The following is a 230,686-nucleotide window of genomic DNA, read 5'->3' as shown; positions in this document are numbered from 1 at the left end:
AGCATTGCCACATCCTGGTTTTGCAACGCCCGGATGCCGACAGCGAACCGCCGGATGCCTTGCGCAACCTGCTGGCCGCGCGGTCGGTAAGTGACCCCTTGGCCCTGACCGGGCCGAACGGGAATATTGCATTCGTCTGGCAGACCCCGCTTGCGGTGTCTGCCACCCAGATCCGTCAACTGCTGGCCAGCGGGAAGTCGGTACGTTTCCTGGTGCCTGACGCGGTCCTGGCCTACATCGATGCGCACGGGCTTTACCGTGCGTCGAACTGAAAAGGCGCGCTTGTCGCTACGCACAGTCGTGCAGCGAGCGCCCGAACATACGAGCAAAACGAGTTTTATATGACGAACAAAGACGTAAGCAAAGTTAAGCGCAAAGGCACGTTCAAAAGCGCCCCGCTGCCAGTTGAAGCGCACACCGGCCCTGAGCTGGCTGGCGAAGAGCTGGTAAAAGTGGCCGTAGCTGCCCTGGAAGACGTTAAGGCCCAGGACATCCAGGTCCTGGACGTGCGCGACAAACAGAGCATCACCGATTTCATGATCATCGCCACCGGTACTTCCAACCGTCAGATCGGCGCGATGCTCGACAAGGTTCGCGAAGCCGTCAAAGCCCAGGGCGTCAAGCCGCTGGGTGAAGAAGGCAAGGGCGACAGCGACTGGGTGCTGCTGGACATGGACGACGTGATCGTTCACATGATGACCTCCAATGCCCGTCAGTTCTACGACCTGGAGCGTCTGTGGAAAGGCGCCGAGCAGAGCCGCGCCGCTGATGGCAAGCACCACAGCCCGGAAGTGGGCCACGCGCACTTCGACAAGCTCAACAAAGACCAGGAATAAGGAACGGCTGTGCGCCTGCGTCTGATCGCTGTCGGTTCACGCATGCCCAAGTGGGTGGAAGAAGGCTGGCACGAGTATGCCAAGCGTCTGCCCGCTGAGCTGTCGCTGGAACTGGTAGAAATACCGCTCAACACCCGGGGCAAGAATGCCGACGTGGCGCGCTTTATCCGTCAGGAAGGCGAAGCCATGTTGGCCAAGGTCGGCCCCAACGAGCGCATCGTCACCCTTGAGGTGCACGGCAAGCCCTGGAGCACCGAGCAGTTGGCGGTGGAACTGGACCGCTGGCGCCTGGATTCGCGTACGGTCAACTTCATGGTCGGCGGCCCCGAAGGGCTGGCGCCGGAAGTCTGTGCGCGGGCGGACCAGCGCTGGTCGTTGTCGGCGCTGACGCTGCCGCACCCGTTGGTAAGGATTCTGATCGGTGAACAGCTGTATCGCGCCTGGACAGTTCTGTCCGGGCACCCTTACCACAAATAATCTGCGCCTCTCCCGATGACCCAGCCGATCCGCATCAAGGACCACGAGAAAGACGCACGTCTGGTACGCGCGCGGGTCGTGTTCGGCGCTTTTATGGTGGTGGGGCTGATCGGTGTGCTGATTGCGCGCCTGTATTTCCTGCAGGTGATCCAGTACGACTATCACTCCACGCTGTCGGAAAACAACCGGGTGCATGTGCAGCCGATTCCGCCGACGCGTGGGCTGATCTTCGACCGTAATGGCGTGGTGGTTGCGGATAATCGGCCCAGCTTCAGCCTGAGCATGACCCGCGAGCGTTCCGGCGACTGGCAGCAGATCCTCGATGTGATTGTCGAGGTGCTGCAGTTGACGCCGGAAGACCGTGTGATCTTCGAAAAGCGCATGAAGCAGGGGCGCCGGCCATTCGAGCCGGTGCCAATCCTGTTTGAGCTGACCGAAGAGCAGATCGCGCGGATCGCCGTGAACCAGTTCCGCCTGCCCGGTGTGGAAGTGGTGGCGCAGTTGGTGCGGCATTACCCGCAAGGGCCGCACTTTGCCCACTCCGTCGGCTACATGGGGCGCATCAACGAGAAAGAGCTGAAAAGCCTCGATCCGGTGAATTACAGCGGCACCCACCACATAGGCAAAACCGGCATCGAGCGTTTCTACGAGCCCGAGCTGCACGGCCAGGTGGGTTACGAAGAAGTCGAAACCAACGCCCGAGGCCGCGTGCTGCGGGTGCTCAAGCGCACCGACCCGGTGCCGGGCAAAGACATCGTGCTGAGCCTGGACATCAAGCTGCAGGAAGCGGCCGAGATGGCCCTGGGCGGTCGGCGTGGCGCCGTGGTGGCACTGGACCCGAAAACCGGCGAAGTGCTGGCGATGGTCAGCCAGCCGAGTTTCGACCCCAACCTGTTCGTCACCGGCATCAGCTTCAAGGCCTACGCCGAGCTGCGTGATTCCATCGACCGGCCGCTGTTCAACCGTGTGTTGCGCGGGCTGTATCCGCCAGGCTCGACCATCAAGCCGGCGGTGGCGATTGCCGGTTTGGATTCGGGTGTGGTCACCGCCTCCAGCCGTGTGTTCGACCCCGGCTACTACATGCTGCCCAACTACGATCACAAGTACCGTAACTGGAACCGCACCGGTGACGGCTATGTCGACCTGGACACCGCGATCATGCGCTCCAACGACACCTATTTTTATGACCTGGCCCACAAGCTCGGCATCGACCGGCTTTCTGCCTATATGGGCAAATTCGGCCTCGGCCAGAAAGTCTCCCTGGACATGTTCGAAGAGTCCCCAGGCCTGATGCCGTCGCGGGAGTGGAAGCGCGCGACCCGCCGCCAGGCGTGGTTCCCGGGTGAAACCCTGATCCTCGGCATCGGCCAGGGCTATATGCAGGCAACGCCTTTGCAGCTGGCCCAGGCCACCGCGCTGGTGGCCAACAAAGGCATCTGGAACCGTCCGCACTTGGCCAAGACCGTCGAAGGCGAGCGGCCGGTGGATGAAAACCCGATCCCCGATATCGTGCTGCGCGACCCGTCCGACTGGGCCAAGGTCAACCACGGCATGCAGCAAGTGATGCACGGCGCCCGTGGCACTGCGCGTAAAGCGGCGGCCGGCGCGCAGTACCGCATTGCCGGCAAGAGCGGTACTGCGCAGGTGGTTGCTATCAAGCAGGGCGAAAAATACGACCGTTCCAAGGTTCAGGAGCGTCACCGCGACCACGCCTTGTTCGTCGGTTTTGCCCCGGCAGACGACCCGAAAATCGTCGTGGCAGTGATGGTCGAGAACGGTGAGTCCGGCTCCGGCGTGGCTGCGCCTGTGGTGCGCCAGATCATGGACGCCTGGCTGTTGGCCGACGACGGCAGGCTCAAATCCGAATATGGTGGCCCCCCTTCAAGCACCGAGGTTACGGCCCGTGAAGAGTAATTTTGACCGCATCCTCTCCAGCGAAGATGTGATGCGTCGCCGTGCGACGTTGTTGCAACGTATGCACATTGATGGCCCGTTGCTGATCCTGCTGCTGACCTTGGCGGCCGGCAGCCTGTTCGTGTTGTATTCGGCCAGCGGCAAGAACTGGGACCTGCTGATCAAGCAGGCGTCGTCGTTCGGTCTGGGCCTGTTGTCGATGGTCGTGATCGCCCAGCTCGAGCCACGTTTCATGGCGCGCTGGGTGCCGTTGGGCTATGTCGCCGGCGTATTGCTGCTGGTGGTGGTGGACGTGATGGGCCACAACGCCATGGGCGCGACGCGCTGGATCAACATTCCGGGGGTGATTCGCTTCCAGCCGTCGGAATTCATGAAGATCCTGATGCCGGCGACCATTGCCTGGTATCTGTCCAAGCGCACCTTGCCGCCGCAGCTCAAGCACGTGGGCATCAGCCTGATCCTGATCGGCGTGCCGTTTATCCTGATTGTGCGCCAGCCCGACCTCGGCACCTCGCTGCTGATTCTCGCGGGCGGTGCGTTCGTGCTGTTTATGGGCGGCTTGCGCTGGCGCTGGATCCTCAGCGTACTGGCCGCCGCCATCCCGGTGGCCGTGGCCATGTGGTTCTTCTTTATGCACGACTACCAGAAGCAGCGGATCCTCACGTTCCTCGACCCGGAGAGCGACCCGCTGGGCACCGGCTGGAACATCATCCAGTCCAAGGCGGCCATCGGTTCCGGCGGCGTATTTGGCAAGGGTTGGCTGCTGGGCACCCAGTCACACTTGGACTTTTTGCCTGAAAGCCACACCGACTTCATTATTGCGGTGTTGGGCGAAGAGTTCGGCCTGGTGGGCATTTGCGCGCTGTTGCTGATTTATTTGCTGTTGATTGGCCGCGGGCTGGTAATCACCGCACAGGCGCAGACCCTGTTCGGCAAATTGCTCGCCGGCAGCCTGACCATGACTTTTTTTGTTTACGTTTTCGTCAACATCGGTATGGTCAGTGGCCTGTTGCCGGTGGTAGGGGTGCCGTTGCCGTTCATTAGCTACGGCGGAACTTCGCTGGTGACATTGCTGTCAGCGTTTGGGGTTTTGATGTCGATTCATACGCATCGCAAATGGATCGCGCAGGTTTGAATAAGGTGAAGATGTCAATGCAAGTAATGCGCGGCTGGGCGACTCGGCATGCGTCCTGGATGAGCCTGATTGGGCTGCTGGGCGCGACGCAAGAGGCGCAGGCCGGTGACTACGATGGCTCACCCCAGGTCGCCGAATTCGTCGGTGAAATGACCCGCGACTACGGTTTTGCCGGTGAACAACTGATGGGCGTGTTCCGCGAAGCCCAGCGCAAGCAGGCGATCCTCGACGCGATCTCGCGTCCCGCCGAGCGCGTTAAACAGTGGAAAGAATACCGCCCGATGTTCCTCACCGACGCCCGCGTGGCGCGTGGCGTGGACTTCTGGCGCCAGCACGAAGCCGTGTTGGCCCGCGCCGAGCAGGAATACGGGGTGCCGGCCCAGGTTATCGTCGCCATTATTGGCATCGAAACCTTCTACGGGCGCAATACCGGCAGTTACCGGGTGATCGACGCCTTGTCGACCCTGGGCTTCGATTACCCGCCGCGCGCCGAATTCTTCCGCAAGGAGCTGCGCGAATTCCTGTTGCTGGCCCGCGAAGAGCAGGTCGACCCGCTGACCCTCAAAGGCTCCTACGCCGGTGCGATGGGCTTGCCGCAGTTCATGCCGAGCAGCTTTCGCGCTTACGCGGTGGATTTCGACGGCGACGGCCACATTAATATCTGGAGCAACCCCGACGATGCTATCGGCAGCGTGGCCAGCTATTTCAAACGCCATGGCTGGGTCGCCGGTGAGCCGGTGGTGATCCGTGCCGATGTGACTGGGGATCGTGCCGATGAAGGCCTGACCCAGGGAATCGAGCCGGTCAAGACCGTCGGGGAGTTGCGAGCGCTGGGCTGGTCGAGTCAGAATGCGCCACGCGATGATATGCCGGTGACGGCGTTCCGCCTCGAAGGCGAAAACGGCCCGGAATACTGGATGGGCCTGAAGAATTTTTACGCAATCACGCGTTATAACCGCAGTGTGATGTACGCCATGGCCGTGCATCAGCTGTCAGACATGCTGGTCCAAGCACGGGGCAACAAGTAATGCGGGCATCGCCGTTCAATAAACCGCTCAAGCTGGTGGCGTTCGCCGCGTTGTCCTTGCTGGTTGTCAGTTGTTCCTCCACCACCAGTCGTGCGCCTGCGCAGAAGTCGGCTGGCGGTGTCGTTCGCGCCCAGCCGGGCCTGGACATCAACCGCGCACACAAAGACGGCGCGCCGTGGTGGGATGTCGACGTGTCGAAAATTCCGGATGCCACGCCGACCCTGCACACCGGGCCTTACAAGGCCAACCCGTATACTGTGCTGGGCAAGAATTACTTCCCGCTGCAGGAATCCAAGACCTACGTGCAATCGGGCACGGCGTCCTGGTACGGCACCAAGTTTCATGGCCAGAACACCGCCAACGGCGAAGTGTATGACCTGTACGGCATGAGCGCGGCCCACAAGACCTTGCCGCTGCCCAGCTACGTACGGGTGACCAACCTGGACAACAACCGCACCGTGATCCTGCGGGTCAACGACCGTGGGCCGTTCTATTCGGACCGCATCATCGACTTGTCTTACGCCGCCGCGAAGAAACTCGGTTACGCCGAAATCGGCACCGCGCGCGTGAAAGTAGAAGGCATCGACCCGGCGCAGTATTGGGCGCAGCGCGGCAAACCGGCGCCGTTGATGCTCAACGAACCGCAAACGGCGCAGCCGCAGGTGACCGCGTCAACCGGCAAGATCGAGCAATGGACACCGCCGCCAGCACAGCACGCACCGGACACGGTCGTCGTGCCTCACGCAGCACCGGGCGCCTCTACCGTGGGCGGCCAGTACCTGCAAGTGGGCGCTTTCGCCAACCCGGATGCGGCAGAACTGTTAAGGTCCAAGCTCAGCGGCATGGTCAATGCGCCGGTTTTTATCAGCTCCATCGTGCGTAACCAGCAGACCCTGCACCGTGTGCGCATGGGGCCGATTGGTTCGCCAAGTGAAGTGGCGCAAGTACAGAACAGCGTGCGCCTGGCCAACCTGGGGCAACCCAGCGTAGTCACCGCCGAATAAGAAAGATTGATGGTTGGGGCTCGTACGCGGGCCTGAACCCTGGTTGTTGGCTCGTTGAACAATAAAAACCCAGGGGCAAGGGGTGAGCGGGCAACCGAACACGTGACAGTCTGGCAGCGGGCTGTCTGAATAGTTTTGCCCGCGAGGGCAAGTTTCCATAAGCAATTTCGAGAGACGGATGAACATCACCACCTTAGCCAAACGCACGTGCCTGCTTCTTTCGCTGATCATCACCCCGGCCGCCTGGGCGGTTGAAATGGTGCCGGCTTCCCCGCAACTGGCCGCCAAGGCCTGGGTTCTCATGGATGCCGCCAGCGGCAACGTGCTGGTCGAGAACAACGGTGACCAGCGCCTGCCACCGGCCAGCCTGACCAAGCTGATGACGGCTTATATCGCGACCCTGGAAATCCGTCGCGGCCAGATCGGCGAAAACGACCCGGTCACCGTCAGCGAAAACGCCTGGCGCACCGGCGGTTCGCGGATGTTCATCAAGGTGGGTTCGCAAGTCACCGTGAGCGACCTGCTGCACGGCATCATCATCCAGTCCGGTAACGACGCCAGCGTGGCCCTGTCCGAGCACATCGCCGGCAGCGAAGACGCGTTCGCCGACTTGATGAACAAGACTGCCGGCGACCTGGGCATGACCAACAGCCACTTCATGAACCCGACCGGTCTGCCGAACCCTGAGCACTACTCGTCGGCTCACGACATGGCAGTGCTGGCTCGCGCGATCATCCGTGTCGACCCGGTGCACTACGCGATCTACTCCCAGAAGGAATTCTTCTGGAACAACATCAAGCAGCCTAACCGCAACCTGCTGCTGTGGCGCGACAAGACTGTCGACGGTCTGAAAACCGGCCACACCGAAGAAGCCGGCTACTGCATGGTGTCGTCCGCTGTACGTGACGGCCAGCGCCTGATCGCCGTGGTCTTCGGCACTAACAGCGAGCAAGCCCGTGCTGCCGAGACGCAAAAACTGCTGACCTACGGTTTCCGTTTCTTCGAAACCCAGACCTTCTACCAGAAAGGCGCCGAGCTTGCTCAAGCGCCGGTATGGAAGGGCGCTACTCACCAAGTCAAAGCCGGCCTGGCTGACGACCTGACCCTGACCATGCCTAAAGGCCAGCTGAAAAAGCTCGCTGCCAGCATGACCATGAACCCACAATTGGTTGCGCCAATTGCCAAGGGTGACGTGATCGGTAAAGTCGAAGTGAAACTGGACGACAAAGTGGTGCACAGCGCCGACCTGATCGCGCTGGACGCCGTCGACGAAGGTGGTATCTTCCGCCGCGTGTGGGATAGCATCCGTCTATTCTTCTACGGCTTGTTCAACTGATTGTGTGCACCTGCAAAGCCCCGCGTTGATCCGACGCGGGGCTTTGCCCGTCGCCACGGCTTACCGCTTACGAGGCCGTTCTGCCATGACCGATAAAGAAGTAGAAGTAAAGGCGCCAAAGATCGAATTCCCAAACGTGGACTATCCCGTCAAGGTGATCAGCGATACCGGTGTGGGCAACAAAGACAAGATTCTCGAGATCGTGCGTAAACACGCGACGATCAACGACAACCGGGTGGACGAGCGTTTGAGCTCCAACGGTAAGTACACCACCATCCAGTTGCACATCGTTGCGACCGGTCAAGACCAGCTCTACGACATCAACAGCGAACTGCGGGCCACCGGCTTCGTGCACATGGTGCTGTGATGTCACAGGTCCTGGGCTTTCGCGAGCTCGGCCAGATGGCCTACGAGCCGGTCTGGCATGCCATGCAGCGCTTCACCAACGAGCGCGGCAGCTCGGCCCCGGATGAAATCTGGCTGGTGGAACACCCGCCGGTATTCACCCAGGGCCAGGCCGGCAAGGCTGAGCATCTGCTGCTGCCGGGTGATATTCCGGTGGTGCAGGTCGACCGAGGGGGTCAAGTGACTTACCATGGGCCGGGTCAGCTTGTAGCGTATCTATTGCTGGACGTGCGCAAGCTGGGGTTTGGCGTACGTGACTTGGTAAGCCGCATGGAGGCTTGCCTGATCGAGCTGTTGGCCAGTTACGGCGTGAGCGCCGCGGCCAAGCCCGATGCACCCGGTGTGTACGTGGAAGGCGCGAAAATCGCCTCCCTCGGTTTGCGGATTCGCCACGGTTGTTCCTTTCATGGCCTGGCCCTGAACGTGGACATGGACCTGGCGCCCTTCGGGCGTATCAACCCGTGCGGTTACGCAGGGTTGGCGATGACCCAACTGAGCGACCACGCCACACCGATTAAATTTGCCGAGGTAAGTGCCCGGCTGCGTGCGCAGCTCGTCAAACACCTCGACTATGCTGAGCAGACGACCCTTACGGGCGGAATCGACTGATTATGACTACTGATGCAGTGCAAACCATGATCCCGACGCTGGACATCACCGAGCGTCCGGCCCCGGCCCCGCGTGCCAAGGTGGAAGCCGGCGTCAAGCTGCGCGGCGCCGAGAAGGTTGCACGCATCCCGGTCAAGATCATCCCGACCACCGAACTGCCGAAAAAACCTGACTGGATCCGCGTGCGTATCCCGGTTTCGCCGGAAGTCGACCGTATCAAAGCACTGTTGCGCAAACACAAGCTGCACAGCGTGTGCGAAGAAGCGTCCTGCCCGAACCTGGGCGAGTGCTTCTCCGGGGGCACCGCCACCTTCATGATCATGGGTGACATCTGCACCCGTCGTTGCCCGTTCTGCGACGTTGGCCATGGCCGACCCAAGCCTCTGGACGTCAACGAGCCGGAAAGCCTGGCCATCGCCATCGCCGACCTGAAACTCAAGTACGTGGTCATCACCTCGGTAGACCGCGACGACCTGCGTGACGGCGGTGCCCAGCACTTTGCCGATTGCATCCGCGAAATCCGCAAGCTGTCGCCGAACGTGATGCTCGAAACGTTGGTGCCGGACTACCGTGGCCGCATGGACGTCGCGCTGGAAATCACCGCGGCCGAGCCGCCGGATGTGTTCAACCACAACCTGGAAACCGTACCGCGCCTGTACAAGGCCGCGCGTCCGGGTTCGGACTACCAGTGGTCGCTGACCCTGCTGCAGAAATTCAAGCAGATGATGCCGCACATCCCGACCAAATCCGGCCTGATGCTGGGCCTGGGCGAAACCGACGAAGAAGTCATCGAAGTCATGAAGCGCATGCGCGAACACGACATCGACATGCTGACCCTGGGCCAGTACTTGCAGCCGTCGCGCAGCCACTTGCCGGTGCAGCGTTTTGTGCACCCGGACGTCTTCGCCTGGTTCGCCGAGGAAGGTTACAAGATGGGCTTCAAGAACGTGGCGTCCGGCCCGCTGGTACGCTCCTCGTACCACGCCGACGAGCAGGCCAAGCTGGTCAAGGCAAGCCTGGTTTCGTAAGCCTTTGTACTGTAGGGGCGAGCACTCCTCGCTCCTACAGTATTCCCCTCCCTTTCTCTCTTCTGTTTGCAACCATCACTGGCTAGAGTGCCTGGGTAATCCAACCACGGAGAACCATGGATGATGACTCAACTCGCGGCCGCCGTTCCTGCCTTGCGCGCCGAAGGCGTGATCGGCCTGATTGCCCCCGCCGGCCCCGCCGCACTCGACGTTGAAAAAGCCACACAATGGATGCGCGCCCGCGGCTATGAGCTGCGGATCTTCCCAGGTGTATACGAACGCGACGGTTATCTGGCAGGCAGCGACGCGGTGCGCCTGCGCGACCTGCATGCGGCCTTCGCCGACCCCGAGATCGATGCCATCTTCTGCCTGCGTGGCGGCTACGGCACGCCACGCTTGCTCGATAGCCTCGATTTCGAGTTGCTGCGAGCCAACCCCAAGCCGTTCGTAGGCTACAGCGACATCACCGCATTGCACCTGGCGATCAACCGCTATGCAGGGTTCGTGACCTTTCACGGGCCGATGCTCAACGCCGACTTGCTGGGCGACAAGCAACAGCCCACGGAATCGGCATTGTTCAGCATGCTGCGTGGTCAACTGGGGGCCTGCAGTGTGCTGGCACACCCGGCCGCCTACCCGCTGACTACGCTTGAGCCTGGCATCGCTTGCGGGCGTTTGTTGGGTGGCAACTTGTCGATGATTGCGGCGGTGATGGGCACCGCCTATGAAATCAATGCCGACGGCATCATTCTGTTTATCGAGGATGTCAACGAGCCGCTCTATCGCATTGACCGCCTGCTGACTCACCTGCGCCTGGCGGGCAAGCTGGACCAGATTGCCGGTGTACTGGTGGGGGATGTGTCGGGGGTGGATAAAGCAGCGCTGGAGCGGCTGCTGAAGCAGACCTTCGAGCCGTTGTGCGTTCCGGTGCTGTCCGGCTGGCGCAGCGGGCATTGTGACCCGAACCTGACGCTGCCGATGGGCGCGATGGTGCGGCTGGATGCGGGGGAGCAGCGGCTGGTGTTGGAGCAGGATGTAGTTTTGAAATAATTGTCGCCTGTGACGCCGTCTTCGCGAGCAAGCCCGCTCCCACATTCAACGACATTCCAAGGTTGGAACTCGGTCAAATGTGGGAGCGGGCTTGCTCGCGAAGGCGATAGTCGCCATACGCCGACCTATTGGCCTTGCAACGACTCCAGCAGTTTCACGGTCGGATAGCCGTCCGCCGGCCAACCCAGCGACTGCTGCGCCGCCCGAATCGCCTTGCGCGTATTGGCACCGATAATGCCGTCTGCGTTACCCGCGTCATAGCCCTTGGCGTTGAGCACCGTCTGCAAGTCGATACGCTGGGAACGGCTCAGTGGCAGCTCGTCTTTCGGCCAGTCGCCACGAATCACCCCACCGCCACCAAAACGTTCCGACAGCAGGCCAACCGCCAGTGCGTAGGACGACGAATTGTTGTACTTGAGGATCGCGCGGAAGTTGTCCAGCACCAGGAAAGCGGGGCCACGGTAGCCGGCAGGCAGCAGCAGCGCGGCGGACAACTGGTCGACATTGGCCGGCATGCTCGCGCCAGGCGGCAGCTGGATACCGAGTTTCAACCAGTCGGCGACGGTCTTGCGTACGCCGCCGTCTGCCAGGGCGTAATCGAAGTTTGCCGGCAGCTGTTTCACCTCAAAACCCCACGGTTGGCCTGTTTGCCAGCCGGAGCTCTGCAGGTAATGTGCGGTGGAGGCGAGTGCGTCGGCCGGGCTGTTCCAGATGTCGCGGCGACCGTCGCCATCGAAGTCGACAGCGTGGGTGTTGTAGGTCGTCGGGATAAATTGGGTCTGGCCCATCGCGCCGGCCCACGAGCCTTTCATCTGGTCGGCCTGGATATCGCCATGCTGGATGATCTGCAGCGCCGCCAGCAGTTGCGCTTGTGCGAACGCCGGGCGACGGCCTTCGTAAGCCAGGGTCGCCAGGGAGCGGATCACCGAGTTATTGCCCTGGAACTGGCCGAAGTTACTCTCCATGCCCCACACCGAGACCAGTGCCTGGCGGTCAACGCCATAGCGTTGCTCGATGCTTTGCAGGATATCGGCGTACTTGATCAGTAAGGCCTGGCCGTTGCGCACGCGCAGCGGCGACAGGGCACCGTCGATGTATTCCCAAACGGGGCGGGAAAATTCCGGTTGGCTGCGGTCAGCGCGAATCACGGCCATATCGGGGGTAACGCCGGCGAAAGCGTTATCGAAGACGGCGGGTGTGATCCCGGCCTTCAGGGCGTCAACGCGAAAGCCCGCCTGCCATTCGGCAAAGGTCTGGGTCGGTTGGATATCGAGATTGTCCACGGCCAGCGGGGCGACGACAGCAGGCGCTACGGCCGGCACAGTCTGCAGCTTTGGCAGGGGTTGCGCGTCCGCGGCGGTAGGTTTTTCCGCGCAGGCGACAAGCAGAATGAGGCTGGAGGCAGCGATCAATTGGCGAACGTGCCAACGACGGGAAAGACTAGAGGGCATGCACAGGTCCAGGGATTACAAATCAGGTGCAGACCTTATCACGCTAGAGGGGCGCTTGCCTTCAGGCAGCCAGAAAGTAAGAAGCCTCCCAGCTATTAGACTGGAAGGCTTCGCGGCGGTAGCTGCCTTTGCCCTTGCCGGCGCGTTCCTGACGGCTGCGGAACAGTGGCTGGGCGATGAGGGATTTGGCCTTGTTGGGGCCATGCTTGGATGGCTTTTTGCTCATGATCAGTACTCTTTAGAGGTGGGGTGAAACGGTGCAAATCATCTGCCGAAGTTGCGCCGCTGTAAAGCCCGGCGCTGTGTAGGAAAGGTGCACGATTAAAATGTGGGAACGGGCTTGCTCGCGAAGGCGGTGTGTCAGTTTATAGATCAGGTGACTGATCCACCGCCTTCGCGAGCAAGCCCGCTCCCACATTGAGCCCGTGGTGTTTTTGAGAGGGGGGTTATTCAGCCGGTAACGACAGGCGCTGCCCAGACATCAAAAGTGACAAACGGCTCAGGCTCATCCACGGCGAGCCCGCCGCCTGGCCTTTGATTTGCGCATCGATGCGCTGCGCTTCCAGCAACAGTTGCGCCCAGCGTTGCGCCGAGTGCCGTTGCAGGGCTTTGCTCATCAGCGGTTTGCGTTTGTCCCACACCGGTGGCCGTGCCTGGCTAAAGCACTTGTCCAGCGGGGTGCCTTGGCTGTATTGCAGGGAAATATTGGCCAGCACCCGCAACTCGCGGGCCAGGGCCCAAAGAATCACGGGCGGCTCCACACCCTCGCCACGCAACCCTTCGAGCATGCGCAAGGCGTGGGCGGGTTCACCGTTAAGAATCGCATCCACCAGCCCGAACACGTCAAAGCGAGCGCTGTCGGCCACCGCACCTTGTACGGTTTCGACGGTGATTTGCCCGTCTTCGGCCATCAGCTTGAGCTTTTCGATCTCCTGGGCGGCGGCAAGCAGGTTGCCTTCGACCCGGGCGGCGATTAACTCGACAGCGTCTTGCGTCGCCGACAGCCCCGATTGGGACAGGCGTTGACGAATCCACTGCGGCAGTTGGTTGCTGTCCACTGGCCAGATCTGGATGAACTGGGTCTGTGGGCCTTCCACCAGCGCCTTGCCCCATTTGGTTTTCTGCGCGCTGGCGTCAAGCTTGGGCAGGCTGATCAGCAATACCGTGTCTTCGGCAGGCCGCGAGCAGTATTCCATCAAGGCTGCCGCGCCCTTGTCGCCGGGCTTGCCCGAAGGCAGGCGCAGTTCCAGCAGGCGTTTTTCGGCGAACAGCGACATGCTCGCGCCGGCTTGCAGCAGCGTGCCCCAGTCGAAACTGGCGTCGGCGCTGAACACTTGGCGTTCATCGAAGCCTTGCTGGCGCGCGGCGGTGCGAATGGCGTCTGCGGCTTCCTGGCACAGCAGCGGATCATCACCGCTGACGATATAGACAGGCGCAAGACCACCTTGCAGGTGTTTGGCGAGTTGGGCAGGGGCGAGTTTCATAGGCGGGCGGAACGGGGCACCAGGGGCGCCCCGTATGGCTTACTCGACAGGAACTTCAACAGGCGATTGTTTCGGCGTGTTGTCTTCATACTCTTGCGCAGCTTTCGCGGCGTCAGCGTCTGCCTTGGCCTTGTTGTCGGCGGTGCGTTGCAGGTTTTCAAGCTGCTCCGGGGTCAGCAATTGCAGGCGCACAATCAGGCGCTGGACCAGCTCGCGACGCATTTCTTTGCGAACCTGGATAATTTCCGAGTCCGAACCCACCAGGTTGTTACCGTCGTGGCTCACGACCTTCTGTACCTGGACTTTGTCACTCATCAAGGTCAGGTGGTCGCGGCCTTGCACTTCGAAGTAGACCACGCTGCTCAGTTCGATGTCCGACGCACGGCCGGCACTTGCGTAGCTGAGGTTACGTTGGGTTTCTTTTTCGTCGACCAGGTTCAGTTTGTAGGTCGCGCCGGTATAGACGTGCACGCCGCTGCCTTCCAGGGTCTGGCGCAGTTGGGTCACGGTTTCACCGTAGGCATTGCGGGCGCTGACGTCCAATTCCTTGAGTGTCAGTTCAGTGGTGCCGGTGCCGCGCAGCTGGAAGCCGCAAGCGCTCAGCAGCACAGCAAGGCCCATCACCAGCAAGTTGCGTTTGATCATTTTGTTGCTCCCCTTGAAACCATGTGGGCCTTATCGAGGCCTTAAAGGTTTAGTTCGGCGCAGGGCTCAAGCCCTGCGCCCGATCCGATTAGCTAGCGACGATGTTGACCAGTTTACCGGGCACCACGATCACTTTGCGGATCGTCAGGCCTTCGGTAAAGCGCAGCACGTTCTCGTTGACGCGGGCGGCCGCTTCGACGTCTTCGCGGCTGGCGCTGGCTGGCATATCGATTTGGCCACGCAGCTTGCCGTTGACCTGAATCACCAGTTGCAACGTGTCCTGTACCAGGGCGCTGTCATCCTGTACCGGCCAGCCGGCGTCGATGACTGCGCCGCTGTGGCCCAGGCGGCTCCACAGGTCATGGCTGATGTGCGGCGTGATCGGCGCCAGCAGCAGAACGACCGTTTCCAGGCCTTCCTGTACCAGTGCGCGGTCTTGTTCGGTGACTTGCGGTGCTTTTTCCAGCACGTTCATCAGCGTCATCACCTGGGCGATGGCGGTGTTGAACTTGTGGTTCTGGCCCACGTCCTGGCTGGCCTGGCGGATGGCCAGGTGGGTGCTGCGACGAATGGCTTTCTGCTCGTCGTTCAAGCCGGCCACGTCCAGTTTGCCAGGCAGACCCTGGCTGACATGGGCGTGGGCCAGGCGCCAGACGCGCTTGAGGAAACGGTGCGAGCCTTCGACGCCGGAGTCGGACCATTCGGCGCTCATGTCAGGCGGCGAGGCGAACATCATGAACAGGCGGCAGGTGTCGGCGCCGAACTGGTCGATCATCGACTGCGGGTCGACGCCGTTGTTCTTCGACTTGGCCATCTTCTCGGTGCCGCCGATTTCCACCGGCAGGCCATCGGATTTCAGCTTGGCGCTGATCACCTTGGCTTTGCTGTCACGTTCCAGTTCTACGTCCGCTGGGTTGAACCAGGTGTAGGCACCATTGGCTTCGCGGCGATAGTAAGTCTCGGCGATCACCATGCCTTGGGTCAGCAGGTTCTTGAACGGCTCATCAGAGCTCACCAGGCCTTCGTCACGCATCAGCTTGTGGAAGAAACGCGCGTAAAGCAGGTGAAGAATGGCGTGTTCGATGCCACCGATGTACTGATCCACCGGCAACCAGTGGTCGGCAGCGGATTTCTCTACCAGGCCGCCTTGATAGTGCGGCGAGGCGTAGCGCGCGTAGTACCACGAGGACTCGACGAAGGTGTCCATGGTGTCGGTTTCACGCTTGGCAGGCTGGCCGCATTTCGGGCAAGCGCACTCGTAGAACTCGGGCATGCGCGCCAGTGGCGAACCGGCGCCGTCCGGCACCACGTCTTCCGGCAGGACGACCGGCAATTGGTTTTCCGGTACTGGCACGTCGCCACAACTTTCGCAGTGAATGATCGGGATCGGGCAACCCCAATAGCGCTGGCGGCTGATACCCCAGTCGCGCAGACGGAACTGGGTGCGCGATGCGCCGAGGTTTTTCTTGATCAGCGCGACTTCGATGGCGTCGAAGGCACCTTGGAAGTCCAGACCGTCGAACGCGCCGGAATTGATCAGCTCACCGTGCTCGCCGTAGGCGTCTTGCCACGGGGCCGGGTGGGTGTCGCCCGAGCTTGTGCGCACCACGGATTTGATCGGCAGGCTGTATTTGGTGGCAAATTCGAAATCGCGTTCGTCGTGAGCCGGCACAGCCATTACTGCGCCATCGCCGTAGTGCATCAGCACGTAATTGGCGACCCACACCGGCAGTTTCTCGCCCGTCAGCGGGTGCTCGACGAACAGGCCGGTCGGCAGGCCTTTTTTCTCCTGGGTGGCGACGTCGGCTTCGGCCACGCTGCCGCCTTTGCATTCGGCGATGAACGCCTGCAGCTCAGGGTTGTTCTGTGCGGCCTGGGTGGCCAGCGGGTGCTCGGCGGCCACGGCGACGTAAGTCGCGCCCATCAGGGTGTCCGGGCGGGTGGTGAAGACTTTGAGTGCGCCGGCAGCGCCGATGGAATCGACGTTGTACGGGAACTGCACTTCCATGCCCTTGGACTTGCCGATCCAGTTGCGCTGCATGGTCTTGACCTGTTCAGGCCAGCCCGGCAAATCGTCGAGGCTCGACAAGAGCTCATCCGCGTAGGCGGTGATCTTGAAGTAGTACATCGGGATTTCGCGCTTTTCGATCAGTGCGCCGGAACGCCAGCCGCGACCGTCGATCACCTGCTCGTTGGCCAGTACGGTCTGGTCGATCGGGTCCCAGTTCACGGTGCCGCTTTTTTTGTAGATCACCCCTTTTTCGAACAGGCGAGTGAACAGCCATTGTTCCCAGCGGTAGTAATCCGGCTTGCAGGTGGTCACTTCGCGCGACCAGTCCACCGCCAGGCCCAGGCTGCGCAGCTGGGTCTTCATGTAGGCGATGTTTTCGTAGGTCCACTTGGCAGGCGCCACGTTGTTTTTCATCGCGGCGTTTTCCGCCGGCATGCCGAAGGCGTCCCAGCCCATAGGCTGCAGGACGTTCTTGCCGAGCATGCGCTGGTAGCGCGAAATCACGTCGCCGATGGTGTAGTTACGCACGTGCCCCATGTGTAGCTTGCCGCTGGGGTAAGGGAACATCGATAGGCAGTAGTAAGTCTCCTTGCCTGGCTGTTCACTGACTTCAAAGGACTTTTGCTCGTCCCAGAAGGTTTGGGCGGCATTTTCTATTTCACGGGGCTGATATTGTTCGTGCATGGCTACTTTTGAACTGAATAGGGGTGGCCTAATCCTCTTCGGTGCAACGTTCAGGTTGATCGACACCAAAAAGCGGCGCGTCCGTGCCCAAACCCTGCGGGAAGTGGAGTTACAGGAAGCGCCGTAGCATACATGACCCCACTCTATCGAGGGAAACCCTGATTGCGCAGGCAGGGCCGTCTGTCGCGGCGCCAGGCAGGCGCAGCCGTGGGGACTACGCTGTTTATTGGGGAGTGAGTCTTATCTTCAATGAGGTGAGGGGATGGTTGAATCGCAGCGAACTTTAACGAAACCGCAGTTGTACCAAGGACTGATCGACCGTTTGGGTCGGGCATTGGATGCCGCAAGAACCGCAGGCCGATTGCGAGATGAACGGCCTCTGGAGCTGGAGTTGCGAGGCTTGAGCCAGGCAGAACTTGAACTGATCAAGGGCTACCTGGAATTGAATCACCACCGTGCCTCTCAGGAGCAGGCTGCCCCGCCTGCCCAGGAGCCCTCGCGTTCGGCCAAGGTGATCTGGCTGAAGGATGTGGCTGCCGGTCGCGGTCCCGAAAAACGTCGGGCCGTACGGTGCAAGTGAAACGCGCGTTATTGGGTAGCCTTATCGAAACCTGCTGGTAAAGATTGTCGCTAAATCCTGTTGCATCTAGGCTTCGGGCATCTTTGGAGATGCCCGATGCCTTTTCGTTATTTCATTAAACAATTGTTGTTGCCGCCCGGCATTTTTTTGCTGTTGCTTGCGGTTGCCTGGTGGTTTCGCAAAAGCCGCCCGCGCCTGGCCGGGCTGTGTTTTGCCCTGGGGTTGGGCGCAATGTGGCTGATCAGCCTGCCGGTGATGGTGCAATGGGGCGCGCATGCCCTGGAGACCGAGCCACCGTTGCCCCGTGAAGAGTGGGCGACGCTGGCCCAGCGCGCCGATGCGATTGTGGTGCTGGGTTCCGGGCGCGAACGGGGCGACCCGGCCTGGGGCACCGACCAGCCCACCGGCATTGGCCTTGAGCGCCAGCGGTATGCCGCGCGATTGGCCAAGGCATCCGGGTTGCCGGTGTTGACCAGTGGTGGCTTGCACTACGGCACGCCGCCCAGCGAGGCGGAGTTGATGGCCGTGTCGATGCAGGATGACTTCGGCGTGACAGTGCGCTGGAAGGAAGAGCGCAGCCGTACCACCTGGGAAAACGCGCAGATGAGTGCCGAGATTCTGTTGCCCCAAGGCATCAAGCGTGTGGTGGTGGTAACTCAAGCCTGGCACATGCCGCGCGCGGTCTGGAGCTTTGAAAAGGCCGGCTTCACCGTGGTGCCGGGGCCGGTAGGCTTTTTGGGCGTGGACAATGCCCGGCCGCTGGGCGGCTGGATGCCCGAGGTCAAGTCGGTGTGGCAGAGCGGGCAGTTGATCAACGAGGCGGTGGGGCAGGTGGGGTATCGGGTGTTTTACCGGTAACGTTCCGGGCTCCGCTGATCAACCTGTGGAAGAAGGTTTGTGTGGGAGCGGGCTTGCTCGCGAAAGCGGTGTGTCAGCGAGCATTTTCGTTAACTGATGCACCGTATTCGCGAGCAAGCCCGCTCCCACACAAGCTCACTCCCACAATGGTGAGGTAGTGTCTGTCAGACCGTTTTGGACATCCGCCCCGCCAGCAACGCCCAGCCGAAGAGCCCCAGGCACACAATGATCAACGGCCACGAACGCCATTGCAGGTAAGGCGTGAGGTCGTGCATCGGCACCACTTCACCGTAGAGAATCCCGCGTTCGAACTGCGGGATCTGCGCGGTGATCTGCCCGAACGGGTTAATCAAACCGGTCACGCCGTTATTGGTGGCACGGATCATCCAGCGACCCGCCTCCAACGCGCGCATTTGCGCCATTTGCAGGTGTTGCAGCGGGCCGATCGAGCGGCCGAACCAAGTGTCGTTGCTGATGGTCAGCAACAGATCGCTTTGGGCTGAAAGGCCTGCGGCGAATTCCGGGTACACCACTTCATAGCAAATGAATGGCGCAATCTGATAGCCCTTGGCCTGCAGCATTGCCTGGTCGGCAGGGCCGCGGGCGAAGTCCGACATGGGCAGGTCGAAGAAAGCAATCAACCCGCGCAGCATGTCCTGCAGCGGCACGTATTCGCCAAACGGCACCAGCTTCTGCTTGAGGTAAGTGCCTTCGCCTTCGCCGACCACCGTAATGCCGTTGAAGTAGCGCTTCTGGTGGTGCACTTCCTGGCGGATCGGTACGCCGGTGATCAGCGCCGTATGCCGGTCGGCGGCAAACTTGCCCATCATGCCCAGGTAGCCTTCGACAGACTCCTTGAGCACCGGCACGGCAGTTTCCGGCCACACCAGCAGGTCGACACGCTTGGAGCTCAGGCTCATGTCGCGGTACAGCGCCAACTGCGCGTTGAGCTGCTCGGGGTCCCACTTCATGCTTTGTTCGACGTTGCCCTGGATCGCCGCCACCGTCAGTGGGGCGCCCGAGGGCGAGGTCCAGGCATGATGCTTGAGTGCCAGACCGATGGCCCACGGCGCCACCAGCAGCACCAGGCCCGCGCCGATAAAACCGTTGCGTTTGCTCGCCAGCAGGCGCGGCAGGTTGCACAGCACCGCAGCGGTGAGTGCCAGCGCGAAGGAAATCAGCCACATCCCGCCCAACGGCGCGAGGCCGGTGAGTGGGCCATCGAGTTGGCTATAGCCGGAGTAGAGCCACGGAAAGCCGGTCAGGAACCAGCCGCGAAACGCTTCCTGGCCGACCCACAGCGCAGCAAACGTCAGCGCGTCGGCCAGCGGTGCTTCATTACGGCGCAACCAGCGTGCCCATAGCCAGGCGGGCAGGGCGAAGAACCAGGCAATCGCGGCGGTAAACAGCAGCATCAAGAAACCAGCCAGCAGCACCGAAGCGCCGCCGAAATGGTGGATGCTGTAGTAGATCCAGCTGGTGCCGGCGCCAAACAGGCCGAAACCAAAACACCAGCCACGGCCCAGGGCCTGACGGGGCGTCAGCTCGCGCAGGCCGATATAGAACACTCCTACCGCCACCAGCGCAAATGGCCACAGATCGAACGGCGCCAGCGCCAGGGTAGTGATGGCGCCGGCTACCACGGCCAGCAAATTACCGGGCCAGCCGGGTGTGATGAGACGGCGCATGTAGGGGTGGGTCATCAGCTATTTCCTGTGTCGCGCCGGGCCTGCTGCGACACAGGGCAAGGCGCGAGGAGTGTGGTTTGGTTTTTCCAAATGAATGACGAGTAACGCAGCCCTGTGTCGCAGCAGGCCCGGCCCTTCGGGTTGCCCCTTAGAACGGGCCATGCTGCGTTGCAGGCCTTGAAAAGGGAGTGCCATTTCCTGCGGGCCTGCGCCTTGCCTGGCCCGCTCTAAGGGGCAACGCGACACAGGAAATAGCTGATGACCCACCCCTTCCTTAGCGGGCAATCGGTGTCAGGCGAATCAAGTGGATACGACGGCTGTCGGCATTCAGGATGCGGAAGCGGTACGCGCCGATCTCGGTGGTCTCGTTACGTTTGGGCAAATGCCCGAACGCACTCATCACCAGGCCGCCGACGGTGTCGAACTCATCGTCGGAGAATTCGCTGTCGAAGAACTCGTTGAAGTTCTCGATCGGCGTGAGCGCCTTGACCAGGAAGTCACCGCTGGGCAGCGGCTTGATGTAGCTGTCTTCTTCGACGTCGTGCTCGTCTTCGATGTCGCCGACGATCTGCTCCAGTACGTCTTCGATGGTCACAAGACCAGCCACACCGCCGTATTCGTCGATCACAATGGCCATGTGATTGTGGTTGGCGCGGAACTCACGCAGCAGCACATTCAGGCGCTTGGATTCAGGCACGAAGGTGGCCGGACGCAGCAGGTCCTTGATGTTGAAGTTGTCGCCGTTCTCCTTGAGGATCAACGGCAGCAAGTCCTTGGCCAGCAGGACACCCATGACGTCGTCATGGCTTTCACCGATCACCGGGTAGCGCGAGTGCGCGGAGTCGATCACGGCCGGGAGGAATTCCCGCGGGGTCTGGGTCGCCTTGATGCTGATCATCTGCGAACGCGGGACCATGATGTCCCGAACTTGCAGGTCAGCCACCTGAATGGCGCCTTCGACGATGGCCAGCGCTTCGCTGTCCAGCAACTTGTTCTGATGGGCCTCGCGCAGCAGCTCAAGCAGCTCCTGGCGGTTTTTCGGCTCGTGGGCAAAAGCCTGGGTCAGTTTACCCAGCCATGACTTCTGCCCGTTGCTCGATCGGTCTTCGCTCATAGCGATTACTCTAAATCCTTTGTTGTTTCAGTTGAGTGTTGATCAGTTTTCGTCGTCGGCATAAGGGTCGCGATGACCCAATTCTGCAAGCAACGTTTGTTCCAGTGTTTCCATTTCCACGGCTTCGTCATCGTCTATATGGTCGTAACCCAAGAGATGCAAGCAGCCGTGGATGACTAGATGGGCCCAATGGGCCTCAAGTTCCTTGCCTTGTTCCTTTGCTTCGCGTTCCACCACTTCGACACAGATCACCAGATCGCCCAGCAAGGGGATATCCAGTAACTCATCCGGTACGTCGGCGGGGAAGGACAGCACGTTGGTCGCGTAATCCTTTTGGCGCCAGGTGTGATTCAGTTCACGGCCTTCGGGCTCGTCTACCAAGCGGATAGTCAGTTCCGAGTCGGCGGTACGCTGGCGCAGGGCCAGTGTGCACCATTGGCGGAACTGTTCTTCGCTGGGGGCGGGCGCTTCGGTGGCCAGCTGCAGGTCAAGCTCAAGCATCGCGGCGAACGTCCTTGGCCGGTGCGTCGTCTTTGTGCTCGAAACGCTCGTAGGCCTCGACAATGCGCTGCACCAACGGGTGGCGGACCACGTCTTTGGGCATGAAATGCGTGAAGCTGATGCCCGGCACGTCCTTGAGCACGTCGATCACCTGCGCCAGCCCCGATTTGGTGCCCTTTGGCAGGTCGACCTGGGTGACGTCACCGGTGATCACGGCGGTGGAGCCGAAACCGATACGGGTGAGGAACATCTTCATCTGCTCGACGGTAGTGTTCTGGCTTTCGTCGAGGATGATGAAGCTGTTGTTCAGCGTGCGGCCACGCATGTAGGCCAGCGGGGCGATCTCGATCACCTGGCGCTCGATCAGCTTGGCCACGTACTCAAAACCGAGCATCTCGTACAGCGCGTCGTAGAGCGGGCGCAGGTACGGGTCGATCTTCTGGGCCAGGTCGCCGGGCAGGAAGCCAAGCTTCTCGCCGGCCTCGACCGCTGGGCGCACCAGCAGGATGCGGCGTACTTGCTCGCGCTCCAGGGCGTCTACCGCGCAGGCCACGGCCAGGTACGTCTTGCCGGTGCCGGCAGGGCCGATGCCGAAGTTGATGTCGTTGCCGAGGATTTCTTTGACGTAGCGCTGCTGATTCAAGCCGCGTGGGCGAATCATGCCTTTTTTGGTGCGCAGGGCCACGCTGGCTTCGGCCACCGGGTTGTTGGCCAGGTCTTCCACGGCCGATTCTTGCAGGTACAGGTGCACGGTCTCCGGCGACAGCTCACTACCCTTGGTTTCGCGGTAGAGGCGGCGGAGCAGGTTTTCTGCAGACGTGGTGTGTTGAGGTTCACCAATAAGCTCGAACTGATTGCCGCGGTTGCGGATCTCGATGCTCAGGCGTTGTTCGATCAGGCGCAGGTGCTCGTCGAACTGTCCGCACAGGTTGGCGAAACGGCGAGCCTCAAATGGCTCGAGGAGAAAACGATGGGGTTCTATGGGTGCGTTCAAGGTCGCTTTTAGCCGCCCTTTGGCTGTTGAGGTGAAAGAGAGGATAACGCCAGCCGTCGGTGGGCGAAAGCACTTAAATGGACTGGGTGGGCTCTCAAGAACAACGAAAATCCACTGTGGGAGCTGGCTTGCCTGCGATAGGGCCGGCACATTCAGAAGAGATAGTGCCTGTTAAGCCGCTATCGCAGGCAAGCCAGCTCCCACATTTGATCTTCATTTGTCTTGAGGTTGCAATGTCAGTTGATCAACGACCCACGCAACGAGTGCGGTTGCGCCGCATCAATGTGCACATCGGCGAACTGGCCGATCAGGGTTGGGTTGTCGCAGCGGAAGTTGACGATCCGGTTGTTCTCGGTACGCCCTTGCAGCTCGCCCGGGTCCTTTTTCGAATAGTCGGTGACCAGGATGCGCTGGATCGAACCGACCATTTGTCGGCTGATCTCGAAGCCTTGCTGGTTCAGACGATGCTGCAGCGCATTCAGGCGTTCTTTTTTCAGCGCTTCCGGGGTGTCATCCGCCAAATCGGCGGCCGGGGTGCCCGGGCGTTGGCTGTAGACGAACGAGTAGGAGAAGTCGAAGCCGACGTCTTCGATCAGCTTCATGGTTTGCTCGAAGTCTTTCTCGGTCTCGCCAGGGAAACCAACGATAAAGTCCGAGCTGATGCAGATACCCGGCACCGCCGCGCGCAGTTTGCGCAGTTTGGATTTGTATTCCAGGGCGGTGTGGTTGCGCTTCATCGCCGACAGAATGCGGTCTGAGCCCGATTGCACCGGCAAATGCAGGTGCTTGACCAGCTCCGGCACCTCGGCGTGGGCCTGGATCAGGCTGTCGGAGAACTCCAGCGGATGGGACGTGGTGTAGCGAATACGCTCGATGCCATCAACGGCGGCAACCACGCGAATCAGCTCCGCCAGGTCGGCCAGGCGCCCATCGTGGGTCTGCCCGCGATAACCGTTGACGTTCTGGCCCAGCAGCGTCACTTCGCGCACACCGTTTTCGGCCAAATGGATGATTTCCGACAGCACATCGTCAAACGGCCGGCTGACCTCTTCGCCGCGGGTGTAAGGCACCACGCAGAAGGTGCAGTACTTGCTGCAGCCTTCCATCACCGACACATAAGCGCTCGGGCCGTCGATACGCGGCTCAGGCAAATGGTCGAATTTTTCGATTTCGGGGAACGACACGTCGACCTGCGGCAGCTTGGTGGCGCGCGCAGCGTCGATCATTTCCGGCAGGCGGTGCAGGGTTTGCGGGCCGAACACCACGTCGACATAGGGGGCGCGGTCGCGGATCGCGGCGCCTTCCTGGCTGGCCACGCAGCCGCCGACGGCGATTACCATGTCCGGGTTGGCCAGTTTCAATTCACGCCAGCGGCCCAGCTGGGAGTACACACGGTCCTGGGCCCGCTCGCGAATCGAGCAGGTATTGAGCAGGATGACGTCGGCATCTTCGGCGCGGGCGGTGACTTCCAGGGCCTGGTGTTCGCCCAGCAGATCGACCATGCGCGAGCTGTCGTACTCGTTCATCTGGCAACCGTGGGTTTCGATGTAAAGCTTCTTGGCCATGGGAATCGTCAACTGGTGGTAAAGAACCGCGCATTATAGGGGGCATGTCCATTGGTTCCTAGCGTTGTGCATCGGGTGCCATGCTATAGTTCGCGCCCTCTTTTATATCCCCGATGTTATCCGCCCACCATGACCAAACGTGAAGCTCCAATCTATAAGGTGATTTTCCTCAACCAGGGCCAGGTGTTCGAAATGTACGCCAAGCAGATCTATCAAAGTGATCTGTGGGGCTTCCTGGAAGTGGAAGAGTTCGTCTTTGGCGAGCGCACCCAGTTGGTCGTCGATCCGGGCGAAGAAAAGCTCAAGGCGCAGTTTGAAGGCGTGGTGCGCAGCTTTGTGCCGATGCATTCGATCGTGCGCATCGATGAAGTCGAGCGCCTGGGCACGCCCAAGATCAGCGAGGCGCGTGGCACCAGCAATGTGATGCCGTTTCCGATGCCGATGCCGGAAAAATAAGGCCGCGCTTGTGGCGTAGATTTGTAAGACGCTTCTGATATTTTTCCGTCATTGTTGACGCCATGACAGAAAAGTAGCAGTTTGTGCTCATGCAGAGAGGACGCCATGAGCACATCCATAAAAAAATCCCTCGAATTACAGCTGTCATCCAAGTCCCAGGCTTATCGGGCACTGGCGGCTTACATTCTGTCGAACCTCAAAGACCTGCCGTTCGAGAACTCGGCGCAGGTGGCGCACAAGCTCGACATCAGTGAGTCCACGGTCGGCCGTTTCTGTCGCGCGCTGGGCTACAAACATTTCAAAGACCTTAAAAGCGAACTCAAAGACGATCTGGGCGATAGCCCGTGGCTGATCGGCGATCGGCTGCGCGCGTTCCAGGAGGAAGGCGGCGCGAACCCGCTGGCCAACAGCCTGCAACTGGAAATTGCAGCTCTTGTACGGGTCTACGAGTACACCCGTACTGAACCTTGGCGCGAGGTCACATCAAGGCTGGCGCAAAGCCCGCAGATTTTTGTTGCCGGTTTCGGCACCGAGCGGGGCATCGCCTGCTCCATGGTTCATATGCTGCAGTACCTGCGCACGGGTGCGCATCTGGTGGATGGCGCGTCGGGGCATTTCGGTGAAGTGTTACTGGCACCGCCTGCGGATTCAATGCTGATCGTCTATGAGGCGCGACGCCATTCCCGCCAGTCCTTGCTGCTGTGCCAAGCGGCACGCACACGCGGGATTCCGGTCACGCTGATTACCGACAACTTTTGTGAGTGGGCCGAACAAAACGCCAATGAAGTGTTTCGGGTATCCACCGAACTTGATCTGTTATGGGATTCGACAGCCACCATGTTATCGATGACGCATTTATTGATTAACGACATGTCGAAAAAGCTCGGCCCGGAGATGGAAGAGCACTTGAGCGCTATCGCTCAGTTGCATCAAGCGTTTGTTGGCTACACCCAGAGTTGACCGCTCGACCGTTATTTAAGTAACGCTTTGTATAGATCAGTCATTAACGAACTTATTGTTTCGGGAGTAGCCCTGTGCGCGATCCTCGGTATGACATTCTTTTTGAACCGGTTCAGATAGGGCCGGTTCGTACCCGTAATCGTTTTTACCAAGTGCCGCACTGTAATGGCATGGGCCATGTGCACCCTTCGGCCATGGCCGCGATGCGTGGGGTCAAGGCCGAGGGGGGCTGGGGGGTGGTGTGTACGGAGGAGTGCGAGATCAGCCCGCTGAGCGAGTTTTCGCCCTATATAGAAGCGCGCTTATGGGATGAGCGCGACATCCCGGCGTTGGCGAAAATGTGTGAGGCGGTCCACCTGCATGGGTCATTGGCTGGCGTCGAGCTGGCGTTCAATGGCTACTCCGCGCCGAATCGCTACAGCCGCGAAATCCCCTGGGCGCCCTCCAATACCCCCGTTCGCGGATACGACCCGGTGCAGGCACGGGCCATGAGCCGTGCCGATATCAACCAGCTGCGCCAGATGCATCGCGCCGCTGCGTTACGAGCGCGCCAGGCGGGGTTCGACATCATCTACGTGTATGCCGGCCACGACCTTGGCTTGCCGTTTCATTTCCTGACCCCGCGCAATAACCGGCGTACCGATGAGTACGGCGGGCTGCTGGCGAATCGGGTGAGGTTGTTGCGCGAACTGATTGAAGACGCCCGTGATGCCGTGGGAGATCGCTGCGCCGTAGCGGTGCGGTTGGCGGTGGATGAGCAGGTGGCTGGCGGCCTGACCCGCGAAGGCGAAGGCGCCGAGATTTTCTCGATGCTGGCGGACTTGCCGGACCTATGGGATGTCAACGTGGCCGATTGGTCCAACGACAGCGTGACGTCACGGTTTGCCGGCGAGGGTTTTCAAGAGGCCTTTCTGCTGGGGCTCAAGGCGTTGACGACCAAGCCGGTGGTTGGCGTCGGTCGGTTTACCTCGCCTGACACCATGGTTTCGCTGGTGCGCCGGGGTGTGTTGGACCTGATCGGTGCAGCCCGGCCCTCTATTGCCGACCCCTTCCTGCCGAAGAAAATCGAAGAAGGGCGTCTGGACGAGATTCGTGAATGTATTGGCTGCAACGTCTGCGTCAGTGGTGACCACACCAGCACGCCGCTGCGCTGCACGCAAAACCCGACCATGGGCGAAGAGTGGCGGCGCGGCTGGCATCCCGAGTCGGTCATCCGGGCGCATAAACCAGCGCGGGCACTGGTTGTCGGTGCCGGGCCGGCAGGCCTTGAATGCGCGCGGATATTGGGCGCGCGCGGCATGGAAGTGGCACTGGTCGAAGGTTCGCGCACATTGGGTGGGCGTGTGACGCTCGAAGCCAGGCTGCCAGGGCTGGCGAGTTGGTCGCGGGTACTCGATTACCGCTTGGACGCCCTCAGCCGGCTGCCTTCGGTTGAAATCTATCGCGAAAGCCAGCTGCAGGCCCAGGACGTACTGGATTTTGCCGCCGCCCACGTGTTTATCGCCACCGGTTCGCGCTGGCGCACCGATGGCCTGGGGCGGGCGTTGCGTCAAGCCTTGCCCGGCCTGGAACACCTGCCGGTACTGACTCCGGATGACGTGATGGCCGGCACAGTCCCGCCTTCGCCCGTGCTGTTATTCGATGACGACCACTACTACATAGGCAGTGTGCTGGCTGAGCAGTTGGTGACTTTGGGCGTGGAGGTGATCTTCGTCACTCCGGCGCCGGATGTCGCGACCTGGACCCATAACACACTGGAACAACATCGCATCCAGCGCCGCCTGCTGGAGCTGGACATCACGATCATCGCCTCTCACTCGCTGGTTGCCGTGACGCCCCAAGGGGTCATTGCCAGTTGCACCTATACCGACCGGCCAAGGTTGATTCCGGCGGCGTCGCTGTTGCTGGTGACCTCCCGGGAGCCAGAGCAGGGGTTGTACCAGGCGCTGGATGACTTGGCGGAACAGCGTGTGGAAGCCGGTATTCAGTCGGTCGCACTGTTGGGTGACTGCCTGGCGCCCGGGACCATTGCGGCCGCCGTGTATTCGGGGCATCGGTTGGCGCGAGAGTTTGATGCGCCGGCCGGTTCTTTAATCATGCGTCGGGAAATTCCAACGTTAGAGGTGTTGTAACGCACAGCGGCTTTTAATTAATAACCAGGAATAAAATAATGAAAAAAATAGTTCTGATGTTATCCGCGCTCATCTTTTTCATCATAAACGGTTCGGCTGTTGCCAAGGATGATGACGTTATACGTTTTGGCGCCGACCCTAACTACGCTCCCTTTGCCTATAAAGACAAGACCGGCACATTGACTGGCTTCGAAATTGATATCGGCAATGCCATCTGCGCGCATTTGAACGTGCGCTGCCAATGGGTAGAAAGCGACTTCGACGGACTGGTCCCCAGCCTTAAGGCCGGCAAGATCGACGCCATACTGGCCTCCATGACCGTGACTGCCGCGCGGCAAAAGATCATCGATTTTTCATCCGAAGTATTCTCCAGCCCCTCTGCCATGGTGTTCAGGGCTGGCACCGGCCTTGACGATGGGAAGGGCAAATCCGTTGGGTATCTGCAGGGCAGTACTCAGGAAGCTTACGCCAGGCAAGTACTGGCCAAGCAGGGCATGAAGGTCGTGGCCTACGCGGATCAGGAGCAGGTTTACGCCGACCTGGTGGCAGGCCGCTTGCACGCCTCGTTACAAGATGCCCAGCAGGCGCAAAGCGGCTTTTTACGTTCGCCTCAGGGAACAGGTTTTGTTCTGGGCCCGGTGATTGAAAGCCCGCTGATGCCCTCCGTAAGCGCCATCGGCATCGCAAAGGGGAATCAGACCTTGAAAGCCCTTTTGGACCAGAGCCTGGCGGCGTTGCATACCAATGGCACCTACGCCCGCCTGCAAGAACAGTACTTCCCAGGCGTCGATATGTTCAGCGGCAATTGACCGCCTGCCATCAGATCTGGAGGGCGTCATCATGCTGGAGAGCGTTACGCGGTTTACCGTGACCCTGGAGGGTTTTGCGCCGTTGCTCGTGCAGGGTGTGTGGGTGACCCTGAAGCTGGCGCTGTTATCACTGTTGCTGGGGCTGGCCTTTGGTTTACTCGGGGCGGTCGCCAAGCTGTCACGAGTCAGGGCCTGGCGCGTGTGCGCACAGGTCTACACCACGTTGATCCGCGGTGTGCCGGACCTGGTGTTGATGCTGCTGATCTTCTACGGCCTGCAAACCGGTGTGAGTCGGCTTACCGCTGCGATGGGCTGGGCCTACCTGGAAATCGACCCGTTCACGGCTGGCGTGCTGACCTTGGGGTTTATCTACGGTGCCTATTTCACCGAGACGTTTCGTGGCGCATTGCTGGCCGTGCCGCGTGGGCAGGCGCAGGCGGCCAAGGCCCTTGGATTGACGCCCGCCCAAAGCTTCATGCATGTGATTTTCCCGCAGATGATGCGCTTCGCCCTGCCGGGGTTGGGCAACAACTGGATGGTCTTGCTCAAGGCCACCGCACTGGTGTCGATCATCGGCTTGGCGGATTTGGTCAAGGTGGCCCAAGTGGCCGGTAAAAGCAGCCAGCAACTATTGAGCTTTCTGCTGCTGGCGGCGTTTATCTATCTATTGCTAAGCAGTGCATCGAATGCCGTGTTGCGCTGGCTAGAGCGCCGTTACAGCGGAGCCGGGCAGGAGGCGCAGCGATGATCGAGCTGATAGGGGAATACTGGCGGCCGTTTCTTTATTCTGACGGTCAACAAATCACCGGGCTCGCGATGACGCTGTGGCTGACCAGTGCTTCGTTATGCCTGGGGTTGTTGGTGGCGTTGCCTTTGTCTATCGCCAGGGTATCAACCCAGCAGTGGGTCCGTTGGCCGGTGCAAGGCTTTACCTATCTGTTTCGCGGTACGCCGCTCTATATTCAGTTGCTGGTCTGTTACACCGGTATCTACAGCATTGCCGCCGTGCGCGAACAGCCGCTGCTGGATGCCTTCTTCCGTGATGCACTGAACTGCACGCTACTGGCCTTTGCCCTCAACACCAGCGCCTACACCACCGAAATCCTTGCGGGTGCCATCCGTTCCATGCCACGCGGTGAAGTAGAGGCCGCACGGGCACTGGGTTTCGACGGGTGGAAACTGTATGTCTACCTGATCATGCCGTCAGCTCTGCGCCGTTCATTGCCGTACTACAGCAATGAGGTGATTTTTATGCTGCATTCGACGACGTTGGCGTTTACCGCCACGCTCCCCGACGTCCTGAAAGTAGCCCGGGACGCCAATGCTGCGACGTTTCTGACGTTCGAGTCCTTCGGTATCGCCGCGGTTCTTTACTTGTGCATCACCTTTGCCCTGGTCGGCCTGTTTCGGCTGGCCGAGCGGCGATGGCTGAGATTTCTCGACCCAAGCCGATAGGAGGCCAACATGCAGGCTCACGTGCATCAATTGCCAACAACCGTGCCGGGTGCGACGCGGCAGATTCATAGTTTTCACTACGGCCCGGCCAATGGCGCGGGCAAAGTCTATATCCAGTCATCCCTGCATGCCGATGAGCTGCCAGGGATGTTGGTGGTGTGGCATCTCAAGCAGCGTCTGGCGCGATTGGAAGCTGCCGGCCTTTTGCGCAGGCCGGTTGTGCTGGTGCCGGTGGCTAACCCAATGGGGCTGGAACAAGTGTTGATGGATGTGCCCCAAGGCCGTTTCGACTACGACAGCCGGGAAAACTTCAATCGGCATTTTTTGGATGTCAGCCAGCAGGTGGGGGATGCCGTCGAGGCACAGCTGACCGATGACCCCGAGGACAATGTACGGCTGATCCGCTCAGCCCTGGCTCGGGTGCTCGCCAGCCAGGTGCCCGCAACCCAAGTGCAGGCCATGCGCCTGACGCTTCAGCGCCTGGCCTGTGATGCCGATATCGTGCTCGACCTGCATTGTGATTTCGAAGCCGTACAGCACCTGTACCTATCGCCGGATCATTGGCCAGAGGTTGAGCCCCTGGCTCGATATTTGGGTGCGCAAGCCTGCTTTATGGCGCAAGAAGCCGGTGGGCAGTCCTTCGATGAATGCTTTACGTTGTTTTGGCAGCAAATAGAGGCACGTTTCCCGCAGCGAGTGGCGTCGCCAGGTTTTGCGGTGACGCTTGAGTTGCGAGGCGTGGCGGATGTCAGCGATGAACTGGCCGCTCAGGATTGTCACGGGCTGATTGACTACCTCACGCACGCGGGCGTCATAGACGGCCAAGCACCCGCGCTGCCGCCGTTATTAAACCTTCCTACGCCGCTGGCCGGTGTCGAACCTGTCGTCAGCCCGGTAGGCGGGTTGATCGTGTTTTGTGCGCAGGTCGGGGATTACCTGGATGCAGGGCAAACCGTGGCGCACATCATTGACCCGATCAGCGACAGCGTGACGGCCGTGGCCTGTATTCGGGAAGGATTGCTGTATGTGCGATCACTGCGGCGCATGGCCACTACCGGTATGACGATTGCCCATGTCGCAGGCCCGCGAGCGTACCGACAGGGTTACCTGTTGTCGCCCTGAGGCGCTATAGGGTCAGGCAGTGGCGAGAACGGCGAGCGCCCATCGGCACTCTGCAGTTCCTGCAGGTAATTGCGGAAGATCTGGCCCAGCACCTGGGTGGCCACTTCCAATTCATCGCGCTGCATGTGCTCGGCGACTTCGTCGGCGGTGTCCAGCGCGTCTTCGGCGCCGTTGACCGCGGCCATTTTCAGCACGATGTAGGCCTGAATGTTATTGGCCGGCACGCCTTCGCCTTTGAAGAACATGTTGCCCAGCTGGAATTGCGCCTGGGCGTGGCCCTGCAACGAAGCTTTCTCGAAGTAGCTCAAGGCTTTGTTGAGGTCACGGGCGGGGTTTTTGTCGTCGTGGTAGTACTCGCCCAACTCGTATTGCGCCTGCGCATCCCCACCTTCGGCCTGTTTCTGGCACGCGCTCAGGGCTTCGGCCTGGCTGTCTGGCTGGGTATTGAGGGTGCAACGACCCATCGCTGGGATTAACAACGAGTTGCCGCCTGCTTGGGCATGTGCCAGCAGCGGCTGAAGGAGCAACAGGCAGCCCAGAACCAGGGTGCGGCCGGTGCGTTTCATGGGAATCGACTTACCTCTGACGGGGCGCGCGGACCCTCGAGGGTCCAATAAGCGCGCATTATGAAATAAGCAGGCCTCTGCTTACAAAGTCTTTACTCGTTTTTCTGCTGCGTGGGCAAGTTATCTGCCCAATTGCAGGTAATTTCTCGTAAAACTTAGGAAGTATCTGTAAGCAAAGTAGCAAATCTGACGCCGCCAAGGGCAACGTCAGATGGATCTGTCGCTTATTTCAGGGCCGCGAAGGCGCGCTCGGCAGCATCCAGGGTCAATTTCAGCTCTGCATCGCCGTGGGCGATCGAGGTGAAGCCGGCTTCGAAAGCGCTCGGTGCCAGGTAAACGCCGCCTTCCAGCATCAGGTGGAAGAAGCGCTTGAACAGGTCGGCATCGCTGCCCATGACGTCATCAAAGGTGACGATGTCGTCGGCGCCGCTGAAGTACAGGCCAAACATACCGCCTGCCTGAGTCGTCACGAACGGAATGCCGGCAGCATCGGCACGCTGTTGCAGGCCATCGAGCAGGCGAGTGGTGTAGTCGGTCAGCTCGGCGTGAAAGCCCGGGCGGCTGATCAGGCGCAGGGTGGTCAGGCCGGCGGCCATGGCCAATGGGTTGCCCGACAAGGTGCCCGCCTGGTACACCGGGCCCAGCGGCGCGATGTGTTGCATGATTTCGCGCTTGCCGCCGAAGCAGCCCACCGGCATGCCGCCGCCGATGATCTTGCCGAAAGTGCTCAGGTCCGGCGTGACGCCGTAGTAAGCCTGGGCGCCGCCGAGGGCGACGCGGAAACCGGTCATCACTTCATCAAAAATCAGCACCACGCCGTGCTTGTCGCATTGCTCGCGCAGGCCTTCCAGGAAGCCCGGCGCCGGAGGCACGCAATTCATGTTGCCGGCCACCGGTTCGACGATGATGCACGCCACCTCTTGGCCGACTTCGCTGAGCATCTGCTCGACGGCGGCGATGTCGTTGAATGGCAGGGTCAGCGTGTGTTTGGCAAAGGCTGCCGGTACACCGGCCGAGCTTGGCACGCCTTGGGTCAGCAGGCCGGAACCGGCTTTCACCAGCAGGCTGTCGGAGTGGCCGTGGTAGCAGCCTTCGAACTTGATGATGCTGTCGCGGCCAGTGAAGCCACGGGCCAGGCGAATCGCGCTCATGGTGGCTTCGGTGCCGGAACTGACCATGCGCACCATTTCCATCGACGGCACGATCGAGCACACCAGGTCAGCCATCTCGGTTTCCATGGCGGTCGGGGCGCCGTAGGACAGGCCGTGTTGCAACTGCTGGCGTACCGCGTCGAGCACGTCCGGGTGGCTGTGGCCGAGGATCATCGGGCCCCAGGAACCGACGTAGTCTACGTAGCGCTTGTCATCTTCGTCGGTGACGTAGGCACCCTCGGCATGCTTGAAGAACAACGGCGTGCCGCCCACGCTCTTGAACGCACGCACGGGGGAGTTCACACCGCCGGGAATGTGTTTTTGGGCATTGGCAAACAGGGTTTCGGAACGGGACATGGTCGGGCTCTCTAAACTGAAATTTTAAGAAGATCGTTGAAGGCGCGGGCGCGGCGCGTGACTTCCTGGGTGCTGTCGGCACCGAACAGGCCGTGCACCACGGCAAGCAGGTCGGCACCGTGGGCCACCAAGGGTTCGGCGTTCTCCAGGGTGACGCCGCCGATCACGCAGATCGGCAGATGCAGGCGCGCGCGGGCCTGGGCGAGCATTTCAACGGTGGCGGCGGGTGCGCCGGGTTTGGTGCTGGAATTGAAGAAGCGACCGAAGGCGACGTAGCTGGCGCCTTCCTTGGCGGCCTGCTCGGCCAGTTCGATCTGGCTGTGGCAGGTGGCGCCGATGATCGCTTTGGAACCGAGCAGCGCACGGGCTGGAGTCAGCGGGCCGTCGGTCTGGCCCAAGTGCACGCCGACGCCCAGGCGCGCGGCTAATTCGGCGTCGTCATTGATAATAAGCTGGGTCTTGTAGCGCGAGCACAGCTCCCGCAGTTTTTCCGCTTCACGCAAGCGCCGGGCTTCGTCGCTGCTTTTGTCGCGGTACTGCAGCAGGGTCACGCCGCCGTCCAACGCCGCTTCGACGTAGGCGAGGAATTTGCCGGCCAACAGTTGGCTGTCGGTAATGGCGTAAAGGCCACGTAGTTTCATCGGGCAGGCCTCTTTTGCTGTTAAGAGCAGAAATCCAGCGGCAACCGGCGCGGCACGAACTGGCCCTGGCCGAGTTGTTCGGCGTCACGCAGGGTGCGCCAAGTGTAGTTGAGCGCCGATTGCACAGCGCTGACCAGGCCTTCGCCTTGAGCGATCCGCCCGGCCAGTGCGCTGGCCAGCGTGCAGCCCGAACCGTGATAGCTGCCGGGCAGGCGCTGGCAGGTAAAGGTCTGGCGCGTACCGTCGCGGCTGTACAGGCGATTGTGCACTTCATGCTCGTCGCCATGGCCACCGGTGATCAGCAGGTGCTTGATAAATGGCAGCAGCTTCTCGGCGCATTCGTCCGCCGTGCCCTCAGGCAGTTCGGCGAGGATGCGCGCTTCAGGCAGGTTGGGCGTGGCGATCAGTGACAACGGCAACAGCCGCTCGCGCATGGCGTAGCCGACTTCGTCCTTGCCCAGGCTGCCACCGCCACCGGCACGCAGCACCGGGTCGCAGACCACCGGCAGGTGCGGGTGCGCCTGCAGTAGTTCGACCACGGTATCGACCATCGCGGTGGAACCGAGCATGCCGAGCTTGACCGCCGCCACCTCGGAATCGCTGAGCACGGCATTGGCCTGGGCCAGTACCCACTCGCGGTCGAGCACGCGAAAATCGCTGACATTGACGGTGTTCTGCACGGTCAGGGCGGTGACGGCCGGAGCCGCATGACAGCCTTGGGCAAGCAGGGCTTCGATATCTGCCTGCAAGCCGGCGCCACCACTGGGATCATGGCCGGAGAGACAGAGGACAACAGGGCGAGAGCTGTAGATATTCATGGTGCGCGAGCTTACCACCAAACGCTTTTTGCGTGGCCGTCTGGCGAAGGTTGAATTTCGTCAATGTTTACGTGGGGCTGTGGCTGTTGGCTAGCATCGAGCAATGTTCTGAAAAGCCGCTGAAAGCATCGTTCTAGAGCCTTTCAAAAAATTTTATCAATGGTGTCCAATGGCCTCTAGCGGCTATGCTAGAGTGGATCCAAACAACTTAATGTATCGCCGGTTTACGTCTACTCAAAAGGAATGGGGGACTTTTGACCTAACCGGACAGGCCACGCTGGGGCTCTATGCGCTATTTGCTGATTTTATTATTGTGCGGGCTGCCGATGCTCGCCGGCGCCGTCGAGTTCAATCAGAGCACGCGAAGCCTGCCGCTGGGCCGGGTCATGCAAGTGCTTGAAGACCCCACCGACGCCCTCACCATCGCCCAAGTCAGTTCCCCCGCCTACGCCGCGCAATTCAAGACCCATGACAAAGCCACCCTGAATGCCGGCTATTCACGCTCGGTGTTCTGGCTCAAGGTCGACCTGCATTACACCGCCATTAACCCCCGCGCCCCGCGCACCTGGTTCCTGGAGCTGGCGTACCCACCGCTCAATCGCCTGGACCTTTACCAGAACGACGGCACCGGCAGCTACCGGCTGACCACGCGCACCGGCAGTGCACTGCCTTTCGCCAGCCGTGAAGTGCGCCAGAGCAACTACCTGTTCAAGCTCAACTTTGTGCCCGACCAGCAACAAACGGTGTACTTGCGCCTGCAAAGTGAAGGCTCGATCCAGGCTCCGTTGACCCTCTGGTCCGCCACTGCCTACATGGAAGAGCAACCGCTGCGCCTCTATGTGCTGGGCGCCATCTACGGGGTGTTGCTGGGCATGCTGGTCTACAACCTGTTTATCTACCTGAGCGTGCGCGACACCAGCTACCTGTATTACATCCTCTATATCGCCTCGTTCGGCCTGTACCAATTGTCGGTCAATGGCGTGGCCGTCGAGTACTTCTGGCCCAACAACCCCTGGTGGGCGAATGCGGCAGTGCCGTTCCTGATCGGTTCGGCGGCGCTGTTTGGCAGCCTGTTCGCGCGCAGCTTCCTGCACACCGCGCAACACAGCCGCTGGCTCGATCGGATATTGCTGGCGCTGGCGGCCTGCGGCGGCATCGTGATGGTGTTGGCGTTGCTGACCAGTTATGCGGTGGCCCTGCGCCTGGCCACCGGTTTGGCGCTGGTGTTCACCGTGACCATCTTCGTTGCCGCGATCAAAGCCTGGTATTGCGGCCAGCGTATGGCGCGCTATTTCATCATTGCCTGGTCGGCGTTTCTGTTGGGTGGGGTCGTCAACACCATGATGGTGCTGGGCTACTTGCCCAATATGTTCCTTACCATGTACGCCAGCCAGCTGGGTTCGGCGATTGAAGTGGCGCTGCTGTCCCTGGCCCTGGCGGACCGCATCAACGGCATGCGCGAGCAACAGGCGCAGATCCTGCTCGACGCCAGCCAGAAACTCGAAGTGCTTAACCAGCAGTTGGCGCGCAGTAACCGCCTCAAGGACGAATTCCTCGCCACCCTGACCCACGAATTGCGCACGCCGATGAACGGCGTGATCGGCTCTCTCGAATTGATGCAAACCGTGCCCCTGGGCGACGACCTTGCGCAGTACCAGCAAACCGCTGCCGGCTCGGCGCGGGACATGATGCGCATGGTCAATGGCATTCTCACCCTGACCGAATTGCAAGCCGGACGGCTGACAGCCCAGCCGCAGGTATTCAGCCTGCGCGGCGCCCTCGACACCCTGCGCCAGCAGTTCAGCGTGAGTGCGCAGAGCAAAGGTTTGGAATTTTCCATCGACGTGGCGGATGAGCTGCCGGACCGAGTGATCGGCGACGCAGGCAAACTGATCCAGTGCCTCGACTGCCTGCTCGATAACGCCTTCAAGTTCACCCACGAAGGTTCCGTACGCTTGCGTGTGGTCGGTGTTCCACACAGTGACGGCGGCTTGCGCCTGAGCTTTATCGTGACCGACAGCGGTATTGGCTTTGCTTTCCTCGACGAGGCCACGCTGTACCAGCGTTTCTTCCAGCTCGACGGCTCGACCACCCGCGAATACGGCGGCCTGGGTATCGGCCTGGCGATTTGCCGACAGCTGATCGAGCTGCTTGGCGGGCGCCTGACCCATCATTCCGAGCCGCGCAAGGGCAGCCGTTTCCAGCTGGAAGTAACCGTGAACTCGCTGCCGCCCGAGCCCAAGGCGACGATGCAGGAGCCCCTCACGCAGCGCGCGCCCCATGAATGCACGGTATTGCTGGTGGATGACAACAGCGTGGGCCAGTTGGCGGTGCGCGGCATGTTGCTCAAGCTGGGCTACCGGGTAAAAACGGTGGACAACGGCGCGTCCGCGCTGGCGCTCTTGCAGAGTGAAACCTTCGATGCGGTGCTGCTGGATGTGCCTGAAGGCGGTTTCTCGTTGTGCTGTCAGATACGTGCGCTACCCGGCTGTGGTGAACTGCCGGTGATCGCCCTGAGTACGTCACTGAATGTGTCGGAGCGTGAACGCTGCCATGGCATCGGCATCACCGACCGGCTGGCCAAACCCGTGCGTTTTGACGCGTTGCAAGCGGTGCTGGAGCGCCGCTTACTGTGCCCGCTAGAGGGCGAAAGCGCCGAGCATTAGGCGGGTATGCCACTTTTTTAAGGCCCATGACGGTGCTTAACTGAAATTCAGGCCTCAACTGCACGTGGCCTATTTTCCAGGAGGCCCGTCATGAACCTGCATCAGTTCGCCGAAACCCACGACGTCAGCAATCAGCCACCGTCCCTGGATGGCACCAACCTGTACCGTATCGACGTGCCCTTGCAAGAGTGGTCGCGCCGCTTTGGCGCCGGCTGGGCAGAGGCGCGTATCGATGCCTATGGCGCGCTGGCGGGTGGGCCGCTGATGGCGGCCGGGTTCCTGGCGAACCAGAATAAGCCGGTGTTCAACAGCCATGACCGGTATGGCCATCGCATTGACCTGGTGGAGTTTCACCCGGCTTATCACGAACTGATGCGCACCGCTGTCGAACATGGCCTGCCGTCGTTGCCGTGGGCGCATCCGCAGTCCGGCGCCCACGTGGCCCGCGCCGCCATGACGTACCTGCACAGCCAGGCCGAAGCCGGCACCGGCTGCCCGCTGACCATGACCTTCGCCTGCGTCCCGGCGCTGCGCCTGCAACCGGACCTGGCGCAAACCTGGCTGCCGAAAATTCTTAATACCGAATACGACCCGCGCAATGTCGGCATCGCCCACAAGGCCGGCGCCACCATCGGCATGGCCATGACCGAAAAACAGGGCGGCACCGACGTGCGCGCCAACACCACCCGCGCGTATCCGGTGGGCGCGGGCGGCCCCGGGCAAGCCTATGAGTTGGTGGGGCACAAGTGGTTCTGCTCGGCGCCGATGTGCGATGCATTCCTCACCCTGGCGCAGACCGACAAAGGCCTGACCTGCTTCCTACTGCCCCGGCAGCGCCCGGATGACACGCGCAACGAGTTCTACATCCAGCGCCTGAAAAACAAACTCGGCAATTGCTCCAACGCCTCCAGCGAAGTGGAGTTTCGCGGCGCCCTGGCCTGGATGATCGGTGAAGAAGGCCGTGGCGTGCCGACCATTATCGAAATGGTCGCCATGACCCGCTTCGATTGCATGGTCGGCTCCAGCGCCTTGATGCGCCAGGCGTTGACCCAGGCCAGCCACCATTGCGCGCATCGTTTGGTCGGTGGCCGCATTCTCAACGAACAGCCGCTGATGCAAAACGTGTTGGCCGACCTCGCGTTGGAAAGTGAGGCCGCGCTGGCCTTGAGCATGCGCATGGGCCGCGCGCTGGATCACCTCGATAACGAGCAGGAAGCCAAATTCGCCCGCCTGGTGACGGCGGTGGGCAAGTACTGGATCTGCAAACGTGCGCCGGCCATGATCAACGAAGCCGCCGAATGCATGGGCGGTGCTGGCTACGTGGAGGACAGCATCCTGCCGCGTCTGTACCGTGAGGCGCCGGTGAATTCAACGTGGGAAGGTTCCGGCAATGTGCAGTGCCTTGACGTGTTGCGGGCGCTGTCGAAAGAGCCGGGTGTGCTGGAGGCACTGTTTGTCGAACTGGGCGACGGGCATGGCGACCAGCAGCTGGCGCGGCATATTGAGCAGCTTAAGTCGGCGTTTATGGACACCCAGGATATTCAGTACCGCGCGCGGCAATTGACCGAGGATATTGCCGTGGCGTTGCAGGCCAAGCTGTTGCTGGAAGCCGGTAATGCGGCGGTCAGTGATGGGTTTATTGCCAGCCGTTTGGGTGAGTCGTCTGGCCGGGTGTACGGCACCTTGCCGCGTGGGGTGGATGTGGAAGCTATCGTCACCCGCTCAACCCCAACCCTCTGACTACACGCGGTCAAAATGTGGGAGCGGGCTTGCTCGCGAATACGGTCTGTCAGTGACTGATTAGGTGACTGATACACCGCATTCGCGAGCAAGCCCGCTCCCACATTATTAACCGCATTCCAATCCCACTGTTTCAGTGCGGCCGGGATACAGGCAAGATAAAGGCCTGCAAGTCAGAACACAGGATGCTTACCGTGACCGAAGCTTTTGTTGTCGTTCAAACCGCCGAAGAAGCCGTGGACCGGCTGGCGGCTCTGCATGAGCGTGCTACGGGTGCGCTCAATCAAGCCCTCAAGCAATACCTCAAGGACCGCGTCGAACCCGACGCCGAACAACGCGCACTGTTTCGCTACCCGGAGCTGCGTCTGACCTACCACTGCCACGGCGAAGTCCCACAGACTACCCGGGCGTATGCCAAGGTCCAGTTGCCGGGGACCTACAGCGTTACCGTCACCCATCCCGCCGCGTTCCGTAAGTATTTGCTGGAGCAATTGGTGCCGCTGATGCACGACTTCACCGTGACGGTAGAAGTCGGCGTCAGCCAACAGAACATTCCCTACCCGTACGTAGTGGAGCAAGGCGACGAACTGGCCGGTTCCGGCGTGACTGCCGCGACCCTGGCGCGTGTGTTCCCCAGCACCGACCTGTCCGCCGCCACCGACGGCATTGCCGATGGCCTCTACGACTGGGAAAACACCGACCCGCTGCCCCTGGCGCTGTTCGATGCCGCCCGTGTGGACTTTTCCCTGCGCCGCCTGGTGCATTACACCGGCAGCGACTGGCGCCATGTGCAGCCGTGGATTTTGCTGACCAACTACCACCGCTATGTTGACCAGTTCATCCTGCATGGCCTGGAGCAATTGCGCAGCGACCCACGGTTTATCCGCATGGTGTTGCCGGGCAACGTGATCATCGACAAGAGCATGGACCACGGCGAAGCCTCGGCGATTGCCGCAGGCGTGGTCTGGCACCGTTACCAGATGCCGGCCTACCACCTGCAAGCCACCGACGGCCACGGCGTGACACTGGTGAACATCGGCGTCGGCCCGTCCAACGCCAAGAACATCACCGACCACTTGGCCGTGCTGCGCCCGCATTGCTGGCTGATGATCGGCCACTGCGGCGGCCTGCGCCAATCCCAGACCATCGGCGACTACGTGTTGGCCCACGCCTACATGCGTCGCGACGGGATTCTCGACCGCGTGGTACCGCCGAACATTCCGATCCCGGCCTTGGCCGAAGTGCAGATGGCCTTGCAGCAAGCGGCGGCCAACGTCACCGGCGAGAAAGGCGAAGAGCTGAAAAAACGCCTGCGCACCGGCACCGTGTTGACCTACGACGACCGTAACTGGGAGCTGCGTTGGGCTCAGGAGCGGCCGCTGATCAACCTGTCCCGCGCCGTGGCCGTGGACATGGAAAGCGGCACCATCGCGGCCCAGGGTTACCGCTTGCGCGTACCGTATGGCACGTTGCTGTGCGTCTCGGACAAACCGCTGCACAGTGAAATCAAGCTGCCGGGTTCGGCCAACGCGTTCTATGAGCGCGCGGTCAGCCAGCACTTGAAGATCGGCATCGAGGCGGTGGACCTGCTGCGCACCGAACTCAACTCGTTGCATTCGCGCAAACTGCGCAGCTTCGACGAGCCGCCGTTCCGCTAAGCGGTTGGGATGGTCATTTAACGGTCAGGCCACTAGCATTGTCGGTCCTGACCGTTAGATGTTCTTTTGCCATGTCTCGTCCCACCCGTCCCGATTCGCGCCGCCCTGGCGTGAAACCTCCGTACTCCGCGCCTCGTCGTGTTGCCAAGGCACCGCCGGCCGAGCCGAAGTTGATCCTGTTCAATAAACCCTTCGACGTACTGACCCAGTTCAGCGACGAAGGCGGGCGCGCGACCCTCAAGGACTTTATCGACATCCCCGGCATTTACCCGGCCGGTCGCCTGGACCGTGACAGCGAAGGCCTGTTGCTGCTGACCAACGATGGCCAGTTACAGGCGCGGATTGCCGACCCCAAGCACAAGCTGGCGAAAACCTACTGGGTACAAGTCGAAGGCGAGCCGACCGAGGAGCAGCTGCAGCGCCTGCGTGATGGTGTGGAGCTTAACGACGGCATGACCTTGCCCGCCGAGGCCCGGCAGTTGGACGAGCCTGAGTTATGGCCGCGCAACCCGCCCGTGCGCTTTCGCAAAAGCGTGCCAACCCACTGGCTGGAGCTGGTAATTCGTGAGGGGCGTAACCGCCAGGTACGGCGCATGACGGCGGCGGTGGGCTTGCCGACCCTGCGCCTGGTACGCGTGCGCATTGGTGATTGGTCGATTGATGGCCTCGACCAAGGCCAATGGAAGGAAGTGCCGGCGCGTTTATAAGGCGCCGGACTCGATCAGGCCGATCACCACGCTCTTGATGATGAACGCGGCCACGCCCAGGCCCAGAACGAAAAACAGGATGAACGAGCCAAAGCGCCCGGCCTTGGACTTCTTTGCCAGGTCCCAGACGATAAAGCCCATGAAAATGATCAGAATGGTGACCAGGCCGGTCATCATCCATTCTTCAAAGAGGGCGGGGTCGATGTTGTTCATGTGAGAAGTTTCCGGCAGGGCAGGCGGCAAGTATAAGGCGGTGTGGCGGGCGCTACATTGACCTGCGTCGTACAGGGTCTAAATGTGGGAGCGGGCTTGCTCGCGAATGCGGTGCATCAGTCACATCCTCATTAACTGACAGACCGCATTCGCGAGCAAGCCCGCTCCCACAGGGGGTATGCATCGTTTTTGAGATCAGGTACGCAGATGCGTCAGCGGCAGCTCGGTGCTGTTGAGCACCTGGTTGAGCACAAAGCTCGAACGCACGCTGGTCACGCCTTCAATACGGGTCAAATGCCCCAGCAGCAGTTTCTGATAGTGGTCCATGTCCGGCACCACTACTTTCAACTGATAGTCAGCATCCATCCCGGTCACCAAACTGCACTCCAGCACTTGCGGCAGCGTACGGATGGCGGCTTCGAAGTTCTCGAAGCGCTCGGGCGTGTGGCGGTCCATGCCGATCAGCACATAGGCCGTGAGGCTCAAGCCGAGCATCTTGCGATCAAGCAACGCGACCTGGCGCGCGATGTAACCATCGTCCTCAAGCTGCTTGACCCGGCGTGAGCAGGGCGACGGCGACAAGCCGATGCGCTCGGCCAACTCCTGGTTGGAGATCCTCGCGTCGCGCTGCAATTCCGCCAAAATACTCAGGTCGTATCGGTCAAGCTTGCTCATTGGGTTGGCCTTTGTCGTAACTATTGCGGCGAATTATCTATGAAGGGTTAAAAATTGCGCAAGCACTGTTTATTGACGCAATCTTCGCAATCATCTGTCGGCGCGGCGCGCCTATGATTACCAACAGAATCACCGCCTGGACAACAGTCCACTTGCAGCGAGCCCAATCAGGCCTGCTGCGGCCGCCGCCCCAGCAGGGTTGAGCCGGCCTCCAGGCTGCACACTGTCCACAAGACGGCGTGAGGTGAGCCAACGTCAAAAGCGTTGAGCACGGACGAAATTCTCAAGGGGTGGCCGACGGGTCACCCCTTTTTCTTTGCCTGCGCTTTTACCCGAAAAAATACTTCTCGTGACTGATAACCTGTCTCAGAACCGGGCGAGGCTTTTCCAGTCTCATCTATGAGGCCGGACGTTCTAGGCCCTTATCCGCAGTGAGGAATAGCATGAAGCGCATCTGGCGTATGGCAGGTGTAGGTTTGCTGATGATTAGCGTCGGCACGCACGTAATGGCCGACGACCCGCGCTCTGAAGGCGGCGGTCAGCATGAAAGAGGCCCGGAAGGCGCACGGCAAGGTAACGAACAGCCGCGCCCGCAAAATAACCAACCACGCCCGCAGAACACTCAACCGCGTCCGGAAAACAACCAACCGCGCCCGCAAAACCAGCACTTTGATCGCGCCGAGCAACAGCAGCGCGGCGGCGGGCAGTGGCAAGGCCGCCCGCAAGGTGCCGAGCAGACCCGACCAGCGCCAGCGCCAGCCAATAACCTGCCGATCCAGGGCCGCCCGGACACCGTTCGCCAGACCCAGGAACCGCGCCAGGGTTACTACCGCGACATCCCACGACGCAACGACGGCAACCCGCATTGGGAGGCCGGCGGCCCCGGTTCGCGCCCGGGTAATAACGGTGGCGGCTTCAACAATGGCCACCCCAATGACAACCGCTGGCCGGGCCGCCCGAATGGGCATGGCAACGGCTGGGGCCCTGGCCCGCAATACCGTCCGGGCTATATGGTTGACCGTTTCCCCGACCGCAATTACCGCGTGCCTTACCGTGGCCAGGACTACTTCTTCTCCGGCGGCTACTGGTATCGTCCGCAAGGCCCGCGCTATGTGGTGGTGACGCCGCCGTACGGCATCCGCGTGCAATACCTGCCGGACTATGCGCGGGAAGTGTGGGTGGGCAGCGCGCTGTTTTTCCTCGCGGCCGGTTCCTACTACACGTACGAAAACGCCACCCAGCAATACGTGGTGGTGCAGCCGCCGACCGAAGTGCCGGCGCCGCAACCCGCGCCGCAGGGCAACGGGTATGACGTGATTGCCTACCCGGCCAACGGCCAATCACCGGCTCAGGTGCAGCAGGACGGTTATGACTGTTATCGCTGGGCCGTGCAGCAAAGTGGTTTCGACCCACGCACCGTCACCTATGCCCCGGACCCGGCGGTGGTGCAAACCTACCGCCAGGCCCAGGGCAACTGCCTGACCAGTCGCGGCTATCAGGTGCAGTACTAGGCTTTATTGCCCGTGACCACTTCCCGCGGGTCGGCGTGCACCAGCACTTCGGCGCGCGGGTAGACGGCGTGAATGGCATCGGCGGCCTGGTCGCTGATGCCGTGGGCCACTGACAGCGACAATTCCCCCGGCAACTCCAGGTGCAACTGCACAAACCAGTGGCTGCCGGAGATCCGCGTGCGCAGGTCATGCGCACCCAACACGCCCGGCACCCCCCGCGCCAGTTCCAGCATGTGCTGGCTCACATCCGGCGGCAGCTCTTCATCCATCAACACCGCAAAGCTTTCTCGGGCGATCTGGATTGCGCTCCACAAAATGTACGCGGCGATCCCGAGGCCAAACCACGCGTCCACCTGATGGAAGCCAAACCCTGCCAACACCAGCGCCACCAGGATGCTGCCGTTGAGCATCAAGTCGGAGCGGTAGTGCAGCGAGTCCGCGCGCACGGCGTTGGAGCCGGTTTCGCGGATCACCCGGTGTTGCAGCATCAGCAGCGCCACCGTCATCACCAGCGAAAACACAATCACGCCGATGCTCAGCCAAGGCGCGCCGACCGGCTCCGGATGCTGCAAGCGCTGATACGCCTGGAACGCGATCAACACCGCACTGCCGGCGATAAACAGCGCCTGGGCCATGCCCGACAGCGATTCCGCCTTGCCGTGCCCATAGCGGTGATCATCATCGGCCGGGCGCAGCGCGTAATGCACTGCGAGCAAATTCAGCAGCGAGGTCACGCCATCGAGCAGTGAGTCGGTCAACCCGGCGAGCATGCTCACCGAGCCACTGAACCACCAGGCGATGGCCTTGGTGATAATCAGCGCACAGGCCACGCCCACCGACGCGCGGGTGGCCAGGCGCAGGAGCCTGGCGTGTTCGGGACTGCTGGTCATAAGCGGTCCTTAGGCAGCGGGTTGCAGGCCCAGGGAAGCAAGTTGTTGCACGCTGCCCTTGAACTGAATCATGCGCGGGTCATCCAGCGGCAAGGTGCGGCCGGTTTCCTTTTGAATGATGGTTTGCAGCTTGGCGTTGTCGACCTTGCCGTCGGCGCCGATGGCTTCCTGGAGTTTTTCTGGGGCGACTTGGGCGGTCTTGCCCGGCTCGAAATAGATAGCGCCGGTGGCGAAGTCCACACCAAACGCGATCAAGCCCGGGATCACGTAGAACAGCAGGCCTACGGCGTCGAGTACGGCAATGGTCGGGTCGATCTTGCCGTCGATCTGGCCACGGCGGTCCGGGTAGAAAATCGAACCGCAGGCCGTCAATTGGCTCAGCAGGGTGACGGCGAGGACACCGCCGATGACACGGGAAGCGATACGCATGAAAACTCTCCTGAACACAGTTAAAGGTGACTATAAGCCAGATCTACCAGACGACTATCCAATGTGGGAGCGGGCTTGCTCGCGAAGACGGCGTGTCAGTCAATACATGTGTCGACTGATACACCGCCTTCGCGAGCAAGCCCGCTCCCACACTTAACCGCGTTACCCGTGGGATTGGGCGGTGTTTTTGAGACCAGCATCGGCATCCGGCAGTTCGCCGTTATACTCGCCGCTCTGCTTTGGAGCCAGTATGAATTCGTTGCCGATCGATGATGTTTTACCTGCCCTGCGTGACGCCTTGGCGATTCGCCATGAAGCCGTGCTGGAAGCGCCCCCCGGCGCCGGTAAAACTACCCGTGTGCCCTTGGCCCTGTTGAACGAGGCGTGGCTGGCCGGGCAGACCATCTTGATGCTCGAACCTCGGCGCCTGGCCGCGCGCGCTGCCGCCGAACGCCTGGCCAGTGAGCTGGGTGAGAAGGTCGGCGAAACCGTCGGTTATCGCATCCGCCTCGACAGCAAAGTCGGCCCCAATACGCGCATCGAAGTGGTCACCGAAGGCATTCTTGCTCGCCGCCTGCAGACTGATCCCTCCCTCGAAGGAGTGGGCCTGGTCATCTTCGACGAATTCCATCTGCGTAATCTTGATGCAGATTTAGCGCTGGCACTGACCCTCAATGGCCGTGAGATGCTGCGAGACGATGTTCCTCTCAAAGTGTTGTTGATGTCTGCAACGCTGGAGGGAGAACGGCTATCTCGATTACTCGACGATGCGCCCATCGTTACGAGTGAAGGCCGTATGTTCCCGGTCACGACGATCTGGGGAGCTCCGTATCAAGCAAGTGATTATCTTGATCAGCGTGTGGTTCAGACATGCTTGGATGCCCTAGAAGAACAAGGTGGAAGTCTCTTGGTGTTTCTACCTGGGCAGGCCGAAATACGACGAGTACATCAGTCTCTGAAAGATCGCTTGGGTGATCGAGAAGATGTGCTGCTGTGCCCTTTGCATGGAGAGCTCGAGCTTGGCGCGCAACGAGCTGCCATTGACCCACCTCCTGCAGGACAGCGAAAGGTTGTGCTGGCCACCAACATTGCTGAAACCAGCGTGACTATCGAAGGTGTTCGAGTAGTAATCGACTCGGGACTCGAGCGTGTGCCTAGGTTCGACCCGCGTAGCGGAATGACCAGATTGGACACGCAACGGATATCGAAAGCGAGCGCGACTCAACGAGCGGGACGTGCGGGTCGTCTCGAGCCAGGTGTTTGTTATCGCCTGTGGTCAGAGGCCCAGCATGATCAACTGCCAGGCTACGGTACTCCTGAGGTACAGCAGGCCGACCTTGCTGGATTAGCTCTGCAACTGTTCAGATGGGGGGTAAAGCCCACTGATCTGAAATGGTTGGATGTTCCACCTGCGGCGGCCTATTCCCAAGCCTGCGACCTTCTGGTTCGATTGGGGGCTCTGGGTCATGATTGGACGCTCACGAAGCATGGGCAAGATATGGCGGAACTGCCTGCGCATCCGCGCATAGCCCACCTGCTTCTGCGAGGTCATGCTTTCGGCCTTGGACATCTTGCATGTGATATCGCCGCTTTGCTGGGGGAGCGTGATATCCAGCGTGGCGCCGGAGCGGATATCCACAGTCGCCTTGCAATCGTCTCTGGAGAGCAGCGTGCCGAGCGTTCCGAGCAAGGCGGTGCGCAACGTGCTAGGCAGCTTGCCAAGCAATACCGTTCTTATCTGCGCGGTCCCATTGCCGACCCGGTGGCTGATCCTGAGCACCCACGGTGGGTGGGAGCTCTATTGGCCCTTGCATACCCCGACCGTGTCGCTCAACAACGTCGTGCTGGTGGCGCTGAGTACCGTCTGGCCAATGGCCGTGCAGCCATGTTTACCGAAAGCGATGTGCTGATGAAGCATTCATGGTTGGTGATCGCTGATCTAGGTAGTCGCCAAGGCCAACGTGAAGAGCGTATTTATTTGGCTGCGGACTTCGATGAAGAGCTGTTCAACTCCGTTCTGAAAGAACAAGTCCGTCAGGTGGATGAGCTGGACTGGGATGAGCGGGAAGGCGTGCTTCGAGCGGAGCGGCAGTTGAAGGTTGGAGAGTTGATACTTTCCTCTGCGCCTCTGGCAAATCTTAGTGAAGAGGCTCGCGTCCAGGCGTTGATCAATTACATCCGTCGCAAGGGAATTGAACTCTTACCTTGGACTCCAGAGTTACGCCAGTGGCAAGCGCGTGTAGCGCTTCTGCGGGATCTGGATTTGGAGAAGGGGAGCGCAAGTGATTGGCCAGATCTTCGTGACCAGGTGCTTCTGGAGTCTTTAGGGGAGTGGCTTGGCCCCTACATTGCGAAGGTAACCAGGCTAAGCCACTTTGGGCAGATCGACCTGCCATCAATTCTGCGCACCCTTTTGCCGTGGCCGTTGCCGCAGCAACTCGAGGCACAGGCACCTCAGACGATTGGTGTGCCTTCTGGATCGAACATTCGAATCGACTACAGCGAGCGTCCTCCCATATTGGCTGTGAGACTCCAGGAGTTGTTTGGCCTTGCAGACACGCCGCGAATTGCCAACGGACGGCAGGTACTCAAGCTCCATTTGTTATCGCCGGCGCGACGTCCTGTGCAAGTCACCCAGGACTTAGCAAACTTCTGGAAGTCGACGTATGACGAAGTTAAGAAAGACCTCAAAGGTAGATACCCCAAGCATTTTTGGCCTGATGACCCCTTGATTGCGCAAGCCACCGCTAGGGCTAAGCCGCGAGGTACCTAGATAGCCGATGGGTGCACCGAGCCTGATGGCTCAAGCCTGGGTGGAGGTTGATTAATCGTGACAACCTCAGCATCACGGCCTCGCCATCCCGCGCTCGACCTTGGCGCAGTGGGTTGGCACCTGCGGTGTGCAACTGCAACCACCGCGTCTGCCGATATAGGGTTAGTGACGGAGTGGATTGCATCACAAACGACTGTGCGGTGGAGCATATTTGCTTACAAAGTTAAAGGCGTTAGCAACGCCAAGAGATTCATAAAGGGCAGGACACGTCTCGGTAAATAAAATTATCTATCTAGCCGAAAGGTCAGTCTTCGATTTTGTTCAACCTCTCTACTTCAGTTCATCAGCTCAATCGTCAGGGTGGCTTCGTTAATCTCATGTGTAGAGACCCGCGCATCAGCTTCCGGCAGCGTTGGGTCTATTTCCAAGCGCGCAGTGAAGGTCTTTCCCTTGGCAAGCTGGCCGCCAGAAATGGCAGCAAAGCTCTCGCCGGGTCGGAGCAGGGCCGAGTCGCCCGACGTTCCATTGATAATCCCGTCGGGCGTGGCGCTGGCTATCAGTACGCTTGTGCCGTCAATTTGAGCGTCAAACAACCGAACTATCATGCTGCCGCGTTTGCCATAACGAAAATCCCCTCTGACGCTACGCTCCCCGCGCAGCGTTAAGAGCATTCTCTGGGTGTAGGGGCAAGCCACGTTGAGCGACACCGTTCGCTTGCCGAATGTGACGTTGTTGCGGCCTGTTTGCGCGTCCTGTAGTTGCCAGCGTGACAGGGTGCCGTAATCAACGACACCGCCTCCCAAGGTCAAACTACAGCGGCTATCAACCGGCAGCGTAGGGGGGATGCCAGGCGCTTCGCCGATCAATTGCGAGTGCGCCTCCGCGTACTGACCAAAGACCAATCCTAGTACCAGCGGGACAAAGAGCATTTTCATCAGGTTCTCCTATCAGCGACATCGCGCGCTGGCGGTTTCGTACAGTTCATTCCCATTCACCGTCTCCGGCAATGCGAGGAAGAGTGTGCAAAGGGTATTACCCGAGTTCTGCACTTCCAGCGTCCCTCCATTGCCGGCATCGGAAATGAATACGCTGCCTTTCTCACCCACAACAGTTACGAAATCGCCGGCTTCATTAAAAACACTGGCTCCACGTGGTAGCGGTTTACCTTGACCATCCTTGACATCCACCAGAACCCGGCGCGTACGCACCACGTCAAAATTGATGTAGTTCACTGAACCGCGTGCGGCTTCTGTTTCCTGGTAAGCGTTGGCGATGTCGACATTCTTCGCCAGGCTACGGGTGTCTACCTGAATGGAAGAGCGCTTGTAGCCGCTGAGTGAAGGCAAAACCGCGTACCCGTCTGAATCAGTCCAAGTTGGGCCGGATGGCGTGTCGAGCTTTACTCCTCCTTCTTCGCCAACCTTGGCGATGCCGAAGGTATCTCCTACGCGGTAGGGTGAAAGCGTAAACCCGTTATCGTGTGCTACCACTGCACCTGTGGCGCGGGCCGACCAAGAGCTGTAGTTATCGGAGTCGTGACTCAGGCTGCCACTGAGCTGGCTGACCGGCGTGACCATATCCATGGCGCCGCTGGTTGAGGTGCGCTGGTTAAGAAAGTCCTGTTCACTCGATAGGCTCCAGCCCCGATCCCGGCTGGAACGGTCGCTGTATCGCACCCCTGCACGGCTGCTGTTATTGGCAGTTCTGACCCAACTGCTGACACTGCGGCTGCCGAAGGGAATATTGGCTGTCAGGTAAAAGCGGGTGTCGGGATCAGTGGTCGACGTGCCCGTGTCCTGCTCCAGGGTGGCACCGACGTACACTTGGCCAAACTGCTTACTCCAGCCGCCGCGCATATAGTCCGTGCTATCACCGTTGAAGTCCGTGCTGCGTGCCATTGAGAGCGACAGACTACCGAGCGACTGTGTCGACCAACCCAAACCTACACCGACCTGTTTAAGGCTGCGCCCAAGAGTGCTCTCAAGGTCATCATCCTGCAGGGCATCGCTGAGCTCGCGATAACCGTCGGTTTGCTGGCTGGCGTTGACGCTCACGCTGATACGCTCGCTCAGGTTGTGGGTCAATGAAGCCGTGAGCGACGCCCCCCGGAAGTCGTGGGTGGCATCCTCCGAAAATGTGCCTTGCAGCGACAGCAACGTAGAGTCCCAAGGCTGGGTGTCGAGGCCGATGGCACCTGCGCGATAAGGGGTTGAGCCCAGTAGGCCGGCATTGAGCGTGGCGTGCGGATTCAATACCCAGCCATTGGCAATAGTCGCGAGTATGGGCGATTCGCTACTGCCTTCCTGATCAAGCTTACCGACACCAAAGGAAAGGCCTGGCGCTACCGCGTTACCGTTGAGCAGCAAGGCGGAAGCCGGCACGGTGAACTGCCGTCTTTCACCATTGCTACCCGTCAGCGTGACTTCCAGATCCGACCGGGTGTTGAGCAGCGAGAAGCCCTGCAGCCGGAAGGGGCCGGCCGGAACTGTGGTGCTGTGCACCAGTACGCCAGACTGGCGAATTTCAACCACCGACTGGCTATCGGCAATACCTTCTACTAATCCAGGGCCTCCACGAGTGCCTTGGAGTGCAGCCTCGGGAAACATTTGAAAGCCCATCACCTGACCGGTACCGAACATGGAATTGGACAGACTGACCTGCCCCGCTTGAAGCACCTGTTTGGAACCAGTAAAGGTGCGCTGAGCATAAGCGGACTGATGCCGCATCGTGTCCACACCGTTAAAGCGTGAAAATGTCTGACGACTACGGATAATCCAGTCGTTGACATTGAGTCCGGCTTCGCTCCCCAGTTGCATGAAGGTTACGCCTGCTGTGGAGCCGGCGGAGTCCAGGTATTGGCCTTCATAGTTGAGCATCCCCGCAACGCCACCGTGATTCCAATTGCCACTTTTGGTTCCAGGATTGGCGACGGCCTGCAGTGGAAGCACCAGATCAACCCGACCTGCTCCCGGATCGAGATTGAGCTCAGTTTGCGGCCAGGCGGTTTTTAGATCGAAGCAGGCGATCTCTTCGCTAAAGCCGGGAGGGGACAATAATCCAGCTTGCTTCTGAAAGCTTTTGTCAGCACACAGTTGTCCGTTGTTATCAAAACGCGCTGTGATTTTTCCACGTGCACTGCCGTTCACTGTCAACGTCACCGAGTTCTCGCCAGGCAGAAAACGAGGCGCATGACGAAACAACTCAGCGAGTGAGGGGTCGACGCCCCGTGAGTTGATTGCCTGAGTGTCAAACTCAGTTTCGAATGCCTGATGAGGGTTGTCTGCTGCATAGGCTTTGGGTGCCCCGACAATGGCTGCTAACAAAGCGAGCGAGAGTACACAGTTCTGAGGACACTTCGTGAAGTTGTGGTGATACGGCTGTTGCACTGAATACCCCTTTACTGGCTCAGAGTCGCGTCGTAGGTGTCGACGGTGTAACCCCAGGTCGTAGCGGGTGATATGCGGATCTGTTGGGCTGCTCCCACTGTTTTGCCGTTCTCGGGCTTAACAGTCAGGCTTTGCCCAGGAAGCACGTAGGCGTTTGGCAGGATCCAAGAGGTGTTATCCGGAAGGGTTTGCACGCCTTGTCCCAGACGCACGACGTAAGGTGATGGGTTGTTGACGGTCAGGCTGTTGTCCTGCAACTTCCAGGTCAGATGTTTCCAAGGGGCAAGGTCTCTTTCCAATCCAGCAGGGCGGATAATGACGGGCAAGTTCTGGCGCACCGTGGTGCGAACGACGCTTTGGTCTTTTTGCTGGGGAGGTACGCCGTCAAACGTGACGCGTTTTAGTCTCTCGGTTTTCAGGGGCTCTTTAGTGGTCATGATGAAACGAACACGCTGAGTCTTGCCCGGCTCAACGCGAGCTGCGGGCGGTGTAACGATCAACAAACTTTCGGGGTCGTCGGGTATGTCGATCAATGTGGTCAGCAACAATACCGGGAAGGCATCGGTGTTCTTTACGTTGATGGCACTTTCGCCATCCGACTGTTCAACAATCACCACTGAGGTCTCAGGGTGCACGCCCGTTGCATGGGCAGCAGTAGATGCCAGCCACAGGGCAGTGGCCCCGGCCTTTAAGAAAGAGGGACGCTTCATGGTTGATTACCGTCTAGTTTAAATAAACTAATTAAGATACATAAGAGGTTGAAGATAACGGACGATCAAGTAGTCGGGCCTGGCGGCCCGACCAAGAGGCAAGGAGAATTACAAATAAACCAGTTCGATGACGGACGAACCGTCCAGAGCGATTGGTTTGGTCATGTCCAGCTCGCTGGTCTTGTTTAGGTAAGCCTGAACTTCAAGATCACCTGAGATAACGGTGAAATCTGCAGGCGCTGTACCGCCAGTAGTAGCCCACGATATTTCTCGGAAAGAATCTTGCTGAAACATAAATCCGCTGCTTGCGACCCAAGGGTTGTGAGCGCCATTTCTATGAATATTAGCTACAGTGACCGAGTCTGCTGAGGGATTAGTAAACCGAGCGCCGTAGCCCCCAATTCTGTTAGTACCATCTAACCCCAGACCTGCTACAGGAACCCTGGCGGTACTGAACAATAGCACGGTGGTAGGGGGGATAGCAGCACCCGAAGGACCTTCATATACTGCTCCCGCCGCAGTATTAGGTCGATCACTCTTGGTTCGCAAAGCCGCCTTCACAGGCGCGTCGCAAGTGATACTAATTGGGAGAGACATTACTGGAAGGACGGTATAGTCGGTCGATGACAATGCGTCAGGCTTGATAACGCCATAGTCAATGATGCCGCCACCCCCTAAGTTAACTAGGCATGCGGTCGGCGTAATAGTACCACTAACGCGCAGATCAACAGTATTTGCCATTGTTGGCAAGGATGCTGTCGCGAGTGCGGTTATGCCGAGGGCCAGAGCAATATTTTTTGTCGTGCGTTTCATAAGGTAAGTGCACCAAAGTAAGTGGACTTATAGGCTATTTAAAAGTCATTAATCCGGATATGAGATTCGTCTCAAAGCTTTCAACATTCATGTTAAATCGCCTGGGTTCCGGAGACGTCCCCACGCCTTGCTGTGAGGCCATTAGGAGGTGCCAAGATCTTGCAGCAATCGTTCCTCAAGAGCCTGGAGGCAAACCAATACATGTTCGACGTGGCCGTCATATTCCGGGGCGCCTACTTCACAGGCAATCTGCTCAATAACACGACATGCTTGCGCCAACGCATCATCGCCAGCCAATTGTGCTCCACCACGAATTTTATGAGCGACTCTGACCAATCCAGCTATATCGTCGAGGCTCGCTAAACGCTCCAGCTCCTGCCCCTCTTCGCGATGAGTGCGCACCAACTCATTTACCAGTGGGCCGTAGGATTCAGGGCTCAGAAGCCGGATTTTATCAAGCTCGCTCCCGCTGTTGGTCGCGGCCTGCGCGCGCCGCTTGGTGCTTTGCTCCACTTCAACAATCAACACAGTCAGTGTTTCTATACTGATTGGCTTGAACAGACATCGGGTCATGCCTGCCGCAAGGCATCGGTCGATGATTTCTGCCTGGGCGCTGGCAGTCAGGCCGAAAATAGGATGCGGACTCAGCGCCCTCTGTTGTTCTACGTCACGTATCGATCTGCTCAGCTCATAACCATCCATACGAAGCATGTTGCAATCGGTGATCGTTAAATCGAATGGTGGCTCTGCGTTCACCCACTGGGCAAGAGCTGTTTCACCATCTTCACACGGTAAAGCTTCATGTCCCAGATACTCCAGCTGCCTACAGAGTAGAAGTCGGTTCGCTGCATGGTCTTCCACCACTAGAATTCTCAATTTATGGGTCGATTGAGATTCGGCTTCAGGGGCAGTAGGGGGCTCGGTGAGCGCCACCAAATCTGCTTCGAACACCAAGGTAAACCGCGAACCCAGTCCCATTTGGCTATCGACGGTTAGTTGTGCTTCCAATAGTTTTGCCAAGCTGGCACAGATACTCAGCCCCAGGCCTGTGCCTGTCGCTCGATGCGCCTGCGGTTCAGCTTGTACGAAGGGCTCAAAAATCTCCTGTCGCTGCGACTCACTCAAGCCTTTTCCGGTATCACTTATCTGAATGGCAAACCTTGCACGGCCCGGAGCTAATTCACTCGGAAGCTCGCGCAACAATAGCTGGACACTGCCTTGCTCCGTGAATTTGATTGCGTTGCTCAAGAGATTAGCCACTACCTGATTGAGCATCAGACCATCAATCATAATGCCGTGGTTCTGAACCTCCATGACCAGTCGATAGTCGAGATTTTTCTTGCGCGCATTGGTTTCGAATAGGCGAAATATCGACCGACCCATTTCGTTCAGATCCGTCGGTTGTGGTGAGGGCGCCATTTCACCGGCCTCAATTTTGGACAGGTCGAGGATATCTCCGATCAATGAAAGCAGAGACTGCGCGGACTGATGCGCGACTTCCAGGTTCTCCTCTATCTGGTTGGAATTAACCCCCTCTAAACGCATCAGCTCTATCAAACCAACCAGGGCGCTGACCGGCGTGCGGATTTCATGACTCATACTCGCCAGGAATGCTGATTTCGAGCGGTTTGCGCTTATCGCTGCATCCGTTGCAAGGTTTAACTTCTCGATCAAATGCTCACGTTCTGTAATGTCGAGCCAGCCACCAATAATACCAATGTATTGGCTGTTGGAATTATGGAAGGGTAACGTCCAATGATAAACACGGTGCCTGTTTCCATTGACCTCAACATCGATGTCGGTAAACACCGGCTGGCCACTTTTCAATGTTTCAAGGTATAGGTTATGGTATTGCACATTAAAGTCTGCGCTAAATGTCTGACTTTCTATCAGGGTTGTACCGATAATTTGTTCACGAGACCTGTCAAAAAAATCCAAATAAGCCTGATTGCACTGAAGAAGGCGCCCTAGGCTATCTCGAACATAAAGTACCACCGGCGCCCCCTCCACCAGTGTGCGGGTAAATTGCAACTGGTCTTCAAGTTCTCGTTCAGCTTTTTGGCGTTTCTGTATGTTAATTTTTAAATAATGGTTCCAAATCAGGAACGCCAAGCCAAATAAGATTGAACCTGCAATGACAATATAAACGACATCTTTATAGTTGTTCCAGGCGCTGGCCACTGCCGGAAGCTTTTTTCCATCCCAGCGATCAACCATTGCCCGATATTCTTCGGGGGTAATTTCAAGCAGAGCGGTATTAATTATGTCCTTCAGAATTTGCTTGTCTGGCCCCACAGCCATGGCTACTTTGGCTGGTCGAGCCCCAATGACTGAAGCAATTTGCAGGTCAGATTGAAAATGGTGGTTGATAAAGTATTCGGCGCCAAACAAGGTATGAACAGCGCCATCTACCTTCCCGGCGGCCAGCATTTCAAGGCCTTCGGTGGCGTTATGTACTTTTACTGCAGTGATTCCAGGGAGTTCGTCCTGAACCATTTGACTCAGTGGGTTCCCCCAAGGTATGGCCAGGTGTAGTCCATTCAGCTCGCTTAAACTTTTGATGTCTGCTTGGGCGCGCCGAGTAACCACCACAAAAGGAGTGATCAGGTAAGGCCGAGTGTACTGATTACGCTCAAGTCGAAAGTCACTGATGCTAAGCGATGCGATTAAATCTACTTTCCGATCTTGTAGTTTAACGACCATATCACTGATGCTATCGCTACGAACCACCTCGAATTCCAAGCCGGTCAATCGTGTAATTAACTTCAGCATATCAGCGCTGAGTCCGTTGAAGCGATTCCGGTCATCGAAAAATGTCAGTGGCGAGTAGGAACCTGTTACTACAACCTTGAGTTTTTGATTTTCGGCTATCCACCTTCTTTGCTCATCGGTCAAAACCAGTGATTTACGAGCAACGATGAAGTTATTACTGAGCCCCCAATTTGCTGTGATGCGTAGCATGTCCGCGACCGGGATGGCCATCAGTGAGTGATTGATCGCCTCTAATAATTGTGGTTGTTGCGTACTGACATCAAAGTTGATGTCTGCCACGCGTGGGCCTGATTTATCATCAGCGATGTAGAAATTACTGGATGTGAAGCTCGATAATAAAAACTCTGCGGTGACTGCGTTGGTGAGAAAGGCATCGACTTGATCATACGCAAGGCCGGTGAGCGCATTCAGATGGTTGACATACCGCACGAGTTTGCTGTGGGGAAATTGGTCTTGAATACGCTTGACGTGCGCGTCAGTGGTGGCGATATAAGCTAAGCGTTGTTCATGGAGATCTTTACCCGGTGTGACGGGGCCGTTAATGCGACGAATAGTCACTTTGCGATTCAGGAGATAGGGCACGCTGGGCTTGAAGAAGGGGCTTTCAGGCGCCGTAACGTCGTTTAGCGCCAATACGTCAACCTGGCCTCTTGCCATTGCCTGCTGCGCATCTGCTCTGTTGGCAAACCGTCGCATTTGTATGGGGACTCCCAACATCTGCTGCAGTAGTGCCAGAACGTCGGCCGTGACCCCTTCGAAGGTGTCGGGTTCGAATCCAATATGTAAAGGAGGTTGAGCGCCACCCCAAAATGCGACGCGGATCTGCGGCTTGCTATCGAGCCATGCTTTCGTTTTGGCGTCAAAGGCGATGTTGGGAGCTGTTATCGGAGTACGCACCAGGAGTTTTACTTCTGAGGCGGAAAAGGCGAGCGAGGGGGTGACAAGCAACCCCAACAGGGACAGGGCGATAGGCCAGCGACGTATAGGTAGTATTTTCATGATCTTCTAGTTCTTTGAAGCGCTGGAGGTGTGGCCCTGAGCAATCGGCACGGGGGCAAGCATCACCGATCAGTTTATATCGGGTAACCGCTGACGGGAGAATGAGTTCTAAGCCGTAGTCATCACAAATAGAGTGCGTGCAGCGTGCTGCCCGGACGCAGCGGTCGTAGCACTAGTTCTATCGGCTTAGCCGATGTCAGGCGCCGTCAATGACAAAGAGTGATCCGTTCTGGAGATTGTTAAGAAATCCAGTCGTTCTTTTGATCGTTGTATGAGTCCGAAGGCTATATGGCAATTATGACCAGCGCCAGCGCATGACAATGAGATATGTCTCAAAAAACGGATCGCTTACTTGATGCGCAAGCATTGGTAAGGCGAAGCGGATTATAGTTAAGAAGAACGCCATGAACCGGGGATTTTTTTGGGGAAAAAGTTCGGGTAACGTGGAGCTGTTTTTTTGTGATGCGGGATATTTCCCACCCTGCTGCTAATAGGAGTTCCATCATGAAGTGGTCTGTAATGTCACCGTTGCGAGTCGCCCTCCTAGATGATCATGCAATGATTCGTGAGGCGCTGAAGGTTCGCCTGTCGCTGGAGGCAGACTTTAAGGGAGCTGGCGTTTACACCACCAGCCGCGATTTATTTGAGGGTTTACGCGCCCAATCGGCAGATTTGCTGGTACTCGATTATCAATTGAGTGAGGGGGAGATCGATGGCCTTCGTTTGATACAAACGCTCCGTACGCGTCATCCCGATTTGCGAATTGTGATTTTTTCGTCGGCGGAAAGGGCTGCAACGGTCAACATCTGCATTCGAGCGGGGGCAAATGGCTTTGTGGGCAAATCACAAGAAACCGAAGAGCTTTTGAAAGCCATTCGTATGGTCGCTTCTGACCGAATGTACTTGGCGCCGGCAGTGGCTGAGGCGCTGCATAGTCCGCCGAAATTGGCAGAGGACGATACTATCTTTAACGGGGATGAGGCGCTGGCACGTTGTTCGGAGCTGTCTCCCAGAGAGCGCGAGGTGTTGCGTTGCTGCCTAGACGGTTTGTCGGTTTCCCAAGTAGCTATAAAATTTTCACGTAGCAACAAAACGATCAGTGGGCAAAAACAAGCGGCGTTCAGAAAGTTAGGAATTCGCAGTGATACGGAGCTTTTTAAGATGCAGTCTCAATTGAAAGGTTTGTAGCTTTTGGGGTGAGTCAAATTAAATCGTTTCGTTTCGCTATTGAGTGCAAGTCTATTAAGTTATCGATTTGAAGCTTTTGATATATTCTTGTTTTGTAATTGCTTGTGGTCTTAGGGCTCAATAGCATTGCGCTCGCAATATCTTTGTTTTTCACGCCTTGCAGTAGTTGCTGCATGACTCGAAATTCGCAGGCCGATAAGCGCTGTAGTTGTTCATGTTCATGCGTGGTGCACTCTGGACGTTCCTCAGGGCAAGGGATGTCAGGGTAGTATTGTTTGTTGTTCTGGACGGTCCGGACAGCGTCAACCAATTTAGAGTACTGAGTTTGTTTGCTGAGGAAAGCATGAGCCCCCATTTTTCGGCACCGCCATGCTAAATGCCTTGATGGCAGGCCGGTTAATACGACAATTTTTACGGGTAGTTTTTTTTGCGCGATTGTTCTGATAACCGTTAGTCCGTCGATGACGGGAATCCCAATATCTAGAATCAGTGTTGAAGGGCAAAACTTCTTAATCAATTCAAGCGCGTCAGCGCCATTGTCCGCTTCCCCTATTACGTTATATCCCTCGCTGGCCAAGGTTAATTGAATGGCCATGCGAATGACGGGATGGTCATCCACTATAAGAATCCGATTGTTCATTTTTGTATTCCATTCGTCATTGTAAAGGTTGTTTGGGTGGGTAAGTGGCGTTGCCGTTTTCTCGCGTACGGGCCTTAAGCTTGCGTGGGCTTTAAGTCATGCGATGGGAGTGAAATTTGATTTTTAAAAATGGTGGTTTTTATCTATTAATTTTAGAAAGTCCACCAGTGCGTCGTAGCTAATGGTTTCAATCAGTCGCACCTGATGGTTGGGCCGTTTAGATAAAGTTTTAGGCGTGTCAGGCGCCGCCTTCGAGTCATAGATGAGTACGTGCCGTAGACACGCGTTATTTACACAGAAGTCCACCGTGTCTAGCCCTGCCGCTGAAATTAATTCTGCGTTAATAATTAATAGGTCGAAGCGATCATATAAGTCTGGGCTGAAATGTGTGAGGGCGGTTAGCTCATCGAAGGATTTTGTAGGGCAAACCCTGAAGTAGCCTAATATAGCCAGTATTTTTTCGACAGAGACACGTCGTGTAGAATCATGGTCGGCGATTAACAATCTCATTGGGCGGGTAGCGAAATTTGAGTGCGTCATGACGGCGGTGCTCAATAATTTGTAGTGCCTGCAAAAATACACTGACTGTTGTGATGGCGATCTAAGAACTGTCTCAAATTTTGCTAATTGGAGTTACGTGCCAACAGAGCTTTCATGCGCTGTTTTTATAACTCCAATTACCCAATGCTAAAATGTATGTATCAAGTAGAGTAAGTGTCTTTTCCTTCGGTAGGAATAAACAAATAGGGCGACGCTCGGTAGATAAACGGCTTCTGACTATTTTTAATGAGTTAAAACGCCTTTACCGGCCGCCATTCAACTGCTGAAGCGCCATCGCGACATGTGCTTCTCAGAAGTAGAGGATGGTCGACCGTCCTCTATCATCAGCACTCTTGCTGCCCAGGCTTACAACCAGGGAGGTTCAGTCAGTGGAGCACTGTTATCCATCCTCAGCTCAATGGATAAGTACATTCGAGAAAAGGATGGCGTGTGCTGGATTGAGAACCCATCTAATCCTCGTGAAAACTTTGCCGACAGTTGGGAGCACGAACCGGAACTAAAGCAAGGATTTATGATTGGCTAGAGATGGCAAGGTCGGATTTCTCCCAGGCTGTGCAACTGAGCGACATGGACGCGGTTATGGATATTCTTGCTCCTCGCATGGGTCGCACTTTGGTTGAGCGCGCAGCACATACCAGGAGCCAATCCGCAGTTGTTAGGTCGATAGCCAAGCGCAAAAATCCGACCCAAAGGCATTGCTGATGCGCCACACCGAAAACCGACCACGTGGCCGAAAATCCTTGATGGAAAGGTTACGATCTTAGCTCGGTCATCCTTGAATGGGTTCCGTACCCTGCTCGTGTCCAGCGGGCGGCCTATTCGTAAAGGTTCTACTCTCGAGTTCATTGCATCGACAGACGTGACACCTCCATTCACTGTGTATTGGCAGGTGGTAAACACTGGGCGTGAGGCTGCAAACTCGAAAGATCTTCGAGGCAGCTTTGAGAGTTCCACAACCGAAATGGAAAGCCTATGGAAGGAGGAGCAGGCAGGTTATGCGGGCACTCACACCATCGAGTGCTTTATCGTGAAGGGCGACTACTGCGCTGCCCGTAGCGGCCAATTCGTGGTGGAGATTCAGCGCTGAGCCATGAGTTCGTCCGCGATTGAGCGTCTAGGGAAGTCACCGCGCACTGATCGAGGCAGGTGTCAATCTTCGAAGGCGTTTTTAGGCGGTGTTTCGTCTAGGGCTGTCAATCTGTGGTTGCGGCAGGAAAATTTGTGTCAAGCATGTGCGCAGGGATTGACAGTCAAGAGGTGTCAACCTGCTTAAAGCCTCATGCCATGATTTTCGAGGGGGCATTCGTATCAATGTCTAGAACTGAATTACGATGCGGGACATTACTGGCCGGATGATCCGTTGGTGGCGGAAGCGACGGCCCGGATCAAACCGCGCAAGTAGCCTCGATGCAGATCAACTGTGGGAGCTGGCCCACACACCTTGAGTTTTGTGGTGTGGGTTATTGCGCGGCCGGCAGCAGGAAGCGCGCAATTACTGGCAGGTGGTTGGAGATGCGCAACGTATCCGCCTGCCGCACTTTAGCCTCCACCCGCTTGATGCGTGGGCTGTAGAACAGATAATCCAGCGTACGATCCGGACCCTCCACACTCGGGTCATTCGGAAAGTGCGTCAGCCATTTCTCACGGTCAATCCCACTGGACTCGCTGTTACTCGGGATCATCGGGTATTTGTCCCACAGCAGATGCAGCTCACTGTCCGGTGAATACTGGCCGCGCTTTTCCGCATCCAAACGCAGGAATTGCCCCAGAGGCAGCAAGTTGAAATCCCCGCCGATCAGCCAGGGCGTGCCACGGCCTTCGAACTTATCCAGCAGCTTCACCGTGGCTTTCGCCTGTTCTTGCACCGCCGAACGCCCTGGCCTGTCGCCATCCAGGCGGGTATTGAGCACGGCCAGTTGGCCGCCATCGCTCAGCGGCAGGTAGGTCAGCAATAACGCGGGTTTAGGTTGGAACTGGCGGCTGATGACGTTGGTCGGGGATACCGGCAGTTGCAGGCGTTCGGCGTGTTCGATCTGGTAGCGGCTGAGGGTCACGAGCTTGCGGCCGACGCTGCCGAAGATATGCAGGTTGGGCACAAAGTCGGCTTTCCAGTCGAAGGCCTGAGCGCTGCACGGGTAGAGATCGACCAGGCGCTCTTGCAGCAGTGCGATCTGGTCCTGGTAGTGCGATGACTTGGCGTTTTCGTCGAGTTCCTGCAGCAGCAGGATGTCGGGTTGTTCGTCGCGAATCACCCGCGCCACTTCGTCAAGGCTGGAGGCCATGTCTTCCACGGTGGGGCGGTCGTCCGGGCCGCTGCCGTCGGCGGTGTCGTACCAGAACACGTAGTTCTTGCCGGCCAGGTATTGCACGTTCCAGGTCATCACCTTGAGTGCCTGCCCCGGCAGCAAAGTCGGTGCACGCGGCGCCACGCAGCTCACGGGCAGAGTTTCTTTGTCGGCGGGGCGCCAGCTCAGGCTGTAGATCAAGGCGGTGAGCAGGCCCGCGATGATCAACAGGCTCAACAGGGTGATGCGCAATAAACGGGTCATCGGCTCGGCTTATAGCGTTTCAGAAGTGGCACGGAGCATATCACCGCGCGTCGGCATCGCCACCGATCAGCATGAATAAACGGAACAACACCACGCTGGTAAACAGTTGCAGGAAGCTTTGGGCGCTGTCGATCAGCAGGCCCAGCAACGGCGCGGGATCAGGGTACGCCACCTCGCTGGCCCCCTTGAGCAGCAATAGCGGCGTCATTACGCACAGCAGGCACACCAGAATTTGCCAGAAGTGCCCTCGTGTCAGGCGCACACTTTCTTTCATCGCCTCCAGCGCCGACATGCCGCGCAGCACCAACAGGTACTCAGCAAACGCCAGGATGACCATCAGACACAGGCCCGGCAGGTAATACAACGAAAACGCAAACACGAGCAGCAGCGTGCAGATGGCCGTCAGCAGGGCGAACCGTGGCCACAGGGTCAGCGCCAGCGCCCACACATCTTTAGTGCGCGGCGACTCGCCACGGGTGCGCGCATCAAGAAACAGGATCAAGGCGCCGGTGTACAGCGGGTACACCAACAACCCCGCCACCATGGGCGAGCCGGGGAATGCATTCGGGCCCAGCGTGCGGTCGAGTACCTGTTGCAGGAAGGCTTCGAGAATCACCAACGGCAGGCACAGCTGGACGATGGCGCCCAGGTTGCATTGGGTGAAACGGAAGGAGTCGCGCAATACGTCTAACGGATTCATCAGGTTCATCACAGGCCTAAAAGCAAGGCCAACACTTTAACCGATCATTGCCGGGCGTAAGCAAACGTAAACCTTGCGTAAAGACCATTGAAACGTCGGCCAAGAGCCCCATAACTGAGGCGTAGCTTGCTTGATGACAGGCAGGCCCATGATTTCTACCGGCAATCTAACGAGGTCGCCATGAACAGCGAAGAGCAAACCCTGATCGATGGACTGTTTTCACGGTTGCAACAAGCCGAAACGGACTCAGCCCCCCGCGACGCCCTGGCCGAAGCGCGGATCAAGGAGCACATGACGCGCCAGCCGGCCGCCGGGTATTACATGACCCAGTCGATCCTGGTGCAAGAACACGCGATCAAGAGCCTCGACGCGCAAAACAAGCAACAGGCGCAGCAGATCCAGCAGTTGCAGGATGAGTTGCAGCAAACCAAGTCTCAGGCCGCACAACCTGCGCCGAGCAGCGGTGGTTTCCTGTCGAGCATCTTTGGCGGCGGCAGTTCTCGCGACGCGCAGCCCGCACAAAGCGCTCCGGCGTCTTCGTCGGGCGGTGGCTGGCGTGAACCGGCGCGGCCTCAGTTTGGCCAGCCTGCGCCCCAGCAAAACTTCGGCGCGCCGCAGCAGAACTATCAACAGCCACAGCAAGCGCCAGCCGCTCCGATGGGTGGCGGTTTCCTCGGTGGCGCGCTGAAAACCGCTGCTGGCGTGGCCGGTGGTGTGATGCTGGCCCAAGGTATCAGCAGCCTGTTCAACCACAACTCGCAACAGCCGCAGGTCGTGGAAGAGATCATCCGCGAAGAGCCGGCGCCGGCCAGTGACAACGGCAACTGGGGCAATGACGACCAGAAATTTGCCGGCAATGACAGCTGGGGCAGCGACAACGCCTCGGACAGCTTCGCCGACAACGACTATTCCGACGATTCCTCCTCCTTTGGCGACGACGACTCCTTCGTCTGACCCGCACTTAACCGGGGCGCTTCGTCGCCCCGGGCTGATTTTTCGCTGAAACTTTCCCATGGCTGGCATACTGGCGCCTTTCCGGGCGTTGGCGCCTGGCTGTCATGAGGAAGTGCGGTGAAGAAAATTGCGGTGTTCGCCGATGTACAAAACCTCTACTACACCGTGCGCCAAGCCTACGGCTGCCACTTCAACTATGCAGCGCTGTGGGCTGACATCAGTTCGCGCGGGCAGATCGTCGAGGCCTATGCCTATGCCATCGACCGTGGCGACAGCAAACAGCAGCAGTTCCAGCAGATCCTGCGCAACCTGGGCTTTACGGTAAAACTCAAGCCGTACATCCAGCGCGCCGACGGCTCGGCCAAGGGCGACTGGGACGTGGGCATCACCCTCGACATCATGGACGCCGCCGACCACGTCGACGAAGTGGTGCTGGCCTCCGGCGACGGCGATTTCGACATGCTGCTCGAACGCATCATCCAAAAGCATGGCGTCGAGGCCGTTGCCTACGGCGTGCCGGGGCTGACGGCCAACTCACTGATACGCGCCGCCAGCCGCTACGTGCCGATCGAAGGCGCGTTGCTGCTCAAATAAGTCAATGGTTAGACGGAGTTGGAACAGGTTTGGAACGTATAGCGGTCATCGACTTTGAAACCACCGGCATCACCCCCAGCAGCCACTGCCGGGCCACGGAAATCGCGGTGGTCATCCTTGAGCGCGGCCAGATCGTGGACCGCTACCAGAGCCTGATGAATGCCGGCGTGCGCGTGCCGGGCTTCATCGAGCAACTCACCGGCATCAGCAACGCCATGCTGCGCAGCGCGCCACCGGCTGAGCGGGTGATGAACGAAGTGAATGAATTCGTCGGCACCACGCCACTGCTGGCGCACAACGCCGCGTTCGACCAGAAGTTCTGGGACTTCGAACTGGGCCTGATCCGCCGCACCCGCCTGCAAAAATTCGCCTGCTCGCTGCTATTGGCGCGCCGGCTGATGCCTTCGGCGCCCAACCACAAGCTCGGCACGTTGAATTCGTTCGCCCAACTGCCCCACACCGGCAAGGCTCACCGGGCGATGGCGGATGCGGAGATGGCGGCCAACCTCACAGCGCATCTGGCCGAGCAACTGCGCGGTACGCATGGGTTGCGCGAACTGTCCCACGACCTGCTGTGCACTTTGCAGAAAGTGCCGGCAGCGAAGATCAATGAGCATTTGAAGAAGCATCGCGGGTTCTAACACTTGCGATGATCGTTCCCACGCTCTGCGTGGAAACGCCTCCTGTGACGCTCCGCGTCACGACCTCAAGAGCGGACGCAGAGCGTCCTTGGCTGCATTCCCACGCAGAGCGTGGGAACGATCGGCGGTTGGCTATCGAGGCTGCACACACGCCAACGCCCGATTCACCACCTCCTTCGCCATCCCCACCAAATGCATCACCGCCCGCTGCTGCGCATTCATCGCCTCAGCCGACGAGTGCGCCGTCTCCACCGCGCAATGCAGCAAATCCGCCGCATGGGCCAGGGCGTCTTCGAAGCTCAGGTTGTCATTCAGCACAAAATTGGGCGCATCCGGGGCGCAGGCTTTGAGGTAGTAGTCGATGGCTCGGCGGTTGAGCAGGGCGTCTTCGCTTAGGAAGTCGGGTGGATCGGGGGTGACTTTGACCATGGTGTAATTCCTCTGAAGTAAGAGGCCGTCACCGTTCGCTTGCACGCGAATGAGGGTGGCAGCTGTACGCAGGTGTGCAAGACCGGGGCAAAGGAAACCCGGCAGACCCGAGGGTCTCCAGCGCACAGCCGCCATAACAGAAAAAAGCCAGTCAATAAAAACTGGGCATTTAGATGTAGGACGCTTGTGCACCTTCGCGAGTCGGACTTGCACGTCCGGTCATCGATTGTTCGATGACGAGGCGAGACTAGCTACCTGATCTGACTGGCGCAAGGCTTCGGAATTCTCTAGGAAACGTCCCGCAAATGAAAGGGATCGGTCTTGCTGGCCACTGAAACATCAGTTTTTTATGGGGCCTTTTACGCTCTTTCTGAGTGGTCAGTAGGTCGATCAGCTAATGCACCGTCGGACCTTTCTGTTTTATTTCTTCACCCATCTATTGCCCTTCGCGGCGACCTAACATTGCGCCTGTCATTTACGTAAAAGGACGACGTCATGCAGGAAAGCGACCTCCATACAGCAATCATGCGAAGCCAGTCTGAACTCCAGCGCAATGGCGTAGACCTCGGATCAACTTCCAGCATGGCGTTTCATTTGGGAAACACGATGACAAGCTGCCCGGCAGTCATGGTTGTGCCTCATTCGCCGGGCTGGACCCACGGCGCCAGTTACCAGTTACTCAGGCCCGCTCAAGCTGACACCTCGGTGCCGAGCACTACGATTGACGAGCTCTGGAGCTGCACAAAGCAACACTACGGCTTGACGACGGTAACGGTTCTCACTGGCGCGGCGGGCATACCCATCAGCAAAATTGCCGTGGGGACTTGGGTCCACGTCGGCTCCAGCAAAACGACGAACCTGGCGAGCCTTATTGGAATGCGCTTTTTCCCTCGTACACTGATCAGGCAACCGACAGTGGCTAGGGTGGCAAAAGCAACGTTTGGCACCGTCCGCGTATTTGGCATTATTGGGCGGGGTATTCCCTTCGTCGCTGCGGGACTGGCTGTTTTTGACTTAATCAGTATTGGCAAATGTGCCTATGAGGCAAGAAATGGAAGGTAGCCTTACCCGAGCCGAGATCACTGAAAAAGTGATTCAACTGTTCATCGATATCATTGGCTTTATCGACCGAAGCGAGGTGACGGAGCAAACGGATTTCATCCATGACTTCAAGATCATTGATGACGATCTGACCTGCTTTGTCATGCAGGTTAAGTGGCAATTCAACCTGCAGGCGACTCAGGAAGACTGGGATCACATCACGACCATCAAGCAGATTGTCGATTTGGTTGCTCAGCGCTCAAGTCTTGTTTGATCGTTCCCACGCTCCGCGTGGTAACGCATCCTGTGACGCTCCGCGTCACGACCTCAAGAGCGGACGCAGAGCGTCCTTGGCTGCATTCCCACGCAGAGCGTGGGAATGATCGGTGTCAGGTGGCTTTCCCTTCCAACTGCCCCAACGGCACTCGCCGCTCTATCGCGCTGGATAAAATAATCGATGTCTTGCTGAACCCGAACTTAGCCACCCGATTGATCAGGTTCTCCAGCTCCGGCATCGAGCCCACCGCCGCCTGCATGATCACGCACGGGTCGCCCGTTACCCGGTGGCATTCGGTCAGCTCGGGGATTTCCGCGAGGGCGTCGTAAACCTTCTGGCTGCCGTTGTTGGTCAAGCGCAGTTCAATCGTGCATTGAATCGGCAGGCCGATTTTGGACAGGTCCACCTTGGCCTGATACCCGGTGATCACACCACTGGCTTCCAGCTTGGCCACGCGTTCGGCCACGGCGGGGGCGGAGAGGTTTACGGTGCGGGCCAGTTGCGCGTAGGAAGCGCGGCCGTCTTCGAGCAGGGCGCTGAGGAGCATGCGGTCGTATTTGTCCATGATAAGGCTCCGTGAATGCGTGGCTTTCGAATGCACGGGTTATAGCCTTCACAACCATGTTTTGAAAAGTGTATGGGCGCTTTAAACAGGTTTTGTAACTTATGTTTAGCGTGCTGCCTTTCTAGAATAAGCCTCCAATTTCCTGCCGCAGAGCTACCCAATGCCTGGCCCACGTCGTTTTCCCTTACCGTTGATCGCCGCTTTTTTTGCGCTGTATGTGATCTGGGGTTCTACCTACCTGGTGATTCGAATCGGCGTGGAATACTGGCCGCCGTTGATGTTGGGCGGGATTCGATTCCTGGTGGCGGGGTTGGCGATGTACGGCTATTTGCGCTGGCGCGGGGCGCCTGCGCCGACGTGGGTGCAGTGGAAGGCCGCGGCCAAGATCGGCATTTTGCTGCTGACCTTTGGTAATGGCGCGGTGACGGTGGCCGAGCACACGGGGGTTGCCTCCGGTGTTGCCGCGTTGGCGGTGGCGACGGTGCCGTTGTTCACCTTGCTGTGCGGCTACTTCTGGGGCGCGCGCAATACTCGCCTGGAGTGGGCCGGGGTGGTGCTGGGGATTATCGGCATTGCCATGCTCAACATGGGTTCCAACCTGCAGTCGAGCCCGACGGGTGCCATGTTATTGCTGTTCGCCGCTGCCTCCTGGGCCTTCGGCTCGGTGTGGAGCAGGCACTTACCGTTGCCGGCGGGCGCCATGGCCAGTGCGGCCGAGATGATCATCGCCGGTGCCTTGCTGTTGGTGGGCAGTGCGCTGACCGGTGAGCGCCTGCATTCCATCCCGCCGATTGAAGGCTGGCTGGCCTTGGCGTATCTGGCTGTGTTTGGCTCGATCATCGCCTTCAATGCCTACATGTACCTGCTCAAGCACGTGCGCCCAGCGGCAGCGACCAGTTACGCCTATGTGAACCCTGCGGTGGCTGTGCTGTTGGGCATTGTGTTCGTCGGCGAAACCATCGGTATGGAAGAAGCCTTGGCGATGCTGGTGATCATCAGCGCGGTGCTGTTGATCAGCCTGCCCCAGTGGCGCAAGCCCAAGCCCAAGCCGGAAATAAGGTAAACTGCGGCGCATTACGCCTATGCGCTGAATTTTTCCTACGGTAAACACATGACTTTCGCCACCCTTGGCCTGATCGAACCCTTGCTGCGCGCCCTTGAGACGCTTGGCTACCAGACCCCGACGCCGGTGCAGGCGCAAGCCATTCCGGCGGTGCTGGCCGGTCGCGACCTGATGGCCGCGGCCCAGACCGGCACCGGCAAGACCGCAGGTTTCGCCCTGCCGCTCCTGCAATTGCTGACCATGGAAGGGCCGAAAGTCGCCGCCAACTCGGCGCGTGCGTTGATCCTGTGCCCGACCCGCGAGCTGGCCGAGCAGGTTCACGCCAGCGTCGCCGAGTACGCCCAGCACCTGCCGCTGACGACGTACGCGGTGTACGGCGGCGTGAGTATCAACCCGCAGATGATGAAGCTGCGCAAGGGTGTCGACATTCTGGTCGCCACGCCTGGCCGCCTGATCGACCTGTTCCGCCAGAACGCGCTGAAGCTCAACCAGCTGCAAACCCTGGTGCTGGATGAAGCCGACCGCATGCTCGACCTGGGCTTCTCCGAAGAGCTTGCCAACATCTACCGCATGCTGCCGAAAAAGCGCCAGACGCTGCTGTTCTCCGCGACCTTCTCCGATGAAATCCGCCTGCTCGCCGGGCAGATGCTCAACGACCCGCTGACCGTGGAAGTCAGCCCGCGCAACGTCGCCGCCAACACCGTGAAGCAATGGGTGGTGCCGGTGGACAAGAAGCGCAAGGCAGAGTTGTTTGTGCACCTGATGCGCAAAGGCCGCTGGAAGCAGGTGCTGGTGTTCGCCAAAACCCGTAACGGCGTGGATGCGTTGGTGGATAAGTTGCAGGGCCTGGGCATCAACGCCGACGGCATTCATGGCGACAAGCCACAAGCCACCCGCCAACGTGCGCTGGACCGCTTCAAGTCCAGTGACGTGCAGATTCTGGTAGCCACCGACGTGGCGGCGCGTGGTCTGGATATTGAAGACTTGCCGCTGGTGGTTAACTTTGACCTGCCGATTGTGGCTGAGGACTACATCCACCGTATCGGCCGTACAGGCCGTGCGGGTAACACCGGCGAGGCGATTTCCCTGGTGTGTGCCGATGAGGTGAACATGCTGTCGGCCATCGAGATGCTCACGCGTCAGACACTGACCCGCAAGATGGAGCCGGATTTTGAGCCGGAGCACCGCGTGCCGGACACCGATGCCAGTGGGCAGGTGGTGAAGAAGCCGAAGAAACCGAAGAAGCCCAAGGCTTCGGGTGGCGGTGGCGGTAAGCGCAATTTGGGTAAGTGGGTGGACAGCGGGGAGGTCGCGCCGTCGGAACCGTCGATTAAACCGGTGCGTAAAGTACCTGTTTTTAATACGGGGCCGCGTAAGAAGAAGTAAGTCTTTTGGTTGATTAACGAAGGCTTGGTGAATTAAGTGAGCGGTGCAATGCCGCTCACTCGACGCCCTATAAGGTGTCGAAACGACAGGTTGATAGTCGTATAAATTTATATGTGTGTTTCTCCCTGTGTCGAAACTTTTGGTCATCATCTGCCCTGTAAGTAGTGGGAACTCAGAACTCTCGCTGGCCACTGATATCGTAGGCTAGAAACTAACGATATAGGCACAGTGAGGTTCTTATGGCTATTGTTCCGGTTGCGATTGTACTTACCGTGTTGGGTCTGGTGAAGGCAAAAGAAGCCAATGAAAAAGTTGAGGCGCAGAACAAAGAAAAGACGTGGAATCAGTTTACACCTCGTTTGGATCATGCCTTCGACAAATATAAAGCGCATGCTGCGCGGAATGAGTATCCGCAAGCGATCAATGCGCTAAAAGAATATAGGGATGTGGGCCGCCAGCGTGGGTCATTCCCGAAGCAAGACGAGGATCAGATAAACTCGATGATTAAAAGTTTGACTTTTAAAGCCCAAGACAAAGGCAGGGAACTGAGTCGTGATTTCAAAGCCAAAGAGCAGAGTTTGAAGGACGATCCTTTGGCGCTCGCTGATGCTCACCACCAGTACATAGAAAAGTTGAAGGCTGTTCTACCTAAAGACGATACTTTCTTACGCAAGGAAGTGGAACACTATGAACGGTTAAATCCCAAGATCTCGCTATACGATTGATCTCAGGCGCCACGGAGCGGCCTCCTGGCCAATGGACTACCCACGTGCGTTTCCATACGGGGTTGACTTAGTGTCAACCACTCAAAAAACGCACCGCCATTCGCCCTCCGGTAAAGCACCTCGCTTGCAAATACTCGTCTGTCGGTGCTCGACGGGCGTCATAGAGTGGTTTTAATATCAATTTAAGTGGAGCGTGAGTATGGCTGTTTTTCTAATACCGTTTTTGGCAATTCTGGCAGGTGGGGCTGCAGTTACAGGTGCCGGTCTAGGCGTTATTGAAGCTGGAAAAAATAAGGCGGCGAATGCCGCTAATCTTGAAAATGCAGTAAAAAAGGGTAATGAGATATTCGCCGAGGTGAAAGCGCATTTGGCGTCGGGGGCTCTTTATCCCGCTTTCCGGGAATACAAGAAGTACGTTGAGCATATGGAAAGTCATTTTGATATGTCGTCGGAACAGAAGCAGGCTAATGTAAAGAATTATGATGATTTGAGAAGCGTTGCGTTAAGCGAGTATCGAAAAATGCACCGTGAATACCAGGCAGAAGCTGCCGTAGCTTACGACGCAGGTGAAGAACCCTTCAAGTTACAGGCTGACTATATCGCTAAATTGGAAACGCTATTGGGGCCAGGCGCACCGAAGGTTAAAGAACTAGAGAACTCGTTTGGGGCGAGTTACAAGGTTTATAAATACGGTCTCACACCCAATTAATCGTGCGGGTGGAACGTGTTCTTTATGCGTCAGTCATGGGGTAGCACATTTCTGTAGTGGCAGGTGTACATGTCGAGATTAGGTGGCGAATTTAACAGTCTGTCGCAAGTAGTCATAACGGCGTTGGATGATTTGGAGCGTGAAGCGTTAGCGCACATTTATCAGCCACCCACTCCACTGTCTGCGGAGGGTGCGATACAGCGATTTCCGATGGATGAGCATGTGCTCAACGCTTTGCAGGAGGTTGATCAGAGGGTGCGCACGGTCGTTATCGATGTACGCGCGAAACAGAACTCAGATTTGCCGTTTTTTCGTGGCGGCCTGAGACAACCCTTGCAGTGAAACCAAGTGTGGGGCGCTCCTGCCTCAGTGTCCCCACTCTTTTTTCAGCGCGAGGGCCGCTTACCTGAGGTTATTCAGCCACGTTACAACGCCATGCCCCGCCGCCCGCCCGCTGGCAAAACACCCCGTCAGAAGGTAGCCACCCGTCGGCGCTTCCCAATCCAGCATCTCCCCGGCACAAAACACGCCCGGTAACTGTTTGAGCATCAACCGCTCATCCAGAGCCTCAAACGGCACGCCACCGGCGGTGCTGATCGCTTCATCCATCGGCCGAGTTTTCACCAATGTCAGCGGCAGCGCCTTGATATCCACCGCCAATTGCGCCGGATCATTGAAGTGTTCCGCAGGTGCCAGCTCACGCAGCAGCGCCGCCTTGACCCCGTCCAAACCCAATTGGCTGTGCAAATGCTTGCTCATTGAGCGCGAACCACGTGGTTTGGCCAATGCTGCCTGCACTTTGTCCAGCGGCTTGCTCGGCAACAGGTCGATGTGCACGGTGGCCGAGCCGTTACGGTTGATCGCTTCACGAATCGGCGCCGACAGCGCGTAGATCAAACTGCCCTCAATGCCGGTCGCGGTGACCACGCATTCGCCCAGCCGAGGCTTGTCATCCGCCAAGCCGATGGCGACGTTTTTCAACGGCGCGCCGGCGAATTTGCTGACCATCAACTCGCTCCAGGCCGACACCTCGAAGCCACAATTGCTCGGTTGCAGACGTACATACGGCACGCCTTTATCCTCCAGCAATTTGAGCCAGGCGCCGTCAGAACCCAGGCGCGACCAACTGCCACCACCAAGGGCCAACAACACGGCATCGCTGTGGACAACGTTCTCGCCCTCGGGGCTGTGGATAACCAAGTCGCCCTCGGCATTCCAGCCCAGCCAACGATGCCGAGTGTGGATAACCACGCCCTGGTCCCGCAGGCGCTTGAGCCAGGCGCGCAGCAGCGGGGCGGCTTTCATGTCTGTAGGAAATACGCGGCCGGAAGTGCCGACAAAGGTCTCGATGCCCAAACCGTGTATCCATTCGCACAACGCCTCGGCCCCGAACGCGCGCAGCAACGGTGCCAGGTGCGGCGCACGCTCGGCATAGCGCGACAGGAACGCCGGGTAGGCCTCGGAATGGGTGATGTTCATGCCGCCCACGCCGGCCAGCAGGAATTTTCGCCCGACCGAAGGCATCCCGTCATACAGGTCCACCCGCACGCCTGCCTGGCTCAAGACTTCAGCAGCCATCAGCCCGGCTGGGCCGCCGCCGATAATGGCAACGTGGGAGGGAGCAGTAGCGGACATCAGCAAGCCTGGTCAAAAACAAAGGGCGCCCATTGTAAGCAATGCCGCGCCATTGTGGTGGTTGTAAGAGTGGTTGTGGCGAGCCCGCTCGCCACAACAAGCGGGCTTGCCACAGGGAGAAGCGTTACCCGGCTCGGTCAGGCAAAGCCGGTGTTGGTGTTGGGCGGGTATTCATCCTTGCGGTCAGCGTCAGTGATCGGGCCGCCAGTGAGGCCGTATTTGTCCAGGGTTGGTACCAGGTTGCCGAAAAACGCGTCCTGTTGTTTTTCCCGTTTCACCACCTCGATGATCGGGAATACGAACGCGGTGACGATGCCCACGCCCGCTGCGGCCCAGCCGAGTACACCGGCGAAGGTGCCGGCAATCGCCGCTGCATCGGCCACGCCGAACAGGCCCGCGCCGCCCTCGATGATCGACGCCACCGCTGCGCCAGTGCCCAGGGCACCGCTGGTGAGGGAGAAGCCGGCATTGAGTTTGTCCCCGGCAAACGCGCTGTTGACCCCGCTGATCAGGCCAAACACGCCGCCGATAAAACTGCCGCTGCCGCCGACGATCTTGCCCAGGTTGCCCAGGCGGTTGAGGCCGTCGGTGTTCTGCACCATTTTGCCGGTGGGGAAATCGCCGATGCCCTGGGGTTTGGTCGGGTCGATCGGCGTGGGTTTCCAGGTCATGCCGTAACCGGCTTCCTTGGCGTATTTGGTGCCGCCCTCGGTGATCAGGCCGGCAAACTGCATGCCCGCCGCCACGCGACCGGCGTTGTCCGCCGGGCTGTTGCCGCCCGTGGCGGAGCGCGCCGCCAGCACGCCACCGGCCAGCAGGGCGCTGCCGATATGCAGCAGGCCCTGTTTGTACGCGTCGCTGGCGTTGAGTTTGAGGCCGTCCACTGCCTTGGGCAGCACGTCGCTGATCTTCTGGCCCTGGCGATTCACGTCCCACATCGAGCGGATCAACGAGATCACGTCCTGCGGCTTGATCTGCGCGCCAGTGGCGTCCTTGAACATGTCCGGGTCGTCGGCCATGGCTTTCTCGATGATGGCCGTGGTCTTGGCCTCATCGAAATTGCCATTGGCATCGCCGAACGCACCTTTGAGCACGTCGTCGTTGGCGCCGTTGACCAGGGTGTCGGACACCGCCTGGTTGACGTACTGCTGCACCGTCGAGGAGTCCTGGGCCGAGACCTTGTCGCCGAGAAACTCCTTGAGCAACTCCGCGTGGGCGGCGTACTGGCCGATGGCAGTCATGGGGTCGGCGTTTGGCTGGGCGAGGGCGTCTTGCAAGTCTTTGCCGTTGAGAATGTGATCCTTGAAGTACTGCTCGATGTCCCCGGATTTGCCGGATTTTTCGGCGATCGCGCTTAGGTCCACATGGCCGTCGCCGCCCAGGGCCAGGTCGGTGAGGGTGGCGTCGGTGCCGGCCAGGCTCAGGGCGTCGATGATCGACAACGGTTTGCCATCGGCACCCTTGGTGCCCAGGGCGGTGTTGATCACGTTGCCGCTGTTGATCTGGCCGTCCTGGTAGGCCTGCAGTTCATGCTTGATCGCCGGGTCGCTGTTGACGATATCGCGCATGCCCGAGGCCTGGTGTTGCGACAGGAAGGTCTTCACGTCCGGGTCACTGGCCAGCTTGCCGATGGCGGCGTCGAGCTGGTCGGTGACTTTGGATTTGGTCGGGTTGAGGTGGTAGTCGTTGTCGGCGGTGATCCCGGCGTACAAGTCGCCGTCACCCACTTTGTCGCTGGCGGCCATGCGCGCGCGGGCGTCGCTGATTTCCATCATCACTGCGGCTTTGGTCTTGCCGTCGTAGTTCTCTGGATGTTCGAGCACGTCCTTGGTCAGCTTGGAGGTGTCGACGTCGGCCACCGAGCTGCGCACCGAGGCGTTGCTGAGCATCATCAGCACGCCGTGGTCGTCCTTGGGCGCCTGGTTTTCCAGCCAGGCGCCAATGTTTTTCTGCTGGGAGATGCCATCGGCGCTGGCGGTGGCGGGCAGGTCGCCGGCCATGTCGAGGGTGCGCAGCATGCCGGGGGTGGACCAGTAGCCGGCAGCGCCGGTCAGCTCGGGGCTCAGGCCCGAATCCTCCTTGATCGCCTTGAGGTTGGCGGTGTTCAGGCTGCCATTGTTGGCGCGCTGGTTGGGCCCCTGCATTTCCGGGCCGGCGCTGCTCACCAGGGAAATATTGGCCATGACGATGGCGGCGGACTTGGCGTTTTCCTTGGCCAGGCCAGTGGCGTCGGGGTTCTTGCTGAGGAAGGTGCTGTAGGACTTCGAAGCGGCCGACAGATCCTTGTTCGATTGGCCGATGAATTTGTCCACATCGGCGTGGGTAATCACCCCATCACTTTTACCCAGGCCACCGCTGTCGAGGGCGTTCATCAGGCTCGGGCTGCCGGCCAGGTACTTGAGGCAGGCCTGGGCTTCGGGCGGCAGGTCGGCGGGCGGGTTGGAAAAGTCGATCGGGCGGTCATGCAGGCCCCATTTGTCCCAGTTGTCGCTGAGCATTTTCGAGGCCGCGCGTGGGCGGTCGAGGTCGCGCTCTTCCTGGGTCGGCGTGCCGCTGGTGTTGCCGACGATCTTGTCCCAGTCCTTGGCACTGGCGTATTTGGAGTTGTCGATCCAGCTGGTGTCCACTGCGCCGCCGACGCCGAAAATGCCATCGGACTTCTTGACCACCGAGGCGTACAGGTCGGGGCTGATAGCCTGGGACACAATGATCTTGTCGCCGGAGGCGGTTTCGTAGCGGATCAGCCCATGGCCGAGTTCTTCCGGGGTGCCCACCAGGCTTACGCCGCCGCTCTCATCGGCACTGGCCAGGCGGTAGCCAGCGTTCTTGCTGTCGTTGATCAGGCCCCAGGTCTCGCCGTCGGACTTCACTTTTTCGTACAGGTCGACGTTGGTTTCCTTACTGACGACCACCTTGTCGCCCGACAGGGTTTCATAGCGAATCATCCCCGGCCCCACTTCGTCAGCCGGGCCGATGGCTTTGTAGGTGCCCAGCCCCGGCGCGGTGTCGCCAGCCTGGGCAATGCGGTAGCCGTCGGCCTTGCTCTTGTTCAGCGCGTCGACAGCGTCGACCTTGCCGGCCATGCCGTCGAACAGGTACGGGGTCATCTGCTTGATAATGATGATGTCCTTGCCGTCGCGGGTTTTCAGTTCCAGGACGTTGTCGGAGACCTTGGTGATGCTGGCGATATTGGCCAGGGGCACGCCGGTGTTGCTGATGTCGGCCAGGTTCGGGTCGTTGAGGCGCTTGATCGCCTCCTGGTCACCGGTGGCTTTGACGTCGGCAATCTTCTTGTCCCTGGTGTTGTCGGTAACGGCCAGCACCTTGAAGTTGCCGGGAGGCGCGGCTTCCTTGAAGCCGGTCAGCGCGCGGGACATTGCCGCGTCGAAGGTGGCGGCGACTTTTTTCAGGGCGTCGTCATTGCCGGGCGTCGCGCTACTGTCGATCTTGTAAGTTGCCATCGCTAAGTACTCTGAAAGCGGGGGAGGCATTCAGGGTGACGATGGGGTGCGGCAGTTTTGTTGCAAAACTGCCGCAAACGCCAAGTTCCACAACGTTTCACGGCTGTGGACAAATATCTGATCAAAAAACGTACAGTTTCTTCCGCACCATACTGCGGCTGGCTTTCAGGCCCTTACGCTCAAGTTATCCACAGGCCGTTCCACAGGCATTGTGGGTAACGCTCACAGTTCAATGACAACCTGATGACGTCCACACCCGTTGCGCACTGTGGTGCAGGATGCCGTGGCGGCGGGCCAGGGCCGGGCGGTCTTTGCTGTAGCCGCCGCCGATCACGCCCATCACCGGAATGTCGCGGCCCAGGCAATGGCGCATTACGCTTTCATCGCGCGCGGCGACGCCTTCGTCTGTCAGCTTGAGGTAACCGAGGGCGTCATCCTTGTGCACATCCACGCCGGCGTCGTACAGCACCAGGTCGGGTTGGTACAGCGGCAGCAGGTAGTTGAGGGCGTCGTCGACCACCTTGAGGTAGTCGGCATCACCCATGCCCATCGGCAATGGGATGTCCCAGTCGCTCTGGGCCTTGCGCGCCGGGAAGTTCTTTTCGCAGTGCAGCGACACGGTGATGGCGTCCGGCGTGTCGTGGAGGATACGCGCGGTGCCGTCGCCCTGGTGCACGTCGCAGTCGAAGATCAGCACGCGGTTGACCCGTCCGCTGGCCAGCAGGTAACGGCTGATCACCGCCAGGTCATTGAAGATGCAAAAGCCCGCCGGGTAGTCGTAGTGGGCATGATGGGTGCCACCCGCCAGGTGGCAGGCCAGGCCGTGTTCGAGGGCTTGCTCGGCCGCCAGGATGGAACCGCCCACCGCACGCACCGTTCGCCGCGCCAGGGCTTCGCTCCACGGCAGGCCGAGGCGCCGCTGGTCCTCGCGGGACAACTCGCCGCTCATGTAGCGTTCGATATACCCAGGTTCATGGGCCAGGGCCAGCATCTCTGGCGGGCACAGTGGCGGGCGCAGGAGTTGGCTGTCTTGGGTCAGTCCGGTAGACACCAGGTGGTCGCGCAACAGGCGGAACTTGTCCATCGGGAACCGGTGGTCCGCCGGGAACGCTGGGCTGTAATCATCGTGGTAGATCAATGGCAAGGGCATGGGATTTTCTGACGGGAACCTGCGAAGGATCTTACCAGCGCTGTACACTCACGCACATGGCAAGGGAGGGGACCCATGGAGCCGATACTGGAATTGGAAAGCGCACGCTTGGTGCTGCGCCAATGGCGCGACAGCGACTTGCCGGAATTTGCGCGCATGTGCGCCGACCCGCAGGTGATGCGTTATTTCCCGGCCAAGCTGAACCACCTGGAAAGCGCCGCGCTGATCGGGCGCATTCGCGGGCATTTCGCCGAATACGGCTTTGGCCTTTGGGCCTTGCAGCGCAAGGACACCGGTGAATTTATCGGCCTGACCGGGTTACTGAATGTCAGCTTTGAAGCGGACTTTACCCCGGCGGTAGAAATCGGCTGGCGCCTGGCCCGCGAGCATTGGGGCCTGGGTTACGCCAGTGAAGCGGCCTGGACCGCGTTGCGCTGCGGTTTCGACCGGCTGCAATTGGATGAAATCCTCGCGTTCACCACTGAAACCAATCTGCCATCACAAAAAGTCATGCAGGCCATCGGTATGCATTACGATCCGCTGGCTGATTTTGAACACCCCAAGGTCGCAGCCGATGACCCGCTGCGCCATCATGTTTTGTACCGCATCACCCGCGCCCAATGGTTGGACACGCTGCACGGATAAGCAGCCCGGAATGCCCTATCGATTGTTGTAGGAGTTGCTCTATGAGCCAAGTATTGGAAGATCTGGTGGACTTGCTGACCCTGGAGCCGATCGAGGAAAACCTCTTTCGCGGCCGCAGCCAGGACCTGGGCTTTCGCCAACTGTTCGGTGGCCAGGTGCTCGGCCAGTCGCTGTCGGCTGCCAGCCAGACCGTAGAAGAAGCGCGGCATGTGCATTCGCTGCATGGTTATTTCCTGCGCCCCGGCGATGCTTCATTGCCGGTGGTGTACTCGGTGGACCGCGTACGCGATGGCGGCAGTTTCAGCACCCGTCGTGTCACGGCGATCCAGAAGGGCAACCCGATTTTCACCTGCACCACCTCGTTCCAGTACGACGAACAAGGCTTTGAGCACCAGACCACCATGCCTGTGGTGGTGGGCCCCGAGAACCTGCCCTCAGAGCTGGAGCTGACCAAGCAGCGTGCGCACCTGATTCCTGAGCACATGCGCGAAAAACTGCTGTGCCCCAAGCCGATCGAAGTGCGCCCGGTGACTGAAAAAGACCCGTACAACCCGCAGCCGTCCGACCCGGTCAAATACGTGTGGTTCAGGGCCGACGGCGCCCTGGCCGACTCGCCGGCGCTGCATAAATACCTGCTGGCCTACGCCTCGGACTTCGGCCTGCTGACCACCTCGTTGCTGCCCCATGGCAAGACCGTTTGGCAGAAAGACATGCAGGTTGCCAGCCTCGACCACGCGCTGTGGTTCCACGCCGACCTGCGCGCCGATGACTGGTTGCTGTACGCGATGGACAGCCCATGGGCCGGCAACTCGCGTGGTTTCTCGCGCGGCAGCGTGTACAACCGCGCCGGGCAACTGGTGGCGTCGGTGACCCAGGAAGGCTTGATTCGCCATCGCAAGGATTGGGCATGAGCCTGTCGCACGTTAAGCATTGGGTATTTGATATGGACGGCACCCTCACGGTGGCCGTGCATGATTTTGCAGCGATTCGTGTGGCCCTGGAGATCCCGCCCGAGGACGATATCCTCAGCCATCTGGCGGCATTGCCGGCGGAGGTGGCGGCGGCCAAGCATGCCTGGTTATTGGAGCATGAGCGCGAGCTGGCGCTGGGTTCGGTTGCCGCGGTGGGTGCGGTGGAGCTGGTACGCGAGTTGGCCGGGCGCGGTTATCGCCTGGGCATCCTGACGCGCAATGCGCAGGAGTTGGCGCATATCACCCTGGAGGCGATTGGCCTGGCGGACTGTTTTGCCATCGAAGATGTATTGGGCCGTGACGATGCGCCGCCCAAGCCGGATCCAGGTGGGTTGCTGAAGTTGGCGGCGGCGTGGGCTGTGTCACCCGGTGAGATGGTGATGGTCGGGGATTACCGCTTTGACCTGGATTGCGGCCGGGCGGCGGGCACCAAGACGGTGTTGGTGAACTTACCGGAGAACCCGTGGCCGGAATTGGCGGATTGGCATGCCGAGGATTGCTCGGCCCTGCGCCGGATGATCTAACCCAGACACTGAAGATCAAAGGTGGGAGCGGGCTTGTGTGGGAGCCGGGCTTGCCCGCGATAGGATCACCTCGGTATGGCTGATAGACCGAGGTGTTTGCATCGCAGGCAAGCCAGCTCCCACAAAAAGCCCCCTCCCACATTTTTAACCCAGTCGTGTCAGTTACTTCGCGAAGAGTACCTTCTGGCCTTCAGGCGAAGTAAACATCCCATCGCCGTTATGCCCGACTCCCGGTACTTCCACCAGCTTCTGAGCCAGCTGCGGATGGCGCGCCTTGAGGTAGTCAAAATAGTTGTGCCCACGAATCAGGCGATACGCGCCCTGGGTTTCGGCTTCGCAGCTTTTATCCAGCGCCGGGTGGTTGGGGTCGGTGTCTTGCTGGCCCAGCAGGTAAGTGATGTTGCGTGACACGTAAGCCTGCTCAAGCTGCTGCGCACTTTCGCCTTTGGCGTAGGCGGGCAGGTTTTGCATGCCGTATTTCCAGTCGTTGAAGCCTGGGCAACTGGCCGTATCGAATTTCACCGGGCGCTGTGGGCTGAAGTAGGCATAGGACGACGGGTTGGCCACTACATAACGCAGGCTGATGCCTTCGGTTTGCAGCATCGGGTGGTCGTGGCCGGTGAGGGCGAAACGCTGCACCACCTGGCCGCCGCCGGAATGGCCGGCCACCACGATTTCTTTGAGTGCCGGGAACAGCTTGCGGTTGCCCAGGTGCTTGATGATCTGGTCGAGCGCGCCGTAGGAACTGACCTGGCCTGGGCCGGTGGAGGGCTCGCCGGCCATCCAGTCATTGCCGTTCCAACGCAGCACCTGGCTGTCGAGGTGGTTGCGCTTTATGTCTGAGTCATTCAGAAACTGCGGCGCGATCACCAGAGTAGTGGTGGCAACCCCGGCAGCACTGGCCGCATCTTCGCCGCTTTGCAGGTAGGTCTGCGCATTGCGCAGGCGACCGTGCACGATGATCAACGCGCGGGTGACGTTGGGCAGCGGCTGGCTCCAGTCCTGGCTCAAGCCCAGGCTGAGGGCGCCGGCATCCAGCTGAAAACGATCGGGACTGACCACTTTGACGCCGTGTTCTTTTTCGGCGGCCCAGGTGGAGGAGGAACAGGCAATCATCAAACCCAGCAGTAGACCCAATCGTTTATTCATTTAGAGACTCTTGGCCGTAAAGGTGTCGCATTGAGTGATCTGGCCCTGGGCGAAGCCGGTCTTGAACCAGCGAACCCGCTGTGCCGAGGTGCCATGGGTAAATGAGTCCGGCACTACGCGCCCTTGACCCTGTTGCTGCAAACGGTCGTCGCCGATGGCGTTGGCCGCATTCAGTGCTTCTTCAATATCACCAGGCTCCAGCCAGTTCAGGCGTTTTTGCGCCCGGTTAGCCCACACACCCGCGAAGCAATCGGCTTGCAGCTCCTGGCGCACCAGCAGGCCGCCGTCGCCTTGCATCTGCCGGCCCTGTTGGCGCGCGGCTTGAATCTTGGCCGAGATGCCCAGCAGCGTTTGCACGTGGTGCCCGACTTCGTGGGCGATCACGTAGGCCTGGGCAAAATCACCGGTGGCCTTGAAGCGTTGCGACATTTCCCGGAAGAAATCCAGGTCCAAATACACTTGCTGGTCAGCCGGGCAGTAAAACGGGCCGCTGGCCGAGGTGGCGCCACCGCAGGCGGAATTCACCCGGCCACGGAACAGAATCAGTTTCGGGTTCTTGTAGGCCAACCCATTCTCCTTGAACACCTGGCCCCAGGTGTCTTCGGTATCGCCCAGTACCGCGCGGACAAAATCGGCTTGCTCGTCGTTGGCCGGCGGCGCCTGGCGCGATTGCGTGCTCACCGAAGGCGCTTGCTCCATCTGGCCGGTCAACTGGCCGAGGATCTGCAACGGGTCCTGGCCGGTCAGCCAGCCGATCCCGACGATCAGCACAATCGCCGTCAGGCTCAGGCCCTTGCCGCCGCCAAACCGCATGCCGCCACCGCCACCACCACTGTCATCACGCGCATCTACCACGTTGTCGCTGCGTCGGCCTTTTTTCCATAGCATGGGGCAATCCTCTCGTTAAACCTGTGGAACACTTTTCTAACAGCAGTGTTGTTGGTGCGTAGGCATGGCGCCAGCCCGGCTGTCCGACAAGAGACGAGAGTTGCCTAGTATCGCTGCTGTCAGACCGTGTAGGCAGGGGCGCCAGATGAAAGTTATGTCAGTCGCGGCAATAGCCTTCGCCGGTATCGACGATCAGGCAGTCCTTTTTATCCGCCAGCCATTTCAGGCCAGTGGCTTCACCGTCGCCGGCGCTCAGCTGTTGCGGGCCGTCCGGGCGGGTAAAGGTGATGCCGTCTTCGTTGGCTTCACCTTTGAAGGTGCCGGCGTCGTCGGCGTCGAGGCCGTATTGCATGGTTAGAAGGTAATGGCCACGGCCGATGCTGTCGTCCTTGGCGATGGTCAAGTTCAGGCCTTCAACGCCGATCCACTTGCCGACCCATTTATCGGTGGGCGGGGTGGCCGGCACCAGAGTGGCTTGCACCGACGCCGGGGCGGGTTTGGGGGCTTCCTTGGACTCTTGGTTACAAGCAGTGAGCAGGGCGAAGGCAGAAAGAACGAAGAGTGTTTTTTTCATAGCGGCAAGGCCTTGGTTAAAAAGTGTGCAACGCGTGGGGGAACGTGCAGCGTTGGACTCAAATCCCATGATTTAGTGCGCTGTTCGCACGGTGTTTGGTTATGCTCTTGGGGCACACGTAGGCCCGGCTGCTAGATTACCGGGTTGAGTGCTACCGCGTTCAGTGCTCTGCGTTCAGCCCGCCATGCAAGAGGATTCAATGACTGTCAGTACACCCCTTTCCGGCGTCAACCATCCTTTCAAAGGTATCTTGTTGATTGTGGTGGCGACGTTTCTGTTCTCCAGCCACGACGCCTTGTCCAAATACCTGGCCGGGTTCTATCCGATTGTGATGGTGGTGTGGGCGCGTTATCTGGTGCACACCTTGCTGATGGCCGGTATCTTCCTGCCGCAATCGGGCTTGCGTGTACTGCGCAGCAAACGGCCAGGGATGCAGGTGGTGCGGGCGTTGTGCTTGTTGGGCACCAGCCTGTTTTTTACCGCCGCGTTGCATTACATCCCGTTGGCGGAAGCCACGGCGGTGAACTTCCTTGCGCCGATCCTGGTGACAGCACTGTCGGTGCCCTTGCTCGGCGAGCACGTGACCCGTGGCCAATGGCTGGCGGTGATCTGCGGGTTTGTCGGCGTGCTGATCATCATCCACCCGGGCGGCGAGCTGTTCACGCCTGCGGTGTTGTTGCCACTGTGTTCGGCGCTGTTCTTCTGTTTCTACCAATTGCTCACGCGCATCCTCAGCCAATACGACACACCGACCACCAGCAATTTTTTTGCCGGCCTGTGCAATACCTTGGTGATGAGTGCGCTGGTGCCGTTCTTCTGGCAGCTGCCCACGCTGTGGCACGGCGTGCTGATGTTGGCGCTGGGCACGTGCGGGATGACGGCCCACTTGATGTTGACCCAGGCCTTCCGCTTCGCGGCGCCGGCCTTGCTGGCGCCGTTCGGCTATTGCCAGATCGTGTTTGCGGGGTTGTTGGGCTGGCTGGTGTTCAACCACACCCCGGATGTGACCACGGTGGTCGGCATCGGGGTGATCTGCATGAGCGGGTTGGCCGCTGCCTGGCAGCAGCGGCGGCGTTGAATCAAGCGTCGACTTGGGGAATCTTGCGCGGTGCCATGAAGTACATCCACGTCAGCGCAATGAAGTACATCGCCGGGATCAGGGTGAACAGCACGGTGTAGTTATTGTTCGTGACCGTGAGGATATGGCCGACGATCTGGGTCATGAACATGCCGCCGATGGCCGCGCACATGCCGCCGAAACCGAACACCGTGCTCATCATGTGCTTGGGCGTGTAGTCCATCACCAGGCTCCAGATGTTGGCAGTCCAGGCCTGGTGCGCACCGATGGCCAGGGAAATGGCGAACACCGCGACCCACAGCTGGCTGGAGCCGGCCGCCATGATTACGCCGACGATGCAGCAGGCAAACAGCAGCATCGACAACAGCCGCGCCTTGATCGGATTCATCCCACGGCCGATCAGGAACGACGACAGAATCCCCCCACCCACACTGCCGAAGTCGGCTGTCAGATAGATGATGATCAGCGGGATGCCCATCTGGGTCACGTTGATGCCCAGGTTGTATTGCTGGTTCAAAAACGGCGGCAGCCAGTACAGGTAGAACCAGAACACCGGCGCGGTCATCGCGTAGGCGAGGGCGAAGGCCCAGGTGCCACGCATGCGCAGGATACGGCTGAAGGGGACGCTCGGTTGTTCGGGTTCGACTTCCTGTTGCACGTAGTCCAATTCGGATTGTTTGACCGTCGGATGGTCTTCCGGGTTGTAGTACTTCAACCCCCAGAACACCAGCCAGATCAGGCCCAGCGATGCCATGCACAGGAACGCCGCCTGCCAGCCCCACACGTGGAGGATCAACGGCAGCAGCATCGGCGTCATCATTGCGCCCACATTGGTGCCGGCGTTGAAGATACCGGTGGCCACCGCGCGCTCACCGGCCGGGAACCACAGGCGGGTGGTCTTGACGCAGGCCGGGTAGTTGGCGGCCTCGGTCAGCCCGAGGACGAAGCGACAGACCATAAAACCTACGGCCGAAGTGGCCAGGCCGTGGGCCCCGGTGGCCAGGCTCCAGAGCAGTACCGCGCAGAAGAACACGCGCTTCACGCCGACTCGATCAATCAGCCGGCCTTGCAGCACAAAGCCGATGGCGTAGCCAACCTGGAACCAGAAGTTGATGTTGGCGTAGTCCATCGCCGTCCAGCTCATTTCCTTGGCCAGGATCGGTTGCATCACGCCCAGAGCGGCGCGGTCGATGTAGTTCAAGGTGGTGGCGAAGAATACCAGGGCCAGCATGCCCCAGCGCGTCTTGCCCACGGCCATGGCGCCGCGGATTTTGTCGCCGATGCCGGCGTGCGGGTTGCCCGGGCGCGCGGCCAGGGCGGGATTTTGCAGAGGCATGAGGTCGTACCCGTTTTTTGAAATTTTTATGGTGTGTTCTGGGTCTTGGTGCAAGTTCGATGGTGCGCAGCGGTTAAAACATCGTCAATTCGCCAAACGGGCATAGTGTTCGGTAATCGCACGAAAAACTAACTGGTTCGTACATTTTAATTGCTGCGTGTAGGCTAGGGGCGAATAATTTGTCGCAAATAACAATTGCCGGGAGTCGCCCCATGCAACGTTCCATTGCCACCGTTTCCTTGAGCGGCACCCTGCCGGAGAAGCTCGAAGCCATTGCTGCCGCCGGTTTTGATGGGGTTGAGATCTTCGAGAACGACTTGTTGTATTACGACGGCAGCCCGCGTGAAGTTAGGCAGATGTGCGCCGACCTGGGCATCGCCATCACCTTGTTCCAGCCGTTTCGCGACTTTGAGGGCTGCCGCCGCGACCGCCTGGCGCGCAACCTGGAACGCGCCGAACGCAAGTTCGACCTGATGCAGGAACTGGGCACCGACCTGGTGTTGGTGTGCAGCAATGCCTCGGCCGATTGCGTCGGCGACGAGCCTATTTTGCTCGACGACCTCGGCCTGCTCGCCGAGCACGCCGGCCGCCGTGGCCTGCGCATCGGTTATGAAGCGTTGGCCTGGGGCAAGCATGTGAACACCTGGCAACAGGTGTGGAATCTGGTGCGTCAGGTCGACCACCCGAGCCTCGGCGTGCTGCTCGACAGCTTCCACACCCTGTCGCTCAAGGGCGACCCGAGTGCAATCGCCCAGATCCCGGGTGACAAAATCTTCTTTGTGCAAATGGCCGATGCGCCGATCCTGGCCATGGATGTGCTGGAGTGGAGCCGGCATTTCCGCTGCTTCCCGGGGCAGGGCGAGTTCGACCTGGCGGGCTTTCTTGCGCCAATTCTCCAGAGTGGCTACACCGGGCCGCTGTCCCTGGAAATTTTCAACGATGGGTTCCGCGCGGCACCCACGCGGGCCAATGCGGCGGATGGCTTGCGCTCGCTGCTTTATCTCGAAGAGAAAACCCGTCAGCGCCTGGCGCAGGAGCAACCTGCCAAGGCGGTCGACATTCTGTTTGAGACCCCGGCTGCCAGCGAATACGACGGCATCGAATTCCTCGAATTTGCCGTGGACGAAAACCTCGGCGCCAAGCTCACGCAATGGCTGGAGCGCCTCGGGTTCGTCAAGGCCGGGCAGCACCGCTCCAAGAGCGTGAGCCTGTTGCGCCAGGGTGACATCAACCTGATCCTCAACTGCGAGCCCTATTCCTTTGCCCACAATTTCTTCGAAGCCCACGGGCCGTCGTTGTGTGCCACGGCGATTCGGGTCAAGGACAGCGCCAAGGCGTTGCAGCGGGCGGTGGCTTACAAGGGCCAGCCCTATCGCGGCCTGGTCGGGCCGAATGAACTTGAGTTGGCCGCCGTGCGTGCGCCGGACGGCAGCCTGATTTACCTGGTGGACCCAAGCGAAGGGGGGCTCTACGACACTGATTTCAACCTGCAAGCCGCCACCGCCTCGAGTGGCGGCTTGCTGCGCATCGACCATATGGCCATGGCACTGCCGGCCGACAGCCTCGACAGCTGGGTGCTGTTCTACAAGAGCCTGCTGGATTTCGAAGCCGATGACGAAGTGGTGCTGCCCGACCCTTACGGCCTGGTCAAAAGCCGCGCGCTGCGTAGCCGTTGCAGCTCGATTCGCCTGCCGTTGAATATTTCCGAGAACCGCAACACCGCCATTTCCCACGCATTGTCCAGCTATCGTGGCTCGGGCGTGCACCACATTGCCTTCGACTGCGCGGATATTTTCGCCGAGGTGAGCCGGGCCAAAGAGGCGGGCGTACCGTTGCTGGACATCCCGCTCAACTACTACGACGACCTGGCGGCGCGGTTTGATTTCGACGACGAGTTTCTCAGCGAACTGGCCTACTACAACGTGTTGTACGACCGTGACGCTCAGGGCGGTGAGCTGTTTCACGTGTACACCGAGCCCTTCGAGGGGCGGTTTTTCTTCGAGATCATTCAGCGCAAAAACGGTTATGCCGGGTACGGCGCGGCCAACGTGGCGGTGCGTCTGGCGGCGATGGCCAAGTCACGCAGCGGCGCAGTGCGCCAAGCACGGTTATGACTGACGGCCAGGTGCTTCCTTCGGGGAGCGCCTCGGCTCATAATCGCGGCCTGCACAACAAAAATGGCCGTGAGCGCACCATGACCCTGACCCCCGACCTCTCCGCTGTGTCAGACGCACCGCGCAAGAGTCGTAAGAACAACCCGGAAAAGACCCGCGAAAACATCCTTCAGGAAGCCATCGTCGAGTTTGTCCAGCAGGGCCTGTCCGGTGCTCGCGTCGATGCTATTGCCGAACGCATTCACACCTCCAAACGCATGATTTATTACTACTTCGGCAGTAAGGAGCAGTTGTACGTCGAGGTGCTGGAGAAGCTCTACGGCGACATTCGCAATACCGAAACACGCATGAACCTCACCGCCCTGGAACCGCGCGAAGCGATACGGCGGCTGGTGGAATTTACCTTTGATCACCATGACCAGAATGTGGATTTCGTGCGAATCGTCAGCATCGAAAATATCAACAACGCCGAGTACGTAAAGCGCTCGGATTCGATCAAGGCGATGAACAGCAATATTCTTGAGGGGCTGGGGGCGACGTTGCGGCGGGGCGCTGAGATGGGTTTATTCCGCCAGGGGTTGGAACCGTTGGACGTGCACCTGCTGATCAATTCATTCAGCTTTTACCGAGTGTCCAACCGCCACACGTTCAGTGAGATCTTTCAGATCGAGCTGTCGGATGAGGCGGTTAAACAGCGGCACCGGGAGATGATTTGTGAGTCGGTGATGCGTTACCTGCAGGCGTGAATCCAGCGGGCTACCCCTGTGGGAGCGGGCTTGCTCGCGAATGCGGTGTGTCAGTCAATACATCCGGTGGCTGAAACACCGCTTTCGCGAGCAAGCCCGCTCCCACCGTTTCGGTTTCGGCAATCAGAGATTCATGCTCTGGAAGTGCGCCAACATTCTCTGTGCATCCGGCGTCTCGCCACTGAATAACTCAAACGCCTTCACCGCCTGAAACACCGCCATGTTGCCGCCATCCAGCGTGCGGCACCCCAGGGCGCGGGCGTTGCGCAGCAGCTCGGTTTCCAGCGGGAAATACACGATTTCCGCGACCCATAATTCTGCCCGCAACAGGGCAGGCGGCACCGGCGTGCCGGGCAGTTTGGCCATGCCCATCGGCGTGGTGTTGACCAAGCCGTCCGCCTCGGCCATGGCGTTTTCCAGGTGGTTGCCGACCTGGGCGCGACCGCTGCCGAAACGCTGCGTCAAGTTATCCACAAGGTCGCGCGCGCGAGCCTTGTCTACATCGAAAATGCTCAAGTGCTCCACGCCTTCTGCCAGCAACGCATGGGCCACCGCCGCGCCCGCACCGCCGGCGCCCATCTGCACCACACGTTGGCGGGCGACGTCATTCAAATTGCGCCGAAAGCCTTCGGCGAAGCCCAGGCAATCGGTGTTGTGACCGATGCGTTTGCCGTGCCTGAACACCACGGTATTGACCGCGCCAATGCCTCGGGCTTCGTCGGATAATTCGTCGAGCAGCGGCAGAATCGCCTGCTTGCATGGGTAGGTAATGTTCAACCCGGTGAACTGCATCAGCTCCGCCGCGTCCAGCAGGTCGGGCAGGGCGGTGATGCTCAGTTGCAGTGGTTCCAGGTCGATCAGGTGATACAAATAACGCAGGCCCTGAGCGTCACCTTCCTGCTCATGCAGGGCGGGAGTGCGGGAGGCCTGGATGCCCGAGCCGATCAAGCCGGCGAGGATGCGCGGTTTCATCGAGCTTATCCCTTCAAGGTGTGGCTGAAGTGTTCCAGGGCCAGGTGGTAGCCGTGGCTGCCGAATCCGGCGAGCACCGCCTTGGCGATGGGCGACACAAAGGAGTGATGCCTGAACGCCTCACGTGCGTGCACGTTGGATAAATGCACTTCGATCACCGGCACTTCACTGGCCACCAGCGCGTCGCGAATCGCTACCGAGGTGTGGGTCCAGGCCGCGGGGTTGATTACGATGCCGGCGCAACGGGCGCGGGCGCCGTGGATCCAGTCAAGCAGTTCGCCTTCGTGGTTGGTCTGGCGGAACTCGATTTTCAGCCCGAGTTTTTCTGCGCTGCGGCCACACAGGGTGGCGATGTCGGCCAGGGTTTCATGGCCGTAGGTGGCGGGCTCGCGAGTGCCGAGCAGGTTGAGGTTGGGGCCGTTGAGCACCAGCACGATAGGCGGCATTGGGGAGTTCTCCACAGTTCTTATTGGTTGTGAAGATAAAATGTACTGGATGGTTAATTTGGTCAATTGATGGCGGCGGATGTGTTCGATTATCGAACTGTTATTCATTGCGTGACTGGTTGCGCAGGACGGCGCCTTGCGGGAGCTCGCTATGGCCAGCAACCCTGAGCTCAAGCCCAGCACGACGCGCGGGGTCTTTCCAGCCGTCGGCATGAGTGGTTACAACCCAGCGTTCGCCGGGTTGTTCATCGTTACTAATCTGTGAAACAGCTTCTGGATTTTGGAGCCGGTTGTCGGGCTGCACGAGGAAAAGTGTTACCTGACGGAAAATAACCTAACGGATGGGTTACGATGAGAGTAGGTGCTTACAAGGGATATGTGATTTCAGTGTTTCTAAGGGATGAGCATTGCCCGCCGCATGTGCATGTCAGGGGCAAGGCATGGGATGCACGGTTTCGTTTCAGTTTTCTGGATGGGGACGTGGAGTTGTGGGACATAGAGCCTGAACGGAGGCAGCCACCCACAGCGGTCCTGAAGGAAATACGCGAGGCAATAATGCAGCGGCACTACTTGGCGCGGGCACGCAGGATTTGGTGGGAGAAACTGCAAACGGTTTGCCTGGAGAATCATTCCTGGGATTGGGACGCTGGTGAGTTGGTTCCAGGGCTGGTCATTCGACGTGGTGTCTATGTCATCGCAAGCGCTTGGCACGACGTCGTGGAGCAACGGACAATTTTGAATCTGGTAAGAGCGCCAGATTGCGTGGGGATTAATTTATGAAAATCGTAAAAGCCAAAACGGTGCCCTATAAACCGCTCACTGAGGCGGATGTCGACAAGGCAATAGCCCGTGGGCGCAAATTGAAGCGTCTGTACGCCAACGCCAGCAATGTGCGTTACGAAGACGCGTGCATTTCCATCGGCTTCAGCGACGGTAGCCGCGTCGTGTTGCCGGTGGCCGGCCTGCCGGAGTTCGACGGGTTTTCCTTGGAGGATTTCCAGCAGTTGGAGGTTGGTTTTGGCGGCAAGGCACTTTGCTGTGAGGCCAAGGACCTGGATGTTTCGATCACAGGCCTGATCGCCACAAGCCAGCCCTTGATGGACCTGGCCACAAGCCTGGTAGCCTCGCGCAACGGTCGCAAAAGCAGCGCCGCCAAGTCGGCGGCCGCCCGAGCCAATGGCAAGAAGGGCGGTCGACCACGCAAGAAGGAAGAAGAGGGCGTTGAATTACCGCCGGGTCAATAACACCCCGGATTCCATATGGTGTGTCCACGGGAACTGGTCAAACATCGCACACTGGGTAATCTGGTGCGTGTCATGCAGTTGCGCAATGTTCGCGGCCAGGGTTTCCGGGTTGCAGGAGATGTACAGGATGTTGTCAAAGCGACGGGTCAGCTCGCAAGTGTCTGGGTCCATGCCGGCGCGCGGCGGGTCGACGAAGACGCTGCCGAATTCGTAGCTTTTCAGGTCGATGCCGTGCAGGCGTCGGAACGGGCGCACTTCGTTGAGCGCCTCGGTGAGTTCTTCGGCAGACAAGCGCACCAAGGCCACGTTATCCACGGCGTTTTCATCGAGGTTGCTCAGGGCCGCATTCACTGAGGTCTTGCTGATCTCGGTGGCCAGCACTTTGCGCACACGGGTTGCCAACGGCAGGGTGAAGTTGCCGTTGCCGCAGTACAGCTCCAGTAAATCATCCGGTCGATCGCCCAAGGCTTCAAATGCCCAGTTGAGCATCTTCTGGTTCACCGTGCCGTTGGGCTGGGTAAACGCGCCTTCAGGTTGGCGATAGCTGAACGTGCGGCCGCCAACCTCGAGTTTTTCCACCACATAATCGTGGCCGATCACATCGCGCTTGCCCTTGGAGCGGCCGATGATGCTCACATTCAAGTCGGCCGCCAGCTTGTTTGCGGCGGTGTGCCAATGCTCGTCCAGCGGGCGGTGATAACACAGGGTGATCATCGCGTCGCCGGCCAACGTGGTGAGGAACTCCACCTGGAACAGCTTGTGGCTCAGGGCGGCGCTGCCTTGCCAGGCGGCCTTGAGTTGCGGCATCAACTGGTTGATGCGTGCACTGGCGATGGGGAACTCTTCGATCAGGATAGGCGTGCGCTTGTCGTCCTGGGAAAACATCGCGTAGTGGCGCTCGCCACCTTCGCGCCACAGGCGGAACTCCGCGCGCAGGCGGAAGTTCTGCAGCGGCGAATCGAATACCTGCGGCTCTGGTGCGTCGAACGGTGCCAGCAGGTCACGCAAGCGCGTGACCTTGTCTTGCAGTTGAGCGGTGTAGCTTGCGGCGTCAAAAGTCATGCGTTGAACCAGCCCAGCTTGATCACAAACAGAATCGACAGGATCACCAGTGCCGGGTTCAGCTCACGGTAGCGGCCCGAAAGCAGCTTGATGGCGGTCCAGGCGATGAAACCGAAGGCGATGCCGTTGGCGATGGAGTAAGTGAAGGGCATCGCCAGGGCGGTGATCACCACCGGCGCTGCAACAGTAATGTCGTCCCAGTCGATTTCGGCCAGGCCCGAGGTCATCAGCACGGCCACGAACAGCAGCGCTGGTGCGGTGGCGAAAGCAGGCACGCTGGCCGCCAGTGGCGAGAAGAACAGCGCCAGCAGGAACAGGATCGCGACCACGACGGCGGTCAAACCCGTACGGCCACCGGCGCTCACGCCTGCAGCGGATTCGATATAGCTGGTAGTGGTCGAGGTGCCCAGCAGCGAACCGGCCATGGCGGCGGTGCTGTCGGCGATCAGCGCACGGCCCATTTTCGGCATGTGGCCGTCCTTGCCCATCAGGCCGGCGCGCTTGGCGACGCCGATCAGGGTGCCGGAGTTGTCGAACAGGTCAACGAACAGGAACGCGAAGATCACGCTGACCAGGCCGATATCCAGCGCGCCTTTGATATCCAGCTGCAGGAAGGTCGGGGCCAGGGATGGTGGCATCGAGATCACGCCGCCGAACGGGGTGACATTCAACAGGATCGAGACAATGGTCACCGCCAGGATGCCGATCAGCACCGCACCGCGTACGGCCAGGGCTTCCAGCGCAACGATGAGGATAAAACCAAAGGTGGCCAGGATAGGCGCTGGTTTTTTCAGGTCGCCCAGGCCCACCAGGGTGTTTGGGTTGCCGACCACGATGCCGGCGTTATGCAGGGCAATCAGCGCAAGGAACAGGCCGATACCGGCAGCAATCGCCGAACGCAGGGGCAGCGGGATGCTGTTGATGATCCACTCACGGATACGGAAGATCGACAGCAGGAAGAACAGCACCGCCGAAATGAATACCGCGCCCAGCGCGACTTGCCAGGTGTGGCCCATGTGCAGGACCACGGTGTAGGTGAAGAAGGCGTTGAGGCCCATGCCCGGTGCCAGCGCGATCGGGTAGTTGGCGATCAGGCCCATCACGGTCGAACCGATGGCGGCGGCCAGGCAGGTCGCGACAAACACCGCGCCCTTGTCCATGCCGGTCTCGCCGAGGATGCTCGGGTTCACGAACAGGATGTAGGCCATGGCCAAAAAGGTCGTGATCCCCGCGAGAATCTCGGTGCGCACATTGGTGTTGTGTGCCTTGAGTTGAAACAGCTTTTCCAGCATGCCGGCTCCCTGTGACGCTATTTTGCGTCGTTATTTGTTGACCTCTAAGTCAAAGCACAAACTGCGCCAAGCGGCTGTGGTTTCAGAGAGGATCGGAAAAAGCGGCGCATCATACCAGCAGCCGACGGCCAGTGGCGCATAGGCTTGGTTTTGATGGTGCATGGCCTTGGGGCATACTGCGCCGACGTTTAATACAGGGTCGTTAACAGCATGAAAAAAGCCAACGCCAGCAGTCTAGCTCTGTTCGCCGTTATCGGCCTGGGGCTGGTGGCACCGGCTTGGGGCGCGACTGCACCGCCCTTGAGCGAGGTGCGCGTATTCAAGGTTGAGTCGGCCGGTTGCACTGAAACCATTCCTGAACGGGCGAGCAGTACCCAGATGTGCACGCACCGTGGGCCAACCAAGGTTTCGGTGATGGAGGTCGGCCTGGGCAAAAGCCCGATGGGCCGTTTCGATGGTGCGCAGTTGAACGGGCAGCGCACGCCGGTGTGCCAGGTCGGCACCATCAGCGAAGTGTGTAATGGCGCCGGCACCGTGATGGGCTACATCTATGTATTCGACGTGAATGTCCAAGCGCCTGGCTGGTTCGAATACAGCAATGCCTCGATCAACGGCCCGCAAAATGCCCTGAAAACGCTGCTCAATATCCGCTGATCAATTGCCTTGAACGCTCAATACCCCGAGAAGTCGTACCCCTTAAGACGGCGACTTTCCTGAACGCCGCGGATGGATACCAACCCGTGAGGTGTTTATGAGCGCAACCCCCAATGGCGCGGCGGCCAAGCCGTTCGTCAGCCACCCGATACGCTTGACCCTGAACGGCCAGGATCGCCAACTGGACGTGTTGCCCTGGACCACCTTGCTCGACCTGCTGCGCGAACAGCTGGATTTGGTCGGCAGCAAAAAGGGTTGCGACCACGGCCAATGCGGCGCCTGCACCGTATTGCGCGATGGCAAACGCGTGAACGCCTGCCTCACCCTGGCGGTGATGTGCGATGGCGCCGAGCTGATCACCATCGAAGGCTTGGCGCAGGGCGACGTGTTGCACCCGATGCAGCAGGCCTTTATCAAACATGACGCCTTCCAATGCGGTTACTGCACCCCCGGCCAGATCTGCTCCGCCGTCGGCCTGGCCAATGAGGGCCGCGCCCACGACACCGCACAGATCCAGGAACTGATGAGCGGCAACCTCTGCCGCTGCGGCGCCTACAACAACATCCGCGATGCCATCGAAGACGCCTTGCCGGCCTGCCGCGCCCAGGGAGGTGAGCAATGAACCCCTTCCAGTACAGCAAGCCGGCCGATGTGCACGAAGCCGTGCACCTGAGCAGCGCCGCGTCGCGCTTTATCGCCGGTGGCACCAACCTGCTGGACCTGATGAAAGAAAACATCAGCCGCCCCGAACACTTGATCGATATTACCGGCCTGCCGTTGCACGAGGTTGAAGAAACCGCCGAAGGTGGCCTGCGCATCGGCGCCTTGGTCAGCAACGCCGACTTGGCCTGGCACCCGCTGATCGAGCAGCGTTACCCATTGCTGTCCCAGGCGATCCTGGCCGGCGCCTCGCCGCAACTGCGCAATATGGCCAGCACTGGCGGCAACCTGTTGCAGCGCACCCGTTGTTACTACTTCTATGACGCCAGCGTGCCCTGCAACAAGCGTGAGCCTGGCAGCGGCTGCCCGGCACGCACCGGCTTGAACCGCATCCACGCGATCCTCGGCGCCAGCGAACACTGCGTGGCCACGCACCCCTCGGACATGTGCGTCGCCTTGGCAGCGTTGGACGCGCGGGTACACGTGGAAGGCCGGGGTGGCGCGCGGGTCATCGAGTTTGCCGACTTCCATCGACTGCCGGGCGATACGCCGCAGCGCGACAACCTGCTGGCCGACGATGAGTTGATTACCGCCATCGAGCTGCCCGCCGACCATCTGGCCAGTCACAGCCATTACCTGAAAATCCGCGACCGCGCCTCCTACGCCTTCGCCCTGGTCTCCGTCGCCGCCGCCCTTGAACTGGACGGCGACCGGATCGTCGATGCACGCCTGGCCCTGGGCGGCGTGGCGCACAAACCGTGGCGTGACCGTGCGGTGGAAGCCGCGCTGATCGGCCAGTCTGTCAGCCGTGAAACCTTCAGCAACGCTGCCGATGCCCTGCTGCAAGACGCCGAGCCCTTGGAACACAACGGCTTCAAGATCAAGTTGGCGCGCCGTGGAATCATTCGCGCCCTGAGCGACGCCGCTGTCGCAGGAGAACGCTCATGACCGCTATCGGCAAACCCCTGGACCGCGTCGACGGCCTGCTCAAAGTGACGGGCCAGGCGCGTTATGCCGGCGAGTTTCCAGACGAAGGCTTGCTGCATGGCAGTGTGGTCTGCAGCACCATCGCCAAAGGCCGGGTCGTCAGGATCGATGCTTCCAAAGCCCTGGCACTGCCGGGCGTGGCGATGGTGCTGGATCACCTCAACCGGCCCAAACTCGCCAGCTACGATGACGCCTTCGCCGACGCGGATGCGGCGGATGGCTCGCCGTTTCGCCCGCTGTATAACGACCGCGTCCTGTATAGCGGCCAGCCCTTGGCCCTGGTGATCGCCGATAACCTGGAGCTGGCGCGGCATGCCGGCTCTCTGGTCGAGATCGAGTACGCCCGCGAAGCCTTTGAAACCGACCTGTTGGCCATGCAGGAACAGGCGCACCCCTCGCCGCAAACGCCACCCAAGCCACGCGGCAACTTCCAGGCCGAATGGGCTGCCGCCGCTGTGAGCCTGGACGTGCACTACAGCACGCCCATCGAACACCACAACCCGATGGAACCCCACGCCAGCACGGTGCTGTATCAGCCGGACGGCACCCTGCATATCCACGACAAGACCCAAGGCCCGCAGAACTGCCAGGCCTACGTGCAAAAAGTCTTCGGGCTGGATAAAAGCCAAGTGCGGATTTTCGCCGCGTTCGTCGGTGGCGCCTTCGGCTCAGGCCTGCGCCCGCAATACCAGTTGCCGCTGGCGGTGATGGCCTCGCTGGCGCTCAAGCGGTCGGTGCGCGTTACCCTGACCCGCCAGCAGATGTTTACCTTCGGCTACCGGCCGCGCACCTTGCAGCGCTTGCAGATGGGCGCCGCTGCTAATGGTCGGCTGCTGGCGCTGGGGCACACCGCGATTGGCCAGACTTCACGCTTTGAGGACTTCAGCGAGCACGTGGTGGAATGGAGCGCCATGCTCTACCACTGCGACAACGTGCAGTTGACCTACAAGCTGGTGCCGCTGGATGTGTTCACGCCGCTGGACATGCGCGCGCCGGGTGCCGCGCTGGGCGTGATCGGCCTGGAATGCGCCATGGATGAACTGGCCAGCGCCTTAGGCATAGACCCGGTGCAACTGCGCTTGATCAACTACGCCGAACGTAACCAGACCGAAGACAAGCCGTGGTCGAGCAAAGCCCTGCGCGAATGCTACAGCGAAGGCGCCGAGCGTTTCGGCTGGAGCCAGCGCAACCCGGAGCCGCGCAGCATGCGTGAGGGCAGCCAGTTGATCGGCTGGGGCATGGCCGGGGGCGTATGGGAAGCCATGCAGATGAAGGCCAGCGCCAAGGCGCGGATCGACGCCGAGGGCAAATTGACGGTGAGCAGCGCCACCACCGATATCGGCACGGGCACTTACACAGTGATGACTCAGATTGCCGCCCAGACCAGCGGCGTGCCGATGGCCGACATTAGCTTTCTGCTGGGGGACTCGTCATTGCCCACGGCGCCATTGCAGGGCGGCTCGTTCACCGTGTCGTCCGTCGGCACCGCCGTGCAGCAGGCGTGCGAGGCACTGAATGCCAAGCTGCTGGAGACCGCCCGGCAGACCTATCCGGTATTCAAGGATGCTGAGGTGGTGCGCTTTGAAAACGGCCAACTGCATACTGGTGACGTGCGTGTGTCGCTGGCGCAACTGGTTAAAGACAGCGGCGAAGACGCCTTGCAAGTGCAGGTCGACAGCACACCTGACAAAAAGCGTGAAGGCTATGCGAGCGCTACCCATTCGGCGGTGTTTGTCGAGGTTCGTGTCGACGAAGACCTGGGCACCATCAAGGTCAGCCGGGTGGTCAGCGCGATTGCGGCAGGGCGCGTGGTCAACCCGAAGATGGCCCGCAGCCAGATCCTAGGCGGCGTGGTGTGGGGGATTGGCATGGCGCTGCATGAAGAGACCCAGGTCGACCATCAACTGGGGCGCTACATGAACCACAGCCTGGCCGAGTACCACATCCCGGTAAATGCCGACATCGGCGAGATTGACGTGATCTTTGTCGAAGAACACGACGAAGTCGTCAACGCCCTCGGGTCCAAGGGCGTTGGCGAGATCGGCATAGTCGGGGTGGCGGCGGCGGTGGCGAATGCGATTTATCACGCCACCGGCAAGCGTGTGCGGGACTTTCCCATCACGCTGGATAAGGTGCTGTAACCCAAACCTTAAAACCACCGAAGAACAAAATGTGGGAGCGGGCTCGCTCGCGAATGCGGTGCATCAGTCAATACATTAGGTGACTGACACGCGGTATTCGCGAGCAAGCCCGCTCCCACATTTACTGTATTCCAACATCAGGTCAGGCGGTGAGGCTTAGACCTTGGCCTCTTCCACCGGCACATGCATGCGGTCGCGGTTGGCCAGGGTCGGGAACAATTTTATCCACACCCCAGTGACCAGCAGCGTACCGATCCCGCCCATGACCACGGCGGGTACGGTGCCGAACCAGTGGGCGGTGATCCCCGATTCAAACTCGCCGAGTTGATTGGAGGCGCCGATAAACAGGCCATTGACTGCACTCACCCGGCCGCGCATTTCATCGGGCGTCTCCAATTGCACGAACGATGCGCGGATCACCATGCTGATCATGTCCGCAGCGCCCAGCACCACCAACACCGCCAGCGAGAACCAGAACGACGTCGACAGGCCGAAGGCAATGGTCGCCACGCCAAACACACCGACGGCCGTAAACATCACACGCCCAACCTGTCGGTCCACCGAGAACCGCGCCAGCCACAACGACATCAACAAGGCGCCCACCGCCGGTGCCGAGCGCAGCAGGCCCAGGCCCCAGGCGCCAGTCAGCAAGATGTCTTTGGCAAACACCGGCAGCAACGCGGTGGCGCCGCCCAGCAGCACGGCGAACAGGTCCAGAGAAATGGCGCCGAGGATGTCCGGGCGGCTGCGGATAAAGCGAATCCCGGCCAGTAAGGAGTCCATGGTGGCCTTGGCTTTATTCAGTGGGGTCTGACGCGCGGGCAGATTAAGGGTCAGCACGCAGGCGATCAGGTACAGCGCCACTGTTGGGCCATACACCCACACGCTGCCAAAGGCATACAGCAAACCGCCCAAGGCCGGTGCGACGATGGTCGCCAATTGCTGCGCCGATTGTGATGAGGCCACGGCCCGTGGGAACAGCACGCTGGGCACGATGCTCGGCAGCAGTGCCTGCGTGGTGGGCATTTCAAACGAGCGCGCGGCGCCGAGCAGGAAGGCGAGGATGAAGATCATCTCGCGGGTCACGTTGCCGGTCAGGCCGCCAATGGCCAGGGACAAGGCAATCAACGCCTGCACGGTCTGGCAGATGGCCGCGACCTTGCGCCGCTCATAGCGATCGGCCACATGCCCGGTGTGCAACATGAACAGTACGCGGGGGATGAATTCCACCAGGCCGACCAAGCCCAGGTCCAACACATTGCCGGTCAGTTGGTAGAGGTTCCAGCCGATGGCCACGGTGAGCATCTGGAAACCGCTGGCGGTGAAGATCCGCGCCAGCCAGAACGCGATGAAAGGGCGGTGGTGACGCAACAGCAACGCAGGTTCACTAGGCATCGGCAATAAAGGTCAGGAGCGGAGGGAACGGCGAGATTAGCATCAAGCTGTAACAAATAGTTGCGAGAACTCGACTGAGGCAGCCTGTCACGCGGCAAAAGACCACACAGTCCTACAGCCAAAATGGGACTACTCTTTCAGCAATGCTTGATCCAGATCAAAACCAGCCCCGGGATTGTTCTGGCGGCCGAAAGGCCAGATTCCCTACGTGGTGGGTAAAAAAAGAAACGAATTGAAATTCGCCACACTCCATATCCGTGGGGGCAGTGGGTGCAGGCTCCCAGCCCGCAGCCGGTATTACCTGACAGAGGAAGACTTATGTTCGGTTTGGAGGCGCTAGATCTCGCCCGAATTCAATTCGCGTTCACCATCTCGTTCCACATCCTGTTCCCGGCGATCACCATCGGCCTGGCCAGTTACCTTGCGGTGCTGGAAGGCTTGTGGCTCAAGACCCATAACGACACCTACCGTGACCTTTACCATTTCTGGTCGAAGATCTTCGCCGTCAACTTTGGCATGGGTGTGGTCTCAGGCTTGGTCATGGCCTACCAGTTCGGCACCAACTGGAGCCGCTTCTCGGACTTCGCCGGCGCCGTTACCGGGCCGCTTCTTACCTACGAAGTGCTCACGGCCTTCTTCCTTGAGGCCGGTTTCCTCGGGGTAATGCTGTTCGGCTGGAACAAGGTGGGGCGCAAACTGCACTTCTTTGCCACGGTGATGGTGGCCGTCGGCACGTTGATCTCGACCTTCTGGATTCTGGCGTCCAACAGCTGGATGCAGACGCCGCAAGGCTTTGAAATCATCGATGGCCGCGTGATTCCGACCGACTGGCTGGCGGTGATCTTCAACCCGTCGTTCCCCTACCGCCTGATGCACATGGCCACGGCGGCCTTTGTGGCCACTGCGTTTTTCGTCGGTTCTTCGGCGGCCTGGCACTTGCTGCGCGGCAAGGACAACCCGGCGATCCGCACCATGTTGTCGATGGCGATGTGGATGGCCCTGATCGTGGCGCCTATCCAGGCGGTGATCGGTGACTTCCACGGCCTTAACACGCTCAAGCATCAACCGGCGAAGATCGCCGCGATTGAAGGCCACTGGGAAAATATCGGCAACGAGCCGACGCCGCTGATCCTGTTCGGCTGGCCCGACATGAAAGCCGAGAAAACCAAATACGCGGTCGAAATTCCGTACCTCGGCAGCCTGATCCTGACTCACTCGCTGGACAAACAGGTGCCGGCGCTCAAGGACTTCCCGCCGGAAGATCGGCCTAATTCGACCATCGTGTTCTGGTCGTTCCGGGTCATGGTCGGCCTGGGCTTCCTGATGATCTTCACCGGTTTGTTCAGCCTGTGGCTGCGCCGGGGCGACAAGATGTACACGTCCAAACCGTTCCTGTACCTGGCGCTGTGGATGGGCCCGTCCGGCCTGATCGCGATTCTCGCCGGTTGGTTCACCACCGAAATCGGCCGCCAGCCGTGGGTGGTCTACGGGCTGATGCGCACGGCGGATGCTTCGTCCGGGCATAGCCTGGCGCAGATGACGATCACCCTGGTGCTGTTCGTGGTGGTGTACTTCGCGCTGTTTGGCGCAGGGTTGGGCTACATGATGCGCCTGGTGCGCAAAGGGCCGCAGACCCACGAAGGTTCCGAGCCAACCCATGGTGGCCCTGGCCAGAAACGTACGCCGGCCCGTCCGTTGTCCGCTGCCGATGATGGCAGCGATGACGACCACGCCCACATCCAGCACAAGGGGAATTGAGATGGGTATTGATCTTCCGCTGATCTGGGCCGTGATCATCATCTTCGGCATCATGATGTACGTGGTCATGGACGGCTTCGACCTGGGTATCGGCATTCTCTTCCCGTTTATTCCGGGCAAAGTCGACCGTGACGTGATGATGAACACCGTCGCGCCGGTTTGGGACGGTAACGAAACCTGGCTGGTACTCGGTGGCGCGGCGTTGTTCGGCGCGTTCCCGCTGGCCTATTCGGTGGTGTTGTCGGCGCTCTACCTGCCACTCATCCTGATGCTGATCGGGCTGATCTTCCGCGGTGTGGCCTTCGAGTTCCGTTTCAAGGCCAAGGACGACAAGCGTCACCTGTGGGACAAGGCGTTTATCGGCGGCTCTATCGCGGCGACGTTCTTCCAGGGCGTGGCGCTGGGGGCGTTTATCGATGGCATCCCGGTGGTTAATCGCCAATTTGCCGGTGGTTCGCTCGACTGGGCCACGCCGTTCACGATGTTCTGCGGCGTTGCGCTGGTCATTGCGTATGCCTTGCTCGGCTGCACCTGGCTGATCATGAAGACCGAAGGCAAGTTGCAGGAGCAGATGCACAACCTGGCGCGGCCGTTGGCCTTCGTGGTGTTGGCGGTGATCGGTATCGTCAGCCTGTGGACGCCGCTGGCGCACCCGGAAATCGCCTCGCGCTGGTTCACCCTGCCGAACCTGTTCTGGTTCCTGCCGGTGCCGATCCTGGTGCTGGTGACCATGTACGGGTTGATCCGCGCCGTGGCACGTAATGCGCACTACACGCCGTTCCTGCTGACGCTGGTGCTGATCTTCCTCGGTTACAGCGGCTTAGGCATCAGCCTGTGGCCGAACATCATCCCGCCGTCAGTATCGATCTGGGACGCTGCTGCACCACCGCAAAGCCAGGGCTTCATGCTGGTGGGCACCTTGTTCATCATCCCGTTCATCCTGGGTTACACCTTCTGGAGCTACTACGTGTTCCGCGGCAAGGTCACCCACGAAGATGGCTATCACTAGGAGGGGCGTTTTATGTCCGGCAAACCGTCGTTGCACGAGATTGAACAGGCCGAGAAACAGCCGTTATGGCGGCGCCTGGGGTGGCTGGCGATGATCTGGACCGGCAGTGTGCTGGCCCTGTTTGTCGTCGCCAGCCTGATGCGTATGTTCATGAGTGCGGCGGGTCTGACTACCCACTGACATCCCAATCCGGGCCTTGCGGCCCGGCTTTCAGCCCTGTCGCTCGTAAGAGAGGCAGGGTTTTTTTATTTGCGCGCTTTGAGGATCACGAATTTCGGCGTGGTGGCCACTTGTTCGACGCCACGGAACAACCGCGCCAGCTTGGTGTGATAACCCAAGTGACGGTTGCCGACTATATAGAGGGCACCGCCAACCACCAGTGATGCTCGCGCCTGCTGGAACATGCGCCAGGCGAGGAAGTCGCCGACCACTTGCTGTTGGTGGAAAGGCGGGTTGCACAGCACCACGTCCAGGGAGTCTGGTGCCTGGCCAGCCAGGCCATCGTCGGCGCGGACCACAACATCGCGCGCACCGAGAGCCGCCTGCCAATTCTCGAGCGCTGACTGCACGGCCATGTAGGACTCATCCACCAAGGTGTAGTGCGCGTCGGGGTTGTGCAGCGCGCTGGCAATCGCCAACACGCCGTTCCCGCAGCCCAGGTCCGCCACGCGGGCGCCGCCCAGATTTTTTGGCAAGTGCGGGAGGAAGGCGCGGGTGCCGATGTCCAGGCCTTCGCGGCAAAACACGTTGGCGTGGTTGAGCAATTCGATGGCCGGTGTATCCAGGGCGTAACGGGTCGGGTAGGGCGACACGGCGGTTGGGCGGCTTTCAACCGTCGCAATCAGCAGCCGGGCTTTTTTTACCGCAAGCGATGCGTGCATCGGGCCGATGTAACGCTCCAGCAATTCGCCTGCTGCCCGAGGCAAGTGCTTGACCATCGCCCCGGCGATCACTTCGGCGCCCGGCGCCAACTGCCCTTGCAGGCGGATCAGTTGCTCCTCCAGCAGTGCCAGGGTTTTGGGTACGCGGATCAGTACGCGGTCGAACGGCCCCACCGGCACCTGGCTGGCGGGAACAAACGCCACCGCATCAAATGTCTTGCCATTGCGCACCAGGTTTTTCTCAAGGCCTAGGGCTGCAAGAAACGAATCGCCGCTGGACGTGAGCTGCACTTGGCCTTCCAGGCTGGCCGCCAAGGCGCCGAAGCTGTCATTGAGCACCAGCACGCGGGTTGCAGCGCTGGGCTGCTGCTCGGCCAGATGACTGAGCAAGTACTCGTCGGCGGCATCGAAGGCCTGCAGTGGGTCATTGTGTTGTTCAGGCTGGCGGATCAGGTCGAGCTGGGCGAAGGGGCTGTCAAGCAGGGGCATGGCGGGGCAGGCTCTGGGTCATCGATGGGTGTTCGGCGGGTGTTGGCAGCCGGCGCAACCGTCTGAGTGAACTGCGAGGCGACTTCCGCAACGGGAACTGCGTCAACACTCAGAATTGGCCGTAAATGTTACTTTTTTTTCGATGAGATTACATGCGGTGTTTCCAAAGCGGCTAAAACAACCCCGCTTTCGATGCACAGAGCACGGCGGCGATCTTATTATTGACTCCCAGCTTCTTGAGGCAGCTGCTGATATGAAAGCCCACGGTACGCTCTGACAGGCATAGGATCGTGGCGATGTCCGACGCAGTCTTGCCCATGGCTGACCATCTGAGGATTTCGGTTTCTCGTGGGGTCAACTTGCAAGGCGGCGTGATGCTCGGCGTGTCGGCATATTTTTGGGCTACCACTGCGTGCATGGCATGACAAAGCCACAGTACTTGGCCGGCTTTCTCGTAAAGTTCTTCGGGGCTGACGTTGCCGGTATGTCGACCCAGGGTCAGCATGCTGAACACCCCTTGGAAGTCATGCACTGCCTGGCTCCATCCCAAGTGCACACCAAACGATTGGGCCAACGCCCATAAATCCGGTGAGTTACTGAAGGCTTTTTCCTCCCACACGATTGGCAAAACACTGCGCTTACAGTGGGCTACTACGGGGTCTACATCAAAGAAATGCGCTTGTTTATACAGTGCGTTCCATTCGTTTGGATAGTTGTTTAGGTTGATCGGCTTCGTTTGATTAGTTGATTGTTGTGAACTCATCGTGAAGGAACAGTATTCAAATCCGAGCTGGTAGGTGTGATTGATGACCATCTCATAAACAGTGGTGATCTTGTTTTCACCTTCCAGTTTGGGGAGTCTTGTGTTGCGCCAGTTAACCATCGGTAACTCTCCATGGGTGTGGTGTGACTTGGGTACGTCCTGGCTCCCAATGCGGCACGGAACAGAGTGTAGGACAAGTCCTACAAATTTTGTGTGAAAAAAATTTGTCGCTTATCCGTATTTAATTTTCTCTAACGTGTACAGAGTTACGATTTTTGTACAGGTGGCCTTGTTGCAGGGAAAATTCTATTAGTTTTAACGGCTTGAAGGTGATGTTAAATTGATGGCTTTAGATTCGGCGCGTCATCTAATGACGTGAAGTTAGCGAGGAAATAGCTAAATGATTAGTTCGAACTAGATAGGCGCCCAGGATGTAACTGTTACAACTAGGTAACAGTCCTAAGCTCACCCTTGTCTGCAGCATGTGGAACAGGGGCAATGCCAGTACAAACCAACGGTGTTTCCCGGCGCGACTTTGAGGGACACTAGGGCACCTGTTAAACGGAGCCCCCCATGACGGCCAGTGCTGAGAAATTTACCCGCCAGACCTTGCTCGATGTGCAATCACTGACCCCCAGCCTGTTTACCTTGCGCACCACGCGGGACCCGGGTTTTCGGTTTACGGCAGGCCAGTTCGTGCGCTTGGGCGTGGCTAAGGCGGACGGCAGCACCGTGTGGCGGGCCTACTCCATCGTGTCCTCACCGTTTGACGAACACCTCGACTTCTTCTCTATCGTCGTACCGGGTGGCGAATTCACCAGTGAGTTGAGTCGCCTGCAGGTCGGCGATACGTTGTTGGTAGAACGCCAAGCCACGGGCTTCCTGACCCTGAACCGCTTTGTGGACGGGCGTGATTTGTGGTTGCTGGGCACGGGGACTGGCGTGGCGCCGTTCCTGTCGATCCTGCAGGACTTTGAGGTGTGGGAAAAATTCGAGCGCATTGTTCTGGTGTACAGCGCACGGGAGGCCAAGGAGTTGGCCTATCAGGCGTTGATCAAGGAACTGGGCGAGCGTGAGTACTTGGCCGAGTATGCTCACAAGCTTATCTACATACCCACCGTGACCCGTGAGCAGCATCCGGGGGCACTGAACGGGCGCATTACCACGTTGATCGAAAATGGTGAACTGGAGCGCACCGCTGGCGTCGAGTTGACCCCGCAGCATTCCCGCGTGCTGATTTGCGGCAACCCGCAGATGGTCGATGACACCCGCCAACTGCTCAAGCAACGCGACATGCAACTGAGCCTGAGCCGGCGTCCTGGCCAGGTGGCAGTGGAAAATTACTGGTAACCCCGCGGTTAAAAAAAAGGCGCCTGAAACAGGCGCCTTTTTTTGCCAAGCCCGTGCTGATTAAAGCGGCTTGTCGTTCTGTGCCTTGAGCAGATCGCGGATCTCACCCAGCAACACTTCTTCCTTGCTCGGCGTTGGCGGCAGGGTAGGTGCCACCGCCTCTTCGCGCTTCAGGCGGTTGATCGCCTTCACACCCATGAAGATTGCAAAGGCTACGATCACGAAGTCGATCACGCTCTGGATGAACTTGCCGTACGCCAGGACAACGGCGGGTATATCGCCCTGCGCTGCTTTGAGCGTTACCGCCAAGTCCCCGAAATCCACGCCACCGATCAATAGGCCAATAGGTGGCATCACCACGTCGCCCACAAACGAGGAAACAATTTTGCCGAAGGCGGCGCCGATGATGATACCGACGGCCATATCGACCACATTGCCTTTGACCGCGAAGGCCTTGAACTCACTGATCACGCCCATAGGTTATTCCTTGTTACAGATGAGAAGGGTGGAGGTCAGTGTAAGTCAGTCGTAGAAGGCTTGCTCGACACAACCGTTAACACTGTCAGTTTTTATCGACACATTAAATCGCAAATAGTTTGCAAAGTGCCACCAATCGCGCGCGGAATACTCGCTATTTCAGCGGCTTACCACCGTATTTTCTTAATCGACCCGGTGGTGTTTTTCTATTTATCTTCTGACTCGCGGGTCACTAGCCTCTGGCAAGCACAACTGAATGTGCACTAAAAAAACCAGAGGAAACCTCGATGAAGAATCCAATGAAGCGTGGCCCGGTATTCGCGCGGCATGCGCTGATACTGGCAAGCGCCAGCCTGCTTTCGCTTTCCGTACAGGCCGCCAACCTCACGCGCGATAACGGCGCCGCCGTTGGCGACAACCAGAACTCGCAGACGGCCGGTGCCAATGGCCCGGTGTTGCTGCAAGACGTGCAATTGATTCAAAAACTGCAGCGCTTTGATCGTGAACGCATTCCAGAGCGAGTCGTACACGCCCGTGGCACCGGCGCCCACGGCACCTTTACCGTCATTGACAACCTCAGCGACCTGACCAAAGCCAAAGTCTTCGCGGCCGGTGAGGCCACGCCGGTGTTCGTGCGGTTCTCCGCCGTGGTCCACGGCAACCATTCCCCGGAAACCCTGCGCGACCCGCGCGGCTTCGCCACCAAGTTCTATACCGCCGAAGGTAACTGGGACTTGGTCGGCAATAACTTCCCGACGTTCTTTATTCGCGATGCCATCAAGTTCCCGGACATGGTTCACGCGTTTAAACCCGACCCACGGACTAACCTGGACGACGACTCTCGCCGCTTCGACTTCTTCTCCCATGTACCCGAGTCCACCCGCACACTGACCGAGCTGTACTCCGACTCCGGCACCCCGGCCAGTTATCGTGAAATGGACGGCAATGGCGTACATGCCTACAAGTTGATCAACGCCAAGGGCGAAGTGCACTACGTCAAGTTCCACTGGAAGAGCCTGCAAGGCATCAAGAACCTCGACCCCAAGCAAGTTACCGAGGTGCAAGGGCGTGACTACAGCCACATGACCCATGACTTGGTTACCCACATCAACAAGGGCGAGTTCCCCAAGTGGGACCTGTACGTGCAAGTGCTCAAGCCTGAAGACTTGGCCAAGTTTGACTTCGACCCATTGGACGCCACCAAAATCTGGCCGAACGTGCCCGAACGCAAAGTCGGGCAGATGGTGCTGAACCGTAACCCGGCGAATGTCTTCCAGGAAACCGAGCAAGTGGCCATGGCCCCGGCCAACCTGGTGCCGGGCATCGAGCCGTCGGAAGACCGCCTGCTGCAAGGCCGAGTGTTCTCCTACGCCGACACGCAGATGTACCGCCTGGGGCCGAACGCCCTGCAACTGCCGATCAACGCACCACGTGTCACCGTCAACAACGGTAACCAGGACGGCGCGATGAATTTCGGCAAAACCACCACCGGCGTGAACTACCAGCCAAGCCGCCTGTTACCGCGCGAGGAGCCGCAAACCGCGCGCTACAGCCAGTCGGCGCTGTCGGGCAGCACCCAGCAGGCGAAGATCCAGCGTGAGCAGAACTTCAAGCAGGCCGGTGATTTGTACCGCTCCTACAGCAAGAAAGAGCGTCAGGACTTGATCGACAACTTCGGTGGCTCGCTGGCCACCACCGACGATGAGAGCAAGCACATCATCCTGTCGTTCCTTTACAAGGCAGACCCGGAGTACGGCACCGGCGTGACCAAGGTCGCGAAGGGTGATTTGGCGCGCGTGAAAGCGTTGGCAGACAAACTGACTGACTGACGTTGGTTCCGGTCGGCGCCCTTGCACGGGCGTCGACCCCTGGCAGGAGACACCCCATGCGTATTTCGATTGGTTTACTGATGGCGATGCTGGCCTTTGTCGCCCATGCCGAGTCGCCCGACCCGGCCGCGCTCAAGGCACAGTTACAGGACTATTATTTCGATGCCGCCCGCCGTGGCGATATCGACATGCTCAACACCTTCATCGAATCCGGCTACAGCCTCAACACCCAGGACGACAAGGGCTACACCGCGCTCATTCTGGCCGCGTATCACGGCCAGGGGCCCTTCGTGGAGCGCCTGCTCAACGCCGGCGCCGACGCCTGTGTGCAAGACAAGCGTGGTAACACCGCACTGATGGGCGCGATCTTCAAGGGCGAGCTGAAAATCGCCCAGCGCCTGCTCGCCACCGACTGTAACCCCGACCAACGCAACGGCGCCGGGCAGACGGCGGCCATGTACGCCGGGCTGTTCAAGCGTGTCGAGCTGCTGGACGAATTAAAAGCCAAAGGCGCCGACCTCAACGCCGAAGACCCGATTGGCAACAGTGCTTCACGATTGGCCAGTGGTGAAATCCGGACCCCGGCGCCGCGCTGAGCTATCATCGCGGTTTTTCGGTTGGAGGTTCTCAAATGGCAAAGGCCAAGCGCATGTACGGCTGCACCGAGTGCGGCGCGACCTTTCCCAAGTGGGCCGGCCAGTGCACCGAGTGCGGCGCGTGGAACACCCTGACGGAAACCATGATCGAAAGCGGCGGCGCTGCGGCCCCCACCGGTCGTGCCGGCTGGACCGGGCAACAAGCGCAGATCAAAACCCTGGCCGAAGTCAGCGTCGAAGAAATCCCGCGTTTCTCCACTGCTTCCGGCGAGCTGGACCGCGTACTCGGCGGCGGCCTGGTGGACGGCTCGGTGGTGCTGATCGGTGGCGACCCCGGCATCGGCAAATCGACCATCCTGCTGCAAACCCTCTGCAGCATTGCCAGCCGCATGCCGGCGCTGTACGTCACCGGCGAAGAATCCCAGCAGCAAGTGGCCATGCGCGCCCGCCGCCTGGGCTTGCCTCAGGATCAACTGCGGGTGATGACCGAAACCTGCATCGAAAGCATCATCGCCACGGCGCGTATCGAAAAGCCCAAGGTCATGGTGATCGACTCGATCCAGACGATTTTCACCGAGCAGCTGCAATCGGCACCGGGCGGCGTGTCCCAGGTGCGCGAAAGTGCGGCGTTGCTGGTGCGGTATGCCAAACAGAGCGGCACGGCGATTTTTCTGGTCGGCCACGTAACCAAAGAAGGCGCGTTGGCCGGGCCACGGGTGCTCGAGCATATGGTCGACACCGTGCTGTATTTCGAAGGCGAATCCGATGGCCGCCTGCGTTTGCTGCGTGCGGTGAAGAACCGCTTCGGCGCAGTCAACGAATTGGGCGTGTTCGCCATGACTGACCGGGGGCTTAAAGAAGTCTCCAATCCATCGGCGATTTTTCTCACGCGTGCCCAGGAAGAAGTCCCGGGCAGTGTGGTGATGGCAACGTGGGAAGGCACCCGGCCGATGCTGGTAGAAGTGCAAGCGCTGGTGGATGACAGCCACTTGGCCAACCCGCGCCGGGTCACCCTCGGCCTGGATCAGAACCGTTTGGCGATGCTGCTGGCGGTGTTGCACCGTCACGGCGGGATTCCCACTCACGACCAGGACGTGTTCCTCAACGTGGTCGGCGGGGTCAAGGTGTTGGAGACCGCCTCCGACCTGGCGTTGATGGCGGCGGTGATGTCCAGCTTGCGCAATAAGCCGCTGCCCCATGATTTGCTGGTGTTTGGTGAAGTCGGTCTGTCGGGCGAAGTGCGCCCGGTGCCGAGTGGCCAGGAGCGTTTGAAAGAAGCCGCCAAGCATGGCTTCAAGCGCGCGATTGTGCCCAAGGGCAACGCGCCGAAAGAAATGCCGGCGGGGTTGACGGTGATTGGGGTGACGCGCCTGGAACAAGCGCTGGATGCGCTGTTCGAGTAATTAGCAGCACCGCAAAACCAAATGTTGCCTGTGATGGGTTTAGGTAGATTGAGTACATATCCGTTGCTGCGGTAACGGCCACCTATGGTTTCGCTCTTACAGCGAGTCACTTTTGGCAAACGCCCGGAATGCCGGCCCAGCCAAAAGTAACCAAAAGGTCTTTGCCCCACCACTCGGTGCCTCGCCTAGGCTCGGCATGCCAGAACGAAGGCCCGGTTCCGCGGGTCGCCGCGATGGGCCATCCCTGGCCCAGCGCGGCTAAACCGGCATCCCTGCCGGTTTACCCGCTCCACCGTGCCTACGTGCGGCCATCGTGGTTAACGGGGCCTGTCAGATCAAGATCAAAATCTACAGCACGGCGGCCTAGTAGCCGACCTGAGTGGTTGAAGCAGAAGCAGGGCAAGAACAGATCAAAAGCAGAGCTGCTTTTCTGTGGGAGCTGGCTTGCCTGCGATGCAGACACCTCGGTACATCAGTGAGACACAGTCGATGCCTTCGCAGGCAAGCCAGCTCCCACATTTGACCGAGTACACCCATCTACCTGATGTACTGAGCTCAAAATGTGGGAGCGGGCTTGCTCGCGAATGCGGTGGGCCAGCCACCAAATGCATCAACTGACACACCGCCTCGCTTTCGCTTTTGATCTAACCACTCAGGTCGGCTACTAGGCCGCCGTGCTGTAGATCTTGATCTTGATTTTGATCTTAGGCGCCCCGTCAACCACGCTGGCCGAACGCAGGCTTTGGAGCGGGGGTAAACCGGCAGGACGCCGGTTTAGCCGCGCTGGGCCAAGGATGGCCCATCGCGGCGGCCCCCGCTCCAAAGCCTGCGTGAGGGCACACCGAGCCTAGGCGAGGTGCCGAGTGGTGGGGCAAGAGCCTTTTGGTTACTTTTGGGCTCTTTTCAAAAGTGACCCGCTGTAAGAGCGGAACCCATTTCAGCCATCACCCAAACAACGGATATGTACCCAGCGCCCCCCGCAACCACCACCGAACTAAATTCGTAAAAAAGATGTGTAGAAACCTATGCATCGCGGGCAAGCCCGGCTCCCACAGAGGTCTGCTCCCACATTTGGATTAGATTTCCAACAGCGCTGCCAACTCGCGGTGCAATTCTTCCTCGTCGCCCAAATTCAACTCAACCAACCGCCGCAAATGGCTGATCGACTCCAAGTCAATGTGCTCGCACACAAACCCCAACTGCCCATGGTCGTCGTGGGCCAGTTTCACCTGCATCTCTATATGTGCGTCTGGGTCCAGACGAATATCCACGTCGAACGATTCCGCGCGATTTCCCTGCCAGTCACTCGGCCGTTGTACCAACAACCCTTTGAGCGACAAATCCACCAGTTGCACCGGACAATTCCAGCCGTTTTGCGCAATGGTTGTTCGTGCATCGAAGGCGATACGCCGAAAACGGCGTCGATCAGACGGCTGTTCGCTCATGCTCAAATCCTCTGTGGATAGAAGCAGTGTAGCCCTGAGCCATCACCGAGCTTTTATTTCTGCTTTTTTTGCGATTGCAAGGCTCTAGACCAACGTAGGGGGCTGGTCTTTGAAGCCAACAGCGCTAAACTCGGACTGGCTGTCCTTTCTGTCCACCCTGGCTGGAATATAAAAATGAAAAATAATAATAGCCTGCTACGCCACCTACCCTGGCTGGTGCTGGCAATCGTAGGAGCGTGCGCCCTGGGCGTAGTGGCCTTGCGCCGCGGCGAGGCGATCAACGCCTTGTGGATTGTGGTCGCTGCTGTGGCCATCTACCTGGTTGCGTACCGTTACTACAGTCTGTTCATCGCTAACAACGTGATGCAACTCGATCCACGGCGGGCCACCCCCGCAGTGCTCAACAATGACGGTCTGGACTATGTGCCGACCAACAAACACATCCTTTTTGGTCACCACTTTGCGGCGATTGCCGGTGCAGGCCCGCTGGTCGGCCCGGTACTGGCGGCGCAAATGGGCTACCTGCCCGGCACCCTGTGGCTGATTGCCGGGGTGGTGCTGGCCGGTGCGGTGCAGGATTTCATGATCCTGTTCCTGTCCACCCGTCGCAACGGCCGTTCCCTGGGGGACATGGTCCGCGAAGAGATGGGCCGCATTCCGGGGACCATCGCGCTGTTTGGCTGCTTCCTGATCATGATCATCATCCTCGCGGTGCTGTCGCTGATCGTGGTCAAGGCCCTGGCCGAAAGCCCGTGGGGCATTTTCACGGTGATGGCGACCATCCCGATCGCGATGTTCATGGGCGTCTACATGCGCTACATCCGCCCGGGCCGCATCGGTGAAATCTCGATTATCGGCGTGTTGCTGCTGCTGGGTTCGATCTGGCTGGGCGGGCAGATTGCCGCTGATCCGGTGTGGGCCAAAGCCTTCACCTTCACCGGGATCCAGATTACCTGGATGCTGGTCGGTTACGGCTTCGTGGCTGCGGTATTGCCGGTGTGGCTGATCCTCGCCCCGCGTGACTACCTGTCTACGTTCCTCAAAATCGGCACCATCATTGCCCTGGCAATCGGCATCCTCGTCACCATGCCCGACCTGAAAATGCCGGCATTGACCCAGTTTGTCGACGGCACCGGCCCAGTGTGGAAGGGCGGTCTGTTCCCGTTCCTGTTCATCACCATCGCCTGTGGCGCGGTCTCGGGTTTCCACGCACTGATTTCCTCGGGCACCACGCCCAAGCTGTTGGCCAATGAAGCCCACTCGCGCTACATCGGTTATGGCGCGATGCTGATGGAGTCGTTCGTGGCGATCATGGCGATGGTTGCCGCTTCGGTGATCGAGCCTGGCGTTTACTTCGCCATGAACAGCCCGGCCGCCGTGGTGGGCGCTGATGTGGTGACTGTGGCGCAAACCGTCAGCAGCTGGGGGTTTGCGATTACCCCGGAAGCGCTGACCGCGGTGGCCCACGATATTGGTGAAACCACCATCCTGGCGCGTGCCGGCGGTGCGCCGACCCTGGCGGTCGGTATCGCGCAGATCCTGCACAGTGTGCTGCCGGGTGAAAACACCATGGCGTTCTGGTATCACTTTGCGATCCTGTTTGAAGCGCTGTTCATCTTGACGGCGGTCGACGCTGGCACCCGTGCCGGTCGTTTCATGCTGCAGGATCTGCTCGGCTCCTTCGTCCCGGCGCTCAAGCGCACCGAGTCCTGGACCGCCAACCTGATCGCAACTGCAGGTTGTGTGGCGATGTGGGGTTACCTGCTGTACCAAGGCGTGATCGACCCATTGGGCGGCATCAACACCTTGTGGCCGCTGTTCGGTATCTCCAACCAGATGCTGGCCGGTATTGCGCTGATGCTCGCCACGGTTGTGCTGATCAAAATGAAACGCCAACGCTACATCTGGGTGACCATGCTGCCGGCCGTCTGGCTGCTGATCTGCACCGTGACCGCAGGCTTCATCAAGCTGTTCGACGCGAACCCGGCGATTGGCTTCCTGTCGCTGGCCAAGAAGTACAGCGATGCGTTGGCCAACGGGCAGATCCTTGCCCCGGCGAAGAGCATCGACCAGATGCAGCATGTGATCTGGAACGCCTACACGAACGCGACATTGACGGTACTGTTCCTGTTCGTGGTCTTCAGCATCCTGTTCTATGCGATCAAAGTCGGCGTGGCCGCCTGGGGTAACAAAGAACGTACGGATAAAGAAGCGCCATTCCATGCCGTACCGGACGCGTAATCGAGGGTTGCAACCATGTTCAATGACATCAGTCGCCTCGGTAAATACCTCGGCCAGGCCGCACGCCTGATGGTCGGCATGCCCGACTACGATACGTACGTCGAGCATATGCAAACCAAGCACCCGGACAAACCGATGATGGACTACAAGGCGTTCTTCCGGGAACGCCAGGAAGCCCGTTACGGTGGCAAGGGTGGGCCCAAGTGCTGTTGAGTTAACGCAACCCCCTGTGGGAGCGGGCTTGCTCGCGAAGGCGGTGTGTCAGTCACAATTGAGCTGGCTGACCCACCGCCTTCGCGAGCAAGCCCGCTCCCACATTTGCTTTTGTATTTCTTCAAGGAGAATCTCTTTGTCCTCTCCCATCCCCGTCACCATCCTCAGCGGCTTCCTCGGCGCCGGCAAAACCACCTTGCTGCGCCACCTGCTCAAAGCCGAGCACGGCCTGAAAATCGCCGTGATCGAAAACGAATTCAGTGACGCCGGTATCGACACCCAACTGCTGGGCGCCGAGCCGGTGCAAGTCATGACGCTGTCCAACGGCTGCGTGTGCTGCACCATCCACACCGACCTGACCAAAGCCCTGTACCTGCTGCTCGAACGCCTGGACAGCGGCGAGATCGCCTTCGACCGCCTGGTGATCGAGTGCACCGGCCTGGCGGATCCTGCGCCCGTGGCCCAAACCTTCTTCATCGATGAAGAACTGCGCGAACGCTACATCCTCGACGGCATCATCACCTTGGTGGATGCGGCCCACGCCGAACACCACCTGACCCAGACCATCGCCCAGGCGCAGATTGGTTTCGCCGACCGCCTGCTGGTGAGCAAGCGCGACCTGGTGGACGAGGCGACTTTCGACGCCCTCAGCCAGCGCCTGACCCGCATCAACCGCCGCGCGCCGATTCGTGTGGTCGACCACGGCGCGATTGACCTGGCTGAATTGCTCGATGTGCGCGGTTTCAACCTCAACGCCGGCATGAGCCTGCGCCCGGTCAGCGCCGCGCCGTCTATCGACCGTATTTCCAGCCTGGTGCTGCGCACCGACCAGCCGCTGGATATCGACCGCCTCAGCGAGTTCATGAACGCACTGCTGGAAGACCACGGCAAGCAACTGCTGCGCTACAAGGGCGTGCTGAACATTGCCGGGGAAGACCGGCGCATGGTGTTCCAGGGTGTGCTCAAGCTTTACGGGTTCGATTGGGACACCGAATGGGCCGAGGGTGAGGCGCGTGAGAGTGTGATTGTGTTTATTGCTGATGAATTGCCGGAAGACAAAATTCGCGAGGGCTTTGCTCGGGTTTACCAATCCTGACGTGAAATGCGATCAAAAAATGTGGGAGCGGGCTTGCTCGCGAAAGCGGTCTTTCAGTGGATACATGTGCTGACTGAACCACTGCTTTCGCGAGCAAGCCCGCTCCCACATTGATTGCATTTCAACTCAAATTTTGCCCATAAAAAAGCCCGGCGCTAGCGCCGGGCTTTTTAGTCAAGCAACTGCAATCAAGCGCCGTATACCGGCAGTTTTTTGCAGATGGCCTTGACCTTCTCACGCACCGCGTCGATCACGGCTTCGTTGTTCAGGTCTGCCAGGATGTCGCAGATCCAGCCGGCCAGTTCCTTGCACTCTGCTTCTTTAAAGCCACGAGTGGTCACAGCCGGGGTGCCGAAGCGCAGGCCGGAGGTGACGAAAGGCGAACGTGGGTCGTTCGGTACGGAGTTCTTGTTCACGGTGATGAAGGCTTTGCCCAGGGCAGCGTCAGCATCTTTACCGGAAATGTCCTGCTTGATCAGCGACAGCAGGAACAGGTGGTTTTCAGTACCGCCGGAGACAACGTCGTAGCCGCGTTCGATGAACACGCCGGCCATGGCCTTGGCGTTTTTCACCACTTGTTGCTGGTAAGTCTTGAACTCAGGCTGCAGGGCTTCTTTGAAGCAGATCGCTTTAGCGGCGATCACGTGCTCCAGCGGGCCACCTTGGGCGCCTGGGAATACAGCGGAGTTCAGCTTCTTCTCGATCTCGGCGTTGGCGCGCGCCAGGATCAGGCCGCCACGTGGACCGCGCAGGGTCTTGTGGGTGGTAGTGGTCACCACGTCAGCGTAAGGCACCGGGTTCGGGTAGACACCAGCGGCGACCAGACCGGCCACGTGAGCCATGTCGACGAACAGGTAAGCGCCGACTTTGTCAGCGATCTCGCGAAAGCGTGGGAAATCCAGGATCTGCGAGTAGGCGGAGAAACCGGCCACGATCATTTTTGGCTTGTGCTCAACCGCCAGGCGCTCGACTTCGTCGTAGTCGATCAGGCCATTGGCATCGATACCGTATTGAACGGCGTTGTACAGCTTGCCGGAGGAGGAAACACTGGCGCCGTGGGTCAGGTGACCGCCGTGGGCCAGGCTCATGCCCAGGATGGTGTCGCCGCCTTGCAGCAGGGCCAGGTACACGGCGCTGTTGGCTTGCGAACCGGCGTGTGGCTGGACGTTGGCGTAATCGGCGCCGAACAGTTCCTTGGCACGGTCGATGGCCAGCTGCTCAACCACGTCGACGTACTCGCAACCACCGTAGTAGCGCTTGCCTGGGTAGCCTTCGGCGTACTTGTTGGTCAGAACCGAACCTTGAGCCTCCATGACCGCAGGGCTGGTGTAGTTTTCCGAAGCGATCAGCTCAATGTGCTCTTCCTGGCGCACGGCTTCTTGCTCCATGGCGGCAAAGAGATCGGCGTCGTACTTGGCAATAGTCAAATCACGGCTGAACATGGCGGTCCTCAAGGATCGGGGGCAGAAAAGGAGGGCATTCTAACCCAACGGGTTTTGGATGGCATATGAAAGGACATCATGTCGCGGACAAGTGGGGCTCATCTGGGGATAGGCGGTGCCTGTACTGGCCCCTTCGCAGGCAAGCCAGCTCCCACACTTGACCGAGTTCCATCTTTGAAATGCGCTCGAATGTGGGAGCGGGCTTGCTCGCGAAGAGGCCATCCAAAGCGCTGCAAAACCTCAGTCGAACATGAACAGCGCATCATTGCTGAACTGCGCCTCAAACTGATTCGCCGGCATCGGCCGCCCAAACAGATAGCCCTGCACCTCATCGCAGCCATGCTCACGCAGGAAATCCAACTGCTCATGGGTTTCCACACCCTCGGCGATCACCGCCAGGTTCAGGCTGTGGGCCATGGCAATAATGGCGCGGGCGATTTGCGCGTCCTGCTCGCCGGACGGCAAACCGTCGACAAACGTGCGGTCGATCTTCAACACGTCGATAGGGAACTGCTTGAGGTAGTTCAGCGACGAATAGCCCGTGCCGAAGTCGTCCACCGCAATGCTCAGCCCGAGGTTTTTCAGGCTGGCGAGGATCTGCATGGCCTCGTTGACTTCACGCATCAGGATACTTTCGGTCAGCTCCAGCTCCAGGCACGCGGGCGGCAGGCCGGTGTCCCGGAGGATGGCGGCGATACGCTCGCCCAGTTGGCCGTCCGAGAATTGGCGCGCCGAGATGTTCACCGAGACTTTCGGCACCCGCACCTTGTTCTGGTGCCAGGTCTTGAGCTGGCGGCAAGCTTCGCTGAGCACCCAGTCGCCCACGTCCACCACCAGCCCCAACTCTTCCAGTACCGGAATAAAGTCACCCGGCGGCACCAGCCCGCGACGCGGGTGGCGCCAGCGCAGCAGGGCTTCGGCGCCGGTCAAACGTTTGCCATCGCCGCTGAACTGCGGCTGGTAATACAGCACAAACTCGTTCTGCTCCAAGGCGTGGCGCAGGTCGCTTTCCAGTTCCAGGCGTTCCAGCGCACTGGCGTTCATGTCGGCCTGGTAGAACTGGAAGTTGTTCTTGCCACGTTCCTTGGCGTGGTACATCGCGGTGTCGGCGTTTTTCATCAGCTGGCTCAGCTCGTTGCCGTCCTGCGGGCTCAAGGCGATGCCGATACTGGCGGTCACGAAGAATTCGCGGCCCTCGAGTACAAACGGCCTCACCAGGCTCGCCAGGATTTGCTCGGCCACGGTGATGGCGCGGTTCAACGCCATTTCACGGCTGGCCCGCGGTTGCAGGAGCAAGGTGAACTCGTCGCCGCCCATGCGTGCCACGGTGTCGTCTTCGGCCACGCAGCCCAGCAGGCGCGTGGCCATTTCCTTGAGCATGCGGTCGCCGGCGGCGTGGCCCAGGGAATCGTTGATCGGCTTGAAGCGGTCGAGGTCGAGGAACATCAGCACCACCCACGACTTCTGCCGCTCGGCCGATTGCAGCGCGGTGTGCAGGCGGTCCTGAAACAGCGTGCGGTTGGGCAGGTGGGTCAGGGCGTCGTAGTAGGCCAGGCGGTGGATGCGCTGTTCGCTGGCCTTGCGCTCACTGATGTCACTGAAGAAACACACGTAGCTGGCCAGGTCGCCTTCATCGTCGAACACGGCGGTAATGCCGACCCACGCCGGGTAGTGCTCGCCGTTACGGCGCTTGAGCCACACTTCGCCTTCCCACGTGCTGTGCTGGTGCAGTTGCTTGAGCACATAACGCAGGTGGGCTTCCTGCTGTTCGTCGACGGTGAGCATATTCGGCAACTGGTCGAGCACATCCGCCACGGCATAGCCGCTGACGCGGCTGAACGCCTCGTTGGCTTGCACGATGTAACCCGCCGGGTCGGTGATCAGGATCGCCGAGGTGGAGTGTTCGAATACTGTGGCCGCCATGCGCAGGTCTTTCTCGGCGCGGCGTTGCTGGCTGATATCGCGGCCCACGCCGAGGATGCCTTCAAACGCGCCGTGTTCGTCCCACACCAGCACCAGGCGCAGTTCAATCGGCACCTTGCGGCCATCGGCGCGCAGGCAATCGAACAAAAACAGCTGGGTCTGCACGTCATCGCGCAGCTTATTCAGTGCGGTCGTGTCGCCCAGCGAGCGGCTGACCTGTTCAACCAGGCTGTAAATACCGGTCAACTGTTGCGGGTTGGCGATGATCGACTGCCAGCCGTTCTTGAACACCCAATCCACGTCATAACCCAACACCGCGTTGACCGATGGGCTGATGTAGTTGAGGGCCAGCTGACTGTCGGTGGAGCAGATCACGTCGCTGATGCTTTCGGCCAGCATGCGGTAGCGCTGCTCGCTGTCGCGCAGGGATTCGCTGGCTTCGATCTGGTCGGTGATGTCTTTGGCCACGCCGATGATCCGCGTAACCGCTGCAGCTTTATCGCGGGCCAGGGCCTGTTCGCGGATATCGAAGCATCGCCACTGGTTATTGCGATGGCGAAAGCGCAGTTGGCAGTGCAGTTGGGTGGTGTAGCCGACTTCACGCTGCTGCTGGCGCAAGTCGTGGTAATACTCGGCGTCGTCGGGGTGCAGCAGGATTTCCCAGAAGTACTCGCCCATTTGCTGCAATTCGGCGCGGTTGTAGCCGAGTGTGTGACCCAAATGGTGGTTGCTGAAAATCATCCGTTGGCTGATCACGTCTTGCACATACAGGTGATCCGGCACGGTGCGCACCACGTCCGACCAGAAACTTTCACGCTCCACCAGCGACAACTCGATCAGCTTGCGGCTGGTGATGTCGCTGATGCTGAGAATCACCGCCTTGAAGTCGTCCTGCTGCTCGGGCAGGCGCATCACCAGCCACAGGTATTGGTCGTTGCCGACGACGTCGTTGAGCTGGATTTCCAGCTCCAGCTGTTTTTGCTGGGTCAGTACGGCTTCCAATACTTGGTAGCCGATGGCCGTGGCGTTGCGCGGGCAGTCATCGATCAGGCGCTCCCAGGCTTGCTCGCAAGAGCTGACGTTCAACAGGCGCACAGCCACCTGGTTGACCTCGGTGACGCGCAACTCCTTGAGCAGTTGCTGGCGCTCTTGGGCATTGTTGTGCAGCCAGGCCTGCAATTGCTCGCGGGTTTGCAGGTGGGCCTTGTCGAAAAACGCCTTCAACCCCGACAGATCGAGCACGCAAAGCGCCACGCCGGTGCCTTCGAAAATGTCCTGATAGCGCCTGCGGCCTTCATGCACCTGGCGCTGGCGACGGCGCATGTTCAGCAGCACGATCACCGGGATCAGCGAGAAGGCCAGGCCCAACAAGCATTTGCCGATAAACGCCGGCAGCAGTTGCTCCAGCACGGCGCTGCGGTCAAACAGCCCGCGCAGTTGCCAGTCGCTTTTGCTCAGGGGCGTGACCAGCACGCTTTTATTCAATTCATCCGGCGTGAGCGCCGAGGCCCACTGCGCCGGCATGCCGCTGTCACGGCTGACCACGCGGTGGTTCAGGCGGTTTTCGATGGCCCACATCGGGCGTTGGCCCTGGACGTCCTGGCGGGTCAGGTTGCTCAGGTAATTGGGCGCCAGGCGCAGCGCCCAGTACATTCTTGAGCCGCCGCTGGGCTGGTGCAGCAGCAGGTAAATGAGGGTGCCGTCGGGGTTGTTGCTCAGGTAATAAGGCTGCGAGTGGCTGCGTTGCACCAGCTCTTCAAGCCAGGCGCTGTCCTGGCTGTCTTTGGCGCTGTCGTTGATCATCGCGCCGCTGGGGGCGAGCAGGGCGACACTGCGCAACTCCGGCAGCGAGCGCTGCAAGGTGCGCATCAAGGCCTGTTGCTGTTCGTCGTTGCGCGGCGGCTCGACCATCGGCAGCAGGTTCAGGGCGATTTTTGCGCTCAGGGCCATGTTCAGGCTGATCTGTTCAGACAGGTCGGCGCTGTAATCGATGGTGTATTGCTGCTGGTTTTTCTGGTTCTGCTGCAGTTGGTCCAGCAGTTGCCAGAACAATAACGCGAGCAGCATCAGGACAAGCGTCGCCAATGCGCCTTTGAGGGTGCCGTGCAGGGGCGCTCCCGGCGCTATATGAGCGGCGCGCAGGGGAGTGGGCGGCGTGACTTTGGACAAGCTGTGATCCTGCGGTTTGGCTGGATTGGCGCGCGACGTGCACTATAAGCCGGACGCCCGGAGGGCGGCTAGCATGCCTTGAGTTGTGGCAAAGTGCCAGCCCCGCCTGGCTGGACTGACCAAGCGCATTCAGGTAGCTTTGCCGGTTACGCGGGGGCGTTCCAGCCCCAGACATTCAGGCTTTTTGCGCACGAAGGCATTGACCACCGTCAACGGCCCGCGCGGCGCATGGCCTGCACGGGCTTCGCCCGCTCAATTCATCAGTCACTGACGCTAGGTTCACCATGGCTCAATACGTCTTCACCATGCATCGGCTGGGAAAAGTTGTTCCGCCGAAGCGGGAAATCCTGAAAAACATTTCGCTGTCCTTCTTTCCAGGCGCCAAGATCGGCGTGCTCGGCCTTAACGGTTCGGGTAAGTCCACGCTGCTGAAAATCATGGCCGGCGTCGATACCGAGTTCGAAGGCGAAGCCCGCCCGATGCCGGAACTGAACATCGGTTACCTGCCGCAAGAGCCGATCCTGGATCCGACCAAGACCGTGCGTGAAGTGGTCGAAGAGGCCGTGGCCGTGATCAAGAACGCTCAGGCTCGCCTGGACGAGGTCTACGCCGCCTACGCCGAAGAAGATGCCGACTTCGACAAGCTGGCTGCCGAACAGGCCAAGCTCGAAGCGATTCTGCAGGCCGGCGACGGTCACAACCTGGAGCGTCAGCTGGAAGTCGCCGCCGATGCGCTGCGCCTGCCGGCGTGGGACGCCAAGGTCGAATTCCTCTCCGGTGGTGAAAAGCGTCGTGTGGCCCTGTGCCGCCTGCTGCTGTCGGCCCCCGACATGCTGCTGCTCGACGAACCGACCAACCACTTGGACGCCGATTCCGTCGCCTGGCTGGAACACTTCCTTCACGATTTCCCGGGCACCGTGGTTGCGATCACGCACGACCGGTACTTCCTGGACAACGTGGCCGGCTGGATCCTTGAGCTCGACCGTGGCGCCGGTATCCCTTACGAGGGCAACTACTCCGGTTGGCTGGAAGCCAAGTCCGACCGTCTGGCGGCAGAATCCAAGCAGCAATCGGCTCACGAAAAAGCCATGAAGGAAGAACTGGAGTGGGTGCGCAAAGGCGCCAAGGCCCGCCAGTCCAAATCCAAGGCACGTCTGCAACGCTTTGAAGAAATGCAGTCGCAGGAATTCCAGAAACGCAGCGAAACCAACGAGATCTACATCCCGGCCGGTCCACGCCTGGGTGACAAGGTCATCGAGTTCAAAAACGTTTCCAAAGGTTATGGCGACCGCGTGCTGATCGACAACCTGTCGTTCTCCATGCCAAAAGGCGCAATCGTCGGCGTTATTGGTGGTAACGGTGCGGGTAAATCCACACTGTTCCGGATGCTGATGGGCAAGGAAACACCGGATTCGGGCACCATCGAAGTCGGCGAAACCGTGCAGCTGGCCTGTGTCGACCAGAGCCGCGACGACCTCGATGGCAGCAAGACTGTGTTCCAGCAGATTTCCGACGGTTCCGACCAGATCCGTATCGGCAACTATGAAATCCCGTCGCGCACCTACGTCGGTCGTTTCAACTTCAAGGGCGGCGACCAGCAGAAGTTCGTCAAGGACCTGTCCGGTGGTGAGCGCGGTCGCTTGCACCTGGCCCTGACCCTGAAAGAAGGCGGCAACGTGTTGCTGCTCGACGAACCGTCCAACGACCTCGACGTTGAAACCCTGCGCTCCCTGGAAGAAGCCCTGCTGGACTTCCCGGGCGCCGCCATTGTGATCTCTCACGATCGGTGGTTCCTTGACCGCGTCGCGACCCACATCCTGGCGTACGAAGACGACTCCCAAGCGGTGTTCTTCGAAGGTAACTACACCGAATACGAAGCGGACCGTAAAAAGCGCTTGGGCGACGCAGCTGCCCAGCCGCACCGTGTACGGCACAAAAAACTGGCCTGATTTGGGTGGGTTGCAAAAAAGCGGAGCCTTCGGGCTCCGTTTTTTTTGCGCGTTATTCAGGAAGACCGCGGCGTCTGCATCGCAGGCAAGCCAGCTCCCACCTTTGACCACATTTCAAATTGGGAACCCGATCAAATGTGGGAGCTGGCTTGCCTGCGATAGCGATTTAACTGCTGGTGCATTTACTGATTTGAAATCCCCTTATTGGTGCAAAAAATCGCAGTAATTTATATATAAAGCACCATTTAAATTCACAAAGGCGACATTTTGCGCTTTTCAGGTGCGACTTGAATTGCTAAGGTCCGGCTCAATCTCCTTTAAAAACAATCAATTTGCCGAGACGTTTCCATGATCGAATCTGTCGAATCCTTCCTTTCCCGCCTCAAGAAACGCGACCCCGACCAGCCGGAATTTCACCAAGCCGTAGAAGAAGTGCTGCGCAGCTTGTGGCCGTTTCTAGAAGCCAACCCCCACTACCTGACCTCGGGCATCCTGGAGCGCATCTGCGAGCCGGAACGCGCGATTACCTTCCGGGTGTCGTGGGTGGATGATCACGGCAAGGTTCAGGTCAATCGCGGCTTCCGCATCCAGATGAACAGCGCCATCGGCCCCTACAAAGGCGGCCTGCGCTTCCACCCGTCGGTAAACCTGGGCGTGCTCAAATTCCTCGCCTTCGAACAGACCTTCAAGAATTCGCTGACCTCGCTGCCCATGGGCGGCGGCAAAGGCGGCTCGGACTTCGACCCCAAGGGCAAGAGCGACGCCGAAGTGATGCGCTTCTGCCAGGCGTTCATGAGCGAGCTGTACCGCCACATCGGCGCCGACGTGGACGTGCCGGCTGGCGATATCGGCGTGGGCGCGCGCGAAATCGGCTTTCTGTTTGGCCAGTACAAACGCCTCAGCAATCAATTCACCTCGGTGCTGACCGGCAAAGGCATGACCTACGGCGGCAGCCTGATCCGCCCCGAGGCCACAGGTTTCGGCTGCGTGTACTTCGCCGAAGCCATGCTCAAACGCGACGGCCAGCGGGTTGAAGGCAAACGCGTGGCAGTCTCAGGTTCCGGCAACGTCGCGCAGTATGCGGCGCGCAAAGTCATGGACCTGGGCGGCAAGGTGATTTCCCTGTCCGACTCCGAAGGCACTTTGTACGCCGAAAGCGGTTTGACCGAAGAACAATGGTCGGCCCTGTTGGAATTGAAGAACGTGCAGCGCGGGCGCATCAGCGAACTGGCCGAACGCTTTGGCCTGGAGTTCCGCAAAGGCAAAACCCCTTGGGAGTTGGCCTGCGACATCGCCCTGCCATGCGCGACCCAGAACGAGCTCGACGCCGAGGCTGCGCGCACCCTATTGCGCAACGGCTGCATCTGCGTCGCCGAAGGCGCCAACATGCCGACCACGCTTGCGGCTGTGGATATCTTTATCGAGGCGGGGGCCTTATTTGCGCCGGGCAAGGCCTCCAACGCCGGCGGTGTAGCCGTCAGCGGCCTGGAAATGTCGCAAAACGCCATGCGCCTGCTGTGGACCGCAGGCGAAGTCGACAGCAAATTGCACAACATCATGCAGTCGATCCACCATGCTTGCGTGCACTACGGCGAAGAAAACGGCCGGGTCAACTACGTGAAAGGCGCGAACATCGCCGGCTTCGTGAAAGTCGCCGACGCGATGCTGGCCCAAGGCATCGTCTAAGCCTCGGGCTCGATGCGCAGCACTTCGATCAGTTGATCACCGACGGGGCGCTTCCACAGCACCTCGTCGCCCACCTCGGCGCCCAGCAACGCACGGCCCAGGGGCGAGCCCCAATTGATCAGGTTGGCGTGGGCATCGGCCTGGTCTTCACCGACCAGTTGAATGCGCTGCTGTTCGTCTTGCTCGTTGGCAAAGGTGACCCAGCTGCCGATCTGCACCTTTTCGGTGGAAGTCGCCGGCGCCACCACGTGCGCGCTTTGCACCCGCTGGTTGAAGTAGCGCAAATCGCGCTCAAGATCCGCCTGGCGCTGTTTATCGTCCTTGGCGGACTCGAGGCTGTATTCGTGCTGTAACTGCGCGACCTTGGCCTGCAATTGCGCCAACCCTTGCGCTGTCAGGCGGTTGGGTTGCTCACTGACCAGGCGCTCCACCGGTTGGTCGGCCTGGGCGGCGGCGTTGTCCTCGTTAACAAAAGCTCGGCTCATGACATTCTCCCTCAATGGAGTTTGGGCCATGTTAGCCGGGCGATCGTTCCCACGCAGAACGGGGGAACGATCAGCGACCTATTGCGAGCGATAAGCCCTGGCGGCATCGCGGTCTTTCTCCTGCTGCCAGGCGCGTTCGCGGTCGTCCCAGTGATTGTCCTTGTAGTCGCGCAACTCTTCGTTTTCACGCATCGCCTTACACTGGCGAAAGCCATCTTCCCAGCCTTCGGCATACTCGCGGTCTTTCAGATAACGCGGCACGTTCTTGCGAAACTCCCCGCTGATTACACCGGCAGCCTGACGACCGCTGCTGCAACCGTCATCAAAGCCATCGGCGAAGGCCGGTGGATAACCTTTGGCCAGTAAATCCTGATGGGTTGACTGGCAACCCACCAGCCACACTACAGCGCACAGCATTACCGCAGACCGCCACATGGCGTACTCCCTGGCCGTTTCACGGCTGATAGGGGAAGTCTAGTCAGGGAATTGTCGGGGAGGCGTGAAAGAGAGGTGAGAAAGGTGTTGGGTTAAAGGGCCAGTGCTCGTTCCCACGCTCTGCGTGGGAATGCAGCCAAGGACGCTCTGCGTCCGCTTTAAGGTCGTGACGCGGAGCGTCACAGGATGCGTGCCCACGCGGAGCGTGGGCACGATCTATTAAAGGGCCATCAGCGACGATTCTCTTTAAATTGCAGGACGTTTCCTAGAGAATCCTTTGCCTATTGTGCCTTAGGGTTTGGGTCACTAGTCTCCTGGCTTCGCTGTAAAAACAGCGACCGGGTTTAGCGACCCGAACCATCGAGACTCATCCTCTTTACACACTTGGCAGGCGGTTTTTACACCTGTCGATAACGTGTTATGGCGGCTGTGCGCGGGAGATCTTCGGATCTACCGGGTGTCTAGGTGACCGGTTCGCTAACCTGCGTACAGCTGCCACCCCTTTATGTTTAGCGACGTGCTGTGGTGGCCCTTTATTTCACTTAGAGGTACACCATGTCTAAAGTCGTCCCCGATCCACCCCTGTCCTCAATCACCACCCTCGGCGTCGTCACCTTCGGCGACTACGGCGAAAATCAAAAACCGCTGTTCCGCGTCAATGCCGGCATGCCGATCGACGAAGCCCTGGAACACGCCTCCACCCTGCTTTTTTACTCCAAGAAACTCGCCATGGAAGCCGCCATGGACGTGCGCGGCGAACAATACGCCTGGGCCGCGCATTATCTGTGTGAGATGGGCAAGGCCGTCGTGGACGACCTGACCCAAGCGATGACACCCGCAGCCTAAAAGCGGGCGCTGCCCTTGTGGCGAGGGAGCTTGCTCCCGCTGGACTGCGCAGCGGTCCCACTCTTTTGGGGCCGCTGCGCGCCCCAGCGGGAGCAAGCTCCCTCGCCACAGGGGTTATGTCGTCTGGTGGTTCGTCAGCGAAGCATGCTCAGCCAATTCCTGCTCAATAAACGCAGCAATCATCGCGCGATACACCTGCTCAGTAACCTCAGGGTTGGCGCCCACTGACTCCGCTAAACCTCGTACCTTGGCGATCACCTGTTCAACCCGTTGCGGTGCCTTGACCCCGTCAGTGTCTTTTTTGAAGCCGGCAGCTTGGGAAACGTAGCGGCCGCGTTCGGCCAGCAGGGTGACGATTTGTTGGTCGAGGCGGTCGATGTTTGCGCGGACTTCTTCAAGGGTGGTGCAGTTAACGGCCATGTTGCTGAAACTCCTGATTGCGATGTGTCGGGATATACGCGGGCCAAATGTGGGAGCGGGCTTGCTCGCGAATGCAGTGGGTCAGTCAGTACAGTATTGCCTGAATAACCGCTATCGCGGGCAAGCCCGGCTCCCACATGTGAACGGTGGCGGGCGCAGCATTAATGCCAGGCACAAACCAGTGTGGGAGCTGGCTTGCCTGCGATGGCGGTGGGTCAGTCAGCACACCTGCTGCTGATACACCGCTTTCGCGAGCAAGCCCGCTCCCACATTTTGTGATCTTCGTAAGGCTCTAGTCAGTAGTGATACCACTTCACTTCGAGCATCACTTCATTGACTGGCGTCGACAGGTGGCTGTACTCGCGCTGGGCGCTCAAACGTAATCCGAGGTTGCGCGACAATTCCCACTGCTGATTCAGGCTGATGCTACGGCGCACTTCGCCATTGGTGAAGAAGTCGCCCTTGGCCTCCAGGCTTAAATTGCCCAGCGGGTTCTTCCATAACACGCCGGTATTGAAGCCGGCAGCCGGGGAGATGGCTTCGCTGAAGTCGTTGTTGTGTTCCACGCGTACGGTGCCGAGGGCGAAACCGAGCATGTCGTCGGTGAGTTGCCAGGTGCCACCCGCGCCGCCGTTGACGTGGGCGACCAGGGTTTCGTCGTCGTGTTTACCCGGCACGCGTTCCAGGCCGCCGGTCACTTGCCAGGACCAAGGCTGCAACAGGGCATTGCGCGGGGTCAGCGAGCGGATGGTCGCCAAGTCGAGTTGCTGCAGTTGCCAGTGGTTGCCTTCGTACTGGCGCAGTTTCATCTGCAGGATTTCGATCTGTGCGCCCAGCGGGAAGCCTTCGGCGTTGTCGTTGAGGTCGTGGTAGGCCATGCGCAGGCCGTATTCGCCGAAGGCCTTGTCGCCACGGGTGCCGATGCCGGCTTGCCAGGTGCGCGACTCATGGCCGTTCTCGGGCAGGCCCGGGCGTTCGATTTTCAGGTCGGGCGCAGGGTTTTGGTTGATCGCGCGCAGCAGTTCAAAGCTGCGTTGCGAGCGTTCGGTGTCGCGTTCCAGGCCATTGGCGCGGTAGCGGCCCAGGCGATAGGCGGCGTCGATGATCAGGGCCTGTCGGTCTTTGGCGATGGCCTTGAAGGCAGGCTCCTGCAGTTGCTTCTGGTCATCGCTGACTTTCAGCACCCACTGTTGCTCCTCGCCATCCAGCGGCTTGGCGCGTTCCAGCAGTTCGCGCTCACGCGACGGGCGGTAGTCGATCTTCTCCACCAACCCCGCTTCTTTGACTGCTTTGACGGTGTCGGTGGGGATGGCGGTCAGCGGGAATTGCTCGGTCAGGCGCAGGCTCGGGCGGGCCACTTGCAGCAGTTCCAGCAGGCGATAGGAGCAGTTTTCGTCGAAGAAGAAGTAGTCGAACTGGATCTGCTTGAGCTCCCACACGTGCTCGACCATGCGCTCGGTCTCGACCTGGGTCAGGTTCAGGCGGTATTCCCACAGGTCGCGGTTCTCGAGGCTACGGTACTCCGAGAGTTTTTCCTGGTACGGCACCAGCGCGAACAGGCCGGGATAGCCGCCCATCAGGCCTTTCCAGGCGTAGAGAATGCTGTTGTCGGAGCCTTCGATGTAGGCGCCGAAGTTGATCGCGTAGCTGAGCAGGGCGGTGTTGTTGCTCTGCACGTCAGCCTGGTCGATACGCAGCAGGGTGTGGCCGAACATCGACGACGGGCTGTTGAGGTAGGCGGCAGGGAAGATCATCACCGCGCTGTGCGGGGCGACATCCTTGAACCATTGGGTAAATTCTTTGCAGTCCAGGGCGGGCAGGTCGGTCAGTTGCAACTGATCCTTGAGCCAGCGGGTACGTGCGGGGTAAACGCATTGAACGTGCTTTTCGCCGAGGCTGGCCGGGGCATACAGGGCCTCTACGGTTGCCTTCAGTTCCTGGTCCGGATGGTGCGCACCATCGGCGGCGAGGAAGAACTTTTTGTCGCTGACATAACTGCGCCAGCCACTGATTTTGCCGGCTTCGTAATGGCCCAAAGACAGCCAGAACGGGTCGTTGGCCAATTGCTGCAAACGTTGATCATCAAGGTGCGGGGCCGCATACAGCGGGGCGCAGGCGAAGAGTGCCAACCAGGCAAAGCGTTTGAGCATAGGGGCAACTTAAGTCGGAATTAGTGAGACCCAAAGGGGAGGCGGGTCCAAAATAAAACCCGCGCCTCGAAAGGCGCGGGCGAGTCGAGCTTAAGCCTGGGTAGCGTATTTCGCCAGGCGGGTATCGCTTTTCAGTACAGCCAGGGTGTTGTTGTGCACGTCGTCAGCGGTCACGTCAGCTTTGCTGAAGATCTGCTGGAAGTGCTCGTGAGTCACGGCAGCGAAGTGCTCGCGATCTTCGGGTGCAACGCCCAGAACCACGGCATAGGTGGTCAGTGCTTCGCCGTTGCCTTTGGCCATGTCTTCGGACAGCTCGTTCATCATGCCATTCATGGCAATCCAGGACTTGCCGCCGTAGGTCAGGGCGCTGTTGGTGTTACAGCCGTTGGTGCCCGAGGTCATGCCGAAGGTGGCGTTACCTGAGGTGCCGTTGGTGGTGGAAGCGAGGAAGTGCGCTGGAGTACCGCGCTGGCCTTCGAACAACATGTTGCCCCAACCGCAGTTCGGGCCACCGGGTGCTTCAGCCATTGCATTGAGGGAGACGACGGTGAAGAGAGTACCAAGAAGGATCCGTTTCATAGCTTTGTTCTCTTTGTGTGCAAAACCAATGGACAAGGGTTCAGGCGCGTCGCAGCGCCCTAGGGGCCAGTTATTAGTCCAACCCGCGCAGTTTGGAGTTTAGGCACGTTCCAGGGGTTCCGTGATTTTTTATAAAACAATCAGGGTTTTTGCGCAGAGCAGCCGCGATTATTTTGTAAGACGCATACCGTGTCTATGCTTTCCCAAAGTCGCGCCTTGCCAGAGCGCGTAACCGGGAGCCAGAATGCCGACATCTGCCCCGCCTGATGTAAGGAAGCCCGATGCCTGATCCTGTTGCTGCCAGCTTGCGTCTAGCGCCCGAAGCGCTGACTCGCCCTTTCTCCGCTGAACAGTTCAGCTTCTCGACCACCAATGATTTGGAGCCCTTTCGCGGTGTGCTTGGCCAGGAACGTGCGGTTGAAGCCTTGCAGTTCGGCGTGGCCATGCCACGCCCCGGTTACAACGTGTTTGTCATGGGCGAGCCAGGAACCGGCCGCTTTTCGTTCGTCAAACGCTACCTGAAAGCCGAGGGCAAACGCCTGCAGACCCCGGCGGACTGGGTTTATGTGAATAATTTTGATGAGCCGCGTGAGCCACGCGCCCTGGAATTGCCGGGCGGCGGCGCAGCGGCGTTCATCGCCGATATCAACGGCTTGGTCGACAATTTGGTCGCGACCTTCCCGGCGGTGTTCGAACACCCGACGTATCAACAACGCAAAAGCGCCATCGACCGTGCCTTCAACCAGCGCTACGACAAGGCTCTGGACGTGATCGAGCGCCTGGCCCTGGAAAAAGACGTGGCGCTGTACCGCGACAGCACCAACATCGCTTTTACGCCGATGCTCGACGGCAAGGCGCTGGACGAGGCGGAGTTCTCGCAACTGCCGGAGGTTGATCGCGAGCGCTTCCACACGGATATTTCCGAGCTGGAAGAACGCCTCAACGAAGAGCTGGCCAGCCTGCCGCAGTGGAAACGCGAGTCGAACAACCAACTGCGCCAGTTCAACGAAGAAACCATCACCCTGGCCCTGCAGCCTTTGCTGGCACCGCTGTCGGAAAAGTATGCGGAAAACGCGGCTGTCTGCGGCTACCTGCAGGCCATGCAGGTGTACTTGCTGAAATCCGTGGTCGAGCAGTTTGTCGACGACGCCAAGACCGACGCCCAGGCGCGCAAGCTGCTCGAAGAGCAATACTGCCCGAGCCTGGTGGTGGGCCACTCGGTCAACGGCGGTGCGCCGGTGGTGTTTGAGCCGCACCCGACCTACGACAACCTGTTCGGCCGTATCGAATACAGCACCGACCAGGGCGCGCTGTACACCACGTATCGCCAGTTGCGCCCGGGCGCGTTGCACCGTGCCAACGGCGGTTTCCTGATTCTTGAAGCCGAAAAAATGCTCAGCGAGCCCTTCGTCTGGGACGCCCTCAAGCGTTCCTTGCAGTCGCGCAAGCTGAAGATGGAATCGCCGCTGGGCGAGCTGGGCCGTCTGGCCACCGTGACCCTCAACCCGCAGATGATTCCGTTGCAGGTCAAGGTGATCATCATCGGTTCGCGCCAGCTCTACTACGCGCTGCAGGATGCCGATCCGGACTTCCAGGAGATGTTCCGCGTGCTGGTGGACTTCGACGAAGACATCCCGATGGTCGACGAGAGCCTGGAGCAGTTTGCCCAGTTGCTCAAAACCCGTACCTCCGAAGAAGGCATGGCGCCGCTGACGTCGGACGCGGTGGCGCGCTTGGCGACTTACAGCGCACGCCTGGCGGAGCACCAGGGGCGCTTGTCGGCGCGCATTGGCGACTTGTTCCAGCTGGTCAGCGAGGCGGATTTTATCCGCCATTTGGCGGGCGATGAAATGACCGATGCCGGCCATATCGAACGCGCGCTCAAGGCCAAGGCCACGCGTACCGGGCGGGTGTCGGCGCGGATTCTCGACGACATGCTCGCCGGGGTGATCCTGATCGACACCGCGGGTGCAGCGGTCGGCAAGTGCAACGGGCTGACGGTGCTGGAAGTCGGCGATTCGGCCTTCGGCGTGCCGGCGCGGATTTCCGCCACGGTGTACCCCGGCGGCAGCGGCATTGTCGACATCGAGCGTGAGGTTAACCTCGGCCAGCCGATTCACTCCAAGGGCGTGATGATCCTCACCGGTTACCTGGGCAGCCGGTATGCCCAGGAATTCCCGCTGGCGATTTCGGCGAGTATCGCGCTGGAGCAGTCCTACGGTTACGTAGACGGCGACAGTGCGTCCCTGGGCGAGGCATGCACCTTGATTTCGGCCTTGTCGAAGACGCCGCTCAAGCAGTGCTTTGCCATCACCGGCTCGATCAACCAGTTTGGTGAAGTGCAGGCGGTGGGCGGGGTCAACGAGAAGATCGAAGGCTTCTTCCGCCTCTGCGAAGCTCGCGGGCTGACCGGCGAGCAGGGTGCGATCATTCCGCAGGCCAACGTCGCCACGCTGATGCTCGACGAGAAGGTGCTGCAGGCCGTGCGCGACGGGCAGTTCCACATCTATGCCGTGCGTCAGGCGGATGAGGCGTTGAGCTTGTTGGTGGGTGAGCCTGCGGGTGAGCCGGACGAAGAAGGCCAATTCCCGGAAGGCAGCGTGAATGCGCGCGTGGTCGAGCGTTTGCGCGCGATTGCCGAGATGATCAGTGAGGACGACTTGAAAGAAGCGGAGAAGGAGCTGGCGCAGCAGGCGTTGGCTGAAGCCAAACCCACCTGATTGTTGGCAGCACGCGGTTAATGTGGGAGCGGGCTTGCTCGCGAAGGCGGTGGATCAGTCAGTATCAATGTGTCTGACAGATTGCATTCGCGAGCAAGCCCGCTCCCACATTGGATCAGCGGCGTATTTGGAAGCGGCGGTAAATTCGCCACTAAATTGACTCCACTTTCAGGGACCAACGCCCGTTGGTCCCTACAACCTTGGTTTGTACTGGTTTTCTTCTATTCTGAGTTTAAGGGATATCCACAGGAGTCGCTGGATAGAGACAGCCTTGCCCTGTGCGAGGTTGAACACCGATCTACCGAGGGTCGCCGCCATGCCGCGCAACCTTTGCCTTACCCGCCAGTGCTTGGGCCTGGTCACCCGTATCGAATGCTCCATTCGCCCTCTCGCGGGGGATACCGGGATGTGGACGTTGTTGTTTGCTGCCGGTATGACCGGCGAACAGCCTTCCACCATCAAGTCCCAAGGCCCGTTTCATGGGCCATTCGTGGCAGAAACCATTCTGGGATCAATCGTCGAAAGCTTGACGCTGCACGGCTACGAGCTGGCGGACGACCCGCAGATCTGGTGCCTGCACCTGCAGGCCCATCTGCGCCAACTCAACGGCGGGCATGAGCGTCTAGCCTGTGACTGATCGTTCCCACGCTCTGCGTGGTGACGCCGCCCCGGACGCTCTGCGTCCGCTGCCGCCACAAGGCTCCAGCCTTGCGCCGGGTGACGCGCAGCGCCACAGGATGTGTTCCCACGCAAAGCGTGGGAACTATCGGTCGTGAGGGGCTATTTACTCTCGGGCTTATCCAACTTGACCTCAAAGCCGTATTGCACGGTGTCGAGGTCGGTGCGCTGGTAGCTTTCCAGTGTGGTCGGCTGGCCGTAGAAATAATGCACGTCAAACAACGCCGTGCCGTATTCCTCGGCGCGGTGGCTTACGCCGAGGATTTCCTTGAGGTAATTGCCGCTGGCGTCCTTGGCGTAGAAGCGCCAGCTGTCGGCGGGAAACTCCTTTTGATCGACAATCAGCGCGTTGTCCTTAAGCGACAGGCCCTTGGGCGGCTTGGCCACGTCTATCGTGGCTTTCTCGATGGTGGCCAGGAACAGCGGCACCGAGCCCACCACAAACGCCGGGGTTTCCGGGAACAAGTTGAGGTCGTAGGTGAGCGTGCCGCTGCCCGCATTCAGCTCAAACGCTTCGGCTGGCAGCTCGATGGGCTCGCCGCGCTCGCCCTTGTCGTCCGCCGCGAAGAAGGTGATGGGGGCGTCGCTGTTGTTGCGCTCGGCGCCGACCAAGTCATCGTTGAACGTGAAAGGGTGGTCAAACACGATCTTCGCGGCGCTGGCGTCTTCAGTCGATTGGCTGATGGTGACGCTGTTTTTCAACTGGTCTTCGGTCATTGACGCGTCTTTGAGCCAGCTTGGGGCGCTGTCGTCATACACCGTGACCGGCATCGGCAAGGCTTGCACGCTGCTCTGCAGGCTGTTCTTGTCGAAGCGCATCACCGGCAGGTCGAGGTCCTTGCGGGTGAGCGTGGCCTTGGAAAAATCCAGCACGTTGACCTGCAGGGTGTCGATCAGGCCATTGAAATACACCTTGGCGTAATGGCTGCTCTGTTGGTGTTCGAAGGCTTTTTGCTCGTCCGTCAGTTGCTTTTCAAAGGCATCCGACCAGGCCTTTTGCTTTTGCATCTCGGCCAATTGTTTCTCGTAGAACGCCACCTGCGCGGCGTTTTCGTTGATTGAGCCTGCGCGGGTGAGAAATTGCCCGGTGCTGTCGCGTGCCTGCACCAGCAATGGGTTGGGCGATTCGTCGCCGACTTCCGGCGCCAGTTGCTCGCTGTTGGTCAGCTCGATCTCGGCGTAGTTTTTCTCAAGCAGCAGCAGGGTGATGGTGATGTTGCCCTCGGTGCGTTTATGGCCCACGTCCTTTTTCGTCAAGTCGAAGGTCAACACTTTGCCCGGCGCCACCACCTCAACTGCGCCCTTGAGGCTGACGGGCTGCGGCTGGCTCTTGTTCTCGGTCTCCACGCCCTCGATGAACGGGTAGGTCACCGTCAGGTCATCAGGGTTGGTCAGGTTGGAGCTGCTGGGGCTCAACTGGATGCCCGGGTCGGTTTCCGACCATTCGGGTTGAAAGGGAATGACTTTGTTGTTGCTCAGCGTTACCGACTGCCATTCCAGGCCGTGGGGGAAGGGGAATTGGTCCGGGGTGTTGAAGTTGAACGGGAACACCGGCTGCAAATCGGTCAGGTAGTCGGAATGCGAGGCTTTGCGCAGCACGAACAGGCCGTTGATGTAGGTGTCCACCAAGGCTTGTGGCGTGGGGTAGTGCTTGAGCAGGGCCAGCGTGTCTTCGCCGTATTCGGCTTCGATGGGCTTGGCGGCGAGCTTGGCCTGCGCGCGTTCCAGCAACAGCAGCGAGCCGCCGAGGTCGGCGATGGCGTCGCGCAGTTTGGGGTCTTGAATGGCATCCAGCGATTGTTCGAACTTGGCGGTTTTCTCTTCGAGGGTGGCCTGCTTCTGCTCTTCTTTGGGGGAGCAGCCGCTGGCCATCAGCAACACCGCACACAGGCCGACAGTGGCCAAAGGGGATCGCACATCCATCATCTGAGTTTTCCTGTTCCACAGCATCGAGCTGATTTGATGGGCTCGACACTAGCAGAAAAATTCTCTTACAGATGCCGCCCAGGTCAGTTTTCTCACGGTTACAGGTGTTTGGTAGCGACTGGTATACTCGCGGCCATTTTTAGCCTAGCTGTGTGAGATCCAATGGAACGCTTTATTGAAAATACTATGTACGCCTCACGCTGGCTGCTGGCGCCGATCTATTTGGGGCTTTCCCTGGGCCTGCTGATCCTGGCGCTCAAGTTCTTCCAGGAAATCATCCACGTCCTGCCTAACATCTTCACTATGTTGGAGTCGGAAGTGATCCTGCTGCTGCTGTCGTTGATCGACATGGCCCTGGTTGGCGGCTTGCTGGTGATGGTGATGATTTCCGGCTATGAGAACTTCGTCTCGCAGCTGGATATTGACGAAAACAAGGAAAAGCTCAACTGGCTGGGCACCATGGACTCTTCATCGCTGAAGATGAAAGTGGCCGCCTCCATCGTGGCGATTTCGTCCATTCACCTGCTGCGCATCTTCATGGACGCCAAGAACGTCGATCCGCAGCATTTGATGTGGTACGTGATCATCCACATGACCTTCGTGGTCTCGGCGTTTGCCATGGGCTACCTGGACAAGCTCACCAAGCACTGATGCTTGGCGCCGGCCTTACTGCTCGACGAAGTAGTAAGGCTGGCGACCGATTGCCATCTGCTTGATCACGTTGACCTTCTCAGCCAGTGCGTCGGGGCGATCCAGCAGCGCCATGTTGCCGGGTTTGGCCGCGAGAAAGCTGCGCAGCTCAGCTTCGGTTTGCAGGATCGGCAAGTAGGCCTGCAGATAGAACACGCTGGCCCCGGCGATACGCTCGTTGGGCTGGAACAACACCACCTCTTTGCCTTCGGTTTGAAACGCCTTGGCCTGGCTGATCACCGGTACGAAGGACTCACGTTTGTCGGCCTTGGGGGCAAACCAGAAGGCGGCGGTCATGTAACTGGCGATCAGTAGCGTGAACACGCCGCTGATCACGCCGCGGTGGTAACGGTACAGCGCCGGTTTGTTCGCTTTGAGCCACTCCAAAAGCACCCCGGCGTATTCCGCTGCCAGTACCGCAGCAGCCGGTGTCAGTGCCATCAGGTAAACGGTGCGCTTGCTCGACGCCAGAGTCAGTAACGTGAACTGCGCCACCAGCCACACGCTGAAAAACAGGCGGTAGCGGTTACGTACCAGGCTTTTGCGAAAGTGCCAAAGGCCCAAGTACACCAGGATGTTCCAAGGCAGGAACGCCTCGGGCAGCTTCGCGATGTAGTAATAGATCGGTTCGTAATGCCCGGCCTCTACAAACGAGCCGCTGAAACGCCCGACGCTGTTGGTCCAGAGCACTTCGGCCACCGCCTGCATACCACCGCGCTGGAACAGGAACCCCAGCCAGATCAGCAGCGGCACCAATGCCAGCAGCGTGAACAGCGCCGGCTTGAGCCAGTCGCCGATGCGCAGGCGTTTATCCATGATGCTGGTGCTGGCCAGGTACACAAAGATCACAATGCCCGGCATCGCCAGGCCCAATACACCTTTGCTCAAGGTCGCGATGACCATGCCGACGGTAAACAACGCCCAGGCCCACGTACTCGAACCTTCGCGGTCCGGCCGCACAGCTTGATAGAACCCCAGCAACGCTGTGGTCACGCCCAGGCTGAGCAACGAATCCTCACCCACACCCCGCACATTGCCCCAGTAACTGGCCATGGTTGCCAGGATCAGTGCCGCGCAGAACGCCATCGTCTTCGGTCGCCCGAACGTGCGCAGCATCGCGTAAAACAGCATCACGCTGAACAGCCCGGCAAATGCCGACGCCAGCCGTACAGCCCCGGTGGTTGCGCCAAACAGGCGAATCGCGCCGGCGTCCAACCACAGGCTCAGGGGCGGTTTTTCCAGGAAGGGTTCACGAAACAGGCGCGGGATCACCCAGTCATTATCCAAATGCATGGCCATGGCGATCCCGGCGACGCGGGCTTCGGTCGAGCCTTGCAGCTCATGGCTGCCCAAGGCAAAGAAGAACAACACAGCAACGAGAAGGAGCAGCAGAGGAACGGGGCGCGTCATGGTTCTGGCTACCGAGGCAAGGGACCGTTCGGGGGAACGGCCGTGGCGATCGGCTAGTATCTGTGAGCACGTCTGAATATTTCATGAATGAGTGTCAGTTTTTTGTAAGGTTCGCTGAGGCGAAATCGAGGCCGGCGTTCCAGCCATTTGCGCGATCAAAGCAACGCGGACGATGTAACCACTATCCCCAAAGGCCCACTGAGTTTATCGACGCGAGCCTGACCCCCGCCGTAGCTTCCTCCCGGCTGACAGACTTTGATGCGTTTATTTAACTGCGCGTCGAGCACCGTAATACCACTGCAGCTATAGCGTCCGGACGGCGAATATTCATACGTGGTGATATAGCTGCTGGGGGCCGCACTCGTCAGGTAGATCGCCGCTGCGAACAGGTGCACCAGCACCACGCCACTGGCGATAAACACCCCGAGCACCAGCTTCGGCCATTCGCGTTTTTTCTTCTGCAAGATGTGCGGCTTCTTGTAGCGCCACAGCAGTACGACCAGAGCCAGCGTCAGCAACAACGAGGCGATCAGGCAGGCTTTTTCAGCCAAGGCGTTGAAGTGAATCGTCGGCCAAATGCCGATTTGCCAGATCAGCATGAAGGCCAGAACAGCTTGCACGCCAACGACGATGGGTATCAGGTAGGCGTAGGAATTTTTATTCAACTCAATGCTCATCCTTGCAGCGTTTACCGCGGGCTTTCCAACCCCCAGAAACAACAAAACCTGCACTAGGCGGGTTTTGTCGATGCTTCGAATTGGTGGGCCGGGGTGAGCTGAAATGATGTGCTAAGCCTATGAAAAATATGAATTTGTTTAGTTGCGCCGTCTTTGTGGAATACCATTTGGAATGCACTGCACAGGATTGAGGCGGAATGCTGAAGCGTGATCCTCCTGAGTCAATTACCAAGAGTCATTTCGCTGTGGCCAATCTCGTGGTTGTCAGCCCGTTTTTCTTTCCTGTGTTGGATGAGGATAGGTACAGGTGTCAGCTTTAAATGAAGGGACCTAATTGGCTTTGATTACTCATCGTTAGCATCCGGTTGCTAAGAGTACAGGTGCGTGGTTGAGCAGTATCTTGTACTTGTACCCTACTCGCGGACTATGTGGGCGTGAAAACGGCGAAAAATTCCTTGAAGCCCTTTGTGGTTAATGTGTTATGTATGCGTGGCAATCCTGTTTCATCTAAAGGGGCGGTTCCTTTGCCATTTCGGCTTCTCTCGTGCTGGAGTTGCTCTTGCAGTTTATCCACTGATAGCCAATAGTTGCATGTCTGCTGGTCATGTGATCGATTGATGCTGAAGTATTTTCCGTCTCGCTCACCTGCGACTGGGTAATGATGAATGGACTCACTCAGCCAGTATAACTTGGAGTCCAATGTGGCTATCCATGTGTCCTGAAGCTTGCCATAAAAGAGCTCTTTGGAAAACTCCAGGGCGCCTTTTATGTATTTAAGGTCTTGAACGCCATTGAAGATGTTTTTGAAGCGCTGCGCTGGCTTGTTGCTCCCACTCATGAAGTTGTTCTTGATATCTTCGATTTTGGCGTTAAGCTCGTCGGAATAGTTGGGCTTTTTCTCACAGAAGCAGTACTTGGCAATTTCGGCTTCAACGGCGCTGAGCATATCAATGTCATCACAAACACGGCTCATATATGTTTTGAATTTTTCAATGCTTGGCAAGCTCGGCTTCGTGGCGTTGATAATATGTATCTGCATGAGCGAAAAAAACGGCACGCTGTAGAGGTGCTGCTCTTCTATGCTGAGTTCTGAAAACTCATACGGTCGGGTTCTTTCCGTTTCATTTGCAGTGTTTCGTGTCGCGGTTGGATGATCGATCATCTGCGGGCAGAATATCGAAAGAAACAATTCATACATCTCAAAGCTAAGCTTCTTGAATTTCGGGTGGACCTCATTAAGGGCAAGCCCAGGCGTTATGCACAGACTTTGTGGTGGGCAAGAATTTATGAAATTTATAAGTCTAGTTAAGTCGAAATCGTTCGGGCTGTGGCGGCGAAGAATTACATCTTCCATTCTCACCAGAATGTTAAGGTCGAGAATCAAGGTCGTCTCTATGCCGTTCCGCTTGTTCTCGGCCACCATGCTTGGGGTGAGCCGCGGGGAACTGTCGGTTTTGCGGCAAGGCTTTATGAAATGTAGGGTATGTGTGGGCATTGTGATTTACCTAACTCCTATCTGATTAAACTGTGTCCTTAGATCGTTTGCTGCTTACTGCGTAGAGCCTGCATTGCCTGCTGGGTCGGCGTCAAGTAGATAGTCAGATATTGCTTCTAATGATCCTTTAGTGGTGATAAATTTATGCTACTAATCTATGGCGTGGATGATATGAAGAAAACTAGGCAGGAAAACGTAATTCAAGCTGCAATTACCGGTGCATTGGAAGCCTATTGCAGAGATAGTCGGACTTCGCTCAAAACCTTCCCCCCATATGCTGTACAGCAAGGCGACGGAATACGGCTGTATTGTGGTGATCTAGTCGCTATGCTGGAAAACGCTAAAATACTGCTTTTGGAAATTAAAGAGCTTAATTGTAAAAGCGGGGTTTTTGACCAGTTTGATGGCGAGCAATTCAAAAGCTGCCTTGCTTATGAGAGACTTGGCGTTCCCATTGCATACTCATATAATACTATATCTCTTCCTGATTATGATGATCGCTCGGATGTTGAACGGTGGCCTGAGTTAATTTTGGGTAGGACGAAACGGGCATTGCCGAGTAAGCTGCCAAACAAAAAGCCAGATAAGTTAAATCATTCATCGCTGCTGGATTGGCTTCGTGATGATCAGGGCGGCGACATGGCTGCGGGCTTTGGCCGGGTGCTCGGTGCGCTTAAGCGTCCGGAAACGCTAAAGAATGGTGCGTTGGTCCTTCTGTACGGCGTAGCTGAGCAAACGCTTGCAATGCTAGATCGTGAACAGGTTCTATTCGTTTTGAACTATTTGGACAAGGAAAGTAAATTGCGTCCGGGTCATTATAAGAAGATAGAAAGTGTACTGGGTGCCGCGGCTGAGGTATTTAAAGGTTACATAAAGCCTATGATTATTAGAGACAACTCTGGTGGGGCGACGCCAGGGCAGCCGTGAATTATTTTATTGATTTTCTGCAGGGTATGGTTGTTCAAAGAGTTCTAGGCGCGTGGTGATTCTAATGTCTGGCTCAAAGGTTAAATGCAGAGATTTATCCGATCGCTGGAACCCTGGTGCTTGTAAGCCATCCTCATAGCCAAGTTGGTTGGTTCTGACCAGTACCTATGTCGCGGGTGCTGGTGAAATGGTCAGCCATGGTACTCAGAGGCCTTCAACATCAATTCCGTGTTCTGCCAACCATGTCTTGCGCTGTGCATAGTCAGGCATGACGCGTTCCAGGCGGAGCCAAAATTCTGGGGTGTGATGTGGCTCTTGCAGGTGCACCATTTCATGCACCACCACGTACTCCGCAATGGGCTTGGGCAGTAGGATTGTTTTCCAATGAAAATAGAGCTGTGCGCCCTTACCACATGAGCCCCAGCGATAGCCCAGATCCTGCACACGCACACCGCTGGGGATCAGGTCCATGCGGGCTTGGTGGTTCTTGACGCGCAAGGCCAGCCAGCTTCGGGCATGTTCGCTGTACCAACGGATAAAATGTTCACGGGCTCGTGGCAGTTCGCTACGCAGCAGGCGGAAGCGACCGGCAGAGAGTTTAAGTGGCACATCCTGCTCATCAACCAGTTTGAGGCGGTAACTTCGCCCCAGATATAGAAACCCCTCTCCGTCCACGTATTCCTTAGTGGGGATTGAGCGCTGCAGGCGTTCCTTTTCGGCAAGACGCGAGTAAATCCAGAAGCTTTTTTCCGCTACGAATTGCCGCAGCGCTTGCTCCTCTACCTCTGGCGGGGCAGACAGGATAAGTGCGCCGTCACGCTCGACAGTGATCTGTAGCGTCTTGCGCCGCGCGCTTCGGCGTAGCGTCAGTTGTAGGTCGTCTACAGTGAGGGTTTGATTGCTCACAGCTGCATCAACCGTTCATGGCTGGCTCTGGCCTGATCCATCAGGCGGTCAGACAGCACACCCGCAGTATCGCTATCCACCAAGGGCGGACGCAGTCTCATCAAGTGATCGAATAGCTGCCCGGCCAGCTCTTCCTGTGCCGCTCGCTTGCGCGGGCTCCAGATATCGCGGTGGCTTTGGAGTTCGCCCACCAACAAATCGACCAGTTCTACTGTCACATCCTTCAAACGCAGCATCTCGGCGGGCTGCGGATTGGCGTCGGCACACACCACATCCAGCAGGGTGCGCAGGAAGGGTGCATAGTGCTCGGGCAGATCCAGGGGGCTGTAGTCATCGCTCATTTGACCGCTGCGCAGCTCGTTGATGATCTTCTGCATCTGTTCAACCAACTGATCCCACTGCTCGCCCAGCGACTTGAGCAGCTCGTTCAGGCGTTCGGACAGCTTGCGAAAAAGCACCGGATCTTCATCAGCATGCTTGCGCACATGCGAGCGAATGGCGTGCTCCATCTCTGAGGCCTTGGCGCGGTCGTTGACGCTACGCGACAACTGCTTCTCGAAGTCTGCATCGGTGAGCTGGATCGGCGGAATCTTCGGGTCGATGCCCAGCGAAATAACGTGATCGTCGATCAGCTTGCGCACCTTGGCACCGACATCCTTGCCCAGTTGCGGCAGGTCCTTGTAACGCCCGCGCGCACGTGCATGGATATAGGCCAGACGCTTGGCATCCTTGACGAAGGGCAGGCCCTCGGGGCGTGGCAGTACGGTGTCCAATGAGTCGAGGAACGCTTTCAGCTTTACCGCAAATTCGGCGCGCATCTTTTCCGACTCCAGTGCGGCAATGCAGGCTTCTGCATCTCCCAGCGACTCGATGCCCTGGCGGCGCAGCACATCCACTACACGCAGATGACGATCGCGCAGCACCGGCACCTCGTCCTTGATGCTGCTCAGCGCACCTTCGATATCCTCGTCGGCATAGGCTGCCAGCGCTTCGCGCAGGTGGTTGGCGACCCCGTAGTAGTCGACCACGATGCCACAGCGTTTGCCGAAACCAGTACGGTTGACCCGCGCAATGGCTTGCAGCAGCTCGGCTTCCTTGATTGGCCGGTCAAGGTACATGACCCCTTCAATGGGAGCGTCAAAGCCGGTGAGCAACATAGACTTAACAATCAGGAAGGCAAGCGGATCGGTCTTGCCCGACTGCTCATGATTAAGAGGCTTCTTGAAGCGTTGGATCAGTTGCTCGTGCTTGCTGCCATCCGTCCAAGTTTTCCACTCGGCCGGATCGTTATTTGAGCCGGAGATAATCGGTGCGAATTCCAGGCTGCGTAGCCTGTCGCGATAGCGCCACGCCTGCACGCGCGCCTGCAGCTTGGGTGGACGCTGGCACAGTGCCTCATCGTCGAGGTCCTTGTCGGCTGCCGGCAGCGCTTCAGCCTCGACCAGCAATTCATCACGGGCGGCCTGCAGCGCGTGGAAATAGCGGATTACCGCAATCCGGCTATAGGCTACCACCTGCGCCTTGTAGCCATTGGGCAGGATATTGGTGACGTAATGTCTGAGGATGTCGCGCGCCTTATCAGCGATCAGCGCGGGGGCATCAAAGATATGGCCCTTGGTGGCGTACTTTTTCTTGATCAGCTCCAGCTCGTCCTGACTGTGCTCGCGGAACAAATCCTCGAACAGCTCATCCAGACTCGCCCCATCTTTCAATGCGCCCTTGGCAGTGCGTCCTTCGTAAAGCACCGGCACTGTCGCTCCATCTGCCTCGGCTTCCTTGATGGTGTATTTGTCGATGAACGCGCCGAAAATTTCGTGGGTGCGTTTCTTATCGCCCATGATGATCGGTGTACCGGTAAAGCCGATGCGCACGCAGTTGGGCAAGCCCGCCAGCAGGTTCGCCTGCAGATCGCCGGCTTGGGTGCGGTGGGCCTCATCGATCAATACCAGAATACTCTCGTCGTGGTTGAGCACCTCGAATGGTTTGTTTACCAGATAGGGCGCTCGCTTTTCTGCGGCTTTGAGGAATGGCGCAGTGTCCACGGCGATGGGTGCATCCCCGTTTTCCTCCTGCTCGGGATTGCGATACTTCTGGATGGTGGCGAATACCAAACCGGGGCCCTGGCGACGTGCCAAGGCTTTAACACCCTCGATATTAGAGGCCACCTCCGGCAGTTCACCGCTCAGCGTGGCGGTGGCGGAGAGCTGGTTTTGCAGGTCTTTACGGTCAGTGACCACGATGATTTTGAAGCGGCGCAGTTGTGTATCCGTGCGCATCTTGCGCACCAGAAATACCATGGTCAGGCTCTTGCCTGAGCCTTGAGTGTGCCAAACGATGCCGCCGCGCTGGTCGCTCTCGCCGTGCTCAAGGCGTGTCTGCCCGTGTTTCATGCGGATCACCGTGCGGTTCACCGCGCGGTACTGCTGGTAGCGGCAGACCGTCTTGATGGTTTGCCCGCCAACCGGCATGAACAGCATGAAATGCCGGATCAGATCGAGCAGGTGGGCCGGCGTCAGCATGCCTGCCACCAGGCGCTCCTGCTCGGACAGTTTGGCTTTGCCCAACTGCTCGGCTACTGACTGCTCGCTGCCGCTACCCTCCGGGCCAACCACGGTTTTCCATTGGGAGAAATGCCCGAAGCCGGCCCCAATGCAGCCCACCCTTGCTTCGTCGTAGCTACTGGCGACCAACAGCTGCACGCTAGCGAACAGTGTTTCGTTGCCCTCGTTGTCCTCGACTTCGAAGGCCGCCTTGCGCTGGTTGCTGTAGCGGCGCAATTGATCGACAGCTTCGGCCAGCGGTTCTGGGATGGATGGGCTCTTGCATTCCACCACCACCAGCGGGATGCCGTTCACCAGCAACACCAGATCCGGGACGATAAATTTCTTGCCGCTGCTGTACCCCGGTGGGCAATCCACTCGGAACTGGTTGATCACGCGGAAGTGGTTATTGGCCGGGTTGGCCCAGTCGATGTACTGGATGGTCTGACCACGTCCGCCTTCCCAGCCCTGAAGGCCATCGACCGTGATGCCTTTGAGCAGCAGCTCAGTGACTGTATGGTTGGCTTCCATCAGCTTGCCGGCGCCCACGCGGGTAATGGCCGCCAGTGCTTCGGCAATGCGCTGCTCATCCAGCCAGGGCTGACCGTCGCGTAGGTTGATGGCACGCAAACGCTCGGCCAGTGTGGCCCGCTGAATCACTTCACTGAAGCTGCTGCGGCCAGTGATGGCCGGGTCGTCGAGGCTGCCCTCGATATGCTTCCAGTTCAGCCCCTGTAACTGAGTCACAAAGGGTTTTTCGACGTCATCCAATTCCCAGCCCACGGGTTACTCCTTTAATCCAGTTCAGGCGTGTATGGGTCATACAGGCTCATAGCGGCTCATAGCGGCTCATAGAATTTTTAGCCGAGCTTATAGACCGACCAGCGTCTTTCACCTTGCTGTATCAGTGTGCCCTTGTCTTTCATGCGCTTGAGCAGTTTTGCCGCTTGATCAGGCGAGAGCCGACAAAGATCCATTACTTCAGCGCGCTGAATCTGCCCATGCTGCTGCACGTAGTTCAACACCATCTGCTCATGTTGAATGGGTGTGAAGCCTGCCTGGCGGGTATAACCGGCCTTGTCGCCCACGGCCTGGTACAGACTGGCTGACAGAGTGTAGCTGCGCCCTCGGGTAGAACCGTGGGCCTCCACCAAGCCGGCTTCGGTCAGGGCTTCCAGGGTGCGTTTGGCACTGGCGGTGTCGCGCTGGATCTGTACGGCCAGTTCGTCGACTGTGACGCGCTTGGTCTCACGCAGGACGGCCAAGGCTATCAGGCTGTCGATGGGCAGCTCTGCATTGGTGGCGCGCTCGTGTTCGACTACTAGACGGCGGAAGTCAAGGTCGGCCTCTGCGGTGGGTAGGCGCAGCACCACGCTTTGGGCGGTGGTGTAGCTGTAGTCCGGGGCCGGTCGGCCGAACTTGAGCATGCCGCGGAAAATCTTGTCCACGCCTCGGCCGGAGCGTTCGACTACACCGACGCGCTTCATGGCGTCGGCCAGGGCCGGGTTGCGCGGACGCGGTTCGGTCACCAGCAGGTTGGCCAGGGTTACGCCATCGACCAGTCCGCCGGGGTTGCTGACCACCAGGGCATCGTCCTCCAGGCGCACATGCACAGCGCCCCTGCCGTGGTAATCGCGATGGACCAGGGCGTTGGCTACGGCTTCACGGAAGGCACCGAAGTCGACCTTGGGCACTGGCACGCGGAACAGGCCGACCTGTAGTTCTTCCTCTGGGTTGTATGGACGGAAGTTGGTTTCCAGCCAGTCTAGTGCCTTGAGCAATGGGAAGCGGCGAAACTCGTTGAAGCGCACTGCTTGCTGGGCCAGCACCTGGAAAGCGAACTCATGGGTGGGCACCAGTTGGCGCACGGAGGTTTCCCGGCCGATCAGTAGCAGGCCGGTAAGAGTCGGCACACGCGTACCGTCCGGCTGGCGCGCTGTGAGCAGCAGTGCGCCGTCTAGGGCTTCATCGTCCAGTTCCAGCAGCACGCGATCGCCGCCGTATTGTTGTACTGCCTGGCGTAGACGTTCGCGCTCCAGCGGGTCGAGATCGGCGAGGGTGGCACCGGTCACCGGCTGGGCGGAGACATCTAGGAGGCCGAAGTTGCTTGCGCGGCTATTGCGCTCATGGGGCAGCATGGCTACGCATTCGGGCGAGCCGTCGTGTTTCAAGCGGCGGCGTAGATAGACGCCGCTGGTGGTGGCCACTTCGCCCTGGGCTTTGAGTACATGGATACGTGCCACGGTCACGCCATCCAGATCGAGCGTCTCGGCCTGTACTTTCAGCGACGGCGAGGTGCGCGCTGCGACCATGCCAGACAAGCCCTCTAGCAGGCGATGCTCGGCATGCAGGCCGGTAGGCGTGCCGTCGTCCTCGACGCCCAGCCATAGCTCGCCGCCCTCTGCATTGGCCAGGCAGACAAGTGCCTCAATTAGCTCGCGGTCGGGAAGCTTGCTGCGATCGCTTTTGAACTCGACGGTGAGGGATTCGCGAGGTGGCAGGCGCTGTGGCATATCAGGCTTCCGTTTGTGCTGCAGCTTGTTGCATAGATTCCAGCAGCGGGGTGACGCCGACGCGGCCGGTTAGAAGATCGTCCATTAGGCCGATCTTTTGCTGGCGCAACTTTTCCAGTGCCTCCTGCTCGACTGCCATTTTCTTATCGAAGGTCGACAGACGGTGGGTAATAAGCAGTTGTTCAGCGACTGATGGGCAAGAAATGCCAAATGCTTTTAGCTGCGTCGAATTGATTGAGGCCAGATTGGTTGTCTGCTTCGATGCTTGGACAAAGTAGGCCTTTCCACGGACAGAGCTGGAGTAGGCTGCCAAAAACGCAGGCAACAGCTTTGAGTCATCACAGCGTACGCGGAAAACATGATTCTGGTGCAGGCAGGGTTCTATCTGCCCCTCCCATACGGCTCCCCGACCCAACTTGTCGAAGTCTCCACCCTCGTTCATCAGCACATCACCTACTTTCAGAGCAAAGCGGTTCTGCTCTGACGGCAGGATCGAGACAGTCTTTATTTCTCCCAGTGCAAGGTAGCCATCTTGGACATTAGCCACTCGCAAATATGGCAGCTCAATCGCGACAGGACTGTTTAGGATGCGGCCAAGGGTTACACCGCTTGCGATATCTGCACAACAACCCAGCGGGACCACCTCCCATTTCCTCGGAATCCACCCCAACTTTGACTCCTTGTAAAGTTGCGGCGCTTCGCTCTGTGGGGGGCGCAGTTGGCCGTTGGCGTCGATGCCGCGGGTCAGCAGGTCATGCAGCAGGCCCTGCTTGATGGCCTTGAGCTTGTCGATCAGAGACTCAGTTTCGCGGATGGCGGTGTCGAGGGTGTCGAGGATTTGGGCGATGGCCGCCTGCTGTTGAACGCTTGGGACTGGTATCTCTATCGCCCGAATGTCACGTAAAACCAGGCGCCTGAGAGCGCTACCTGACATGAAGTTTTCAAACTGACGGACACAAATCTGGCTTTGCAATGCGTGGCCAAGGTAAGCCGAGTCGACTTCCTCGGTCGGCACAATGAGACAGATAGACGAGAGCGCCCCAATCTCCTCATTCTGCTTATAGACCACGACACGCCCGACGGTACCATCCTTTGAAAGCAATACGTTTCCATTGCGGATAGTGCATCCAGTAGCGTTGAGCTCGCGGTAAGCCGCAGTGGATATTCGAGTGCAGGAACTGAAATCGATGTATCCCGATTTCATGTCCTTAACGTTGGCTATGAGATAACCATGTTCCTGTGGGGTAGGGCTGAAATGAGAGCCGTCGGTAATGCGGCTGGCTAGCTTACGTAGAGGAGCTGAAGGGAACTGGCTTGGCGTAGTCTGCTCAGACATATCCCAACCCCTCCAAGAATCCCTGCAACGCCACTGCCGCCGCATCGCGTTTGTGCTCAATGTCATTTAGCGTCACCCGGTATTTATCCCACCAACTCTCATAAGTGGCGACTATCTGCTTGCGTTGCGCGGCGATATAGTTCTCGACGATGGCCTGCATATCGTTGTGCAGGATGGTCAGCAGCAGCTCGGCGGCTTGTGGCTCGTCCAATTTATCGACGGCCTGATTCAGGTGGCTGGCGAAGTTTTCCTGCTGGGTCTTGAGCTGCTTCTTCACCTTGGCCAGCTCGGACTTCCAAGCCTTGAGCTGGGCTTCATCGATGGGGTTTTCGTCGTTGTCGGCATCCGCTTCGCCGTCGGCCTCGTTGGAATCTTCCCCCTTGGTTGGGACGGCGGCTTTGAGCTGGTTGTCTAGTTCGGCTTTTTTTGCCTCCAGCTCCGACAAACCGGCGACGAAATCGCCGAGCAGGAATTTCACCAGCTTGTGCTCCAGCGGGCTGTGCTTACTGGTCTTGTCTTCTAGTACGGTGATGATGCTGGTGCGCCAGGCATCAATAACGCCCAAGCTGCCGCGGGCCATCAGGCCGAGAAAGTCGTATTTAGACTGGTACCAGAAGCCTGCGACGATGCCCCGGACCTGAAAGGGGTCGAGCAGGCTGATGCCTTCCAGCGTCTGGCTAAAGCTTGCCAGAAGTTCAGCTCGCAACGCGACCAATGCGGCACTGTTATCCCGCTTCCCTGCTAGGGCGGTGATACGCGGGCTGTGTTCGTGCCACCAGCGCTCGAAGGAGGTGCGGAGGGCTGCCTCCTTGGCTTGCAGGCCGGCATCACCTTCGATGGCGGGCTTGAAGTCGGCGCGGCGTGTCAGCTCGCTGCGAAAATCTAAATACTGCGCATCGCGCGCCACGAATAAGTTGTGCGGGTCGAGGCCGTGCGAGGCGAACAAAGGGGCTTTTGCCTCGATTTCAGCCTTGGGCACACCGCCCAGCAGGTGGGCACGCACATCATGCGGTTCGGGTGGCGGTGCGTTATCCACATAGCGGCGAATGTTCAGGTTGTAGTCGTTGTCGCGCAGGGTGGCGATATCCACCACGTCGCTAAGGCCGTCGATTCGGCGAAATTCGTCGAAGGCGGTACTGATCTTCTCGATGTGCTCGGGCAGCAGGTGGTTCTGCGCACGACCCTCGAAGTACTCACGGTCGGCGTTGATAAACAGCATCTTGCCCTGGCGCTCGGCAGGCTTGGCGCTGACTCGGTTGGCGCCTTCCTGCTTTTGTTGGCGCAGGATAAGGATGCAGGCAGGAATGCCGGTGCCATAGAACAGGTTGGCCGGCAGGCCGATCACAGCTTCGAGCAGATCGTTTTCGATAATGCCAGCGCGGATTCCGCGTTCCTCACCGCCCCGGAACAGCACGCCGTGGGGCAGTACGGTGGCGATCATGCCCTCGTCGCGGGTCACAGCGAGCATGTGTTGCAGGAACATCAGGTCGGCCTTTTTCGAGCCCAGCGGTACCTCGCCGAAGCAGAAGCGTTGCTCGCGGAATGTCGGGTTCCAAGCCAGGCTGCCATCCGCGCTTTTCTCGGTATGGCCCCAGTTGATGGAGAAAGGCGGGTTGGTGAGGATTCGGTCGAAGCGGCGCAGTTCGCCGCCCTCGATATGCCGAGGGTCGGCTAGGGTGTCTTCGTTCTCCAGCCAGGCGTTGCTGATGCCGTGCAGCAGCATATTCATCTGCGCGATGGACCAAACGGTACCGTTGAATTCCTGGCCGAATAGGTTGGCCTTGCGGCCGTCCTCACCGTGCTCGTCGATATATTCCTTGGCAGCAATCAACATGCCGCCCGAGCCGCAGCAGGGGTCGTAGACATCGTGAGCCAGAGTCGGCTTGAGCAGATGAACCATCAGGCGCACAACAGAGCGCGGTGTATAGAACTCACCGCCTTTCTTGCCGGCCGAGTCGGCGAACTCGGCGATCAGGTATTCGTAGGCGGCCCCAAGCAGATCGGGGAATTCGAAGTCACTATTGCGCAGACGCACCTCACCGAAGTGGGTAATGAGTTGGCGCAGCTTCTGATCGGGAATCTTGCTCTGGCCGACCTTGCGAGTGAAGTCAATGTGCTCCAGCACTCCTTCCAGGGATACGTTATTTTCCTCAATGCCGCCCAGCGCCTTGTTAAGCAAGTTGCCAACATTGATGTGCGCTTCGTTGAGCAAATAGTGGAAGCGTGAATGGCTGGGCACCCAGAAATTACCATCGCGCTTGTACCAGCGCGGATTTTCCGCCGAGACAAAGGCCTCGGCCTTGCTCCTGCCGGAGTTTATTTCATCGGAAACGACCTGCTCATAGCGCTCCTCGAATACGTCGGAGCAGCGCTTGAGGAACAGCATGCCAAAAATGTATTCCTTGAACTCCGAGGCGTCCATCTTGCCGCGAAGAATATCGGCAGCCTTGAACAGATGGCGTTCCAGTTGTTGCAGCGTGAGGGGCATTGCGGAATCTCTTGTGGGCACCCAGGGAGCGGATGCCGGTCCCCATGGTATTAAATGCCGGGGATTGTATCTCAATCCGAGCTCGGCACTGAGCAGTCTCGGTTACACGGGCCAGGTTGGGCGTCTAGCGCTAGCTGTACTGACTTTTTCATGTCGGTGATTCGCGCTGATGCTCATTGCAGCGCGTTGAGCATTGAGCCGTTCCCCAAAAATGACCCACTTGCTGTATCTCTCAGTCGCGTACGGCTTGCAGGGCTACTTGCTCCACCGCGCTTTTACGATCACCTGAGCAAACCACTGTCAGCAAGTTGCGACACACGGCAGGGGCGATCACCAAGTCTCGGTTCTTCCCTAATCGCTTCCAGACCAATGAAGCCGTGAGTAGGTAATAATACCGGGTGGCGTCTGAATGATCTTTCAGATACTGAATGAGAAACCAGCGCACATGCTTAAGCTGCCAAGTCCAAGGATTATCACGCTGCCAGCGCTCTTGAATGGCCGCTTGCATGAATCGAGCTTGCCGTAGGTGACGTTGCTGCGTGACCTTTGAACCAGTCATTACGCCGCTCAGGAACAGCTCCATATTGAAGGGTTTGGTCACGCTCGACCTCCAATGTAGGCCGAAATGACATCGATCCGGTTATGCCCAAGCTCAAGACTGATTTGCCGTCGCGCCTTTTGGTCCAGAGCGTGGTCGATGAGATAGCATCGGCCACCGTTGACGGGGGCCGCGTGGCCAGTGAGTTGTGCGTAACGCTCGCACGCATAAGCGGCTCGCAATTCATGAACCCCCTTCAGTCCCAGCTTCTGAAGCAATTCACGGGCTGGCCTCACCGTCTGTTGCTGGAACTTGGCGTAGCTTTCACCTTGGGCCAGCAAATTGCGGCTGTGGGGTGGCGAAGCGTGATGAGCCATCTGCAAGGCTGCCTTAACCTCGTTATTTGCGATGATCCAGCGCGGAGCTGAAGCGCCAGCCCGGCCGCCTTTGGTCCCATCCTGAATATTGATGCGGCCTAAGTGTTTAGCCTCACGTTGCAAGCGTGGCAGGTCAGCCAAGATCGTTTCGCGCAAGCGCATGCCGGTTGCGCGGGCCAGGCAGATAATCGCAGCGACGCGGTGGTGGTGCTGTTCGCGAAGCGCTTCAATCACTCGACTCAGTTGTTGGTGATCTTGGCCATCCGGTGCGCGGGTGCGCACGCTTGATCGCTGCATGCCGAGTGCCTTGCTCGGGCTGGCGATTTTCACGTACTGGTCGCCGCGTAGTGCTGCGAGGGTACGGTTTACGCTACTCAGGCGGTTCTGCGCGGTGGCGATGCAGATTTCACCTTGTTGGATTTGCTGACGCAGGTGTGTGGCGTAGCTGTGCAAGGTACTGCGATCTATCTGGCGGGCGTCGTTGTAACCGGGGCCGTCCGCTGACCGACACCACTTCACGAAAGCCTGCCAGCGATCACTGTGTGCTTTGACCGTAGCGAAGTGGCCGCCGGCAAACATATCTTTCAGCGCTTGTGGGCCGGCATAGCTGAGCTGACGGCCGTAGCCAAAGTTGCGCCCATCACGCCGGCCGACCAATGCCATCGACTTCACCGTTTTCATTGTCTTGCATAAAGCGCAGCACGGCTTTCCAGTGGGCGCTGATCTTAATCACTTGGTGCCAATGTGTGGGACGAATAATCAAGGCATTTTGCTCATGCCGCAGTATTGCTCCCTCTTCGCGCAGTTGGTGGATCAGTTGGCCGATATCGACAGGCCCTAAAGCGGGTGTAGCGACACCGGCGACAGTGGCGACAACCCTTGTAGTTGCTGCTCTAAAGCTTGGCGACAAGGCGGCGACGGAAGTGGCGACACTCCGCAATGCAGGTCGTTTCTGATGCTGCGCCTGGTAACGGCGTACCGCGTCATTGAGGCGGAACATGGCGCACCTCGAAGGTCTTTCCGTCGGGAGAGTCCAGCCAGCTATGTGAGATCAATTCGACCAGCAGCGTAATGGTGTGGTGACTGCTTTTGCGGGCAAAGCGGGGGCCATTGCGATTGAGGTCGCGGACGGTAAATTGGGTCCAGCCTTTTTGCGTCAGCCAGCGCAGCAAGCGATCCGCCTCCTCGCGTAACGTGTTGATGGGCTCTTGCTCCGTCAGGCGCTGGATTTCCGCCAGGTAGTAATCCATCAGCGTCGAGGCGCGCTGGATATGGGGTTCGTCCACTGCATGCGCGTCTTCAATCACCGCCAATACCCCGGCGATACGCAGTACATTGGCGGCTGCTTTCCCGGCGACAGATTGAATGCCGGCCAGCTCGCCAAACTCACCAGATTGGCATTCGATGGTGTCGTGAATATCGATCCAGGCAGTGCGCGCGCAGGGTGTCAGTTCCAGCCTGTCAGGGTTAAGTGAACCATCGTTGTGTAGCGACGGCGGCTTATCCAGCAGAACGGTAATGCGCGCTTGGTAGCGCAGGATCCTGGCATCTCGCGTCAGGTCGACGGCCTTGTACAAGCGCCGCCCCACCAGGCGTTCGGGCCAACTGATCAGGCAGCGCCCAAGAATGCCTTGGCCGTTGATCATTCGATCTGTGAGTAACTGGTTGGCCAGGTAAGGTTGCAGCATCAGATGCAGACTGAGGCGACGATCATAAGCCCGCAGGCTTTCGCCAGGCATGGAGCGCGCCCGGTCGATGGGGCTGCCATCCCAGAGCGCTGACAGGGTGGTGATGGCCTTGAGTTGGTTCTCTTTGCTCATGGTGCTGCTGCCCAAAAACTGGCCGCCCTCGTCGTTGAATAACCCCATGCTGGGCAAGCCCTGGCATAGGTTTTTGATCAGCTCCTCAATGGTGGGCTCGGCGATGATCAACCTGGGCGGTATGGGGTCGGATAACTCACGAGCGTCGTGCTTTCCTCGAATGGCGGCGCGATTGGCTTTCAGTTGCTCCAAGTACAGCATCCACTTCCGCCGCTCCCACTCACGCGCAGCCGCCAGCGCCAGATGATCCACAGCGCTTTTCCGATCACCCGACGATGCCACCGTCAGCATGTACAGGGACAACGGATAAACACGGCCATCGAGCTGCACATTGGCGTGCGACTGGGTCACCAGGGCGGCAGTGGCCAACACCGATTGCGCAGCCATGGCGCAGGGCACACCGATCACCTCGGCCATGCGTTCGACGGCTGGTCCTAATATCTGTCCCAACGCTTCGACCGGATACGCCAGCGGTTCGGGCCGGTATTCCAGCAGCGGCTGTGGCAGGTCAAACGCTTCGCACAATTGCATCGTCATTCTCCTGGTGCTTCGAATTTCTCCCTCACTCTCCCCGCCACGGTTGTTGAGTGTTAACAGGGATCAAGGCCCCTGCAGCCTGTGAGGGTTGTCCACTTACGCGGGACGGGCGGCTCCTTACGACCGGGGGCTTGGGCATCTCATGATCTGGCCTCCTGAGCACCGATAACGGTGGGCGGGTGGAGGCTGCGTTGGCTGACGAGACCAGCGCCGCGAGATCCTGAGTCTGTTGCAGGCGGTGATGCGATGACCAGGGCGTGCCTGACTGTCAGTCAGGTGCAGTCCATTCCGTGGGCTGCGGCACCATCATCTGCATTGCTGCTGCGGGTGACATCGGGGTTTGTCACGCCGATTGTCACAGGGACAAACGCTGCAATGTGTTGCCCGGCAAGGGCTGCGGCAGTGGTTTCGGCGCCCGTCTCTTTCCTGGAGAAAGAGACGGGCGTGGGCTGCCGCATTTGCACTGTGGATAAGTTGGCTTCGATCACGTTGGGCGTGACTGCGCGCCTAATTGGAAGCGAGCGCGCATGGGCTGGGACCACCACTGTAGGGCGTAGCCTTAAAGATCCCTGGCTACCTGGGCAATGCTGTCGATGACAGCGCTTTACGGCTCTGGTGTAGCGCGTGCTCGGACGGTGGTCAACCGTGTGTGCGGTGGGGTTTTTAGGCGACGGATGTGTTTGGAAGACTGTGGCTTTGCATGGACAGTGGGCCGTTCGTCGGTTTTTAAAGTGAGCCCCTGAGGACGGGAAGGCAAAGCCTTCCTGCCCTCAGGGGCTGGGCCTTAAAAGCTTGTGGGCGATGCAGATGGTGGCGACGGTCGCCGCTTTGTCGCCATGCGCAGGACCGCTAAATTAGGGGGTTGTCGCCAGTGTCGCCGCTGTCGCCAGTAGGAACTGATTAACGAAACGGGATGACGTTCCCGTTTTTGTTTTCATGAATGGCCGTCACCGACAAATTGCCGGTGGCGGCTTTTTGAATGTAGTCGCTCCACCAAGTCATCATCGGGCGTCTTCGCTCGATGTAGTCCGCTCGGTTGTACGCGCTTCGGACATCATCTTTGTCGACATGGGCGAGTGCGACTTCAATCAACTCCGGGTCCCATCCATGTTCGTTGAGGATGGTACTCGCCATTGATCGCAGGCCGTGGCTGACCAACCGATCCTGGAAGCCCATACGCTTTAATGCCATGTTCGCGGTCTGGCTGTTTGCGTGGGTACGCGGATTTCGGTCGGCCGGAAATACGTGTTCCCGGTGGCCGCTGTAGGGCTTGAGTGTCTCTAGCAGCACGAGCGTCTGGTCGCTTAGGGGGATGGGGTGCGCACGGCGTTTTTTCATGCGCTCCTTTGGGATGGTCCAGATGCGTTTCTCGAAATCAATTTCTGCCCAGGCCGTTCCGGCAGCCTCGGCAGGGCGGGTCATGGTGTGCAGTTGCCATTCGATGAGGCAGCGGGTGATGCGTTTAATGCTGGCGTTGGCAATCGCCACCATGAGGTCGGGTAGTTCTTCGGGGGGAAGTGCCGGCATGTTTTCTTTTTGCGGTTTTTTGAATACCGCTCGGATGCCACTCAGGGGGTTCGCAAAGATCAGCCCGGAGTTGACGCCGTAGGCCATGATTTCGTTGAGGCGTTGGGACAGTCGTTTCACCGTCTCCAAGCTGCCTTTGGCCTCGATGGGGCGAAGGAGTTTGATGATCATTGGTGCGGTGATGTCTGTGAGTGGAGTGTTTTTCAGACTGGGGAAAACATGCAGGGTGAGCGAGCGCCAGATGTCTTCGGCGTAGGCAGGGGTGACGGCGTGTTTTTTCAACTCGAACCAGGCGGTAGCCACATTCTCTAGCGTGTGTTCGGTCTGCGCTCGCTTGGCTTCGTTATCTGCCTTGCGCTGCACTTTGGGGTCAATGCCCTGTGCCAGCAGTTCGCGCGCTTCAACCACCTTCTTTCTGGCGTTCGCCAGCGAGAGCTCTGGGTACGTGCCAAGTCCCATGTTGATGCGGTTTTTGGATACCGGGTCGCGGTAGTTGAAGTTCCACAGCATCGAGCCATTACTCCTGACGCGCAGCTGTAGGCCCTCACCATCACTTAGGACGTAATCTTTATCTTTTGCCTTGACCGTCTTGAGCTGGCGGTCGGATAGGCGATGGGCTTGCGCAGGCATGAGAGCTACCTCTGACACCGTTTTGGTATTCCAAAAAATAGCACCAGAAAGCTTGGAATACCATCTGGAATACCAAAACGAGCGGAACTCAAAATGCCTCTGCGGAAGCCAATGGCCCTGAAACCCTTGATTTCACTGGATTTCAGGCACAAAAAAAGACGTCCGTGGACGTCTTTAGATGTTGAAGTGGTGGAGCCGGGGGGATTTGAACCCCCGTCCGCCAGTACTCCGCTGTCGGTACTACATGCGTAGCCGTTTCTATTAAGTTAACCCTCAGCGACCCGAAGGGCAGGGTGCTTTGGGCGAGTTGTGTAAGTTTTAGCCGCTTCGTCCACAACGTACTGCACGGCGATTCTGTTCTATATGACAATCACTTTGGGTTTACAGACATCCCCTGGTGATTGCTGGACCCGAAGGTACCAGAAGCTCAGGGCTAAGGCTGCTTACGCAGCGAGAGCGAATTCCTGGCCGTAGTTTTCGTCATTGGCAACTATAAGAAGTTGCAACAGTGGATTTACGAGTTCTGTTACCAACTCGGCATGCACCTAAAGTTTCGCGACCGGCGTCGAATCCTAAACGGCCCCGTGCTTGTAACTCGTTGTTTCTTAGTGAGTGACAAGCCTGTGCAGTGTACGCCAAACGTTCGCAGAAGGCCAACCCGAAGGTTGGCCGTGAGCGAGTCAGGGGCTTACTGGCCGCCTTTCTCGCTGTTCTGCAAATCTTGAATGGCTTTGGAGGTGATCTCGATGCACTTCTTGTCATCACCGGCCGCGTGTGCGGCTTTGGCTTGGGAGACGGCGGTGTCGATTTCGCCGCTTTTGCCACTGGTGTCGGTGGCCAGTAGCGCTTTGCCGTTGTTGATTTTGTCCAGGTTGATCTGGCACAGGTCTTTGTCGCCGGCCGCAAAAACAGGCGAGGCCATCATCGCAGCGGTAATGAATAAGCCAGCAAGAGCGGAACGCTTCATAGGGTATCTCCTTGCGAAAAAGGGCTCGACGCTGCTGGCGTTCAAGGCCTGCCAGCGACATCACTGATGAGCCTCGTTCACCGAGGCCTATGCAGATGACTACGCTGGCGCGCAGGGGTTCGGTTTTGTTGGCTGATTAATGCGCTCGCGCCTGGGTGACCCGGTCCACCAGGTACACCAACCCGTGATAATCAATGCCTCCATGCTGGCTCAGGCCGATCTCGCAGGTGCGGCTGGTGGAGATGCCTTCGCTGCAATATTGCACGGCGTCTTTGAGCGAACGCAGGGAGTGGGCGTTGAGTTGCGGCGTGGTAAAGCCTTTGTCGCCGGCAAAGCCGCAGCAGTGGATGCCTTCCGGGATCACCACGGTTTTGGAGCAGCGCCGCGCGAGATCAATCAACGCCTGGCTTTCGCCCAGATGCTGGGTGCTGCAGGTGACGTGCACAGCGATGGGCGCTTCCTGCGGCGTGAAGTCGAGGCGGTCCATCAGGTGGGTGCGGATAAAGCGCACCGGGTCGTAGAGGTCCAGGCGCGTTTCGCCGAGGTCTTGCACCAGCCGCAGGGTGCACGGGCTGGTGTCGCAATAGATCGGGTCGAGGCCGCCACGGCTGGCATGGAGCAGGGCGCCGATCAGTTCCTGGCGTTTGTGTTCGGCCTGTTCGGCATAGCCTTTGGAGGCGAAGGGTTGGCCGCAGCACAGGCTGTCCTGGTTGTCGGGGAAGACGACTTGGTAACCGGCTTTTTCCAGCAGGCCACGGGTTTTGTCGTACAGCGACATTTGTTCTTTATCACCCGCCGACGGGCCCATGGCGCGTGAGACACAGGCCGCCAGATAGACCACGCGCGGTCGCTCATCGGTGACGGCCGGGCTGAAGCGGATGGCCTTCTCCGGCTGCGGCATGGCGCTGGTCCATTGGGGGATTTGCCCTTTGGACAGTCTGGTCACCGTGGCTGATAGCTTGGCCAGGCGCGGCGCGCCCAGGAGCATGCGCGCGCCGTTGGCGACGTGCAGGGTAAAACGTGCGCCTTGCAGTGCCGTGGCGAAATGGCTGGCCAGCCAGTCGGCGGCTTTCGTACGGTCGGCGTCGCGGGCGCGCAGCTTTTTCACCAGATCGCCGGTGTTGATGCCTACAGGGCAGCGCTGAGCACATAACCCGGTGGCGGCGCAGGTGTCGATGCCTTGGTAGTGGTAAGCCGCTTCCAGTTCGGTGGTGTCGACGCTCGCGCGTTTCTTAGCCTGAATGTCGCGCCAGATCACGATGCGCTGGCGCGGGCTCAGCGTCAGGCCTTTTGAAGGGCAGACCGGCTCGCAGAAGCCGCACTCGATGCACTTATCCACAAGCTCATCCGCCGCAGGCAGCGGCTTGAGGTGCTTGAGGTGGATTTGCGGGTCCTCGCTGAGCACCACGTCGGGGTTGAGGATGCCGTTGGGGTCGAGCAAGCGCTTGAGCCGCCACATCAATTGGTAGGCATCGCTGCCCCATTCCAGCTCAACGAACGGCGCCATATTGCGGCCGGTGCCGTGCTCGGCTTTCAGCGAGCCACCGAACTCCACCGCCACCAGTTGTGCGACGTCATCCATGAACGCCTGATAGCGTGCGACTTCTTCGCTGCTGTTGAAGCTTTGGGTGAACACAAAGTGCAGATTGCCTTCCAGGGCGTGTCCGAAAAGGATGGCTTCGTCGTAGTGATGTTTGTCGAACAGCTCGATCAGGCGATTAACGCCGATGGCCAGTTGTTCGACCGGGAAGGTCACGTCTTCGATGATCACCGTGGTGCCGGTTTTACGCACGGCGCCGACAGCGGGGAAGGTGTCTTTGCGGATGGCCCACAGCCGCGCGTTTTCGACGGGGTCTTCGGTGAAATCGACCTGTTTTTCCACAGGGAACGGCGCCAGGGAGGCCATGATCAGCGCCAGTTGCTCGTGCAGCAATGACGACGATGCGGCGCGGGATTCGATCAGCAGTGCGCAGGCGTTTTCCGATAATTGCTGTACGAAAGCAGGCATGCCCGGTTTGTCCTGTACCGAACGCATGCTGCGTCGGTCCAGCAACTCGACGGCGGAGACCGGTTGGGTTTTCAACACCGTTACCGCGTTGCAACAGGTCTCGACATCCGGGAACACGATCAGCGCCGAGGCTTTGTTCGGGTGATCGATCACCGTGTCGTAAGTTACCGCGCTGATAAAACCCAGGGTGCCTTCGGAGCCCACCAGCAGGTGGCTGAGAATATCCAGTGGCTCATCGAAATCCACCAGGGCATTGAGTGACAGGCCGGTGGTATTTTTCAGACGGTATTTGTGGCGGATTTTGGCGGCCAATTCGGCGTTTGCCCGCGTCTCGCGGCCGAGTGTCGCCAGGCGTTCCAGCAGCGCGCCATGTTGATTGCGAAAGGCGCTGACGCTGGCGGCGTCCTCGGTGTCCAGGCGGCTGCCGTCAGCCAGTACCAGGCGGATGCCGGCCAGGGTGTGGTAGGTGTTTTGCGCTGTGCCGCAGCACATGCCGCTGGCATTGTTGGCGACGATACCGCCGATTTTGCAGGCATTGATCGACGCCGGGTCTGGCCCGATCTTGCGCCCGTAGGGTGCGAGCCACGCATTGGCTTGCGCGCCGATCACGCCGGGCTGCAGGCGGATCTGCGTACCTTGGCCACGAATCTCACGGCCGTTCCAATTGTCACCTAACACGATCAGCACCGAGTCGCTGATGGCTTGGCCGGACAGGCTGGTGCCGGCTGCGCGGAAGGTGACGGACACGCGATCACGCTGGGCCAATTGCAGCAGCGCCACCACTTCGTCCTCTGACTCCACGCGAATCACCAACTGTGGGATGAGCCGGTAAAAGCTGGCGTCGGTGCCGAAGGCGAGGGTGGAAAGTGGATCGTCGAAACGACGATCTTTCGGGATCAGTTGTGCGGCGTCGCTCAGAAAAGCAGCAGGCAGGCTCATCGGTCCTCCAGAAATAGCGGACGCCGGCATGGTTGTCCGGCGTCGATTACGTGCAGGTCTCAGTGCACCAGCATACCGGTGAACCAGTAGGCCTGTGCCAGCGTGATCAGCCCGACGATGGTGGCAAAAAACAGGCTGTGCTTGAGGGTAAAGCGGAACAGATCGGACTCTTTGCCTACCAGGCCGGTGGCGGCGCAGGCCACGGCGATCGACTGCGGCGAGATCATTTTGCCGGTCACGCCGCCGCTGGTATTGGCGGCGACCAACAGCACGTCGTTGACGCCGATCTGGTGGGCAGTGGTGGCTTGCAGCGAGCTGAACAGGGCGTTGGACGAAGTGTCCGAGCCTGTCAGGAAAACCCCCAGCCAACCGAGGAAAGGCGAGAAGAACGGGAAGGCAGCACCGGTGCCAGCCAATACCAGCGCCATGGTCGAAGACATGCCGGAGTAGTTGGTGACAAAGGCAAACGCCAGCACCATGCCGATAGACAGAATCGGCCAGCGCAGCTCGTAGAAGGTCTCTTTCAAAGTGGTAAGACCAGTTTTGATGTCGATCTTCAGTACCAGCATCGAGACCAGCGCAGAGAAGAAAATCGCGGTGCCAGTGGCTGAGATCGGGTCCAGCTTGAATACGGCAGGGAGGGCGGTTGGGTTGATGACGATTGGCGCGACTTTGATCACCATTTGATCCAGGTGCGGGATCGCAAAGTTGAAGACCCAGCTATACATCGAGCCGCCAGCAGCGAACATCGCTTTGAAGGGCTTGAGGGTCCAGATAGTGACCAAGACGGTCAGGATCAGGAACGGCGACCAGCCCTTGAAAATCTGCCCCAGGCTGTAGGGCGAAGCGACTGTTTGGCGCGGCTGACCGAAGCCGCCGGCACTGGCGGTAACCGTAGCGCTGGACGTGGCGCCGGCGATCTGCGCGCCCGCGGTGCGCTTGGGTTGCCAGACTTTCAGGAACAGTGTCAGGGCAATCAGGCTGGCCAGGGCCGAGGTGATGTCCGGCAGTTCCGGGCCGATGAAGTTGGAAGTGAAGTACTGGGTGACAGCAAAGCTCAGGCCGGCCACCAATGCTGCCGGCCAGGTTTCACGAACGCCGCGCAGACCGTCCATCATGAATACCAGCCAGAACGGCACGAACAGCGACAGCAGTGGCAGCTGGCGACCGGTCATTGCGCCGATTTTGAACGCATCAATACCGGTGACTTGCCCGGCAACGATGATCGGAATACCCAGTGCGCCGAAGGCCACAGGCGCCGTGTTGGCGATCAGGCACAGGCCGGCGGCGTACAGCGGGTTGAAACCCAGGCCGACCAGCAGTGCAGCGGTGATCGCCACGGGTGCGCCAAAACCGGCCGCGCCTTCCAGAAAGGCACCGAAGCAGAAGCCGATCAACAACACCTGCAAGCGTTGGTCGTCGGTGATCGACAGGACCGAGCTGCGGATGACCTCGAACTGGCCGCTCTTGACCGTCAGCTTGTAGAGGAATACGGCCGCGACGATGATCCACGCGATAGGCCAAAGGCCGTAGGCAAACCCATAACCGGCAGCGGCCAGCGCCATATCCACGGGCATCTGGAAGGCAAAGATCGCCACCAGGATCGACAGCCCCAAGGTGATGCTACCGGCGACGTGGCCTTTGAGGCGAAACACGGCCAATGCGAGGAAGAAGAATACGATCGGAATGACGGCGGCCAGTGCGGACAAGCCGAGGCTGCCGAGAGGGCTGTAGAGCTGTTGCCAGGTTTGCATATGGGGTGGCCCCTGATTGTTGTTGTTTGGTCAGCTTGGACAATTGGTAATACCAATTTACAGTCGCTGTCGGCTAGAGTAAAAGCCTTGGGTGGGGTGTGTCAATTTGCCGCTCGCGGAACGTTGGTCTCGGGTGCGTGGCTTTAGTGTTCTGGTCTGATCAATCGAAGGCGTTCTGATAGGTGCCGCAAGCGCGGTGATAGGCCAGAATAGAGGGCCCGGCGAGTGGTCGGGATTGTGGAGAGTGAGTTATGGGGTTTGATCAGGTGCGCCAGCGCCGTTTGTCTGACGATATCGTCGAGCAGCTTGAGGGCATGATCCTTGAGGGCACGCTGAAGTCGGGCGAGCGTTTGCCGGCCGAGCGCGCTTTGGCTGAGCAGTTTGGCGTGTCGCGCCCATCGTTGCGTGAGGCGATCCAGAAACTGGCGGCCAAGGGGTTGTTAGTCAGTCGCCAGGGTGGCGGCAACTATGTGGCGGAGTCCTTGGGGTCGACCTTCAGTGACCCGCTGCTGCACCTGCTGGAAAACAACCCCGAGGCCCAGCGTGATCTGCTGGAATTTCGCCAGACCCTTGAAGCGTCGTGTGCGTATTACGCCGCGCAGCGCGCTACCGAGGTCGACCGTGAGCGGCTGACGGCAGCTTTCGAGGCTTTACAGGATTGCTACACGCGTGTTGATGAAGTGAGCCGGGCGGAAGAGGGTGCGGCGGATGCGCGGTTTCATTTGGCTATCGCCGAGGCCAGCCATAACGCCGTGTTGCTGCACACCATTCGTGGTCTGTTCGATTTGCTCAAGCGTAACGTAGTGACCAACATCGGCGGCATGTATCAGCAGCGCACGGAAACCCGTGACATGCTGATCAGTCAGCACCGGGATTTGTACCTGGCGATTATCGAGGGGCGGGCCGAGCAGGCGCGTGAAGTCTCAACACGTCACCTGCTGTATGTGCAGGAAGTGCTGGAAGAGGTGCGTCAGGAGGTTCAGCGCGTGGCTCGGGCGCAGCGACGTCAAGGCATGTAGCCTGGGGTGAACCACCCAAGGCTACATCGTCACAAGGATTAGTCTTCCTTGCCCTTGTTGCGCACGGCGCGATGCAACTCACGGTTGGAGTCGCGCTCACGCTCGGTATCGCGCTTGTCGTATTCCTTTTTACCCTTGCCCAGTGCGATCTCGCACTTGACCAGGTGCTTGCTCCAGTACCAGGACAGGCAGATACAGGCATAGCCTTTCTGCTGTACGGCGGCGGCGAGCTTTTCCAGTTCGCGTGCATTGAGCAAGAGCTTGCGCGTGCGCACCGGGTCGGCAATCACGTGGGTGCTCGCGGTGGTTAACGGGGTGATATGACTGCCGAGCAGCCATGCCTCGCCATCTTTGAGCAATACGTAGCTGTCGACCAGTTGCAGCTTGCTGGCGCGCAGACTTTTTACTTCCCAGCCGGCCAGGACCAGACCAGCCTCGAACCGATGTTCGATGAAGTAATCGTGTCGCGCCTTTTTATTTTGCGCGATGGTCCCTGTGGGGTGTTTCTTTTGTTTAGCCATAGGGGCGGCATTATAGGGAGTTGCGAGCGTGTCGGCTACGGTCAACCTGCGTGCTTGAGCGTGTTGGACGAATCCCGGACAATACCGGCAGTTCTTTGGTTTTTTTCTCTCGCGGATCGAGCTGTTCTTTCGCGATGTTTGCCTCAGCAGTGGAAGTAACGCTCACATGACGACGCATATTCAACGTTCGGCCTTACTGCCTTATCCGGCGCAGGCGCTCTATGACCTGGTCAACGACGTGGCGCGTTACCCGGAATTCCTGCCGTGGTGTTCTGCCGCCGAGGTGCTGGAGAGCAGTGACGAGCATATGGTTGCCAGTGTCGGAGTTGCCAAGGCGGGCCTGAGTCAGCACTTTGTTACGCGCAATATTCTGGTGCCTGGGCAATCAATTGAAATGAACCTGCAGGAAGGGCCGTTCACCCAGCTGCACGGTGTGTGGGTATTCAAGGCGCTGACTGAAAAGGCCTGCAAGATCAGCCTGGATCTGTCCTTTGATTATGCGGGGCCAATTGTACGGGCCACGCTGGGGCCTTTGTTCAATCAGGCTGCCAATACCTTGGTGGATGCGTTCTGTCAGCGGGCCAAGCAACTGCATGGTTGAGATTGAAGTGGTGTATGCCGCCGTGGATCGCCAAGCGCTATTGGCGGTGACAGTGCCTTCGGGCACAAGCCTGAGGGCGGCGGTGCAGGCGTCGGGAATTGCAGCGCAATTTCCGGAGCTGGCGCTGGCTGACTGCCCTTTGGGGGTATTCGGTAAAGTGGTTGCCGATGCGGATGTGCGTGCCGTGCAGCCGGGTGATCGTATTGAGATCTATCGGCCATTGCTGGCAGACCCCAAAGAAGTGCGCAGGCTGCGCGCGGTCAAGGCTGCGATGGCTAAGCAGCGTAATTCATAAGGCTGCCAATCGGCAGGCAACAAAAAAGCCCGGCATGCCGGGCTTTTTGTTGGACGCCGCAAAATTACTGCGGGTCGGTGTCCAGAGGCTGTGGCGTCGGGACTGGAACGGTTTGTACGCCGTCCACGTCCTTCTGGATCTGATCCAGCAAGGAGCCAGGCTTGGCCGGAACCTCGGACTTCGGCTTCTCCGCTTCCTGCGCAGGCGCAGTCACATTGGTGCCGTTGTCCTTGCCCAGCAAGGCTTCATCGCGGCTTACGCCAGGCATGAAGTCACCGGACAGGCTGACAAGCTGGTCATTGCCATTGAAGATGACGCTGACGCGTTCCTGCTGGCGTTCACCGCCACCAGGCTGGATGCTATAGAGATAATCCCAGCGATCGGCATGAAAAGTGTCGGTCAGCAGGGGATTGCCCATGATAAACCGTACTTGCCGTCGGGTCATTCCCGGACGTAACTGGTCTATCATGTCCTGCGTGACGACATTGCCCTGCTGGATGTCGATTTTGTAAACCCCGGGGAATGAACAACCGGCGAGTGCGAGCAGTCCCACAAGGGTGAAACTGGTTAGCAAGAGCTTGGTGTTTTGCATCGGTGGGCGACTTCCACTATCTTGGCTGGGACAACGTAAACGCCGATCATACCCGTATTAAGAGAAGCTGCGAAGCAGCATCCGCGAGAAAGCTAACCATGGTTGAAAATAGCGAACTACGCAAAGCCGGTCTTAAAGTGACTCTGCCACGAGTCAAGATTCTACAAATGCTCGATTCTGCTGAGCAGCGCCACATGAGTGCCGAGGATGTTTACAAGGCGCTGATGGAGTCTAACGAGGACGTTGGCCTGGCCACGGTTTACCGTGTGCTGACCCAGTTTGAAGCCGCAGGGCTGGTGGTTCGTCATAATTTCGACGGCGGTCATGCGGTGTTCGAATTGGCTGACGGTGGTCATCACGACCACATGGTTGACCTGGATACCAATGAGGTTATCGAGTTCACCAGTCCGGAAATCGAGAAGCTCCAGCACCAGATCGCTGAGCAGCATGGATTCGATTTGGTGGACCATAATCTGGTTCTTTACATCCGTAAGAAAAAGTAAAAATCGACACAGATTTGCTCTGTGAAACGATAGAAGGCGACCCTAGGGTCGCCTTCGTGCTTTCTATAACGGAGAAAAATGCTTGATTCAGGCCTTGGCGGCCACGACCATTTTCTTCGCGTGAGCCAAGGACTCTTTCGTCAGGTCGATACCGCCCAGCATCCGTGCCACTTCTTCCACGCGTTCCGACTTGTTCAGCTTGGAAACGGCCGTGTGCGTCGCGTCGCTGCCGCGTACTTTATGTACAAACAAATGCTGATGCCCTTGGGCAGCCACTTGCGGCAAGTGAGTCACCGTCAGCACCTGGCCGCGTTCCCCCAGGCGGCGCAGCAGTTGGCCAACAATCTCCGCAGTCGGCCCGCCGATACCCACGTCCACTTCATCGAACACCAATGTGGGCACCCGTGAGGTCTGTGCGGTAATCACCTGAATCGCCAAGCTGATCCGTGAGAGTTCGCCGCCGGACGCCACTTTCGCCAGCGCCTTGAGCGGCTGGCCAGGGTTGGCGCTGACCAGCAGCTCTACCTGTTCCAGGCCGTGAGGTTGCAGTTCGTTGCTGGTATTGGCATGCAGTTCGATAGTAAAGCGCCCGCCAGGCATGCCCAGGCGCTGAATCTCCTGCTCTACGGCGCCGGCCAGGCTAGTGGCGGCTTGTTGGCGCAGGTCGCTCAGTTCGCGGGCTTTCTCTTGATAATGGCGGGCGAAAGAAGCGAGTTCGTCGCCCAGGCGCTCAATGGATTCGTCGTTGGCGTTGAGGGTTTCGATTTCATCCAGCAGCTTTTGCTGCATCGTTGCCACTTCGGTGGGCTGGATGCGATGTTTGCGCGCCAGGGTGTAGATGGTATCCAGGCGTTCCTCGATTTCCTGCAGGCGGGCGGGGTCGGCATCGAAGTGGTCGAGGAAGCGATTCAACTCGCCCACGGCTTCTTCGACCTGGATTTGTGCGCTGGTCAGCAGCGTTGTGGCTTCACTCAGTGAGCCGGACGCGTTGTTTACGCTGGACAGGCGATTGAGGCTGGCCGTCAGTGCGTTAAGCACATTACCTGAATCACTCTCGCTGCATTGCTCCACCACTTGGCGGCAAATGCCCAGCAGCGTCTCGGCGTTGGTGAGGTTCTTGTGTTCCTGCTCCAACTGCTCCAGCTCGGTTTCGCCCAGGCCGAGGCTTTCCAGCTCTTCAAGCTGATAACTCAATAGTTGATGACGAGCGCGCTGCTCGTCGCCGGAATTGGAGAGGCGCTCCAGCTCCTGGCGTGTCTGGCGCCAGCGCTGGGCGGCAAGTTGGACCTGTCGGGCCAGATCCGTAGCGCCGGCGTATTCATCGAGCAGGCGACGATGGGTATCGGTTTTCAGCAGGGATTGGTGTTCGTGCTGGCTGTGGATATCGATCAGCAGCTCGCCGAGGGCTTTCAAGTCGCCAAGGGGGCAGGGCGTGCCGTTGATGTAGCCACGTGAGCGGCCTTCAGCGGTGATGACGCGGCGCAGGATGCACGGGCCTTCATTATTAAGGTCGCGCTCGGCCAGCCAGGCTTCGGCTTCGGGGATGTCTGCCAGGTCGAAGGTGGCCAGGATATCGGCCTTGTCCGCACCGGGGCGCACCACGCCACTGTCGGCTCGGTCACCGAGGGTCAGGCCCAGGGCGTCGAGCATGATCGACTTGCCGGCGCCGGTTTCGCCTGTGATTACGCTCATGCCGCGATCCAGTTCGAGGTCCAGATGTTCAACGATGGCGTAGTTATGTACAGACAGGTGCACGAGCATGACGGCGCTCCCAGGCGTTAGGTCTGGTTATTTATACAGTGTTTTGTTTGGGGCTGACAATCCTGAGGCTTAGCTCGATTTGCTTGAATGAGTGGCTTTTTTAGCTCAATGGGGAATGAACGCGCAGGAATTGATCCATGGCAGGCGAAAGACTTTTGGTAACGCTTGCGCTCTTGAACCTGGAAATTGTGGCCCCATATACCGGAACAGAAGCGCGAGTTGAGTTCGCGCATGATTTTGAAAGGAGAAAATCTATGGCTGACGAACAGACGCAGGATACGCAAACTCCAGACGCCAATTCGGCTGTCGGTGATGAACTGGCAACTCGTGTGCAAGTGCTCGAAGAGCAATTGGCTGCTGCGCAGGATCAGTCTTTGCGTGTTGCCGCCGATCTGCAGAACGTCCGCCGCCGTGCCGAGCAGGATGTCGAGAAGGCTCATAAATTCGCGCTGGAAAAATTTGCTGGCGACTTACTGCCGGTAATTGACAGCCTTGAGTACGCCTTGAAGTCGTTCAAGGAAGATGATGAGAGTACTCGTCCGCAACGCGAAGGAATCGAGCTGACCCTGAAAATGTTCCAGGACACCCTGAAGCGTTATCAGTTGGAAGCCATCGATCCGCAAGGCGGCGAGCCGTTCAATGCAGAGCATCACCAGGCGATGGCGATGGAGCCAAGTGCTGAAGTTGAGCCGAACAGCGTATTGAAAGTGTTCCAGAAGGGTTACCAGCTCAACGGTCGCTTGTTGCGCCCGGCAATGGTGGTGGTGAGCAAGGCTCCCGCACCTGTTGCACCTTCTATTGATGAGCAGGCTTGAAATCCGCCGCAAGGCCCCCATTTATAAGTCAAGCGTTTAAGTGCTACCGCAGTTAGCCACCACTGCTGCGGCATCCAAATTAAAGTTTCGGGAGAGTAAATCATGGGCAAAATTATCGGTATCGACCTGGGGACTACCAACTCCTGCGTCTCCGTGCTGGAAAACGGCGTTGCTAAAGTTATCGAAAACGCTGAAGGCGCGCGTACTACGCCGTCGATCATTGCTTACGCCAACGACGGTGAAATCCTCGTGGGTCAGTCGGCCAAGCGTCAGGCTGTGACCAATCCGCATAACACCCTGTACGCGGTGAAGCGTTTGATCGGTCGTAAGTTCGACGAAGAAGTCGTACAGAAAGACATCAAGATGGTCCCTTACAAAATCGCCAAGGCTGACAACGGTGACGCCTGGGTTGAAGTAAACGGCCAGAAAATGTCGCCGCCACAAATCTCGGCTGAAATCTTGAAAAAGATGAAGAAGACCGCCGAAGACTACCTCGGTGAAACAGTGACTGAAGCGGTGATCACCGTTCCGGCCTACTTCAACGACAGCCAGCGCCAGGCGACCAAAGACGCAGGCCGCATCGCGGGCCTGGACGTAAAACGTATCATCAACGAACCAACCGCAGCTGCTTTGGCTTACGGTATGGACAAGGCCAAGGGCGACCACACTGTGATCGTTTATGACCTGGGTGGCGGTACTTTCGACGTCTCCGTAATCGAGATCGCTGAAGTTGACGGCGAGCACCAGTTTGAAGTGTTGGCCACCAACGGTGACACCTTCCTGGGTGGTGAGGACTTTGACATTCGTCTGATCGACTACCTCGTTGACGAATTCAAGAAAGAAAGCGGCATGAACCTCAAAGGTGACCCGCTGGCGATGCAGCGCCTGAAAGAGGCCGCTGAGAAAGCCAAGATCGAACTGTCTTCTGCTCAGTCGACCGACGTGAACCTGCCGTACATCACTGCAGACGCTACCGGTCCTAAGCACTTGAACGTGAAGATCTCGCGCTCCAAGCTGGAAGCACTGGTTGAAGACTTGGTTCAACGCACCATCGAGCCTTGCCGCATCGCGCTGAAAGACTCCGGTATCGACGTTGGCTCGATCAACGACGTGATCCTGGTTGGCGGTCAGACCCGTATGCCACTGGTTCAGAAGCTGGTCACCGAGTTCTTCGGCAAAGAAGCCCGTAAAGACGTGAACCCGGACGAAGCTGTTGCCATGGGTGCTGCCATCCAAGGTGCGGTACTGGCCGGCGACGTGAAAGACGTGCTGCTGCTTGACGTCAGCCCGCTGACGCTGGGTATCGAAACCATGGGCGGCGTGATGACCGCGCTGATCGAGAAAAACACCACGATTCCTACCAAGAAATCGCAAGTGTTCTCGACTGCCGACGACAACCAAGGCGCAGTGACCATTCACGTGCTGCAAGGTGAGCGTAAGCAAGCCGCTCAGAACAAGTCCCTGGGCAAGTTCGACCTGGCTGAGATTCCACCAGCACCTCGTGGTGTGCCACAAATTGAAGTGACCTTCGACATCGACGCCAACGGCATCCTGCACGTAGGTGCTAAAGACAAGGCGACTGGCAAAGAGCAGAAGATCACCATCAAGGCCAACTCCGGTCTGTCTGATGAAGAAATTCAACAGATGATTCGTGATGCTGAAGCCAACGCTGATGCCGATGCCAAGTTTACTGAGCTGGCCGGCGCCCGCAACCAAGGTGATGCCCTGGTTCACTCGACGCGCAAAATGATCTCCGAAGCGGGCGACAAAGTGACCGCTGAAGAGAAAACCGCGATCGAAGCGGCTGTGGTTGCCCTGGAAGCCGCCATCAAAGGCGACGACAAGGCTGCCATCGAGGCCAAGGTTGAGGAGCTGTCGAAAGTCTCCGCACCGGTTGCTCAGAAAATGTACGCTGAACAAGGCCAGCCGGCTGATGGTGCTGCACACCAGGCAGAACCTGAAGCCAAGCACGACGACGTTGTCGATGCCGAGTTCGAAGAAGTCAAAGACCAGAAGTAACTTGGTCGCCCGGTTGACCGCTCACAAGCGGTGACTGGTAGGATGTCGCCGCGCGGGAGCTTGCTCCCGCGTTGGCGTGTCTGGGGTATGCGAATTTTTACAACATGCGACAAGGTTCGGATGTTGGCGGTGTGATTGGGAATGCTCCTGCTTCCCGAACGACAGTCACCGCGTTTTTTGGCCGGGTCCCTGGCTAAAAGCAGTAATGACCAGGATCGTTGAATTGACGTGAGTTGGGTCCGGGCCTGTATTGGGGCTCAACGAGTTTGGCAAGGCTCAGGAGGGTCTGGCCGAACGTCCTTAAGAGTGCAAAGACTTATGGCAAAGCGTGACTATTACGAAGTGTTGGGTGTGGAGCGTGGCTCCAGCGAGGCGGACCTGAAACAGGCTTACCGTCGCCTGGCGATGAAGCACCACCCGGACCGTAACCCGGATAGCAAAGAATCCGAAGAGATGTTCAAGGAGGCTAACGAAGCCTACGAATGCCTGAGTGATCCAAACAAGCGCGCGGCCTACGACCAGTATGGTCACGCCGGTGTCGACCCAAGCATGGGCGGCGGCGGTGCCGGTTTTGGCGGTCAGAATTTCTCTGACATCTTTGGCGATGTATTCAGTGACTTCTTCGGCGGCGGTCGTGGTGGTCAGCGTGGCGGTGCTCAGCGCGGCAGTGACCTGCGCTACACCCTGGAATTGAACCTGGAAGAAGCCGTACGCGGCACCACCGTCAATATTCGGGTGCCGACGCTGGTCAATTGCAAGCCGTGCGATGGTTCGGGTGCCAAGAAAGGCTCCTCGCCGATTACCTGCCCGACGTGCGGCGGTATTGGTCAGGTACGCATGCAGCAGGGCTTCTTCTCGGTGCAGCAGACCTGCCCGCGTTGCCATGGCCAGGGCAAGATCATTTCCGATCCGTGCGATTCCTGCCACGGCGAAGGCCGTGTCGAAGAATACAAAACGCTCTCGGTGAAAGTGCCGGCCGGCGTGGATACCGGTGACCGCATTCGCTTGTCGGGCGAAGGCGAGGCAGGGAGTCAGGGTGGTCCTACGGGCGATCTGTATGTGGTGATCAATGTGCGCGAGCACTCGATCTTCCAGCGCGACGGCAAGCACCTGTTCTGCGAAGTGCCGATCAGCTTTGTCGACGCGGCCTTGGGTGGCGAGTTGGAGATTCCGACCCTTGATGGTCGGGTTAAGCTCAAGATTCCTGAAGGCACGCAGACCGGCAAGCAGTTCCGTATCCGTGGCAAAGGCGTTGCGCCTGTGCGCGGCGGTGGCGCTGGCGACCTGATGTGCCGCGTGGCGGTGGAAACGCCAGTCAACCTGGATCGTCGTCAGCGTGAGCTGCTTGAGGAATTGCGCAGCTCTTTGGAAGGCGACGACTCCCATTCGCCGAAAACCACGGGCTTTTTCGATGGCGTGAAGCGCTTCTTCGGCGACCTGTAAGGACGTGAATATGCGACGTATAGCCGTAATGGGCGCTGCCGGGCGCATGGGCAAGACGCTGGTCGAGGCGGTGCAGCAGCGCTCGCCGGCTTCCGGGTTGACCGCGGCGATCGTTCGCCCGGGCAGCACGTTGATCGGTGCGGATGCCGGTGAGTTGGCCTCGTTGGGGCGTATCGGTGTTTCGTTGTCGGGGAACCTGGAGCAGGTGGCTGACGAGTTCGACGTGCTGATCGACTTCACCCTGCCCGAGGTGATGCTGAAAAACCTGGCGTTCTGCCGCAAGGCGGGCAAGGCCATGGTGATTGGCACCACGGGCTTGAGCGCTGAGCAGAAGCAGTTGCTGGTTGAGGCGAGCAAGGACATTCCAATTGTCTTCGCTGCCAATTTCAGTGTTGGCGTGAACCTGTCGCTCAAGCTGCTGGATCTGGCGGCGCGTGTGCTGGGTGATGAGGCGGATATCGAGATCATCGAGACGCATCATCGCCACAAGATCGACGCGCCGTCGGGGACTGCGTTGCGTATGGGTGAAGCCATTGCGGATGCGCTGGGGCGTGACTTGTCTAAAGTCGCTGTTTATGGCCGTGAAGGTCATACCGGTGAGCGTGCGCGTGACACCATCGGCTTCGCCACTGTGCGCGGCGGAGATGTGGTTGGTGATCACACCGTGCTGTTCGCCACCGAAGGCGAGCGCCTGGAGATCACCCATAAGGCGTCCAGCCGCATGACGTTCGCCAAGGGCGCGGTACGTGCCGCGCTCTGGTTGGAGGGGCGCGAGGCAGGCTTGTATGACATGCGTGATGTGCTGGATCTGCACTAATCAGTAGCTAAAACGGGGCCTCAGGATTATCCTTAGGCCCCGTTTTTACCCGCTAAGCGACTTCCTGTCGCATTCCCCTGCCTTTCAGGCTCATTAGCGGTGGACCAAAAAAGCCTTTTTCTGTAAGCTACAGCTTTAGTGTGTCCACTAAAAGCGCGCAGAATAATTCAGTGAAGAAGCGGGGTGACGTGTCCATACGTCACTCCGCTTTTTTGCAACCTGCGATCGCCCTTTCAGGCTTTATTTACGGGAGGTCTTCTTGACTAAGCCAGCCATACTCGCCCTTGCTGATGGCAGCATTTTTCGCGGCGAAGCCATTGGAGCCGACGGTCAAACCGTTGGAGAGGTAGTGTTTAACACTGCCATGACCGGCTATCAGGAAATCCTTACCGATCCTTCCTACGCCCAACAGATCGTTACCTTGACCTATCCGCACATCGGCAACACCGGTACTACGCCGGAAGACGTCGAGTCTGATCGTGTCTGGTCGGCCGGCCTGGTCATTCGTGACCTGCCACTGGTTGCGAGCAACTGGCGTAACACGATGTCGCTGTCCGATTACCTGAAAGCCAACAACGTTGTGGCGATCGCCGGTATCGATACGCGCCGCCTGACACGCATCCTGCGTGAAAAAGGCTCGCAGAACGGCTGCATCATGGCGGGCGACAATATTTCCGAAGAAGCGGCAATCGCCGCAGCGCGAGGCTTCCCTGGCCTGAAAGGCATGGACCTGGCGAAAGAAGTCAGCACCAAAGAGCAGTACGAGTGGCGCTCCACTGTCTGGGACTTGAAGACCGACAGCCACGAGACCATCGCTGCTGCTGACCTGCCTTACCACGTAGTCGCCTACGACTACGGTATCAAATACAACATCCTGCGCATGCTGGTCGAGCGTGGTTGCCGCGTGACCGTGGTGCCGGCGCAAACTCCAGCCAGCGACGTGCTCGCCCTGCAGCCGGACGGTGTGTTCCTGTCCAACGGCCCGGGTGACCCGGAGCCTTGCGACTACGCCATCAAGGCGATCAAGGAAGTGCTGGAAACCGAGATCCCGGTATTCGGTATCTGCCTCGGTCACCAACTGCTGGCCCTGGCCTCCGGCGCCAAGACCCTGAAAATGGGCCACGGCCACCACGGTGCCAACCACCCTGTGCAAGACCTGGACACTGGCGTTGTGATGATCACCAGCCAGAACCACGGTTTTGCGGTGGATGAAGCGACCTTGCCGGCTAACGTCCGCGCCATTCACAAGTCGCTGTTCGACGGTTCCCTGCAAGGCATCGAACGCACCGACAAGAGCGCGTTCAGCTTCCAGGGCCACCCTGAAGCAAGCCCGGGCCCGAACGACGTAGCGCCGCTGTTCGACCGTTTCATCAATGAGATGGCCAAGCGACGCTGACTGAGTGGTTTGCGGGCGGCCCCGAATGTCGGTGGCCCCCGCAGGCTCTTCAAAGATTGTTCAAGACGGCTTGCCGACTGACCTGCGGATTTGAGTGACAAACCCATGCCAAAACGTACAGACATAAAAAGCATCCTGATTCTCGGCGCTGGCCCGATCGTGATCGGCCAGGCCTGTGAATTCGACTACTCCGGCGCCCAGGCCTGTAAAGCCCTGCGCGAGGAGGGTTACCGCGTCATCCTGGTGAACTCCAACCCGGCCACCATCATGACCGACCCGGACATGGCCGACGCCACCTACATCGAACCGATCAAGTGGCAGACCGTTGCCAAGATCATCGAGAAAGAGCGCCCGGACGCACTGCTGCCGACCATGGGCGGCCAGACTGCACTGAACTGCGCCCTGGACCTGGAGCGCGAAGGCGTCCTGGAAAAGTTCGGCGTAGAAATGATCGGTGCCAACGCCGATACCATCGACAAGGCGGAAGACCGTTCGCGTTTCGACAAAGCCATGAAATCCATCGGCCTTGACTGCCCGCGTTCCGGTATCGCCCACAGCATGGAAGAGGCCAACGCGGTTCTCGAAAAGCTGGGCTTCCCGTGCATCATCCGTCCGTCCTTCACCATGGGCGGCACCGGTGGCGGTATCGCTTACAACCGTGAAGAGTTCGAAGAAATCTGCGCCCGTGGCCTGGACCTGTCGCCGACCAAAGAGCTGCTGATCGACGAATCCCTGATCGGCTGGAAAGAATATGAGATGGAGGTTGTCCGCGATAAAAAGGACAACTGCATCATCGTCTGCTCAATCGAAAACTTCGACCCGATGGGTGTGCACACCGGCGACTCGATCACCGTTGCTCCGGCGCAGACCCTGACGGACAAGGAATACCAGATCATGCGTAACGCCTCGTTGGCGGTACTGCGTGAAATCGGCGTTGAAACCGGCGGTTCCAACGTTCAGTTCGGTATTTGCCCGGACACCGGTCGTATGGTCGTGATCGAGATGAACCCGCGTGTATCGCGTTCCTCGGCGCTGGCATCGAAAGCTACCGGTTTCCCGATTGCGCGCATCGCTGCCAAGCTGGCGATCGGTTACACCTTGGACGAGCTGCAAAACGAAATCACTGGCGGCGCTACGCCGGCGTCCTTCGAGCCGTCTATCGACTACGTTGTAACCAAGCTGCCACGTTTTGCTTTCGAGAAATTTCCGAAAGCCGACGCGCGTCTGACCACTCAGATGAAGTCGGTCGGTGAAGTCATGGCCATCGGCCGGACCTTCCAGGAGTCCCTGCAGAAAGCTCTGCGTGGCCTGGAAGTGGGCGTCTGCGGCCTGGACGAGAAGCTTGACCTGAGCAACCCGGAAAGCATGAGCGTACTCAAGCGCGAGCTGACCGTACCGGGTGCCGAGCGCATCTGGTACGTCGCTGACGCATTCCGTGCCGGCATGACCGTTGAAGACATCTTCGGCATGAATATGATTGACCCTTGGTTCCTGGTGCAGATCGAAGATCTGATCAAGGAAGAAGAGAAGGTCAAGACCCTCGGCCTGTCCTCTATCGACCGCGACCTGATGTTCCGCCTCAAGCGCAAAGGTTTCTCCGACATGCGCTTGGCCAAGCTGCTGGGTGTGACCGAGAAGAACCTGCGCACCCATCGCCACAAGCTGGATATCTTCCCGGTCTACAAGCGCGTTGACACCTGCGCGGCCGAGTTCGCCACTGACACTGCGTACCTGTACTCCACTTACGAGGAAGAGTGCGAAGCCGCGCCGTCGGGCCGCGACAAGATCATTATCCTGGGCGGCGGTCCGAACCGTATCGGCCAGGGCATCGAGTTCGACTACTGCTGCGTACACGCCGCGCTCGCACTGCGCGAAGACGGGTACGAGACCATCATGGTCAACTGCAACCCGGAAACCGTCTCCACCGACTACGACACTTCCGACCGTCTGTACTTCGAGCCGGTAACGCTCGAAGACGTGCTGGAAATCTGTCGCGTCGAGAAGCCGAAAGGCGTGATTGTCCAGTACGGCGGCCAAACCCCGCTGAAACTGGCTCGCGCCCTGGAAGCTGCCGGCGTACCGATCATCGGCACCAGCCCGGACGCCATCGACCGTGCCGAAGACCGTGAGCGCTTCCAGCAAATGGTTGAGCGCCTGAACCTGCGTCAGCCGCCGAACGCCACCGTGCGCAGCGAAGACGAAGCCATCCGTGCAGCCAGCAAGATCGGTTACCCGCTGGTGGTGCGTCCGTCCTACGTACTGGGCGGCCGTGCGATGGAAATCGTCTACGAAGAAGAAGAGCTCAAGCGTTACCTGCGTGATGCAGTGAAAGTGTCCAACGACAGCCCAGTGCTGCTGGACCACTTCCTCAACTGCGCCATCGAAATGGACGTGGATGCTGTCTGCGACGGCACTGACGTAGTGATCGGCGCGATCATGCAGCACATCGAACAGGCGGGCGTTCACTCCGGTGACTCCGCGTGCTCGCTGCCGCCGTACTCGCTGCCGGCGCACATCCAGGACGAGATGCGCGAACAGGTCAAGAAAATGGCCCTGGAGTTGGGCGTTGTCGGCCTGATGAACGTTCAGTTGGCGCTGCAAGGCGAAGACATCTACGTCATTGAGGTCAACCCGCGTGCTTCGCGTACCGTGCCATTTGTTTCCAAGTGCATCGGTGTGTCCCTGGCGATGATCGCTGCCCGTGTGATGGCCGGTAAGACCCTGAAGGAAATCGGCTTCACCAAGGAAATCATTCCGAACTTCTACAGCGTGAAAGAGGCGGTGTTCCCATTCGCCAAATTCCCTGGTGTGGACCCGATCCTGGGCCCAGAGATGAAGTCCACCGGTGAAGTGATGGGCGTGGGCGATACCTTCGGTGAAGCGTTCGCCAAAGCCCAGATGGGTGCCAGCGAAGTGCTGCCGACCGGCGGTACTGCGTTTATCAGCGTGCGTGATGATGACAAGCCACTGGTTGCAGGCGTAGCCCGTGATCTGATCAACTTGGGCTTTGAAGTCGTGGCCACCGCCGGGACCGCCAAGCTGATCGAAGCTGCCGGCCTGAAGGTGCGTCGCGTGAACAAGGTGACGGAAGGCCGTCCACACGTGGTCGACATGATCAAGAATGACGAAGTCACGCTGATCATCAACACCACCGAAGGTCGCCAGTCGATCGCGGACTCCTACTCCATTCGTCGAAATGCCTTGCAGCACAAGATCTACTGCACCACTACCATTGCTGCTGGCGAAGCCATCTGCGAAGCGCTCAAGTTCGGTCCGGAAAAGACCGTGCGTCGCTTGCAGGATCTACACGCAGGATTGAAGGCATGACCAAATACCCAATGACCGTCCAGGGCGCCAAGGCCCTGGAAGAGGAACACGCCCATCTGACTAAGGTCATCCGTCCGAAGCTGAGCCAGGACATCGGTACGGCCCGCGAGCTGGGTGACTTGAAGGAAAACGCCGAATACCACGCTGCTCGCGAGCAGCAGGGTATGGTCGAGGCGCGGATCCGTGACATCGAAGGCCGTATGCAGAATGCGGTGATCATCGACGTCACGACCATCCCGCATACCGGCAAAGTGATTTTCGGCACTACCGTCGAAATCGCCAACGTTGAGACGGATGAGCGCGTTGTTTACCACATCGTCGGTGAAGACGAGGCCGACTTCAAACTCGGCAAAATCTCTGTTGGCTCACCCCTCGCTCGTGCCTTGATTGCCAAGGAAGAGGGTGATGTGGTGGCGGTGAAGACGCCTGGCGGCGTAATCGAGTACGAGATTGTTGAAGTTCGTCACATCTGAAAGACGGCGCCCGCTTCGTGCGGGCGCCATGCTTTGGCAGCTTGCCCAGATGCTTTGGGTGGGCGGCGTGTGGTTGCTGCACATTGGTATATTGCCGACGCTGGGCCTGATTGGTCTGGCGCCGTTACTGATCGATGAGATCGACGGATTGCTCAGTGCGCTGCTGGTGGGTTTTGCGGCGGCGTGCGTGACGCTCCAGGTGCTGGTGCTGGTCAAGGCCGAAGGCTTGGGGAGTTTGTGGCGGGATATTCGCGGCCAACTGCTGTTGATGGCGCTGTATGCATGCGCAATGTTTTGCGTGGTGCATGTGTGGCTGCCGGAAGCGTTGCGCTGGCAGCTATTCAGCTATCTTGTGCTAGGGTTCTCCGGCCTGGTGCTGGTGATGCAGCCTGCGCCGGGATGGAGTGGCGGGGCGCGCGAAGCACGCCCGTGACCCTTTTGTTACTTGAAGCGGTGTACGTTCGACAGTTGCTTGTTGACGCTGAAGTTCTTGCGATACAGCAGCGCCATCTTGCCGATGACCTGAACCAGATCCGCTTTGCCGACCTTGCACAGTTCTGCAATGGCGGCCAAACGCGCTTCGCGGTCAAGGATGTTGACCTTGATCTTGATCAGTTCGTGATCGCCCAATGCGCGTTCAAGTTCGGCTAGCACACCTTCAGTCAAACCGTTGTCTGCCACAATCAGAACTGGTTTCAGATGGTGGCCAATGGATTTGTACTGTTTCTTCTGCTCTTGAGTGAGCGGCATAATCTGACCCCTGCGTCTGATCTTGTAAAAAGCGGCGGCCAGTTTACCCGAGCGAGTCCGGGACCGCCCAGTTAATCACGACCCGTTTTATTTTTCGAGGTGGCCCGTGGCCCGTTCCAAAACAAGCCTTAAGTGGCTGCAAGAGCATTTCAACGATCCTTACGTCAAAAAGGCGCAGAAGGACGGCTACCGTTCGCGGGCCAGCTACAAGCTGTTGGAGATCCAGGACAAGGACAAATTGATCCGTCCGGGCATGAGCGTTATTGACCTTGGCGCGGCCCCCGGTGGCTGGTCCCAAGTGACCAGTCGTCTGATTGGTGGGCAGGGTCGCTTGATCGCTTCCGACATCCTGGAAATGGACAGCATCCCTGATGTGACCTTTGTTCATGGTGACTTCACTCAGGACACGGTGCTCGCAGAGATCCTTGAGGCTGTGGGAAATTCGCAGGTAGACCTTGTGATTTCCGACATGGCCCCCAATATGAGTGGATTACCGGCCGTCGATATGCCGCGTGCGATGTTCCTTTGTGAACTGGCGCTGGACTTGGCGGGTCGGGTATTGCGTCCTGGCGGTGATTTCCTGGTGAAAGTCTTCCAGGGCGAAGGTTTTGACGAGTACCACAAGAACATCCGCAAGTTGTTCGACAAGGTACAGACGCGCAAACCTGACTCCTCGCGAGATCGGTCTCGAGAGCAGTACCTGCTGTGCCGCGGCTTCCGCGGTGTTGAAGGCGCGGCGAGCGAAGAGCGTTTTTGAGGAATTGGAGGAGGGCGATAGGTTTTTTTATATCGCTTTCGTCACGAAGCTTTACGAATATTGTGTAGTCAAAGTTTCACAAAGGGTTACAGACGGCGCCTGCCAGAGTTGTAGGTAATGTAGTAAGTTAGGCCGGTGAATATCATGCGAAGCGCGCGCCAGTAGCGGAGCTTGCTTCAGAGGGTAGTTAATTGAACGATATGGCAAAGAATCTGATCCTGTGGTTGATCATCGCGGCTGTCCTGGTGACGGTGATGAACAACTTCTCCAGCCCTAACGAGCCGCAGACCCTCAACTATTCCGACTTCATCCAGCAAGTTAAGGATGGCAAGGTCGAGCGCGTAGCGGTTGATGGCTACGTGATCACCGGCAAGCGCAACGATGGCGACAGCTTCAAGACCATTCGTCCGGCAATCCAGGACAACGGTCTGATCGGCGACCTGGTGGATAACCACGTGGTCGTTGAAGGCAAGCAGCCTGAGCAGCAGAGCATCTGGACTCAACTCCTGGTGGCCAGCTTCCCGATCCTGGTGATTATCGCCGTGTTCATGTTCTTCATGCGACAGATGCAAGGTGGTGCGGGAGGCAAGGGCGGGCCGATGAGCTTCGGCAAGAGCAAGGCACGCCTGCTCTCCGAAGATCAGGTGAAGACCACTCTGGCTGACGTCGCCGGTTGCGACGAAGCCAAGGAAGAAGTCGGCGAGCTGGTCGAGTTCCTGCGCGATCCGGGCAAGTTCCAGCGCCTGGGCGGCCGCATTCCTCGCGGCGTGCTGATGGTCGGTCCTCCGGGTACGGGTAAAACCTTGCTGGCCAAGGCCATTGCAGGCGAAGCCAAAGTACCTTTCTTCACCATTTCCGGTTCTGACTTCGTCGAGATGTTCGTCGGTGTCGGTGCCAGCCGCGTTCGCGATATGTTCGAACAGGCCAAGAAACACGCGCCATGCATCATCTTCATCGACGAAATCGACGCCGTTGGTCGCCATCGTGGTGCCGGCATGGGCGGTGGTCACGATGAGCGTGAGCAGACTCTCAACCAGTTGCTGGTGGAGATGGACGGCTTCGAAATGAATGACGGCATCATCGTCATTGCTGCGACTAACCGTCCGGACGTCCTGGACCCTGCGCTGCTGCGTCCAGGCCGTTTCGACCGTCAGGTTGTGGTTGGCTTGCCGGACATCCGTGGTCGCGAACAGATTTTGAAAGTGCACATGCGCAAAGTGCCAATGGGCGACGACGTGGCTCCGGCCGTGATTGCCCGCGGTACTCCAGGTTTCTCCGGTGCCGACCTTGCCAACCTGGTGAACGAGGCGTCGCTGTTCGCTGCTCGTACTGGCAAACGCATCGTTGAAATGAAAGAGTTCGAACTCGCGAAAGACAAAATCATGATGGGCGCTGAGCGCAAATCCATGGTCATGTCCGAGAAAGAGAAGCAGAACACTGCTTATCACGAAGCCGGTCACGCCATTGTGGGTCGCGTTGTGCCTGAGCATGACCCGGTCTACAAAGTGTCGATCATTCCTCGTGGTCGTGCATTGGGTGTCACTATGTTCCTGCCGGAAGAGGATCGTTACAGCCTCTCCAAGCGAGCGTTGATCAGCCAGATCTGCTCGCTCTACGGTGGCCGGATTGCTGAAGAAATGACCCTGGGCTTTGACGGTGTGACTACCGGCGCGTCCAACGACATCATGCGTGCCAGCCAGATTGCACGGAACATGGTGACTAAGTGGGGGTTGTCGGAAAAACTCGGCCCATTGATGTATGCCGAGGAAGAAGGCGAAGTGTTCCTGGGGCGTGGCGGTGGCGGTCAAGCCGCGAGTTTCTCCGGTGAGACAGCCAAGCTGATCGACTCGGAAGTGCGCAGCATCATTGACCAGTGCTACGGCACGGCCAAGCAGATCCTGACCGACAACCGTGACAAGTTGGATGCCATGGCTGATGCGCTGATGAAGTACGAAACCATTGATGCCGACCAGATCGACGACATCATGGCAGGCCGTACGCCGCGCGAGCCTCGCGATTGGGAAGGTGGTTCGGGTACTTCGGGAACTCCGCCGGTAGTACAGAACGAACGCCCTGAAACCCCGATCGGCGGCCCGGCAGCTGACCACTAAGGTTTGAAATGACTTCTGCGTTGTCCTCAACCCGGTTGCCTTGCGGCAACCGGGTTCTTGATTTGGCCCATACACATGTCATGGGCATTCTTAATGTAACCCCCGATTCCTTTTCCGATGGTGGCCGTTTCAGCCAGCTGGATGCTGCATTGCGCCATGCCGAGGCGATGGTATTGGCTGGCGCGACGTTGATTGATGTCGGCGGCGAGTCGACTCGCCCTGGCGCTCGCGTGGTTTCTCCCTTGGAGGAGCTGGAGCGCGTAGCCCCGATTGTCGAGCGTATCGCTCGTGAATTGGATGTGATCATCTCGGTTGATACGTCGACCCCAGCCGTTATGCGCGAAACAGCACGCCTGGGGGCGGGGCTGATCAACGATGTGCGTTCCCTTCAGCGCGATGGCGCCCTGGATGCCGCGGCCGCAACCGGTCTGCCGGTGTGTTTGATGCATATGCTCGGAGAGCCCGGCAATATGCAGGACAGCCCGCGCTACGATGACCTCGTTGGCGAAGTGAGTGGGTTCCTTGCAGAGAGGATCGCTCAGTGCGCGGTGGCGGGAATTGCTGCAGAAAAGATTGTCCTTGATCCAGGGTTTGGTTTTGCCAAGACCCTTCAGCACAATCTGAGCCTCTTCAAGCACATGGAATCCTTGCACGCCCTTGGTCGGCCCCTGTTGGTCGGCGTTTCGCGCAAGAGCATGATAGGGCTGGCTTTGAATCGTCCCGTAGGCGACCGGCTTTACGGTGGTCTGGCACTTGCGGCGCTTGCCGTGACCAAGGGTGCGCGTATTTTGCGTGTGCATGACGTCGCCGAGACGGTCGATGTGGTGCGTATGATTGCTGCTGTAGAATCAGCCGAATAAGAATGATGGAGCACTTATGACTAAAAAATATTTTGGCACCGACGGTATTCGTGGTCGGGTCGGCGAATTCCCGATTACTCCTGACTTCATGCTCAAGCTGGGTTGGGCGGCAGGTATGGCGTTCCGCAGCATGGGCGCGTGCCGCATCCTGGTGGGCAAGGACACCCGCATTTCGGGTTATATGTTTGAGTCGGCGCTGGAGGCAGGTTTGTCCGCCGCTGGTGCCGATGTGATGTTGTTGGGTCCAATGCCGACGCCTGCAATCGCTTACCTGACGCGTACCTTTCACGCTGAAGCCGGTATCGTAATCAGCGCCTCGCACAATCCCCATGATGACAACGGTATCAAGTTCTTCTCGGGCCAGGGCACCAAGCTGCCGGACGAGATCGAGCTGATGATTGAAGAGCTGCTGGATGCACCGATGACGGTGGTCGAGTCCAGCAAGCTGGGCAAGGTGTCGCGCATCAACGACGCGTCTGGCCGTTACATCGAGTTCTGCAAGAGCAGCGTGCCGACCAGCACCAATTTTGCCGGGCTGAAGATCGTTGTCGACTGTGCTCACGGCGCTACCTACAAGGTCGCGCCGAGTGTATTCAAAGAGCTGGGTGCGGACGTGACGGTGCTGTCGGCTCAGCCGAATGGCTTGAATATCAACGAAAACTGCGGCTCCACCCATATGGAGCAGCTGCAGGCAGCGGTTCTGGCTGAGCATGCCGACCTGGGTATCGCCTTTGATGGCGACGGTGATCGCGTGTTGATGGTGGATCACACCGGTACTGTGGTTGATGGCGATGACCTGCTGTTCATCATTGCCCGCGACCTGCATGAACGTAACAAACTGCAAGGTGGTGTCGTCGGCACGCTGATGAGCAATCTTGGGCTTGAGCTGGCTCTGGCGGAGCTGGGGATCCCTTTTGTTCGCGCCAATGTCGGTGACCGCTATGTGATCGCCGAGCTGCTGGAGCGCAACTGGCAGGTGGGTGGTGAGAACTCCGGGCATGTTGTCTGCTTCCAGCACACCACTACTGGCGATGCGATTATCGCTGCGTTGCAGGTGTTGTTGTCCTTGCGTCGTCGCGAAGAGAGTCTCGCTCAGGCGCGCCAAGCTCTGCGTAAGTGCCCGCAGGTTCTGCTCAATGTGCGTTTTGGCGGTGGCGAAAACCCGATCGAGCACCCTGCTGTCAAAGACGCCTGCGAGCGCGTAACCCTCGCAATGGCGGGCCGTGGGCGCGTGTTGTTGCGCAAGTCCGGCACAGAGCCTCTGGTGCGCGTCATGGTCGAAGGTGAAGACGAAGCGCAGGTTCGCGGGCATGCCGAAGACCTGGCAAAACTGGTAACTGAAATTTGCGCCTGAATTCGGCTTGCCAGTGATGATGTGGTTGGGTAACATCTGCGCCCACTTTGACCGACGAGGTACAGCATGCGTCGCACTATGGTAGCTGGTAACTGGAAGATGCACGGTACCCGCGCCAGTGTCGCTGAGCTGATCAATGGCCTTCGTCACTTGGCCTTGCCTGGCGGTGTTGATGTCGCGGTTTTCCCGCCTTGCTTGCATATCAACCAGGTTGTTGATGGCTTGAAAGGTAAGTCGATTCAGGTCGGCGCGCAGAATTCTGCGGTGGAGCCCATGCAAGGTGCGTTGACCGGTGAGATTTCGCCGAGTCAGCTGGTCGATGCGGGTTGTTCCTATGTGCTTGTCGGGCACTCCGAGCGCCGTCAGATGATGGGCGAGCGTGATGGGACACTCAATCGCAAGTTCGCAGCGGCACAGGCTTGTGGCTTGATTCCAGTGTTGTGCATAGGGGAGACCCTTGAGCAGCGTGAATCGGGCAAGACTCTTGAAGTTGTCTCGCGTCAGCTGGGCAGCATCATCGAGGAGCTGGGTGTTGGTGCATTTGCAAAGGCAGTAATTGCTTACGAGCCGGTCTGGGCCATTGGTACCGGGCTGACTGCTACACCGCAACAGGCGCAGGATGTGCACGCAGCCATCCGCGCGCAGTTGGCGGCAGAGAATTCTGAAATCGCACAAGGTGTGCGGCTTCTATACGGCGGCAGCGTGAAGGCGGCCAATGCGGTCGAACTGTTCGGCATGCCGGATATCGATGGGGGGCTCATTGGTGGAGCTTCCCTGAATGCAGATGAGTTCGGTGCGATCTGTCGCGCCGCGGGAAACTGAAAAAATGCTGGAAACAGTCGTAGTCGTTTTTCATCTGTTGGCTGCCCTGGGCGTAATTGCCCTGGTTTTGTTGCAACAGGGTAAAGGTGCGGATGCTGGTGCGTCTTTCGGTGCAGGTGCTTCAAATACTGTGTTCGGAAGCCAAGGTTCCTCTACCTTTCTTAGTAAGTTTACTGCTATACTTGCCGCCGGTTTCTTCATAACCAGCTTGGGGTTAGGTTACTATGCTAAAGAGAAAGCTCATGTGCTGACTCAAGTAGGTCTCCCAAACCCAGCAGTGTTGGAAGTACCAAAAGCAAAACCGGCTTCTGATGATGTACCGGTGCTTCAAGAGCAAAAGTCGGCTACTCCAGCGACTGACGTACCTCCAGCTCAAGAGCAGAAGTAAGAAGAGTTGTAAGCGTTGTATTGCCGAGGTGGTGGAATTGGTAGACACGCAACCTTGAGGTGGTTGTGCCCATAGGGTGTAGGGGTTCGAGTCCCCTTCTCGGTACCAATTATCAGGAGAGCCCGCTGTTGCGGGCTTTCTTGTAGGTGGAAGGTTACATTGACCCTGTAAGGGATCGGTCGTATACTTCCGCCCCAGCTTTGTCGCGGGGTGGAGCAGTCTGGTAGCTCGTCGGGCTCATAACCCGAAGGTCGTCGGTTCAAATCCGGCCCCCGCAACCAGTTTTAGCGGAGCCCCTTTTAAGGGGCTTTTTGTTAGCTGGACACTTTCAACGCCGCTGTTCGACGGCGTTTCAAGGATGGGCGTTTCGCCCATTTTTTTATTTTGCACAGCATGCACATACATGCACGAGGGGGTTCAGGTGTCGAGCAAGCTAGAAGAGTTGCAGGCCTTGTTGGCCCCGGTGATCGTGGCCCTAGGCTATGAATGCTGGGGTATTGAGTTTTCGGCTCAAGGTCGCCACTCAATGTTGCGCGTTTATATCGATAAAGAGGGCGGCGTGCTGGTGGACGATTGTGCCATTGTCAGCCGTCAGATCAGCGGTGTGCTGGATGTTGAAGATCCAATCGCCGTTGAATACACCCTCGAAGTTTCCTCGCCTGGCATGGAACGCCCACTGTTCACTATTGATCAGTTTGCAAAATTTGCCGGTGAACAAGTGAAGATCAAGCTGCGCTCCCCTTTTGAAGGGCGACGCAACTTTCAGGGCCTTCTGCGCGGTGTAGAAGAACAGGATGTCGTGGTGCAGGTAGAAGACCATGAGTTCCTGTTGCCGATCGATATGATCGACAAGGCCAACATTATTCCCAGTTTTGACTGAGACGCGGATCCCGCGGATCCAATGGCTTGCGAAAGGCGAGGCGTACGATGAGCAAAGAAGTACTGCTGGTTGTTGAGTCGGTATCCAATGAAAAGGGCGTACCGGCAAACGTGATTTTTGAAGCGCTGGAGCTGGCCTTGGCCACGGCTACCAAAAAGCGTTTTGAAGACGAAGTTGATCTGCGTGTGGAAATCAACCGCCACACCGGTGCCTATGAGACTTTCCGTCGCTGGACGGTCGTCGAAGAAGCCGATCTTGATGATCCGGCCATCGAAACTTGGCCGAGCAAGGTTGCCGAAACGCACCCTGGCGCCAATGTCGGTGATGTCGTCGAAGAAAAGATCGAGTCGATCGAATTCGGCCGTATTGCTGCACAGACTGCCAAGCAGGTCATTGTGCAGAAGGTTCGCGAAGCCGAGCGCGCTCAAGTCGTTGACGCTTATCGCGAGCGCCTGGGTGAAATCATCTCCGGCACCGTGAAAAAAGTTACCCGCGATAACGTGATCGTCGACCTGGGCAACAACGCTGAAGCGTTGCTGGCACGCGAAGACATCATCTCTCGCGAAACCTTCCGTGTTGGCGTGCGTCTGCGTGCGCTGCTCAAGGAAATCCGCACCGAGAACCGTGGCCCACAGTTGATCCTGTCGCGTACCGCGCCGGAAATGCTGATCGAGCTGTTCCGTATCGAAGTGCCGGAAATCGCCGAAGGCCTGATCGAAGTCATGGCAGCGTCCCGCGACCCGGGTTCGCGCGCCAAGATCGCGGTCCGCTCCAAGGACAAACGCATCGACCCGCAGGGCGCTTGCATTGGTATGCGCGGTTCGCGCGTCCAGGCAGTGTCGGGCGAGTTGGGCGGTGAGCGTGTGGACATCGTCCTGTGGGACGATAACCCGGCGCAGTTCGTGATCAACGCCATGTCGCCGGCTGAAGTGGCGGCAATTATCGTTGACGAAGATGCCCATGCAATGGACATCGCCGTTGGCGCAGACAATCTGGCTCAGGCCATTGGTCGTGGTGGTCAGAACGTGCGTCTGGCCAGCCAACTGACCGGTTGGACCCTGAACGTGATGACCGAATCGGACATCCAGGCTAAGCAGCAAGCTGAAACCGGTGACATCCTGCGCAACTTCATCGACGAGCTGGAAGTCGACGAAGACCTGGCACAGGTGCTGGTAGATGAAGGCTTCACCAGCCTGGAAGAGATTGCCTACGTACCGTTGGAAGAAATGCTCAACATCGACGGCTTTGACGAAGACACCGTCAACGAGCTTCGCGCTCGGGCCAAGGATCGTTTGTTGACTAAAGCCATCGCTACTGAGGAAAAGCTGGCAGACGCCCATCCGGCCGAAGACCTGCTCTCGCTTGAGGGTATGGACAAGGATTTGGCGATGGAACTGGCGGTGCGCGGCGTAATTACCCGCGAAGACCTGGCCGAGCAGTCTATTGACGATCTGCTCGACATCGACGGCATTGACGATGATCGTGCCGGCAAGTTGATCATGGCCGCCCGAGCCCATTGGTTCGAGTAACTAGGCGCGGCCTGAGGAGAGAAGTGCATGACGCAAGTCACGGTGAAACAACTGGCCGATGAGGTCAAAACACCGGTGGAGCGCCTGTTGCAGCAGATGCGTGAGGCAGGTCTGCCGCACACCGCCGCCGATGAAGGTGTGAGCGACAGTGAGAAGCAGTCGTTGCTGACTCACTTGAAGAGCAGCCACAAGGCGAAAGTGGAAGAACCGCGCAAGATTACATTGCAGCGCAAAACCACCAGCACCCTGCGTGTTGCTGGTAGCAAGAGCATCAGCGTTGAAGTACGTAAGAAGAAAGTCTTCGTACAGCGCAGCCCGGAAGAAATCGAAGCCGAGCGCAAACGCGAACTGGATGAACGTCGCGCAGTAGATAATGCTGCTCGTCAGAAGGCTGAAGAAGAAGCCAAGCGTCGCGCCGAAGAAGAAGCGCGTCGCCAGCCTGCTGCTGCGCAACCTGCTGGTACTGAAGCGGTCGCCGCTCCTGTAGCGCCTGTTGAAGCTGTGCGTGAGGCCGCTCCGGTTGCCGCTGCACCTGCTCCTGCAGCAGACGCTCGCAAGCGCGACGAACCTCGTCGTCCGGACAAACCACGTGCCGACGATAACAATCGTCGCGGTGGTGGTGGCGATGGCGAGCGTAAAAACGCTCCACATCGTGCCTCGGTCAAAGAGAAAGCGCCTGCTCCACGCGTTGCTCCACGTACTACCGACGAAGAAAGCGATGGCTTCCGTCGTGGTGGTCGCGGCAAGGCCAAGCTGAAAAAGCGCAACGCCCACGGTTTCCAGAGCCCAACCGGCCCTGTCGTGCGTGATGTGCAGATCGGCGAGACCATTTCTGTTGGCGATCTCGCTAATCAGATGTCGGTCAAGGCTGCTGAAATCATCAAGTTCATGTTCAAACTGGGTACTCCAGCGACCATCAACCAGGTACTTGATCAGGAAACTGCTCAACTTGTTGCTGAAGAACTGGGCCATAAAGTGACCCTGGTCAGCGACACTGCCTTGGAAGATTCCCTGGCCGAGTCCCTGAAGTTTGAAGGTGAAACCTTCTCCCGTGCGCCAGTCGTGACCGTAATGGGCCACGTTGACCATGGTAAGACTTCCCTGCTCGACTATATCCGTCGTGCCAAGGTAGCTGCTGGCGAAGCTGGCGGTATCACCCAGCACATTGGTGCCTACCACGTTGAAACCGAACGCGGCATGGTCACCTTCCTCGACACCCCTGGTCACGCCGCGTTTACCGCAATGCGTGCCCGTGGTGCCAAGGCGACCGATATCGTGATCCTGGTAGTTGCAGCGGACGACGGCGTGATGCCGCAGACCATTGAAGCTGTCCAGCACGCCAAGGCCGCTGGTGTTCCACTGGTTGTCGCAGTGAACAAAATCGACAAGCCGGGCGCCGATCTTGATCGCATCCGTAGCGAACTGTCGGTTCACGGCGTGACTTCCGAAGAGTGGGGCGGTGATACGCCATTCGTTTCGGTTTCGGCGAAAGTCGGTACCGGTGTAGACGAACTGCTCGAAGCGGTCCTGCTGCAAGCTGAAGTACTCGAACTGAAAGCAACGCCATCGGCCCCAGGTCGCGGTGTTGTGGTTGAATCGCGTCTCGACAAAGGTCGTGGCCCGGTTGCAACCGTTCTGGTTCAAGACGGTACCCTGCGCCAAGGCGACATGGTGCTGGTCGGTTCGAACTACGGCCGTGTACGTGCCATGCTCGACGAGAACGGCAAGCCAATCAAAGAAGCCGGTCCTTCCATCCCTGTCGAGATTCTCGGCCTGGACGGTACTCCGGACGCTGGCGACGAGATGAGCGTGGTTGCCGACGAGAAGAAAGCCCGTGAAGTGGCTCTGTTCCGTCAAGGCAAGTTCCGCGAAGTCAAACTGGCTCGCGCTCACGCCGGCAAGCTGGAGAACATCTTCGAGAACATGGGCCAGGCAGAGAAGAAGACGCTCAACATCGTCCTCAAATCTGACGTCCGTGGTTCCCTCGAAGCGTTGAACGGCGCCTTGAATGGCCTGGGTAACGACGAAGTGCAAGTGCGTGTTGTCGGTGGCGGTGTCGGTGGTATCACCGAGTCCGACGCCAACCTGGCACTGGCTTCCAACGCTGTACTGTTCGGCTTCAACGTGCGTGCCGATGCTGGCGCTCGCAAGATCGTCGAGCAGGAAGGCCTGGACATGCGTTACTACAACGTCATCTACGACATCATCGAAGACGTCAAGAAAGCCCTCACCGGCATGCTTGGCAGTGACGTCCGGGAGAACATCCTGGGTGTTGCCGAGGTGCGTGACGTGTTCCGTTCGCCGAAATTCGGCGCGATCGCCGGTTGCATGGTTATCGAAGGTGTTGTGCACCGTAACCGTCCAATCCGTGTACTGCGTGAAGACATCGTTATCTTCGAAGGCGAGCTGGAATCCCTGCGCCGCTTCAAGGATGACGCTTCTGAAGTACGTGCCGGCATGGAATGCGGTATCGGCGTCAAGAGCTACAACGACGTCAAGGCTGGCGACAAGATCGAAGTCTACGAGAAGGTTCAGGTTGCTCGCAGCCTCTAACTCGCGCACTTCCGGAGCCACGCAACGTGTGGGCATGCAAATGCCCCGCGTAGCGTACGGACTCTAAACGCAACGCCCGGTCTGGCTTTTGTCAGGCCGGGCGTTTGCCGCTTTCAGACCCCACGGGTTTCACCGTGTGGCAGTAACAGGTAACAAGACATGGCAAAAGAATACAGCCGTACCCAGCGTATCGGCGATCAGATGCAGCGCGAGCTGGCTCAACTGATCCGTCGCGAAGTCAAAGATCCCCGTGTTGGCCTGGTCACCATCACCGCCGTTGAAGTGAGCCGTGACGTTGGTCACGCCAAGATCTTCATCACCGTGATGGGGCAGGACAGCAGCGAAGAAATCGCGCAAAGCATCAAGGTGCTCAATTCGGCCGCAGGTTTCCTGCGCATGCAATTGGCCCGTGAAATGAAGCTGCGCAGCGTGCCTCAGCTGCACTTCCACTACGACGAAAGCGTCGTGCGTGGTGCGCACCTGTCGGCCCTGATCGAGCGCGCCGTGGCTGAAGACAATCAGCATCCGTCCACACCTGAAGACGCCAAGGAGTAAGCGGTGGCTCAGGTCAAACGTATCCGTCGCAACGTCAGCGGCATCATTCTGCTCGACAAGCCCATTGGCTTTACCTCCAATGCCGCCTTGCAGAAGGTTCGCTGGCTGCTTAATGCCGAGAAGGCCGGGCACACCGGCAGCCTCGACCCCCTGGCCACCGGCGTGCTGCCGTTGTGCTTTGGTGAGGCGACCAAGTTCTCGCAATACCTGCTCGATTCCGACAAGGGTTACGAAACCCTGATGCAGCTTGGCAAAACCACCACCACGGCCGACGCCGAGGGTGATGTTTTGCAGGTTCGCGATGTGACCGTTGGTCGTGCTGATATTGAAGCTGCTTTACCCGGTTTTCGCGGGCAAATCAGTCAGATACCGCCGATGTACTCGGCACTCAAGCGTGATGGCCAGCCCCTTTACAAGCTGGCACGTGCGGGTGAAGTAGTGGAGCGCGAACCGCGTTCTGTTACTATTGCGCGCTTGGAATTGCTCGCCTGTGAAGGCGACACTGCCCGCTTGGCCGTGGACTGCAGCAAAGGCACCTATATCCGTACCCTGGTGGAAGATATTGGTGAAAAGCTCGGTTGCGGCGCGTACGTAGCAGAACTGCGACGCACCCAGGCAGGGCCTTTCAGCCTGGCCCAGACGGTTACGCTGGAAGAGTTGGAAGCGGTACATGCCGAAGGCGGCAATGAAGCAGTTGATCGCTTCCTGATGCCATCGGACAGCGGTTTGCTGGATTGGCCATTGCTGCACTTCTCGGAGCACAGCGCGTTCTACTGGCTCAACGGCCAACCGGTACGTGCCCCGGACGCTCCGAAGTTCGGCATGGTGCGGGTACAAGATCATAACGGTCGCTTTATCGGTATCGGTGAAGTGAGCGAAGACGGGCGTATAGCGCCGCGTCGACTGATTCGGTCAGAATGACCGGACGAGTGTGGCTGTTAACAGGCACGGTCAACACTCATTTTTAGATACAGGGATTTGTCCCTGGCCTGTTGAAACCGTCCTTTGGATGGTTTCCTGAAAAAAGGATTGCCTCATGGCTCTCGACGTTCAAGAAAAAGCACAAATCGTTGCTGACTATCAGCAAGCTGTTGGTGACACTGGTTCGCCAGAAGTGCAAGTTGCACTGCTGACCCACAACATCAACAAGCTGCAAGGTCACTTCAAGGCCAACGGTAAAGATCACCACTCCCGTCGTGGTCTGATCCGCATGGTAAACCAGCGTCGTAAGCTGCTGGACTACCTGAAAGGCAAGGATCTGGGTCGTTATCAGGCTCTGATCGGTCGCCTGGGTCTGCGTCGCTAATAAGCGATTGCGCTAGAGGTTGGTTGTTTGCCGTGTGTCAGTGGGATTCCCGCTGGCCCATGGCAGGCTCCCAGCCTCAAGTTTTATCTGGATACACGTTTTACCCTGGACTAGGGTCGGGCCGATTCCCGACATTGCCCAAGAATTTCGCAAGAAAACAAGTTCCCCAAGAGCCACAAAGAAGGTAGGACACCGTGAACCCGGTTATCAAAAAATTTCAGTTCGGTCAGTCGACCGTTACCCTCGAGACAGGCCGTATCGCCCGTCAAGCCTCCGGCGCAGTGCTGGTTACCGTTGACGACGACGTTACCGTATTGGTAACCGTTGTTGGCGCCAAAACCGCTGACCCAAGCAAAGGCTTCTTCCCTCTTTCCGTTCACTACCAGGAAAAGACTTACGCTGCCGGTAAGATCCCTGGCGGTTTCTTCAAGCGTGAAGGCCGTCCTTCCGAAAAAGAAACCCTGACTTCCCGACTGATCGACCGTCCGATCCGTCCGCTGTTCCCAGAAGGCTTCATGAACGAAGTGCAGGTTGTCTGCACCGTCGTTTCCACCAGCAAGAAGACCGATCCGGACGTCGCTGCGATGATCGGTACTTCGGCTGCCCTGGCCATCTCCGGTATTCCTTTCGATGGCCCGATCGGCGCTGCCCGCGTTGCTTTCCACGAAAGCACCGGCTACCTGCTGAACCCGACTTACGAACAACAGAAAGCTTCGAGCCTGGACATGGTTGTAGCCGGTACTTCGGAAGCCGTGTTGATGGTTGAATCGGAAGCCAAAGAGCTGACCGAAGACCAGATGCTGGGCGCTGTACTGTTTGCTCACGACGAGTTCCAGGTTGTGATCAACGCCGTTAAAGAGCTGGCTGCTGAAGCCGCCAAGCCAACGTGGGCCTGGGCTCCACAAGCTGAAGCGACTGAACTGCTGGGCGCTATTCGCTCCGAGTTCGGCGCTGCCATCTCCGACGCCTACACCATCACCGTCAAGGCCGATCGTTACGCGCGCCTGGGCGAGCTGAAGGATCAGGTTGTAGCCAAGCTGTCCGGTGAAGAAGGCCAGCCTTCTTCCAGCGAAGTAAAAGCTGCATTCGGCGAAATCGAATACCGCACCGTTCGCGAAAACATCGTTAACGGCAAGCCACGTATCGACGGTCGCGACACCCGTACCGTACGCCCGCTGAACATCGAAGTCGGTGTTCTGCCGAAGACTCACGGTTCGGCCTTGTTCACCCGTGGTGAAACTCAGGCTCTGGTAGTCGCGACCCTGGGTACTGCCCGTGACGCACAGCTGCTGGACACCCTGGAAGGCGAGAAAAAAGACCCGTTCATGCTGCACTACAACTTCCCTCCGTTCTCGGTAGGTGAGTGTGGTCGCATGGGTGGCGCTGGTCGTCGCGAAATCGGTCACGGCCGTCTGGCCCGTCGTTCGATCTCGGCCATGCTGCCAGCTGCCGACGTGTTCCCGTACACCATCCGTGTTGTGTCGGAAATCACCGAGTCCAACGGTTCCAGCTCCATGGCTTCCGTTTGCGGTGCTTCCCTGGCGCTGATGGACGCCGGCGTTCCAATGAAGGCACCGGTTGCCGGTATCGCCATGGGCCTGGTTAAAGAAGGCGAGAAGTTCGCCATCCTGACCGACATCCTCGGTGACGAAGACCACTTGGGCGACATGGACTTCAAAGTAGCTGGTACCGCTAAAGGTGTTACCGCGCTGCAGATGGACATCAAGATCAAAGGCATCACCGAAGAGATCATGGAAATCGCTCTGGGCCAAGCCCTGGAAGCGCGCCTGAATATCCTCGGTCAGATGAACCAGATCATTGGTCAGTCCCGCACTGAACTGTCGGAAAATGCTCCGACCATGATCGCGATGAAAATCGACACCGACAAAATCCGTGATGTTATCGGTAAAGGCGGCGCGACCATTCGTGCGATCTGTGAAGAGACCAAGGCTTCGATCGACATCGAAGACGACGGCTCCATCAAGATCTTCGGCGAAACCAAGGAAGCTGCAGAAGCTGCACGTCAGCGCGTTCTGGGCATCACCGCTGAAGCCGAGATCGGCAAGATCTACGTCGGTAAAGTTGAACGCATCGTCGACTTCGGCGCATTCGTCAACATCCTGCCGGGCAAAGACGGTCTGGTTCACATCTCCATGCTGAGCGACGCTCGTGTTGAGAAAGTGACCGACATTCTGAAAGAAGGCCAGGAAGTGGAAGTATTGGTACTGGACGTGGACAACCGCGGCCGTATCAAACTGTCCATCAAGGACGTAGCAGCAGCCAAGGCCTCGGGCGTTTAATCACCCCCAGTCTTACGCTGAAAAAGGGACCCTTCGGGGTCCTTTTTTTATGTGCGCCAGGCATGGCGCGTTGCGCGAAGCGCAACCAGCTTGGCTGTGGTGGCCTCGCTGGTGACTTGGAGGTGAAAGTCCTCTACACACCCGGCAAGGGGAAGTGTTAGCCAGAGGCAAGGGTGTCGCGGGTGACTGCGAATCTGAAGGAAGCCCGAGGCAAAATGCTGGCCTGACGAACAGGAAGCGGATAGAGGCGGCGTAGCGGGGTAAGACGGCATAAATCGTTAAAGCCCAATACTTGCACGGAACGCTACGACGTATATCCGACAGGCATAAGCAGGAAGGTCGCGCGAATTACCCTGGGAGATCTGCAGGTTTGCCACTGTGCTACCGAGCGTCGAGAGGCGACGGGATGAACATGCAGAAGTCAGCCGAGGCCGTAGTAAGTGGCGAAAAAAAAAAAAAACCACGCCACCAAGGGCCGAACAGGTTATGCCGCCAGTAGGCGTCAGAGTCTCGTCGAATGTCGATAAAGCAGAAATCTCTCAACACGAGAGCTGTAACCCCAAGTCCCGGACGGAATCCGGGGTTTGCGGCTGGCAGTGCGCAGACATCGGCGGCGTCTGTGACGTGGACGAACGCGGAGCCGGACACGCTGATGGCGCGGGTGCTTGCACCCGCCAACCTCAAGCGTGCGTATCAACGCGTGGTCAGCAACAAGGGCGCACCGGGTGCCGATGGCATGACGGTCGACCAGTTGGCGGGCCACGTGAAACAGTATTGGCCGACCCTCAAGGCTCGGTTGCTGGTCGGCGAGTATCACCCGCAAGGTGTACGCGCTGTCGAAATCCCCAAACCCAAGGGTGGAACACGCCAACTGGGTATCCCCAATGTCGTGGATCGCCTGATCCAACAGGCTTTGCTGCAACAGCTCACGCCGATCTTCGATCCCCTGTTCTCGGATTACAGCTACGGTTTTCGTCCGGGCAGAAGCGCCCATCAAGCCATCGAAACAGCCCGTGACCATGTTGCAGCGGGCCACCGCTGGTGCGTGGAACTTGATCTTGAGAAGTTCTTTGATCGAGTGAATCACGACGTGTTGATGGCCAAAGTTGAGCGTCATGTCGAAGACAAACGCGTACTCAGACTGATCCGCCGTTACCTTGAAGCGGGAGTTATGTCGGGCGGGATCGCCAGCCGACGGCAGGAAGGGACGCCGCAAGGCGGCCCGCTCTCGCCGTTGCTGTCGAACATCCTGCTCAACGAACTCGACCGGGAGTTGGAGCGGCGGGGCCATCGCTTCGTTCGTTATGCCGACGATGCGAACATTTATGTACGTAGTCGTCGTGCTGGCGAGCGAGTGCTGGCAGGAGTTGAGCGTTTCTTGAATCAGCGTCTGAAGCTGACGTTGAATCGGGAAAAGAGCCGCGTGGCACGGCCGTGGGTCTGTGATTATTTGGGTTATGGGATGAGCTGGCATCAACAGCCGAGGCTAAGAGTGGCAACGATGAGCCTGGGCCGCTTGCGTGATCGACTCAGAGTTCTTCTGCGCGGAGCGCGGGGTTGCAAGATGGTCAGGACTATCGAGCGAATAAACCCTGTTTTGCGCGGTTGGGCGGGCTACTTCAAGCTGAGTCAGGGCAAAAAGGCCCTCGAAAAGTTGGACGGCTGGGTGCGGCATAAACTTCGGTGTGTCTTGTGGCGCCAATGGAAACGGCCCTCCACGAGGGCGCGTAACCTAATACGCTTGGGGCTCACTGAAGATCGCGCCTGTAAATCTGCCTTTAACGGTCGAGGCCCATGGTGGAACTCGGGAGCGTCACACATGAATCAGGCGTTGCCGAAGAAACTGTGGGACAGACTCGGGCTGGTCTCAATACTGGACACGATAAACCGGCTTAACCGCATAACCTGAACCGCCGTATACGGAACCGTACGTACGGTGGTGTGAGAGGACGGCGGATGTGAATCCGCCTCCTACTCTATGCGCGTAGGAAAATGCCGGAAAATCAGACGCTTAGTAAATCCCAAAAGCCGCAACTTGCATGCAGGCACGGTCTACTTCATGCAAGTTGCACGATTTCGAAAATACAGATATTTTATAAGTCACTGTTTTATATAGATTTAATCCGATCAAGTGACTTGGCACACTGCCTGCAATATCCCTGTTAACGCTGCAGCATCAAGGTTTACCCACTGCAGACTTTTAATAAAACAGGAGTTACTCGTATGAAGAAGTTCGCGCTCGCTACTGCTACCGCTCTGACCCTGGCCATGGGTGCTAACGTGGCCTTTGCTCAGACTTCCCAAGCTCCAATGACCCTGGCCGCTGGCGAAGTGACCAAAGCCAAAGAGTCCACTTCGGATACTTGGATCACCACCAAAGTCAAAGCTGACCTGCTGACTGAAAAAGGCATTCCTGGCTCGGACATCAAGGTTGAAACCAACAAAGGTGTGGTTTCCCTTTCCTCGACAGTTGCCATCTCTGACTCGCAGAAAGCCACTGCGGTAGCCATCACCAAGCGCATCAAAGGCGTGACCGCTGTTTCTGCTGACGGCCTGCTGGCGGGTGGCGCAACTAAAGCCGACAACGTCGACAAAACCAAAGGCGCAGCAGCTGACGCCAAAGGCGCCACCTCTGACACCTGGATTACCACCAAAGTGAAAGCTGACCTGGTAACCGAGAAAGGCATTCCTGGCACCGACATCAAGGTCGAAACCAACAAGGGCGTAGTTTCCCTGTCCTCTTCCGTCGCTGTGACTGAAGCACAGAAAACTACCGCGGTGAACATCACCAAGAAAATCAAAGGCGTTAAAGCTGTATCGGCTGATGGCCTGAAAGCAGAGTAACGCTTGACCATTCGTCTGAACTGAATAGCGGCGGCTTAGGGTGAGTTAGATATCCACCCAATGCACCTCTGGAGTTCATGCGACCGACCACACGGATGTGGTCATTACAGGCCTCGGCACTTGTGTCGGGGCCTGTTCTATTGTGGGTTGGAATACATTTTCAGCGCACATGAAGATCAAAAAAATGTGGGAGCGGGCTTGCTCGCGAATGCGGTCTATCAGTCACTGGATACTTGTCTGATACACCGCATTCGCGAGCAAGCCCGCTCCCACATTTAGATACGTATTGCTTGCCGGTTACTCCGCATCCAGATGCATCGGCGTCACTACCCGGCCATCCTTCTCTGCCTGCCCGAGGTTGGCGTCAATGAAGTACACCCGGTCATCTTCCAACTGGCCCTTGTCCACCAAGTAGTCCTTGATGGCACTGGCTCGATCTTGCCCCAGTTGGCGCAGCAACACGTCACTGGCGCCCCAGAACTTGATCAAGCCATCCCGCAGTTTTGCTGTGCGGTCATCGCTGCTCAAGTCCTTCCATTCGGCCGGTGGTTGTTGTTTCAGGCGCGTGCGGTAGATGCCTTCCAGCAACGGCGCCTTTTCCTTCTCGGGCACAACCAGCAACGAGGCCTGGGCCGGGACTTTGTCGCCGCGACGCTGGAGGATCTTGTAGTAGTTGTATTGGTATTCACGTTCCAGGCGCTCAGTAGCCAGGAATGGACCGTCGCTGCTGGCCGCCGCTGTGCCTTCGATTTCCAGGCGCAGGGTAGGGCGCTCTTTCAGCGCCTTGGCCAGGGTGTTCAAAGCGCCTTCAGCGTCTTTGTTCAGCTCGCTTGAGCCTGCGGCGAACGACACATTGCCCAGGTCTTCCGAGCCCCCGCCCGTCACCAGCCCCCCGATAAATTTGAACGGCGCCGTTGCCGCGCGCACCACCAGGTTACGCAGGGTCTGCCACACAATCGGCATCACACTGAACTGCGGGTTGTTCAGGTCGCCCGTCACCGGCAGTTCAATGGAGATCTTCCCGTCAGAGTCTTTGAGCAGGGCAATTGCGAGGCGAATCGGCAAGTCCACGGCATCGGCGCTGTCGACTTTCTCACCCAGTTGCAGCTGTTCAACCACCACTTTGTTTTCAGCCTTCAACTGGCCTTTGGTGATCACATAGTGCAGATCAAGGTTGAGGCGGCCTTTGCGAATGCGGAAGCCGGCGAATTTGCCTGAGTACGGTGTCAACGTGGTCAGCTCGACGCGTTTGAAGCTGGTGGCGATATCCAGTGCCGCCATCGGATCAAACGGGTTCACGCTGCCTTTGATGGTCACTGGCGCATAGCGATCCACCTTGCCCTTGATGTCGACACTGGCCGGTTTGGCTTGGCGACTGTCAATGGTGCCGATCTGCCCGTTGAGCTGCTGAATGGCCGTCGCGAAGTTAGGCGTGAGGCTGAAGTCGGCAAAGTTGGCCGAGCCGTCGTTGATCGCAATCTGGCCGATATGAACGCCCAACGGCTTGTCTTTACTCGCCGCTGGCTTGGCCGCTGATTTGGCACCACTGTCGGCGGGCTGCGGGATCAGCAAATCGTCGATGTTGGTAGTGCGGTCATCGTTGATCATGAAGCGCGCGTACGGCTGCAGCAGGTTGACCTTGTCGATCGACAGGCTGTCGCCGTGCTGATAATTCACGCCTTCCAGCACCAGGCGTTGCCATTTTAGGAAGTCGCGTGTCTTGAGCGTGTCCAGGGTGTGCAATTGATCAACCTGGGCGCGGCCGGTGACCTGAAGCGCTAATGGCTCAGTGCTTTTCAGGTTCACGTCCAGATTACTGCCGAGCATGCCGCTGCGCAGTTCCAGGCGAATGAACGGGCTGATATAGGACTGGGCGACCCGCAGGTCGATGTCCTGGGTATTCACTTTGAGTTTGGCGCTGACCGGGTTGAGGTTGACCTCGCCGGTTGCCTGGATCTTGCCTTGTTTACCCAGGCCGGTGTCGACCTTCAGGGTAAAGGGGCTGCGGTTGAGGCTGTCGAAGTTCTGCACGTCGACATTCAGTGGGCCCAATTCCAGTGCTACGGCAGGCTTGGCCGCACGGTCGGCCAAGTGCACCTGATAGTTGCGCAGTTGCACATCTTTGAGCAGCACTTGCCAAGGTTTGCTTGGCGCTGCGGGTGCGGCTTTTGGTGAGTCGGCGGTGGCTGGCGCGGTAGCAGGTTCCGGCGCCTTGGCCGATTTGCTCGGTTGGCTGGCAAACAGTTTCTGCCAGTCCAACTGGCCATCGGCCTCGCGGGCTGCCCAGGTTTCCAGCTTGTTGCTGCGAATCTTGCCGACAACTACTTGCTGCTTGGCCAGGTCCACCGTGGTGTCGCTGACGTCCAGGCGCTCCAGGCGCACCAATGGGCGACCATCCGGTGCCTTGATTGCAAACGGCGCGATGCTGGCGGTGGTGTTGGTCAGGTTCAGTTCGGTTTCTTTGGCCAGGCTGAGTTTGTAGTGGGTACTGAAATTCAGCACGCCGTCTTCAAGCACCAGCGGCACTGAGTCTCGCACATACGGCCACCAGGCTTTCATCTTGCCGTCGGTGACTTTCAGCGTGCCCTCTGAGGTGATCGGCACCAGGCTGAAATTACCTTTCCAGTCGATCTGCCCGCCCTGTGGGCCGGCGGCCACCAAGGTCATGTCGGCATTGTCTTCCGGCAAGGTGCTGAGGTTTTTCAGCTCAAAGTCGAGTTTGTCGTAGAGGAATTCGATCGGTTCGCTAGGGCGCAAATCTTGAAAGTGCACGTAACCGCCGGCCAGCTTGATGCTGTCGATACGCAGCGGAAACGGCTTGGCATTCGGGTCGGTTGGCGTCGGCTCGCTCGGCGGCAGCTTGAACAACTGCGCGAGGTTCAGTTGGCCGGCTTTGTCGAACAGCAGCTCGGTCTTCGGCTGGTCGAGTTGCACATCGGCCAGGTGCAGGGCGCGGGTCCAGAGGCTGTCGATCTGCAGGTTGGCATAGAGACGCTCGAAACCCACTTGTTCTTTGCCCGGTTCGCCGATCTTCAAGCCCCATGCCGTCACTTCCAGGCTGAACGGGTTGAGCTCGATGCGCTCGATGCGTGCCGGCACCGTGGCGTAATTGGCCAACTGTTGGTTGGCAATGCGAAGGGCGATGCCCGGCAGAATCAGAAAGCCCAGCAAGCTGTACAGAGCCAGGGCGGTCAACAAGGCGCCAGCGGCGCGGATCAATCCTTTGGGCATGAGTGACGCCATCTATGTCGAACAGGAGTGCCTTGGAGTATGGCACGGGATTTCGGTTCCGAAGCACGGGGCTTCTTGGGAAAAGTACTACAGCTGCAGGATCAGGGTTTTCAAGGGCGGCTGCTGGTCCTGGGAAGGAAAGTCGGCGCCTGGCGTCATGATTTGCCAGTCGCGTACCGGGCGACCGGCTTTTTCGGCGCAGCGCAGCACCTGCTCACGCCAATCGTCCATGCTGACCTTCGCCAAGTTGTTGCAGCAGATCAGCACGCCATTGTCGGCGGTGGCCAACAGTGCTGGCTTGAGCAGGCTCTGATAGTCGCGCAACAGATCGACAGTGCCGAAGGCGCTTTTGGCCCAAGCCGGTGGGTCGAGCAGTACCAGATCAAACTGGCGCTGCTCAAGGCGTGGGTAGCTCGGCAGTTTTTGCCCGCGTCGCTGGGTGATCGGCAAGCCCGCCAGTTGGCGAATTGCCGGGAAGTAGTCGGACTGCACGAACTCCATGGTCGGCAGCTGCGGGTTCAGCAGGCCGTTTTCGCGACCGACCGTCAGGTTGCCCTCGGCGAAGTCCAGGTTGCACACCTCACGGGCGCCACCGGCTGCCGCGCTCAGGCCGACGCCGCAAGTGTAGGCGAACAGGTTGAGTACGCTTTTGCCGGTGCTGTGTTCCTTGACCCAGCCACGGGTATTGCGCAGGTCCAGGAACAGCAGCGGGTCTTGCCCGGCATGGCGGCCACGCACGCGGTAATTGAGGCCCCATTCGTGGCCGACCAAGTCTTCCAGCGCGGCAGGTTCGGCGCGGTACACCGTGTCTTCACGGTCGATCCGCGAGTTGCCCCGGGAGCGGTCGTTGTACACCAGCAACAATTCCAGGCCCATGAACTGGTTGATCTGTTGGTGCAGGTCCAAAAGGTCGGCCGTTTCCAGGCACTGGTGAAAGCTTTGCACCAGCAATTGCGGGCCGTAACGGTCGATAGTCAGGCCGCCGGCGCCTTCCTGGCTGCCGTGGAACAGCCGGTAGCAGTCGGTGCCCTGGGCATGCAGCTCGTTGATCAAATCTTGGCGATGATCGAGGGCGGCGCGCAGCGCCTGATTCAAGGGAGTCATGGAGCGCGCCTTGCTTGCTAGTCAATATGGGCGCGGAGTTTAACAGTTATGGCGCGCCGCCTACATCAACCCCATCCGCCGATGGGCGCGCTGCACCGAACCATTGCGCATCGCCCAGCGCAGTAATGGCGCGCTGCGCTTGACCCCGGCGCGGATCATCTGGCGCTGCAGCGGGCTCTGGTCCCGGCCCGAACAGGCCTGGGTCGCCCTTGGGGTTTTCCAGGTCCAGCTGGCCCAGTGACAGGCCGGTAAGGCTCATCAGCTGGGTTTCGATACGGCTGCGGATAAATTCCATGGCGACTCAGGGGTTCCTAGCGGTTCAGGCGTTTGTCGATCAGGCCATCGACGACGCTGGGGTCGGCCAGGGTCGAGGTATCACCCAGGCTGTCCAGTTCGTTGCAGGCGATCTTGCGCAAAATCCGCCGCATGATCTTGCCGGAGCGGGTTTTCGGCAGGGCAGGTGCCCATTGAATCAGTTCCGGTTTGGCAAAGCTGCCGATTTCCTTACTGACCAGATCGAGCAGGTGTTTTTTCAACTCATCGGTGGGCTCGACACCATTCATTGGGGTGACGAAAGCGTAAATCCCCTGGCCTTTGACGTCGTGGGGGTAACCCACCACGGCGGCTTCGGCAACCTGGTCGTGCAGCACCAGGGCGCTTTCCACTTCGGCGGTGCCGATACGGTGGCCTGAAACGTTGATCACGTCATCGATGCGCCCGGTGATCCAGTAATCGCCGTCCTCATCGCGCCGTGCGCCGTCGCCGGTAAAGTAGTAGCCAGGGTAGGGTTTGAAATAGGTATCGATCATGCGCTGCGGGTCGCCGTAGACACTGCGAATCTGCCCTGGCCAGCTGGCTTTGATCGCCAGCACGCCACTGCCGGCGCCGCTGATCTCTTTACCTTGCTCATCCAGCAGCACGGGCTGCACACCGAACATCGGCTGGGTCGCGCAGCCGGGCTTGATGCGCTGGGCGCTGACCAGCGGGCTGAGCATGATGCCGCCGGTTTCGGTCTGCCACCAGGTATCGACAATCGGGCAACGTTGCTCGCCCACGGCGTTGAAGTACCAGTCCCAGGCTTCCGGGTTGATCGGTTCACCGACGCTGCCGAGCAGGCGCAGGCTGGCGCGAGAGGTGTTCTCCAGCGGCCCGTGGCCCTCACGCATCAAGGCGCGCAGCGCGGTGGGCGCGGTGTAGAAGATATTCACCTGATGCTTGTCGATCACCTGCCAGAAGCGTGAGCTGTCCGGGTAGCTCGGCACACCTTCGAACATCAGTGAAGTAGCGCCATTGGCCAGCGGGCCATACACGATATAGCTGTGGCCAGTGACCCAACCCACGTCTGCGGTGCACCAGAACACTTCGCCGTCGCGGTAATCGAGCACGTACTTGAAGGTCATCGCTGCCTGCAGCAGGTAGCCGCCGGTGGTGTGCAGCACGCCTTTGGGTTTGCCAGTGCTGCCGGAGGTGTAGAGGATGAACAGCGGGTCTTCGGCGCCCATCGGCTCGGGCGGGCAGTCGTCGCTGGCGGCATCCAAGGCCTGCTGGTACTTGAGGTCACGATCCTTGACCCAGATCTGGTCAGCGCCCGTGCGTTCCACTACCAACACGGTGCTGACGTTCGGGCAACTGGCCAGGGCCTTGTTGACATTCTTTTTCAGCGCTACGGGCTTGCCGCCGCGCACGCCTTCATCGGCGGTGATTACGGTGCGGCAGTCGGCGTCGAGAATACGGTCGCGCAGGGCGTCCGGTGAGAACCCGCCGAAGACCACTGAATGCACCGCGCCAATCCGCGTGCAGGCCAGCATCGCGTAGGCGGCTTCGGGGATCATCGGCATGTAGATGCACACCCGGTCGCCTTTCTTCACGCCTCGGCTTTTCAGCACATTGGCCAGGCGGCTGACGTTTTGGTGCAGTTGGCGGTAGGTGATTTTGGAAGATTGTGCAGGATCATCGCCCTCCCAGATGAAGGCCGGCTGATCGGCGCGCTGCGCCAGGTGGCGGTCAATGCAGTTGTAACTGACGTTCAGTTGACCGCCGGCAAACCATTGGGCGGCGCCGGTCTTGATGTCTGACTGCTGGACGGTGTCCCAGGGTTTGATCCAGTCGAGAAAACCCTTGGCCTGTTCGGCCCAGAACGAGTCGGGTTGCTCAACGGATTGGCGATAGAGGCGCTGGTAGTCGGCTTGACTGAGCCGCGCAGCACGGCGGACGGCATCGGCGGTGGGGAATGTGCTGATATCGAACATGAGCGGTCCTTATTCTTGTTTTCGGGACAAGTCATAAAGATGCACGCTGTGGGAGGAGGGTTCAAGGCCAACGTCCAAACGAACGTTGGCCATGAGGGACCGGCTTCAGCCGCGGTGACGACCGCGGAAGTAGTTGATCAGGCCCTGGGTCGACGCATCGTCAGCCAGGGTTTCTTCGGCGCCGGTCAGGCGGTTGTAAACGCCCTTGCCCAGCTCTTTGCCCAGCTCAACGCCCCATTGGTCGAAGGCGTTGATGCCCCAGATCACGCTCTGCACGAACACTTTGTGTTCATACATGGCCACCAATGCGCCCAGGCGACGCGGGCTGATGCGTTCAACCACGAGGGTGTTGCTCGGACGGTTGCCCGGGATCACCTTGTGCGGCGCCAGCTTCTGTACTTCGGCTTCCGGCAGGCCTTTCTCGCGCAGTTCGGCTTCGGCTTCGCTGCGGGTCTTGCCGAGCATCAGCGCCTGGCTTTGCGACAGGCAGTTGGCGTACAGCCACTGATGATGGTCGGAGACCGGGTTGAAGCTGACGATCGGCACGATGAAGTCGGCCGGGATCAGCTGGGTCCCTTGGTGCAGCAGCTGGTGGTAAGCGTGTTGACCGTTGCAACCTACGCCACCCCAGATCACCGGGCCGGTATCGGTGGACACCGGCGTGCCGTCCTGGCGCACGCTTTTGCCGTTGGATTCCATGTCCAACTGCTGCAAGTGTTTGGTGATGTTACGCAGGTAGTGATCGTACGGCAGGATCGCATGGCTCTGCGAACCCCAGAAGTTGCCGTACCACACGCCCAGCAGGCCCAGCAGTACGGGCATGTTCTGTTCGAACGGGGCGTGCTGGAAATGCTGGTCCATGGTGTAGGCACCGGACAGCAGTTCCTTGAAGTTGGACATGCCGATGGCCAGGGCGATTGGCAGGCCGATGGCCGACCACAGCGAGTAACGGCCGCCGACCCAGTCCCACATCGGGAAGATGTTTTCTTCGCGGATCCCGAAAGCCACGGCTGCCGCGTTGTTGCTCGATACGGCGATGAAGTGGCGGTACAGCTCGGCTTCCGAGCCGCCCTGGGCCAAGTACCAGGCGCGCGCGGCCTGGGCGTTTTTCAGGGTTTCCAGGGTGTTGAATGACTTCGACGAGACGATGAACAGCGTGGTCTCGGCGCGCAGCTTCATGGTCAGCTCGTGGAACTCGCTGCCGTCGATATTCGCCAGGTAATGGCAGCGCACGCCTTTATGGGCGTAGGACAACAGCGCCTCGGAAACCAGCTCCGGGCCAAGGAACGAGCCACCGATGCCGATGTTCACCACGTCAGTGATCGGCTTCTCGGTGTAGCCACGCCACAGGCCATCGTGGATACGGCCCACGAGGTCGGTGATCTGGTTCAGCACCTTGTGCACGTCCGGCATGATGTTCACGCCGTTGACCGACAGCTTGTCACCCACCGGGCGGCGCAAGGCGGTGTGCAGGGCAGGGCGGCCTTCGGAGGAGTTGACCGGTTCGCCGGCGTACAGCGCATCAATCGCGGCTTTAAGGTCGACTTCCTTGGCCAGTCCCACCAACAAGTCACGGGTTTGGGTCGTGATCAGGTTTTTCGAGTAATCGAGGAAAAGCCCGCAGCTGCTCAAAGTGAACTGGGAAAAGCGCTGGGGGTCGGCATTGAAGGCTTCGCGCATGCTGAAATCCTGCATGGCTTGGCGATGTTGATTGAGCGCTTGCCAGGCGGGCAGAGCGGTAACGTCATGAGGAGTGCGGTAGTACGCCATCGCTGCGGGTTTCCTTTTTATTACGGGGACTGCCTTTAGGACACTTCTGAGTTCGGAACGTCCAGTCTTTTATCAAGCGCTGGGTGCCGGACAGCGCTAACCAAGAGCGCAGGGCGATTACATTAAACCTAGCGTGTCGATATGTCTTGGCTTTGTCTGCGCTGTAGCCGGTACTTTTTTATACCGGCACAGCGGGGAGGGCAACAGCTGCGCTGTTTTTGAAGCAGAAAAGGCGGGGGGGGTCAGGCCAGGTTCAGGTGCAAGTTGTCGATCAGGCGAGTCGCACCCAGATACGCGGCCACCAGGATCACTACGTCGCGATCCTCAGCCGTAGCCGGCCGCAGGTGTACGCCGTGGCGCACTTCCAGGTAATCCATGCGCAGCCCGGCGGCTTCGATTTGTTGGATCTGCTCGGCGCGCAGTGTGGCGAAATCGTGATCACCGCCTTTGATCGCCGCGGCAATCTGGCTAAGGCTGCGGTACAGCACGGGTGCAATGGCGCGCTGCTCGTCGGTGAGGTAGCCGTTGCGCGATGACAGCGCGAGGCCGTCGGCAGCACGCACGGTCGGCTCGCCGATGATCTGGATGGGCATGTTCAGGTCATGCACCATGGCGCGGATCACTGCCAGTTGCTGGTAATCCTTCTGGCCAAACACGGCCATGTCCGGCTGGACCATATTGAACAGTTTGCTGACCACCGTGGCCACACCTTCAAAGTGCCCGGGACGGCTGGCGCCGCACAGGCCTTCGGACAATTGCGGGACACTGACGCGGGTCTGGCCGGTCATGCCGCCGGGGTACATTTCTTCGACGGTCGGCGCGAACAGCAGGTTGCAGCCGGCTTGCAGCAGTTTTTCCTGATCGGCCGCGAGCGTACGTGGGTACTTGTCCAAGTCTTCGCCTGCGCCGAATTGCAGCGGGTTGACGAAGATACTCGCCACCACAAAATCCGACTGCTGCGCGGCCTTGGTCACCAGGGTGGCGTGGCCGCTGTGCAGGTTGCCCATGGTGGGCACAAAGCCAATGCGTTTGCCGGCGCTGCGCGCGTGGGCGACGGCAGAACGCAGTTCTCGTACGGTTTTAACGGTGTTCATGCAGAAAATCCGTGTTCGGCGCCTGGGAAAGTAACGGCTTTGACTTCAGTGACGTAAGCGCTCAAGGCGGCCTGGATGCTGTCTTGGCCGGCCATGAAGTTCTTCACGAACTTCGGCGCGCGGCCAGTCAGTGACAGGCCGAGCATGTCGTGCAAAACCAGCACCTGGCCGTCGGTGGCGGAACCTGCGCCAATGCCGATTACCGGCACTTTGACTGCCTGGGTGATTTCCGCTGCCAGTTCGCTCGGCACGCACTCCAGCAGAATCATCGCAGCACCGGCTTGTTCCAGTGCGATGGCATCCGCGCGCATCTGGCGTGCCTGGGCTTCATTGCGGCCTTGTACCTTGTAGCCACCGAGGATATTCACCGACTGCGGCGTCAGCCCCATGTGCGCGCACACCGGCACACCACGTTCAGCCAGCAGTCGGATCGACTCGGCGAGCCACACGGCGCCTTCTACTTTGATCATGTGCGCACCGGCTTGCATCAGCTTGCCTGCGTTCTGAAAGGTTTGTTCGAGGGTGGCGTAGCCCATGAACGGCAGGTCGGCAATGATGAAGGCGCCGTCGTTACCGCGTTTGACGCTGGCGGTGTGGTAGGCGAGTTCATCAGTGGTGACGGGCAGGGTGCTGTCATTCCCTTGCAAAACCATGCCGAGGGAGTCACCCACCAGTAGCACCTCGACGCCAGCCTGGCAGCTGGCCTGAGCGAAGGTGGCGTCATAGCAGGTCAGCATGGTGATTTTTTCACCTTTGAGCTTGAGGCTCTGCAAGGTGGTCAGGGTAATGTCTGGCATGAAAAGGGTCCTCGTTCAGGCGCTTGGAAACAGCGAGTAACGCGCGTGAGTCTTCGTTTATACAGGCGCACTGTCTTGAGAGCAGTGCTTATAAGGCCTGGATTGCGCCCTTCAGCGCCGGGTTGGCGGCAGCGGGACGCCTATAGTCGTGATGAGGGCTCGGTAAGTCAATTGGATGTGTTACCGCATTGTTACGAGTGCGGTGTTACCGCTGTTACTGATGCGATTCAGCACGTTGAACGCCGCTTTTGACGGCCTGTGAGATTAAATGTGGGGGACTGCATCAGGCGGTAGAGAGGCGTTCCAGGCCGACAAACGGGCAGGCCGTCAGCAGCGCTTTTAGCGTACGCCCGTCGGGCAGTTGCAGCTCGGCGGGTGCCAGCTCAGCCAGTGGGTACAGCACGAACGCGCGCAGGTGCATCTGGTAGTGAGGCACTTTGAGGCGCGGTTCGTCGATCAGGCGATCGCCAAACAGCAGGATATCCAGATCGAGTGTGCGCGGGCCCCAACGCTCAAGGCGCTCGCGGCCCTGGTCGTTCTCGATGGCTTGCAGCGCATCGAGCAGTTCCAGTGGCGCGAGGTTGCTGTCCAGGGCCGCGACCGCATTGGTGTAGCGCGGTTGGCCTGGGAGCAGGGAGTCACTTTGATAGAAGGCGGACACGCCAGCGAGTGCAGTGCCTGGCAAATGCGCCAGCGCCTCAATGGCGCTGCGCAATTGCTGGTCCGGGGCAGCCAGGTTGCTGCCCATGCCAATGTAAATACGTTCCACGTTTATTCGCCTGCGGCGCCCGAGGCATCCGCGTTGCGCTTACGTTTGCTGCCGGAGCTGCGGCGACGTTTTTTAGGGCCTTCGCCGGCGCCATCGCCTTTGCTGCCAAGGTCGCGAATCATGTCGCGGCGTTGGCTGTCATTGGCATCCTGGTAGTCGGTCCACCATTCGCCCAGGCCGTCGGTCTGCTCGCCGGCGCTTTCGCGCAGCAGCAGGAAGTCGTAGCCGGCGCGAAAGCGCGGGTTGTCCAGCAGCAGGTCGGCGCGTTTGCCGCTGCGGCGCGGCAGGCGCTCCTGCATGTCCCAGATCTCGCGGATCGGCATGGTGAAGCGTTTCGGGATAGCGATGCGCTGGCACTGCTCGGCGATGAGCTCGTGCGCGGCCTCTTGCATGGCCGGGATTGGCGGCATGCCTCGGTCTTGCAGGCGCAGTACGCGCTTTGGCAGGGCTGGCCACAACAGGGCGGCAAACAGGAACGCCGGGGTCACCGGTTTGTTCTGTTTGATGCGCAGGTCGGTGTTGATCAAGGCTTCGCTGATCAGCGTGTGCGTATACGTCGGGTTGTATTCCAGGGCCTCGGCGCTGGCCGGGAACAATGGATCGAACAACTGCAGGTCGACGAGCATTTCGAAGGTGTCAGCGGCATACCCGGAGAGGAACAGCTTGAGCACTTCTTCGAACAGGCGTGCCGAGGGAATCTCCCGCAGCATGGGGGCCAGCTTGCGGATCGGCGCGGCGGTGTGTTTCTCGATACCGAAGTTCAGCTTGGCGGCAAACCGCACCGCGCGCAGCATGCGCACCGGGTCTTCCTGGTAGCGCTGCGTCGGGTCGCCGATCAAGCGGATCAGGTTGTTGCGAATATCGTGTACGCCATTGGCGTAATCGAGGATGCGCTCGCTGACCGGGTCGTAATACAAGGCATTGATGGTGAAGTCGCGGCGTTGCGCGTCTTCTTCCAGGGTGCCGTAGACGTTGTCACGCAGGATACGACCGCTCTCGTTGCGGGAAGACTGATTGGTGTCTTCCTCTTCATCGTTTTGCGGATGGCCTGCGCGGAAGGTCGCGACCTCGATGATTTCGCGGCCAAAGTGGATATGCACCAATTTAAAGCGGCGGCCGATGATTCGCGCATTGCGAAACTCGGCACGCACTTGCTCGGGCGTGGCGCTGGTGGCGACGTCGAAATCCTTGGGCGTGATATTGAGCAACATGTCACGTACGCAGCCGCCCACCAGATAAGCCTGGTAGCCGGCGTTTTGCAAACGTTCGACGATGTTCACCGCATAACGGCTGAATTGAGCACGCTGCAATGAATGCTGATTGCTGTTAAGCACTTCAGGCGTGCTGCGAATGTGTTGCGTACGACGCAAGGGGGAACGGAATGACTGGAACAACTTCTTCAGCATGGGATGCACTGTTTGAAGGAATGTTCGGCCATAACGAAGAATGACCGCATGATGGGCCGGGATTCTAGCATTTAGTCGAGGGATGGTGTAGGAACAAGCTGCAGGCGTTGCGCCATAAGCTTAAAAGAAGGGTGGAGCCGGTCAAATGCCGGAAACTACAAGGGGAGCCGAAGCTCCCCCAGAAGTAGTTGCGTGCTCTATTTTTATTATTGATTTCGGGCTTCTTGTTTTTGTTGATCGCCCTCGCCATGAAGCTTCACCTTCATGACACTCCCAATCGGGAGTCAAGAGCAAACGGATTGCTTTGGTCGCTGTGTTGCTGATCTACGATCCAACCAGTTCAGGCTCTGCCTTAGGGCAGTTTTTGTTGTTCTCGGCCTGGTTGCGGGGCAAGCCCCAAATGCAACGCCTCTCCAAAAGAATCAGTTAGCTGCGCCTCCGCCGTGTTGTTTTTATTGTGCGTGAGTCGATTCGTCTTATTTTTATTGTCTGGTACTGAGCTTGTTATTGTTTTTGTACTAAGCATATAGCAGGGTGCGTGCCAACTTTTGTACCGCCCAGCAAAACCGGGGTTTTTAGGTGGTTTCGGCTTTTTTGAGGGCCAAAAAAAGCCGGGGCTTCGTTACCGTAAGCCCCGGCTTTTGTTACGCGAAAAAGCTGCGGTAACAGTTTTTTCACATCTGAGGGTGTTACCTGTGGGGGCGCGCCCTCAACTCTCGCTGGCCACCCCGGTCTTGCGCCGTGGAATGCCCAGGCGTTGGCGCCGTTCCCACAGGCACTTGCGGCTTACGCCCAGCTTGCGTGCCAGCTCGGTCTCGGTCATGTGGTCCTGATGCTCAAGGACGAAGTGCTGGAAGTAATCTTCCAGTGACAAATCCTCGGTCGGCTCATGGCTGGTATTGCTACCGCCCTGTTGTGGGGCCAGGCCAATGAAATCGTCGTCCTCCAGGTCACTGAGCTCGATATCGATGCCCAGCAGTTCTGCAGAAATCTCCGGGCTCTCCGACAGGATTACCGCGCGCTCTACGGCGTTCTCCAGCTCTCGCACGTTACCCGGCCACGAGTAGTGCCGAATCGCCTGCTCGGCGTCCGGGGCAAACGTGAGGTCGGTGCGGTTGATGCGCGCGCTCTGGCGCAGCAGGAAGGCGCTGGCGATCTCGTTGACGTCGGCGCCACGCTCACGCAGGGCCGGCAGCTTGAGGGCGATCACGTGCAGGCGGTAATACAAGTCTTCACGGAACTGGCCGATCTTGGCCAGGCTCTTCAGGTCTCGGTGGGTCGCGGCGATCAGGCGCACATCGACCTTCTGTGACTGTACCGAACCCACGCGGCGAATCTCGCCTTCCTGCAATACGCGCAGCAAGCGTGCCTGGGCTTCCAGGGGCAATTCGCCGATTTCGTCGAGGAACAAGGTGCCGCCGTCCGCCGCTTCCACCAGGCCCGCACGCCCGGCGCTGGCGCCGGTAAACGCGCCTTTCTCGTGGCCGAACAGTTCGGACTCGATCAAGGATTCAGGGATCGCCGCGCAGTTCACCGAAATCATCGGCGCCTTGGCGCGCTTGGACAGGTTATGCAGGGCGCGGGCCACCAGTTCTTTACCGGTGCCCGATTCGCCCTGGATCAATACATTGGAATCGGTAGGCGCCACTTTGCGGATCTTGCTGTAAAGATCCTGCATGGGCGGGCAGGAGCCGATGATGCCGATCTCGCCATTGCTGTTGTCGACGCCTGGCTTGTCCGCACCGTTGGCAGCCTTGCCGGCGGGCCGCTGTTCGGCGGGCGCGCTGCTGGCCGACTGACGGTCGCGCAGGATGCGGGCCACGGCCTGGAGCATTTCGTCGTGGTCGAAAGGTTTGGCGATGTAGTCCACCGCGCCCATCTTCATCGAGTCCACGGCTGAGCGCAGGCTGGCGTAGCTGGTCATGATCAGCACCGGGGTGCCCTGACCAAGCTTGATCAGTTCGGTGCCGGGCGCACCCGGCAGGCGCAGGTCGCTGACAATCAGGTCGAACGTGGGAATGCTGAATCGCTCTTGGGCTTCCTGCACCGAGCCGGCTTCGCTGACCTGGTACTGATTACGTTCAAGCAGGCGACGCAAGGCAGAGCGGATAATTGTTTCGTCTTCGACGATCAAAATGTGCGGCATTGATTCAATTCTCTCGACGGTCTCAGTTCACAGCGGACGTCGCTTCGACATGACGCGGCAAGGTCACCCGTATACGGGTGCCGCGTTGGCTTTCGGTGTCAGCCGGGCTGTCGATGGTGATTTGTCCATAATGCTCTTCAACGATGGAATAGACCAGTGCAAGGCCCAGACCGGTGCCTTCACCTGGGTCCTTGGTGGTGAAGAAAGGTTCGAACAATCGGTCCATGATGTTCTGTGGAATACCGCTGCCTTCGTCTTCCACGATCAGATCGACCGTGTGCTCGAAAGCCTCGCTCTTGACGCGTACCGCGCTGTGCGGCGGGGAGGCGTCGCGGGCGTTGGACAGCAGGTTGATCAACACCTGCGCCAAGCGTTGGGAGTCGCCGTCGACCCAGTGGTCGGGGTCGCACAGATTGAAGAACTGTACTTCGAAATTGCGCCGGTTCAAGGCCAGCAGCCCAATGGCATCCTGCGCGACTTCAGCCAGGCACACGGCCTCGTCCTGATTCTGATGCGCGCCGGCGTGGGCGAAGCTCATCAATGACTGCACAATGCGTGAAACGCGCTTGGTCTGCTCAAGGATTTGCCCGCTGATTTCGGTAATTTCACCGTCTTCTTCACGCTCTTCGCGCAGGTTCTGCGCCAGGCATGCGATACCGGTGATCGGGTTGCCAATCTCGTGGGCCACACCCGCCGCCAAACGGCCAATGCTGGCCAGGCGCTCGGAGTGCACCAGTTTGTCCTCGAGCATCTGCGTATCGGTCAAATCTTCCACCAGCAATACCAGGCCGCTGTTGCCAGGCGCCAACGGCTCGTCGATGGCGGCTTTGTGCAGGTTGAGCCAGCGGGTCTGGCCATCCAGCGCCAAGTGCTGCTTGTGCAAATGCTCGTCCGGCAGGTTGATAAAGCCCTGCAGCAGTTCTTTCCACGGATCGCCCAAGGTGTTCAGACGCGAACCCACCACCCGCTGGGCGGCGATGCCGGTCAATTCTTCCATGGCCTTGTTCCACATCAGGATCTCTTGATCCTTGGCCAGCGAGCACACGCCCATCGGCAGTTCCTGCAGGGTCTGGCGGTGGTAGCGGCGCAATGCATCGAGTTCGGCGGCAAGGCCGGTGAGGCGTGAGTGGTAGTCCTCCAGCCGGCTTTCGATGAAATGGATGTCTTCGGTAACGTAGTTTTCGCCGCCGGCCTTGTAGGGCAAGAACGTTTCGACCATGTCCTGGGACACGCTCGGCCCCATCAGCCCGGACAGGTTGGCTTCGATACGGTCACGCAGACGGCGCAGCGCATACGGGCGGCGCTCGTCGAATGGCAGGTACAGATCGCGCAGCGCCTGTTCGACTTCCTTTTGCGCAGCTTTTGCGCCCAGCGGTTTGGCCAGTTGCGTGGCGAATTCCTGGGGCGAGGCAGCATGCAACTCGCGGCGTTGCGGGCGGCGCACGTTGTCCACCGCGCAGGCTTCGGCGGCGCTGGTTTCTTCGGGGCTGGCGTTGGTGAACAGCGAGATCAAGGTGAACATCAGCACGTTGGCGGCCAGCGAAGCAATCGCTGCCATGTGCCAACTGGTGTCGTCCAGTACGTAAATCATGTTCAGCAGTGGAATGTAGAACCCCTGCAAGTTGCCGACCAGCGGCAGCAGCATGGTGACAATCCACACCAGAATCCCCGCCAACAGCCCGGCGATAAAACCACGGCGGTTAGCGGTCGGCCAGTACAGCACCGACAACACGCCGGGCAGAAACTGCAAGGTGGCGACGAACGCAACGATGCCTAGGTTGGCCAGGTCTTGCCCGGCGCCCAGCAGCAGGTAAAAACCATAGCCGGCCATGATGATCGCGACGATCAGCGCGCGGCGCGTCCATTTCAGCCAGCGGTAGATATTGCCTTCGGCCGGCGGCTGATACAGCGGCAATACCAGGTGATTGAGCGCCATGCCCGACAGTGCGAGCGTGGTGACAATGATCAAGCCACTGGCTGCCGACAAACCGCCGACGTAAGCCAGCAGCGCCAGGGATTTGCTGTTGGCGGCAATACCGACGCCGAGCGTGAAGTATTCCGGGTTGGTGGTCGCCCCAAGCTTGAGGCCGGCCCAAAGGATCAGCGGCACCGCCAGGCTCATCAGCAGCAGGAACAGCGGCAGGCCCCAGCTGGCGCTGACCAGCGAGCGCGGGTTGAGGTTCTCGGTGAACGTCATGTGGTACATGTGCGGCATCACAATCGCCGAGGCGAAGAACACCAGCAACAGCGTGCGCCATGGGCCTTCCTGCAGTGGTGTGTGCAGGGCGGCGAGGGCAGTCTGGTTTTGCAGCAGCCACAGCTCCAGCTGTTGCGGGCCATCGAATACGCCATACAGCGCATACAGGCCGACGCCGCCGATGGCGATCAGCTTGATCACCGACTCAAAGGCAATCGCAAACACCAGGCCTTCATGCTTCTCACGGGTGGCGATATGGCGCGAGCCGAAGAAAATCGTGAACAGGGTGATCAGCGCGCAAAAGGCCAGGGCGACGCGATGCTGCACCGGCTCGCGGGTGAGGATGCTGATGGAATCCGCCACGGCCTGGATTTGCAGGGCCAGCAGTGGCAGCACGCCGAGCAGCATGAATATCGTGGTCAGCGCGCCGGCCCAGGTGCTGCGAAAACGGAAGGCAAACAGGTCCGCCAGGGACGACAGCTGGTAGGTGCGGGTGATTTTCAGGATCGGATAGAGCAACACTGGTGCCAGCAGGAACGCCCCGGACACCCCGAGGTAGCTGGACAGAAAGCCGTAACCGTACTGATAAGCCAGCCCGACGGTGCCATAAAACGCCCAGGCGCTGGCGTAGACGCCCAAGGACAAGGTGTAGGTCAATGGATGGCGAATGATCGCCCGCGGAATCATTCCGCGCTCACTGATCCAGGCCACGGCGAACAGCGCGGCCAGGTAGGCGGCGCTGATCAGCAGCATCTGGGTGAGGCTAAAGCTCATCGGCATCTTTTTGGCTCTGCAGAATGAAGGTCACGACGATCAGGATCAGCCACAGCAGATAAGGGCGATACCAGGCGCCCGTGGCGTCGATCCACCAATCCATGATGGCGGGGGAAAACAGGTAGATCCCGACGACCAGCAGCAGGACCAATCGATAGATGTACATGTTGGCCTCTGATTAAAAAACTGCGGCGATGGTAACGGATGGCTGGCAAGCTGCAAGCGCCTTCAGCTCAATTGCGCTTCGGCCAGCGTGAGTGTGCGCGGGATCCGGGTGGCATCCCAGTGCGCAATGCCCCAATCGAGCAGTTCCCGCGGGCTGGCGTGCAGCAATTCATCGCCGGCTGGCTGGCCAAGGGCGCGCAATGCCCTTAACAGCAAAGGCGTGGCCTGGTCAGGTGTCAACGGCGGCGAACGGTAGGACTTGCCCAACTTGTTACCGTCGGGCTGGATGATCAACGGCACGTGCAGGTAGCGCGGTTGGCGCAGGCCCAGCAGTTCTTGCAGGTACAGCTGGCGCGGCGTGGAATCGAGCAGGTCGGCGCCGCGCACGATATCGGTCACGCCTTGCCAGGCATCGTCGAGCACCACGGCCAGTTGATAGGCATACAGGCCGTCGCGGCGACGGATGATGAAATCGCCGACCTCGCGGCCCAAGTGCTGTCGGAAATCGCCCTGTACGCGGTCGGTAAAGTGGTATTCCAGCTCCGGCACGCGCAGGCGGATGGCTGCATCTTGCTGATCGTGCCCGGCATTGCGGCACAACCCTGGGTAAATCCCGTGGTAGGGCTCCAGCTGTTTGCGCGAGCAGGTGCAGGCGTAGGCCAGGCCGTGGTTGAACAGCTCGTTGAGGACTTTGGCGTAGGCGTCATGCCGCTCGCTTTGCAGGACCCGTTCGCCATCCCACTCGAAGCCGTAGCTTTCCAAGGCGTGCAGAATTGATGCCTGGGCGCCGGGTGCTTCGCGGGGTGGGTCGAGGTCTTCCATGCGCATCAGCCAGCGGCCGTGGTTGGCGCGGGCATCGAGGTAGGAGGCGAGGGCGGCAACCAGCGAGCCGAAATGCAAATGGCCGCTGGGCGTGGGGGCGAAACGCCCGATATAGGTAGAGGCTGTCATGGGCCGGATACTACTGGAAAATCGGTAAACGCCAGAAACAAAAATGGGGCGTTTGCACGCCCCATTCGTTCAGCCCGGCAGGATTACTTGCCGACCTGTTTTTCCTTGATTTCAGCCAAGGTCTTGCAGTCTACGCACAGGTCCGCGGTTGGGCGGGCTTCGAGGCGGCGAATACCAATCTCGACGCCGCAGGATTCGCACCAGCCGTATTCCTCGTCTTCGATCAGTTGCAGCGTCTTGTCGATTTTCTTGATCAGCTTGCGTTCACGGTCACGGGCACGCAGTTCGAGGGCGAATTCCTCTTCCTGGCTGGCACGGTCGGCCGGGTCAGGAAAGTTGGCTGCCTCGTCCTTCATATGGTCAACCGTGCGGTCGACTTCCTGCATCAAGTCCTGCTTCCACTGCTTCAGGATTTTGGAGAAGTGCTCGCGCATGGGCTTGCCCATGTATTCCTCGCCCTTCGATTCAACGTAGGGTTGGAAGCCGCTGATGCTCTGTTGCTTTGCTTGGGTGGACATGAATAGACCGCCTCTCACTCTTCTAATCCATTGCGCAGGATTGCAACGTCACCGACACCTGCCGGCCCTGCGGCTGCAAGCGGGCGAACTTACCAGATAGATTCAGGGTGCGCCACTCCCGGTTGTCGAGGCCCAACTTTGGCGGGGGTAAAAACAGCAACAGCCCGCCATGGCTGGGTATAGCGTGTCTCGAATGTTGATTTTAGTCGTTTTGCAAGCGCTTGCTCGGTTCATCGTGAACGGCCGAGCAGGCAATAGAGCATGTTTTACCGTGAGGGTTCGGTAGAATCCTGATTTTGTCCTCACCGTTAAGGAAGGCTAATGGCTCAGCCCTACAGTGCGCGCAGTCGCGCCATCGAACCTTTTCATGTCATGGCGCTGCTGGCGCGAGCGAATGAGCTGCAGGCAGCCGGCCACGATGTGATCCATCTGGAAATCGGCGAGCCGGATTTCACCACGGCCGAGCCGATCATCCAGGCCGGCCAGGCGGCGCTGGCCAACGGCAAGACCCGTTACACCGCGGCGCGTGGCTTGCCCGAGCTGCGTGAGGCCATCAGCGGCTTTTACCAGCAGCGTTACGGGCTGAGTGTCGACCCTGAGCGCATTTTGATCACTCCCGGTGGCTCCGGCGCCTTATTGTTGGCCAGCAGTCTGTTGGTCGACCCCGGTAAACATTGGCTGTTGGCGGACCCGGGCTACCCATGCAACCGACACTTCCTACGCTTGGTGGAAGGCGCGGCGCAACTGGTGCCGGTCGGCCCGGACGTGCGCTACCAATTGACCGCCGACTTGGTGGCCAAGCATTGGAACCACGACAGCGTGGGTGCACTGGTTGCGTCCCCTGCCAACCCCACCGGCACCATTCTCACGCGGGACGAATTGGCCGGGTTGTCGAGTGCAATCAAGGCGCGTGACGGCCATTTGGTGGTGGACGAGATCTATCACGGCCTCACCTACGGCACCGACGCCGCCAGCGTGCTCGAAGTCGATGACGATGCGTTCGTCCTGAATAGTTTTTCGAAGTATTTCGGCATGACCGGTTGGCGCCTCGGTTGGCTGGTGGCGCCGCCTGCTGCGGTGGGCGAGTTGGAGAAGCTGGCGCAAAACCTCTACATCAGCGCGCCGAGCATGGCTCAGTACGCGGCGTTGGCCTGTTTTACCCCGCAAACCCTGGGCATTCTGGAAGAGCGTCGCGCCGAATTCGGTCGCCGTCGTGACTTCCTTCTTCCCGCGTTGCGCGAGCTAGGGTTCGGCATTGCCGTAGAGCCGGAAGGGGCGTTCTACTTGTATGCCGATATCAGCGCGTTCGGCGGTGATGCCTTCGCGTTCTGCCGCCATTTCCTCGAAACCGAGCACGTCGCCTTTACGCCTGGGCTGGATTTTGGTCGCTATCAAGCCGGCCATCATGTGCGTTTTGCCTACACGCAAAACCTCGATCGGCTACAAGAGGCGGTGGAACGCATCGCCCGTGGTCTGCGGAGCTGGCAAGGCTGATGCGTTTTCATCCTCCCCTCGAAGAAGGGCGGCTGATTCGCCGCTACAAGCGCTTTCTCACCGATATCGAAACCGTTACCGGCGAATTGCTGACCATTCATTGCCCGAACACCGGCTCGATGCTTAATTGCATGGTGGAGGGCGGCCAGGTCTGGTTCAGTCGCTCCACGGATCCCAAGCGCAAATTGCCAGGCACCTGGGAAATTGCTGAAACACCGCAAGGCCGGCTGGCGTGCGTTAACACGGCGCGCGCCAATCAGTTAGTTGAGGAGGCGCTGCGCGCCGGGGTCATCGCTGAGCTCAACGGTTTTACTGCGTTGAAGCGCGAAGTGCCTTACGGCCAGGAGAAAAGCCGCATCGATTTTCGTCTGGATTACCCGCAAGGCGCGGCGTTTGTCGAAGTCAAAAGCGTCACCCTGGGCTTTGACGGCACGGCGGTGGCCGCTTTCCCCGATGCGGTGACCCAGCGCGGCGCCAAGCATTTGCGTGAGCTGGCGCATTTGGCGCGTGAGGGTGTGCGGGCGGTGCAGTTGTATTGCGTCAACCTGTCGGGGATCGAGGCGGTGCGCCCGGCCGTGGAAATCGACGCCGGTTACGCCGCAGCGTTGCGTGAGGCCAAGGCTGCTGGTGTGGAGGTGCTGGCTTACGGTGTACAGGTCACGGCTGAGGAAATTTACATCGATCGCCGCTTGGATGTGCTGATCGGCGGCTAGAGTTCCACCCACAAGCCCTGTGCGTCTTCGCGGCCGGGCAGGGCGGTGAGGTTTTGGCCCGCGCAGGGGCCGGCGATGCATTCGCCGCTCTCGATAAGGAACAGCGCGCCGTGCGTGGCGCACTGAATCAGGCTGGCGCTGGTGTCGAGGAACCTATTGGGCTGCCATTCCAGCGGGATACCGCGATGGGGGCAACGGTTGATATAGAAGTAGGCAACGCCGTCCCGGCGCACGGCCAACAGCTTGCAACCGTCGATCTCAAAGCCGAGGCTGCTATTGGGCGCGAGGGTTTGGGAGGAGCAGAGAAACTTCATTTCAATCCTTAAGTGCCTTGACGTGCAAATGCAAACAATTATCAAATGCCGGCTTCGCCCTGCCCTTGGAAGGAAACCCTGTTATGCGCCTGAGTACCAGCGCTATCGCGCTAGTTGCCTCACTGCTGGTCAACCACGGGGCGCAAGCCTCTGAACTGCCACAACGTTGGGTCAGTGCGGGTGGGGCGCTGTCGGAATGGGTGACGGCCTTGGGCGGTGAGTCGAAACTGGTGGGCGTCGATACTACCAGCCAGCACCCGGAATCGCTGAAGGCGTTGCCAAGCATAGGTTATCAGCGGCAGTTGTCGGCTGAAGGCATTCTGAGCCTGCGCCCGCAAGTGCTGGTAGGCACAGAAGAAATGGGGCCGCCGCCGGTGCTGGCGCAGATTCGAGGCGCCGGCGTGCAGGTGGAGATGTTCTCGGCTGAACCGGATCTTGCGACCCTGAAGGGCAACCTGCAGCACCTGGGCAAGTTACTGGGCAGCGAGGCAAAGGCCAACGAATTGTTTACCGGATATGAGCAGGCGCTTGAGCAGCAGAAGCGCTGGGTCACCAAGGCCCAGGCCACGCAAAAGGCGCCGGGTGTGTTGCTGTTGCTTGGCCATGCGGGCGGCAAGCCGCTGATTGCGGGCAAAGACACCGCCGCCGATTGGCTGCTGCAACAGGCCGGCGGGCGTAACCTGGCGACCCACACGGGCTACAAGCCGTTTTCAGTGGAGTCGCTGGCGGGGTTGAGTCCTGATGTGCTGGTGTTTGCGGATCGCGCACTGACCGGTGATGCGGCGCGCGCGGCGTTGTTCAAGGAAAACCCGATTTTGGCTTCAACGCCGGCCGCCAGGAATGGCCGGGTATTTGAGCTCGACCCGACCCTGCTGGTCGGCGGCCTGGGGCCGCGCTTGCCGCAAAGCCTGGTGAAACTGTCTGCCGGGTTTTATCCGTCCCAGGCTAAACCTGCCCCATGACCACTCTGGTTAAACCGAAAACGCTGTTTATCGGGCTGGCGCTGTTGTGTGTCTTGGCGATCTGGCTCTCATTGGCCTTGGGGCCGGTCAGCCTGCCATTGCTGGATACGCTCAGGGCCGCCTTGCGCTTGATGGGTGTGCCGATTGAAGCCCAAGGCCTGGAACAGGCCGAATTGATCCTGGGGCAGATTCGCCTGCCGCGCACGTTGCTCGGCCTGGCGGTTGGCGCTGTGCTGGCGCTGTCGGGTGTGGCGATGCAGGGGTTGTTCCGCAATCCGCTGGCCGATCCTGGGTTGGTGGGTGTGTCCAGTGGCGCGGCGCTGGGGGCGGCAGTGGCGATTGTCGGTGGTTCGTTGTTTGGCGGGCTGCCGGATGCGGTCGGGCCTTATTTGTTGTCGTTGTGTGCTTTTCTCGGTGGCTTAGGGGTCACGGCCCTGGTCTATCGCCTGGGGCGCCGCAACGGCCAGACCAATGTTGCGACGATGCTGCTCGCCGGCATCGCCCTCACGGCCCTCGCCAGCTCGGCGGTGGGGTTGTTTACCTATCTGGCGGATGACGCCACCTTGCGCACCCTGACGTTCTGGAACCTGGGCAGCCTCAATGGCGCGAGCTATGCGCGGTTGTGGCCGTTGCTGCTGGTGAGCGCCGGTGTGGCGCTGTGGTTGCCGCGCCGGGCCAAAGCGCTGAATGCGCTGCTGCTGGGTGAGTCCGAGGCCAGTCACCTTGGCATTGATGTTGAAGGGCTCAAGCGTGAGCTGGTGTTCTGCACCGCCCTGGGCGTGGGCGCGGCGGTAGCAGCAGCGGGGATGATTGGGTTTGTCGGGCTGGTGGTGCCGCATTTGGTGCGGCTGTTGGCGGGGCCGGACCATCGGGTGCTGTTGCCGGCCTCGGTGCTGGCGGGCGCAAGTTTGCTGCTGTTTGCTGACCTGGTGGCGCGCCTGGCCTTGGCGCCGGCGGAGTTACCGATTGGTATTGTGACGGCGTTTATCGGTGCGCCATTTTTTCTCTATCTGTTGTTGCGGGGGCGTGCCTGATGCTGCGAGTAGAAGCGCTGCAGATCCGGCGCGGTCGCAAGACGGTATTGGCCGATGTCAGCCTGGATCTGTTGCCGGGCCAAGTGCTGGGCGTGCTGGGCCCCAATGGTGCCGGCAAAAGTACCCTGCTTGGCGCGCTGTGCGGTGAGTTGCATCCTGATCAAGGCAAGGTGTGGCTGGACCAGCAGGAGTTAAAGAGCTGGAGCGGTTCGCAGCGTGCTCAGCGGCTGGCGGTGTTGCCGCAAACGTCGACCCTGGACTTTGCGTTTCGGGTTGAGGAGGTCGTCGGCATGGGGCGTTTGCCGCATCAGACCGGGCGAGTGCGTGATGACGAGATCATCCGCGCCGCCTTGCAGGCGGCGGACGTCGGGCACTTGAGTGGCCGCAGCTACTTGGCGTTGTCAGGTGGCGAGCGCCAGCGTGTGCACCTGGCGCGCGTGTTGGCGCAGTTATGGCCGGGTGAAGCGGGGCAGACGCTGCTGTTGGATGAGCCGACGTCAATGCTTGACCCGCTGCATCAACACACGACCTTGCAGGCCATCCGCAGCTTCGCCGATCGAGGCGCGGCCGTGTTGGTGATCCTCCATGATCTGAACCTGGCGGCTCGCTACTGTGACCGTATTTTGTTGCTGGAGGACGGGCGTCCGCATGCCTTGGATACGCCAGAGGAGGTCTTGCGACCTGAACCGCTCAAGGCTGTGTTTGGTTTGGATGTGTTGGTGCAGCCGCATCCGGAGCGTGGGCATCCGCTGATCATTGCGCGCTGAGGTTGGCGTTCTTAAAGACAGCTTTTTACAGACAAAAAAAGACCCGGCAAGAGCCGGGTCAAATAACCGTGATTAGCCTGATGAGGAGATAATCTGAGAGTCCGAACCAATGGTCTTTCAGTTATCGGCTGATCTCGCGACCAGCTGTGATAATCATAACGATTCTCATTTGAGAGTCAACATTTGTTTTAGTACGTTCGGCTGTTTTCTTGAAGCTCTTTTCGCAATGCCCGTAAACACTGGGTTTGATCGCCGAACTAAATCTTCTGACGCGCTGAAAGAGCATCCAGCTGGCGGTTCAGTGCTTCCTTGCGCTCTGTGGGAATGTCGTTCCAGTGCACATCCATCAACGCCCCTTCAATTGCATACAGCAGCACTTTCGATGCCCGGAACCCACGAGTTCGTACGGCTCGGTAGGCATCGACCGCTCCCAGGCGGCGCAAGTCGGACGCGCTGTGGATGCCCACCGCGTGCAGCCACTGCGCCGACGTCTTGCCAAGGTTTTTCAGGTGTTGCAGCTCATCGTTCATCAAGCCTCCTTGCGACGGCCGAATGGTGCGGTGGGTATCGTGACCAGGCAAGCCTGAAAAGGAGTGTAGCGCTCAGTAGGAAAAGCGTAGTTCTTTGGTCAGGAACGGCTGAAAAGCTTATAAGAATGGTGCGGGGTATTTGAGGACCGGCAGGCGCGGATCACCCGGTACGCTTGACGCGTAGCCGGGGCCGTCGTGAGACGTCACTTGGTGCGGTAGCGCAGGCGAGTGCCGAAATTGACCGACATCAGGATCTCGTCGGCGGTCAATTCAGGAGGGAAGTAGGTGCCCGAGATCTGTGCATGGGCCAGGCTGGCGCCTTCCAACGAACAGTCGCGCAAGTCCAGGCCGCGCAGGTCGGCAGAGCGGAAGTAGGCGTCGGTGAAGTCGACACCTGTGGCGTTCAAGTCGCGCAGATCCAGCCCGCGGAAGTCGCCACCGCGCATGTCGATGGTCCCGTCCTTGGGACGTTCCTGGTTGAAGCCTCGAATGTCGTCCTTATGCAGAAGCGCGTAGAGCGGGGTATCAAGAAGCTTGGGCTGACTCATGATGACGACTCCTGTTGGAATTATGACGCCATTATAGTGCCACTATTGCTCGGTCGTGCACCGTAGATCGGTGACACGACCAAGAAATATTTCTTACAGGCCTGGCAGGCGTTGGCGAATATGCGCCACCAAAGCGTCCAGGGTCCCGCTCTCGTTGGTCTCTACGCGCTTGCTCAACAGCAGCTCTTCGGCGGTTAGCGGGTCGCGGTTGGCCTGCTGCTCTTCGATAACGGTCAGCGTAGCATCGGAAGGGTCGTTTTTATCGGCCTGACGCTGTGCCAGCCAACTGGCGATAACGGCTTGCGGTGCGTTGCAATCCAGGATCAGGAACGGCGCGCCGGTAGCCTCGGCAATCTTGGCTGCTGCGTCGCGCTGTGCAAGTTTCAGGAAGGTGGCATCGAGTACCACCGGGTAGCCGGCACGCAAAACGGTATCGGCGATTTCATTCAGGCGCGCATAGGTGGCTGCGCTGGCGTCGGCAGCATAGATGCCGGCCTGTGGGGTGTTTTCCACCTGCTGCTCGCCAAACAGGCGCTTGCGCTCCACATCCGAACGCAGGCGCACGGCGCCCAGTGCTTCCACCAGGCGCATGGAGACGTGGCTTTTGCCGACTGCCGATACACCGTGGGTAATTGCCATGAAGCGCGAAGGAATAGTGCTGTAACTTTCTGCCAGGTTGGCGTAGTTGCGGTACTGGCGCAGGGTGGTGGCGCGTTGCACCGGGCTTGCTTCGCTCGGCATGCTGAACAGCGCAACCTTGGCGCGCACCAGCGCTCGGTAGGCTTTATAGAAGTTCAGCACTTCCAGGCCTTGGTAGTCGCCGGTCAATTCCAGGTATTGGCTGATAAAACGGCGTGCCAGGGATTTGAGGCCACGGTCTTCCAGGTCCATCGCCAGGAAGCCGGTGTCGGCGTACACGTCGGTGAAACGGAACGGTTCGTTGAACTCGATGCAGTCGAAGATCACCACTTGGCCGTCGATCAGCGTGGCGTTACCCAAGTGGATATCGCCGTGGCATTCGCGGGTGAAGCCATCGAGCTTGCGCTGAGCCAACAGCGGCTTGAGGCGCTCGAAGCTGCTTTCAGCCCAGGCTTGCAGGGCTTCCAGTTGTGCCAGGTCGGCTTTGTCGCTGAGGAATGGGCGGATCTGCTCGAAGTTCTGGCGTACCGGCGCCATCACCTCGTCCGGCGTGCCGGCCGGGTGCTCCTGCGCAACCTTCGGTGCGGTGAGGTGAAAATGCGCAATCTGCCTGGCCATTTCATCAATGTGCGCACTGGTCAGCTCGCCGTTTGCTTGCAAGGTGCTGAGCATTTGGCTTTGCGGGAACTGGCGCATTTTCAGCGCGTACTCGATAACCGGGCCTTCGCCGCCCAATTGCGGAGCTTCGGCGGTGCCAGTGATCGGCAACACTTCAAGATACAAATCTTCGGTCAGGCGCTGGTTGAGGCGCAGTTCTTCGTTGCAGAAGTGGCCTCGATCCTTGAGCTGGGTGAAATCCAGGAACCCGAAGTTCATAGGCTTCTTCAGTTTATAAGCGAATGGGCCAGTCAGGATGACCCAGGAAATATGGGTCTCGATAACTTGAAACGCTTCAACCGGGTGGGGATACAAGGCCGGGTTTTGCAGGGCAGCGATCAGGGACTGGCTCACGGGCGATCCTTCAAAGTCTGGGGGAAATCATGGCGGGCATTATGGCGGTTACAGCCGGTCGTGCAAACCGCTGTCCGGCTCATGTTGATCATCAATAAAGTGCGTATAATCCGCCGCCATGACTCGAACCCGATCTCCCCGTTCCCGTAAAAAACCTCCTTCACGCGGCCTGCGCCCGTGGCTGGGCTGGGCACTCAAGCTAAGCCTGGTAGGCCTTGTGGTGCTCGCCGGCTTCGCGGTTTACCTCGACGCCGTGGTCCAGGAGAAATTCTCCGGCAAGCGCTGGACCATTCCAGCCAAGGTGTATGCGCGCCCGCTGGAACTGTTCACCGGCCAGAAGCTGAGCAAGGATGACTTCCTTACCGAACTCGATGCCTTGGGCTACCGCCGTGAGCCGGTGAGCAATGGCCCAGGCGCAGCAGCCGTCAGTGGCAATACCGTTGACTTGAACACCCGCGGTTTCCAGTTCTATGAAGGCCTGGAAAAAGCCCAGCCGGTGCGCGTGCGCTTCTCCGGCGATTATGTTGCCGAGTTGTCGTCACTGAACGGTTCGAAGCTGCCGGTGGTGCGCCTGGAACCGCTGTTGATCGGCGGCATTTACCCCAAAAATCTTGAAGACCGCATCCTGATCAAGCTTGATCAGGTGCCGCCGTATCTGCTCGAAACCCTGGTCGCCGTGGAAGACCGTGATTTCTACAGCCACTGGGGTGTCTCGCCGAAGTCGATTGCCCGTGCCATTTGGGTCAACACGTCCGGCGGCAAGATGACGCAGGGCGGCAGTACGCTGACGCAACAGTTGGTCAAGAACTTCTACCTGACCAACGAGCGCAGCCTGACCCGTAAGCTCACCGAAGCCATGATGGCCATGTTGCTGGAGCTGCATTACAGCAAGCAGGAAATCCTTGAAGCCTACCTCAACGAGGTATTCGTCGGTCAGGATGGCCAGCGTGCCGTTCACGGTTTTGGCTTGGCCAGCCAGTTCTTCTTCGGTCAGCCGTTGTCCGAGCTGAAGTTGCATCAGGTCGCGTTGCTGGTGGGCATGGTCAAAGGGCCGTCCTATTACAACCCGCGTCGCAACCCGGAGCGTGCGCTTGAACGCCGTAACCTGGTGCTGGATGTACTCGAGCAGCAGGGCGTGGCTACTGCCGAACAGGTCGCGGCCGCGAAGAAAATGCCACTGGGTGTAACCACCCGCGGCAAGCTGGCCGACAGCTCCTTCCCGGGCTTTATCGACCTGGTCAAACGTCAGTTGCGTGAAGACTACCGCGACGAAGACTTGACCGAAGAAGGCCTGCGGATCTTCACCAGTTTCGACCCGATTTTGCAGATGAAAGCCGAGGCGTCGGTCAACGACACCTTCAAGCGTCTGACCGGCCGTAAAGGCTCCGATGAAGTCGAGGCCGCCATGGTCGTGACCAACCCGGAAACGGGTGAAGTGCAGGCCATGATCGGCAGTCGCCAGGCCAGCTTTGCCGGCTTCAACCGCGCGCTGGATGCTGTTCGGCCAATTGGCTCGCTGGTCAAGCCGGCGGTTTACCTCACGGCCTTGGAAAAACCGAGCAAATACACGCTGACCAGCTGGCTGTCGGATGACCCGCTGTCGGTCAAAGGCGCCGATGGCCAGGTGTGGACGCCGCAGAACTTTGATCGACGCTCCCACGGCACGGTGTTCCTGTATCAGGGGATTGCGCACTCCTACAACATTTCCACCTCGCGCCTGGGGCTTGAAGTGGGTGTGCCGAATGTGTTGAAAACCATAGCGCGCCTGGGTGTCACTCGTGAGTTTCCGGCCTTCCCATCGATTCTGCTTGGCGCTGGCGCCATGACCCCGATGGAAGTGGCCACGATGTACCAGACGCTTGCCAACGGTGGTTTCAATACACCGATGCGCGGCATTCGCAGTGTGCTGACCGCCGAAGGCGAGCCGCTTAAGCGTTATCCGTTCCAGATTCAGCAGCGTTTCGATGCGGGCTCCATCTACCTGATCCAGAACGCCATGCAGCGCGTCATGCGTGAGGGCACCGGGCGCTCGGTCTACAGCGTGCTGCCGTCGAACTTGACGTTGGCGGGCAAGACCGGCACCAGTAACGACTCGCGTGACAGCTGGTTCGCCGGCTTCGGTCAGGACGTGCTGGCTGTGGTGTGGCTGGGCCGTGACGACAACGGCAAGACGCCGTTCACCGGCGCGACCGGTGCGCTGCAGGTCTGGACCAGTTTCATGCGCAAGGCCGACCCGCTGCCGCTGAACATGCCGCAACCGGACAACATCGTGCAGGCCTGGATTGATCCGCACACGGGGCAGGGCTCCGATGCCAACTGTCCGGGCGCGGTGCAGATGCCGTATATTCGCGGCAGCGAGCCACCACCCGGCGCCGCATGCGGTGGCAGTGCCCCCGCTGACGCGGAATCGGTGATGGATTGGGTCAAAGGCTGGATGAATTAAGAAAAGAGGGTTTCAAGTGAACAAGTGGTTGATTCCAGCTATTACAGCGCTAGCGGTGCTCAGCGGTTGCTCAAGCGTGCAACGCGGCTCAATTCCCGTGGTGGACTCGAGCACGGCCGTCTCGAATAACGATCGAATCTCGGCCAACGGCGGTTTCCGCCAGACCGTGGTCAAGCGTCCTGCCCAAGCTACCGCTCAAACCATCCCGCAGGACTCCGGCGTGGTGGTGATGGTGCCGGGCGGTGGTGCCGCGACTTCGGCACCTATCAGTGCCGAGCCGTGGACCCCAGGGCCAAGCACGTCGGGGCCAGTTGATTCCACGCCGATTCAAACGGCGCCGGTCAACCAAGGCACCTACAACATGCCTTCGACGCCGAGCGGCATTCCGTCTTCGTCCAGCGCTGGCGGCCTGTCGGCTGACGAGCAATTGGACGGGCCGGTGCTGGCGCTGCTGACCACCGCCCAGCAGCAACAGGCTGGTGGTGATTTGAACGGTGCATCGTCGAGCCTCGAGCGCGCCCAACGCGTGGCGCCTCGTGAACCACAAGTGCTGTATCGCCTGGCTCAAGTGCGTATGGCCCAGGGCGATGCGCCACAAGCCGAACAGTTCGCCCGTCGTGGCCTGAGCTTGGCCAATGGTCGCCCTGACCTGCAAGCCAACCTATGGGCCCTGATTGGTGATGCACGTGCCGCACAAGGTGATGCTGCCGGTGCCGCCCAGGCTCGGCAAAAAGCCAAGGTCAGCCTCTGATGGATGTGCGTTTTCCAGCAATTGCCGAACAGTTATTGCTGATTGAGCGCGAGCTGCGCGTGCAAGGCTGGTGGGACGAGGTGCGTCCCAGCGCTGAGGCGCTCAGCAGCGTCGAGCCTTTTTCAGTCGATACCCTGGATTTCCACCAGTGGCTGCAATGGATCTTCCTGGTGCGCATGAAGCAGATCCTCGAGCAGGATCTGCCGCTGCCCAACGCCTCGGGGATTATGGAAATGGCGGAGATGGTTTACGCCGATCGGCCGCTGGAGAGCCTTGGCTTACGTAATGCGCTGAAAAAGTTCGACCAACTCATCGTCGACGCTCGTTAATTGCCTGACTGCCGGGTTTTTCGGCAGTCTTGCGCACATTTCTACCGCTTGACGACATTCAGGCGAGTTTTATCCCTCCTCAAACCCCTTTCTTATGCGTTCTCATGCGCTTAGTTGGAAAAAAGCGCAATTATTGCTTGACTTGAAGGGGCTGAAACAGAAGAATCCAAAGTCCGCTGTATCGGGACTGCCAGAAGCAGGCCCGCTCAGCAGATCATGAGGCGCATATCCGCGCCGACCTGTAACACCCGCAACGCGTTACCTCGCGCTGGGTGGGAAAAGCCCGCAACACTTGGGACGATCCCAATACTTGCTCAGTCAGTGCTGACGTAGTCGGCGACCACCGTCGCTCATGCTCTGTTGAGAAGTAAACCTATTAAGACCCGTCGGTTTTTAACGGACGGTATTCTGGCGTTTTAGAGGTGAACAACGTGGAGCTTTTATCTGGCGGTGAGATGCTCGTCCGCTTTTTGCGTGACGAAGGCGTCGACTATATCTACGGGTACCCAGGTGGTGCTCTGCTGCATGTTTACGACGCACTGTTCAAGGAACCGGCTGTTACCCACATCCTGGTTCGCCACGAACAGGCCGCGACCCATATGGCTGACGGTTATGCCCGTGCCACCGGTAAAGCCGGCGTGGTATTGGTAACGTCCGGCCCAGGCGCAACCAATGCCATTACCGGCATCGCGACTGCTTATATGGACTCCATCCCGATGGTGATCATTTCTGGCCAGGTCGCGAGCACCATGGTCGGCACCGATGCATTCCAGGAAACCGACATGATCGGTATCTCCCGGCCGATCGTGAAACACAGCTTCATGATCAAGCATGCGTCGGAAATCCCGGAAGTCATGAAAAAGGCGTTCTACCTCGCACAGTCCGGTCGCCCGGGCCCTGTAGTAGTAGATATCCCAAAAGACATGACCAACCCGGCTGAAAAATTCGAATACATTTTCCCGAAGAAAGCCAAGCTGCGTTCCTACAGCCCGGCCGTTCGTGGGCACTCGGGCCAAATCCGCAAGGCGGCAGAAATGCTCCTGGCGGCCAAGCGCCCAGTGCTGTACTCGGGTGGTGGCGTGATTCTGGGCGGCGGTTCTGCACCGCTGACCGAATTGGCCAAACTGCTCAACCTGCCGGTGACCAATACCTTGATGGGCCTCGGCGCATTCCCGGGTACGGATCGCCAGTTCGTCGGCATGCTCGGCATGCACGGCAGCTACACCGCCAACCTGGCCATGCACCACGCCGACGTGATCCTGGCTGTGGGCGCGCGGTTCGATGACCGAGTGATCAATGGCGCGAGCAAATTCTGCCCGAATGCCAAGATCATCCATATCGACATCGACCCGGCGTCCATCTCCAAGACCATCAAGGCCGATGTGCCGATCGTGGGTCCTGTAGAAAGCGTATTGACCGAAATGGTTGCGGCACTGAAGGACATCGGCGAAACGCCGAACCAGGAGTCGGTCGCCAGCTGGTGGAAGCAGATCGATGAATGGCGCGGTGATCGTGGCCTGTTCCCTTACGACAAGGGCGACGGCAGCATCATCAAACCGCAAACCGTGATCGAAACCCTGTGCGAAGTGACCAAGGGCGATGCCTTTGTAACCTCCGACGTGGGCCAGCACCAAATGTTCGCCGCGCAGTACTACAAGTTCGACAAGCCCAACCGCTGGATCAACTCCGGTGGCTTGGGCACGATGGGCTTCGGTTTCCCTGCAGCCATGGGTGTGAAGCTGAGCTTCCCCGACACCGACGTCGCGTGCGTCACCGGTGAGGGCAGCATCCAGATGAATATCCAGGAACTGTCGACGTGCTTGCAGTACGGCCTTCCGGTGAAGATCGTCTGCTTGAACAACGGCGTACTGGGCATGGTTCGTCAGTGGCAGGACATGAGCTACGGTAGCCGTCACTCCCATTCCTATATGGAATCGCTGCCGGATTTCGTCAAATTGGTTGAAGCCTATGGCCACGTCGGCATTCGCATCACCGATTTGAAAGATCTGAAGCCGAAGATGGAAGAGGCGTTCGCCATGAAGGACCGCCTGGTGTTCCTCGATATTCAAGTGGACACCAGCGAGCACGTCTACCCGATGCAGATCAAAGACGGCTCGATGCGCGATATGTGGCTGAACAAGACGGAGCGTACTTAATCATGCGGCACATTATCTCCCTGCTTCTGGAGAACGAACCCGGCGCTCTGTCTCGTGTTGTCGGCCTGTTTTCGCAACGTAACTACAACATCGAAAGCCTGACCGTGGCCCCAACCGAAGACCCGACCCTGTCGCGCCTGACGCTGACCACCGTGGGTCACGATGAGGTGATCGAGCAGATCACCAAGAACCTCAACAAGCTGATCGAAGTGGTCAAGCTGGTCGACCTGTCGGAAAGTGCCCACATCGAGCGTGAGCTGATGCTGGTTAAGGTCAAGGCTACGGGTGCACAACGTGCCGAGATCAAACGCACAACCGACATTTATCGCGGGCAGATCGTCGATGTGAGCGCCAGCGTTTATACCGTTCAACTGACCGGTACAAGCGACAAGCTGGACAGCTTCATCCAGTCGATCGGGACGGCCTCGATTCTGGAAACTGTACGCAGTGGCGTCACCGGGATTGCTCGTGGCGACAAAGTACTCAGCATCTAACCCAATTAGTGAATGGCCTAACGGCCTGGATATATAGAGGAACCTCATGAAAGTTTATTACGAAAAAGATTGTGACCTGTCGATCATCCAGGGCAAAAAAGTCGCCATCATCGGCTACGGTTCCCAGGGCCACGCTCAAGCGTGCAACCTTAAAGATTCCGGCGTTGACGTGACTGTTGGCCTGCGCAAAGGCTCGGCCACTGTCGCCAAGGCCGAAGCCCATGGCCTGAAAGTGACTGACGTTGCTTCCGCTGTTGCCGCTGCCGACCTGGTCATGATCCTGACCCCGGACGAGTTCCAGTCTGCGCTGTACAAGAATGAAATCGAGCCGAACATCAAGAAGGGCGCCACCCTGGCCTTCTCCCACGGTTTCGCGATTCACTACAACCAGGTTGTTCCACGTGCTGACCTCGACGTGATCATGATCGCGCCGAAGGCACCGGGCCACACCGTGCGTTCCGAGTTCGTCAAAGGCGGCGGTATCCCTGACCTGATCGCGATCTACCAGGACGCTTCGGGCAACGCCAAAAACGTTGCACTGTCCTACGCAGCGGGTGTTGGTGGCGGTCGTACCGGCATCATCGAAACCACCTTCAAGGACGAGACCGAAACCGACCTGTTCGGCGAACAAGCCGTTCTGTGCGGCGGTACTGTTGAGCTGGTGAAAGCCGGTTTCGAAACCCTGGTTGAAGCTGGCTACGCGCCGGAAATGGCCTATTTCGAATGCCTGCACGAACTGAAGCTGATCGTTGACCTCATGTACGAAGGCGGTATCGCCAACATGAACTACTCGATCTCCAACAATGCTGAATACGGCGAGTACGTGACTGGCCCGGAAGTGATCAACGCCGAGTCCCGTCAGGCAATGCGCAACGCCCTGAAACGTATTCAGGACGGCGAATACGCCAAAATGTTCATCAGCGAAGGCGCAACCGGCTACCCTTCGATGACCGCCAAGCGTCGTAACAACGCCGCTCACGGTATCGAAATCATCGGCGAGCAACTGCGCTCCATGATGCCGTGGATCGGTGCCAACAAGATCGTCGACAAAGCCAAAAACTAAGTCGTACGCATCACGAGAAAACGCGGCTTAGGCCGCGTTTTTTCGTTTGGGGAGCTGGTTCTGGTATAAAGCTGCATCGTTTGCGGGCGAACACTCGCCGCAAGTATTAGTCGAATTTTTTTCACACCGTTGCAAGGTAAAGTCCATGAGCGAACGTCCCGAAGAGCCACACCAGGCCTCTGACGCCGAAAGCCTGCTACCGATCGATGAACATGTCGAAGAAGGGCATGACGCCGAAGGTCGCAAGGTCCGGCATCGTGGCATCTATCTTCTGCCCAACCTGTTCACCACGGCGAACCTGTTTGCCGGGTTCTATTCCATCATCAACTCCATGAGCGCCCAAAGTGCACTCGCGGCGGGTGATGCGGCGAGTGCCAGCAAGTATTTCGGTTTTGCTGCCATCGCAATCTTCGTGGCCATGGTGCTCGACGGCCTGGACGGTCGTGTAGCGCGCATGACCAATACGCAAAGCGCCTTCGGTGCCGAGTACGACTCGCTGTCGGACATGGTTGCCTTCGGTGTTGCACCTGCGCTGCTGGCGTTTGCCTGGGCGTTGGGGGATATGGGCAAGGTCGGCTGGATGGTTGCCTTCATCTATGTCGCCGGGGCCGCTTTGCGTCTGGCACGCTTCAATACCCAGGTTGGCACTGCCGACAAGCGTTACTTCATTGGCCTTGCCAGCCCTGCGGCTGCGGGCGTGGTGGCGGGCATTGTCTGGGCATTCAGTGACTACGGCATCCAGGGTTCGAAAATGTCGTTCCTGGTGGCTTTGATGGTTGCGGCCGCCGGCATGTTGATGGTCAGCAACATCAAGTACAACAGCTTCAAGGAATTCGACCTCAAGGGGCGGGTGCCTTTCGTCGCGATCCTGGTGGTGGTGCTGGTGTTCGCGGTCGTGTTCAGTGATCCGCCGCGCATCCTGCTGCTGGCGTTCCTGGTGTACGCTGCTTCGGGGCCGATCCAGTACCTGCTGCACCTGCGCCGCGACAAAACATTGCCTTAATGTAATGTCCGCCATACTCCGCAGTCTATTGGTGCATCAGTCCTCCAATGCTGCGGAGTTGCCATGTTAATCAAAATCCCTAAAGCGTCCGAATGTCACGAATCGGATGTCACGCCTGAATCCTTCTATCTTTCTCGCCGCAGTCTGCTCGGTGGTGCGCTTGCTGGTGTGGCTGCCAGTAGTTTGCCGCGTTGGGCCAGTGCGGACGATGCTGCGCGTTACGCCGACGTCGAGCCGGGCAACGCCCCGGGCTGGTTTACCGAGAAACTGCCGAATACCCAGTGGCAGGCTGTCACAGTAAAAGACGAAGCCATCACGCCGTTCAAGGACGCAACCCATTACAACAACTTCTATGAGTTCGGTACGGACAAGGGGGACCCGGCGAAGAACGCGGGCTCACTCAAGACCGAGCCCTGGAGCGTGGTGATTGATGGGGAGGTCGGGAAGCCAGGGCGCTATGCCTTGGAAGACTTCATGAAGCCTTATCAGTTGGAAGAACGCATCTACCGTCTACGCTGTGTCGAAGCGTGGTCGATGGTAATTCCGTGGATGGGCTTCCCCATTTCAGCCTTGCTCAAGCAAGTTGAGCCAACGTCCAAGGCCAAGTACATCCGCTTTGAAACCCTGCAGGACCCGAAAAGTATGCCGGGTCAGCGTTCGAGTTTCGGCTTGATTAATTGGCCTTATATAGAAGGGCTGCGGCTGGACGAGGCGATGAATCCGCTGGCGATCCTTGCCGTAGGTATGTATGGCCGTGAACTACCTAACCAGAATGGCGCACCGTTGCGCTTGGTAGTGCCGTGGAAGTATGGCTTCAAAAGCGTGAAATCCATCGTGCGGATTAGCCTGGTGAGCGAGCAGCCGAAAACGACCTGGCAGAGTATCGCTGCGGATGAGTATGGGTTTTATGCAAATGTGAACCCTACGGTTGATCATCCTCGCTGGACCCAGGCGCGGGAGCGTCGGTTGCCGAGTGGTTTGTTCAGTCCTAATGTGCGCGAAACGCAGATGTTCAATGGCTATTCGGATGAGGTCGCTTCTCTTTATGCTGGCCTCGATTTGCGGAAGAACTATTGATGCGCTATCCGATCTGGCGCGTTGGCGTCTTTATAGCCGCGGCGATATGGCCATTTTTCTGGCTGTATGAGGCGTGGAGTTCTGTGCTCGGGCCTGATCCAGGCAAAGTGCTGATGGATCGGTTGGGGCTTGGGACGTTGATTCTGTTGCTGATCACACTGGGCATGACGCCATTGCAGAAGCTCAGCGGGTGGGCGGGGTGGATTGCCGTCCGCCGACAGCTTGGGCTCTGGTGTTTTGCCTATGTGGTGCTGCACCTGGCAGCTTACTGCGTCTTTATCCTTGGTCTTGATTGGTCGCAATTTGGGGTGGAGCTGCGTAAACGGCCTTATATCATTGTGGGCGCGCTGGGTTTCCTTTGCTTATTGGTGTTGGCGGTGACCTCCAATCGCTATAGTCAGCGTCGGTTGGGTAGTCGTTGGAAGAAGCTGCATCGCCTGGTGTATGTGATTCTTGGGCTCGGTTTGCTGCATATGTTGTGGATTGTGCGGGCTGATCTGAAAGAGTGGGCTATCTACGCATCTATAGGAGCACTGCTTTTGGCCCTGCGGATTCCGCCTGTCATGCGCCGGATCCCCCGCCTTATCGCGAAAAAACCAGTTTCTGC

195 protein-coding genes, 2 tRNA genes, 1 other RNA gene and 3 pseudogenes (2 of these 201 cut by a window edge) are annotated in these 230,686 nt (G+C 59.0%); 110 read left to right on the top strand and 91 right to left on the bottom strand.

The window, feature by feature from the left end; all coding sequences use genetic code 11:
- The 12 genes from nadD to ACA065_RS26960 form a co-directional block, all read left to right on the top strand.
- Positions 1 to 272, top strand: the end of a protein-coding gene (gene nadD, locus ACA065_RS27015; protein ID WP_448654082.1) for a nicotinate-nucleotide adenylyltransferase. The gene continues 373 nt to the left of window position 1, outside the view; 272 of the gene's 645 nt are visible here — the last part of the coding sequence; the start codon falls outside the window, past its left edge; it ends in the stop codon at positions 270 to 272.
- 69 nt (positions 273 to 341) lie between these two features.
- A complete protein-coding gene (rsfS, locus tag ACA065_RS27010; protein WP_003215432.1) occupies positions 342 to 836 on the top strand; it encodes a ribosome silencing factor in 495 nt (164 codons plus the stop codon).
- Between the two features lie 9 nt (positions 837 to 845).
- A complete protein-coding gene (gene rlmH, locus ACA065_RS27005) occupies positions 846 to 1,313 on the top strand; it encodes a 23S rRNA (pseudouridine(1915)-N(3))-methyltransferase RlmH (RefSeq protein ID WP_003176297.1) in 468 nt (155 codons plus the stop codon).
- A gap of 15 nt (positions 1,314 to 1,328) precedes the next feature.
- A complete protein-coding gene (gene mrdA, locus ACA065_RS27000; protein ID WP_497692246.1) occupies positions 1,329 to 3,227 on the top strand; it encodes a penicillin-binding protein 2 in 1,899 nt (632 codons plus the stop codon).
- A gap of 31 nt (positions 3,228 to 3,258) precedes the next feature.
- The gene (gene rodA / locus ACA065_RS26995; protein WP_162530315.1) at positions 3,259 to 4,362 is read left to right on the top strand and encodes a rod shape-determining protein RodA; all 1,104 of its coding nucleotides are present in this window, start codon (positions 3,259 to 3,261) and stop codon (positions 4,360 to 4,362) included.
- A 17-nt stretch (positions 4,363 to 4,379) separates the two neighbouring features.
- A complete protein-coding gene (gene mltB, locus ACA065_RS26990) occupies positions 4,380 to 5,390 on the top strand; it encodes a lytic murein transglycosylase B (protein ID WP_497692245.1) in 1,011 nt (336 codons plus the stop codon).
- The gene (locus tag ACA065_RS26985; RefSeq protein ID WP_497692244.1) at positions 5,390 to 6,394 is read left to right on the top strand and encodes a septal ring lytic transglycosylase RlpA family protein; all 1,005 of its coding nucleotides are present in this window, start codon (positions 5,390 to 5,392) and stop codon (positions 6,392 to 6,394) included. Before mltB ends, ACA065_RS26985 begins: the two co-directional genes overlap by 1 nt.
- A 178-nt stretch (positions 6,395 to 6,572) precedes the next feature.
- On the top strand, positions 6,573 to 7,730 hold the full coding sequence (locus ACA065_RS26980) for a D-alanyl-D-alanine carboxypeptidase family protein (RefSeq protein ID WP_497692243.1): 1,158 nt from the start codon (positions 6,573 to 6,575) through the stop codon (positions 7,728 to 7,730).
- Between the two features lie 85 nt (positions 7,731 to 7,815).
- Positions 7,816 to 8,097: a DUF493 domain-containing protein gene (locus ACA065_RS26975; RefSeq protein WP_017136054.1), complete on the top strand. Its 282-nt coding sequence runs from the start codon at positions 7,816 to 7,818 to the stop codon at positions 8,095 to 8,097.
- Positions 8,097 to 8,744 (top strand): lipoyl(octanoyl) transferase LipB, encoded by a 648-nt coding sequence (gene lipB / locus ACA065_RS26970; protein WP_497692242.1) that lies wholly within the window; start codon positions 8,097 to 8,099, stop codon positions 8,742 to 8,744. Before ACA065_RS26975 ends, lipB begins: the two co-directional genes overlap by 1 nt.
- Before the next feature lie 26 nt (positions 8,745 to 8,770).
- Positions 8,771 to 9,772: a lipoyl synthase gene (gene lipA, locus ACA065_RS26965; RefSeq protein ID WP_163003191.1), complete on the top strand. Its 1,002-nt coding sequence runs from the start codon at positions 8,771 to 8,773 to the stop codon at positions 9,770 to 9,772.
- 120 nt (positions 9,773 to 9,892) lie between these two features.
- Positions 9,893 to 10,822, top strand: a complete 930-nt coding sequence (locus ACA065_RS26960; RefSeq protein WP_497692241.1) for a S66 peptidase family protein — start codon at positions 9,893 to 9,895, stop codon at positions 10,820 to 10,822.
- 125 nt (positions 10,823 to 10,947) lie between these two features.
- Here the strand turns inward: ACA065_RS26960 and ACA065_RS26955 are convergent, their stop codons facing one another.
- From ACA065_RS26955 to leuS, 5 genes are all read right to left on the bottom strand, one after another.
- Complete coding sequence (locus ACA065_RS26955) at positions 10,948 to 12,273, bottom strand: lytic murein transglycosylase (protein ID WP_497692240.1); 1,326 nt, start codon at positions 12,271 to 12,273, stop codon at positions 10,948 to 10,950.
- Between the two features lie 61 nt (positions 12,274 to 12,334).
- Positions 12,335 to 12,499 (bottom strand): alternative ribosome rescue factor ArfA, encoded by a 165-nt coding sequence (gene arfA, locus ACA065_RS26950; RefSeq protein WP_032861705.1) that lies wholly within the window; start codon positions 12,497 to 12,499, stop codon positions 12,335 to 12,337.
- 220 nt (positions 12,500 to 12,719) lie between these two features.
- The gene (gene holA / locus ACA065_RS26945; protein WP_497692239.1) at positions 12,720 to 13,757 is read right to left on the bottom strand and encodes a DNA polymerase III subunit delta; all 1,038 of its coding nucleotides are present in this window, start codon (positions 13,755 to 13,757) and stop codon (positions 12,720 to 12,722) included.
- A gap of 39 nt (positions 13,758 to 13,796) precedes the next feature.
- Complete coding sequence (locus ACA065_RS26940) at positions 13,797 to 14,402, bottom strand: LPS-assembly lipoprotein LptE (RefSeq protein WP_497692238.1); 606 nt, start codon at positions 14,400 to 14,402, stop codon at positions 13,797 to 13,799.
- An 88-nt stretch (positions 14,403 to 14,490) separates the two neighbouring features.
- Positions 14,491 to 17,097 carry a leucine--tRNA ligase gene (gene leuS, locus ACA065_RS26935; RefSeq protein ID WP_497692237.1) on the bottom strand — a complete coding sequence of 869 codons (2,607 nt, stop codon included), beginning with the start codon at positions 17,095 to 17,097 and terminating at the stop codon, positions 14,491 to 14,493.
- A gap of 262 nt (positions 17,098 to 17,359) precedes the next feature.
- On the opposite strand from leuS, the gene ACA065_RS26930 reads away from it, so the two are divergent.
- Entirely contained in the window at positions 17,360 to 17,677 is a 318-nt protein-coding gene (locus ACA065_RS26930; protein WP_497692236.1) for a hypothetical protein, read from the top strand.
- Between the two features lie 96 nt (positions 17,678 to 17,773).
- A complete protein-coding gene (locus tag ACA065_RS26925) occupies positions 17,774 to 18,535 on the top strand; it encodes a YdcF family protein (RefSeq protein ID WP_497692235.1) in 762 nt (253 codons plus the stop codon).
- 164 nt (positions 18,536 to 18,699) lie between these two features.
- Here ACA065_RS26925 and lnt read toward each other — a convergent pair whose 3' ends face one another.
- The 5 genes from lnt to miaB all read right to left on the bottom strand — a co-directional run bounded on the left by lnt (position 18,700) and on the right by miaB (position 24,397).
- Positions 18,700 to 20,223: an apolipoprotein N-acyltransferase gene (lnt, locus tag ACA065_RS26920; RefSeq protein WP_497695426.1), complete on the bottom strand. Its 1,524-nt coding sequence runs from the start codon at positions 20,221 to 20,223 to the stop codon at positions 18,700 to 18,702.
- 274 nt (positions 20,224 to 20,497) lie between these two features.
- A complete protein-coding gene (locus tag ACA065_RS26915; RefSeq protein WP_015373027.1) occupies positions 20,498 to 21,337 on the bottom strand; it encodes a CorC family transporter in 840 nt (279 codons plus the stop codon).
- Positions 21,338 to 21,379: 42 nt separating this feature from the next.
- On the bottom strand, positions 21,380 to 21,838 hold the full coding sequence (gene ybeY, locus ACA065_RS26910) for an rRNA maturation RNase YbeY (RefSeq protein WP_497692234.1): 459 nt from the start codon (positions 21,836 to 21,838) through the stop codon (positions 21,380 to 21,382).
- Positions 21,831 to 22,832 (bottom strand): PhoH family protein, encoded by a 1,002-nt coding sequence (locus tag ACA065_RS26905; RefSeq protein WP_128587775.1) that lies wholly within the window; start codon positions 22,830 to 22,832, stop codon positions 21,831 to 21,833. Before ACA065_RS26905 ends, ybeY begins: the two co-directional genes overlap by 8 nt.
- A gap of 236 nt (positions 22,833 to 23,068) precedes the next feature.
- Positions 23,069 to 24,397, bottom strand: a complete 1,329-nt coding sequence (gene miaB, locus ACA065_RS26900; RefSeq protein ID WP_497692233.1) for a tRNA (N6-isopentenyl adenosine(37)-C2)-methylthiotransferase MiaB — start codon at positions 24,395 to 24,397, stop codon at positions 23,069 to 23,071.
- Positions 24,398 to 24,526: 129 nt separating this feature from the next.
- Here miaB and ACA065_RS26895 point away from each other — a divergent pair, with 129 nt between their 5' ends.
- The 7 genes from ACA065_RS26895 to ACA065_RS26865 all read left to right on the top strand — a co-directional run bounded on the left by ACA065_RS26895 (position 24,527) and on the right by ACA065_RS26865 (position 31,331).
- Entirely contained in the window at positions 24,527 to 24,853 is a 327-nt protein-coding gene (locus ACA065_RS26895; RefSeq protein ID WP_003194436.1) for a DUF1820 family protein, read from the top strand.
- Positions 24,854 to 24,958: 105 nt separating this feature from the next.
- Entirely contained in the window at positions 24,959 to 25,813 is an 855-nt protein-coding gene (locus ACA065_RS26890) for a MurR/RpiR family transcriptional regulator (RefSeq protein ID WP_497692232.1), read from the top strand.
- 74 nt (positions 25,814 to 25,887) lie between these two features.
- A complete protein-coding gene (locus ACA065_RS26885) occupies positions 25,888 to 27,945 on the top strand; it encodes an oxidoreductase (protein WP_497692231.1) in 2,058 nt (685 codons plus the stop codon).
- Positions 27,946 to 27,983: 38 nt separating this feature from the next.
- Positions 27,984 to 28,754, top strand: coding sequence for a transporter substrate-binding domain-containing protein (locus ACA065_RS26880; RefSeq protein ID WP_497692230.1), 771 nt, complete (start codon positions 27,984 to 27,986; stop codon positions 28,752 to 28,754).
- Between the two features lie 31 nt (positions 28,755 to 28,785).
- Positions 28,786 to 29,502 (top strand): ABC transporter permease, encoded by a 717-nt coding sequence (locus ACA065_RS26875; RefSeq protein WP_497692229.1) that lies wholly within the window; start codon positions 28,786 to 28,788, stop codon positions 29,500 to 29,502.
- On the top strand, positions 29,499 to 30,209 hold the full coding sequence (locus ACA065_RS26870; RefSeq protein WP_497692228.1) for an ABC transporter permease: 711 nt from the start codon (positions 29,499 to 29,501) through the stop codon (positions 30,207 to 30,209). Before ACA065_RS26875 ends, ACA065_RS26870 begins: the two co-directional genes overlap by 4 nt.
- 9 nt (positions 30,210 to 30,218) lie before the next feature.
- On the top strand, positions 30,219 to 31,331 hold the full coding sequence (locus ACA065_RS26865) for a succinylglutamate desuccinylase/aspartoacylase family protein (protein ID WP_497692227.1): 1,113 nt from the start codon (positions 30,219 to 30,221) through the stop codon (positions 31,329 to 31,331).
- Here the strand turns inward: ACA065_RS26865 and ACA065_RS26860 are convergent.
- The 4 genes from ACA065_RS26860 to ACA065_RS26845 all read right to left on the bottom strand — a co-directional run bounded on the left by ACA065_RS26860 (position 31,313) and on the right by ACA065_RS26845 (position 34,864).
- Positions 31,313 to 31,897: a tetratricopeptide repeat protein gene (locus tag ACA065_RS26860; protein ID WP_497692226.1), complete on the bottom strand. Its 585-nt coding sequence runs from the start codon at positions 31,895 to 31,897 to the stop codon at positions 31,313 to 31,315. The genes ACA065_RS26865 and ACA065_RS26860 overlap by 19 nt on opposite strands.
- 224 nt (positions 31,898 to 32,121) lie before the next feature.
- Positions 32,122 to 33,405 (bottom strand): glutamate-1-semialdehyde 2,1-aminomutase, encoded by a 1,284-nt coding sequence (gene hemL, locus ACA065_RS26855; protein WP_446434843.1) that lies wholly within the window; start codon positions 33,403 to 33,405, stop codon positions 32,122 to 32,124.
- 11 nt (positions 33,406 to 33,416) lie between these two features.
- Complete coding sequence (thiE, locus tag ACA065_RS26850; RefSeq protein ID WP_497692225.1) at positions 33,417 to 34,046, bottom strand: thiamine phosphate synthase; 630 nt, start codon at positions 34,044 to 34,046, stop codon at positions 33,417 to 33,419.
- A gap of 20 nt (positions 34,047 to 34,066) precedes the next feature.
- Positions 34,067 to 34,864: a hydroxymethylpyrimidine/phosphomethylpyrimidine kinase gene (locus ACA065_RS26845; RefSeq protein WP_456025926.1), complete on the bottom strand. Its 798-nt coding sequence runs from the start codon at positions 34,862 to 34,864 to the stop codon at positions 34,067 to 34,069.
- 287 nt (positions 34,865 to 35,151) lie between these two features.
- Here ACA065_RS26845 and ACA065_RS26840 point away from each other — a divergent pair, with 287 nt between their 5' ends.
- The 4 genes from ACA065_RS26840 to ACA065_RS26825 all read left to right on the top strand — a co-directional run bounded on the left by ACA065_RS26840 (position 35,152) and on the right by ACA065_RS26825 (position 41,635).
- On the top strand, positions 35,152 to 37,530 hold the full coding sequence (locus ACA065_RS26840) for a hybrid sensor histidine kinase/response regulator (RefSeq protein ID WP_497692224.1): 2,379 nt from the start codon (positions 35,152 to 35,154) through the stop codon (positions 37,528 to 37,530).
- Between the two features lie 90 nt (positions 37,531 to 37,620).
- Positions 37,621 to 39,270, top strand: a complete 1,650-nt coding sequence (locus ACA065_RS26835) for an acyl-CoA dehydrogenase family protein (protein ID WP_497692223.1) — start codon at positions 37,621 to 37,623, stop codon at positions 39,268 to 39,270.
- A gap of 185 nt (positions 39,271 to 39,455) precedes the next feature.
- A complete protein-coding gene (gene amn / locus ACA065_RS26830) occupies positions 39,456 to 40,928 on the top strand; it encodes an AMP nucleosidase (RefSeq protein WP_162232034.1) in 1,473 nt (490 codons plus the stop codon).
- A 71-nt stretch (positions 40,929 to 40,999) separates the two neighbouring features.
- Positions 41,000 to 41,635 (top strand): pseudouridine synthase, encoded by a 636-nt coding sequence (locus tag ACA065_RS26825; RefSeq protein ID WP_497692222.1) that lies wholly within the window; start codon positions 41,000 to 41,002, stop codon positions 41,633 to 41,635.
- Here the strand turns inward: ACA065_RS26825 and ACA065_RS26820 are convergent.
- The gene (locus ACA065_RS26820) at positions 41,630 to 41,839 is read right to left on the bottom strand and encodes a DUF2788 domain-containing protein (RefSeq protein ID WP_025999909.1); all 210 of its coding nucleotides are present in this window, start codon (positions 41,837 to 41,839) and stop codon (positions 41,630 to 41,632) included. The genes ACA065_RS26825 and ACA065_RS26820 overlap by 6 nt on opposite strands.
- Before the next feature lie 204 nt (positions 41,840 to 42,043).
- Positions 42,044 to 42,523: an Lrp/AsnC family transcriptional regulator gene (locus tag ACA065_RS26815; RefSeq protein WP_003194418.1), complete on the bottom strand. Its 480-nt coding sequence runs from the start codon at positions 42,521 to 42,523 to the stop codon at positions 42,044 to 42,046.
- Between the two features lie 443 nt (positions 42,524 to 42,966).
- On the opposite strand from ACA065_RS26815, the gene ACA065_RS26810 reads away from it, so the two are divergent.
- Positions 42,967 to 44,034, top strand: a complete 1,068-nt coding sequence (locus ACA065_RS26810) for a DUF6515 family protein (RefSeq protein ID WP_497692221.1) — start codon at positions 42,967 to 42,969, stop codon at positions 44,032 to 44,034.
- Here the strand turns inward: ACA065_RS26810 and ACA065_RS26805 are convergent.
- Complete coding sequence (locus ACA065_RS26805; protein ID WP_497692220.1) at positions 44,031 to 44,924, bottom strand: cation diffusion facilitator family transporter; 894 nt, start codon at positions 44,922 to 44,924, stop codon at positions 44,031 to 44,033. The two genes, ACA065_RS26810 and ACA065_RS26805, sit on opposite strands and share 4 nt — an antisense overlap.
- 9 nt (positions 44,925 to 44,933) lie before the next feature.
- Positions 44,934 to 45,353, bottom strand: coding sequence for a periplasmic Zn2+ metallochaperone PmcY (pmcY, locus tag ACA065_RS26800; RefSeq protein WP_048724598.1), 420 nt, complete (start codon positions 45,351 to 45,353; stop codon positions 44,934 to 44,936).
- A gap of 250 nt (positions 45,354 to 45,603) precedes the next feature.
- Between pmcY and hrpB the strand changes: the two genes are divergently transcribed.
- Positions 45,604 to 48,126 (top strand): ATP-dependent helicase HrpB, encoded by a 2,523-nt coding sequence (gene hrpB, locus ACA065_RS26795; RefSeq protein ID WP_497692219.1) that lies wholly within the window; start codon positions 45,604 to 45,606, stop codon positions 48,124 to 48,126.
- A 335-nt stretch (positions 48,127 to 48,461) separates the two neighbouring features.
- Here hrpB and ACA065_RS26790 read toward each other — a convergent pair whose 3' ends face one another.
- From ACA065_RS26790 to ACA065_RS26770, 5 genes are all read right to left on the bottom strand, one after another.
- Positions 48,462 to 49,061: a DUF1120 domain-containing protein gene (locus ACA065_RS26790; RefSeq protein WP_497692218.1), complete on the bottom strand. Its 600-nt coding sequence runs from the start codon at positions 49,059 to 49,061 to the stop codon at positions 48,462 to 48,464.
- A 12-nt stretch (positions 49,062 to 49,073) separates the two neighbouring features.
- A complete protein-coding gene (locus ACA065_RS26785) occupies positions 49,074 to 51,512 on the bottom strand; it encodes a fimbria/pilus outer membrane usher protein (protein ID WP_497692217.1) in 2,439 nt (812 codons plus the stop codon).
- 11 nt (positions 51,513 to 51,523) lie between these two features.
- Positions 51,524 to 52,222 (bottom strand): fimbria/pilus chaperone family protein, encoded by a 699-nt coding sequence (locus ACA065_RS26780; RefSeq protein ID WP_497692216.1) that lies wholly within the window; start codon positions 52,220 to 52,222, stop codon positions 51,524 to 51,526.
- A 108-nt stretch (positions 52,223 to 52,330) separates the two neighbouring features.
- Positions 52,331 to 53,035 carry a DUF1120 domain-containing protein gene (locus ACA065_RS26775; RefSeq protein WP_497692215.1) on the bottom strand — a complete coding sequence of 235 codons (705 nt, stop codon included), beginning with the start codon at positions 53,033 to 53,035 and terminating at the stop codon, positions 52,331 to 52,333.
- A 141-nt stretch (positions 53,036 to 53,176) separates the two neighbouring features.
- Positions 53,177 to 56,806, bottom strand: coding sequence for a transporter substrate-binding domain-containing protein (locus ACA065_RS26770; RefSeq protein ID WP_497692214.1), 3,630 nt, complete (start codon positions 56,804 to 56,806; stop codon positions 53,177 to 53,179).
- A 504-nt stretch (positions 56,807 to 57,310) separates the two neighbouring features.
- Between ACA065_RS26770 and ACA065_RS26765 the strand changes: the two genes are divergently transcribed.
- Positions 57,311 to 57,994, top strand: a complete 684-nt coding sequence (locus ACA065_RS26765; protein WP_497692213.1) for a response regulator transcription factor — start codon at positions 57,311 to 57,313, stop codon at positions 57,992 to 57,994.
- A 13-nt stretch (positions 57,995 to 58,007) separates the two neighbouring features.
- On the opposite strand, the gene ACA065_RS26760 is transcribed toward ACA065_RS26765, so the two are convergent.
- The gene (locus ACA065_RS26760; RefSeq protein ID WP_497692212.1) at positions 58,008 to 58,634 is read right to left on the bottom strand and encodes a response regulator; all 627 of its coding nucleotides are present in this window, start codon (positions 58,632 to 58,634) and stop codon (positions 58,008 to 58,010) included.
- 1,240 nt (positions 58,635 to 59,874) lie between these two features.
- Between ACA065_RS26760 and ACA065_RS26755 the strand changes: the two genes are divergently transcribed.
- Positions 59,875 to 60,282 carry a nucleotide-binding domain-containing protein gene (locus ACA065_RS26755; protein ID WP_497695425.1) on the top strand — a complete coding sequence of 136 codons (408 nt, stop codon included), beginning with the start codon at positions 59,875 to 59,877 and terminating at the stop codon, positions 60,280 to 60,282.
- A gap of 373 nt (positions 60,283 to 60,655) precedes the next feature.
- Here ACA065_RS26755 and ACA065_RS26750 read toward each other — a convergent pair whose 3' ends face one another.
- A complete protein-coding gene (locus tag ACA065_RS26750) occupies positions 60,656 to 61,744 on the bottom strand; it encodes an endonuclease/exonuclease/phosphatase family protein (protein WP_497692211.1) in 1,089 nt (362 codons plus the stop codon).
- A 40-nt stretch (positions 61,745 to 61,784) separates the two neighbouring features.
- Positions 61,785 to 62,444, bottom strand: coding sequence for a DUF7847 domain-containing protein (locus ACA065_RS26745; protein WP_497692210.1), 660 nt, complete (start codon positions 62,442 to 62,444; stop codon positions 61,785 to 61,787).
- A 180-nt stretch (positions 62,445 to 62,624) separates the two neighbouring features.
- On the opposite strand from ACA065_RS26745, the gene ACA065_RS26740 reads away from it, so the two are divergent.
- From ACA065_RS26740 to ACA065_RS26730, 3 genes are all read left to right on the top strand, one after another.
- A complete protein-coding gene (locus ACA065_RS26740; protein WP_497692209.1) occupies positions 62,625 to 63,398 on the top strand; it encodes a DUF2076 domain-containing protein in 774 nt (257 codons plus the stop codon).
- Positions 63,399 to 63,515: 117 nt separating this feature from the next.
- Positions 63,516 to 63,992 carry a LabA-like NYN domain-containing protein gene (locus tag ACA065_RS26735; RefSeq protein ID WP_017139349.1) on the top strand — a complete coding sequence of 159 codons (477 nt, stop codon included), beginning with the start codon at positions 63,516 to 63,518 and terminating at the stop codon, positions 63,990 to 63,992.
- Positions 63,993 to 64,021: 29 nt separating this feature from the next.
- Entirely contained in the window at positions 64,022 to 64,633 is a 612-nt protein-coding gene (locus ACA065_RS26730; RefSeq protein ID WP_106579327.1) for a 3'-5' exonuclease, read from the top strand.
- A 132-nt stretch (positions 64,634 to 64,765) separates the two neighbouring features.
- Here the strand turns inward: ACA065_RS26730 and ACA065_RS26725 are convergent, their stop codons facing one another.
- Positions 64,766 to 65,062, bottom strand: coding sequence for a DUF3077 domain-containing protein (locus tag ACA065_RS26725; protein ID WP_497692208.1), 297 nt, complete (start codon positions 65,060 to 65,062; stop codon positions 64,766 to 64,768).
- Between the two features lie 495 nt (positions 65,063 to 65,557).
- On the opposite strand from ACA065_RS26725, the gene ACA065_RS26720 reads away from it, so the two are divergent.
- Entirely contained in the window at positions 65,558 to 66,124 is a 567-nt protein-coding gene (locus tag ACA065_RS26720; protein WP_497692207.1) for a hypothetical protein, read from the top strand.
- Complete coding sequence (locus ACA065_RS26715) at positions 66,114 to 66,377, top strand: acyl carrier protein (protein ID WP_497692206.1); 264 nt, start codon at positions 66,114 to 66,116, stop codon at positions 66,375 to 66,377. Before ACA065_RS26720 ends, ACA065_RS26715 begins: the two co-directional genes overlap by 11 nt.
- Positions 66,378 to 66,492: 115 nt before the next feature.
- Here the strand turns inward: ACA065_RS26715 and ACA065_RS26710 are convergent, their stop codons facing one another.
- Positions 66,493 to 66,945 carry an Lrp/AsnC family transcriptional regulator gene (locus tag ACA065_RS26710; protein ID WP_065911111.1) on the bottom strand — a complete coding sequence of 151 codons (453 nt, stop codon included), beginning with the start codon at positions 66,943 to 66,945 and terminating at the stop codon, positions 66,493 to 66,495.
- A gap of 160 nt (positions 66,946 to 67,105) precedes the next feature.
- Here ACA065_RS26710 and yedA point away from each other — a divergent pair, with 160 nt between their 5' ends.
- The 4 genes from yedA (at position 67,106) to ACA065_RS26690 (ending at position 70,828) form a co-directional block, all read left to right on the top strand.
- The gene (gene yedA / locus ACA065_RS26705; protein ID WP_497692205.1) at positions 67,106 to 68,008 is read left to right on the top strand and encodes a drug/metabolite exporter YedA; all 903 of its coding nucleotides are present in this window, start codon (positions 67,106 to 67,108) and stop codon (positions 68,006 to 68,008) included.
- A gap of 48 nt (positions 68,009 to 68,056) precedes the next feature.
- A complete protein-coding gene (gene rhlE1 / locus ACA065_RS26700; RefSeq protein ID WP_497692204.1) occupies positions 68,057 to 69,394 on the top strand; it encodes an RNA helicase RhlE1 in 1,338 nt (445 codons plus the stop codon).
- Between the two features lie 239 nt (positions 69,395 to 69,633).
- Complete coding sequence (locus tag ACA065_RS26695) at positions 69,634 to 70,119, top strand: hypothetical protein (protein ID WP_497692203.1); 486 nt, start codon at positions 69,634 to 69,636, stop codon at positions 70,117 to 70,119.
- 199 nt (positions 70,120 to 70,318) lie between these two features.
- The gene (locus tag ACA065_RS26690) at positions 70,319 to 70,828 is read left to right on the top strand and encodes a hypothetical protein (protein WP_497692202.1); all 510 of its coding nucleotides are present in this window, start codon (positions 70,319 to 70,321) and stop codon (positions 70,826 to 70,828) included.
- 402 nt (positions 70,829 to 71,230) lie between these two features.
- Here ACA065_RS26690 and ACA065_RS26685 read toward each other — a convergent pair whose 3' ends face one another.
- From ACA065_RS26685 to ACA065_RS26675, 3 genes are all read right to left on the bottom strand, one after another.
- Positions 71,231 to 72,463 (bottom strand): TIGR03862 family flavoprotein, encoded by a 1,233-nt coding sequence (locus ACA065_RS26685; RefSeq protein WP_497692201.1) that lies wholly within the window; start codon positions 72,461 to 72,463, stop codon positions 71,231 to 71,233.
- 137 nt (positions 72,464 to 72,600) lie between these two features.
- Positions 72,601 to 75,924 carry a type III effector HrpK domain-containing protein gene (locus tag ACA065_RS26680; RefSeq protein WP_497692200.1) on the bottom strand — a complete coding sequence of 1,108 codons (3,324 nt, stop codon included), beginning with the start codon at positions 75,922 to 75,924 and terminating at the stop codon, positions 72,601 to 72,603.
- A gap of 229 nt (positions 75,925 to 76,153) precedes the next feature.
- Positions 76,154 to 77,074 carry a histone deacetylase family protein gene (locus ACA065_RS26675; protein ID WP_497692199.1) on the bottom strand — a complete coding sequence of 307 codons (921 nt, stop codon included), beginning with the start codon at positions 77,072 to 77,074 and terminating at the stop codon, positions 76,154 to 76,156.
- Positions 77,075 to 77,149: 75 nt separating this feature from the next.
- On the opposite strand from ACA065_RS26675, the gene ACA065_RS26670 reads away from it, so the two are divergent.
- Genes ACA065_RS26670 through ACA065_RS26660 form a run of 3 tightly spaced genes read left to right on the top strand, consistent with a single transcriptional unit; the run spans position 77,150 to position 79,214 of the window.
- A complete protein-coding gene (locus tag ACA065_RS26670; RefSeq protein WP_497692198.1) occupies positions 77,150 to 77,719 on the top strand; it encodes a GNAT family N-acetyltransferase in 570 nt (189 codons plus the stop codon).
- Between the two features lie 41 nt (positions 77,720 to 77,760).
- Positions 77,761 to 78,630 (top strand): acyl-CoA thioesterase II, encoded by an 870-nt coding sequence (tesB, locus tag ACA065_RS26665; protein WP_497692197.1) that lies wholly within the window; start codon positions 77,761 to 77,763, stop codon positions 78,628 to 78,630.
- Positions 78,627 to 79,214: an HAD family hydrolase gene (locus ACA065_RS26660; RefSeq protein WP_497692196.1), complete on the top strand. Its 588-nt coding sequence runs from the start codon at positions 78,627 to 78,629 to the stop codon at positions 79,212 to 79,214. Before tesB ends, ACA065_RS26660 begins: the two co-directional genes overlap by 4 nt.
- Before the next feature lie 162 nt (positions 79,215 to 79,376).
- On the opposite strand, the gene ACA065_RS26655 is transcribed toward ACA065_RS26660, so the two are convergent.
- The 3 genes from ACA065_RS26655 to ACA065_RS26645 all read right to left on the bottom strand — a co-directional run bounded on the left by ACA065_RS26655 (position 79,377) and on the right by ACA065_RS26645 (position 81,825).
- On the bottom strand, positions 79,377 to 80,363 hold the full coding sequence (locus ACA065_RS26655; protein ID WP_497692195.1) for an alpha/beta hydrolase: 987 nt from the start codon (positions 80,361 to 80,363) through the stop codon (positions 79,377 to 79,379).
- The gene (ypfJ, locus tag ACA065_RS26650) at positions 80,364 to 81,251 is read right to left on the bottom strand and encodes a KPN_02809 family neutral zinc metallopeptidase (protein WP_497692194.1); all 888 of its coding nucleotides are present in this window, start codon (positions 81,249 to 81,251) and stop codon (positions 80,364 to 80,366) included.
- A gap of 157 nt (positions 81,252 to 81,408) precedes the next feature.
- Positions 81,409 to 81,825, bottom strand: coding sequence for a lipoprotein (locus ACA065_RS26645; RefSeq protein ID WP_497692193.1), 417 nt, complete (start codon positions 81,823 to 81,825; stop codon positions 81,409 to 81,411).
- 199 nt (positions 81,826 to 82,024) lie between these two features.
- Here ACA065_RS26645 and ACA065_RS26640 point away from each other — a divergent pair, with 199 nt between their 5' ends.
- Entirely contained in the window at positions 82,025 to 82,903 is an 879-nt protein-coding gene (locus tag ACA065_RS26640) for a DMT family transporter (protein WP_497692192.1), read from the top strand.
- A gap of 1 nt (position 82,904) precedes the next feature.
- Here ACA065_RS26640 and ACA065_RS26635 read toward each other — a convergent pair whose 3' ends face one another.
- The gene (locus ACA065_RS26635; protein ID WP_497692191.1) at positions 82,905 to 84,239 is read right to left on the bottom strand and encodes an MFS transporter; all 1,335 of its coding nucleotides are present in this window, start codon (positions 84,237 to 84,239) and stop codon (positions 82,905 to 82,907) included.
- A gap of 212 nt (positions 84,240 to 84,451) precedes the next feature.
- On the opposite strand from ACA065_RS26635, the gene quiC reads away from it, so the two are divergent.
- Together quiC and ACA065_RS26625 are read left to right on the top strand one after the other, a co-directional pair.
- Entirely contained in the window at positions 84,452 to 86,353 is a 1,902-nt protein-coding gene (quiC, locus tag ACA065_RS26630) for a 3-dehydroshikimate dehydratase QuiC (RefSeq protein ID WP_497692190.1), read from the top strand.
- 80 nt (positions 86,354 to 86,433) lie between these two features.
- Positions 86,434 to 87,099: a TetR/AcrR family transcriptional regulator gene (locus tag ACA065_RS26625; protein ID WP_497692189.1), complete on the top strand. Its 666-nt coding sequence runs from the start codon at positions 86,434 to 86,436 to the stop codon at positions 87,097 to 87,099.
- A gap of 123 nt (positions 87,100 to 87,222) precedes the next feature.
- Here ACA065_RS26625 and ACA065_RS26620 read toward each other — a convergent pair whose 3' ends face one another.
- Both ACA065_RS26620 and aroQ read right to left on the bottom strand, forming a co-directional pair.
- Entirely contained in the window at positions 87,223 to 88,071 is an 849-nt protein-coding gene (locus ACA065_RS26620; RefSeq protein WP_497692188.1) for a shikimate dehydrogenase, read from the bottom strand.
- A 5-nt stretch (positions 88,072 to 88,076) separates the two neighbouring features.
- The gene (gene aroQ / locus ACA065_RS26615; RefSeq protein WP_497692187.1) at positions 88,077 to 88,517 is read right to left on the bottom strand and encodes a type II 3-dehydroquinate dehydratase; all 441 of its coding nucleotides are present in this window, start codon (positions 88,515 to 88,517) and stop codon (positions 88,077 to 88,079) included.
- A 351-nt stretch (positions 88,518 to 88,868) separates the two neighbouring features.
- Here aroQ and ACA065_RS26610 point away from each other — a divergent pair, with 351 nt between their 5' ends.
- Positions 88,869 to 89,297 (top strand): DUF4160 domain-containing protein, encoded by a 429-nt coding sequence (locus ACA065_RS26610; RefSeq protein WP_497692186.1) that lies wholly within the window; start codon positions 88,869 to 88,871, stop codon positions 89,295 to 89,297.
- Positions 89,294 to 89,761, top strand: coding sequence for a DUF2442 domain-containing protein (locus ACA065_RS26605; protein ID WP_497692185.1), 468 nt, complete (start codon positions 89,294 to 89,296; stop codon positions 89,759 to 89,761). The genes ACA065_RS26610 and ACA065_RS26605 overlap by 4 nt, the downstream gene beginning before the upstream one ends.
- On the opposite strand, the gene trmA is transcribed toward ACA065_RS26605, so the two are convergent.
- Positions 89,744 to 90,823 (bottom strand): tRNA (uridine(54)-C5)-methyltransferase TrmA, encoded by a 1,080-nt coding sequence (gene trmA, locus ACA065_RS26600; protein WP_497692184.1) that lies wholly within the window; start codon positions 90,821 to 90,823, stop codon positions 89,744 to 89,746. The two genes, ACA065_RS26605 and trmA, sit on opposite strands and share 18 nt — an antisense overlap.
- On the bottom strand, positions 90,820 to 92,115 hold the full coding sequence (locus ACA065_RS26595; protein WP_446434880.1) for an NCS2 family permease: 1,296 nt from the start codon (positions 92,113 to 92,115) through the stop codon (positions 90,820 to 90,822). Before ACA065_RS26595 ends, trmA begins: the two co-directional genes overlap by 4 nt.
- A gap of 210 nt (positions 92,116 to 92,325) precedes the next feature.
- On the opposite strand from ACA065_RS26595, the gene ACA065_RS26590 reads away from it, so the two are divergent.
- The 4 genes from ACA065_RS26590 (at position 92,326) to ACA065_RS26575 (ending at position 96,557) form a co-directional block, all read left to right on the top strand.
- Complete coding sequence (locus tag ACA065_RS26590) at positions 92,326 to 92,769, top strand: DUF4879 domain-containing protein (RefSeq protein ID WP_497692183.1); 444 nt, start codon at positions 92,326 to 92,328, stop codon at positions 92,767 to 92,769.
- 97 nt (positions 92,770 to 92,866) lie between these two features.
- A complete protein-coding gene (locus tag ACA065_RS26585; RefSeq protein ID WP_497692182.1) occupies positions 92,867 to 93,391 on the top strand; it encodes a (2Fe-2S)-binding protein in 525 nt (174 codons plus the stop codon).
- Complete coding sequence (locus ACA065_RS26580; RefSeq protein WP_497692181.1) at positions 93,388 to 94,377, top strand: FAD binding domain-containing protein; 990 nt, start codon at positions 93,388 to 93,390, stop codon at positions 94,375 to 94,377. The genes ACA065_RS26585 and ACA065_RS26580 overlap by 4 nt, the downstream gene beginning before the upstream one ends.
- Positions 94,374 to 96,557, top strand: coding sequence for a xanthine dehydrogenase family protein molybdopterin-binding subunit (locus tag ACA065_RS26575; protein WP_497692180.1), 2,184 nt, complete (start codon positions 94,374 to 94,376; stop codon positions 96,555 to 96,557). The genes ACA065_RS26580 and ACA065_RS26575 overlap by 4 nt, the downstream gene beginning before the upstream one ends.
- 156 nt (positions 96,558 to 96,713) lie before the next feature.
- Here ACA065_RS26575 and ACA065_RS26570 read toward each other — a convergent pair whose 3' ends face one another.
- Entirely contained in the window at positions 96,714 to 97,952 is a 1,239-nt protein-coding gene (locus ACA065_RS26570) for an MFS transporter (protein WP_497692179.1), read from the bottom strand.
- A 318-nt stretch (positions 97,953 to 98,270) separates the two neighbouring features.
- Here ACA065_RS26570 and ACA065_RS26565 point away from each other — a divergent pair, with 318 nt between their 5' ends.
- Genes ACA065_RS26565 through ACA065_RS26555 form a run of 3 tightly spaced genes read left to right on the top strand, consistent with a single transcriptional unit; the run spans position 98,271 to position 100,899 of the window.
- Entirely contained in the window at positions 98,271 to 99,710 is a 1,440-nt protein-coding gene (locus ACA065_RS26565) for a cytochrome ubiquinol oxidase subunit I (RefSeq protein WP_497692178.1), read from the top strand.
- Between the two features lies 1 nt (position 99,711).
- On the top strand, positions 99,712 to 100,719 hold the full coding sequence (gene cydB / locus ACA065_RS26560) for a cytochrome d ubiquinol oxidase subunit II (protein WP_497692177.1): 1,008 nt from the start codon (positions 99,712 to 99,714) through the stop codon (positions 100,717 to 100,719).
- Between the two features lie 12 nt (positions 100,720 to 100,731).
- Positions 100,732 to 100,899: a DUF2474 domain-containing protein gene (locus tag ACA065_RS26555; RefSeq protein WP_071489954.1), complete on the top strand. Its 168-nt coding sequence runs from the start codon at positions 100,732 to 100,734 to the stop codon at positions 100,897 to 100,899.
- Positions 100,900 to 100,964: 65 nt separating this feature from the next.
- Here ACA065_RS26555 and ACA065_RS26550 read toward each other — a convergent pair whose 3' ends face one another.
- Both ACA065_RS26550 and ACA065_RS26545 read right to left on the bottom strand, forming a co-directional pair.
- Entirely contained in the window at positions 100,965 to 102,089 is a 1,125-nt protein-coding gene (locus tag ACA065_RS26550; protein WP_497692176.1) for a methyltransferase, read from the bottom strand.
- A 172-nt stretch (positions 102,090 to 102,261) separates the two neighbouring features.
- Positions 102,262 to 102,972: a helix-turn-helix transcriptional regulator gene (locus ACA065_RS26545; protein ID WP_497692175.1), complete on the bottom strand. Its 711-nt coding sequence runs from the start codon at positions 102,970 to 102,972 to the stop codon at positions 102,262 to 102,264.
- Between the two features lie 453 nt (positions 102,973 to 103,425).
- On the opposite strand from ACA065_RS26545, the gene ACA065_RS26540 reads away from it, so the two are divergent.
- Positions 103,426 to 104,202 carry a ferredoxin--NADP reductase gene (locus tag ACA065_RS26540; RefSeq protein ID WP_497692174.1) on the top strand — a complete coding sequence of 259 codons (777 nt, stop codon included), beginning with the start codon at positions 103,426 to 103,428 and terminating at the stop codon, positions 104,200 to 104,202.
- A gap of 60 nt (positions 104,203 to 104,262) precedes the next feature.
- Here ACA065_RS26540 and mscL read toward each other — a convergent pair whose 3' ends face one another.
- Positions 104,263 to 104,679 carry a large-conductance mechanosensitive channel protein MscL gene (gene mscL, locus ACA065_RS26535; protein WP_048724535.1) on the bottom strand — a complete coding sequence of 139 codons (417 nt, stop codon included), beginning with the start codon at positions 104,677 to 104,679 and terminating at the stop codon, positions 104,263 to 104,265.
- A gap of 287 nt (positions 104,680 to 104,966) precedes the next feature.
- On the opposite strand from mscL, the gene katB reads away from it, so the two are divergent.
- From katB to radA, 3 genes are read left to right on the top strand one after another with little or no spacing between them, the layout of a single operon-like run.
- Positions 104,967 to 106,508, top strand: a complete 1,542-nt coding sequence (gene katB, locus ACA065_RS26530; RefSeq protein ID WP_497692173.1) for a catalase KatB — start codon at positions 104,967 to 104,969, stop codon at positions 106,506 to 106,508.
- A 56-nt stretch (positions 106,509 to 106,564) separates the two neighbouring features.
- Positions 106,565 to 107,104 carry an ankyrin repeat domain-containing protein gene (locus tag ACA065_RS26525; RefSeq protein WP_497692172.1) on the top strand — a complete coding sequence of 180 codons (540 nt, stop codon included), beginning with the start codon at positions 106,565 to 106,567 and terminating at the stop codon, positions 107,102 to 107,104.
- 35 nt (positions 107,105 to 107,139) lie between these two features.
- The gene (gene radA, locus ACA065_RS26520; RefSeq protein ID WP_122538968.1) at positions 107,140 to 108,507 is read left to right on the top strand and encodes a DNA repair protein RadA; all 1,368 of its coding nucleotides are present in this window, start codon (positions 107,140 to 107,142) and stop codon (positions 108,505 to 108,507) included.
- 1,076 nt (positions 108,508 to 109,583) lie between these two features.
- Here the strand turns inward: radA and ACA065_RS26515 are convergent.
- Positions 109,584 to 109,952 (bottom strand): PilZ domain-containing protein, encoded by a 369-nt coding sequence (locus tag ACA065_RS26515; protein WP_497692171.1) that lies wholly within the window; start codon positions 109,950 to 109,952, stop codon positions 109,584 to 109,586.
- A 174-nt stretch (positions 109,953 to 110,126) separates the two neighbouring features.
- Between ACA065_RS26515 and ACA065_RS26510 the strand changes: the two genes are divergently transcribed.
- The 3 genes from ACA065_RS26510 to yjiA all read left to right on the top strand — a co-directional run bounded on the left by ACA065_RS26510 (position 110,127) and on the right by yjiA (position 113,502).
- A complete protein-coding gene (locus ACA065_RS26510; protein ID WP_497692170.1) occupies positions 110,127 to 112,193 on the top strand; it encodes a carbon starvation CstA family protein in 2,067 nt (688 codons plus the stop codon).
- Between the two features lie 15 nt (positions 112,194 to 112,208).
- Positions 112,209 to 112,406: a YbdD/YjiX family protein gene (locus ACA065_RS26505; RefSeq protein ID WP_003176208.1), complete on the top strand. Its 198-nt coding sequence runs from the start codon at positions 112,209 to 112,211 to the stop codon at positions 112,404 to 112,406.
- Positions 112,407 to 112,542: 136 nt separating this feature from the next.
- Positions 112,543 to 113,502, top strand: a complete 960-nt coding sequence (gene yjiA / locus ACA065_RS26500; protein ID WP_497692169.1) for a GTPase — start codon at positions 112,543 to 112,545, stop codon at positions 113,500 to 113,502.
- Between the two features lie 188 nt (positions 113,503 to 113,690).
- Here the strand turns inward: yjiA and glyA are convergent, their stop codons facing one another.
- Both glyA and ACA065_RS26490 read right to left on the bottom strand, forming a co-directional pair.
- On the bottom strand, positions 113,691 to 114,944 hold the full coding sequence (gene glyA, locus ACA065_RS26495) for a serine hydroxymethyltransferase (protein ID WP_119740983.1): 1,254 nt from the start codon (positions 114,942 to 114,944) through the stop codon (positions 113,691 to 113,693).
- A 240-nt stretch (positions 114,945 to 115,184) separates the two neighbouring features.
- Positions 115,185 to 119,036 (bottom strand): sensor domain-containing protein, encoded by a 3,852-nt coding sequence (locus ACA065_RS26490; RefSeq protein ID WP_497692168.1) that lies wholly within the window; start codon positions 119,034 to 119,036, stop codon positions 115,185 to 115,187.
- Between the two features lie 284 nt (positions 119,037 to 119,320).
- Here ACA065_RS26490 and ettA point away from each other — a divergent pair, with 284 nt between their 5' ends.
- A complete protein-coding gene (gene ettA, locus ACA065_RS26485) occupies positions 119,321 to 120,985 on the top strand; it encodes an energy-dependent translational throttle protein EttA (protein ID WP_099584751.1) in 1,665 nt (554 codons plus the stop codon).
- 348 nt (positions 120,986 to 121,333) lie between these two features.
- Positions 121,334 to 122,671, top strand: a complete 1,338-nt coding sequence (gene gdhA / locus ACA065_RS26480; protein WP_497692167.1) for an NADP-specific glutamate dehydrogenase — start codon at positions 121,334 to 121,336, stop codon at positions 122,669 to 122,671.
- On the opposite strand, the gene ACA065_RS26475 is transcribed toward gdhA, so the two are convergent.
- On the bottom strand, positions 122,668 to 123,156 hold the full coding sequence (locus tag ACA065_RS26475; protein ID WP_497692166.1) for a GreA/GreB family elongation factor: 489 nt from the start codon (positions 123,154 to 123,156) through the stop codon (positions 122,668 to 122,670). The two genes, gdhA and ACA065_RS26475, sit on opposite strands and share 4 nt — an antisense overlap.
- Positions 123,157 to 123,234: 78 nt before the next feature.
- Positions 123,235 to 123,591, bottom strand: coding sequence for a hypothetical protein (locus ACA065_RS26470; RefSeq protein WP_497692165.1), 357 nt, complete (start codon positions 123,589 to 123,591; stop codon positions 123,235 to 123,237).
- 555 nt (positions 123,592 to 124,146) lie between these two features.
- Here ACA065_RS26470 and ACA065_RS26465 point away from each other — a divergent pair.
- Complete coding sequence (locus ACA065_RS26465) at positions 124,147 to 124,437, top strand: DUF3077 domain-containing protein (RefSeq protein ID WP_497692164.1); 291 nt, start codon at positions 124,147 to 124,149, stop codon at positions 124,435 to 124,437.
- 114 nt (positions 124,438 to 124,551) lie between these two features.
- On the opposite strand, the gene ACA065_RS26460 is transcribed toward ACA065_RS26465, so the two are convergent.
- The 3 genes from ACA065_RS26460 to ACA065_RS26450 form a co-directional block, all read right to left on the bottom strand.
- Positions 124,552 to 124,857, bottom strand: coding sequence for a chorismate mutase (locus ACA065_RS26460; RefSeq protein ID WP_497692163.1), 306 nt, complete (start codon positions 124,855 to 124,857; stop codon positions 124,552 to 124,554).
- 296 nt (positions 124,858 to 125,153) lie between these two features.
- The gene (locus ACA065_RS26455; RefSeq protein ID WP_497692162.1) at positions 125,154 to 127,007 is read right to left on the bottom strand and encodes an Lnb N-terminal periplasmic domain-containing protein; all 1,854 of its coding nucleotides are present in this window, start codon (positions 127,005 to 127,007) and stop codon (positions 125,154 to 125,156) included.
- A 90-nt stretch (positions 127,008 to 127,097) separates the two neighbouring features.
- On the bottom strand, positions 127,098 to 127,586 hold the full coding sequence (locus ACA065_RS26450) for a DUF3015 domain-containing protein (protein WP_094952935.1): 489 nt from the start codon (positions 127,584 to 127,586) through the stop codon (positions 127,098 to 127,100).
- Positions 127,587 to 127,867: 281 nt separating this feature from the next.
- Here ACA065_RS26450 and ACA065_RS26445 point away from each other — a divergent pair, with 281 nt between their 5' ends.
- Together ACA065_RS26445 and ACA065_RS26440 are read left to right on the top strand one after the other, a co-directional pair.
- On the top strand, positions 127,868 to 130,306 hold the full coding sequence (locus ACA065_RS26445) for a Lon protease family protein (RefSeq protein ID WP_497692161.1): 2,439 nt from the start codon (positions 127,868 to 127,870) through the stop codon (positions 130,304 to 130,306).
- Positions 130,307 to 130,622: 316 nt separating this feature from the next.
- Positions 130,623 to 130,943, top strand: coding sequence for a PA4575 family protein (locus tag ACA065_RS26440; RefSeq protein ID WP_497692160.1), 321 nt, complete (start codon positions 130,623 to 130,625; stop codon positions 130,941 to 130,943).
- A gap of 143 nt (positions 130,944 to 131,086) precedes the next feature.
- On the opposite strand, the gene ACA065_RS26435 is transcribed toward ACA065_RS26440, so the two are convergent.
- Positions 131,087 to 132,910, bottom strand: coding sequence for a hypothetical protein (locus ACA065_RS26435; protein WP_497692159.1), 1,824 nt, complete (start codon positions 132,908 to 132,910; stop codon positions 131,087 to 131,089).
- 162 nt (positions 132,911 to 133,072) lie between these two features.
- On the opposite strand from ACA065_RS26435, the gene ACA065_RS26430 reads away from it, so the two are divergent.
- Complete coding sequence (locus ACA065_RS26430; RefSeq protein ID WP_017139291.1) at positions 133,073 to 133,561, top strand: TIGR00645 family protein; 489 nt, start codon at positions 133,073 to 133,075, stop codon at positions 133,559 to 133,561.
- Positions 133,562 to 133,576: 15 nt separating this feature from the next.
- Here ACA065_RS26430 and ACA065_RS26425 read toward each other — a convergent pair whose 3' ends face one another.
- The 3 genes from ACA065_RS26425 to ACA065_RS26415 form a co-directional block, all read right to left on the bottom strand.
- The gene (locus ACA065_RS26425; RefSeq protein WP_497692158.1) at positions 133,577 to 135,010 is read right to left on the bottom strand and encodes an ArnT family glycosyltransferase; all 1,434 of its coding nucleotides are present in this window, start codon (positions 135,008 to 135,010) and stop codon (positions 133,577 to 133,579) included.
- Positions 135,011 to 135,165: 155 nt separating this feature from the next.
- Positions 135,166 to 135,741: a hypothetical protein gene (locus ACA065_RS26420; protein ID WP_497692157.1), complete on the bottom strand. Its 576-nt coding sequence runs from the start codon at positions 135,739 to 135,741 to the stop codon at positions 135,166 to 135,168.
- Between the two features lie 370 nt (positions 135,742 to 136,111).
- On the bottom strand, positions 136,112 to 137,182 hold the full coding sequence (locus ACA065_RS26415; protein WP_497692156.1) for a hypothetical protein: 1,071 nt from the start codon (positions 137,180 to 137,182) through the stop codon (positions 136,112 to 136,114).
- 144 nt (positions 137,183 to 137,326) lie between these two features.
- On the opposite strand from ACA065_RS26415, the gene ACA065_RS26410 reads away from it, so the two are divergent.
- A complete protein-coding gene (locus ACA065_RS26410; protein WP_497692155.1) occupies positions 137,327 to 138,109 on the top strand; it encodes a hypothetical protein in 783 nt (260 codons plus the stop codon).
- Positions 138,110 to 138,313: 204 nt separating this feature from the next.
- Here the strand turns inward: ACA065_RS26410 and ACA065_RS26405 are convergent, their stop codons facing one another.
- From ACA065_RS26405 to ACA065_RS26340, 14 genes and pseudogenes are all read right to left on the bottom strand, one after another.
- Positions 138,314 to 139,015 carry a M48 family metallopeptidase gene (locus ACA065_RS26405; RefSeq protein ID WP_226507118.1) on the bottom strand — a complete coding sequence of 234 codons (702 nt, stop codon included), beginning with the start codon at positions 139,013 to 139,015 and terminating at the stop codon, positions 138,314 to 138,316.
- Positions 139,012 to 142,338, bottom strand: a complete 3,327-nt coding sequence (locus ACA065_RS26400; protein WP_497692154.1) for a type I restriction endonuclease subunit R — start codon at positions 142,336 to 142,338, stop codon at positions 139,012 to 139,014. Before ACA065_RS26400 ends, ACA065_RS26405 begins: the two co-directional genes overlap by 4 nt.
- Positions 142,339 to 142,415: 77 nt before the next feature.
- Positions 142,416 to 144,068 (bottom strand): ATP-binding protein, encoded by a 1,653-nt coding sequence (locus ACA065_RS26395; protein ID WP_497692153.1) that lies wholly within the window; start codon positions 144,066 to 144,068, stop codon positions 142,416 to 142,418.
- Position 144,069: 1 nt separating this feature from the next.
- Positions 144,070 to 145,404 (bottom strand): restriction endonuclease subunit S, encoded by a 1,335-nt coding sequence (locus tag ACA065_RS26390; RefSeq protein WP_497692152.1) that lies wholly within the window; start codon positions 145,402 to 145,404, stop codon positions 144,070 to 144,072.
- The gene (locus ACA065_RS26385; protein ID WP_497695424.1) at positions 145,397 to 147,892 is read right to left on the bottom strand and encodes a type I restriction-modification system subunit M; all 2,496 of its coding nucleotides are present in this window, start codon (positions 147,890 to 147,892) and stop codon (positions 145,397 to 145,399) included. The genes ACA065_RS26390 and ACA065_RS26385 overlap by 8 nt, the downstream gene beginning before the upstream one ends.
- Before the next feature lie 328 nt (positions 147,893 to 148,220).
- Positions 148,221 to 148,493 (bottom strand): annotated as a pseudogene (locus tag ACA065_RS26380) (hypothetical protein); the annotation flags it as partial.
- The gene (locus ACA065_RS26375) at positions 148,490 to 149,470 is read right to left on the bottom strand and encodes an integrase domain-containing protein (protein WP_497692151.1); all 981 of its coding nucleotides are present in this window, start codon (positions 149,468 to 149,470) and stop codon (positions 148,490 to 148,492) included. The gene ACA065_RS26375 and the pseudogene ACA065_RS26380, both read right to left, overlap by 4 nt.
- A complete protein-coding gene (locus ACA065_RS26370) occupies positions 149,448 to 149,807 on the bottom strand; it encodes a hypothetical protein (protein WP_497692150.1) in 360 nt (119 codons plus the stop codon). The genes ACA065_RS26375 and ACA065_RS26370 overlap by 23 nt, the downstream gene beginning before the upstream one ends.
- Positions 149,791 to 151,158 (bottom strand): YfjI family protein, encoded by a 1,368-nt coding sequence (locus tag ACA065_RS26365; RefSeq protein ID WP_497692149.1) that lies wholly within the window; start codon positions 151,156 to 151,158, stop codon positions 149,791 to 149,793. The genes ACA065_RS26370 and ACA065_RS26365 overlap by 17 nt, the downstream gene beginning before the upstream one ends.
- A gap of 906 nt (positions 151,159 to 152,064) precedes the next feature.
- A complete protein-coding gene (locus ACA065_RS26360; protein WP_497692148.1) occupies positions 152,065 to 153,321 on the bottom strand; it encodes an integrase domain-containing protein in 1,257 nt (418 codons plus the stop codon).
- Between the two features lie 187 nt (positions 153,322 to 153,508).
- Positions 153,509 to 153,905, bottom strand: a transfer-messenger RNA (tmRNA) gene (gene ssrA / locus ACA065_RS26355).
- Positions 153,906 to 154,009: 104 nt separating this feature from the next.
- A complete protein-coding gene (locus tag ACA065_RS26350; protein ID WP_497692147.1) occupies positions 154,010 to 154,288 on the bottom strand; it encodes a PA2433 domain-containing protein in 279 nt (92 codons plus the stop codon).
- Between the two features lie 136 nt (positions 154,289 to 154,424).
- Positions 154,425 to 157,235, bottom strand: coding sequence for an FAD-binding and (Fe-S)-binding domain-containing protein (locus ACA065_RS26345; protein ID WP_497692146.1), 2,811 nt, complete (start codon positions 157,233 to 157,235; stop codon positions 154,425 to 154,427).
- Between the two features lie 59 nt (positions 157,236 to 157,294).
- The gene (locus tag ACA065_RS26340; protein ID WP_497692145.1) at positions 157,295 to 158,989 is read right to left on the bottom strand and encodes a lactate permease LctP family transporter; all 1,695 of its coding nucleotides are present in this window, start codon (positions 158,987 to 158,989) and stop codon (positions 157,295 to 157,297) included.
- A gap of 251 nt (positions 158,990 to 159,240) precedes the next feature.
- Between ACA065_RS26340 and ACA065_RS26335 the strand changes: the two genes are divergently transcribed.
- Complete coding sequence (locus tag ACA065_RS26335; RefSeq protein WP_497692144.1) at positions 159,241 to 160,008, top strand: GntR family transcriptional regulator; 768 nt, start codon at positions 159,241 to 159,243, stop codon at positions 160,006 to 160,008.
- A 38-nt stretch (positions 160,009 to 160,046) separates the two neighbouring features.
- Here the strand turns inward: ACA065_RS26335 and smpB are convergent, their stop codons facing one another.
- On the bottom strand, positions 160,047 to 160,529 hold the full coding sequence (gene smpB / locus ACA065_RS26330) for an SsrA-binding protein SmpB (protein ID WP_003235073.1): 483 nt from the start codon (positions 160,527 to 160,529) through the stop codon (positions 160,047 to 160,049).
- Between the two features lie 166 nt (positions 160,530 to 160,695).
- Here smpB and ACA065_RS26325 point away from each other — a divergent pair, with 166 nt between their 5' ends.
- Both ACA065_RS26325 and ACA065_RS26320 read left to right on the top strand, forming a co-directional pair.
- On the top strand, positions 160,696 to 161,130 hold the full coding sequence (locus ACA065_RS26325; RefSeq protein ID WP_497692143.1) for a type II toxin-antitoxin system RatA family toxin: 435 nt from the start codon (positions 160,696 to 160,698) through the stop codon (positions 161,128 to 161,130).
- Positions 161,123 to 161,425, top strand: coding sequence for an RnfH family protein (locus tag ACA065_RS26320; RefSeq protein ID WP_497692142.1), 303 nt, complete (start codon positions 161,123 to 161,125; stop codon positions 161,423 to 161,425). The genes ACA065_RS26325 and ACA065_RS26320 overlap by 8 nt, the downstream gene beginning before the upstream one ends.
- 64 nt (positions 161,426 to 161,489) lie before the next feature.
- Here the strand turns inward: ACA065_RS26320 and ACA065_RS26315 are convergent, their stop codons facing one another.
- On the bottom strand, positions 161,490 to 162,017 hold the full coding sequence (locus tag ACA065_RS26315) for an outer membrane protein assembly factor BamE (RefSeq protein WP_497692141.1): 528 nt from the start codon (positions 162,015 to 162,017) through the stop codon (positions 161,490 to 161,492).
- Between the two features lie 98 nt (positions 162,018 to 162,115).
- On the opposite strand from ACA065_RS26315, the gene fur reads away from it, so the two are divergent.
- A complete protein-coding gene (fur, locus tag ACA065_RS26310) occupies positions 162,116 to 162,520 on the top strand; it encodes a ferric iron uptake transcriptional regulator (RefSeq protein ID WP_017139266.1) in 405 nt (134 codons plus the stop codon).
- An 87-nt stretch (positions 162,521 to 162,607) separates the two neighbouring features.
- Here fur and recN read toward each other — a convergent pair whose 3' ends face one another.
- Positions 162,608 to 164,281, bottom strand: coding sequence for a DNA repair protein RecN (recN, locus tag ACA065_RS26305; RefSeq protein WP_497692140.1), 1,674 nt, complete (start codon positions 164,279 to 164,281; stop codon positions 162,608 to 162,610).
- Positions 164,282 to 164,535: 254 nt separating this feature from the next.
- Here recN and grpE point away from each other — a divergent pair, with 254 nt between their 5' ends.
- The 8 genes from grpE to ACA065_RS26265 all read left to right on the top strand — a co-directional run bounded on the left by grpE (position 164,536) and on the right by ACA065_RS26265 (position 175,004).
- Positions 164,536 to 165,096 carry a nucleotide exchange factor GrpE gene (gene grpE / locus ACA065_RS26300; RefSeq protein WP_497695423.1) on the top strand — a complete coding sequence of 187 codons (561 nt, stop codon included), beginning with the start codon at positions 164,536 to 164,538 and terminating at the stop codon, positions 165,094 to 165,096.
- Between the two features lie 102 nt (positions 165,097 to 165,198).
- Positions 165,199 to 167,115: a molecular chaperone DnaK gene (gene dnaK, locus ACA065_RS26295; RefSeq protein ID WP_497692139.1), complete on the top strand. Its 1,917-nt coding sequence runs from the start codon at positions 165,199 to 165,201 to the stop codon at positions 167,113 to 167,115.
- A gap of 318 nt (positions 167,116 to 167,433) precedes the next feature.
- Positions 167,434 to 168,558: a molecular chaperone DnaJ gene (dnaJ, locus tag ACA065_RS26290; RefSeq protein WP_497692138.1), complete on the top strand. Its 1,125-nt coding sequence runs from the start codon at positions 167,434 to 167,436 to the stop codon at positions 168,556 to 168,558.
- 10 nt (positions 168,559 to 168,568) lie between these two features.
- Positions 168,569 to 169,375 carry a 4-hydroxy-tetrahydrodipicolinate reductase gene (gene dapB / locus ACA065_RS26285; protein ID WP_497692137.1) on the top strand — a complete coding sequence of 269 codons (807 nt, stop codon included), beginning with the start codon at positions 168,569 to 168,571 and terminating at the stop codon, positions 169,373 to 169,375.
- Between the two features lie 259 nt (positions 169,376 to 169,634).
- Entirely contained in the window at positions 169,635 to 170,771 is a 1,137-nt protein-coding gene (gene carA / locus ACA065_RS26280) for a glutamine-hydrolyzing carbamoyl-phosphate synthase small subunit (RefSeq protein WP_497692136.1), read from the top strand.
- Between the two features lie 105 nt (positions 170,772 to 170,876).
- Positions 170,877 to 174,098, top strand: a complete 3,222-nt coding sequence (carB, locus tag ACA065_RS26275) for a carbamoyl-phosphate synthase large subunit (protein WP_094951707.1) — start codon at positions 170,877 to 170,879, stop codon at positions 174,096 to 174,098.
- On the top strand, positions 174,095 to 174,571 hold the full coding sequence (gene greA, locus ACA065_RS26270) for a transcription elongation factor GreA (protein WP_497692135.1): 477 nt from the start codon (positions 174,095 to 174,097) through the stop codon (positions 174,569 to 174,571). The genes carB and greA overlap by 4 nt, the downstream gene beginning before the upstream one ends.
- A gap of 28 nt (positions 174,572 to 174,599) precedes the next feature.
- Positions 174,600 to 175,004 (top strand): MFS transporter, encoded by a 405-nt coding sequence (locus ACA065_RS26265; protein ID WP_497692134.1) that lies wholly within the window; start codon positions 174,600 to 174,602, stop codon positions 175,002 to 175,004.
- An 8-nt stretch (positions 175,005 to 175,012) separates the two neighbouring features.
- Here the strand turns inward: ACA065_RS26265 and ACA065_RS26260 are convergent, their stop codons facing one another.
- Entirely contained in the window at positions 175,013 to 175,321 is a 309-nt protein-coding gene (locus ACA065_RS26260) for a YhbY family RNA-binding protein (RefSeq protein WP_017139256.1), read from the bottom strand.
- Between the two features lie 106 nt (positions 175,322 to 175,427).
- Between ACA065_RS26260 and rlmE the strand changes: the two genes are divergently transcribed.
- The 17 genes and pseudogenes from rlmE (at position 175,428) to ACA065_RS26175 (ending at position 193,580) form a co-directional block, all read left to right on the top strand.
- Positions 175,428 to 176,078, top strand: coding sequence for a 23S rRNA (uridine(2552)-2'-O)-methyltransferase RlmE (gene rlmE, locus ACA065_RS26255; RefSeq protein ID WP_065892263.1), 651 nt, complete (start codon positions 175,428 to 175,430; stop codon positions 176,076 to 176,078).
- A 200-nt stretch (positions 176,079 to 176,278) separates the two neighbouring features.
- A complete protein-coding gene (ftsH, locus tag ACA065_RS26250) occupies positions 176,279 to 178,189 on the top strand; it encodes an ATP-dependent zinc metalloprotease FtsH (RefSeq protein WP_497692133.1) in 1,911 nt (636 codons plus the stop codon).
- A gap of 8 nt (positions 178,190 to 178,197) precedes the next feature.
- Positions 178,198 to 179,049 (top strand): dihydropteroate synthase, encoded by an 852-nt coding sequence (gene folP, locus ACA065_RS26245; RefSeq protein ID WP_497692132.1) that lies wholly within the window; start codon positions 178,198 to 178,200, stop codon positions 179,047 to 179,049.
- A gap of 16 nt (positions 179,050 to 179,065) precedes the next feature.
- A complete protein-coding gene (gene glmM, locus ACA065_RS26240; RefSeq protein ID WP_497692131.1) occupies positions 179,066 to 180,403 on the top strand; it encodes a phosphoglucosamine mutase in 1,338 nt (445 codons plus the stop codon).
- A gap of 66 nt (positions 180,404 to 180,469) precedes the next feature.
- Complete coding sequence (gene tpiA / locus ACA065_RS26235) at positions 180,470 to 181,225, top strand: triose-phosphate isomerase (protein ID WP_497692130.1); 756 nt, start codon at positions 180,470 to 180,472, stop codon at positions 181,223 to 181,225.
- Between the two features lie 4 nt (positions 181,226 to 181,229).
- Positions 181,230 to 181,613 (top strand): preprotein translocase subunit SecG, encoded by a 384-nt coding sequence (secG, locus tag ACA065_RS26230; protein ID WP_083356723.1) that lies wholly within the window; start codon positions 181,230 to 181,232, stop codon positions 181,611 to 181,613.
- 22 nt (positions 181,614 to 181,635) lie between these two features.
- Positions 181,636 to 181,721 (top strand) — tRNA-Leu (locus ACA065_RS26225).
- A gap of 96 nt (positions 181,722 to 181,817) precedes the next feature.
- Positions 181,818 to 181,894, top strand: a tRNA-Met gene (locus ACA065_RS26220).
- 140 nt (positions 181,895 to 182,034) lie between these two features.
- A complete protein-coding gene (gene rimP, locus ACA065_RS26215; protein WP_034117933.1) occupies positions 182,035 to 182,493 on the top strand; it encodes a ribosome maturation factor RimP in 459 nt (152 codons plus the stop codon).
- 47 nt (positions 182,494 to 182,540) lie between these two features.
- Positions 182,541 to 184,022 carry a transcription termination factor NusA gene (gene nusA, locus ACA065_RS26210; protein WP_078739144.1) on the top strand — a complete coding sequence of 494 codons (1,482 nt, stop codon included), beginning with the start codon at positions 182,541 to 182,543 and terminating at the stop codon, positions 184,020 to 184,022.
- Positions 184,023 to 184,049: 27 nt separating this feature from the next.
- The gene (gene infB, locus ACA065_RS26205) at positions 184,050 to 186,575 is read left to right on the top strand and encodes a translation initiation factor IF-2 (protein ID WP_497692129.1); all 2,526 of its coding nucleotides are present in this window, start codon (positions 184,050 to 184,052) and stop codon (positions 186,573 to 186,575) included.
- A gap of 159 nt (positions 186,576 to 186,734) precedes the next feature.
- Entirely contained in the window at positions 186,735 to 187,130 is a 396-nt protein-coding gene (rbfA, locus tag ACA065_RS26200; RefSeq protein WP_058412546.1) for a 30S ribosome-binding factor RbfA, read from the top strand.
- 3 nt (positions 187,131 to 187,133) lie between these two features.
- Complete coding sequence (gene truB / locus ACA065_RS26195) at positions 187,134 to 188,051, top strand: tRNA pseudouridine(55) synthase TruB (RefSeq protein WP_016976825.1); 918 nt, start codon at positions 187,134 to 187,136, stop codon at positions 188,049 to 188,051.
- 115 nt (positions 188,052 to 188,166) lie between these two features.
- The gene (gene rpsO / locus ACA065_RS26190) at positions 188,167 to 188,436 is read left to right on the top strand and encodes a 30S ribosomal protein S15 (protein ID WP_003176135.1); all 270 of its coding nucleotides are present in this window, start codon (positions 188,167 to 188,169) and stop codon (positions 188,434 to 188,436) included.
- Positions 188,437 to 188,630: 194 nt separating this feature from the next.
- Positions 188,631 to 190,736, top strand: coding sequence for a polyribonucleotide nucleotidyltransferase (pnp, locus tag ACA065_RS26185; RefSeq protein ID WP_099584795.1), 2,106 nt, complete (start codon positions 188,631 to 188,633; stop codon positions 190,734 to 190,736).
- Positions 190,737 to 191,222: 486 nt separating this feature from the next.
- Positions 191,223 to 192,645 (top strand): annotated as a pseudogene (gene ltrA, locus ACA065_RS26180) (group II intron reverse transcriptase/maturase).
- Between the two features lie 314 nt (positions 192,646 to 192,959).
- Positions 192,960 to 193,580, top strand: a complete 621-nt coding sequence (locus ACA065_RS26175; protein ID WP_497692128.1) for a BON domain-containing protein — start codon at positions 192,960 to 192,962, stop codon at positions 193,578 to 193,580.
- A 297-nt stretch (positions 193,581 to 193,877) separates the two neighbouring features.
- On the opposite strand, the gene ACA065_RS26170 is transcribed toward ACA065_RS26175, so the two are convergent.
- The 14 genes and pseudogenes from ACA065_RS26170 to dksA form a co-directional block, all read right to left on the bottom strand.
- Positions 193,878 to 196,811: a DUF748 domain-containing protein gene (locus ACA065_RS26170; RefSeq protein WP_497692127.1), complete on the bottom strand. Its 2,934-nt coding sequence runs from the start codon at positions 196,809 to 196,811 to the stop codon at positions 193,878 to 193,880.
- Positions 196,812 to 196,898: 87 nt separating this feature from the next.
- Positions 196,899 to 197,915, bottom strand: coding sequence for a class I SAM-dependent rRNA methyltransferase (locus ACA065_RS26165; protein ID WP_497692126.1), 1,017 nt, complete (start codon positions 197,913 to 197,915; stop codon positions 196,899 to 196,901).
- 184 nt (positions 197,916 to 198,099) lie between these two features.
- Positions 198,100 to 198,210 (bottom strand): annotated as a pseudogene (locus tag ACA065_RS26160) (oxygenase MpaB family protein); the annotation flags it as partial.
- 16 nt (positions 198,211 to 198,226) lie between these two features.
- Positions 198,227 to 200,164: an acetate--CoA ligase gene (gene acs, locus ACA065_RS26155; protein WP_497692125.1), complete on the bottom strand. Its 1,938-nt coding sequence runs from the start codon at positions 200,162 to 200,164 to the stop codon at positions 198,227 to 198,229.
- A 105-nt stretch (positions 200,165 to 200,269) separates the two neighbouring features.
- Complete coding sequence (pgi, locus tag ACA065_RS26150; RefSeq protein WP_497692124.1) at positions 200,270 to 201,934, bottom strand: glucose-6-phosphate isomerase; 1,665 nt, start codon at positions 201,932 to 201,934, stop codon at positions 200,270 to 200,272.
- 242 nt (positions 201,935 to 202,176) lie between these two features.
- Positions 202,177 to 203,028, bottom strand: coding sequence for a pantoate--beta-alanine ligase (panC, locus tag ACA065_RS26145; protein WP_497692123.1), 852 nt, complete (start codon positions 203,026 to 203,028; stop codon positions 202,177 to 202,179).
- Positions 203,025 to 203,825: a 3-methyl-2-oxobutanoate hydroxymethyltransferase gene (gene panB, locus ACA065_RS26140; protein WP_497692122.1), complete on the bottom strand. Its 801-nt coding sequence runs from the start codon at positions 203,823 to 203,825 to the stop codon at positions 203,025 to 203,027. The genes panC and panB overlap by 4 nt, the downstream gene beginning before the upstream one ends.
- A gap of 283 nt (positions 203,826 to 204,108) precedes the next feature.
- A complete protein-coding gene (gene folK / locus ACA065_RS26135) occupies positions 204,109 to 204,594 on the bottom strand; it encodes a 2-amino-4-hydroxy-6-hydroxymethyldihydropteridine diphosphokinase (protein WP_497692121.1) in 486 nt (161 codons plus the stop codon).
- 2 nt (positions 204,595 to 204,596) lie between these two features.
- On the bottom strand, positions 204,597 to 206,000 hold the full coding sequence (locus tag ACA065_RS26130) for a polynucleotide adenylyltransferase PcnB (RefSeq protein ID WP_497692120.1): 1,404 nt from the start codon (positions 205,998 to 206,000) through the stop codon (positions 204,597 to 204,599).
- 709 nt (positions 206,001 to 206,709) lie between these two features.
- Positions 206,710 to 208,146 carry a sigma-54-dependent transcriptional regulator gene (locus tag ACA065_RS26125; protein ID WP_497692119.1) on the bottom strand — a complete coding sequence of 479 codons (1,437 nt, stop codon included), beginning with the start codon at positions 208,144 to 208,146 and terminating at the stop codon, positions 206,710 to 206,712.
- A 22-nt stretch (positions 208,147 to 208,168) separates the two neighbouring features.
- Positions 208,169 to 211,123, bottom strand: a complete 2,955-nt coding sequence (locus ACA065_RS26120; protein ID WP_162530298.1) for a sensor histidine kinase — start codon at positions 211,121 to 211,123, stop codon at positions 208,169 to 208,171.
- Positions 211,107 to 211,283 (bottom strand): hypothetical protein, encoded by a 177-nt coding sequence (locus ACA065_RS26115; protein WP_003176118.1) that lies wholly within the window; start codon positions 211,281 to 211,283, stop codon positions 211,107 to 211,109. Before ACA065_RS26115 ends, ACA065_RS26120 begins: the two co-directional genes overlap by 17 nt.
- Positions 211,284 to 211,345: 62 nt before the next feature.
- Positions 211,346 to 212,233, bottom strand: a complete 888-nt coding sequence (gene gluQRS, locus ACA065_RS26110; protein WP_497692118.1) for a tRNA glutamyl-Q(34) synthetase GluQRS — start codon at positions 212,231 to 212,233, stop codon at positions 211,346 to 211,348.
- Positions 212,234 to 212,316: 83 nt separating this feature from the next.
- On the bottom strand, positions 212,317 to 212,751 hold the full coding sequence (gene dksA / locus ACA065_RS26105) for an RNA polymerase-binding protein DksA (RefSeq protein ID WP_005791430.1): 435 nt from the start codon (positions 212,749 to 212,751) through the stop codon (positions 212,317 to 212,319).
- A gap of 321 nt (positions 212,752 to 213,072) precedes the next feature.
- Here dksA and ACA065_RS26100 point away from each other — a divergent pair, with 321 nt between their 5' ends.
- Together ACA065_RS26100 and sfsA are read left to right on the top strand one after the other, a co-directional pair.
- Positions 213,073 to 214,245, top strand: a complete 1,173-nt coding sequence (locus ACA065_RS26100) for a pyridoxal phosphate-dependent aminotransferase (RefSeq protein ID WP_497692117.1) — start codon at positions 213,073 to 213,075, stop codon at positions 214,243 to 214,245.
- On the top strand, positions 214,245 to 214,958 hold the full coding sequence (sfsA, locus tag ACA065_RS26095) for a DNA/RNA nuclease SfsA (RefSeq protein WP_497692116.1): 714 nt from the start codon (positions 214,245 to 214,247) through the stop codon (positions 214,956 to 214,958). Before ACA065_RS26100 ends, sfsA begins: the two co-directional genes overlap by 1 nt.
- Here the strand turns inward: sfsA and ACA065_RS26090 are convergent.
- The gene (locus ACA065_RS26090) at positions 214,955 to 215,272 is read right to left on the bottom strand and encodes a Rieske (2Fe-2S) protein (protein WP_497692115.1); all 318 of its coding nucleotides are present in this window, start codon (positions 215,270 to 215,272) and stop codon (positions 214,955 to 214,957) included. The genes sfsA and ACA065_RS26090 overlap by 4 nt on opposite strands.
- An 83-nt stretch (positions 215,273 to 215,355) precedes the next feature.
- Between ACA065_RS26090 and ACA065_RS26085 the strand changes: the two genes are divergently transcribed.
- The 3 genes from ACA065_RS26085 to ACA065_RS26075 are packed head-to-tail and all read left to right on the top strand — an operon-like array spanning position 215,356 to position 218,035.
- Positions 215,356 to 216,234: a heme/hemin ABC transporter substrate-binding protein gene (locus ACA065_RS26085; RefSeq protein WP_497692114.1), complete on the top strand. Its 879-nt coding sequence runs from the start codon at positions 215,356 to 215,358 to the stop codon at positions 216,232 to 216,234.
- Entirely contained in the window at positions 216,231 to 217,268 is a 1,038-nt protein-coding gene (locus ACA065_RS26080; protein ID WP_497692113.1) for a FecCD family ABC transporter permease, read from the top strand. The genes ACA065_RS26085 and ACA065_RS26080 overlap by 4 nt, the downstream gene beginning before the upstream one ends.
- Positions 217,268 to 218,035: a heme ABC transporter ATP-binding protein gene (locus ACA065_RS26075; RefSeq protein ID WP_497692112.1), complete on the top strand. Its 768-nt coding sequence runs from the start codon at positions 217,268 to 217,270 to the stop codon at positions 218,033 to 218,035. Before ACA065_RS26080 ends, ACA065_RS26075 begins: the two co-directional genes overlap by 1 nt.
- Positions 218,036 to 218,292: 257 nt before the next feature.
- On the opposite strand, the gene ACA065_RS26070 is transcribed toward ACA065_RS26075, so the two are convergent.
- From ACA065_RS26070 to ACA065_RS26060, 3 genes are all read right to left on the bottom strand, one after another.
- A complete protein-coding gene (locus ACA065_RS26070) occupies positions 218,293 to 218,565 on the bottom strand; it encodes a TfoX/Sxy family protein (protein WP_497692111.1) in 273 nt (90 codons plus the stop codon).
- Positions 218,566 to 218,768: 203 nt separating this feature from the next.
- Positions 218,769 to 219,113: a pentapeptide repeat-containing protein gene (locus ACA065_RS26065; protein ID WP_497692110.1), complete on the bottom strand. Its 345-nt coding sequence runs from the start codon at positions 219,111 to 219,113 to the stop codon at positions 218,769 to 218,771.
- Between the two features lie 93 nt (positions 219,114 to 219,206).
- A complete protein-coding gene (locus tag ACA065_RS26060) occupies positions 219,207 to 220,763 on the bottom strand; it encodes a bifunctional aminoglycoside phosphotransferase/ATP-binding protein (protein WP_497692109.1) in 1,557 nt (518 codons plus the stop codon).
- 118 nt (positions 220,764 to 220,881) lie between these two features.
- Between ACA065_RS26060 and mrcB the strand changes: the two genes are divergently transcribed.
- The 9 genes from mrcB to msrQ form a co-directional block, all read left to right on the top strand.
- Complete coding sequence (mrcB, locus tag ACA065_RS26055) at positions 220,882 to 223,206, top strand: penicillin-binding protein 1B (protein WP_497692108.1); 2,325 nt, start codon at positions 220,882 to 220,884, stop codon at positions 223,204 to 223,206.
- A gap of 16 nt (positions 223,207 to 223,222) precedes the next feature.
- Positions 223,223 to 223,957, top strand: a complete 735-nt coding sequence (locus ACA065_RS26050) for a tetratricopeptide repeat protein (RefSeq protein WP_497692107.1) — start codon at positions 223,223 to 223,225, stop codon at positions 223,955 to 223,957.
- Positions 223,957 to 224,286 carry a YqcC family protein gene (locus ACA065_RS26045; protein WP_497692106.1) on the top strand — a complete coding sequence of 110 codons (330 nt, stop codon included), beginning with the start codon at positions 223,957 to 223,959 and terminating at the stop codon, positions 224,284 to 224,286. The genes ACA065_RS26050 and ACA065_RS26045 overlap by 1 nt, the downstream gene beginning before the upstream one ends.
- 431 nt (positions 224,287 to 224,717) lie before the next feature.
- Positions 224,718 to 226,442, top strand: coding sequence for an acetolactate synthase 3 large subunit (locus ACA065_RS26040; protein WP_497692105.1), 1,725 nt, complete (start codon positions 224,718 to 224,720; stop codon positions 226,440 to 226,442).
- Between the two features lie 2 nt (positions 226,443 to 226,444).
- Complete coding sequence (gene ilvN, locus ACA065_RS26035) at positions 226,445 to 226,936, top strand: acetolactate synthase small subunit (protein ID WP_003176102.1); 492 nt, start codon at positions 226,445 to 226,447, stop codon at positions 226,934 to 226,936.
- Between the two features lie 46 nt (positions 226,937 to 226,982).
- A complete protein-coding gene (gene ilvC / locus ACA065_RS26030; protein WP_007948647.1) occupies positions 226,983 to 227,999 on the top strand; it encodes a ketol-acid reductoisomerase in 1,017 nt (338 codons plus the stop codon).
- A 145-nt stretch (positions 228,000 to 228,144) separates the two neighbouring features.
- Positions 228,145 to 229,002, top strand: coding sequence for a CDP-diacylglycerol--serine O-phosphatidyltransferase (gene pssA / locus ACA065_RS26025; RefSeq protein WP_083356756.1), 858 nt, complete (start codon positions 228,145 to 228,147; stop codon positions 229,000 to 229,002).
- Positions 229,003 to 229,065: 63 nt separating this feature from the next.
- Positions 229,066 to 230,079, top strand: coding sequence for a protein-methionine-sulfoxide reductase catalytic subunit MsrP (gene msrP / locus ACA065_RS26020; RefSeq protein WP_497692104.1), 1,014 nt, complete (start codon positions 229,066 to 229,068; stop codon positions 230,077 to 230,079).
- On the top strand, positions 230,079 to 230,686 hold the 5' portion of the coding sequence (gene msrQ / locus ACA065_RS26015; protein WP_497692103.1) for a protein-methionine-sulfoxide reductase heme-binding subunit MsrQ. 13 nt of this gene lie beyond the right edge of the window; only the first 608 of its 621 coding nucleotides appear in the window; it begins with the start codon at positions 230,079 to 230,081; its stop codon lies off the right edge, out of view. Before msrP ends, msrQ begins: the two co-directional genes overlap by 1 nt.

The organism is Pseudomonas sp. LBUM1640 (assembly GCF_059716225.1).
Note: the sequence above shows the minus strand (reverse complement) of the source record. Positions and strands in the feature narration are given on the sequence as shown.

Excerpts from the sequence above, each read along its gene's own strand:
- rsfS (WP_003215432.1), top strand. The coding sequence starts at position 342 with ATGACGAACAAAGACGTAAGCAAAGTTAAGCGCAAAGGCACGTTCAAA.
- mrdA (WP_497692246.1), top strand. The coding sequence starts at position 1,329 with ATGACCCAGCCGATCCGCATCAAGGACCACGAGAAAGACGCACGTCTG.
- rodA (WP_162530315.1), top strand. The coding sequence starts at position 3,259 with ATGCGTCGCCGTGCGACGTTGTTGCAACGTATGCACATTGATGGCCCG.
- mltB (WP_497692245.1), top strand. The coding sequence starts at position 4,380 with ATGCAAGTAATGCGCGGCTGGGCGACTCGGCATGCGTCCTGGATGAGC.
- ACA065_RS26985 (WP_497692244.1), top strand. The coding sequence starts at position 5,390 with ATGCGGGCATCGCCGTTCAATAAACCGCTCAAGCTGGTGGCGTTCGCC.
- ACA065_RS26980 (WP_497692243.1), top strand. The coding sequence starts at position 6,573 with ATGAACATCACCACCTTAGCCAAACGCACGTGCCTGCTTCTTTCGCTG.
- ACA065_RS26975 (WP_017136054.1), top strand. The coding sequence starts at position 7,816 with ATGACCGATAAAGAAGTAGAAGTAAAGGCGCCAAAGATCGAATTCCCA.
- lipB (WP_497692242.1), top strand. The coding sequence starts at position 8,097 with ATGTCACAGGTCCTGGGCTTTCGCGAGCTCGGCCAGATGGCCTACGAG.
- lipA (WP_163003191.1), top strand. The coding sequence starts at position 8,771 with ATGATCCCGACGCTGGACATCACCGAGCGTCCGGCCCCGGCCCCGCGT.
- ACA065_RS26960 (WP_497692241.1), top strand. The coding sequence starts at position 9,893 with ATGATGACTCAACTCGCGGCCGCCGTTCCTGCCTTGCGCGCCGAAGGC.
- ACA065_RS26955 (WP_497692240.1), bottom strand. The coding sequence starts at position 12,273 with ATGCCCTCTAGTCTTTCCCGTCGTTGGCACGTTCGCCAATTGATCGCT.
- arfA (WP_032861705.1), bottom strand. The coding sequence starts at position 12,499 with ATGAGCAAAAAGCCATCCAAGCATGGCCCCAACAAGGCCAAATCCCTC.
- holA (WP_497692239.1), bottom strand. The coding sequence starts at position 13,757 with ATGAAACTCGCCCCTGCCCAACTCGCCAAACACCTGCAAGGTGGTCTT.
- ACA065_RS26940 (WP_497692238.1), bottom strand. The coding sequence starts at position 14,402 with ATGATCAAACGCAACTTGCTGGTGATGGGCCTTGCTGTGCTGCTGAGC.
- leuS (WP_497692237.1), bottom strand. The coding sequence starts at position 17,097 with ATGCACGAACAATATCAGCCCCGTGAAATAGAAAATGCCGCCCAAACC.
- ACA065_RS26930 (WP_497692236.1), top strand. The coding sequence starts at position 17,360 with ATGGTTGAATCGCAGCGAACTTTAACGAAACCGCAGTTGTACCAAGGA.
- ACA065_RS26925 (WP_497692235.1), top strand. The coding sequence starts at position 17,774 with ATGCCTTTTCGTTATTTCATTAAACAATTGTTGTTGCCGCCCGGCATT.
- lnt (WP_497695426.1), bottom strand. The coding sequence starts at position 20,223 with ATGCGCCGTCTCATCACACCCGGCTGGCCCGGTAATTTGCTGGCCGTG.
- ACA065_RS26915 (WP_015373027.1), bottom strand. The coding sequence starts at position 21,337 with ATGAGCGAAGACCGATCGAGCAACGGGCAGAAGTCATGGCTGGGTAAA.
- ybeY (WP_497692234.1), bottom strand. The coding sequence starts at position 21,838 with ATGCTTGAGCTTGACCTGCAGCTGGCCACCGAAGCGCCCGCCCCCAGC.
- miaB (WP_497692233.1), bottom strand. The coding sequence starts at position 24,397 with ATGGCCAAGAAGCTTTACATCGAAACCCACGGTTGCCAGATGAACGAG.
- ACA065_RS26895 (WP_003194436.1), top strand. The coding sequence starts at position 24,527 with ATGACCAAACGTGAAGCTCCAATCTATAAGGTGATTTTCCTCAACCAG.
- ACA065_RS26890 (WP_497692232.1), top strand. The coding sequence starts at position 24,959 with ATGAGCACATCCATAAAAAAATCCCTCGAATTACAGCTGTCATCCAAG.
- ACA065_RS26880 (WP_497692230.1), top strand. The coding sequence starts at position 27,984 with ATGAAAAAAATAGTTCTGATGTTATCCGCGCTCATCTTTTTCATCATA.
- ACA065_RS26875 (WP_497692229.1), top strand. The coding sequence starts at position 28,786 with ATGCTGGAGAGCGTTACGCGGTTTACCGTGACCCTGGAGGGTTTTGCG.
- ACA065_RS26870 (WP_497692228.1), top strand. The coding sequence starts at position 29,499 with ATGATCGAGCTGATAGGGGAATACTGGCGGCCGTTTCTTTATTCTGAC.
- ACA065_RS26865 (WP_497692227.1), top strand. The coding sequence starts at position 30,219 with ATGCAGGCTCACGTGCATCAATTGCCAACAACCGTGCCGGGTGCGACG.
- ACA065_RS26860 (WP_497692226.1), bottom strand. The coding sequence starts at position 31,897 with ATGAAACGCACCGGCCGCACCCTGGTTCTGGGCTGCCTGTTGCTCCTT.
- hemL (WP_446434843.1), bottom strand. The coding sequence starts at position 33,405 with ATGTCCCGTTCCGAAACCCTGTTTGCCAATGCCCAAAAACACATTCCC.
- thiE (WP_497692225.1), bottom strand. The coding sequence starts at position 34,046 with ATGAAACTACGTGGCCTTTACGCCATTACCGACAGCCAACTGTTGGCC.
- ACA065_RS26845 (WP_456025926.1), bottom strand. The coding sequence starts at position 34,864 with ATGAATATCTACAGCTCTCGCCCTGTTGTCCTCTGTCTCTCCGGCCAT.
- ACA065_RS26840 (WP_497692224.1), top strand. The coding sequence starts at position 35,152 with ATGCGCTATTTGCTGATTTTATTATTGTGCGGGCTGCCGATGCTCGCC.
- ACA065_RS26835 (WP_497692223.1), top strand. The coding sequence starts at position 37,621 with ATGAACCTGCATCAGTTCGCCGAAACCCACGACGTCAGCAATCAGCCA.
- amn (WP_162232034.1), top strand. The coding sequence starts at position 39,456 with ATGCTTACCGTGACCGAAGCTTTTGTTGTCGTTCAAACCGCCGAAGAA.
- ACA065_RS26825 (WP_497692222.1), top strand. The coding sequence starts at position 41,000 with ATGTCTCGTCCCACCCGTCCCGATTCGCGCCGCCCTGGCGTGAAACCT.
- ACA065_RS26815 (WP_003194418.1), bottom strand. The coding sequence starts at position 42,523 with ATGAGCAAGCTTGACCGATACGACCTGAGTATTTTGGCGGAATTGCAG.
- ACA065_RS26810 (WP_497692221.1), top strand. The coding sequence starts at position 42,967 with ATGAAGCGCATCTGGCGTATGGCAGGTGTAGGTTTGCTGATGATTAGC.
- ACA065_RS26805 (WP_497692220.1), bottom strand. The coding sequence starts at position 44,924 with ATGACCAGCAGTCCCGAACACGCCAGGCTCCTGCGCCTGGCCACCCGC.
- pmcY (WP_048724598.1), bottom strand. The coding sequence starts at position 45,353 with ATGCGTATCGCTTCCCGTGTCATCGGCGGTGTCCTCGCCGTCACCCTG.
- hrpB (WP_497692219.1), top strand. The coding sequence starts at position 45,604 with ATGAATTCGTTGCCGATCGATGATGTTTTACCTGCCCTGCGTGACGCC.
- ACA065_RS26790 (WP_497692218.1), bottom strand. The coding sequence starts at position 49,061 with ATGAAAATGCTCTTTGTCCCGCTGGTACTAGGATTGGTCTTTGGTCAG.
- ACA065_RS26780 (WP_497692216.1), bottom strand. The coding sequence starts at position 52,222 with ATGAAGCGTCCCTCTTTCTTAAAGGCCGGGGCCACTGCCCTGTGGCTG.
- ACA065_RS26775 (WP_497692215.1), bottom strand. The coding sequence starts at position 53,035 with ATGAAACGCACGACAAAAAATATTGCTCTGGCCCTCGGCATAACCGCA.
- ACA065_RS26770 (WP_497692214.1), bottom strand. The coding sequence starts at position 56,806 with ATGAAAATACTACCTATACGTCGCTGGCCTATCGCCCTGTCCCTGTTG.
- ACA065_RS26765 (WP_497692213.1), top strand. The coding sequence starts at position 57,311 with ATGAAGTGGTCTGTAATGTCACCGTTGCGAGTCGCCCTCCTAGATGAT.
- ACA065_RS26760 (WP_497692212.1), bottom strand. The coding sequence starts at position 58,634 with ATGAACAATCGGATTCTTATAGTGGATGACCATCCCGTCATTCGCATG.
- ACA065_RS26750 (WP_497692211.1), bottom strand. The coding sequence starts at position 61,744 with ATGACCCGTTTATTGCGCATCACCCTGTTGAGCCTGTTGATCATCGCG.
- ACA065_RS26745 (WP_497692210.1), bottom strand. The coding sequence starts at position 62,444 with ATGAATCCGTTAGACGTATTGCGCGACTCCTTCCGTTTCACCCAATGC.
- ACA065_RS26740 (WP_497692209.1), top strand. The coding sequence starts at position 62,625 with ATGAACAGCGAAGAGCAAACCCTGATCGATGGACTGTTTTCACGGTTG.
- ACA065_RS26725 (WP_497692208.1), bottom strand. The coding sequence starts at position 65,062 with ATGGTCAAAGTCACCCCCGATCCACCCGACTTCCTAAGCGAAGACGCC.
- ACA065_RS26720 (WP_497692207.1), top strand. The coding sequence starts at position 65,558 with ATGCAGGAAAGCGACCTCCATACAGCAATCATGCGAAGCCAGTCTGAA.
- ACA065_RS26715 (WP_497692206.1), top strand. The coding sequence starts at position 66,114 with ATGGAAGGTAGCCTTACCCGAGCCGAGATCACTGAAAAAGTGATTCAA.
- ACA065_RS26710 (WP_065911111.1), bottom strand. The coding sequence starts at position 66,945 with ATGGACAAATACGACCGCATGCTCCTCAGCGCCCTGCTCGAAGACGGC.
- yedA (WP_497692205.1), top strand. The coding sequence starts at position 67,106 with ATGCCTGGCCCACGTCGTTTTCCCTTACCGTTGATCGCCGCTTTTTTT.
- rhlE1 (WP_497692204.1), top strand. The coding sequence starts at position 68,057 with ATGACTTTCGCCACCCTTGGCCTGATCGAACCCTTGCTGCGCGCCCTT.
- ACA065_RS26695 (WP_497692203.1), top strand. The coding sequence starts at position 69,634 with ATGGCTATTGTTCCGGTTGCGATTGTACTTACCGTGTTGGGTCTGGTG.
- ACA065_RS26690 (WP_497692202.1), top strand. The coding sequence starts at position 70,319 with ATGGCTGTTTTTCTAATACCGTTTTTGGCAATTCTGGCAGGTGGGGCT.
- ACA065_RS26685 (WP_497692201.1), bottom strand. The coding sequence starts at position 72,463 with ATGTCCGCTACTGCTCCCTCCCACGTTGCCATTATCGGCGGCGGCCCA.
- ACA065_RS26680 (WP_497692200.1), bottom strand. The coding sequence starts at position 75,924 with ATGGCAACTTACAAGATCGACAGTAGCGCGACGCCCGGCAATGACGAC.
- ACA065_RS26675 (WP_497692199.1), bottom strand. The coding sequence starts at position 77,074 with ATGCCCTTGCCATTGATCTACCACGATGATTACAGCCCAGCGTTCCCG.
- ACA065_RS26670 (WP_497692198.1), top strand. The coding sequence starts at position 77,150 with ATGGAGCCGATACTGGAATTGGAAAGCGCACGCTTGGTGCTGCGCCAA.
- tesB (WP_497692197.1), top strand. The coding sequence starts at position 77,761 with ATGAGCCAAGTATTGGAAGATCTGGTGGACTTGCTGACCCTGGAGCCG.
- ACA065_RS26660 (WP_497692196.1), top strand. The coding sequence starts at position 78,627 with ATGAGCCTGTCGCACGTTAAGCATTGGGTATTTGATATGGACGGCACC.
- ACA065_RS26655 (WP_497692195.1), bottom strand. The coding sequence starts at position 80,363 with ATGAATAAACGATTGGGTCTACTGCTGGGTTTGATGATTGCCTGTTCC.
- ypfJ (WP_497692194.1), bottom strand. The coding sequence starts at position 81,251 with ATGCTATGGAAAAAAGGCCGACGCAGCGACAACGTGGTAGATGCGCGT.
- ACA065_RS26645 (WP_497692193.1), bottom strand. The coding sequence starts at position 81,825 with ATGAAAAAAACACTCTTCGTTCTTTCTGCCTTCGCCCTGCTCACTGCT.
- ACA065_RS26640 (WP_497692192.1), top strand. The coding sequence starts at position 82,025 with ATGACTGTCAGTACACCCCTTTCCGGCGTCAACCATCCTTTCAAAGGT.
- ACA065_RS26635 (WP_497692191.1), bottom strand. The coding sequence starts at position 84,239 with ATGCCTCTGCAAAATCCCGCCCTGGCCGCGCGCCCGGGCAACCCGCAC.
- quiC (WP_497692190.1), top strand. The coding sequence starts at position 84,452 with ATGCAACGTTCCATTGCCACCGTTTCCTTGAGCGGCACCCTGCCGGAG.
- ACA065_RS26625 (WP_497692189.1), top strand. The coding sequence starts at position 86,434 with ATGACCCTGACCCCCGACCTCTCCGCTGTGTCAGACGCACCGCGCAAG.
- ACA065_RS26620 (WP_497692188.1), bottom strand. The coding sequence starts at position 88,071 with ATGAAACCGCGCATCCTCGCCGGCTTGATCGGCTCGGGCATCCAGGCC.
- aroQ (WP_497692187.1), bottom strand. The coding sequence starts at position 88,517 with ATGCCGCCTATCGTGCTGGTGCTCAACGGCCCCAACCTCAACCTGCTC.
- ACA065_RS26610 (WP_497692186.1), top strand. The coding sequence starts at position 88,869 with ATGAGAGTAGGTGCTTACAAGGGATATGTGATTTCAGTGTTTCTAAGG.
- ACA065_RS26605 (WP_497692185.1), top strand. The coding sequence starts at position 89,294 with ATGAAAATCGTAAAAGCCAAAACGGTGCCCTATAAACCGCTCACTGAG.
- trmA (WP_497692184.1), bottom strand. The coding sequence starts at position 90,823 with ATGACTTTTGACGCCGCAAGCTACACCGCTCAACTGCAAGACAAGGTC.
- ACA065_RS26595 (WP_446434880.1), bottom strand. The coding sequence starts at position 92,115 with ATGCTGGAAAAGCTGTTTCAACTCAAGGCACACAACACCAATGTGCGC.
- ACA065_RS26590 (WP_497692183.1), top strand. The coding sequence starts at position 92,326 with ATGAAAAAAGCCAACGCCAGCAGTCTAGCTCTGTTCGCCGTTATCGGC.
- ACA065_RS26585 (WP_497692182.1), top strand. The coding sequence starts at position 92,867 with ATGAGCGCAACCCCCAATGGCGCGGCGGCCAAGCCGTTCGTCAGCCAC.
- ACA065_RS26580 (WP_497692181.1), top strand. The coding sequence starts at position 93,388 with ATGAACCCCTTCCAGTACAGCAAGCCGGCCGATGTGCACGAAGCCGTG.
- ACA065_RS26575 (WP_497692180.1), top strand. The coding sequence starts at position 94,374 with ATGACCGCTATCGGCAAACCCCTGGACCGCGTCGACGGCCTGCTCAAA.
- ACA065_RS26570 (WP_497692179.1), bottom strand. The coding sequence starts at position 97,952 with ATGCCTAGTGAACCTGCGTTGCTGTTGCGTCACCACCGCCCTTTCATC.
- ACA065_RS26565 (WP_497692178.1), top strand. The coding sequence starts at position 98,271 with ATGTTCGGTTTGGAGGCGCTAGATCTCGCCCGAATTCAATTCGCGTTC.
- cydB (WP_497692177.1), top strand. The coding sequence starts at position 99,712 with ATGGGTATTGATCTTCCGCTGATCTGGGCCGTGATCATCATCTTCGGC.
- ACA065_RS26555 (WP_071489954.1), top strand. The coding sequence starts at position 100,732 with ATGTCCGGCAAACCGTCGTTGCACGAGATTGAACAGGCCGAGAAACAG.
- ACA065_RS26550 (WP_497692176.1), bottom strand. The coding sequence starts at position 102,089 with ATGCCCCTGCTTGACAGCCCCTTCGCCCAGCTCGACCTGATCCGCCAG.
- ACA065_RS26545 (WP_497692175.1), bottom strand. The coding sequence starts at position 102,972 with ATGGTTAACTGGCGCAACACAAGACTCCCCAAACTGGAAGGTGAAAAC.
- ACA065_RS26540 (WP_497692174.1), top strand. The coding sequence starts at position 103,426 with ATGACGGCCAGTGCTGAGAAATTTACCCGCCAGACCTTGCTCGATGTG.
- mscL (WP_048724535.1), bottom strand. The coding sequence starts at position 104,679 with ATGGGCGTGATCAGTGAGTTCAAGGCCTTCGCGGTCAAAGGCAATGTG.
- katB (WP_497692173.1), top strand. The coding sequence starts at position 104,967 with ATGAAGAATCCAATGAAGCGTGGCCCGGTATTCGCGCGGCATGCGCTG.
- ACA065_RS26525 (WP_497692172.1), top strand. The coding sequence starts at position 106,565 with ATGCGTATTTCGATTGGTTTACTGATGGCGATGCTGGCCTTTGTCGCC.
- radA (WP_122538968.1), top strand. The coding sequence starts at position 107,140 with ATGGCAAAGGCCAAGCGCATGTACGGCTGCACCGAGTGCGGCGCGACC.
- ACA065_RS26515 (WP_497692171.1), bottom strand. The coding sequence starts at position 109,952 with ATGAGCGAACAGCCGTCTGATCGACGCCGTTTTCGGCGTATCGCCTTC.
- ACA065_RS26510 (WP_497692170.1), top strand. The coding sequence starts at position 110,127 with ATGAAAAATAATAATAGCCTGCTACGCCACCTACCCTGGCTGGTGCTG.
- ACA065_RS26505 (WP_003176208.1), top strand. The coding sequence starts at position 112,209 with ATGTTCAATGACATCAGTCGCCTCGGTAAATACCTCGGCCAGGCCGCA.
- glyA (WP_119740983.1), bottom strand. The coding sequence starts at position 114,944 with ATGTTCAGCCGTGATTTGACTATTGCCAAGTACGACGCCGATCTCTTT.
- ettA (WP_099584751.1), top strand. The coding sequence starts at position 119,321 with ATGGCTCAATACGTCTTCACCATGCATCGGCTGGGAAAAGTTGTTCCG.
- gdhA (WP_497692167.1), top strand. The coding sequence starts at position 121,334 with ATGATCGAATCTGTCGAATCCTTCCTTTCCCGCCTCAAGAAACGCGAC.
- ACA065_RS26475 (WP_497692166.1), bottom strand. The coding sequence starts at position 123,156 with ATGAGCCGAGCTTTTGTTAACGAGGACAACGCCGCCGCCCAGGCCGAC.
- ACA065_RS26470 (WP_497692165.1), bottom strand. The coding sequence starts at position 123,591 with ATGTGGCGGTCTGCGGTAATGCTGTGCGCTGTAGTGTGGCTGGTGGGT.
- ACA065_RS26465 (WP_497692164.1), top strand. The coding sequence starts at position 124,147 with ATGTCTAAAGTCGTCCCCGATCCACCCCTGTCCTCAATCACCACCCTC.
- ACA065_RS26460 (WP_497692163.1), bottom strand. The coding sequence starts at position 124,857 with ATGGCCGTTAACTGCACCACCCTTGAAGAAGTCCGCGCAAACATCGAC.
- ACA065_RS26455 (WP_497692162.1), bottom strand. The coding sequence starts at position 127,007 with ATGCTCAAACGCTTTGCCTGGTTGGCACTCTTCGCCTGCGCCCCGCTG.
- ACA065_RS26450 (WP_094952935.1), bottom strand. The coding sequence starts at position 127,586 with ATGAAACGGATCCTTCTTGGTACTCTCTTCACCGTCGTCTCCCTCAAT.
- ACA065_RS26445 (WP_497692161.1), top strand. The coding sequence starts at position 127,868 with ATGCCTGATCCTGTTGCTGCCAGCTTGCGTCTAGCGCCCGAAGCGCTG.
- ACA065_RS26440 (WP_497692160.1), top strand. The coding sequence starts at position 130,623 with ATGCCGCGCAACCTTTGCCTTACCCGCCAGTGCTTGGGCCTGGTCACC.
- ACA065_RS26435 (WP_497692159.1), bottom strand. The coding sequence starts at position 132,910 with ATGATGGATGTGCGATCCCCTTTGGCCACTGTCGGCCTGTGTGCGGTG.
- ACA065_RS26430 (WP_017139291.1), top strand. The coding sequence starts at position 133,073 with ATGGAACGCTTTATTGAAAATACTATGTACGCCTCACGCTGGCTGCTG.
- ACA065_RS26425 (WP_497692158.1), bottom strand. The coding sequence starts at position 135,010 with ATGACGCGCCCCGTTCCTCTGCTGCTCCTTCTCGTTGCTGTGTTGTTC.
- ACA065_RS26415 (WP_497692156.1), bottom strand. The coding sequence starts at position 137,182 with ATGCCCACACATACCCTACATTTCATAAAGCCTTGCCGCAAAACCGAC.
- ACA065_RS26410 (WP_497692155.1), top strand. The coding sequence starts at position 137,327 with ATGCTACTAATCTATGGCGTGGATGATATGAAGAAAACTAGGCAGGAA.
- ACA065_RS26395 (WP_497692153.1), bottom strand. The coding sequence starts at position 144,068 with ATGCCACAGCGCCTGCCACCTCGCGAATCCCTCACCGTCGAGTTCAAA.
- ACA065_RS26390 (WP_497692152.1), bottom strand. The coding sequence starts at position 145,404 with ATGTCTGAGCAGACTACGCCAAGCCAGTTCCCTTCAGCTCCTCTACGT.
- ACA065_RS26385 (WP_497695424.1), bottom strand. The coding sequence starts at position 147,892 with ATGCCCCTCACGCTGCAACAACTGGAACGCCATCTGTTCAAGGCTGCC.
- ACA065_RS26375 (WP_497692151.1), bottom strand. The coding sequence starts at position 149,470 with ATGGCATTGGTCGGCCGGCGTGATGGGCGCAACTTTGGCTACGGCCGT.
- ACA065_RS26370 (WP_497692150.1), bottom strand. The coding sequence starts at position 149,807 with ATGTTCCGCCTCAATGACGCGGTACGCCGTTACCAGGCGCAGCATCAG.
- ACA065_RS26365 (WP_497692149.1), bottom strand. The coding sequence starts at position 151,158 with ATGCAATTGTGCGAAGCGTTTGACCTGCCACAGCCGCTGCTGGAATAC.
- ACA065_RS26360 (WP_497692148.1), bottom strand. The coding sequence starts at position 153,321 with ATGCCTGCGCAAGCCCATCGCCTATCCGACCGCCAGCTCAAGACGGTC.
- ACA065_RS26350 (WP_497692147.1), bottom strand. The coding sequence starts at position 154,288 with ATGAAGCGTTCCGCTCTTGCTGGCTTATTCATTACCGCTGCGATGATG.
- ACA065_RS26345 (WP_497692146.1), bottom strand. The coding sequence starts at position 157,235 with ATGAGCCTGCCTGCTGCTTTTCTGAGCGACGCCGCACAACTGATCCCG.
- ACA065_RS26340 (WP_497692145.1), bottom strand. The coding sequence starts at position 158,989 with ATGCAAACCTGGCAACAGCTCTACAGCCCTCTCGGCAGCCTCGGCTTG.
- ACA065_RS26335 (WP_497692144.1), top strand. The coding sequence starts at position 159,241 with ATGGGGTTTGATCAGGTGCGCCAGCGCCGTTTGTCTGACGATATCGTC.
- smpB (WP_003235073.1), bottom strand. The coding sequence starts at position 160,529 with ATGGCTAAACAAAAGAAACACCCCACAGGGACCATCGCGCAAAATAAA.
- ACA065_RS26325 (WP_497692143.1), top strand. The coding sequence starts at position 160,696 with ATGACGACGCATATTCAACGTTCGGCCTTACTGCCTTATCCGGCGCAG.
- ACA065_RS26320 (WP_497692142.1), top strand. The coding sequence starts at position 161,123 with ATGGTTGAGATTGAAGTGGTGTATGCCGCCGTGGATCGCCAAGCGCTA.
- ACA065_RS26315 (WP_497692141.1), bottom strand. The coding sequence starts at position 162,017 with ATGCAAAACACCAAGCTCTTGCTAACCAGTTTCACCCTTGTGGGACTG.
- fur (WP_017139266.1), top strand. The coding sequence starts at position 162,116 with ATGGTTGAAAATAGCGAACTACGCAAAGCCGGTCTTAAAGTGACTCTG.
- recN (WP_497692140.1), bottom strand. The coding sequence starts at position 164,281 with ATGCTCGTGCACCTGTCTGTACATAACTACGCCATCGTTGAACATCTG.
- grpE (WP_497695423.1), top strand. The coding sequence starts at position 164,536 with ATGGCTGACGAACAGACGCAGGATACGCAAACTCCAGACGCCAATTCG.
- dnaK (WP_497692139.1), top strand. The coding sequence starts at position 165,199 with ATGGGCAAAATTATCGGTATCGACCTGGGGACTACCAACTCCTGCGTC.
- dnaJ (WP_497692138.1), top strand. The coding sequence starts at position 167,434 with ATGGCAAAGCGTGACTATTACGAAGTGTTGGGTGTGGAGCGTGGCTCC.
- dapB (WP_497692137.1), top strand. The coding sequence starts at position 168,569 with ATGCGACGTATAGCCGTAATGGGCGCTGCCGGGCGCATGGGCAAGACG.
- carB (WP_094951707.1), top strand. The coding sequence starts at position 170,877 with ATGCCAAAACGTACAGACATAAAAAGCATCCTGATTCTCGGCGCTGGC.
- greA (WP_497692135.1), top strand. The coding sequence starts at position 174,095 with ATGACCAAATACCCAATGACCGTCCAGGGCGCCAAGGCCCTGGAAGAG.
- ACA065_RS26265 (WP_497692134.1), top strand. The coding sequence starts at position 174,600 with ATGCTTTGGCAGCTTGCCCAGATGCTTTGGGTGGGCGGCGTGTGGTTG.
- ACA065_RS26260 (WP_017139256.1), bottom strand. The coding sequence starts at position 175,321 with ATGCCGCTCACTCAAGAGCAGAAGAAACAGTACAAATCCATTGGCCAC.
- ftsH (WP_497692133.1), top strand. The coding sequence starts at position 176,279 with ATGGCAAAGAATCTGATCCTGTGGTTGATCATCGCGGCTGTCCTGGTG.
- folP (WP_497692132.1), top strand. The coding sequence starts at position 178,198 with ATGACTTCTGCGTTGTCCTCAACCCGGTTGCCTTGCGGCAACCGGGTT.
- glmM (WP_497692131.1), top strand. The coding sequence starts at position 179,066 with ATGACTAAAAAATATTTTGGCACCGACGGTATTCGTGGTCGGGTCGGC.
- tpiA (WP_497692130.1), top strand. The coding sequence starts at position 180,470 with ATGCGTCGCACTATGGTAGCTGGTAACTGGAAGATGCACGGTACCCGC.
- secG (WP_083356723.1), top strand. The coding sequence starts at position 181,230 with ATGCTGGAAACAGTCGTAGTCGTTTTTCATCTGTTGGCTGCCCTGGGC.
- nusA (WP_078739144.1), top strand. The coding sequence starts at position 182,541 with ATGAGCAAAGAAGTACTGCTGGTTGTTGAGTCGGTATCCAATGAAAAG.
- infB (WP_497692129.1), top strand. The coding sequence starts at position 184,050 with ATGACGCAAGTCACGGTGAAACAACTGGCCGATGAGGTCAAAACACCG.
- rbfA (WP_058412546.1), top strand. The coding sequence starts at position 186,735 with ATGGCAAAAGAATACAGCCGTACCCAGCGTATCGGCGATCAGATGCAG.
- rpsO (WP_003176135.1), top strand. The coding sequence starts at position 188,167 with ATGGCTCTCGACGTTCAAGAAAAAGCACAAATCGTTGCTGACTATCAG.
- ACA065_RS26175 (WP_497692128.1), top strand. The coding sequence starts at position 192,960 with ATGAAGAAGTTCGCGCTCGCTACTGCTACCGCTCTGACCCTGGCCATG.
- ACA065_RS26170 (WP_497692127.1), bottom strand. The coding sequence starts at position 196,811 with ATGCCCAAAGGATTGATCCGCGCCGCTGGCGCCTTGTTGACCGCCCTG.
- ACA065_RS26165 (WP_497692126.1), bottom strand. The coding sequence starts at position 197,915 with ATGACTCCCTTGAATCAGGCGCTGCGCGCCGCCCTCGATCATCGCCAA.
- acs (WP_497692125.1), bottom strand. The coding sequence starts at position 200,164 with ATGTTCGATATCAGCACATTCCCCACCGCCGATGCCGTCCGCCGTGCT.
- pgi (WP_497692124.1), bottom strand. The coding sequence starts at position 201,934 with ATGGCGTACTACCGCACTCCTCATGACGTTACCGCTCTGCCCGCCTGG.
- panC (WP_497692123.1), bottom strand. The coding sequence starts at position 203,028 with ATGAACACCGTTAAAACCGTACGAGAACTGCGTTCTGCCGTCGCCCAC.
- panB (WP_497692122.1), bottom strand. The coding sequence starts at position 203,825 with ATGCCAGACATTACCCTGACCACCTTGCAGAGCCTCAAGCTCAAAGGT.
- ACA065_RS26130 (WP_497692120.1), bottom strand. The coding sequence starts at position 206,000 with ATGCTGAAGAAGTTGTTCCAGTCATTCCGTTCCCCCTTGCGTCGTACG.
- ACA065_RS26125 (WP_497692119.1), bottom strand. The coding sequence starts at position 208,146 with ATGCCGCACATTTTGATCGTCGAAGACGAAACAATTATCCGCTCTGCC.
- ACA065_RS26120 (WP_162530298.1), bottom strand. The coding sequence starts at position 211,123 with ATGCCGATGAGCTTTAGCCTCACCCAGATGCTGCTGATCAGCGCCGCC.
- ACA065_RS26115 (WP_003176118.1), bottom strand. The coding sequence starts at position 211,283 with ATGTACATCTATCGATTGGTCCTGCTGCTGGTCGTCGGGATCTACCTG.
- gluQRS (WP_497692118.1), bottom strand. The coding sequence starts at position 212,233 with ATGACAGCCTCTACCTATATCGGGCGTTTCGCCCCCACGCCCAGCGGC.
- dksA (WP_005791430.1), bottom strand. The coding sequence starts at position 212,751 with ATGTCCACCCAAGCAAAGCAACAGAGCATCAGCGGCTTCCAACCCTAC.
- ACA065_RS26100 (WP_497692117.1), top strand. The coding sequence starts at position 213,073 with ATGGCTCAGCCCTACAGTGCGCGCAGTCGCGCCATCGAACCTTTTCAT.
- sfsA (WP_497692116.1), top strand. The coding sequence starts at position 214,245 with ATGCGTTTTCATCCTCCCCTCGAAGAAGGGCGGCTGATTCGCCGCTAC.
- ACA065_RS26090 (WP_497692115.1), bottom strand. The coding sequence starts at position 215,272 with ATGAAGTTTCTCTGCTCCTCCCAAACCCTCGCGCCCAATAGCAGCCTC.
- ACA065_RS26085 (WP_497692114.1), top strand. The coding sequence starts at position 215,356 with ATGCGCCTGAGTACCAGCGCTATCGCGCTAGTTGCCTCACTGCTGGTC.
- ACA065_RS26080 (WP_497692113.1), top strand. The coding sequence starts at position 216,231 with ATGACCACTCTGGTTAAACCGAAAACGCTGTTTATCGGGCTGGCGCTG.
- ACA065_RS26075 (WP_497692112.1), top strand. The coding sequence starts at position 217,268 with ATGCTGCGAGTAGAAGCGCTGCAGATCCGGCGCGGTCGCAAGACGGTA.
- ACA065_RS26070 (WP_497692111.1), bottom strand. The coding sequence starts at position 218,565 with ATGAACGATGAGCTGCAACACCTGAAAAACCTTGGCAAGACGTCGGCG.
- ACA065_RS26065 (WP_497692110.1), bottom strand. The coding sequence starts at position 219,113 with ATGAGTCAGCCCAAGCTTCTTGATACCCCGCTCTACGCGCTTCTGCAT.
- mrcB (WP_497692108.1), top strand. The coding sequence starts at position 220,882 with ATGACTCGAACCCGATCTCCCCGTTCCCGTAAAAAACCTCCTTCACGC.
- ACA065_RS26045 (WP_497692106.1), top strand. The coding sequence starts at position 223,957 with ATGGATGTGCGTTTTCCAGCAATTGCCGAACAGTTATTGCTGATTGAG.
- ilvN (WP_003176102.1), top strand. The coding sequence starts at position 226,445 with ATGCGGCACATTATCTCCCTGCTTCTGGAGAACGAACCCGGCGCTCTG.
- ilvC (WP_007948647.1), top strand. The coding sequence starts at position 226,983 with ATGAAAGTTTATTACGAAAAAGATTGTGACCTGTCGATCATCCAGGGC.
- pssA (WP_083356756.1), top strand. The coding sequence starts at position 228,145 with ATGAGCGAACGTCCCGAAGAGCCACACCAGGCCTCTGACGCCGAAAGC.
- msrP (WP_497692104.1), top strand. The coding sequence starts at position 229,066 with ATGTTAATCAAAATCCCTAAAGCGTCCGAATGTCACGAATCGGATGTC.